The organism is Hydrogenophaga pseudoflava (assembly GCF_004353865.1).
Lineage (GTDB): Bacteria > Pseudomonadota > Gammaproteobacteria > Burkholderiales > Burkholderiaceae_C > Hydrogenophaga > Hydrogenophaga pseudoflava.
On sequence record NZ_CP037867.1, the window covers coordinates 1221526 to 1442841 of the forward strand.

The following is a 221316-nucleotide window of genomic DNA, read 5'->3' on the forward strand; positions in this document are numbered from 1 at the left end:
ACCCGAGGCCTCGGCGTCTTCGACCATGGACAGGGCAATGCGGTCCTTGATCGAGCCGCCGGGGTTGCTGCGCTCGGACTTGATCCACACGCTCTGGCTGGCGCCGGCGAACAGGCGGTTGATGCGGATGTGTGGCGTGCCGCCGATGGTCTGGAGAATGTTCTGGGCTTTCATGTCGGGTCCTTGGGTTGCAGGTCGATGGAGGCGGAGTTCATGCAGTAACGCAGGCCGGTGGGTGCGGGGCCGTCCTCGAACACGTGACCGAGGTGGGCACCGCACTGGCTGCAGACGGTTTCGGTGCGCACCATGCCGTGGCTGCGGTCGGTGATCTCAGTGATGGCGCCGGGAATGGCCTTCCAGAAGCTGGGCCAGCCGCAGCCGGCGTCGAACTTAGTGCCCGAGTCGAACAGGTGGTTGCCGCAACAGATGCAGTGGTAGCTGCCGTCGGCCCAGACCTGCTCGTACTTGCCCGTGAACGGGCGCTCGGTGTAGGCGTGCCGCGTGACCTGGAAGGCCGCGGGTTCGGCGCCTTTCTCGGCGAGCAGCTCGCGCCACTCGGCCTCGGTTTTCTGGATCGGGAAGTTGCTCATGGCGGTGCTCCGGAACCCCTGGATGGGGTGGAGCGGGCATTGTGCCTGCAGGGCTGCGAGCGTGCAGGCTTCAGCCCTGATCCACCGTGGTTTCCATCAGGCTGCGGCGCACCAGCGGCGGCGCCTCGCCGATGTGGAAGGCCAGCTTGCGCAGCCGCAGCGCCTCGTCCGCGGCGGTGACGCGTTCGAAACGCCGCAGGTGGTCGGTCCAGGATTCGTCCACGATCATTTCGACAAAGCGCCCCGGGTCGTTGAGGTCGTGCAGCAGTTCCCAGGAGCGCGCGCCGTGGCGCAGCCGGCCGCTGCGGCCTTCGGTGAGCATGAGCTCCCGGAATTCGGCGATCCGGGCCGGATCGATCTGGTACTCGATGGTGATCAGCACCCGCCCGTCCGAGGGCGGCGCGTCGTTGGTCGGCAGCGAAAAAACCCTTCTGGGTGTGAGGTCCGCGGGCTGGCTGGTGTCCGGCCGGAAGCGGTTGACCCCCCACATGACCAGCAGGCCCGACACCGCGGCGATGGCCAGGCAGGTGCGCACGTCCGTGGCGGTGGCGATCTGGCCCCACAGCGCGGCGCCCGCGGCGCTGGCGCCCATGATGGCCATCTGGTAGATGGACATGCCCCGCGCGCGGACCCAGTCCGGCAGGTTCATCTGCATGGTCACGCTCAGGGTGTTGGCGGTGGTGATCCAGGCCGCGCCGCCCAGGAACATGGCCGGCACCGCGAGCCAGGGCGAGGTGACCACCGCCATCACCGCCATCGAGGCGGCCTGCAGCGCGGCGCCGCGGAAGACCAGGCCGTCGCGGCTGTAGCGCTTGCGCAGCCGCGGCAGAAACGCGGTGGAGGCGATGGCGCCGGCGCCCATGGAGGCCAGCAGCAGGGTGAACATGCCCGCGCCACCGCCGTCCATGCCCCTGGCCAGCAGGGGCAGAAGGGCCATCAGCGCGGTGGAATGGAAGAAGAAGATGGCGATGCGCAGCAGCGCGCCCTTGAGTGTTTCAGACTGCAGCACATGCTGCAGGCCCACCCGCATGGCGGACAGGAGGCGCTCGCGGCCAAGCGGGTTGGGCACATGCTCGCGCTGCCAGCGGCTGATGATCACCGCGGCCCCGAGGGACAGCACGGCGTTCAGCAGGAAAACCCAGGCGCTGCCGGCGCTGGCGATCAGGGCGCCGGCCAGCAGCGGTCCGAGGATGCGGGACGCGTTCATCGACACCCCGTTCAGGGCCAGGGCCGCCGGCAGCTGCTGGCGCGGTACAAGTTCGGGAACGATGGCGGCGAACACCGGCCAGCGCATGGCCAGGCCGACGCCGTTGGCGAAGGTCAGGGCCAGCAGCACCATGGGTGTGACCATGTCGAGGAACACGAGCACGCTCAGCACCGAAGCGACGGTCGCGACCCAGAGCTGTGTGACGAGGAAGTAGCGCTTGCGGTCCAGTCCGTCGGCCAGTGCACCGCTGGGCAGACCCAGCAGGAAGACCGGCAGGGTCGACGCGGTCTGGACCAGGGCCACCCAGATGGGCTTTTCGGTCAGTGACGTCATCATCCAGGCCGCCGCCACATCGTTCATCCACATGCAGACGTTGGCAAACAGCCAGGCGAACCACAGCATGCGGAAGTCCAGATGCTTCAGCGGGGCCACCGGCGAGGTGTCGGGAGGGGAGTCGGGCATGCGCAGGAGGAGAGAGTGGCAGCCTTCGACTCTGTCACAGGACGCGGCGCCAGGCCTACGTGGAAGTACGCAGAAGCGCCCTCGCGGAGTCCCGCGGAAGACGCACAGACCGCCCGTCCATGCTGGGAAGCCCGCCCGGTTTCGGGCATGATGTGGGGTTTCAAAACGAACGACCGTTCTTTTTTGGGCGGCACACACAGGAGATACCCCATGCTGGGCCAGATGCAAAGCCAACCGCTGCTGATTTCCAACCTCATCGTCCATGCGGACCGCCACCACCACAGCACCGAAATCGTCTCGCGGCGGGTCGAGGGCGACATCCACCGCACCACCTGGGGCCAGGTCGCTGCCCGTGCGCGCCGCGTGGCCAACGCGCTGGACAGCCTGCACCTGTCGTTCGGCGACCGCGTGGGTACCCTGGCCTGGAACGGCTACCGGCACCTGGAGCTGTATTTCGGTGTCAGCGGTTCGGGCCGCGTGCTGCACACGCTCAACCCGCGCCTGCACCCCGAGCAGCTGGTCTGGATCGTCAACCACGCCGACGACCGGGCCTTGTGCTTCGACATGAGCTTCCTGCCGCTGGTGCAGGCCGTGCACGCCAAGTGCCCAGGCGTCAAGCACTGGATCGCGCTGTGCGACGCCGACAAGCTGCCGGCCGACACCGGTATCCCCGGCCTGCTCAGCTACGAGGCCTGGATCGGCGGGGCAACCGACACCTACACCTGGCCCGAGTTCGACGAGAACTGCGCATCCAGCATGTGCTACACCAGCGGCACCACCGGCAACCCCAAGGGCGCCGTGTACTCGCACCGCTCCACGCTGCTGCACGCCTACGGCGCTGCGCTGCCCGATGCGCTGGGCTGCTCGGCGCGCGATGCCATCCTGCCCGTGGTGCCCATGTTCCACGTCAACGCCTGGGGCCTGCCGTATTCGGCCGCGGCCGTGGGCTGCAAGCTGGTCTTCCCCGGCCCCGCGCTGGACGGCAAGTCGGTCTACGAACTGATCGAAGGCGAGCAGGTCACCATGGCTGCGGGCGTGCCCACGGTGTGGCAGATGCTGCTGGGCCACATGCAGCAGAACGGCGTCAAGTTCAGCACGCTCAAGCGCACCGTCATCGGTGGATCGGCCTGCCCGCCGGCCATGATCGCGGCCTTCAACGACCAGTACGGTGTCGAGGTGCTGCACGCCTGGGGCATGACCGAGATGAGCCCGCTGGGCACGGTCTGCACGCTCAAGAACGCGCAGGTCGCGCTGCCGGCCGACGAGAAGATGAAGGTGCGCCTGAAGCAGGGCCGCAGCGTTTTCGGCGTGGACATGAAGATCGTCAACGAGCTGGGCGAAGAGCAGCCCTGGGACGGCAAGGCCTACGGCGACCTGCTGGTGCGCGGCCCCTGGATCATCGCCAGCTACTTCAAGGGCGAGGGCGGTGACCCGCTGCAGTACGACGCGGCCGGCCGGGGCTGGTTCCCCACCGGTGACGTGGCCACCATCGATGCCGACGGTTTCATGCAGATCACCGACCGCAGCAAGGACGTGATCAAGTCCGGCGGCGAGTGGATCAGCTCCATCGACGTCGAGAACATCGCCATGGCGCACCCCGCCGTGGCCATGGCCGCCTGCATCGGCATGAAGCACCCCAAGTGGGACGAGCGGCCCATCGTGGTGGTGGTGAAGAAGCCCGGCACCGAGGTCACGCGCGACGAGCTGCTGGCCTTCTACGAAGGCAAGATCGCCAAGTGGCAGGTGCCCGACGACGTGGTCTTTGTCGATGCGATCCCGCTGGGTGCGACCGGCAAGATGCAGAAGATGACGCTGCGCCAGCAGCTCGCCGGTTACAAGTTGCCGGGCCTCTGAAAACGTCGCGCAGGCGACCTGCTGCGCTACGGAAGTGCAAGCAGAGTCGCCTGTGCGATAGCGCATAGGGCATTCCCTGAGCGGCGTGCAGAGGTACGGCGCTACGCTGCGGTTTTCACCATCTCAAGGAGACCTCACGTGAAGTTCGCACAGCAGACCGTCGCCGCCGCCGTCCTCCTTCTGGCACTCGGAGCCGCCCACGCCCAGAAGGGCGAGACGGTCAAGATCGCGCTGATCGATCCTCAGACGGGCCTGATGGGCCCGCTGGGCCTGAACCAGATGCGCAGCTGGCAGTTCTTTGCCGAGAAGTTCAGCGCCAACAACCCGGCCGGCGTGAAGTACGAGATTGTGGCCTTTGACAACAAGCTCAGCCCGGCCGAGAGCCTGAACGCTCTCAAGGCCGCGCTGGACCAGGGCGTGCGCTACATCACCCAGGGCAACGGTTCCTCGGTGGCCGGCGCGCTGATCGATGCGATCAACAAGCACAACGAGCGCAACCCCGGCAAAGAGGTGATCCTCCTCAACTACGCCGCGGTCGATCCGGACTTCACCAACAGCAAGTGCAGCTACTGGCATTTCCGTTTCGACGCCGACACCTCCATGAAGATGGAGGCCATGACGACCTTCATGAAGGACCAGAAGGATGTCAAGAATGTCTACCTGCTCAACCAGAACTACTCGCACGGCCAGCAGGTCGCCAAGTTCGCCAAGGAAAACCTGGCACGCAAGCGCCCGGATGTGAAGGTCGTCGGCGAGGACCTTCACCCGCTGGCCCAGGTGCGCGATTTCGCGCCCTACATCGCCAAGATCAAGGCCTCGGGCGCGGACACGGTGATCACGGGCAACTGGGGTTCCGATCTCGCACTGCTGGTCAAGGCGGCCAACGAAGGCGGCTACACCGGCAAGTTCTACACCTACTACACCGGTGTGACCGGCACGCCCACGGCGCTCGGCCAGGGCGGCGAGGGCCGGGTGTTCCAGGTGGCCTACTCGCACTACAACATGGGCGGGCAGATGGGCCAGTGGATGGCCGACTTCAAGGCCAAGTACAACGACGACATGTTCACTGGCGCGATCCCGAGCGCGCTGAACGTGCTGAGTCAGGCGATCGCCAAGGCCAAGTCCACCGATCCGGTGAAGGTCGCGCCCGTGATGGAAGGCCTGAAGGTCGCCAACTACAACGGTGAAGTCGAGATGCGCAAGGTTGACCACCAGCTGCAGCAGCCGCTGTACCTGACGGTCTGGCAGAAAGCCGACAAAAAGTACCCCTACAGCCCGGAAAACACGGGCATGACGCTGGCCCCGGTCAAGGAGTTCCCGTCCTACGTGTCCAGCACGCCGACCAGCTGCCAGATGAAGCGGCCGGGTTGAGCTGACACCCCCGCGCCGCTTCGCGTCACCCCCTCCAGGGGGCAACGCGAGCGGCCCGGCGGAGCCGGTTCCGCCGCGTTCTGGAAGCAGGCACCTCGCTCCGCCGTCGAGTGTCGTGTGGACGGCGTGAAACCGGTGGCCTGAGCGGCCATACTCGGTCCGCTTCCGTTTCCCCTCTCCCAACCGCTTCGCCCTCGAAAGGCCTGTTTCATGGAGTTCTTCATCATCTCCATGCTCAACGGCGTGAGCTACGGCTTGCTGCTGTTCATGTTGAGCTCGGGGCTGACGCTCATCTTCAGCATGATGGGCGTGCTCAACTTTGCGCACGCCAGCTTCTACATGGTCGGCGCCTACATCGGCTACACGCTCTCGGGGCTGATCGGCTTCTGGCCGGCGCTGGTGGTCGCGCCGCTGGCCGTGGGCCTGCTGGGGGCGCTGTTCGAGCGCTTGTCGCTGCGCAAGGTGCACAAGTTCGGTCATGTGCCCGAACTGCTGGTCACCTTCGGCCTGTCCTACATCGTCCTGGAGCTGGTGCAGCTGGTCTGGGGCCGCACAGCGGTCGAGTTCGTGCCGCCCGATGTGCTGCGTGGGCCTGCGTTCACGCTGGTGCACCACGCCGATGACAGTCTGGGCATGATGCTCGGCGCCGCCGGTCAGGCGGTCTGCAGCGCCGAGGGCGTGATCTGCACGCCGTTCCCGGCCACACGGGCTCTCATGATGGGCATCGCGGTGCTGATGCTGGTGTCGCTGTGGCTGCTGCTCACGCGCACACGCATCGGCCTGGTGATCCAGGCGGCGCTGACGCACCCCGAAATGGTCGAATCCCTGGGCCACAACGTGCCGCGGGTGTTCATGCTGGTGTTCGGCGCCGGAACGGGGCTGGCCGGTCTTGCGGGCGTGATCGGTGGCAGCACCTTCGTGACCGAGCCGGCCATGGCCGCCTCGGTGGGCTCGGTGATCTTCGTGGTGGTGGTGGTGGGCGGCATGGGCTCGCTGTCGGGCGCGTTCCTGGCTTCGCTGCTGATCGGCGTCATCCAGACTTTCGCGGTGGGCATGGACCATTCCTTCGTGAGCGTGGCGCAGCAGCTGGGCATGCAGCTGTCCGACGCAGCGTTGAACAACGCGGTGCTCAAGCTCACGCTGTCGCAGGTGGCGCCGATCCTGCCCTACCTGTTCCTGGTGCTGATCCTGATCTTCCGGCCCAAGGGTCTTCTGGGCACCCGGGAGGGTTGAACGACCATGAGCAAGACGCACTACGAATTCAAACCCTGGAACGTCGGCCGCTGGATCGTCTGGTCGTTGTTCGCCATCGTGCTGGCCGTGGCACCGATGCTGTTCACCAGCAACCTGTCGGTCACCATGCTCACGCAGATGGGCATCGCCATCATCGCCTGCCTGTCCTACAACATCCTGCTCGGGCAGGGCGGCATGCTCAGCTTCGGCCATGCGGTCTACACCGGCCTGGGCAGCTATGTCGCGATCCATGCGCTCAACGTGGTGTCGGACGGGCAGTGGCCGATCCCGGTCAGCCTGATCCCGGTGGTGGGCGGTTTCGCCGGCCTGTTCTTTGCCGTCCTGTTCGGCTACGTGACGACCAAGAAGGCCGGCACGCCGTTCGCCATGATCACGCTGGGCATGGCCGAACTGGTGTTCGCGATGTCGCTGATGTTTTCCGACTTCTTCGGCGGCGAGGCCGGTGTCTCGGGAAACCGTGTGGTGGGTGAACCCTTCATGGGCATCACGTTCGGCCCGCCGGTGCAGGTGTACTACCTGATCGCGGTCTACACCTTCGTCTGTGTGGCGCTCATGTTCGCGTTCACGCGCACGCCGCTGGGCCGCATCCTGAACGCCGTGCGCGACAACCCGGAACGGGTCGAGTTCATCGGCTACAACACGCAGAAGGTGCGCTACCTGGCCTTCATGATCGCGGGCTTCTTCGCCGGCATCGCAGGCGGCCTGGGCGCCATCAACTTCGAGATCGTCACGGCCGAGGTGGTGGGCGCGGCGCGCTCCGGCGGCTACCTGCTGTTCACCTTCCTGGGCGGCGCCACCTTCTTCTTCGGCCCCATCATCGGAGGCGTGCTGATGGTGCTGGCCGCGGTGCTGCTGTCGGAGCTGACCAAGGCCTGGCTGCTCTACCTGGGCCTGATCTTCCTGTTCATGGTGATGTACGCGCCGGGCGGCATCGCCAGCCTGATCATGATGAACCTGCGCGTGGCGTCCTTTGGCCGGCTGCGTGAGATCTGGGTGTCCTATGTGGTGCTGGGCGTGGCAGCGGTGCTGGTGCTGCTGGGGGCCGGCTCGATGGTCGAGATGATCTACCACCTGCAGCTGAACGCGGCCCTGGGCGACACGGTGAAGTACCTTGGCGTGGAGCTGGACACGCGCGCCGGCACGACCTGGTTCGGCGCGGTGTTCGTCACGCTGACCTGCCTGGGCGTGTTCGAGATCGCCCGGCGCCAGTTTGCCGCCCAGTGGTCGGCCATCCAGACCGACATCGAAAAAGAGATCAAGCGCCGGGAGACGGAATGAGCACCGCGACCAACACCCCCGTGCGGCCGCACGAGCAGGCCATGAGCCATGTGCATTCGGGTGGCTATGCGCTGGAGCTGCGCGATCTGCGCAAGAGCTTCGGCAAGACCGAGATCATCCGCGGCGCCAACCTGGCCGTGCGCGCCGGCGAGCGCGTGGCCATCATCGGCCCCAACGGCGCGGGCAAGTCCACGCTGTTCAACCTGATCTCGGGCCGCTTCGCGCCCAGCAGCGGCGAGGTGGTCCTCAACGGCACCCGCATCGACGGCAAGAAGCCCTTTGAGATCAACCGCCTGGGCCTCTCGCGCAGCTTCCAGATCACCAACATCTTCCCCAAGCTCAGCGTGTTCGAGAACCTGCGCTGCAGCGTGCTCTGGAGCCTGGGCTACCGCTACACGCTGTTCCGCTTCCTGGCCGACCTGACCGACGCCAACGACCGGGCCGAGGAGCTGATGAAGATGATCCGGCTCGACCGGAAGCGCGACACGCTGGCGATGAACCTGACCTACGCCGAGCAGCGTGCGCTGGAAATCGGCATCACCATCGCCGGCGGCGCCAACGTGATCCTGCTGGACGAACCCACGGCCGGCATGAGCAAGAGCGAGACCAGCCGCTTCATCGAGCTGATCCGCGAGGTGACGGTGGGCAAGACCCTGCTGACGGTGGAGCACGACATGGGCGTGGTGTTCGGCCTGGCCGACAAGATCGCGGTGGTGGTCTATGGCGAGGTGATTGCCTTCGACACGCCCGAGGCGGTGCGCGCCAACCCCAAGGTGCAGGAGGCCTACCTGGGCTCGGTGCTGGCCGACGAGCAGGCCGCCTCGGCCGGTCACTGAAGGAGGGACGCCATGCTGAAGATCCAGAACCTCCACGCCTACTACGGCAAGAGCCATGTGCTGCACGGCGTGGGCTTTGAAGTGGGGCAGGGCGAGATCGTCGCGCTGCTGGGCCGCAACGGCTCGGGCCGTTCCACCACCGCCAAGGCCATCATGGGCCTGGTCGACTGCGAAGGCACGATCGACTGGAAAGGCCAGGCCATCCGCGGCCACAAGCCCTTCGAGATCGCGCACCGCGGCATCGGCTACGTGCCCGAGAATCGCGAGATCTTTCCCAAGCTCACGGTGCACCAGAACCTGCTGCTGGGCCAGAAGGGCAGCGGCAAGGGCTCGCGCTGGAGCTTCGACGACATGTACGCCATGTTCCCGCGCCTGAAGGAGCGGCAGCACACCGAGGCCGGCGTGCTCTCTGGCGGCGAGCAGCAGATGCTGACCCTGTGCCGCACGCTGATGGGCGACCCCGACCTGATCATCATCGACGAGCCCACCGAGGGCCTGGCGCCCAAGATCGTGGAACTGGTGGGCGAGTACCTGCAGAAGCTCAAGGCGCGCGGCATCTCGGTGCTGCTGATCGAACAGAAGCTGACCATCGCGATGGCGATCTCGGACCGGGCGCTGGTGATGGGCCACGGGAGCATCGTGTTCGAGGGCACGCCGGATTCGCTCCGTGCCGATCCCTACACCCGCAAGGAATGGCTTGAGGTCTGACCCGCAAGCGACAAGTGGCGCTTGTCGCGCTGCACAATTTTCCTAAAATCGCACGACCGTTCGTTTTTGAACTGTTTTCCCGTTTCACCCCAGAGGAGACCCCATGACCGCTGAGTACCAGGTCCACGGCGACGTCGCCGTCATCACGCTGAACAACCCGCCGGTCAACGGCCTGGGCCTGTCCACCCGCCAGGCCATCGTCGAAGGGCTGGAGAAGGCCGAGAACGACGCAGCGGTCAAGGCCATCGTGCTGACCGGCGCCGGCAAGGCCTTCTCGGGCGGTGCCGACATCCGCGAGTTCGGCTCGCCCAAGGCGATCCAGGAACCCAACCTGCTCTCCGTCATCCTGCGCGTGGAGAACACCACCAAGCCGGTGGTTGCGGCGGTGCACAGCGTGTGCATGGGCGGCGGCCTGGAACTCGCGCTCGGCGCGCACTACCGCATCGCCGCCCCCGGCTGCAACGTGGCCCTGCCCGAAGTGAAGCTGGGCCTGATCCCCGGCGCGGGTGGCACGCAGCGCCTGCCGCGCGTGCTGGGCGTGGAAGCCGCGCTGAACATGATCGTCAGCGGCGAGCCCGTCAAGAGCGAGATGCTGGCCCAGCTGCCCGGCCAGAAGCTGTTCGACAAGCTGGCCGCTTCGCCCGAGTCGCTGGCCGAAGAAGCGCTGGCTTTCGCCCGCGAAATGGCCGCCAAACACGCCGACGGCTCCGCCTTCCCGCTGGTGCGCAACCTGCCCTGCAAGCACAAGGACGGCGACGCCTACTTCCAGTTCGCGCGCAACATGGTCAAGGGCATGGCCAAGAACTTCCCCGCGCCTGCCAAGTGCGTGGACGCGGTGGAGGCCGCGACCAAGAAGAAGTTCAACGACGGCATGGTGTTCGAGCGCGAGATCTTCATCAACCTGATGTGGACGCCCGAGTGCAAGTCGCTGCGCCACCTGTTCACCGCCGAGCGCGCCGCCAGCAAGATCCCCGACGTGCCGGAAGACACGCCCAAGCGCGAGATCCAGTCGGTGGCCGTCATCGGCGCCGGCACCATGGGCGGCGGCATTTCCATGAACTTCCTCAACGCCGGCATCCCGGTGAAGATCCTGGAGATGAAGCAGGAAGCGCTGGACCGAGGCATCGCGACCATCCGCAAGAACTACGAAGCCCAGGTCAAGAAGGGCAAGCTCAAGCAGGACAAGTACGAGCAGCGCATGAGCCTGCTGAGCACCACGCTGAGCTACGACGAGATCGGTTCGGCCGACCTGGTGATCGAGGCCGTGTTCGAGGAGATCGGTGTCAAGGAAGCCGTGTTCAAGGAACTCGACCGTGTGATGAAGCCCGGTGCCATCCTGGCCTCCAACACCTCGACGCTGGACGTCAACAAGATCGCCAACTTCACCAAGCGCCCGCAGGACGTGGTGGGCATGCACTTCTTCAGCCCGGCCAACGTGATGAAGCTGCTGGAAGTGGTGCGCGGTGACGCGACCGCCAAGGACGTGCTGGCCACCGTGATGGCCATCTCCAAGAAGATCAAGAAGACCGCCGTGGTGTCCGGCGTCTGCGACGGCTTCATCGGCAACCGCATGATCGAGCAGTACGGGCGCCAGGGTGGCTTCCTGCTGGACGAAGGCTGCACCCCCGAGCAGGTGGACAAGGCGATCGAGAAGTTCGGCTTCGCCATGGGGCCGTTCCGCATGGGCGATCTGGCCGGCAACGACATCGGCTGGGCGATCCGCAAGCGCCGCTACCTGGAAAAGCCGGACATGAAGTACAGCAAGACCGCCGACCTGCTGTGCGAGAAAGGCCGCTTCGGCCAGAAGGTGGGCAAGGGCTGGTACGACTACGTCGAAGGCAAGCGCGACGCCATCCCGAACGCCGAGGTGGTGCAGATGATCGAGGAGCACCGCAAGGCACTGGGCATCACGCCGCGCAAGATCTCCGACGAAGAGATCGTGCAGCGCCTGGTGTTCTCGCTGGTCAACGAAGCCGCCCACATCCTGGAAGAGGGCATTGCCAACAAGGCCAGCGACATCGACGTGGTCTACATCTTCGGCTACGGCTTCCCGGTGCACCGCGGCGGCCCGCTGAACTACGCCAACGAGGTCGGCCTGTTCAACGTGGTGCAGGCCATGAAGCGCTTTGCGAAGAACCCGCTGGACGACGCGAAGTTCTGGACGCCCGCACCCCTGCTCGCCAAGCTGGCTGCAGAGGGCAAGACCTTCTGATGACCGCACAAATCAAGATTTGAGGAACCCATCATGACCAACGCCGTCATCGTTTCCACCGCCCGCACGCCCCTGACCAAGAGCTGGAAGGGCGCCTTCAACATGACCCACGGTGCCACGCTCGGTGGCCACGCGGTGCAACACGCCGTGCAGCGCGCCGGCATCGACGCCGCCGAAGTCGAAGACGTGATCATGGGCTGCGCCAACCCCGAAGGCGCGACCGGCGCCAACATCGCGCGCCAGATCGCGCTCAAGGCCGGCCTGCCCATCACCGTTTCGGGCATGACCGTCAACCGCTTCTGCTCTTCCGGCCTGCAGACCATTGCCCTGGCCGCCCAGCGCATCATCGCGGGCGAAGGCTCGGTGTATGTGGCTGGTGGCGTGGAAAGCATTTCCTGCGTGCAGCAGGAAATGAACCAGCACATGCTCAAGGACCTGGCGCTGGAGAAGCAGAAGCCCGAGATCTACTGGAACATGCTGCAGACCGCCGAACAGGTGGCCAAGCGCTACAACATCGGCCGCGACGCCATGGACGAGTACGGCGCCGCCAGCCAGCAGAAGGCCGCGGCTGCGCTGGAGGCTGGGTTGTTCAAGGCCGAGATCGCGCCCATCACCGTGACCGCCGGCGTGGCCGACAAGGTCATGGGCCTGATGACCAAGCAGGTCACGGTCGAGAACGACGAGGGCATCCGCCCCGGCACCACCTTCGACAGCATCCACGGCCTGCGCTCGGCGCTGCCGGGTGGCCTCGTGTCGGCGGGCAACGCCAGCCAGTTCAGCGACGGCGCGGGCGCCTGCGTGGTGATGGACGAAACCCTGGCCGAGAAGAAAGGCCTGAAGCCGCTGGGCCGTTTCCTGGGCTTCGCGGTGGCTGGTTGCGAGCCCGACGAAATGGGCATCGGCCCGGTGTTCGCCATCCCCAAGGTGCTTTCGCGCCTGGGCCTGAAGGTCAGCGACATCGACCTCTGGGAACTGAACGAGGCCTTCGCGGTGCAGGTGATTTACTGCCGCGACAAGCTGGGCATCCCGGCCGACCGCCTGAACGTCAACGGCGGCGCCATCGCCGTCGGCCACCCCTATGGTGTGTCGGGCCAGCGCCTGACGGGCCACGCCTTGATTGAAGGCAAGCGCCGCGGCGCCAAGCGCGTCTGCGTGACCATGTGCATCGGCGGCGGCATGGGCGCGGCCGGCATCTTCGAAGTCCTGTAAACCCGCGCCGCTCGGTCCGAGCAGGAGACTCAGCACATGGGGCCCTACCGGATCGGCGCAGGCGCAGGCTACGCCGGGGACCGCATCGACCCGGCTGTCGATCTGGCCCGGCGAGGGCAGCTGGACGCCCTGGTGTTCGAATGCCTGGCCGAGCGCACGATTGCGCTGGCGCAGCTGCGCCGCCGCGCCGACCCGGCGCAGGGCTTCGACCCGCTGCTGGCGGCGCGCCTGCGGGCGGTGCTGCCCGCCTGCCTGCAGCAGGGCACCACCATCATCACCAACATGGGCGCGGCGAACCCGCTGGCTGCGGGGCATGCTGCGCTGGCGGTGGCGCGCGAACTGCAGCTGCCGCGCCTGCGCGTGGCGGTGGTTCTGGGCGACGACGTGCTGGACTGGGTCCAGAAAAACGACGCGCCGCTGCTCGACAGCGCCGACACGGTGCGCTCGCTGGACGGACGGCTGATCTCGGCCAATGCCTACCTGGGCGCCGACGCGCTGCTGCCGGCGCTGGCAGCGAAGGCTGACTTGGTCGTCACCGGCCGTGTGGCCGACCCCTCGCTGTTTCTCGCGCCGCTGATGCAGCACTTCGGCTGGGCGGCCGACGACTGGCCGCTGCTCGGCAAAGGCCTGGCCGTTGGCCACCTGCTCGAATGCGCGGCCCAGGTCAGCGGCGGATACCTGGCCGACCCAGGCCGGGTCGATGTGCCCGAGCTGCACCGCGTGGGCTTTCCGCTCGCCGAGGTGGATGCCGACGGCGGTGTGGTCATCACCAAGCTGCCGGACACCGGTGGCCGGGTGGACCGGCTCAGCTGCACCGCCCAGCTGCTCTACGAAGTGGAAGACCCGGCGGCCTACCTGCAGGCCGATGTGACGGGCGACTTCTCGCAGGTGCGGTTGACCGACCTGGGCGGGGACCGCGTGCGGGTCGACGGCGCCAACGGTCGCGCGAGGCCCGACCAGCTGAAGGTCAGCCTGGGCTACAGCGACGGCTTCATCGGCGAAGGCCAGATCTCCTATGCCGGGCCGGGCGCCCGCGCGCGCGGCGAGCTGGCGCTGGACATCCTGCGCCACCGCCTGGCCGACACGGGGCTGCTGCCCTCGCTCGCCGGGTGCGAACACCGCGCCGAACTGATCGGCGTCAACGCCATGCACGGCGCTGCGCTGGGGGCCGACCGCGAGCCGTATGAAGTGCGGGTGCGGCTGGCGGTGCGCTGCGCCACGCGCGCCCAGGCCGAGCGCGTGGGCCAGGAGGTGGAGGCGCTCTACCTCAACGGGCCGGCGGCCGGTGGCGGTGTCACGCAGTCGGTGCGCGAGGTGGTGGCGGTGGCTTCCACGCTGATCCCGCGCGAGGCGGTGCAGACCCGGGTGGAGGTGCTGGAGTGGGCCGCATGAACAACGCACCTCGCCGCATCCTGAGGGACATCGCCCTGGCCCGCTCCGGCGACAAGGGCAACCGCGCCACGCTCAGCGTGATCGCGCTGGACCCGGCAGACTTTCCCCTGGTCGAGCGGCTGCTGACGGCCGATCGTGTGCAGGCGTTTTTCGCGGGCGTGGTGGGCGGCGAGGTGCAGCGCTTCGTGCTGCCACAGCTGCATGCCGTGCACTTCGTGATGCATGATGCCCTCGCCGGGGGCGTCACACGGTCGCTGGCGCTGGACGCCCACGGCAAGACCCTGAGCGCGGCGATCCTGGATCTGCCGCTGGACGACTGAGTTCCGATTCACACCACAAGGAGACAAGACGATGCGAACCCTGACCCGAGTCATCGCCGCCGCCGCGGCCACACTGGCCTGCACTGCCGCCCTCGCGCAGACCTACCCGGACAAACCCATCAAGGCCGTGGTGCCGTTTGCCGCCGGCAGCGCCACCGACCAGATCGGCCGCGCCTTCGCGCAGAAGATGCAGGAGGCCCTGGGCCAGCCCATCGTGATCGACAACAAGCCCGGCGTGAACGGCATGCTGGGCGCCGACGCGGTGGCCAAGGCCGCGCCGGATGGCTACACCCTGCTGATCGGCACCAACAGCACCAACGCGGCGCTCAAGAGCCTGATGAAGCAGCTGCCCTACGACCAGGACAAGGCCTTCGCGCCCGTGGCCTACATGGGCTCGGTGCCGCTGATCATCGCGGTGAACCCGGACGTGCCGGCGAAGACGCTCAAGGAACTGGTCGACCTGGCCAAGGCCAAGCCCAAGAGCATCAACTTCGCCAGCGCCAGCACCTCGCAACTGGTCTCCACCGAGATGCTCGCCGGCATGGCCGGCATCGAGCTGACCAACGTGCCCTACAAGAGCGGCCCCGCCGCGATGACCGACCTGATCGGCGGCGTGGTGCAGATGTTCAGCGCCGACTTCGCGGTGATGCTGCCGCAGGTCAAGGCCGGCAAGGTGCGTGGCCTGGCCGTCACCTCCACCAAGCGCTCGCCGGCCGTGCCCGAGCTGCCCACGGTCAACGAAGCCCTGGGCCTCAAGGACTACGAGCTGATCGCCTACTTCGCCATGTATGTGCCCGCCGGCACGCCGGCCGATGTGATCGCCAAGCTCAACAAGGCAGCGAACGCCGCGGCCAGCAGCAAGGAGGTGCAGGAGAAGTTCGCCGGCATCGGCTTTGCGGTCGAACCCGGCACGCCCGAGGACCTGGCCAAGCGCGGCGCGACCGAAACCGCCAAGTGGGCCAAGGCCATCAAGGACGCCAAGATCGAACCGCAATAAGCCGTCAACCCACCGTTCTCGCCGACCATGAGCCTGCGCCCCACCATCGACTTTCTGCTCAACGACTGGCTGTCGGTCGAGCGCCTGAACCAGCGCGAGCGGTTCAGCGACCACAGCCGCGAGACTTTCGACGCGGTGCTCGACACCTGCGAGCGCATTGCGCGCGAGAAGTACGCGCCCTTCAACCGGCTGGTGGACACGCAGGAGCCGCACTTCGACGGCGAGAAGGTGATCCTGCCGCAGGCCACGCACGATGCGCAGAAGGCCTACGCCGAGAGCGGCATGCTCAGCGCAGCGCAGGACTACGAGATCGGCGGCATGCAGCTGCCCTACACGGTGGAGGCCGCGGCCAACGCGTTTTTCGCGATGGCCTCGGTCTCCATCGGCAGCGGCCTGCTCACCGTGGGCAACGCCAACCTGCTGATGGCGCACGGCAGCGAGGCGCAGAAGCGGGTGTTTGCGCTCAACGAGTTCTCGGGCCGCTGGTCGGGCACCATGTGCCTCTCCGAGCCGCAGGCCGGTTCGTCGCTGAGCGACGTGGCGACGCGTGCGGTGCCCGATGGCACCGGCTTCGAGAGCGACCCGCTCGGTCCGCGCTACCGGCTCAAGGGCAACAAGATGTGGATCTCGGCCGGTGAACACGAGCTCACCGAGAACATCGTCCACCTGGTGCTGGCCAAGATCCCCGACGAACACGGCAAGCTGGTGCCGGGCGTCAAGGGCATTTCCCTCTTCATCGTGCCCAAGAAGCTGGTCGACACCGAGGGCCAGCTGACCGGTGAGCGCAACGACGTGGCGCTGGCCGGCCTGAACCACAAGTGCGGCTGGCGCGGCACCACCAACACACTGCTGAACTTTGGCGAAGGCAAGTACCCGGTGCGCGGTGATGCGGGAGCAATTGGTTATCTGGTCGGTCAACCCGGCAAGGGCCTGCAGTGCATGTTCCACATGATGAACGAGGCCCGCATCGGTGTGGGCATGGCGGCCACCATGCTGGGCATGGCGGGCTACCACGCGAGCCTGGACTACGCGAAGAACCGACCACAGGGACGGCCGGTGACATCGGGCGGAAAAGACGCCGCCGCCCCCCAGGTGCGCATCATCGAGCACGCCGATGTCAAGCGCATGCTGCTGGCGCAGAAGAGCTACGCCGAAGGCGCGCTCGCGCTGGAACTCTATTGCGCCCGTCTGGTGGACGAACAGCACACCGGCGCGCCCGAGGCGGCCGATGATGCGCGACTGCTGCTGGAGGTGCTGACGCCGATCGCCAAGAGCTGGCCCAGCGAGTGGTGCCTGGAGGCGAACTCGCTGGCAATCCAGGTGCACGGCGGCTACGGCTACACGCGCGACTTTCCGGTGGAACAGTACTGGCGCGACAACCGGCTGAACATGATCCACGAGGGCACGCACGGCATCCAGGGCATGGACCTGCTGGGCCGCAAGGTGCTGATGGAAAACGGCAAGGGCCTGGCGCTGCTGGCCGGCCGCGTCAACGCCACCATCGAACGCGCGATCCAGGTGCCCGAACTGGCCGCGCACGCCAACGCGCTGGGCCAGGCCTTGCAGGACGTGGGCGCCACCACCAAGGCCGCCTGGGCCACCGCCAACCCGACCGAGGCCCTGGCCAACGCCGTGCCCTACCTGCAGGCCTTCGGCCACACGGTGCTGGCCTGGATCTGGCTCGACGTCGCCCTGGCCGCGCACGCCGCCCCCGACAGCAGCGCCCGCACCGGCCGCCTGGCCGCGGTGCGCTTCTTCTTCCACTACGAACTGCCCAAGATCGGCGCCTGGCTGCAGGTGGTGCGCACGCGCGACCTGACCTGCGCCGATCTGGCCGAAGACGCTTTCTGAACCTTCCCATTCCAAGGAGACATTCATGACCCGCACCATCACCCAGCTGTTCGACCTCAAGGGCCAGACCGCGCTCATCACCGGCGGCTCGCGCGGCCTGGGCCTGCAGATGGCCCACGCCCTGGGCGAAGCCGGCGCGCGCGTGGTGATCAGCTCGCGCAAGGCGACCGATCTCGAAGAGGCCACGGCCGAACTGCAGGCCGCCGGCATCGACGCGCGCTGGATCGCCGCCGACTGCCAGCACGAGGAAGACATCCGCCGCCTCACCAGCGAAACCCTGCAGCGCGTGGGCGACGTGGACATCCTGGTGAACAACGCGGGCGCCGCCTGGGGCGCACCGGCCGAGGACCACCCGCTGGAAGCCTGGGACAAGGTGATGAACCTCAATGTGCGCAGCTACTTCCTGCTCAGCCAGCTCATCGCCAAGGGCAGCATGATCCCGCGCAAGAAGGGCAGCATCATCAACACCGCGTCCATCGCCGGCCTGGGCGGCAATCCGCGCGGCATGAACACCATCGCCTACAACACCTCCAAGGGCGCGGTCATCAACTTCACCCGCGCGCTGGCCGCCGAGTGGGGTCCGCACGGCATCCGCGTCAACGCCATCTGCCCGGGCTTCTTCCCCAGCAAGATGACCCAGGGCACGCTCAAGGCCATGGGCGAGGAGCAGTTGGCCGCGCACGCGCCGTTGGGCCGCCTGGGCGACGACGAAGACCTCAAGGGCCTGACCGTGCTCTACGCGTCGGACGCCGGCAAGCACATCACCGGCCAGTGGCTGGCGGTGGACGGCGGCGTGTCCGTGATCACCGGAGGCTGAGTGAAGTTCTCGGTCCACATCCCCTTCGTCGAGCTGCTCGGCTTCGAACTGCTGAAGTTCGAGGGCGGCGAGGCCACGATCCGCTTCGACCCCAGGCCCGAGCACCAGAACTCCTTCAACGTGGTGCACGGCGGTGCCAGCATGACGCTGCTGGACGTGGTGATGGCGCACGCGGCGCGGTCGGTCGAGCCGGCCATGGGCTGCGTGACGGTGGAGATGAAAACCAGCTTCATGCGGCCCGCCAAGGGCGCGCTGACGGCGCACGGCACCCTGCTGCACCGCACGCCCACCATGGCCTTCACGGAAGGCCGCATCGTGGACGCGGCGGGCAAGCTCTGCGCCCACGCCACCGGCACCTTCAAGTTCGTGCCGCGTCTGCCGGTGGGCAAATCCACCCACGAACTGAACCCCCTCAAGACCGACTGATGAGCAATTCCGCCACCCCCGTCGCCTTCGTCACCGGTGCCGCCCGCGGCATCGGCCTGGCCATCGCGCGCTGGTTCTTCCACCAGGGCTACCGCGTCGCGGTGATCGACAACGATGCGCCCACGCTGACCACTACCGAGGCCACGCTACGTGCCGAACTGGGCACACGTTCCAGCGACCTGCTGGTGATCCACGGCGACGTGTCCGACCCGCTGCAGGTCGCCAGTGCGGTGCAGCGCATCGAACAGGGCTTCGGCCGGCTCGACGCCCTGATCAACAACGCCGGCGTCGCCACCTTCAAGCCGATCGGCGAGACCAGCTTCGACGAATGGCGCTGGGTGATGGCGACCAACCTCGACGGCCCCTTCCTCTGTGTGCAGGCCTGCGCACCGCTGATGCTGCAAGGCGGTGGCGGCGCGGTGGTCAACATCGCCTCCATCTCCGGCCTGCGCGCCAGCACGCTGCGCGTGGCCTACGGCACCTCCAAGGCCGCGCTGATCCACCTCACGCGCCAGCAGGCGGTGGAGTACGGCAACGCCGGCATCCGCGTCAACGCCATCGCGCCCGGCCCGGTGGAAACCGAGATGGCGAAGAAGGTGCACACGCCCGCCATCCGCGCGGACTACCACGACACCATCCCCCTGGCCCGTTACGGCTCGCTCGAAGAGATCGCCAACGCGGTCGGCTTCCTGTGCAGCCCGCAGGCCAGCTACGTCAATGGCCAGGTGCTGGCGGTCGACGGCGGCTTCGACGCCGCCGGCGTCGGCCTGCCCACACTGCGCCGCCCCGCCCCCTGAACATTCCAAGGAGACTTCCCATGGCCACCAACCGACAGATCCTGCTGGACAACCGCCCCGAGGGCGAAGCCACCGTCAACAACTTCAAGCTGGTCACCACCGAAACCCCGCCGCTCAAGGACGGGCAGGTGCTGGTGCGCCACCATTTCCTGAGCCTGGACCCCTACATGCGCGGGCGCATGAACGACAGCAAGAGCTACGCTGCCTCGCAGCCTCTGGGCGAAGTGATGATCGGCGGCACGGTCGGCGAGGTGGTCGAGTCGCGCCATCCGAAGTTCCTCACCGGCGACCGCGTGGTCGGCATGGGCGGCTGGCAGGAGTACAGCGTGGTCGACGCGCTGCAGCCCGGCGCGCTGCGCAAGGTCGACACCACGCATGTGCCGCTGTCCTACTACCTCGGCGCGGTCGGCATGCCGGGCGTGACGGCCTGGTACGGCCTGGTGAAGATCATCAACCCCAAGGCCGGCGAGACCATGGTCATCAGCGCCGCCACCGGCGCGGTGGGCAGCGCCTTCGGTGCGCTGGCCAAGGCGCGCGGCTGCCGCGTGGTCGGCATCGCCGGCGGGCCGGAGAAGTGCGCCTACGCCGTGAACGAACTGGGCTTCGACGCCTGCATTGATTACAAGCTGCACAAGGACATGTACAGCCTGGCCAAGGCGCTCAAGCAGGAGTGCCCGAACGGCATCGACGGCTACTTCGAGAACGTCGGCGGCATGGTCCTCGACGCCGTGCTGCTGCGCATGAACGCCTTCGGCCGCATCGCCGTCTGCGGAATGATCGCCGGCTACGACGGCCAGCCGCTGCCCCTGGCCAACCCGGCGCTGATCCTGATCAACCGCCTGAAGGTCGAAGGCTTCATCGTCAGCGAGCACATGGAGGTCTGGCCCGAGGCGCTGACCGAACTGGGCACGCTGGTGGCGCAGGGCAAGCTGCGCCCGCGCGAGACGATCGCCCAAGGCCTGGAGAACGCGCCCGAGGCGTTCATGGGCCTGCTCAAGGGCAAGAACTTCGGCAAGCAACTCGTGAAACTTGTGTAACCCCCCGCGCCGCCTGCGGCGTCACCCCCCAGGGGGCGCCACTGGCGGCCCGGCAAAGCCGGTTCCGCGGTGGCCTCGACCGAAGTCATCGCTCTTGTTGGAGGTGTCTTCATGAACACGACCCACGAAGTCTTCAACCAGCCCGAGCCGCTGGTCGACGTCAACCTGTTCGACGGCAACCGGCCGATGCAGGACGCGCTGAAGTTCAACGCGCCGGCGCTGGTCACCACCCACCTGAGCGCCCTGGGCCAGCAGGTGGGCAGCGCCGAGATGCAGCAGCACGCGCGGCTGGCCAATGTGTTCACGCCGCAGCTCAAGAGCCACAGCCGCTTCGGCCACCGCATCGACCAGGTGGAGTTCCACCCGAGCTACCACGCGCTGATGACGGCGGCCACGGCCTCGGGCCTGCACGGCACACCGTTCTCCGACGCCGAGCAGGCCTCGGGCACCGCACACGTGAACCGGGCGGCAGCCTTCATGCTCTTCACCGAGCTGGAGCCGTCTATCCTCTGCCCGATCTCCATGACCTACGCGGTCACGCCCGCGCTCAAGGACAACCCCGCCATCTACGCCGACTGGGCGCCGCAGCTCACCAGCCGCGCCTACGACCCGGCGCTCAAGCTCTGGAAGGACAAGCCCGGCGTGACCATGGGCATGGGCATGACCGAGAAGCAGGGCGGCTCGGACGTGCGCGCCAACACCACGCAGGCCGTGCCCGACGGGTCGGATGCCTGGGGCTCTCGCTTCAAGGTGACGGGCCACAAGTGGTTCTTCTCGGCGCCCATGTGCGACGCCTTTCTGATCCTGGCGCAGACGCCCAGCGGCCTCTCTTGCCTGTTCCTGCCGCGCGTGCTGCCGGACGGAACGCTGAACCAGCTGTTCATCCAGCGCCTGAAGGACAAGCTGGGCAACAAGGCCAACGCGAGTTCCGAGGTGGAGTTCGTGGGCGCCACCGCCTGGCTGGTGGGTGAGGAGGGCAGGGGCGTGCCGCAGATCCTGGCCATGGGCACCATGACGCGGCTGGACTGCGCCCTGGGCACCAGCGCGCTCATGCGCCACGCGCTGTCGCTCGCACTCAACCACACCACGCAGCGCAAGGCCTTCGGCAAGGCGCTGATCGAGCAGCCGCTGATGCAGAACGTGCTGGCCGACCTGGCGCTCGAATCCGAGGCTGCGACCGCGCTGGCCCTGCGCCTGGCGCGCAGCTTCGACCGCGCTGCCGTTGACGAACACGAGCGCGTGATGCAGCGCCTGCTCACGCCCGTGGCGAAGTTCTGGATCTGCAAGCGCGGGAGTTATTTCGCGCAGGAAGCCATGGAATGCCTGGGTGGCAACGGCTATGTGGAAGAGGGCGGCGAGGGCGTCATGGCCCGCATCTACCGAGAGATGCCGGTGAACTCGATCTGGGAAGGCGCCGGCAACATCATGGCGCTGGATCTGCTGCGCGCCCTGCGCAAGGCCGACGCGGCTGCCGCACTGGCGCACGAACTCGCCCCTGCCAAAGGCATGCACCCCGCACTCGACCAGCTGGCCGCCAGCCTGCCCACGCGCGTGGAGCTGATGGCCACCGAGATCGAGGCCCGCCGGCTCGCGCAGGACGTGGCCCTGGCCGTGCAGGCCGCGCTGCTGGCGCAGACCGCACCGCCCGCCGTGTTCGCCGCCTTCTGCGACTCGCGCCTGGACCGGCACTGGGGCCACAGCTTCGGCTCGCTGGGCGCCGGCACGGACTTCGCCGCCATCATCGCCCGCGCGCAGCCGCGCTGAAACCCCATCACCGACGGAGCCCCGCATGACCACGCCCATCCTCCACCACTACCCCATGTCGCCGTTTGCCGAGAAGGCGCGGCTCATGCTCGGCTTCAAGGGCCTGGCCTGGCAGAGCGTGTACATCCCCAGCGTCATGCCCAAGCCCGACGTGGTCGCGCTGACCGGCGGCTACCGCCGCACGCCGCTGCTGCAGATCGGCGCCGACATCTGGTGCGACACGTCGTTGATCGCCACGGTGCTCGAACATCTGCAACCCGGGCCTTCTCTGTTCCCCGAGCACCTCAAGGGTCTGGCGCGCATCGTCGCGCAGTGGGCCGACACGGACCTGTTCTGGCCAGCCATGGGCTACACGCTCAGCCCCAAGGGCGCGGCCGCGATGTTCGCCAACCAGCCGCCCGAAGCCGCACAGGCCTTTGCGGCCGACCGCGGTGCGATGAGCGCGGGCATGACCCGCCTGCGCCCCGGCGACGCCACCAGCGCCTACCGCAGCCACCTGCGGCGCCTGGCGAACATGCTGCACGAGCAACCCTTCCTGCTGGGCGAGGCGCCCTGCATCGCCGATTTCGCGGCCTACCACCCACTGTGGTTCACACGCGTCATCAACCCCGCCATGGCCGGCATCCTGGACGCCACGCCCGGCGTGCTGGCCTGGATGGACCGCATGGCCGCCATCGGGCACGGCAAGCCGTCCAAACTCACCTCCACCGAGGCCATTGCCATCGCCGCCGCTGCCGAGCCGGCGCCGCTGCCCCAGGAGGCCTTCCAGGACGACCACGGCATCGCCCTGGGCAGCCGCGTCACCGTGGCGGCGCAGAGCTTCGGCACCGAGACCACCGAGGGCACGCTGGTGGCCGCCACCCGCACCCACTACACGCTGGCCCGCACCGACGACCGCGCCGGCCGCCTGCACGTACATTTCCCCCGCATCGGGTATGTACTGAAGGAAGTGAAAGCTTGACCGGAACCACCGTTTTCCACCATGGCGCCGCTCTGCAGTGGCGCTGCCTGCCGTTCCACGCGCTGAGCGCCGAGACCCTCTACCGCCTGCTGCGCCTGCGCAGCGAGGTGTTTGTGGTGGAACAGGCCTGCGTGTTCCTGGACATGGACGGGCTGGACGCGCAGTGCCTGCACGTATTGGGCGAGGTCGTGGATCAGGACGGCACTCCGCACCTGCACGCCAGCACCCGCCTGGTCCCCCCAGGCGTGGCCTTTGCCGAGGCCAGCATCGGCCGCGTGGTCACTGCGCCGGCCGCGCGCGGCGGCGGCATCGGCCACGCGCTGATGGCCGAGTCGGTGCGCCTGCTGGAACAGCTCTGGGGCCCGCAGCCCATCCGCATCGGCGCGCAGGCGCACCTGGAGCGTTTCTACAACCGCCACGGCTTCGTCTCGGACGACAAGCCCTACATCGAGGACGGCATTCCGCACCTGGAAATGATCCGTCGCTGAACAACACCACAGAAGGAGACAAACACGTGATTTCAGACTTCCAAGGCAAGACCGCCGTGCTCACTGGCGCCGGCTCCGGCTTCGGCCTCGAATGCGCGCGCATCGGCGCAAAACTGGGCATGAACCTCGTGCTGGTCGACGTGCAGCAGGATGCGCTGGACAAGGCCCAGGCCGAGCTCGAAGCGGCCGGCGCCCCCGTGCTGGCCCGCCAGGTCGACGTGTCCAGCGCCGATCAGATGGAGGCCCTGGCCCAGGCCGTGCAGCAGCGCTTTGGCGCGCCGCACTTCGTCTTCAACAACGCGGGCGTGGGCTCGGGCGGCCTGGTGTGGGAGAACTCCGTCAAGGACTGGGAGTGGGTGCTGGGCGTCAACGTATGGGGTGTGATCCACGGCGTGCGCCTGTTCACGCCCATGATGCTGGCCGCCGCCAAAGCCGACCCGGCCTACCGCGGCCACATCGTCAACACCGCCAGCATGGCCGGCCTGCTGACGCCGCCCAACATGGGCATCTACAACGTCAGCAAACACGCCGTCGTCAGCCTGAGCGAAACGCTCTATCAGGACTTGAAGCTCGTGACCGACCAGGTCGGCGCCAGCGTGCTCTGCCCGTACTTCGTGCCCACCGGCATCAGCCAGAGCCACCGCAACAAGCCCGCCGGGCTGGCCGACGAGAAGCCCACGCAAAGCCAGCTGATCGGCCAGGCCATGAGCGACAAGGCCGTCAGTTCGGGCAAGGTCACCGCCGCGCAGGTGGCCGAGATGGTGTTCCACGCCATGCGGCACGACCAGTTCTACATCTACAGCCACCCCAAGGCGCTGGGCAACGCGCAGAGCCGCTTCGATGCCATCGTCGCCGGCACCAACCCGCCCGACCCGTTTGCGGAGCGGCCCGAGATCGGGGAAGGCTTGCGGCAGGCACTGCGGGCGGGCTGACACACCACCCGAACCACCATGGACAGCGCACACGGCCACACGCTGTTCGACACCGCCATCGGCACCTGCGGCATGGCCTGGGGGCCGGCGGGCATCACCGCGGTGCAGCTGCCCGAGCCCACGCCCGAAGGCACGCGCCAGCGCCTGCTGCGCAGCCTGCCGCAGGCGGTGCCCGAGGCCGAGCCGCCGCCTGAAATCCAGTCGGCCATCACCGAACTCAAGGCGGCCCTGCGCGGTGAACGCCCGGCCGACCTGCGCCACCTGCCGCTGGACATGTCGCGCCTCACGCCCTTTCTGCAGCGGGTCTATGAGCGCGCCCGCGCCATTCCGCCCGGCCAGGTGCTGACCTACGGCGAATTCGCTGCCGAGATGGGCGACAAGCACCTCGCCCGCGCCATCGGTCAGGCCATGGGGGCCAACCCCTTCGCGCCGGTCGTGCCCTGCCACCGCGTGCTGGCGGCGGGCGGCCAGCCCGGGGGCTTCTCGGCCAGCGGTGGCGCCATCACCAAATGGCGCCTGCTGGAGATCGAGGGCTACCGGCCCGGCGGTCAGTCCTCGCTGTTCGACTGACGCCCGGCGGCCGAGGCACAAGGTTGTTCGGGTGGTGCCAGGCGGCATTTTTGCTGCACTGCGACAATTCACCGATGCTTTCGCGTTATCTCAAGATGGCCCTGGTGCTGGGCCTGCTCTCTGCCATCGGCCCCTTCGCCATCGACATGTACCTGCCCGCGCTGCCCGACATCGGGCGCAGCCTGGGCGCCGAGGTGGGGGCGGTGCAGCTCACCCTCACTGCGTTCTTCCTCTCCATCGGCCTGGGGCAGCTGCTCTACGGCCCGGTGTCCGACATGGTGGGCCGCAAGCCGCCGCTCTACGCCGGCCTGGCCCTGTTCACGCTGGCCAGCATCGGTTGCGCGCTGGCCACCGATATCCACACCCTGGTGGCGCTGCGCTTCCTGCAGGGCCTGGGTGCGGCGGCCGGCATGGCCATTCCGCGCGCCGTCGTGCGCGACCTGCACACCGGCGCCGAGGCCGCGCGCCTGATGTCGCTGCTCATGCTGGTGTTCAGCGTCTCACCCATCCTCGCCCCGCTGGCGGGCAGTGGCGTGATCGCGCTGACCGGCTGGCGCGGCGTGTTCTGGGTGGTGGCGCTGGCCGCGGTGGCCGGCATGCTGCTGGTGCGTGGCGCGCTGGCGGAAACGCGCAGCGATGCAGAGCGCGTGGACAGCAGCCTGGGCAGCGCGCTGCGCGGCTACGGCGTGCTGCTGCGCGACCGGCACTTCCTGGGCCTGGTGTTCATCGGCGCCTTCGCCATGGCGGGCTTCTTCGTCTACCTGGCCGGCTCGCCCTTTGTGCTCATCAACCACTACGGCCTGAGCCCCACGCAGTACAGCCTGGCGTTCGGCCTCAACGCCGCGGCCTTCATCGGCTCCGCGCAATTCACCGGCCCCCTGGGGCGGCGCTTCGGGCTGGTGCCGCTGGCCAAGTGGGCCGTCACCGCCTGCGGGCTGGTGATGGCGTCGCTGCTGGCGTACTACCTCGTCGGCGGCGACCAGCTGCTGGTGCTGGTGTCGCTCTACTTCGTGGCCAGCGCCTTCATGGGCATGGTGATTCCCACGGTGTCGGTGCTGGCGCTGGACGCGCACGGCGCGATCGCGGGCACCGCGTCCGCTCTCATGGGCACGCTGCAGATGCTCTGTGGCGCGGCGGCCATGGGCATCGTGGGCCTGTTCGCCAACGGCCGGCCGCTGCCCATGGTGGCGGGCATGGCCTGCGGCGCGCTGACCGCGCTGGCGCTGACCTGGATCACCCTGCGCCACCGCCCACACGCCACCCCCGTGCAGCGCGTGAGGGGTTGATCCTCCTCAGCCGCCGGCGGGCGGGGTGGCCGCCAAGCCCTCCGCCAGCGCCCGCGCCGACAGCGGCGCGCAGCCCTCGGCCTTGTTGCTGATCGTCACGTAGGCGTTCTGCCCCGCACCGGTCACGCCGCGCACCGTGCGCACGATCAGCGCGCGCGTTTCGGCGTCCACGTCGTGGATGCGGTCGTAGGGTTCGTAGGAGCGCTGCGCGTCTTCGTAGCCGTAGGCGCCGTGCAGCGGGTTCAGGTTCCAGCGGCAGACCATCGGCCCGGGCCAGAGCGCTCGCAGCAGGGGCAACTGCTCGGCCAGACGCGGCATCTTCGCGTGCAGGCCCAGGCAGTAGGTGGCGCCGGTCTCCTTGAGCACGGCCGCCAGCTGCGGCGCGATGGCGGGCGAGAGCCACTCCGGGTCGCGCACCTCCACCGCCACCACGCCGTCGGGCGTGGCGCCGCGCACATCGGGCAGCGCCCGCAGCAGGGCGCGCAGCCGCTCCAGCAACAGCGGCAGGCGCTGCAACTGCGAAAACGGCAGCGGGCTGAGCTGGAACACCAGCGCGCCCACCTTGTCGCCCAGCCCCGCCAGCGCGGGGGTGATGAACTCCTGCGTCGCCAGCACCGGGTCCAGAAACGCCGTGTTGGGCTGGCGGCCCTGGCCCTGTTCGCCGCGCACCAGCGCATCCGTCACCAGCGCCGGCGCCTTCACCACGAAGCGGAAGTCGTCGGGCACCTGGCCCGCGTAGCGCGCGTACTGCCCCTCGGTCAGCGGGCGGTAGAACGACCGGTCGATGCCCACGCAGCGCAGCAGCGGGTGCTGCGCGTAGGCGGTCAGGCCGTTCTTGGCCAGCACCGCCTCGTTGTAAGGCCCTTCGTCCCAGACGATGCCGGCCCAGCCCGGGTAGCTCCAGGTCGAGGCGCCCAGGCGGATGCGCGGGTTCAGGCGGGCGGCGAGGGCGCGGGTGGCGTCGTCGGGGGGCAGGGGGAGGACTTCGGTGGAGCGGCGGCGGGGTGGGGCGGGCGTGGTTTCGTAGTGTTGCGCTGGATCAGGTGCTGCGAATGGCGGGTTGGCGCGGGTGGATCGCGGAGCGGGCGGGGCACCGAATAGGTCGTCCTGCATGGGAGTTGAAGTGTCACCGAGTAGGTCGGCAGTTGCGTGAGTAGACAGGGATAACTTGCGGATTTGTGACAAGACATTGCAGAATGCCTTTTAAATGAGAAAACGAAAAATGGCAGTTCAAGGGAGGATCAGTGAAGCAAGGTGCTCCAACGCTCTGGTCGACTACTACCCATATAGAGGGCCGCGCCATCTCACCTTCTCGTGTAACCAAGAAGCCCCCATCAGGGGGGCCTGGAGCACATAAGTCACTTCAGCACTTTGGCCGCACTCTGGTTTGCGTCCTTCTACGCATGATGCCCTGCGGTGGGATCAGGTACGTAGGTGTCGAGCTGGTGTTGGAGCGAGTGCTTATCCACCAGTTAGTGAGGGCTCTAGTGGGCTACGGCGAAATAGGCACTTCAATCCAAGGTCAAGGCAGCAGGCGGCGTTTGCGCCCCAGGGGTCTGCCTGCGGATGTCGTCGCAGTGCGTGGCTCAAAAGCTGGCCTTTCGGAACTTGTCTGTATTACGTGAATTGTGCATAGTTGCTGCGTCAACTACACTCCACAATTGTCGCATCTATCTTAAAGTAAATTTGTCATATTCGAATCTGGCTGAATAAATCAAAATTAGGTATCTCAGACAACCATTAGGAGAAGTCTTGGCGACAAATATGCAACGTTACTTTGGCTTTCGAGTTAAGGTGTCTGACTACTTAGAGCCAACCGACTATCGACTACTAAGAAATCGCGTTGTGCAACTCCTTGAGTCACGAAATCTTGATTTAACGAAGTATCGAATATACCTTCATCAACTAGTTCTGTCGGCAGAATCGACTCACTTTGGTGTTGGCGGCGGACTTGCAGGACGCGTGGAGAAGATATATCTGCAATTCTCCATAAATCAAAAACAAAGACGGTTTGGTGATATGCAGTTTATTAACCACCTCTTTGAACAAGAATTGGCCGAGGATGTTAATCACTATTACACATCTGATGAAATTGGCTACACTATACCGGTTGATTTCTTTTCGAATCGCGCATGGTTTCAGAACATTCTTGTCACTATCGTTCGATCCGAAACACGGGAATCTCACAAGAAGATTAAGGTGCGAGTTATGGTGCGACCGACGCCTCAGTTTCTTGAGCAGCTTCGTCGTCAAATCTACGCGCATTCGGCAACTGTGCTGGATATTGACTTCAACAAAGTTACTGAGTTTAACAAGCAAACCATGCTCTTCATGTATGACCAAACTACACAGGAGGAACCGATCATGGGTGACAAGAACGACGCACCACGCACCGTCATTAACGTAAATGCTCCCGGAAACACCGTAATCAACGATGCACCCAAAGCGGCTTTTCAAGGGCCTATTACGGTCTTTAACAATCCAGCCCTTCTTGAGCATTTGGTACAAGAGCTATCAACGCTCGTGGCATTTGCCAAGGATAAGCCACAACCAGACACTCCACGTAAGGAGCTGGCAATAATTGAAGGAGTTGTGGCAGAGGCACCCAACAACCCAGATGCCTTGGGCCGAGTCAAAGAGCTTGGGAAATGGGTATATAGTCGTGCAGAGACCGTTGGCCTTGGATTGGTTATCGAATTGCTTAAAGGTAAGCTCGGAATCTGAGAATGGGTGCCTTGCCTCCGCGGTCAGCGCACCTATGCGATAAGAGGTTCACAAGCCTGTTTAGCATCTACAAAATCGTATTGCTTAGCGTGGCGATGGGTTACGGAATGAGTCGTTTAATTAGACAAATTTTCGCGTTCAGCGCACGACCGGTTCTCTCAACCCACAGGGAATGTGTGCATTGAAAATACAATTATTTGTCGATGCCATGTTGGTGGCAATGGATCTTGATTAATGCCCTATGTGGGTGCCCCATTTGTTAGCCGAGAATGACAGGACTCGCCTACCGGCACTGAAGTTCTTGAGCTACATAGCCATGCCCCTCGCAGATCCATCCATCACTCATCAACGCTGGTGGTATGCCGTGGTGTCAATCAAATTTCGGACAACGGGGTCGACGCACGCCTACATATAGGAGACCTCAAAACGACCTCTAGGATCATGGCCTAAATAAATTAAGGAGTGCAAATGATAGCAATTGGTATGGGCGAGCGAGCAAAAACCGCAATCGAGCTGGGAGAAAGCCATTTTCGCGAGTTCAAAAGCGCGCTTGAAGGGCCTCCAACGGAGAAAAAACCTCGCCCCCCTAAGGACATCGCCACGAACATTGCTCAGACTCTTGTGGCGTTTGCCAATGCAGACGGCGGTGAGCTCCTTGTGGGAGTAGAAGATAATGGTTCAGTTACGGGTTTGAACGAATTCTCAGAGAGAGATCTCCAGCATCTAGAAGATGCGCCGATAGCTCGAGTGCATGCTGATACTCCTCTGCCCTCAGTCAAGAAGGCGCGAATATCCGTTGATGGGAAGACGATTCTTTATTTTGCTGTTCCTAAAAGTGTGGACTATGTCCACGTTACGTCTGATGGACGGTGTTTGCAAAGACGTGATCTTGAATCGGCCCCAGTAGCAACAGAAGCAATTCAACTCGATCGCAGAGAAAAGCGTTCGCGTGAATATGACCGCCAATTCGTTGATGGGGTTTCAGCTGATGATCTTGATCTTGATCTTGTTCGAATTGTCGCTGATCAAGTGCTCAAAGGAATGAGCCCGGAAAAGTGTCTGCAGTATTTGGATCTTGCAGAATATGGGCTCGCTCAACTACGCCTGCGTCGAGCTGCACTGCTTTTGTTTGCAAAGCAACCGGCTAAGTGGCACCCAAGGCTTCAGGTTCGCGTACTTCGCGTTGATGGTGAAAGGGTGTTGACTGGAGAAGATTACAATGTCGTGGCCGACCAAACAATTGATGGAAACATCTTGACGCTGGTAGATAGTGCTTGGGAAGCGCTGCGCCCTCATCTAGTGCAAACAAAATTTGACAAGGCCGGCAGATTTGAACAGCGCTCAATATACCCGGAACTTGCCTGTCGCGAGGCTTTATTAAACTCGATTGCCCACAGAGATTATTCGGATGAAGGGCGCGCTACCGAAGTTTTCGTTTTCTCGGATCACCTTGAAATTCGCAATCCTGGTCCACTCCTTTCTTCCATCCGAATTGAGGATTTAATCGGTCAAAAGGGGGTGCATCAGTCGAGAAATACGCATGTTGCAAGAGTTCTTAGAGAACTGGGCTACATGAGAGAACTTGGTGAGGGTATGCGGCGAATTTACGACCTAATGCACAAGAACGAGCTTGCCCCACCCCAGATTGATAGCAGGTTTGAAGGGTTTAGCATCACGCTTACTCATCGCGCGATGTACTCGCCTAAGGATATGCTCTGGCTCAGTCAATTCGAAGATCTTGCCTTAGATCGCGAGCAAAAATCTGTTGTTCTTCTTGGACAAGATCAGAGGGTATTCTCGGCGCAAGACGTTTGGGATGCGGTCGGTATCGTAGACACGGAACACTACCGAAAGCTGGTTGACGGACTAATGCGCCTTGGGATTTTGGCAAACAAGGTTGAGAGGGATCTTGCTAAGCGTTTGGCTGGCAAACGCAAGATGCCGTTTCGGGAGTTCCCGCGATACGGGATTGATCTTCCAGGTGCACAAAGGCCGGTGCCCTCGTTCGAAAAAAAATAGCAGTTGAATCAAAGAGTGCTGGGCTTTTTGAGGATGTCCCGACTTCAGACGGGTGTAGGCTATTCATTGGGAACCTGCCGTTTTATCTTGAGCGTGAAGCCCTTATGGATACGCTAGGTGCCTTCGGAGACATCCTTGAACTAACACTTCCAAGACGAGGTGAAAAGTACAAAGGATTTGGTTTCGTGGAGTTCTCGTCTCAGGAGGCGGCAACGGCCATTCTCAATGCACCCGATGGGGTAAGCTTTGAGGATCGCAAGTTGGTTATTAGGCTAGCAGTGGGTCCAAAACCGCACGCGACCCTGAACAGAGAAACCGCATCTCGTGGTGCGGCTTAGCTGCGTCGAGCGGGCACCAACAAGGTTTTCATGGCTTAGCCATTTTCTTGAGCCTTGTTGGGTGCCTTCGAATTCGAAAACGGCCAGGCTTGGAAGTGATCCGAATTCGACCCAATGGTGTCCCTGTTCGAACAGGGTCTGAATTCGGAGCCCAAAGTCCGTACTGAGTTGACCTGTTCAATGCCTGAGAGGATGGTCCGCACCAAGGGCTTGGCCGACCGGATCTTCGACGCCTGTCCGCCTCGCCGGCATCCCCGGGCTGCCTCCCACCCCTGTGGCAAACTCGCCCGCTTCGTTGGAAACCGGGCCGCTGGCGCCCCTTGGGACATGCAGAAAATCATCGCGCAGATCGCGCAGGAGATCCGGGTTGAACAGCGGCAGGTGCTGGCCGCGGTGGAGTTGCTGGACGGGGGGGCGACGGTGCCCTTCATCGCCCGCTACCGCAAGGAAGTCACAGGCGGGCTGGACGACACCCAGCTGCGCGAGCTGGAGTACCGCCTGGGTTACCTGCGCGAGCTGGAAGACCGCCGCGCGACCGTGCTGAAGGCGATTGACGAGCAGGGCAAGCTAACCGACGCGCTGCGCGTGGCGATTGCCAACGCGCCGACCAAGCAGGAGCTGGAAGATATCTACCTGCCGTTCAAGCTCAAGCGCCGCACCAAGGGGCAGATCGCCCGCGAATTCGGCATCGAGCCGCTGGCCGACAAGCTGTTTGCCGACCCGACGCTGGACCCGCTGGCCGAGGCAGCCGCCTTCACCAAGCCCCCCGAGGTGCTGGACGACGGCAAGCCGGGCGCGGACTTCTCGACGCCGCAGGCGGTGCTGGACGGGGTGCGCGACATCCTCTCCGAGCGCTGGGCCGAAGACCCGGCGCTGGTGCAAAGCCTGCGAGAATGGCTGTGGACCGAAGGCCTGCTCAAGAGCACGCGAGTGGCGACCAAGGACGAGAACAACCCGGACGTCGCCAAGTTCCGCGACTATTTTGAATACGACGAGCCGATCGGTCGGGTGCCTTCGCACCGTGCGCTGGCGGTGTTCCGCGGCCGGGCGCTGGAAATCCTGGACGTGAAGCTGGTGCAGCCGGTGGAGCCGGAGCCGGGCAAACCGTCGCTGGCCGAAGGCAAGATTGCGCTGCACCTGGGCTGGAGCCACCAGGCGCGCAAGGCGGACGACCTGATCCGCAAGTGCGTGGCCTGGACCTGGCGCGTGAAGCTGAGCCTGAGCACCGAGCGCGACCTGTTCACCCGCCTGCGCGAGAGCGCCGAGGCGGTGGCGATCAAGGTGTTTGCCGACAACCTGCGCGACCTGCTGCTGGCCGCGCCCGCCGGCCAGAAGGCCGTGATGGGCCTGGACCCGGGCATCCGCACCGGGGTGAAGGTGGCGGTGGTGGATGCCACCGGCAAGCTGGTGGCCACCAACACGGTGTACCCCCACGAGCCGCGCCGCGACTGGGACGGCGCGCTGCACACGCTGGCGCTGCTGTGCCGCCAGCACGGCGTGCAGCTGATCGCCATTGGCAACGGCACCGCCAGCCGCGAGACCGACAAGCTGGCCGGCGACCTGATCAAGATGCTGGCCAAGGCGGGCATTGAGGGCGTGCAGAAGGTGGTGGTGAGCGAGGCCGGCGCCTCGGTCTATTCCGCCAGCGAGTTCGCGGCGCTGGAGATGCCGGACGTGGACGTGAGCCTGCGCGGCGCGGCCTCGATTGCCCGCCGCCTGCAGGACCCGCTGGCCGAGCTGGTGAAGATCGACCCCAAGAGCATTGGCGTGGGCCAGTACCAGCACGACGTGAACCAGAGCGAGCTGGCGCGCACGCTGGACGCGGTGGTGGAAGACTGCGTGAACGGCGTGGGCGTGGACCTGAACACGGCCAGCGTGCCGCTGCTGACCCGCGTGTCGGGCCTGTCGGGCTCGGTGGCCAAGGCGGTGGTGCGCTGGCGCGAGTCGCACGGCGCGTTCAAGAACCGCCAGCAGTTGCTGGAAGTCAGCGGCCTGGGCGCCAAGACCTTTGAGCTGGCGGCGGGCTTCCTGCGCATCCGCGACGGCGACAACCCGCTGGACATGACCGGCGTGCACCCGGAAACCTACCCGGTGGTCGAGCAGATCATCGAAAAGACCGGCCAGCCGGTGGCCAACCTGATGGGCCGGGCCGACATGCTCAAGACCCTGCGGCCCGAGCTGTTCGCCAACGAGAAGTTCGGCGTCATCACGGTCAAGGACATCCTGGGCGAGCTGGAGAAGCCCGGCCGCGACCCGCGCCCGGACTTCCAGGTGGCGCGCTTCAATGAGGGCGTCGACGACATCGCCGACCTCAAGGAGGGCATGATCCTGGAGGGAACGGTGTCCAACGTCGCCCAATTTGGCGCCTTCGTCGATCTGGGCGTGCACCAGGACGGGCTGATCCACGTCAGCCAGCTGAGCCACAAGTTCGTCAACGACGCGCGCGAGGTGGTCAAGACCGGCGACATCGTCAAGGTCAAGGTGCTGGAAGTGGACGTGCCGCGCAAGCGCATCAGCCTGACCATGAAGCTGGACGCCGCGCCGGCCCGCAAGGACGGTCCGCGCGACAACCGCTACGAGCCGGCGCGCGGCGGCCCGCGGGGCGGTTATTCGGGCGGGCAGGGCGGTGGCCAGCGCCAGCCCGAGGCGGCCGGCGCCATGGCCTCGGCCTTTGCCAAGCTGCAGGGTCTGAACAAGCGCTGATGCACCGCTGAAACCAGGCGCCGGGGAGGGCGCGCGGGCCTCAAGTCGGGGGCGGGTTGGTCGATAAGGACATCAGATCGATCCACAACACCTTGGACTTCAGACCATGGAACTCGAAGCCCTGCTCAATTACCCCCGCGCACTGCCGGCGATGCCGCGTGCCGTCTCGGACCTGCTGGCCGAGATGAACAAGGACGACCCGAGTCCCAAGCGGGTGGGGGAACTGATCGGGCGCGATCCGGCGCTCACCACCCGCGTGCTGCGCCTGTCCAACTCGGCGTTTTTCCGGGTCAGCCGCAAGATCGGCAGCGCCGACGAGGCGGTGGCCCTGCTGGGCATGACCCATGTGCGCTCGCTGGTCATGGCCGCGGCGCTGGGCGGCAGCTTCAAGAGCGTGCCCGGCATCGACCTCAAGCAGTTCTGGCGCTACAGCCTGCAGGCGGCGGACATCGCCAAGTCGCTGGCCGGCCTGCTGCACCAGAACCAGGGCAACGCCTTCACGGCGGGCCTGATCCACGCCATCGGCATCCTGGTGATGCACATCGCCATGCCCGACCGCATGGAACCGCTGGACTTCAGCACCCCGCCGCTGGACCTCAACCGCGCCGCCGCCGAACGCGCGATGCTGGGCTACACCTACGCCGAAGTGGGCGCCGGCATGGCCGAGAAGTGGCAATTCCCGGAAGAAATGGTGTCCGCCCTGTCCAACCAGTTCAGCCCGTTCGAAGGCGACGCCTACGACCCGCTGGCCGGCCTGCTGCACCTGGCGTCCTGGCGCGCGCGCGCCCAGGAGCTGCAGCTGGACGACAACGGCCTGGCCGCCACCTTCCCCGACATGGTCGGCCTGACCCTGGGCCTGGACCTGGACAGCGTGCTGGGCAAGGACCCGTCCGAGTGGTCTTTCTCACAAGCGCTGGGCGCGTTCATGGATTGATCACTCAGTCCTCAAGTCCTCTCGGGAGCCGTCGAAAGCACTGAAAACCAACGGCGGTTTTTTTACATAAGGATGTCTGCCATGCAGCTCGAAAAACTCCTCAAGCAGCCCAGTGCCCTCCCTTCCGCTCCCAAGGTGGTCCGAAAGCTGATGGAAACTTTCGAGCAGGACGACGTGGACCTGCTCAGGGTCGCTGCCCTGATCGAGGACGACCCGGTCCTCACCGCCAAGCTGCTGAAGATGGCCAACTCCGCCTTTTTCGGGCTGCACCGCGCGGTGACCACGGCGCGCGATGCGATCAACGTGATGGGGCTGATCAAGGTGCGCGCGCTGGTGATCGGCGCCGCCCTGGGCGACGGCTTCCACGCTGTCGGCGGCATGAACCTCAACCAGTTCTGGCGCTACAGCCTCAACAGCGCCAACCTCTCGCGCTACATCGCACTGCCGCTGCGCATGGACGAGAGCACGGCGTTCACCGCGGGCCTGATCCACTGCATCGGCGAGCTGGTGATGCACGCCGGCATGCCCGAGGCCATGATTGACCTGGACCGCAGCATTCCCATGCTCGACCTCAAGCGGGCGCGCGCCGAACGCGGCCTGTTCGGCTACAGCTACGCCGAGGTGGGTGCGGCGCTGGCGCGTGAGTGGAAATTTCCCAAGAAGATGATCGATTCGATCGAGCACCAGGTGGCGCCGTTCGACAACGACGTCTACGAGCCCATCGCGGGTGTGATCCACATCGCGTCCTGGCGCGCGCGCGCGCAGGAGCTGTCGCTGGGCAGCGAGGCGCTGATCAACACCTACCCCGACCCGGTGGGGCTGGTGCTGGGCATCGACCCGGACATCGTGATCGGTGAAGAAATCCCCTCGCTGACGCGCGAGGAAGCCGTCGCGCACGAAGACTGAGACCGCGGCGGCGGGGCCTCAGCTCTTGAGGCGCAGCATCATGGTCACCGCGCTGGCGATGGCCTGCTCGATGGTGAGCTGCTCGGCAAAGTCCTTGCCGTGCTGCAGCGCACCGAGCCATTTCCTTTCCTGAAGCGACTGGATCCACGACGGGTGCTGCGTGGCGGTGACCACGATGCGCCGCAGGTTCTCGCGGTCTGCCTCGGGCACCTGGCCCGGGCCGAACACCGCGCGCCAGTTGCCCAGCTCGGTGTTGACGCCCTGCTCGGTGAGCGAGGGCACGCCGTAGAGCGTCTTGCGCGAGGAGATCGCCAGCGGCGTGAGCGCCTTCTTCTCGATGTCGGCCTGGAACTCGCTGTAGCTGGAGATCGCCACCTGGGCTTCGCCCTTGTCCAGCAGGGCCGTCGCTTCGCGGCCGCTGGCGGTGGGCAGGTACTTCAGCTTGGTCACGTCCAGCCGCAGCTGGCGGGCGATCATGCCTGCGAGCATGTGGTCGACACCACCGGCCGAACCGCCGGTGAAGGCGACCTTGCCCAGGTCCTTGCGCATGGCTTCCACCAGCGCGGCCATGGTGGCCGGCTGTGAGCCGGTCTTGGCCACCAGCACCATGTAGTCGTTGGTGAGCCGGGCCACCGGGCTGACCTGGGCCAGCGTCACCTCGGGTCGGCCGACCGCGATCGCACCCAGCATCACCATGCCGCCGACCAGCAGGGCGCCGGGGTCGCTGTTGTAGCGGGCCACGAAGTCGGCCAGGCCGATGGTGCCGCCCTTGCCGCCCTTGTTCTCGTAGCTGATCTTGCCGGCCAGGCCGGCGGCCTGGAGGGATGCGCCCAGGGCGCGGCCGGTCTGGTCCCAGCCGCCGCCCTCACCACCGGGGATGTAGATGCGCATGGACGCCAGCGGCTTCGGGGCCACGCCCGCAGGGGCCTGCGCGCGCAGCACCGGGTGGAAAGCGGCGGCGCTGGCCGCGCCGGCGAGCAGGAGCTGTCGTCGGTGCATTCGTGTGTCTCCTCGGGTTTCGGTTCCAATCGGCATTTCAGTTCCCTCGTCTGTCACTCTGCTGTCAACGGCGTCCGGGTTAACCCGGTGCCGCCCGAATCTGTGTCCACACCCTCATTGCGCTTCTACGCCGGGCCTGCGGCATTGCGCCACCTGCGCGAGCAGGGCCTGCGCCCGCAGGACGTCGGCGCCATTCCCGCCGCGGCGGGCGGCCCCAAGGGCCTGATCCTCGGTCCGCTGGACCGCTTCATCTTTGGCCAGTGGCTGCCGCGCAGCGCCCAGCCGGTCGACCTGGTGGGCGCGTCCATCGGCGCCTGGCGCATGGCCACCGCCTGCCTGGACGACCCCGCGGCGGCGCTGATGCACCTGCAGCGCGAATACATCGCCCAGCACTTCGAGCTGCCGCCCGGAAAGAAGCGCGCCACGCCCGAGCAGATCAGCGGGCAGTTCGCGAGCAACTTACAGCGCTTCTATGGCGGCCGTGTGAACGAGGTGCTGGCGCACCCGCGCTACCGCCTGCACATCGTGGCCTCGCGCGGGCGCCATGTGCTGGCGCGCGACGGCGCCCTGCGCACGCCGCTGGGCTATCTGGGCGCCTTCGTCAGCAACGCGGTGGGCCGCAAGGCGCTGGGCGCCTGGCTGGAGCGGGTGGTGTTCTCCTCGGCGGCCTCGGGCCACGCGGCGCCCCTGCCGTTCGCCACCCACGACTTCCGCACGCGCCAGATTCCGCTCAGCGCCGAGAACTTCATGCCGGCGCTGCAGGCCAGCTGTTCCATTCCCTTCGTGCTGCGGCCGGTGCAGCACATCCCGGGCGCGCCGGCCGGCGCCTACTGGGACGGCGGCATCACCGACTACCACCTGCACCTGCACTACCGCACGCCCGAGGCGTCGCCCATCGTGCTCTACCCGCACTTCCAGCAGGCCGTGGTGCCGGGCTGGCTGGACAAGGCCTGGAAGCGGCGGCATGTGGCCAGCCACGCGCTGGACCGCATGCTGGTGATCGCGCCCGACCCCGGCTGGGTGCGCACCCTGCCAGAGGGCAAGCTGCCCGACCGCAACGACTTCACCCGCTACGGCCAGGACCTGGCGGGCCGCATGAAGGTGTGGAACGGCGCGACCGCGGCGGCCGAACAACTGGCCGACGAGTTCGCCCAGTGGCTGGAGCGGCCCGACCTCTCGCGCGTCGAGCCGCTCTGAAGCGGCTCGCTCAGCCGGCCGGCTGCAGCCGCAGGTGGCGGCCGTACTTGTCGGCCAGGTAGCGCTCGGCGTGTTCGAGCATGAAGTAGCGGAAGGCCTCGGCCGAGGGTGAGAGCAGCTTGGACAGCGTGTGCACCACGTTCCAGGCGCGCACGATGGGCGTGCCCTCCACGTCGAGGATGGCGATCAGGCCGTGTTCGAGTTCGAGTCCGATGGTGTGCAGCGAGAGGAAGCTGATGCCCATGCCGGCCATCACCGCCTGCTTGATGGTCTCGTTGCTGCCCATCTCCATCACCACGCGCGGCTCCATGCGCGACTTCTCCAGGAACTTCTCCATCGCCGCCCGCGTGCCCGAACCCGGTTCGCGCAGGATGAAGCCGTAGGGCCGCAGGCTCTCCACCGTGGGGTGGCCGATGCGCATCAGCGGGTGGTCCACCGGCGCCACGAACACATGCGGGTGGGCCGCGAAGGGCTCGACGCGCGTGGCCAGTTCGCGGGGCGGGCGGCCCATGATGGCGATGTCCACCTCGTTGCCCTGCAGCATCTTCACCAACTGCTCGCGGTTGCCCACCTCCAGCCGGATTTCCACCCCCTGGTGTTCGTGCTGGAACTGCGCCAGCAGCGGCGGCAGGAAGTACTTGGCGGTGCTCACCATGCCGATGGTCAGCTGCCCGGCCTCGACCTGCTTGAGGCGCGCAGCGGTGTCCTCGGCGTCCTTGAGCGTGGCCAGCACCTTGCGTGCGTAGACCAGCATGTACTCGCCGGCCGTGGTCAGCGCCACCTGGCGGCCTGAGCGCTCGAACAGCGGCAGCCCGACGTGGCCTTCCAGCTCCTTGATCTGCATCGTGACCGCGGGCGGCGTGAGGTGCAGGGCCTCGGCCGCGCGCGCGAAGCTGAGGTGGCGGGCGACCTCGTTGAACACCCGCAACTGGCGGAAGGTGGCGTTCTTCATTAAGTAATTGCTTAAGTCAAAGTCAACGATATGTGAATTTACCTTATTTAAAGTGCGCCATACAGTCCCTTCACCCCCTCGAATCCCATTGCATGAAAAAGGTGAACGGACATGCTCAAGGCCCTGATCTTCGACGTTGACGGCACGCTGGCCGACACCGAAGGCCTGCACCTGGAGGCTTTCAACCACGCCTTCCGCCAGGAAGGGCTGGACTGGCGCTGGGGGGTGGACGAGTACATCCGCCTGCTGGACATTTCCGGCGGGCGTGAGCGGCTGATGCACTACTGGCACAGCGTGAACCCCGACCACAAGGAGGTCGACGCGGGCGCGGTGAAGGATCTGGTGACCCGGCTGCACGAAACCAAGACCGCGTACTACGAGAACGCGGTGCTCCAGGGCGCCGTGACCCTGCGGCCCGGCGTGCTGGCGCTGATGAGCGAGGCCCGCGCCCAGGGCCTGCAGCTGGCCATTGCCACCACCACCTCGCCGGTGAACATCGCGGCCCTGCTGCGCACCGCCATCGGCCCCGACTGGCGCGGGCACTTCCTGGCCGTGGGCGACGCCAGCAACGCGCCCATCAAGAAGCCGCACCCGCAGGTCTATATGAAGGTGCTGGCCGACCTGGGCTTCCGCGCCGCCGACTGCGTGGCCTTCGAGGACTCGTCCAACGGCCTGCGCGCCGCCACCGCCGCCGGCCTGAAGACGGTGATCACGCCCAACCGCTTCACCGCCCACCACGACTTCAAGGGTGCGCTGCGCACCGTGACCGACCTGACGCAGGTCAGCGTGCCGCGGCTGCGCGAATGGCACGCCCAGTGATGTCCCGTCCAGCCATCGACCTGCCCGCCATGTCCGCCATCCGCATCGCCCCCTCCATCCTCTCCGCCGACTTCGCCCGCCTGGGCGAGGAGGTGCGCGCCATCGAAGCCGCCGGTGCCGACCTGGTGCACTTCGACGTGATGGACAACCACTACGTGCCCAACCTCACCATCGGGCCGCTGGTGTGCGAGGCGATCCGCCCGCACGTGAGGATCGGCATCGACGTGCACCTGATGGTCGAGCCGGTGGACGCGCTGATCCCGCTGTTCGCCAAGGCCGGCGCCAACCTCATCAGCTTCCACCCCGAGGCCAGCCGCCATGTGGACCGCACGCTGCAGCTGATCCGCGACCACGGCTGCAAGGCCGGCCTGGTGTTCAACCCGGCCACGCCGCTTGCGCTGATGGACCACGTCATGGACAAGCTGGACCTGGTGCTTCTGATGAGCGTGAACCCGGGCTTCGGCGGCCAGAAGTTCATTCCGTCCACGCTGGGCAAGCTGCGCGACGCGCGCCGCCGCATCGATGCGGTAAAGGTCGAGACCGGCCGCGAGATCTGGCTGGAAGTGGACGGCGGCGTGAAGGTCGACAACATCGCCGAGATCGTCGCCGCCGGGGCCGACACCCTGGTCGCCGGCAGCGCCGTGTTCGGCGCGCCCGACAACGACGGCGGGTATCGCAACGTGATGCGCCAGCTTCGCCAGAACGCAAGCCCCCACGCTCCGTCGCTTCGCGAGTCGCTGCCCCCCGAGGGGGCGCGTTCTCAGCTTGGGGCGGCCCGGCGCTGAGAACCCCTGCCCAAGCCTCGAATTCCTGAAACCTCCGAAAGCCCTGCCATGACCACGCGCCGCCGCTTCACGCTCACGCAATACCTGATCGAACAACGCCGCCGCTACCCCGGTGCCAGCGGCGACTTCAACGCCCTGCTGCTGGACGTGGCCCTGGCTTGCAAGGCCATCGCGCGCTCGGTCGCCTTCGGTGAACTCGGCGGCGTGCTGGGCAACCCGGGTGCCGAGCCCGAGGTGAGCACCAGCGTCAACGTGCAGGGCGAGGTGCAGAAGAAGCTGGACGTGATCAGCAACGAGTACTTCACCCAGATGACCGAGTGGGGCGGCCACCTGGCGGGCATGGCGTCCGAAGAGATGGACCACCCGTACCAGATTCCCGAGACGCAGCAGCGCGGCAAGTACCTGCTGGTGTTCGACCCGCTTGATGGTTCGAGCAACATCGACGTGAACGTGACCGTGGGTTCGATCTTCTCCATCCTGCGCGCGCCGCAGGACGTGATCGACTCCGGCCGCGACGTGGTGGAGGCCGACTTCCTGCAGCCCGGCACGCAGCAGATGGCCGCGGGCTACGCGCTCTACGGCCCCACCACCATGCTGGTGCTGACCGTGGGCAACGGTGTGGCCGGCTTCACGCTGGACCCGAACCTGGGCCAGTTCATGCTGACCCACCCCAACCTGAAGGTGCCCGAGGACACGCAGGAGTTCGCCATCAACGCGTCGAACGCGCGCTTCTGGGAAGCGCCGGTGAAGCGCTACGTGGACGAGTGCCTGGCCGGCAAGACCGGACCGCGCGGCAAGGACTTCAACATGCGCTGGATCGCGTCCATGGTGGCCGAGGCGCACCGCATCCTGATGCGCGGCGGCGTCTTCATGTACCCGCGCGACACCAAGGACACCAGCAAGCCGGGCCGCCTGCGCCTGCTGTACGAGGCCAACCCCATCGCCATGATCATGGAGCAGGCCGGCGGCCGTGCCAGCACCGGCCGCGAACCCATGCTCACCGTCCAGCCCACGGCGCTGCACCAGCGCATCGGCCTGGTCTTCGGCAGCAAACACGAGGTCGAGCGCATCGAGCGCTACCACCGAGAACCGGTGGCCTACAAGGACGACAACCCGCTGTTCGCAGAGCGCTCGCTGTTCCTTGCCTGAGCCTCGCACCGCATTTTTCATCTCCGGAGACAAGCCATGTCAGAACGACATCCCATCATCGCCATCACGGGTTCCAGCGGCGCAGGCACCTCCACGGTGACGCGCACCTTCCAGAACATCTTCCGCCGCGAAGAGCTGACGGCCGCCGTCATCGAAGGCGACAGCTTCCACCGCTACGACCGCAAGGCCATGAAGGTGCGCATGGCCGAGGAGGAGGCCAAGGGCAACCAGCACTTCAGCCACTTCGGCGCCGAGGGCAACCTGTTCGAGGAGATCGAAGGCCTGTTCCGCCAGTACGCCACCGACGGCAGCGGCAAATGCCGCAAGTACCTGCACAACGCCGAAGAAGCGGCGCCCTACCAGCAGGAACCGGGCACCTTCACGCCCTGGGAAGAGATCCCGGCCGACACCGACCTGCTGTTCTACGAAGGCCTGCACGGCGCGGTGAAGACCGACACCGTGGACATTGCGCGCTACCCCGACCTGCTGATCGGCGTGGTGCCCTCGATCAACCTGGAATGGACGCAGAAGCTGATCCGCGACAAGACCCAGCGCGGCTACAGCCAGGAGGCGGTGGTCGACACCATCCTGCGCCGCATGCCCGACTACGTGAACTACATCGTCCCGCAGTTCGGCCTGACGCACGTGAACTTCCAGCGCGTGCCAGTGGTGGACACCTCCAACCCCTTCATCGCGCGCGACATCCCGAGTGCCGACGAGAGCATGGTGGTGATCCGCTTCGCCAAGCCCAAAGGCATCGACTTCCAGTACCTGCTGTCCATGATCAACGGCTCGTGGATGAGCCGCGCCAACACCATCGTGGTGCCCGGCGGCAAGATGGAACTGGCGATGCAGCTCATCTTCACGCCCTTCATCTGGCGGATGATGGAACGCAAGAAGCGCGCGCTGGGGCAGGGTTGATCGGGACGAGGAGACAGACATGAAAAACCCGACCCCCGAACTCGCCCGCCAGATGGCCAACGCCATCCGCATGCTCGCCGTCGACGCGGTCGAGAAAGCCAGGAGCGGCCACCCCGGCGCACCCATGGGCATGGCCGACATCGCCGAGGTGCTGTGGAACCGGCACCTGCGCCACAACCCGGCCAACCCGCACTGGCCCGACCGCGACCGCTTCGTGCTGTCCAACGGCCACGGCTCGATGCTGATCTACGCGCTGCTGCACCTCACGGGCTACGACCTGCCGATGGAGGAACTGAAGAAGTTTCGCCAGCTGCACAGCAAGACCGCGGGCCACCCCGAGGTCGGCATCACTCCCGGCGTGGAAACCACCACCGGCCCGCTGGGCCAGGGCATCAGCAACGGCGTCGGCATGGCGCTGGCCGAGAAGCTGCTGGCGCAGGAGTTCAACCGGCCGGACCACACCATCGTCGACCACTTCACCTACGTCTTCCTGGGCGACGGCTGCATGATGGAAGGCATCAGCCACGAGGCCTGCGCGCTCGCCGGCACGCTGCGCCTCTCGAAGCTGGTGGCCTTCTACGACGACAACGGCATCTCCATCGACGGCCACGTCGAAGGCTGGTTCACCGACGACACGCCCAAGCGCTTCGAGGCCTATGGCTGGCACGTGATTCCGGACGTGGACGGCCACGACCCGGCGGCCATCGAGGCTGCGCTGGTCGCCGCGAAGAAGCAGGGCGTGCGCGCCGACGGCAAGCCCACCCTGATCTGCTGCAAGACCGTGATCGGCATGGGCTCGCCCAACAAGGCCGGCACGCACGACGTGCACGGTGCGGCCCTGGGCGCGGCCGAGGTGCAGGCCACACGCGAGGCGCTGGGCTGGACGGCGGCGCCGTTCGAGATCCCGGCCGACGTCGGCGCCGCGTGGAACGCCCGCGAGCGCGGTGCCGCGGCCGAGCGCGTTTGGCGCCAGCGCTTCGAGGCTTACCGCACCGAGTTCCCCGCCGAGGCGGCCGAGTTCGAGCGCCGCGTGGCGGGCGATCTGCCGGCCGATTTCGAGGCCCGCCTGCCCGCGTTGTTCGAGAGCATTGCGGCCAAGACCGACCCGGTGGCCACCCGCAAGGCCAGCCAGAACGCACTCGATGCCTTCAGTGCTCTGGTGCCCGAGTTCTTCGGCGGCAGCGCCGACCTCACGGGCTCCAACCTCACCAACTTCAAGGGCTGCGTGAAGGCTGGCCGCGACACCTGGGGCAACCACCTGAGCTACGGCGTGCGCGAGTTCGGCATGGCGGCCATCATGAACGGCATTGCGCTGCACGGGGGCTACATCCCCTACGGCGGCACCTTCCTCACGTTCTCCGACTACAGCCGCAACGCCATCCGCATGGCCGCGCTGATGAAGCAGCGCGTCATCCACGTGTTCACGCACGACTCCATCGGCCTGGGCGAAGACGGGCCGACGCACCAGAGCGTCGAGCATGTGCCCAGCCTGCGCCTCATCCCGGGGCTGGACGTGTGGCGCCCCGCCGACGGGCTGGAGACCGCGGTCGCCTGGGCCTGCGCCATCGAACGCCGCGACGGCCCGAGCGCGCTGTGTCTCTCGCGCCAGAACCTGCCGTGTGTGACCGGTCAGGTCACCGCAGGGCAGATCCGCCGGGGTGGCTACGTCCTGTCCGACATGGAGAGCCCACAGGCGGTGATCGTGGCCACGGGGTCGGAGATCGAGATCGCGCTGGCGGCCCAGAAGGCGCTGGCCGCCGACGGCGTGCGCACGCGCGTGGTCTCCATGCCCAGCACCAATGTGTTCGACCGCCAGAGCGAGGCCTACCAGGACAAGGTGCTGCCGCTCTCGCTGCCCACGGTGGCGGTGGAGGCCGCGCACCCCGATTTCTGGCGCAAGTACGTGGGCCGCACCGGCGTGGTGGTGGGCATCGCCACGTTCGGCGAGTCGGCGCCGGCCAAAGAGCTGTACCAGCACTTCGGCATCACGGCCGGGCGCGTGGCCGATGCCGTGCGCACCCTGGTGCACCGCGCTTCGCACCGCCGCGAGGAGCCGCTGCCCGAGCACATCGTCGTGGGAACCCACTGATGGACGCCCGCCTTTTTGACATGGTGCTGTTCGATCTCGACGGCACCCTGGTGGAGACTGCGCCCGAGATCGCCGATGCGGTCAACGACACGCTCACCGGTCTGGGCCATGCGCCCGTGGCGCAGCAGCAGGTGGACGACTGGATCGGACACGGCACGCGCGAGCTGTTGATCAAGGCCCTGGCCCAGGCCGTGGGCATCGCACCGGCCGAGGTGCGCGCGTCCGACGCGTTCGGCCCCATCGAGGCCGAGTTCGGCCGGCACTACCAGGCGCGCTGCGGCACGCGCAGCCACCTCTATCCGAAGGTGCGCGAGAGCCTGGAGGCGCTGCGTGCGGCAGGCGTGAAGCTGGCCGTGGTGACGAACAAGGAAGGGCGCTACACGCAGACCGTGCTCGACGTGCACGGCCTCACGCCGCTGTTTCACCGCGTCATCAGCGGCGACACGCTGCCGGTGAAGAAGCCCAACCCGGCCGCCGTCGACGACTGCCTGTTGCGCTTCGGCGTGGCGCGGGAGCGGGCCGTGTTCGTGGGCGACTCGTCCATCGACGTGGCCACCGCGCGCAACGCCGGCATCGCCGTCTGGGCGCTGCCCTATGGCTACAACATGGGCGAACCCATCGAGGCCTGCGGGCCCGACCGCGTGATCCCCGACCTTTCGGCGTTGACCACCTCGCTGAGCCTGCGTGCCAACGCCGCTTCGGCCTGAACGCCTCTTTTATTTATTTCATCCGGAGACAGAAGACATGAGCCTCAAGATCGGCATCAACGGCTTCGGCCGCATCGGCCGCATGGTGTTCCGCGCGGTGGCGCAGGAAGCGGAGTTCAAGGACATCGAGGTCGTGGCCATCAACGACCTGCTGGAGCCCGACTACCTGGCCTACATGCTGCAATACGACTCGGTGCACGGCCGCTTCAAGGGCACGGTGGCCGTGGACGGGAATCACCTGGTGGTCAACGGCCGCAAGATCCGCCTGACGGCCGAGAAGGACCCGGCGAACCTGAAGTGGAACGAGGTGGGCGCCGACGTGGTGATCGAATCCACCGGCTTCTTCCTGACCAAGGACAGCTGCCAGAAGCACATCGATGCCGGCGCCAAGAAGGTCGTGCAGTCGGCCCCGTCCAAGGACGACACGCCCATGTTCGTGTTCGGCGTGAACCACGCGACCTACGCGGGCGAAGCCATCGTCTCGGCCGCGTCCTGCACCACCAACTGCCTGGCCCCGGTGGCCAAGGTGCTCAATGACCGCTTCGGCATCAAGCGCGGCCTGATGACCACGGTGCACGCGGCGACCGCCACGCAGAAGACGGTGGACGGCCCGTCGAGCAAGGACTGGCGCGGTGGCCGCGGCATTCTGGAAAACATCATTCCGTCGTCCACCGGTGCCGCCAAGGCCGTGGGCGTGGTGCTGCCCGCGCTGAACAGGAAGCTCACCGGCATGGCCTTCCGCGTGCCGACCTCCGACGTGTCGGTGGTGGACCTGACGGTGGAGCTGAACGCCGAGGCCAGCTACGACGACATCTGTGCTGCGATGAAGACCGCCAGCGAAGGGCCGCTCAAGGGCGTGCTGGGCTACACCGGCGACAAGGTGGTCTCCACCGACTTCCGCGGCTGTTCCATGCCCTCGATCTTCGACGCCGACGCCGGCATCGCGCTGGACAAGAGCTTCGTGAAGGTGGTGAGCTGGTACGACAACGAGTACGGCTACACCTGCAACATGATGCGCTTCGTGCAGCACGTGGGCGCGAACTGAGCCCGGAGGCTGCGATGAAATTCCTCCGATTCAGCGACGTGTGCCGCAGCGGCTTTGCCCGCGGCAAGCGCGTCTTCATCCGGGCCGATCTCAATGTGCCCATGGACGATGACGGCAACATCACCGAGGACACGCGCGTGCGCGCCTCGATTCCAGCGATCCGGATGGCGCTGGACGCCGGCGCGGCCGTGATGGTCACCTCCCACCTGGGCCGCCCCACCGAAGGTGAGTTCAAGCCGGAGGACTCGCTCTCTCCCGTGGCTCGGCGGCTGTCCGACCTGCTCGGCATCGAGGTGCGGCTGGTGTCCGGCTGGGTGGACGGCGGCTTTGCCGTCGGCCCCGGCGAGGTGGTGCTGCTGGAGAACTGCCGCCTGAACGTGGGTGAGAAGAAGAACAAGCCCGAGCTGGCCGCCAAGCTGGGCAAGCTCTGCGACATCTTCGTGCACGACGCCTTCGGCACCGCGCACCGTGCCGAGGGCACGACCTACGGCATCGCCGAGACGGCACCCATCGCCTGCGCCGGCCCGCTGCTGGCGGCCGAGATGGACGCCATCGGCAAGGCACTGGCCGCGCCCAAGCGCCCGCTGGTCGCCATCGTCGCCGGCAGCAAGGTCAGCACCAAGCTGACCATCCTGCAGAGCCTGGCCAGGAACGTGGACGGCCTGATCGTCGGCGGTGGCATCGCCAACACCTTCATGCTCGCCGCCGGCCTGAAGATCGGCAAGAGCCTGGCCGAGCCCGACCTGCTGGGCGAGGCCACGGCGGTGATCGCCGCCATGAAGGCGCGCGGCGCCGAGGTGCCGATCCCCGAGGACGTGGTCTGCGCCAAGGCTTTCGCGGCCGACGCCGAAGCGACGGTGAAAGCCGCCACCGAGGTGGCCGACGACGACCTGATCCTGGACATCGGCCCCAAGACCGCGGCCAGGCTGGCACAGAAGCTCAAGCAGGCCGGCACCATCGTCTGGAACGGCCCGGTGGGCGTGTTCGAGTTCGCGGCCTTCGAGAACGGCACCAGGGTGATCGCCCAGGCGATTGCCGAGTCCAGCGCCTTCAGCATCGCCGGTGGTGGCGACACGCTGGCCGCGATTGCCAAGTACGGCATCGAGAAGGATGTGGGCTACATCTCCACCGGCGGCGGCGCCTTCCTGGAAGTGCTGGAAGGCAAGACGCTGCCGGCGTTTGAAGTGCTTGCCCGCCGCGCCGAGCCCTGACCCGATTTTTCAATCCCACGGAGACAACCTCATGGCCCTGATTTCCCTTCGCCAACTGCTCGACCACGCGGCCGACAACAGCTACGGCCTGCCGGCCTTCAACGTCAACAACATGGAGCAGGTGCAGGCCATCATGCAGGCGGCCGACCAGGTGGACAGCCCGGTCATCCTGCAGGGTTCGGCCGGCGCGCGGTCCTACGCGGGCGAGCCCTTCCTGCGCCACCTGATCGCCGCCGCGATCGAGATGTACCCGCACATCCCCGTCTGCATGCACCAGGACCACGGCGCCACGCCCGGCGTGTGCTTCCGCTCGATCCAGTCGGGCTTTTCTTCGGTGATGATGGACGGCAGCCTGCTGGCCGACGGCAAGACGCCCGCGAGCTACGAATACAACGTCAACACCACCAAACAGGTGGTGGACCTCGCCCACGCCTGCGGCGTGTCGGTGGAAGGCGAGCTGGGTTGCCTGGGCTCGCTGGAAACCGGCAAGGCCGGCGAGGAAGACGGCCATGGCGCCGAAGGCGAGCTGGACCATTCCATGCTGCTGACCGACCCGGACGAGGCCGCCGACTTCGTGACCAAGACCCAGGTGGACGCGCTGGCCATCGCCATCGGCACCAGCCACGGCGCCTACAAGTTCACCAGCAAGCCCAGCGGCAAGGTGCTGCGCATCGACCGCGTGAAGGAAATCCACCAGCGCATTCCCAACGTGCACCTGGTGATGCACGGCTCGTCCAGCGTGCCCGAGGACTGGCTGGCCATCATCAACCAGTACGGCGGCGACATGGGCCAGACCTATGGCGTGCCGGTGGACGAGATCGTCGAAGGCATCCGCAATGGCGTGCGCAAGGTGAACATCGACACCGACCTGCGCATGGCCAGCACCGGTGCCATCCGCAAGCACCTGGCCGAAGACCGCAAGAACTTCGACCCGCGCAAGTTCTACAAGGAAGCGACCAAGGCCATGCAGGCGATCTGCGCGGCGCGCTACGAAGCCTTCGGTGCCGCCGGCATGGCCAGCAAGATCACGAAGGTGCACAGCCTGGAGGCCATGCAGAAGCGCTACGACAAGGGCGAGCTGGCTGCGCAGGTGGCCTGAACAGCCCGGGCGGTGCAAGCTGCCCCCGAGACACGAGACGGCGCAGCCCTTGCGTTAGATTGCGGGGATGAACCGACCCCTGCACGCCGACCCGTCCGTCATCGATTCGCGCCAGGCCGCCTGGCGGCTGCTGGTGGCCCTGGGCCTGGTGGTGCTGGGCAACAGCAGCATGTATGTGGTGTCGGTGGTGCTGCCCACGGTGCAGACCGAGTTCGGCATCGACCGCGCCAGCGCATCGCTGCCCTACACCTTCATGATGGTGTGTCTGGGCATCGGCGGCATCTGGACCGGCCGCATGGCCGACCGGCACGGCCTGATGAAGGTGCTCTGGGTGGGCGCGCTGGCGGTGGCGGGCGGCTTTCTCTGGGCTGCGCAGTCCGGCAGCATCTGGACCTTCGGTCTCGCGCACGGCCTGCTCGGCCTGCTGGGCGGTGCCTCCACCTTCGCGCCGCTGCTGGCCGACACCTCGCAGTGGTGGAACCGGCGCCGCGGCATCGCGGTGGCGATCTGCGCCAGCGGCAACTACATCGCCGGCGCGCTCTGGCCGCCGCTGGTGCAGCACGGCATCGAGACCATCGGCTGGCGACCCACGTACACGATCATGGGTCTGGTCTGCGGCCTGGGCATGCTCGCGCTCTCGGGCCTGATGCGGCAGCGGCCACCGCTGGCGCCGCCGCAGACCGTGGCGGCTGCGGGCGCCGCGCCAGCCGCCGACCGCAGCCGCCCCTTCGGCCTCAGCCCGTCCAGCGCCCAGTGGCTGCTGTGCGTGGCGGGCGTGGGCTGCTGCGTGGCGATGTCGATGCCGCAGGTGCACATCGTGGCGTATTGCACCGACCTCGGTTACGGCGCCGCGCGCGGCGCCGAGATGCTCTCGCTGATGCTGGCCAGCGGCATCGTCAGCCGCCTCGTCTCGGGCTTCATCTGCGACCGCATCGGCGGCATCCGCACCCTGCTGCTGGGCTCGGCGCTGCAGGGCGTGGCGCTGCTGCTGTTCCTGCCCTTCGACGGCATGGTGCCGCTGTACGTGGTGTCGGCCCTGTTCGGCCTGTTCCAGGGCGGCATCGTGCCGTCCTACGCCATCATCATCCGCGAGCACTTCGCGCTGCAGGAGGTGGGCGCGCGGGTTGGCGCGGTGATCATGGCCACCCTGATCGGCATGGCGCTGGGCGGCTGGCTTTCGGGCTGGATCTTCGACATGACCGGCAGCTACGACGCCGCCTTCATCAACGGCATCGCCTGGAACCTGCTGAACCTGGCCATCGCCGGCTGGCTGTACCGGCGCATGCGTGCCGGCGCCGCTCAGCGGACCCAGGCCGGGAAGTAGCCCAGGGCGTCCTGCACGGCGCTGTCGTGGGCCGGCACCACGACCAGATCCGGGTCGGCCTGCATCAGCGCACGCACCTGTTCCAGGCTGGTTTGCGTCCGCGGGGCGTCCCCGTCGACCAGCTTTCCCGCCACCCGGAACTTGGGTGCGCCCTGCCGCAAGGCCGCCAGGGTCCAGGCCGCATCCCCGATGAAGAAATACCGCCGGCCGGAGTCGGTGGTGACGAAGAGGCCCAGCGAGCCCGGGGTGTGGCCGGGCATCGGGACCAGCACCACGGTGCCGTCCTGGTAGAGGTCGAGGCTTTCGGGATAGCCCATGAACGGCACGGGCTGGAACGCCAGATCCTCCCACCGGATGGTGTCCGCATCGACCTGTGAGGCCCAGGTGCCTCCGGGGCCGGTGCTCGGAGCGCGCAACCGGGGTCGCTCTGCCGCGGCAATGCCGATCCGCGCTTCCGGGAAGTCCTGCACGCCGCCGGCGTGGTCCCAGTGGCTGTGGCTCAGGATCACGCGCTGCAGCGGCGGCATGCCGGCCCTGTCCAGCTGCGTGTGCGCGCTCACCACCGGCTTGTCGTAGGTGAAGAAGGGCCGCCACCACAGCGGCATGCCCTGCTGGTACTGGGCATCGATCTGCTCGCCCAGGCCGGTGTCGAACAGCAGGTAGTCGCCGTGGTGCTTGATCAGGAACGCCGAGAAGTTGGAGTTCACCTGCCGGGTGATGTCGCCGCCGGGCACCAGCAGGGCCTGCGGCACGGCCACCTGCGAGGTTTTGATGATGGCAAAGCCGACCTTCGGCGGGGAGCCGGGCGGCGGGGAAACGGTCTGGGCCTGCAGCGTGGCCGACATGACGACCGGCAGGAGGAGCGAGCACAAGTGCAGAAAGGATCGGAGCATTTTTTGTGGCCTGATGGATGGATCGGCTGAGCGTAAAGTCTGGTCCATGCTCCAATGTCAAGCACCCATTCAGACGGCTCCCACGCCCGCGCCACCATGAACATCAGCCAGTTCGCCCAGGCGGCCGGGGTGTCCACCGACACCGTCCGCTACTACGAGAAACAAGGCCTCATCGGCGCGCCACGGCGTCAGGCCAACCGCTACCGGAGCTACACCGACGCCGATGTCGCCGCCGTGCGGTTCGTGCGGGGCGCACAGGCGCTGGGGTTCTCGCTGTCAGAGATCCGGGCCATCCTGCCCCAGGTGGCGAAGGGTTCCTTCGGCCGCGCCGAGATCGAGCAGCAGCTGCAGGCCAAGATGGCGCAGATCGACGCGCACATGGCGCAGCTCAGGACCCTGAAGAAGGAGCTGAAAGCCACCTTCGACGCGCTGCGGTGCGCGCCCACGCAGCCGGTGTCGACCGCGCAGGCCACCGCGCCCGACAGCGGCAGCGGTGCAGGCGCGGCGGTGGTGCGGCGCGCGTTTTCCAGGCGCGCCACGCAGGGTTGAATCCAGCGCCGGGCCGCCCCAAGCTGAATTCGCGCCCCCTCAGGGGGCAGCGACCCGCGCAGCGGCGGAGCGTGGGGGCTCGGAATCCAGCGCCGGGCCGCCCCAAGCTGAATTCGCGCCCCCTCGGGGGGCAGCGACCCGCGCAGCGGCGGAGCGTGGGGGTTCGTTTTATTTGCTGCTGACGTATTCCGCCACGGCCGCCATCTCCAGCTCCGTCATCTTCTCCACCACCGCGTGCATCACCGCGTTGTCGTTGGTGCGCTCGCGCTTGTTGAAGGACTTGAGCTGTGTGTGGATGTAGCCCGGGATCTGGCCCGCCAGGCGGGGCAGGTTGGCGGCGCCCTCGGCGTTGGTGCCGTGGCAGCTCACGCAGGCCGGCACGCCGCTGAACTTGTTGCCGTTGTGGAAGATGTAGCGGCCCATGGCGGCGAGCTGCGGGTCTTTGGCTTCTTCGCGCGGGAGCACGAACTTCTCGTAGTACTTGCCCAACGCCACCATCTCGTCCGGTGTGAGCTTGCTGACCATCTCCACCATGGCCGTGCTCTTGCGCGCGCCGCTCTTGAAAGCGGTGAGCTGCTTGGTGATGTATTCGGCGTGCTGCCCGGCCAGGCGCGGAAACACCTCGCTGGTCGACTCGCCCTGCGCGCCATGGCACAGGAAGCAGGAGCCGCCCGCGATCTTCTTGGCCCGCGCCTCGTCGGCCTGGGCCCAGGCGGTGGTGCCGGCCAGCGCCAAGAGAGCGAGCAGGGTGAGTCGGTGGGCCTTCATTGCATAACCTCTGACTGATATTTGTTTGCGAAAAAAAGCGCCCCGATGAGACACCGGGGCGCTGCGGGAGTCCGTCAGGCCAGGGTGTCGGCCCAGATGTTGCGCGCCCACGCGTGCGCGTAGCGGCCTTCGAGTTCGCTCGCGGCGGACGACACGCCGCCCGAGCCCGGCACGGCCAGCATGGTCTTCTTCTCGGCGTCGTAGCGGTGCACGCTGGCCACGTGCACCACGTCCTCGTCGGTCACGAAGCTGTAGCAGGTGTTGGCGTAGATCGGCAGCTGCGGCGGCTCCTTGCCCTGCAGCAGCGAGACCACGGCCGCGGCGCAGGTCTTGCCATGCTGGTTGGCCATATGGCCCGACTTGGGCATGCCCGGGGCGATCTGGATCGCGTCGCCCAGCACATGGATGTTCTTCTTCGCCTTCGACTCGAAGGTCAGGAAGTCCACCTCGCACCAGCGGTTGTTGGCGGTGGCCAGACCGGTGCGCACGGCGATGTCACCGGCGCGCATGTTGGGCACCACGTTGGCCACCGCGGCCTTGAAGTCGTCGTTGAACTCAAACTTCAGGGTGTTGGTGGAGGCGTCGACCTCGACCACCTTGTGCTTGGGGCGGTACTCGATGATGCCCTTGTAGTGCTCGTCCCAGGCCTTCATGAACAGGCCCTTCTTGGACTGGATGTCGTCGTTGGCGTCGAAGATCACGACCTTGCTCTTGGGCTTGGCCTTCTTGAAGTAGTTGGCCACCATGCAGGCGCGCTCGTAGGGGCCGGGCGGGCAGCGGTACGGGGCGAGCGGGATCGACAGCGCGTACACGCCGCCGTCGGGCATGGCCTCGAGCTGCTTGCGCAGCGCCACCGTCTGCGGGCCGGCCTTCCAGGCGTGCAGCACCTTGTCCTGCGCGCCGGGCTTGGTCATGCCGGCCACCGTGTCCCACATGAAGTCGATGCCGGGCGAGAGGATCAGGCGGTCGTAGGGCAGCTCGCCACCGGCGGCCAGCTTCACCACGCGCTTCTCGGCGTCGATGCTGGTGACCATGTCGCGCACGATCTTCACACCGTGGCGCTTTTCCAGGTTGTCGTAGGGCGTGGTGATGTCGGCGATGGTCTTGCTGCCCTGGAGCACCAGGTTGGAGATGGGGCAGGAGACGAAGGCCGCGTTGGGCTCGACCAGGGTCACCTGGATGCCGTAGTCCGAGAACATGCGCACGTACTTGGCGGCGGTGGCACCGCCGTAGCCGCCACCGACCACCACCACCTTGGGGCCGTAGCCGCCACCCGTGGCGCAGCCTGCAAGACCACCAATGCCCGCGAGGACCGAACCGGCGCCCAGGGTCTGAACAAATTGACGACGTTGCATGGTGGGCTCCTTATTTCTTCTGGGCGGCAAAGTAGGCGGCGATGTCCTTGAGCTGCTCGTCGGAGTAGCCCTTGGACAGCTGGTGCATGATGGTCGCGGGCTTGCGGCCGCTCTTGAAGTCCATCAGCTTCTGGTACAGCTCGTCCTTGTCCTTGCCCGCCAACGGCTCGTTGCCCTGCAGGGCACGGCCCTCGGTGCCATGGCAGTTGGCGCAGGCGGCTGCCCACACGCGCACCTGGTTCACCTGGGCCTGCGCTCCCACGGCGGCGGCACACAGGGCGCCCGCCGTCAGCCATTTCATTGTCTTGACCATCGTTGTCTCCACTGGGGTTGGGGAAGGGATCAAAAACTGTAGCAGAGCCCCTCGGCTGGCAGGCAAAGCATCAGTGATTTCGCATATTTAGATGCTTGATGCTAGCACCGGGAAAAACCCTGCCTGAACGGTAAAAACCCTAGAGAAATCAAAGCGAATTTGCGGGGTTTTGTCAGCGCGTCGTCAGTGCGTTGGCCTTTGGCCGGGACATCGGAGGTCCCGTCTGTCAGCGATCCGAAGGAATCCGGGTTTACACTAATCTGTATATAGGCAATCAATCATATAGTTGATTGATTGAAATCAAATTCTTCCGGAGACAGACCAGGTGGACAGCATGCAGTCGGTGTTCGAGTCGGTGGCGCGCTACTTCAGCGTGCTCGGCGAGCCCACGCGCCTGCGCATCCTCCATGCCCTGTGCCAGGAAGAGAAGTGCGTCAACGGATTGATCCGCGAAACCGGGCTGGCCCAGGCCAACGCCTCGCGCCACCTGGGCCTGATGTACCAGGCCGGCCTGCTGTCGCGCCGCCGCGAGGGCACGCAGGTGTTCTACCGCGTGGCCGACCCGCTCTACATCGAACTCTGCCGCACGGTCTCGACGCAGATGCTGGCCCGCGCCGACGCCGAGTTGTCCCCACCCGGACAGGGCGTCGTTGCGGCGCCCCGTCCATTCCCCGCCAACGAGAAGGAACCCACCAGTGTCTAAAGACCTGAACGACGTGATCGGACGCGTGCTGCCCGCGCCCGAGAATTTCCTGAGTGCCGAGAAGCTGGAACAGGCGCGCAAGGCCCGCCGCCGCTTCATGGGCAATGCCCTGGCCATGGGCGCCGGCGTCGCAGCCTCGGTTGGTGCGGCCAGCCGCGCGATGGCGGCCGGTGCGGAGGGCGAGGACGCCATCCTCAAGCTGCCCGAGCACAGCACGGGCCTGGGCCAGCCGGTGGCCATGGACCCGGGCTACGGCCAGCCCAGCAAGTGGGAAACCAACCTGCGCCGCCGCCAGAGCCCGGGCCTGACCCGCGTCGACCAGGCCTCGGTGAGCTTCACGCCGCTGCAGGGCCTGTTCGGCATCATCACGCCCAGCGGCCTGCACTTCGAGCGCCACCACCAGGGCTGGTGGGACATCGACCCGTCCAAGCACCGCCTGATGGTCAACGGTCTGGTCAAGCGTCAGCGCGTGTTCACCATGGACGACCTGATGCGCCTGCCCAGCGTCTCGCGCATCCACTTCATCGAATGTGGCGCCAACACGGCGACCGAATGGGGCAACGTGGCGGTGCCCACCGTGCAGTACACGCACGGCATGGTCAGCTGCTCGGAGTTCACCGGCGTGCTGCTGTCGACACTGCTGGAGATGTGCGGCATCGACAAGAAGAAGGCGAAATACGTGCTGGCCGAAGGCGCCGACGGTTCGTCCATGACGCGCACCATCGACATCGAGCGCGCCATGGACGACTGCATCGTGGCCTGGGGCATGAACGGCGAGATGCTGCGGCCCGAGAACGGCTACCCGCTGCGCCTGGTGGTGCCGGGCATCCAGGGCGTGAGCTGGGTGAAGTATCTGCGCCGCATCGAGGTGGGCGACCAGAAGTGGGCGACCAAGGACGAGGCGGTGCACTACATCGACCACATGCCCGACGGCACGCACCGCCAGTACACCGGCATCCAGGAGTGCAAGTCGGTCATCACCACGCCCTCGGCCGGCCAGACGCTGCTGGACAAGGGCTACTACAACGTCACCGGCCTGGCCTGGTCGGGCCGCGGAACGATCAAGCGCGTGGATGTGAGCGTGGACGGCGGCCGCAACTGGCGCACCGCGCGCATCGAAGGCCCGGTGCTGCCCAAGGCGCTGACGCGTTTCAACATCGACTGGGTGTGGGATGGCAAGCCCGCCATCCTGCAGGCCCGCGCCATCGACAGCACGGGCTATGTGCAGCCCAAGATCAACCAGCTGCGCGCGGTGCGCGGCACACGGTCGGTCTACCACCAGAACGCGATCCAGAGCTGGCTGGTCGGTGAAAACGGCGAAGTCTCCAACGTGCAGGTGTACTAAATGAAACCCACCCCCGTCGCTTATTCACTTCGTGTAAACGCATCCCCCCTCAAGGGGGCAAAGCCTGTCGCCCGGCCAAGCCGGTTCGACGGCTTTCTTGGCCTGTCTCGCGGCGTCGCTGCGCTCGCCTTGGGTCTGGCTTCGGCTTCGGCGTTTGCACAGGACAAACCCTGGGCGAACATGGGCCGTGACGCCACGCCGGCCGAGGTCAAGGCCTGGGACATCGACGTGCGCCCCGACTTCAAGGGCCTGCCGGCCGGTGCGGGCAGCGTCTCGCTGGGTGAGACGGTGTGGGAGTCGCGCTGCGCCTCCTGCCATGGTTCCTTCGGCGAATCCAACGAGGTGTTCACGCCCATCATCGGCGGTACCACGAAGAAAGACATCGAGACCGGGCGCGTGGCCGCGCTGGTGGAGGGTGCCAAGAGCACCGCACCGCAGAAGACCACCATGATGAAGGTGGCCACGCTCTCCACGCTGTGGGACTACATCAACCGGGCGATGCCCTGGAACAACCCCAAGACGCTCAAGCCCGACGAGGTCTACGGCGTCACGGCCTACCTGCTGAGCCTGGCCGAAGTGGTGCCGCCCGACTTCACACTGAGCGACAAGAACATCGCCGAGGTGCAGCAGCGCATGCCCAACCGCAACGGCATGGTGTTCCACGAGCCACTGTGGAAGGTCAATGGCAAGGGCGACGTGAAGAACGTGGCCTGCATGAAGGACTGCGCGGTGGACCCCAAGGTGCATTCCTTCCTGCCCGACTTCGCGCGCGACGCGCACGGCAACATCCAGCAGCAGAACCGCGTGATCGGTCCGGTGCGTGGCGCCGACACCACCCAGCCCGCGCCCAAGGGGCTGATCGGTGCTGCCGCGGCCGCCACCGTGGCACCCGCCGCGCCGGCGGCCGGCAAGGGCACGAACGTCAGCAGCCTGCTGGCGGCCAACGCCTGCACCGCCTGCCACGGCGTGAAGAACAAGATCGTCGGCCCCGGCTTCAACGAGATCGCCGCCAAGCACAAGGGCCGGGCCGATGCCGAGGCCTACCTGGTGGGCAAGATCAAGTCCGGTGGTTCGGGGGTGTGGGGCGCGGTGCCCATGCCGCCCCAGCCCCAGATCAAGGACGACGACGCCAAGGCCATCGCGCAGTGGATCGCCGCCGGTGCGAAGTGAGTCAATGACAAGCCAGATTGAATATTCGGATTTACTCGTAAACCCCATTCTTCCCATCACAAGGAGCCACTACCCTATGACCATGCACCTTTCCCGAATCGTCGTGTCGGCGGCCGCGCTGCTGTCGTGTGCCGGCGCCTTTGCGGTCGACGCCGCCGCCGCCAAGGCCCTGGCCACCAAGAGCGCCTGCCTGGCCTGCCACGCGGTCGACAAGAAGCTGGTGGGCCCTGCCTACAAGGAAGTGGCCGCCAAGCACAAGGGCCAGGCCGACGCCGTGGCCGTGGTGGCCGCGCGCATCAAGTCCGGCGGTTCGGGTCTGTACGGCGCGGTGCCCATGCCGCCCCAGCCCGCCCTGAAGGACGACGAGCTGAAACTGCTTGCCGAGTGGGTGCTGGCCGGCGCTCCCGACAAATAATCTCCCATCCCTCTTTTCACCAGGAGTTCAAGATGAACCAATCCCGTCGCACCGCCCTCAAGTCCACCGGCGCGTTCGCCACGCTGGTCTCGCTGGGCATCGTCACCCAGAGCCAGGCCCAGGCCGCCGTCGACCAGGCCAGCTTCCAGGTCAAGACGCTGGAAGACGCACTCAAGGCCATCGGTGGCACGCCCGCCACCAGCGACCAGGTGTCGGTGGTGTCGCCCGACATCGCCGAGAACGGCGCCGTGGTGCCCGTGGGCGCCACCAGCAAGCTGCCCAACACCACCGAGATGTACCTGATCGTCGAGAAGAACCCGACCCCGCTGTCGTGCGGCTTCATGATCCCGGCCGGCACCGCCGCCGACGTGCAGACCCGCCTGAAGATGGGCCAGAGCACCAACGTGATCGCCGTGGTCAAGGCCGACGGCAAGCTCTTCTCGGCCACCAAGGAAACCAAGGTGACCCTGGGTGGCTGCGGCGGCTGACCCGCCCCGAACCTCCCGAACCTTCCCCCATTTCATTGAATTGACAGGAGTCCATCATGGCTGATCCGATGCGCATCCGTGCCGCCCTCGCCGGCGACGAAACCACCGTTCGCGTGCTGATGTCCCACCCCATGGAACCCGGTACCCGCAAAGACGCGGCCGGCGCCCTCATTCCCGCCCACTTCATCAAGGACCTGGAAGCCACCCACAACGGCAAGACCGTGCTCAAGGCCATGTTCAGCGGCTCGGTGTCGCAGAACCCCTTCCTGTCCTTCAAGTTCAAGGGCGCGGCCAAGGGCGACAAGGTCGTGGTGAAGTGGGTCGACAACAAGGGCGATTCGCGCACCGACGAAGCGGCGATCGCCTGACACCCCGCCGCGCTTCGCGCGACCCCCTCCAGGGGGCGTCACCTGCGGCCCGGCGGAGCCGGTTCCGCGGTGACCGCTGGCAGCACGCCGCTGCCACTGCCTTCCACAACAACAGGAGATGACCCATGAAATTCGACGCTCGCCACGCTGCCCTTCTGATGGGTGGCGTTTTCGCGCTGGGTGCGGTGCATGCCCAGGGCAACGCCGCGCTGGACGGCATCAACAAATACCGCGAGATGCTGCAGGACGGCAACCCGGCCGAACTTTTCGAGATGAAGGGTGAGGAACTGTGGAAGCAGAAGCGCGGGCCGAAGAACGCCTCGCTGGAGCAGTGCGACCTGGGCAAGGGCCCCGGTGTGCTCAAGGGCGCCTTCACCGAGCTGCCGCGCTACTTCAAGGACACCGGCAAGGTCATGGACCTGGAGACGCGTCTGATCCACTGCATGGTCACGCTGCAGGGCCTCAACGAGGCCGAGCTGTACAAGGCCGCGCCTTCGATCGGAAAAGGCGAGGGCGCCAACCTGGTGGCCATCACCACCTATGTGGCGACCCAGTCCAAAGGTGAGCGGTTCAACCTGTCGCAAACGCATGCCCAGGAAAAGACCATGTACGAGGTGGGCAAGCGCCTGTTCTTCCAGCGCGGCGGCCCGCACGACTTTGCCTGCTCGTCCTGCCACGGCGTCGACGGTGGCCGCATCCGCCTGCAGGAGCTGCCCAACCTGACCAAGAACCCGGGCGACGGTGTGGGGGTGGCCGCCTGGCCGGCCTACCGCGTGTCGAACTCGCAGATGTGGACCATGCAGAAGCGCCTGAACGACTGCTACCGCCAGCAGCGCTTCCCCGAGCCCAAGTTCGGCAGCGACGCCACCATCGCGCTGCAGGTGTACATGGGTGTGAACGCCAAGGGCGCCGAGTCCATCGTGCCGGCCATCAAGCGCTGATCCGCAGGAGACGACCCATGAAAAAGACCTTTGCCATCGCCCTGTTCCCCCTGACCGTCCTGGCGCTGGGCGCCTGTTCCACCGGCGGTGCCGGTGCCGACTACGACCAGGTGCACGCCAGTGTCGTGAAAGCCTCGTTCCAGCCCAACGGCATCGCCACGCTGGACTACCTCAAGCAGGACGAAGCCAACCGCCTGTGCAGCGCCGCCGACGTGGCTGGCAAGCCGCTGGACGAGAAGACCGCCAAGGCCATCGAGGCCGACGCGCTCAAGACCATCAAGATGCCCAGCGACGGCAAGTTCATCGGTGACTGGAAGGAGGGCGAGAAGATCGCCCAGAGCGGCCGCGGCCTGACCTGGACCGACAAGGCCACCGACGTCAACGGCGGCAACTGCTACAACTGCCACCAGATGGACAAGAAGGAAATCTCCTTCGGCAACCTCGGCCCCAGCCTCTACAACTACGGCAAGCTGCGGGGCGTGAGCGATCCGGATGCGCCGGCCTCCAAGGCCATCGTGGAATACACCTGGGGCAAGCTGTGGAACTCGCGCGCCTACAACGCGTGTTCGCAGATGCCGCGCGCCGGCCACAAGGGCATCCTGAGCGAGAAGAACCTCAAGGACGTGATGGCCCTGCTGCTGGACCCCAAGTCGCCGGTCAACCAGTGACCGGCCGGGCCCGCGCCGGTGCAAGCCGGCGCGGGCCCTCCGGCCAAAAAAATTTGACTCAAATATCAGTGTGCAATTGAGAAGGAATGTTTATGAGCTTCAGCCGTCGTGAATTCATGCAGGTGCTGGCCGTCGCCAGTGCGGGCGGCATGGCCCTGAACCACAAGGACGTGCTGGCCGCCAAGCCTGGCGCGGGACAGGCGCTGTACGACCTGCCGAAGTTCGGCAACGTCAGCTTCCTGCACTTCACCGACTGCCATGCGCAGCTCACGCCCATCCACTTCCGCGAGCCCAACGTGAACCTGGGCGTGGCCGACGCCGTGGGCCGGCCGCCGCACATCGTGGGCGAGGCGCTGCTCAAGCACTTCAAGATCCGCCCCGGCACCGCCGAGGCGCACGCCTTCACCTACCTCAACTTCGAGAAGGCCGCGAAGACCTACGGCAAGGTCGGCGGTTTCGCGCACCTGGCCACCCTGGTCAAGATGCTCAAGGCCAGCCGCCCGCATGCCATGCTGCTCGATGGCGGCGACACCTGGCAGGGCAGTGCCACCGCGCTGTGGACCAACGGCCAGGACATGGTCGACGCCTGCAAGCTGCTGGGCGTGAACGCCATGTGCCCGCACTGGGAGTTCACCCTGGGCGAGCAGCGCGTCAAGGAGATCATCGAGAAGGACTTCGCCGGCCAGCTGGACTTCCTGGCGCAGAACGTCAAGACCAACGACTTCGGCGACCCGGTGTTCAAGCCCTACGTCATCAAGGAAATGAACGGCGTGCCCGTCGCCGTGATCGGCCAGGCCTTCCCCTACACCCCGATCGCCAACCCGCGCTACATGGTGCCCAACTGGGAGTTCGGCATCCAGGACGAGAACATGCAGAAGATGGTCGACGAGGTGCGCGCCAAGGGGGCGCAGGCCGTGGTCGTCATCTCGCACAACGGCATGGACGTGGACATCAAGATGGCCTCGCGCGTGACCGGCATCGACGCCATCCTGGGCGGCCACACGCACGACGGCATGCCCGCGCCGCTGGTGGTCAAGAACGCCAAGGGCCAGACCCTGGTGACCAACGCCGGCTCCAACAGCAAGTTCCTGGGCGTGCTGGACTTCGATGTGCGCGGTGGCAAGGTGCAGGACTTCCGCTACAAGCTGCTGCCCGTGTTCGCCAACCTGCTGCCGGCCGACAAGGAGATGCAGGCCTACATCGACAAGGTGCGCGCGCCCTACAAGGCCAAACTCGACGAGACGCTGGCCGTGTCCGAAGGCCTGCTGTACCGCCGTGGCAACTTCAACGGTTCGTGGGACCAGCTCATCGTGGACGCGCTGATGGAAGTCAAGGGCGCCGACATGGCGTTTTCGCCGGGCTTCCGCTGGGGCACGACCATCCTGCCGGGGCAGGCCATCACGCGCGAACTGATGATGGACCAGGTGGCCATCACCTACCCGACCAGCACGCTGACCGAAATGAGCGGCGAGACCATCAAGACCGTGCTGGAAGACGTCTGCGACAACCTGTTCAACCCCGACCCCTACTACCAGCAGGGTGGTGACATGGTGCGCGTGGGCGGGCTGGCCTACACCTGCGACCCGAATGCGGGTTCGGGCAAACGCATCAGCAACATGATGCTCAATGGCAAGGCGATCGAAGCCAGCAAGACCTACAAGGTGGCGGGCTGGGCGCCGGTGGCCGAAGGCGCCAAGGGCGAGCCGATCTGGGATGTAATGGAGGCCTACTTCAAAAACCACAAGACCATCGCGCCGCGCAAGATCAACACGCCCAAGCTGGTGGGCATGCAGGGCAACCCCGGCATGGTGGTCTGAGGTTCAGTCGCGCGATTCCAGCGCGCGGTTCAGGCGCAGCGCGCCAAGCGTGCAGGCTGCGCCCGAGAGCAGGTACAGGCTGACGAAGGCGAGTCCGAAGTGGGCCGACAGGCCCAGCGCCACCAGCGGTGCGAAGGCGGCGCCGAACAGCCAGGCCAGGTCGGACGTGAGCGCCGCACCGGTGTAGCGGAAGCGCGGCGCGAAGTTGGCCGTGACCGTGCCCGAGGCCTGGCCGTAGGACAGGCCCAGCAGGACGAAGCCGATCAGGATGAACAGGTCCTGGCCCACTTCGCCCCCGTTGAGCAACATGGGCGCGAAGCCGCTGAACACGCCGATCAGCACGGCCAGGCTGCCCAGGGTCGTGCGGCGGCCGTAGCGGTCGGCCAGCCAGCCCGAGGCGACGATGGCCCCGGCGCACAGGAAGGCGCCCGCGATCTGCACCACCAGGAAGCCGGTCACCGGCTGCTGGGCGTAGATGTGGATCCACGACAGCGGGAACACCGTGACGATGTGGAACAGCGCGTAGCTGGCCAGCGCGGCAAACGCGCCGATGAACACGTTGTGACCCTGCGAGCCCAGCAGTTCACGGGTGGACACGGGTTCGAACTCCTGCCGGTCCAGCAGGCCTTCTTCCTCGTGGGCGCTCACCAGCTGCAGGCGGGCGAACAGCGCCACCACGTTGATGGCGAAGGCCACAAAGAAGGGGTAGCGCCAGCCCCAGCTGAGGAAGTCCTCCTGCGACAGGCTGCTGGTCAGGTAGGCGAACAGGCCGGCGGCCAGCACGAAGCCCAGCGGCGCACCGAGCTGGCCGAGCATGGCGTACCAGCCGCGCCGGCCAGCGGGTGCGTTCAGCGCCAGCAGCGAGGGCAGGCCGTCCCATGAGCCGCCCAGCGCCAGGCCCTGGCCCAGACGCAGCACGGTCAGCAGCACGATGGCGGCGGCGCCCAGGCTGGCGTGGCCCGGCAGGAAGGCCATGCCGGCGGTGCAGGTGCCCAGCACGAAGAGGGCGAGGGTGAGCTTGGTGGCGCGGCCCCAGCGGCGCTGCACCGCCATCGACAGCACCGTGCCGATGGGGCGGGTGACGAAGGCCAGCGCGAAGATGCCGAAGGCGAACAGGGTGCCGTCCAGCCGGCTCAGGTGCGGGAAGAACACCGCCGGGAACACCAGCACCGAGGCGATGCCGAAGACGAAAAAGTCGAAGTATTCCGAGGTCCGTCCGATCACCACGCCGACGGCGATGTCGCCCGGGCTGGTGTGTTCGTGGGTCGGGGCGGCGGCGGGCTGGCGGGGCGCGGCGCCGGGCTTTTCAAGGGTGTGGCTGGGCATGTGGGGATTCCGGAGAGCCGATTTTGTGCGACCCCTATATCGTGACTCGAAGTCCGGCGCATTGACATAGGACAAAACGTCCAATCGAAAACGCTGCGGAAAGCCGATACATTCCCGCCGATTCCGCAACTGGGGTTTTCCCGGTTCGGCTTGTCGAGAAACCCTCCTGCTCCGCATGCGCCCCACCACACCCCTCCGTCTCGCCGCCTTACCCCTGCTCGCCAGCCTGCTGACGGGCTGCAGCAAGCTGGTCGTGCTCAACCCCGCCGGCGACGTGGCCGCCCAGCAGGGCGACCTGGTCGTGATCGCCACCGTGCTGATGCTGCTGATCATCGTGCCGGTGATCGCGCTGACCCTGTGGTTCGCCTGGCGCTACCGCCAGGGCAGCCGGCACGCCGAGACCGACTACGCGCCCGACTGGCACCACTCGACCAAGCTGGAACTGGTGATCTGGGCCGCGCCGCTGGTGATCATCATCGCGCTGGGGGCCATCACCTGGATCACCACCCACAAGCTCGACCCCTACCGCCCGCTCGACCGCATCTCCGAGCAGAAGGCCCTGCCCGAGAACGTGAAGCCGCTGGAGGTGCAGGTGGTGTCGCTGGACTGGAAGTGGCTGTTCGTTCTGCCCGAGCAGGGCATCGCCACCGTCAACGAGCTGGCCGCGCCGGTGGACCGCCCGATCCGCTTCACGCTGACCTCCAGCACCACCATGAACGCGTTCTACGTGCCCGACCTGGCCGGCATGATCTACACCATGCCCGGCATGCAGACCGAGCTGAACGCGGTGATCAACCAGCCCGGCGTGTTCCGCGGCATGTCTTCGCACTACAGCGGCGCCGGCTTCTCGGGCATGAACTTCCGCTTCCACGGCCTGAGCGAACAGGACTTCGAGCAGTGGGTGGCCAGGGCCAAGGCCGAGGGCCAGCCGCTGACCCGCCAGGCCTACCTGGCGCTCGCCAAGCCCAGCGAGCGCCACCCGGTGGAGCGCTTCTCGTCGGTCGAAGCCGGCCTGTTCGACCGCGTGGTGGGCCTCTGCGTGGAAGAGGGCAAGACCTGCATGCACCAGGTGATGGCGCTCGACGCCTCGCGCAACCGCGCCCACCGCAGCGCCCGCGCCCTCGAAGCCGCCGCCGCGCAGGAGATCTGCTCTGCCGACGACACGCTGCCCACGTTCACCGCCCGCCCCTGAGCACCCACCGAACCGTTCACCCAAGACACCGCCATGTCCGCTGATCCTTCTTCCGTTACCAACCACTGGCTGCTGGGGCGCCTGACCTGGGACTCGATCCCGATGACGCACGAGCCCATCCTGCTGTGGACCTTCGTGGCCGTGGTGCTGGGTGGCCTGGGCGTGCTCGCCCTGCTGACGAAATTCCGCCTGTGGGGCCCGCTGTGGCGCGACTGGTTCTGCAGCATCGACCACAAGAAGATCGGCATCATGTACATGATCCTGGGCCTGGTGATGCTGCTGCGCGGCTTCGCCGACGCGATCATGATGCGCCTGCACCAGGCCATGGCCTTTGGCGACAACCTGGGCTACCTGCCTCCGCACCACTACGACCAGATCTTCACCGCCCACGGCGTGATCATGATCTTCTTCGTGGCCATGCCCCTGGTCACCGGGCTGATGAACTACCTGGTGCCGCTGCAGATCGGCGCGCGCGACGTCGCGTTCCCGTTCCTCAACAACTTCAGCTTCTGGATGACCACCGCCGGCGCGGTGCTGGTGATGGTCTCGCTGTTCCTGGGCGAGTTCTCCACCTCGGGCTGGCTGGCGCTGTCCAACCTCGGCGCGCAGAACCCCGGCGTGGGGCTGGACTACTACATCTGGTCGCTGCAGATCGCCGGGGTGGGCACCACGCTCTCGGGCATCAACCTGCTGGTGACCATCGTGAAGATGCGCGCACCGGGCATGGGCCTGATGCGCATGCCGGTCTTCACCTGGACCGCGCTGTGCACCAACGCGCTGATCGTCGCGTCCTTCCCCATCCTCACCGCCGCGCTGGTGCTGATGAGCCTGGACCGCTACGTCGGCACCAACTTCTTCACCAACGAGCTGGGTGGCAACCCCATGCTCTACGTGAACCTGATCTGGATCTGGGGCCACCCCGAGGTCTACATCCTGATCCTGCCGGTGTTCGGCGTCTTCTCCGAGGTGGTCGCCACCTTCAGCGGCAAGCGCCTGTTCGGCTACACGTCGATGGTCTACGCCACGGTCTGCATCACCATCCTGTCCTACCTGGTGTGGCTGCACCACTTCTTCACCATGGGCTCGGGCGCCAGCGTGAACTCGTTCTTCGGGATCACCACCATGATCATCTCGATCCCCACGGGCGCGAAGATCTTCAACTGGCTGTTCACCATGTACCGCGGCCGCATCCGCTTCGAGGTGCCGATGCTGTGGACCGTGGGCTTCATGGTGACCTTCGTCGTCGGCGGCATGACCGGCGTGCTGCTGGCCGTGCCCTCGGCCGACTTCGTGCTGCACAACTCGCTGTTCCTGATCGCGCACTTCCACAACGTGATCATCGGCGGCGTGGTGTTCGGCCTGTTCGCCGGCATGGTGTACTGGTTCCCCAAGGCCTTCGGCTTCCGGCTCGACGACTTCTGGGGCCGCGTGTCCTTCTGGTTCTGGCTGGCCGGCTACTGGTTCGCCTTCACGCCGCTGTACGTGCTGGGCCTGATGGGCGTGACGCGCCGCGTCAGCCACTTCGAGGACCCGTCGCTGCAGATCTGGTTCCAGATCGCCCTGTTCGGCGCCGTGCTGGTGGCCATCGGCATCGCCAGCTTCCTGGTCTGCATCGCCGTCAGCTTCTTCCGGCGCGAGCAGCTGCGCGACCACACCGGCGACCCGTGGAATGGCCGCACGCTGGAGTGGGCCACCTCGTCGCCCCCGCCCCAGTACAACTTCGCCTTTACCCCGGTGGTGCACGACATCGACGCCTGGGCCGACATGAAGAAGCACGGCTACCAGCGCCCGCTGTCCGGCTTCAAGGCCATCCACATGCCGCTGAACACCGGTGCCGGTGTGGTGCTGTCGGCGCTCTCGCTGGTCTGGGGTTTCTCGCTGATCTGGCACATGTGGCCGCTGGCCATCGCCTCGTTCGCGGCCATCGTGCTCGCGGCCATCGTGCACACCTTCAACTACCAGCGCGACTACCACATCCCCGCGTCCGAAGTGACCGCCACCGAACACGCACGCACCCAACTGCTGGCCCGCCATGTCTGACATCGCCCTCACCCCCGGCGCCACGCGCGCCTACCACCTCGACCGCGAGCCGCACCCCGAGAACGGCACCGCGCTGGGCTTCTGGCTCTACCTGATGAGCGACTGCCTCATCTTCGCGGCGCTGTTCGCGACCTACGGCGTGCTCGGCCGCAGCTATGCGGGCGGCCCCGGTGGCGCCGAGCTGTTCGACCTCAAGCTGGTGGCCATCAACACCGCCTTCCTGCTGCTCTCGTCCATCACCTTCGGCTTCGCCATGCTGCAAAAGCAGCAGGGCAAGGTCGGCGGCACGCTGGGCTGGCTGGCTGTCACCGGCGTGTTCGGCCTGTGCTTCCTGGGCGTGGAGCTGTACGAGTTCGCGCACCTGATCCACGAAGGCGCCACGCCGCAGAGCAGCGCCGCCATGTCGGCCTTCTTCACCCTGGTCGGTACCCACGGCCTGCACGTCACCTTCGGCTCGATCTGGCTGGTGGTGCTGATGATCCAGATTGCCCAGCGCGGCCTGACGCGCGAGAACAAGCGCCGCCTGATGTGCCTCTCGATGTTCTGGCACTTTCTGGACGTGGTCTGGATCGGCGTCTTCACCTTTGTCTACCTGATGGGAGTGCTGTGATGAGCGCGCACGACACTGCAATCCACCACGGCGGTCATCACGGCGATCACGGTGACGGCCACCACGACGACGGCCCGCACAGCAGCTTCTCCGGCTACATGGTCGGTTTCGTGCTGTCGATCGTCCTCACCGCCATTCCGTTCTGGCTGGTCATGGCCGGCGTCATCACCCACCGGCCCACGGCTGTGCTGGTGCTCGGCGCCTTCGCCGTGGCCCAGATCCTGGTGCACATGGTGTGTTTCCTGCACATGAACGGCAAGGTCGAAGGCGGCTGGACCCTGCTGTCCACCATCTTCACCGTGGTCTTCGTGGCCATCGCCATCGCCGGCACGCTCTGGGTCATGTTCCACATGAACGAGAACATGATGCCGGCGCACGGCGGCCACGCCGCCCACCCGCCCGCCGCGGCGCCGCACGGCACCCCATGACACCGCGACGCGCCCTGCTGGCCGGAGCGGGCGCGCTGCTGTGCGGGCTGTTCCTGGCGCTGGGCGCCTGGCAGGTCCAGCGCCTGGCCTGGAAGAACGATCTCGTGGCCCGCGTGGCCGCTCGCGCACACGCCGAGCCGGCGGCCGCACCCGGCGCCGACACCTGGCCGGCGCTGCAGGCCGACCCTACCGCCGAGGAGTACCGGCGCGTGCGCCTCAGCGGCGAGTTCCTGCATGACGCCGAACAGCTGGTGCAGGCCGTCACCGAGCGCGGCGCAGGCTTCTGGGTGATGGCGCCGCTGCGCACGGCCGACGGCTCCCTGGTCTGGGTCAACCGCGGCTTCGTGCCCTCGGCTTCCCGGTGGCAGGCCACGTGCGAGGCCGCCCGCTGCACCGGCCCGGCGACCGTCACCGGCCTGCTCCGGCGCTCCGAACCCGGTGGCGGCTTCCTGCGCCGCAACGACCCCGCCGCTGGGCGCTGGTTCTCGCGCGACGTGCCAGCGCTGTCGGCGGCCGCGGGGTTGCCGCCCGCCGCGGTGGCGCCGTTCTTTGTCGACGCCGGTGCCGACACGCCCTGCGCCACGCCCGACGGGCCCGTGGGTGGGCTCACCGTGCTGCGCTTCTCCAACAACCACCTCGTCTACGCGCTGACCTGGTTCGCACTGGCCGCGATGACCGTGGCCGCCACGGTCTTTGTGCTGCGGGACGGTGCGCGGCGGCGGCTTCCCGGACAATCCGGAGCCTCCTCCTGATGTGTCTGGTCGGCACCGCAAGCCCCATGGTGAATGTCGCTTCCCCGTCGCACGCCGCCGTCGGTCCGGACCAGGCGGCGGGCCTGAAGAACCTGCAGCAGCTGATCCAGCTGCGCTGGATGGCGCTGTTCGGCCAGATCGCGACGGTGGCGGTGGTGGCCCACGGCATGGACATCCCGATCCCCGAGCACATCATGTACGCGGTGCTGGCGGGTCTCGGTGCGTTCAACCTGCTCTCGCTGCTGCGCTGCCGCACCCCGCTGCCCGTGACCGCCACCGAGCTGCTGCTCACCCTGCTGGTGGATGTGGGGGCGCTCACCGCCTTGCTCTACCTCAGCGGCGGCACCACCAATCCCTTCGTGTTCCTGTTCCTGCTGCAGGTCATCCTGGGCGCGGTGCTGCTGCCGGTCTGGGCCACCTGGGTCATGGTGGCCGTGACCACGCTGTGCTTCGCGGGGCTGGCCCTGTGGGCGCGGCCGTTGCCCCTGCCACTGGACCACGACCAGGGTCTGGCCAGTCCCTACACCCAGGGCATGCTGATCTGCTTCGTGCTCAACGCCGTGCTGCTGGTGGTCTTCATCTCGCGCATCGTGGGCAACCTGCGCGAGCGCGACACCCGCCTGGCCCTGCTGCGCCAGCGCGCGGCCGAGGAGGAGCACGTGGTGCGCATGGGCCTGCTGGCCTCGGGCGCGGCGCACGAGCTGGGCACGCCGCTGTCCACCCTGGCGGTGATCCTGGGCGACTGGCAGCACCTGCCGCACTTCAGCTCCGAGCCCGAGCTGGCGGACGACGTGGCGGAGATGCAGGCCCAGGTGGCGCGCTGCAAGGCCATCGTCAGCGGCATCCTGCTCTCGGCCGGCGAGGCGCGCGGCGAATCCTCCAGCGAGACCACGGTCTGCGCCTTCCTCGACAGCGTGGTCCAGGCCTGGTGCGAGCGGCGCAACTGCAGCGGCTTCCACTACCACAACGCCTTCGGCGACGACCTGCCCATGGTGGCCGACTCGGCCATCCAGCAGATGATCGGCAACGTGCTGGACAACGCGGCCGATGCCTCGCCCCAGGCGGTGTGGTTCGAGGCCCGCCGCGAGGACGACGCGCTGGTGCTCACCGTCTGGGACCAGGGCCCGGGCTTTGCGCCCCAGCTGCTGCCGCAGATCGGCAAGCCGTACCAGAGCACCAAAGGCCATCCCGGCGGTGGGCTGGGCCTGTTTCTGGTATTCAACGTGGCACGCACGCTGGGCGGCAACGTGGTGGTGGGCAACCTGCCCGAGGGCGGGGCGCAGGTCCGCATCACGCTGCCGCTGGCCGCCATCACCCTGGCCGAGGACGCGCCCCATGGCATCTGACGACACCGCTTCTGCACAACGCCTGCTCATCGTCGAGGACGACGCGGCCTTCGCGCGCACCCTCGCGCGCTCCTTCGAGCGCCGCGGCTACGAGGTGCGCGTGGCCGCCAGCCTCGACCAGCTCAGCACGGTGCTGGCCGGCGGCTACGCGCCGACGCGTGCGGTGGTGGATCTCAAGCTCCAGGGCGAGGCCTCGGGCCTGGCCTGCGTGCGCGCGCTGGTGGCGCACGACGCGGGCATGCTCATCGTGGTGCTGACCGGCTTCGCCAGCATCGCCACCGCGGTGGAGGCCATCAAGCTCGGCGCCTGCCACTACCTGGCCAAGCCTTCCAACACCGACGACATCGAGGCCGCGTTCGGCCGCTCCGAAGGCACGACCGAGGTCGCTCTGACCAGCCGGCCCAGCTCGATCAAGACCCTGGAATGGGAGCGCATCCACCAGGTGCTGGCCGAAACCGGATTCAACATTTCCGAGACTGCCCGCCGCCTGGGCATGCACCGCCGCACGCTGGCGCGCAAGCTCGACAAGCAGCAGGTGAAGTGAGGGGCGGGTGCCGCCTCTCGGCACCGGGTTCTTCAGCGCTTCGCCTCGGCCAGCTTCCGGATCTCTTCGGGGGTGCCGTTCCAGACCTCGAAGAAGCCCTCGCTCTGCTTCACCTGCATCCAGGTCGACCACTTGGTGCGCGCCAGCGCCGGGTCGGTGACGGCCAGGTCCTTCTGCTCCACGCCCAGGGCCAGCGTGCCGCCGCGCTGGTAGCCCGGCTGCGCCTGGGCCTGCTTCACCGTCGCCTGCACCTTCTTCAGTTCGGCCTGCGTGGCCGGCGGCAGGCTGTAGACCAGCCAGCGGCGGCCCGGGCCGGGCGCGTCCAGGCCCAGCGTGGCGCTGGTGGCGGTGGTGAGGGCCAGGGGCAGTTTCCTGTCCACCGGTGCAAACGCCCCTTCGACCTTGGGCTTGAGTTGGATGTGCAGCAGCGGCACCGCACCGGGCGGCGGCACCACGCGCGCGTCCACCTGCAGCGCCACCATGAACTGCGCCGGGTCGGCCTCCAGCAGCTGCCCGGACAGCTGGGCCAGCCGGGGCAGGGAGGTGAGCGGAATGCCGCCGCAGGCCGCCAGCGCGGCGGCGGAGGCGAGCAGCAGGCTGCGGCGCAGCAGAAGGGGAGCAGGGTGTGACATGGGCTTGACTTTCATTGTCGATCAGTAAAAAATTATCATAAAACAAAAAAATAAGGTCAAATCCTTCCGAACGAAAGTGACCCATGAACACGGCTGAATCCCATCCCGTTCCCACGTCCTCGCAGCGCGTGCGCCGCATCAGCCGCTGGATGGTGGCCGCCTGCTGGGCGCTGCTGGTCACCCTGCCGCTGGCCCTGGTGGTCTACTGGGCCACCGCCAGCGAGGCCATGCTGGCCGGCCACGCCAACCTGCCTGCGCAGGCCATTGCCGCGCCGCTGGCGCTGTGGCAGCGCATCGCGGGGGCCGCGGTCATGGCGCTGCCGCTGGGCCTGCTGCTGGCGGGGGTGTGGCAGGCGCGGCGCTGCTTCGGCATGTTTGCGCAGGGCCAGGTGTTCACGCTGCAGGCCACCGCGCTGCTCGGCCGCTTTGCGGGCTGGGTGGCCTGGGCGGCGCTGGCGTCCATGCTGGCGGGCAGCGCCACCTCGGTGCTGCTGACCCTGAACAACCCGCCCGGCCAGCGCCACCTCTCGGTGGGCATCGGCTCGGACCTGGTGTTCACGCTGTTCTTCGCCGGCCTGGTGTGGCTGATGGCCGCGGTGATCGCCCAAGGGCAGACGCTGGCCGAAGAGAACGAGGGTTTCGTCTGATGCCCATCACCGTGCAGTTGGACGTGATGCTGGCGCGGCGCAAGGTCAAGTCGCGCGACCTGGCCGAATTCGTCGGCATCACCGAGGCCAACATGTCCCTGCTCAAGCAGGGCAAGGTCAAGGGCGTGCGCTTCGAGACGCTGGAGAAGATCTGCGAATACCTGCAGTGCCAGCCGGGCGATCTGCTGGTGTACGCACCCGACGGCGAGACGCCGCCGGGCTGAGGGCCGTCAGAAGCGCAGGCCCAGGCTCAGCGAGTAGCCGTTGACGCTGGCGCCGCCGCTGTCGAGGTAGTTCATGTAGTCCACGCTCAGAGACAGGTTGCTGGTGGGCATCAGGCGCAGGCCGCCGCCGTAGGACAGCTTCTTGTCTTCGCCCGAACCCAGGCCCTGGAAGCTGAGCTTGGTGCGCGCCATGCCGACGCGGCCGAACAGCTCCACCGGGCCGAGGCCGATCTTGGGCGCCACGTACAGGCCGTAGAGCTGGTCGATCTTGCCGCTGTAGCGGGTGCCGGTGTTGCTGTTGGTGTAGGCGCTGCTGCCCGAATTGACGGCGCCGATGGCTTCGAGCGCCAGGCCGTCGGTGAGCTGCAGGCCCACCAGGCCCCGGATCATGGCCGGGTTGGAACTGGCGCGCAGGCCGATGACCGGCACCGACAGCTTCATGGACAGGGCGGAATAGCCCAGCTCGCCGTACACGCTCTGGGCCATGGCCGCAGGGGTGGTGGATGCCGCCAGCAGGGCAACCAGTGCCAAAGGTTTGAGTGTCATGTCCGCTCCGCTGATGAATGAATGGTTGTGAATTTCATTCTAGGAGCTTGGTTCCGTTTGTCGAGGGTGCGGATTCCATAATCCGTGCCTAATGCACACCCTCGAACAACTGCGGCGCGGCGACCTGGCCGGCGCACCCCGCCTCGACCTCTCCTGCGGCCTGACCGAACTGCCCGCCGAGGTGCTCGGCCTGGCCGATTCGCTGGAGGTGCTCAACCTCAGCGGCAACCGCCTGACCACACTGCCCACGTGGTTGCCGCGGCTGCAGCGGCTCAAGGTGATCTTCGCGTCGGACAACCCCTTCACCACGCTGCCCGAGGTGCTGGGCGACTGCCCGGCGCTGGAGATGGTGGGCTTCAAGGCCTGCCGCATCAACCGGGTGCCCGCCGCCGCGCTGCCGCGGGCCTTGCGCTGGCTGATCCTCACCGACAACGCCATCGAGAGCCTGCCCGATGCGGTGGGCGAGCGGTCGCGCCTGCAGAAGCTCATGCTCGCCGGCAACCGGCTGCAGGCTCTGCCAGAGGGGCTGGCCGGGGCGCAGCGGCTGGAGCTGCTGCGGATCTCGGCCAACCGTTTTGAACGCCTGCCCGACTGGCTGCTGCGCCTGCCGCGCCTGTCGTGGCTGGCGCTGGCCGGCAACCCGCTGGGCTGGGCGGTGCCGCCGCTGGAGCTTCCGGTGGTGGACTGGGGCGACATCCGGCCGGGCGAGGCCCTGGGCGAAGGCGCCTCGGGCCGGGCCCTGCGCGCCAGGGTGGCCGGGCGGCCTGACGAACTGGCCCTCAAGCTGTTCAAGGGCGCCGTCACCAGCGACGGCCTGCCCGAGCACGAAATGGCCGCCGGTGGTGCCGCGGGCGCGCACCCCGCGCTGTGCACCCCGGTGGCCCGGCTGCAGGGCCACCCCGACGGCGCGCAGGGCATGCTGCTGCCGCTGATCCCGCCCGGGCACGTGCTGCTGGCGGGCCCGCCCAGCCTGGCCAGCTGCACGCGCGACGTCTACCCCGACGGCTGGCGCCTGGCCGCCGGGCCGGCGCTGCGCCTGCTGCGCGGCATGGCCGACGCGGTGGCCCACCTGCACGGACACGGCGTGGTGCACGGCGACCTCTATGCCCACAACATCCTGTGGAACCCGGCCACCGGCGACGCCCTGCTCAGCGACTTCGGCGCCGCCGCCCTGCTGCCGGCTGACCAGCCGGCGCTGGCCCGCGCGCTGCAGGCGCTGGAGGTGCGGGCCTTCGGTTGCCTGCTGGAGGAACTGGGAGATCGTCTCGATGTCCTACCCGGAGACGGGCTGCGTGCCATGATGGCCGGCCTGGCCGCGTCCTGCCTGGACACCGACCCCGGCGCCCGACCCTCGATGGCCGAGGTGTCCCGCCAACTCTTCAAGGAGGTTTCATGCTCGTGCTGATCCTGGGTTTGCTGCTGTTTCTCGGCGTGCATTCGGTGGCCATCATGGCGCCCGCCGGGCGCGACCGGCTGGTGGCGCAGATGGGCGAGGGCGCCTGGAAGGGCCTGTACTCGCTGGTCTCGGCCGTGGGGCTGGGGCTGATCGTCTGGGGCTACGGCCTGGCGCGCGAGAACCCGGTGCTGGTCTACAGCCTGCCGGGTGGCATGCGCCACCTGGCCGCGCTGGTGCTGCTGCCGGTGTTCGTGCTGCTGCTGGCGGCCTACCTGCCCGGGCGCATCCAGCGCGCCACCAAACACCCCATGCTGCTGGCCGTCAAGCTCTGGGCGCTGGGCCACCTGCTGGCGCAGTCGGTCACCGGCGGCAGCCTGGCAGACATCCTACTGTTCGGCGGCTTCCTGCTCTGGGCCGCGGCCGACCGCGTCTCGCTCAAGCGCCGCGCCCAGGCCGGCACCTTGCGGACGGTGCCGGTGCTGCCCGCCAGCGGTGCCAACGACCTGATCGCGGTGGTGGGCGGGCTGGCGCTTTATGGACTGACGGTGATGTGGGCGCACGCCGCCCTGTTTGGCGTTCGCCCCTTCGGAGGATGACGAGATGACCCCCCTGCGCCGCTTCGCGTCTTCCCCCCTGGAAGGGGGGACAGCACCTGTGGCCCGGCTGAGCCGGTTCCACGGTGCTTGCTGGATGGGAACCTTGCTGTTCGCTTCGGTTCCTGTGTTTGCCGCCTCGCCCTCGGTCGAGGTGGTGGCCAACGGCCTGCAGAACCCCTGGGGCCTGGCCTTCATCGGCGACGGCCGCATGCTGGTCACCGAGCGCCCGGGCCGCATGCGCATCGTCGAGCCCGACGGCCACATCGGAGCGCCGCTGGCCGGTGTGCCCAAGGTCGACGCGGGCGGCCAGGGCGGCCTGCTGGACGTGGTCACCGACAGCCAGTTCGAGCGCAACCGCACGGTCTACTTCTGCTTCTCCGAACCCGGTGCCGGTGGCAACTCCACCGCGCTGGCCTCGGCCCGGCTGTCGGACGACGCCACGAAGCTGGAGGACGTGAAGGTGGTCTTCAGCCAGAAGCCGAAGTTCGCCGCCCGGGTGCATTTCGGCTGCCGCATCGCCGAGGCCAAAGACCACACCCTGTTCCTCACGCTGGGCGACCGCTTCCAGCGCATGGACGACGCGCAGACCCTGGACAACCACCACGGCAAGGTGGTGCGCCTGCGCAAGGACGGCAGCGCGCCGCCCGACAACCCGTTCACCACCAAACCCGGCGCGCTGCCCGAGATCTGGAGCTACGGCCACCGCAACCTGCAGGGCGCGGCCATCGGGCCGGACGGCCGGCTGTGGACCAGCGAACACGGCCCGCAGGGCGGCGACGAGATCAACCGCCCCGAGGCCGGCAAGAACTATGGCTGGCCCGTCATCACCTACGGCGAAAACTACGGCGGCGGCGCCATCGGCGATGGCCTCAGCAGCAAGGACGGCATGGAACAGCCGCTGCACTACTGGGTGCCCTCGATCGCGCCGTCCGGCATGGCCTGGGTCACCAGCGAGCGCTACGGCAAGGACTGGAAAGGCAGCATGCTGGTGGGTTCGCTCAAGTTCCGCTATCTGGTGCGGCTGAAGTTCAACGGCACCAAGCTGGTGAAGGAAGAGAAGCTGCTGCCCGACCTCAACCAGCGGGTGCGCGACGTGCGCCAGGGGCCGGACGGCCTCGTCTACCTGCTCACCGACCACGTCCGGGGCCAGCTGCTGCGCCTGCAGCCGCAGTGAGGGCGCTCGACGGGGCGCGCCACCGGTGCCGGTGCTCAGCGCCCTACGCGTACCCCACCCAGCCCCGGAAGCTCAGCCCCGCATAGAACAGCGCGACCCGCTGGAACCCGGCCTCCTGAAGGAGCGCCTCGTCCTCTTCCGGCGAGAGGATCGCCAGTTGCGATTGCATTGCCTGCAGGGAGGTCTCTGCGCTGGCGGCCGGCGTTCCGGCGAAGGCCAGGTGCCGCGACAGCCAGAGGGAGCGCTCGGGCTCGGCGGACGGGATGCTGATGTGCACCACGACGAAGGGGGCTCCGGCCTTGAGGCGCTGGCGGACCGCGCGCAGCGTCGCCAGCTTCTGCGCATGCGGAATGAAGTGGAAGACGAGCAGCGATGTCGCGCCGTCGAACGGCCCGGGCGGGGCCGCATTGATGCGGCCCTCGTGGAGTACTACCCGTCCCTGGTGCGGTCGAAGGGTCTGCTCGGCGAGCGCCAGCATGTCCCTCGATGGGTCCACGCCGTCGAAGCGCCAGGCGGGCTGTTCGCGGGCGAGTGCGCCGATTTCCATGCCACCGCCGGCTCCGAGCACGAGGATGCGTGCGTCCGGGGGCGCCTGCTCGGCGAGCAACAGCCCCACCATGCGGTGCAGGCTGGCAAAGCCCGGCACCTGCTTGGGTGGCCCGTCCAGGTAAGGGTGGCTTGCGGTTGATGTTGCGGTGGTGGTCATGCGGTGCTGACTTTCTTCATGAATCATCAAAAGACACTTGATCGTACATGATCAAATATCAGTTGATGTTTCATGATGGGAAGAACGGATGAACAAGGACACACGCCTCTCCGACGTGCTGCATGTGCTGCTGCACCTGGGGCACGCGAAGGAGCCCATCACCTCCGAGGTGCTGGCCAAGAGCATGGGGACCAACCCCGCCGTGTTCCGGCGGACCATGGCGGGTCTGCGGGCGGCGGGCCATGTCAGCGCCGAGAAGGGCCACGGCGGGGGGTGGCTGCTGGCCAGACCCCTGAACGAGATCTCCCTGCTCGACGTCTACGTCGCCCTGGGCCGGCCCACTCTGTTTGCCTTCGGCAACCGGGAGCGCGACCCGGCCTGCCAGGTGCAGGCGCGCGTCAACGCGGTGCTGGCGGACAGCATGGCGCAGGCCGAAGCGCTGTTTGTTCAGCGCTTTGCGGAGGTCTCTCTGGCCGAGCTCGCACCGAAGGCACTGTCGAAGGCCGCCAAGCCCTGCTGACCGGCGGGTGGCCTCATGCGGAGGGTCGCGCCACGCTCTCCAGATAGGCGCGACACATCACCACCAGCTGGCGGCGCAGCTTGCGCGCCTCGGTGGGCCGCAGGTGGCGCTCGAAGGCGTTTCGCACCGCGCCGAACACGACGGTGACCAGCGTCAGGTTCACGTTCCTGAGGTCGGTGAATGTTGCATCGCTCGCGCTGGCGAGCATCGCCGAGGTGGCCGCGTTCGCCCGGCTGGCGAAGGCATCGATCATCGCCTGGTTGTCCAGCTCGGCGACGGAGCGGTAGAGCGCCCGGGTCACGTCCGCGCGCTCCATCTTCGCGCGCCAGTAAGTGTCGATCAGCGCCTCCACCATCTCGCCGATGGGACGGCCCCGACAGGCCTGACAAGTGGCCTCGATCCTCGCGGCCAGGGCTTCCAGATAGCGCTCGTTGAGCGCATAGACCAGCGCCTCCTTGTGCGGGAAGTACTGGTACATCGTGCCGACAGACACACCCGCCCGCTCGGCCACCTTGGTGGTGGTCAGGCGGTGCATGCCGTCCGCCACCAAAAGCTGAATGGTGGCCTCAAAAATCGCTTCCAGCGTGAACGCCGACCGGGCCTGGCGCGGCGTCCTTCTTGGGTTCAGTGAGCGTGAAGCGGTGGAGGCCAAAAGCGAATCCTCAAACTGAATGATTGTTCATATAGTGCCGGCGTTGCATTTTCTCTGAAAGGACTTTCTGCATGACCACCCAACGCATCGCACTCGTCACCGGCGCGAACAAGGGCATCGGATTTGAAATCGCCCGGCAACTGGCTCAGGCCGGCGTCCACGTCCTCATCGGCGCCAGGGACGACGACCGCGGTCGCGCAGCCGTCGCAGATCTGGCCCGTCAGGGACTGGCCGCCCAGGCCCTGAGGCTGGATGTCACCGACGGAGCGAGCATCGGCGCCGCCGCGTTGCAGATCCGGCATGAGCACGGCAGGCTGGACATCCTGGTCAACAACGCCGGCATCTTCGACCCGACCGATGGCCCGCCCGGCAAGGCCTCGATGGACGCCGTGCGCCGGGTGTTCGATACCAACTTCTTCGGTGCCCTGGCGGTGACTCAGGCGATGCTGCCGCTGCTGCGGGACGCCCCGGCGGCGCGTGTTGTGAACCTGTCGAGTTCGCTCGGCTCGCTCACGCTCAACGGCGACCCGTCGTCGACCTACTACGCGGCGCAATACATCGGCTACAACGCCTCCAAGGCGGCGCTGAACATGCTGACCGTGCAGCTCCGGGAGGCGTTGCGCAGCACGCCCATCGTCGTCAACTCGGTCAGCCCGGGTTTCGTCAAGACCGATCTGACCGGCTACGGCACCATGACCCCGGCCGAAGGCGCGAGGCTGCCGGTGCAGTACGCCCTGGCGGGTGAAGAGAACGGGGTGTTCGTCGAGCCGGGGGGTACCACGCCTTGGTAAGGCCCGACCAGGTCCGCCCGCAGCCCCGTGCTGCGCGCGGCACCGGCTCCGGTGCGGTGGCTCAGAGGTCCTGCGCCAGGCGCAGGCCGCTGAACTGCCAGCGCGCCTCGGTCGGGAAGAAGTTGCGGTAGCTGGCGCGGATGTGGTCGCGCGGTGTGGCGCACGACCCGCCGCGCAGCACCATCTGGTTGACCATGAACTTGCCGTTGTATTCGCCCACCGCGCCGGCCCAGGGCCGGTAGCCGGGGTAGGGCAGGTAGGCGCTGGCGGTCCATTCCCACACGTCGCCGCCCATCTGCTGCAGACCCGGTTCGTTGTCCGCGCCGTGCGCGAGCGGCATGGGGTGCAGGGCACCGCTGTCCTGGAAGTTGCCACCGTCGGCCCAGTGCCCACCCAGGCTGCAGGCCGCGTGTTCCCACTCGGCCTCGGTGGGCAGCCGGACCGGTGCGCCCTGCTGCGCGGCACACCAGCGCGCGTAGGCGTCGGCCTCGAACCAGCTGATGTGGACCACGGGCGCGTGCGGGTCGATGGGCACGCGGCCGTGCAGGGTGAAGGCGGTCCAGCCGTCTTGTGGCGCGGGATCGCTGCCCGCTTCCTCGTTCTTGTGCCAGTACAGCGGCGCCGCGATGCGCTGGGCGCGCAGCCAGTCCCAGCCGGCGGCCATCCACCAGCGCGGGTCGCTGTAGCCGCCGTCGTCCATGAAGGCCCGCCACTCGCCCTGCGTCACCAGCCGGTCCGCCAGTGCAAACGGGCGCAGCAGCACGGCGTGGCGCGGGCTTTCGTTGTCGAAGGCGAAGCCCTCGCCACCGTGACCGATCTCGCCGACGCCGCCCTCGAACGCGCACCAGCGCAGGGGCTGCGGCACCGCCGGGGCCGGCAACCGAGGCGGGTGGTAGACCGGGTCGGTCGGGTTGCACGAGAGCAGGTGCTTGATATCGGTGAGCAGCAGCTCCTGGTGCTGCTGCTCGTGCTGCAGGCCCAGCTCGACCAGCGTGACCATCTCGGGCGCCAGGCCCTGCGCGAACAGCCGGGCGATGCGAGCGTCGACCTGTGCGCGGTAGGCACGCACCTCGGCCATGCCCGGCCGCGTGATGAGGCCACGCTGGGGCCGCGGGTGCTGGTCGCCCACGCCCTGGTAGTAGCTGTTGAACAGCACGCGGTAGGCCGGGTCGAAGGGCTGGAAGCCGGGCTCGGCGCGTTCGAGGATGAAGGTCTCGAAGAACCAGGTGGTGTGCGCCAGATGCCACTTGGTGGGGCTGGCGTCGGGCATGGACTGCACCTGGCAGTCGGCCTCGGACAGTGGCGCGGCCAGCGCCAGGGACTGGTCGCGCACGGCGTGGAAGCGGCGCTGCAGCGCCGACAGCGGGGTGGGGGCCGACGGTGCGTGTGCGCTCATGGGTTCACCGCGTCATCCAGCGCCGCGCGCCCAGGCTGGCGGCGTCGACGATGGCCACCAGCAGCAGCATCGCGCCCAGCACGGTGGCGGTCTTGGGCATGTGGAACAGTCCCATGTGGAAGGCCAGCAGCTGGCCCAGGCCGCCCGCGCCGACCACGCCCAGCACGGCCGCGGCGCGGATGTTGTTCTCCCAGCGGTAGAGCGTGTAGCTCATCAGCTGCGGCAGCACCTGCGGCAGCGTGGCGTAGAGGAACACGCGGCCGTGGCCCACGCCCTGCGCGCGCAGCGCCTCGGCCGGGCCGGGCGGCGCGTTCTCCACCGCCTCGGCGAACAGGCGGCCGAGCACACCGGAAGTGTGCAGCGCCAGCGCCAGCGTGCCGGCCAGCGGGCCGAGGCCGGCCGAGATCAGCAGCAGCGCGGCCCAGACCAGCTCGGGCACGCTGCGCAGCGCGTTGAGCAGCAGGCGTGTGGGGGCGCGGGTCCGCGCCGCGTCGCCCGCGTGCAGCCGCGCGGCCGGCAGGGCCAGCGCGAGCCCGGCGATGGCGGCCAGCAGCGTGCCCACGGCCGACATGGCCAGCGTTTCCCAGGCAGCCACGGCGACCTTGTGCAGGAAGGCCGGCGAGGTGTCGGGCGGAAAGAACTCGCCCACGAAGCGGCCCATGCTGGCCGCCGCCTCGGCCGAGAAAAACTGCGCCCACTGCAGGTCCAGCGACCAGAAGCTGGCGACCACCAGCATCAGCAGGCCGACAGTGAACCAGCAGGCCTTGCAGCGCGCGTCGAAGATCGGCGGCGGCAGCCGGTAGACCTCGTTGGCGGCGCGGGGCTGCTTCATCCGAGCACCTTTCTGAGCCACGCACTGACCCGGTCGGCGAGCGCGACCAGGGCCATGAACACCAGCAGCATGGTCGCGACCTCGCCGCCGTTGAACATCTTCATCGAGTTGTCCATCTGCTGGCCCAGGCCACCCGCACCGACGAAGCCCAGGATGACCGAGGAACGGATGGCGCACTCCCAGCGGTAGACGGTGTAGCTGGTGAGTTCGGCCGCGCTGGCGGGCAGCAGTCCGTAGAAGAAGGCCTGCAGGCGGCCCGCGCCGTTGCGCAGCAGGGCCTCGGTGGCGTGGGTCTCGCCGCTTTCCAGGATTTCGCCGTAGACCTTGCCCAGCATGCCGCCGTAGGTGAGCGCAATCGCCAGCACGCCGGCCGTGGGGCCCAGGCCGACGACGCGCACGAACACCAGCGCCCAGACCAGTTCCGGGATGCTGCGCAGCACGATCAGCAGCCAGCGCGCGAGCTGGCGCAGCCAGAACGGCCCGCGCGCCATGCGGCCCGACAGCGCCGAGACCGACAGCACCCGTGTCGACAGCAGCGCCAGCGGCACCGCGATCAGCAGCGCCAGGGCCACGCCCGCGGTGGCCATGGCCACGGTGCGCCAGGTCTCCTTCAGCACCATGGTGAGGAACTCGGCCGAGTGCGCGGGCGGGAAGAAGCTGGCGATGAACTGTCCGCTGACCTTGAGGCTCTGTTTCTCGAACATCACCCAGGGCCGGAACTCGGTGGCGACCAGCAGCGGCCAGAGGAGCACGAGGCAGGCGCCGGCCCAGAACAGGCGCGGCAGCCAGGCCGGGTCGCGCGTGGGCGCGGTGTGCGCGGGCAGGGCGGCGGTGGTCATGGTGTCAGCGGCAGTGCATCACCACGGGTTGCGGCGCCACAGACGCCACGTCTTCCAGCGAAGGCGCCGGGCCGGTCAGCTCGTGCTCGTGCTGCGCGTACAGCGCGGCCAGGCGCTCGCGGCCCACCTGCGCGGCCGGCAGGTCGAAGGCGATGGCGCCGTCGCGCAGGCCGACGATGCGCGGGAAATGCGCCAGCGCGACGTCCACCTGGTGCAGCGTGGCGACCAGGGTCGCGCCGCGCTCGCGCGCGGCCGTCAGCAGCGTGTCGATGGCCTGGCTGGCGCGGGTCGGGTCCAGGGCGGACAGCGGCTCGTCGATCAGCCAGAGCGAAGCGGGCGAGAGCAGCGCACGCGCCAGGCCCACGCGCTGGCGCTCGCCGCCCGAGAGTCGGTCGACGCGCTCGAACAGCTTGTCCGCCAGGTCGAAGCGGTCCAGTGCCTCGAACGCGGCGGGAATGTCCGCCGGGTAGAACAGCGAACGCAGGCTCTGCCAGGTGCCCATGGCTGGCAGGCGGCCGGCCAGCACGGCGGTGACCACGCGCTGGCGCGGCGGCAGCGGTGGCACCTGCGGCGCCAGGAACAGGCGCCCGCGCAGGCGCTGCAGCTCGGCGCGCGGCAGCTGCCAGGGCGACTGGCCGTCCAGCTGCAGCCCGCCGGCGCCGGGCGGCAGCGCGCAGGCCAGCAGCTGCAGCAGCGTGGTCTTGCCAGCGCCGCTGGGTCCGATCACCGCCACGTGCTCGCCGGCCGCCACCTGCAGTTCCAGCCCGCGGATGGCCGGGGCCGCACCGGGCCGCGCCGCCGGGTGGCGGGCGCTGGCCGCGTTGAGTTCGATCTTCACGCGATCAGGTGTTGATCAGCCGGTCAGAGCAGCTCGGCGCTGCGCGCGGCGGCTTCGATGCCTTTGTAGTTCTCGGCCTTGGTCGGCACGAACTTGGTGGCGCGCTGCAGTTCCAGAATCTCTTTGCCCTCGGGCGTGGCCTTGCTCAGCGACAGGAAGGCGTCGGCCAGCTTCTGGCGCGTGGCGGCGGGCATGTCGGCGTGCACCGTCCAGTTGTAGTCGTAGTAGGGCGGGGTGGTGTAGAAGACCTTGACCTTCTCGGTGTCGACCTTCTTGTCGGCCACGAACTTGTCCCACACCGAGATGTTCAGCGCACCGGCCTGCACCTTGCCCGAGGCCACGGCGGCAATCGTCGCGTCGTGCGCGCCGCTGAAGGCCACGCGCCTGAAATCCTTCTCGGGGTTCAGTCCGGCCTGCAGCAGGAAGCTGCGCGGCATCAGGTGGCCGCTGGTGGAGCTTTGCGAACCGAAGGACACGTCCTTGCCCTTGAGGTCGGCCAGGGCCTTGATGGCGGGGTCGCTGGTGATGAAGACCGACTTGAACTTCTCGTCTTCCTCGCGCTGCACCAGCGGGATCACCTTGCCGCCGGAGCGCACGCTGGCCTGCACGAAGGTGAAGCCGCCGAACCAGGCCAGGTCGACCTTCTTGTTCACCAGCGCCTCCACGGAGGCGGCGTAGTCGGTCACGGGCGTGAACTCGACCTTCATGCCGAGCTTGGCTTCGAGGTACTTCATCAGCGGCGCGGCCTTGCGCGCCAGCTCGGTGGGCGACTCGTCGGGGATCGCGGTGACGCGGAACACGGTCTGCTGCGCGTGGGCCAGCGGGGCGAGGGCGGTGGTGGCGAGCACAGCGCAGGTCAAGAGTGCGCGGCGGGTGCGGGAGATGTTGCGGTTCATGGGGTATCCGGTGAAGGGGGATAGGGGGAGGTATTAGAACCCGGCGCCAGAGGGTTTGCACCGCTGCGGGGGCGGTTTATAAAGCGGGCCATGCCCGAGTTCGTGCAGATCCACAAGAACAACGACGCGGCCCTGCGCGCCGAGCTGGCCGCGGGCCTGCTGGCCGAGCCGCCGCGCGCGGCACCCAAGTTCTTCTACGACGCGCTGGGCTCGCGCCTGTTCGACGCCATCACCGAGCTGGCCGAGTACTACCCCACCCGCACCGAGGCGGCGATTTTCGCGGCCCACGGCGCCGCCATGGCGCAGCGGGTGCCCCCGCACGCGGTGCTGGTCGACCTGGGCGCGGGCAACTGCGCCAAGGCCGCGCGCCTGTTTCCGGTGCTTCGGCCGGGGGCCTATGTGGCGGTGGACATTTCGGTGGACTACCTGCAGGACGCTGTTGGCGAACTGCAGCAGCGGCATCGTCATGTGCCCATGCTGGGCCTGGGCATGGATTTCTCGGCGCGCCTGGCGCTGCCGCCGGCCGCGGCCGACTGGCTGGAGCGGCACGACCTGGCGGCGGCGCCGCGCTGCGTGTTCTACCCCGGCTCCAGCATCGGCAACTTCAATCCCGGCGAATCGCTGGCCCTGCTGCGCCAGGCGCATGCGCTGTGCGCGGCCGGCGGGCCGGGCGGCGGCATTCTCATCGGCGTGGACCGGGTGAAGGACAAGGCGGTGCTGGAACCCGCCTACGACGATGCGCTGGGCGTCACGGCGGCGTTCAACCGCAACCTGCTGCTGAACGTCAACACCCTGCTGGGCAGCGACTTTGCGCCCGCGCGCTGGCGCCACGTGGCCTTCTACGACGAGGCCGCCTCGCGCATCGAGATGCACCTGGCCTCGGACGGCGCACAGACCGTGCGCTGGCCCAGCGGCGAGCGCCGCTTTGCCGATGGCGAGCGCCTGCACACCGAGAACTCCTACAAATGGACGCCCGGGGCCTTCGAGGCCCTGCTGCGCGAGGCCGGCTTCGGCCCCGCCACGCACTGGACTGACGAGCGCGGCTGGTTCAGCGTGTTCTGGGCGCCTGCGGCATGAGCGTCGCGGCGCTCACGCCATGGCGACCGAGCGGAACCCGGCCACGATGTCGTTGCGTTCGGGCGTGAAGTAGTTGCGGTACTGGGGGTGGCGCATGCGCGGCACGGTGAAGGCACTGGCGCCTTTGAGCACCGGCCGGCCGTCGAACCAGGGCTGCGAGTAGTCCACGTAGGGGTGGGGCGTGAAACCGGGGAAAGGCGCGAAAGGGCTGGCGGTCCATTCCCAGACCTCGCCCCATCGGAAGCCGGGCTGCTGCGACGCCAGCTCCCACTCGGCCTCGGTCGGCAGCCGCCGCCCCGCCCAGGCACACCAGGCCTGCGCTTCGAAGGCGCTGAGATGGCGGGCCGGTGCGGACAGGTCCAGCGCCTCCCATTGGCCAAAGCGCTGCTGTTCCCAGCCCTGGGGTGTCTGGCGCAGGTGGCGCGGTGCCTGCCGTTCGCCCGAGAGGCGCCAGATCCAGCCCGGCGCGCTCCAGAAGCGGCGCTGCGCATACGAACCGTTTTCGACAAAGGGCAGGAACTGCGCCCAGCTCACCGGCTGCGCGTCGATTTCGAAAGCGCCGACGGGCACCGGGTGTGCGCCGAGCTCGTTGTCGAAGGTGAAGCCCGGGCCGCTGCGGCCCTGCGTCCAGGTGGTGGCATCGACGCCCAGCGAACGGGTGCGGTGCGCAGCGCGACCGACCTGCGGCAGCCGGACCCCGGGATCGAAGCCCAGCGTCTGCGCCATGTGCATCGCGGCCTCGGCGTGCATGTCTTCGTGGAACAGCGCGAGCCGGAAGAAGTACAGGCCGTCGTCGTTCTCGGGCGCCTCGTCCAGCAGTGCCAGCGCGTCGGCCAGGCTGGCTGCGAGGTCGGCGCGCACCGCGTCGGCATCGGGCAGCGGCAGTTGCCAGCGGCGGTCGTGCGGCACCTCGCTGGAGTGGTAGAGCGCGTCCGCATCGACGCCCCGGGCGGCCTGGCGTGCGGGTGCGCGTGGCGCCTTCGGATCGGCCGCCACGCCGCGGTCGCGCTGCGGGTTCCGCGCCAGCCACCAGTCGGCGAACCAGCCGATGTGGCCCAGCTCCCAGAGCGGCGGGTTGAGCTCGGGCGTGCAGGGCACGCGCAGCCCGGGGCCGAGCGCAGCGAGGTAGGCGTCGAACAGCGCCAGGCTGCGTTTGCGCGCGTCCTGCAGTGCCTGCGCCAGCACGGCCTTGTCGCCGCAGCGCAGGGCTTCTGCTTCGGACACAATCGCTGAGCTCTGTGGTTCCGCCATGAAAAAACCCTCCCTGTGTCTCGTGACGCCTGCGCTGGCCGATGCCAACAACGGCAACTGGCAGACCGCGCACCGCTGGGCGCGTTTGCTTGCGGGCCATTATGAGGTTCGCGTGGTGAAAGCGTGGCCCGATGACCGCATGGCCGACAACGGTACCGACCTGCTGCTGGCGCTGCACGCGCGGCGCTCGGCCGACAGCGTGGCCGCCTGGGCCCAGGCCCATCCCGACCGGCCGCTGGTGCTCGCGCTCACCGGCACCGACCTCTACCGCGACATCCGGACCGACGCCAGCGCGCAGCGCTCGCTGGTGCTGGCGCACCGCCTCATCGTGTTGCAGGAGCGGGCACCGCTGGCCCTGCCCGAGGCCCACCGCGGCAAGTGCCATGTGGTGTTCCAGTCGAGCACGCGCCGCCAGACCCTGGTCAAGACGCGCCGGCATCTGCGGGTGGTGGTGGTGGGACACCTGCGCGAGGAAAAATCGCCGCAGACCGTGTTCGAGGCCGCGCGGCTGCTGGCGCCCGACGAAGGCATCCTGATCGACCACATCGGCGACGCACTCGACCCTGCACTGGGTGATCTGGCGCGCGCCACGGCCACGGCTTGCCCGCACTACCGCTGGCTCGGCGGCCTGCCGCACGAGGCCGTGCGCCGCCGCATCCAGCGCGCCCACCTGCTGGTGCACCCCAGCCGCATGGAAGGCGGCGCCCACGTGATCATGGAAGCCGCGCTCAGCGGCACGCCGGTGCTGGCCTCGCAGATGGATGGCAACCTGGGCATGCTGGGGCCGGACTACGGCGGGTACTTTCCGGTGGGCGATGCGGCGGCCTTGGTGGCGCGGCTGCGCGAATGCCGCAAGGACATCGCTGGGACCGGCGGTGCCCTGGCCGCCCTGCACGCACAATGTTCGGCCAGAGCGCCGCTGTTCGAGCCGGCCGCCGAACGGGCCGCCCTGTTGCAGGCACTGGCCGGGCCGCGCTGAGTCCGGCCGGCCTGGCCCGCTGGATCGATTTGTCCCAACCCACGGAGACCCCGAATGAACGCCCCGTCCACGCCCGCCCACACCCAGCCCCGCCTGACCAGCCTCTCGCACGGTGGCGGCTGCGGCTGCAAGATCGCGCCCGGTGTGCTCAGCGAAATCCTCAAGGGCACCAGCGCCATGCCCATTCCGAAAGAGTTGCTGGTGGGCATCGAGACCGCAGACGACGCTGCCGTCTACCAGCTCAACGACGAGCAGGCGCTGATCGCCACCACCGATTTCTTCATGCCCATCGTCGACGACCCGTTCGACTTCGGCCGCATCGCCGCCACCAACGCCATCAGCGACGTCTACGCCATGGGCGGCACGCCCATCATGGCGCTGGCCCTGGTGGGCATGCCGATCAGCGTGTTGTCCACCGACACCATCGGCAAGATCCTGGAAGGCGGGCGCGCGGTCTGCACCGCGGCGGGCATCCCCATCGCCGGCGGCCACACCATCGACTCGGTCGAACCGATCTACGGCCTGGTCGCACTCGGCCTCGTGCACCCCAAGCGCGTCAAGCGCAACGCCGACGCGAAAGTGGGTGACCACCTGGTGCTGGGCAAGCCGCTGGGCGTGGGCGTGCTTTCGGCCGCGCTGAAGAAAGACGCGCTCAGCGCCGACGGCTATGCGCAGATGATCGCCAACACCACCAAGCTCAACACCCCCGGCCCGGATCTCGCCGCCATCTCCGGCGTGCACGCGCTGACCGACGTGACCGGCTTCGGCCTGGCCGGCCACGCGCTGGAAATGGCGCGCGGCTCGGACACCACGGTGACGCTCGACATGGCCCGCGTGCCCCTGATCGGCGGCGTGCGCGACCTGGCCGCGCAGGGCATGGTGACCGGTGCCAGCGACCGCAACTGGGCGGCCTACGGCCGCGAGGTGCGGCTGGCCGCCGACCTGCAGCCGGTGGACCAGGCCCTGCTGACCGACCCGCAGACCAGCGGCGGCCTGCTGGTGGCCTGCTCGGCCGACGCCGTCGACGAGGTGCTGGCCGTGTTCCGCCGGCACGGCTTCGACGCTGCGGCCGAGGTCGGCGAGATCGTGGCCGCGCAGGCCGACGGCGTGCGCCTGCGGGTGCGCTGACCCGCCCGGCGAGCATCCCAACCCGGCGGTGTACCTGATGAAACCACCACGCATTCTCGTTTTCGACATCTTCGGCACCGTCGTCGACTGGCACGGTTCCATCGTGCGCGAGCTGGGCCAGCGTTTTCCGCAGGTCGACGCCGACGCCTTCGCGCTCGCCTGGCGCGCGGGCTACCAGCCGGCGATGGAGGCGGTGCGCTCGGGCGGGCGTGGCTTCGTCAAGCTTGATGTGCTGCACCGCGAAATCCTCGACGGCCTGCTGCCGCGCTTCGGTCTGGCGCACCTGGGCGAGGCCGAACGCGCCGACCTCAACCGCGTCTGGCACCGGCTCGCCGCCTGGCCCGACAGCGTGGCCGGGCTCACGCGCCTGAAGTCGCGCTTCACCATCTGCAGCCTGTCCAACGGCAACCTGGGCCTGCTCACCGACATGGCCAAGGCGGCCGGCCTGCCCTGGGACTGCGTGCTCAGCGCCGAGGTGTTCCGCGCCTACAAGCCCGACCCGCGCGTCTACCTCGGCGCGGCCGACGTGTTCGAGGCCGCACCCGGCGAGGTGATGATGGTCGCTGCCCACCACGAGGACCTGGCCGCGGCGCGCAACTGCGGCCTGATGACCGCCTACATCGAGCGCCCGCTGGAGTTCGGCGCGGCGCACATCAAGGACGTGTCACCGGTCGCGGCCAACACCCTGCACGCGAGAGACCTGCTGCACCTGGCCGACCAGATGGGTTGCTGACCGGCGCCGGGTCCGTTCAGGACGGCGACACGGACGCCTTGATCTGCCGGATGGTTGACACGTCGCCCAGGAACACCTGGAGCACGTCCTTCTCTTCGGGCGTCAGGTCCTTGCTCTCCAGCAGCTTCAAGCGCCGGACGACCAGCTCCAGCGCCTCGGCCAGGTGACCGATCTGGCGGCCGTAGCTGCCCACTCGGGCCAGCGCCGCCTGCTCGACCGCCGGGTTGGACGAGGCGCCGAGGTTCACGTTGAACAGGTGGAACTGCCAGTTGGGCAGGATGGGCTGGGTCAGGCTGGTCGGTGCCAGCTGCCAGGTGAGGGGCACGGTGACTTGCTGCGGCATGGTGGGCTCCCGGTGTGGGCCGCCGGACGGCGGTGCAGGGACCATACAAGAGCCGTGCCAGTGCGCGTGTGACGCATCCTCTTGACGGGGGTCAAAGCGGACGCTGGGCAGGCGCCTAGAGTGGAAATTCCCACCCCACCGGAGACATCTCCATGAACCACCCGCACACCACCTTCAAAACCTTGGTCGCACTGCTCCTGCTGGCCTGTGCCAGCGTCGCCGCCGCCCAGCCCAAGACAACCAACGGCATCCTCACGGACGAAAAAGGCATGAGCCTCTACGTCTGGGACAACGAACTGACCGCACCGGGAAAGATCCTGTGCACCGGGCCCTGCACCATCACCTGGCCACCGATGCTCGCCAAGGACGGCGCCAAGGCCTTCGACGACTTCACCCTGATGACCCGCGACGACGGCACCCTGCAGTGGGCCTACAAGGGCCGGCCGCTGTACCACTCGGCCAACGACAAGCAGCCGGGCGACCACAGGGGCGACGGCTTCCGCGGCATCTGGCACCTGGTCAAGCCCTGAGGCCGGTCACCCGCCGACCGGCGTGCACAACTCCACCAGAATGCCGTCCGGGCAGCGCACATAGGACACCACCTGCCCCCAGGGCTTCTGCGACGGCGGCGCCATCTCGCGCGCGCCGGCCGCCACGGCCCGGGCGTGCGCGGCCGGCACATCGTCCGTGACCAGCGCGATCTCGAAGCCCAGCGGCTGGGCCGAAGTGTCGGCGTGCACGTGGCCACCGGCGAAGTTCATGTCGCCCAGCTCGTGCGCGGCGAAGGCCAGCGTGGTCTCGCCGGTGTCCAGTTCGCCATAGGTGCCGCTCTCGTGCAGGAAGCGGCGCTTCAGTCCGAAGGCCTGCTCGAAGAACGCCAGCGAGGCCGCGACGTCGGGGACGTAGGTGATGGTGTAGCCGAGTTTCATCTCATGTCCTTCGCGTGATCAGGCCGCCATGGCCCACCCGATGGTGGCACACCCCGCCACCACCGCCCACGGCGGCCATTTCCATTTCATCAACGCCAGCAGCGCCACTGCCGCCAGCAGCGCGTCGCCCATCCCGCGGATGCCGCTGGTGATGACCGGGTTCCACAGCGCGGCCAGCAGCAGGCCGACCACGGCGGCGTTGATGCCCATGAGCGCGGCGCGCACGCGGGGCTGGGCGCGCAGGCGTTCCCAGAATGGCAGCGCACCCACCACCAGCAGGAAGGCCGGCGCGAAGATGGCCGCCAGCGCCAGCAGTCCGCCGGCCCAGCCGGAGGGGTCGCTCTGCATGCTGGCACCCAGGAAGGCCGCGAAGGTGAACAGCGGGCCTGGCACGGCCTGCGCCGCGCCGTAACCGGCCAGGAAGGCGTCGTTGCCGACCCAGCCGCTGGGCACCACACTGGCCTGCAGCAGCGGCAGCACCACATGGCCGCCGCCGAACACCAGCGCACCCGCGCGGTAAAAGGCGTCGACCACGGCCAGGGCCTGCGAGGGCAGGGCTGCGGTCAGCAGCGGCAGGCCCACCAGCAGCGCGGCGAACAGCAGCAGCCACAGCGCGCCCGCCCGCCGGCCGACGGGCACATGCAAGGGCTCGTGGGCGGTGTCGGATGGCGGACGCATCGCGGCCAGGCCGATGACGGCGGCGACGCCGATGACCAGCAGCTGCAAGGCCGTGCCGGGCCAGGCGATGAGGACCGCGGCGGCACCCAGCATGAGCGCGCGGCGCGGTGTGTCCGGGCAGAGGCTGCGCGCCATGCCCCAGACGGCCTGCGCCACCACGGCGACCGCCACCACCTTCAGGCCGTGCAGCAGGCCCGCGCCCGCGCCGCTGCCCAGCGCGTCGCCGGCCTGCGCCACGCCCAGCGCCAGCGCGATCAGGGCCAGGGCCGAGGGCAGGGTGAAGCCGGCCCAGGCGGCGAAGGCGCCTGCGTAGCCGGCGCGCGAGAGGCCCAGCGCCAGGCCCACCTGGCTGCTGGCCGGGCCGGGCAGGAACTGGCAGAGCGCGACCAGGTCGGCGTAGGCGGCCTCGCTGAGCCAGCGGCGGCGTTCGACGAACTCGTGGCGGAAGTAGCCCAGGTGCGCCACCGGGCCGCCGAAGCTGGTGAGCCCGAGGCGCAGAAAGATCAGGAAGACCTGCCAGGCACTGCGGTCGGGTGTGGTGTTCATGCCGTGGGCAGGGTGTATCGGGCCATGAAGGCGCGGTCGATGTGGTCTTTCCAGCGCCACACCCAGCCGCCCTCGGCGTGCAGCGGCCCCCAGCTGGCGATGGCGTGGCCGGCGCCGCATGAGATCAGGTTCAGCGTGTTCGCGGGCGGGTGGTGGGGCTTGAGTGGCTGGCCTTCGTGGGCCGCGAGCAGGTTGTCCGCCAGCGGCGGGCCCGCGCGCACCGCGTAGACACCGTTCCTGGGGTGCGGTCGGTCGGTGCGGGCGCACACGTCGCCCGCGGCGAACACCTCGGGGTGGCTGGTGCTCTGCTGGAACTCATTGACCAGCACATGCCCCGATTCGCTGAGCGCCAGGCCGCTGCCCTGCAGCCAGGCCGGTGCGTGGGCGCCGATGGCAAGCAGCGGCACGTCGCAGGCCAGCTCGGAGCCGCTGCCCAGCTTCACCACGCCCGGCGCCAGGCCGACACAGGTGTCGCGCAGCACGGTGATGTTCAGCCGCTTGAGCCGGCGCAGCACGCGCGCCTGCAGGCCTGCGGGGTAGCTGGCCGCGGGTTCCACGCCGCCGGTGATGAGGGTGAAGCGGGCGCCGGCCGCCCCGCGGGTGCGCAGGCACTGCTCGGCTGCAAACAGCAGCTCCAGCCCGGCCGCGCCCGCGCCGATCACCGCGACCGACAGCGCGCGCTCCTGCGCCTGTTCCACCACCTGGGGCCAGAGCGTGGCGAAGACCTCGATCGGTCGCACGATCAGCGCGTTGTCCGCCGCGCCGGGGATCTGTTCTTCGAGCCGCTGGCGGTCGATCACCGGGCCGGTGTCGATGGACAGCAGGTGGTAGGGCAGGTCGGGCGGCAGGATATCGTCCTGCGAGCGGCTCTTGCCGGCCGGGCTCAGGCGCGCCCGTCGGCCGGCCGCGTCGATGCCGCTGCAGCGCGCACGCACCCACTTGGCCCCCGCGGCGCGGATCAGCGGCTCCAGCGGAATCTGGCAGTCGGTCTCGCTGTAGTGGCCCGCCACCAGGCCCGGCACCATGCCGCTGTAGGTCTGGTACGGGTAGGGCGTGACGACCGTGATGTCCAGATCGGCCGGCCGCTGCTGCGCCAGGCGCGACAGGACATGGACATGGGCGTGTCCGCCGCCGAGCAGCAGCAGCTTCTTGATTCCGTGGTGCATGGGCCCCGATGTTACGGGGTGTGACATCAGGGCCCGGCGGCGCCCCAGCGCAGGTCGGTTACCCAGCCGCTGCTGCGGCTGGCGGTGTTGTCGCTGTCGGCGCCGATCAGTACGGTGGCGACCCTGGGCAGCTCGCCGCGCGGCGTCTGCGCGCCCTGTGGCAGTTCGTCGCCGAACAGGGTGACGAAGTCCTGCGCGAGATCGCGGTTCTCCGCGACCCACTGGCCCACCGCGGTCTCGCTGCCGCGCAGGCTGATGTAGCGCACGCGCCGTGAATAGGGGTTGGCGCCCTGCAGGCCGGCGGCGCGACCGCTGTCCCACACGTAGCAGACCGTGGCGGCGGGCAGGGCCTCGCCGCTGACGCTGCGCGCGATGCGCAGTACGGTGCGTTCGACGAAGGGCACGCGCTCCAGCGGGTGATCGAACATGGCGCAGACCTTGAGCGCCGCGTCGTCGCCGGCCTTGGTGGTCAGGTCGGGCGAGGCCTTGCCGCCCGAGAGCGGCTGGTCCAGCCGCCAGCGCCACTGCAAGCGCGCGGGCGGCGCGTCCTTCAGGTCGTGCACCAGGCTGCCGTAGGACGACACGGTGACCACTTTCACCGCAGGCTGGCCGTCGACCTGGCCGGCCTCGATGAGCGTGGGCGGGATCGGGGCCTTCTGCTGGGGAAAGCCCACGTAGCGCCAGCCGGGGTGGAGGGCGCCGTCGGGCTGGGTCAGCGGCGGCAGCGTCTGCGCCTGCGCACCCGCCAGCGTGAAGGCCAGTGCCGCGATGAGGGTGGCGGTGGTCCGGGTGCTCATGTCCGCTTCCAGTCGTGGTAGCGCTTCACCCAGGCCAGCAGCGCGTACGGCTGGTGGGCGCGCTTCCATTCGCCCGCCGCGTACTTGTTGGCCTCGGCCAGCGTGGGGTAGGTGTGGATGGTCCCCAGGATCTTGTTCAGGCCCAGGCCGTGCTTCATGGCCAGCACGTACTCGGCCAGCAGGTCACCCGCGTGTGTGCCGACGATGGTCACACCCAGGATCTGGTCCTTGCCCGGCACGGTCAGCACCTTGACGAAGCCGTGGGCCTCGCTGTCGGCAATGGCGCGGTCCAGGTCGTCGATGCCGTACTTCGTGACCTCGTAGGGAATTTTCCTTTCCTTCGCTTCCTGCTCGTTCAGGCCCACGCGCGCCACCTCGGGGTCGATGAAGGTGGCCCAGGGGATGACCGAGTAGTCGGCCTTGAACTTCTTGAAGTCGCCGAACAGCGCGTTCACCGCCGCGTACCAGGCCTGGTGTGCGGCCACGTGGGTGAACTGGAACGGCCCGGCCACGTCGCCGGCGGCGTAGATGTTGGGGTAGATGGTCTGCAGGTACTCGTTGGTCTCGACCGTGCGATTGGTCGGGATACCCAGCTCTTCCAGGCCGTAGCCGGTGAGCCGCGCCACGCGGCCGACGGCGCAGAGCAGCTGGTCGAAGGCGATGCGTTTCTCAGCGCCGCCGTGTTCCACCACCAGCGTCTTCTCGCCGTCCACCACCTCGCAGCGCAGCGCCTGGTGGCCGGTGAGCACGGCCACGCCGTCGGCTTCGAGCGAGGCCTTGGCGAGCGCCGACACCTCTTCGTCTTCGCGGATCATGACGCGCGGCGCCATCTCCACCTGCGTCACCTGCGAACCCAGGCGCGCGAAGCTCTGCGCCAGTTCGCAGCCGATGGGACCGCCGCCCAGCACCACCAGTCGCCTGGGCATCTCGTCGAGCTTCGCGAATTGATCCCACAGCGTGTCGCTGGTGACATAACCGACCTCGTCCAGCCCCGGCAGCGGCGGCACGAAGGGCCGCGCGCCGGCCGCGATGACGATGCTGCGCGCGGTGAGCCGCTGTGTGCCGCCGCTGTTGAGCGCGATCTCCACCGTCCACGGGTTCACCAGCTTCGCGTAGCCCTGCAGCACCTCCACGCCCAGGCCGGTGTAGCGCTCCACGCTGTCGTGCGGCTCGATGGCGGCGATCACGTCGTGGATGCGCTGCATCACGGCCTTGAAGCTGAACGTGGGTGCTGCGTCGCTCAGGCCGTAGTTCGAGGCGTGGCGCATCTGGTGCGCCAGCTTGGCACTCCTGATCAGCGCCTTGCTCGGCACGCAGCCGTAGTTCAGGCAGTCGCCGCCCATCTTGTGCGCCTCGACCAGCGTCACCTTGGCCTTGACCGCGGCGGCGATGTAGGCCGAGACCAGACCACCCGCGCCCGCGCCGATCACGATCAGGTTGCGGTCGAAGGTCTTCGGCCGCACGCCGGCCCACTTCGCGTAGACCTTGCGCTTCTGCACCGCCTCGACGATCTTGCGCGCGATCAGCGGGAACAGGCCCAGCAGCACGAAGCTGCCCAGCAGGCCAGGACTCACGATGCCCTGCAGCGATGTGAGCTGTCCCAGCTGCGTGCCCGCGTTCACATAAACGGCAGTGCCGGCCAGCATGCCGATCTGGCTGACCCAGTAGAAGGTCCAGGCCTTCATCTTGGTCAGACCCATCAGCAGGTTGATGACGAAGAAGGGCACGACCGGGATCAGCCGCAGGGTGAACAGGTAGAAGGCGCCGTCCTTCTGTATGCCCTTGTCCACCTCGGCCAGACGCTGGCCGAAGCGGCCCTGCACGCTGTCGCGCAGCAGGAAGCGCGCGGTCAGGAAGGCCAGCGTGGCGCCGATGCTGGAGGCGAACGACACCAGCAGAAGACCCCAGCCCAGACCGAAGATGGCGCCGCCCGCCAGCGTGACGATGGTGGCGCCGGGCAGCGAGAGCGCGGTGACGGCCACATAGAGCAGGAAGTAGCCCGCAGCCAGCGCCAGCGGCTGCTGCGCACGCAGTTCGGCGAAACGCGCCTGGCTCTGCTGGAGAAAGTCGAGGCTGAAGAAGCGGCCGAGGTCGAACACGAAAAAGGCCGAGATGCCGACCAGCACGGCCACCAGGAGAGCGAGTTTGCGCAGGTTCATGGGGTCTTCTCCTCAGGCGCCATCGCGCAGCCGCTGCCAGCCCCAGCCGATGCGCAGCGCGGTGGTGATGGCGCACAGCGCGGCGAAACCGTAGGCGATGGGGCCGAACCACTGCGGCCACAGGCACATGGCGGCGAAGGCGGCGATGGTCTCGGTGGCTTCGGTCAGACCGCCGAGAAAGTAGAAGCTCTTGCCCGGCAGGGCGGTGTCGGTGAGGCCGCGCTTCTCCGCGAGTGCGGCGAAGGCCAGGAAGCTGCTGCCGGTGCCGATGAAGCTGGCCAGCAGCACGGCGGCGGGCAGGGCGTTGGCCGCGGGGTCGGCGAACGCGAAGCCCAGCGGGATCGCGGCGTAGAACAGGAAGTCCAGCGTGATGTCCAGAAAGCCGCCGCGGTCGGTGGGGACCGAGGCGCGCGCCACCGCACCGTCCAGACCGTCGAGCAGGCGCGAGAGCAGCAGCAGCACCAGGCCGGCCACGAACTGCCGCCCACCGACGGCCAGCGCGGCCGCCATACCAGTGACGAAACCGGTCAGCGTGACCGCGTCGGCCCCCACACCCAGCCGAACCAGGGCGGCGCCGGCACGGCCGAAGGCCGGGCGCAGGGCCTGCTGGACAGCCTTATCCAGCATGGTGACGGCGCAGGGGGTGGGCAGGAGGGGTGGACAGTGTCGACAAGCAGGGTCTCCGGGGCGGCGGGGTTGCGCGGCATGCACCGCTGCGTGAGCTTACCTGCTGGCCTGCGGTGTCAGCCAGCCGTTCACCCGGGGCTTGAGCCAGGCGCAGTCCACCGACCAGTGGCCCACGCCATACAACGCGAGCGCGGCCAGCAGCACGCCCCAGGTGATGTGCTGCTGCAGCGCAGCCGGCGCGATCTCGCTGAGGCTGAGCACCGCCACCACGTTGACCACGCTCAGGCCCAGCGCGGCAAAGCGCCCGGCCAGCCCGAGCAGCAGCATCGCTGGCAGCACCAGTTCACCCGCGGTGCCCATGACCGCCGCGACACCGGGCGAGAGCAGCGGCACGCGGTATTCCTCGGTGAACAGCAGCAGGGTGGTGTCCCAGTCGCGTAGCTTGGTCAGGCCGGACAGGAAAAACACCTGGGCGAGGTAGGCCCGTGCCGCCAGCGCGGCCAGCGGCTGGGCGCCGTCGAGAGCGGTGGTCAACGCGTTCCAGAGGCTCAGGCCGCGCTGCAGCAGGCTCGTGTTCATGGGGTCATCTCCAGGTGAGGGGCGGGGTCGGTCAGGCGCTGCACGCCGATGACCAGCCCGTCGGTGACAGTGGCGGTGAGCCAGGCCGAAAAGTCGAAGGCCGGCGGTTCGGTGTCGGCGGCGCAGGCCGCATCCAGCGCGCCGGCCAGGTCGGCGCCGGCCTGCAGCGCCTGCACCAGCGCGGCCGCCGAAGGATCGATGGCGGCGATGCGCGGGCGCAGGCCCTGGCGCCACACCAGGGCGGGTTCGCCAATCCCGTCGCGCAGCCGCTGCGCCGCCTCGGCCAGGCTGGGGTCGCCAAACAGGTGCGCGGTGACCAGGCTGGCGACCGGAAAGCGGCTGCCGATCACCGTGGTGCCGGGGCTGAGACTGAGCGTGAGGCCGTGTGGGTCTTCGCTGGCCAGCCGCGCGAAGCTGGGCAGATCGGGCTCGGCGTCGGCGGCGCTGCCGGCGCGGTGCAGTGCCCACTCGGCGCGCGCCACTTCGCCCAGGTAGGGCACGTCGGACAGCTGGTCGTTCGCCTGCAGGAAGCCAGGCAGCGCGTCGCCCCACTGCGCGAGGTCGCCCCCGCGGGGCGGGTGCGTGTGCCAGAGGTCTCGCGCGAGCAGCTCGAAGCTGGGGTTGCCGAGCATGGCGGCGATCACCGGGTAGGCGGCGCGCAGCGCGCGTTCGGCCATCGCATGGCCGTTGCTGCGGTAGGCCACGAGCCCCCGTGCGGACTGGGCGTGCCGCGTGTCGAGCAGGGCGGTCAGGCGCGCGTCGGCGGCGAGCCGGCCATCGCCCGGCCGCGCGAACAGGGCGTCCAGCAGAAGCTGCTGTTGCTGCGCCAGCGTGGCGGTGTCTCGGGCGTTCATGCGGCGACCGCCTGTGTGTCGGTGGCCGGGGCCAGCACCTGCGCCGCGGCTTCGCGGGCGCGGTCGGCTTCGTCCAGCAGCACGGACAGGTCCGGGATGTCCGTGTCCCACTCGATCAGCGTCGGCACGGCGCCGAAGCGGCCGACGGCGTGGCGGTACAGCGCCCAGACCCGCTCGCCGACGCGGCTGCCGTGGTCGTCGATCACGATGTCGCCGCAGTGCCGGTGGCCGGCAAGGTGGATCTCCGCCACGTGGTCCGGCGCGATGGCGTCCAGCCAGCGCCGGCACGCGCCCAGCGGGTCGCCGTGTTCGCCACGCAACTGGCCATTGAGGGCGTTGACAAAAATGTTGTTCACGTCGACCAGCAGGCCGCAGCCGCTGCGCCGCGCGAGCGCGTTGAGGAATTCGGGTTCGTCCATATCGGCCTCGCGCCACTGCACATAGGCCGAGAGGTTTTCCACCGCGATGGGGCGGTGCAGGCGGTCCTGCACGCGCTGGACGTTGGCGCACATGGCGTCCAGCGCCGCGCGGCTCATCGGCACGGGCAGCAGGTCGGCCGCGTGCACCACCGCACCGCGCGCGAAGCTGGCGTGGTCGCTGACCCGCACCGGGTCGATGGCCTGCACGAGCCGCGCCAACTGGTCCAGGTGCGCGGTGTCGATGCCCTGCGCCGACCCGAGCGACAGGCCGACGCCGTGCAGGCTCACCGGGCAGTGCGCGCGCCCTTCGCGCAGCACGGCCAGGGCCGCGCCGCCGGGGGCGAAGAAGTTCTCCGAATGGACTTCGATGAAGCCGAGGGCAGGCCGCTGTTCCAGCAGCGCTGCGTAATGGGGGTGCCGCCAACCGATGCCGACCTCGGGCGCTGCGGCATGAGGCCGATGAGCGTGTGCGGTCATGGTGGCGGGCTTTCTTGTGCGAGGGTTGGCCGCGGATCAGGACTTCTTCATGCCCATCTTGGCGTCGTCCATCGACATGCCGCCCATGGTCTTGCAGGTGCCCGCAGCGACGTACTTCCATTCGCCCTTGTCGTTGTCGACCTTGGACTGGCCTGCGCAGGAGTGCGAGCCGGAGAGGTTGGCGCAGTCGTTCTGCCCGGCCTTGGCGATGCCGAAGCATTTTTCCTTGGCGGCGTCCTGGGCCATGGCGGGGCTGGTGAGCATGGCAAGGCTCATCAGCGAAGCGGCGGCGGTGGTGATCATCTGGCGCTGGTTCATCGGTTTTCTCCTGAATGAGGTGGGGGTTGAGAGTCAACCGGTGCGCGTCGCGGGGCGATGTTCACCGGTTGAGCGTCAGTCAGCCAATGGGGAGGGTTCTTACACGCCGCACAAAAAAAATCCTCGGTCCTCCGTTGGCCGGGTCTTTACACTCGCAGCGAATCGCCGAATGCCCATGACCCAGAACCCGCCCGATTTCACGACCCAGGTGGCCGAGTGCCGGGCCTACCTGCTGCGCTTCGCGCGCCTGCAGCTGCGCAACGACGCCTGGGCCGAAGACGCCGTCTCCGAGACCGTGCTGGCCGCGCTGGCCCGGCCGCAGTCCTTCGAGGGCCGTTCCCAGATGCGCACCTGGCTGGTCGGCATCCTCAAGCACAAGATCATCGACATCCTGCGCCAGCGTCAGCGCGAGGTGACGCTGGACAGCGGCTCTGACGACGACAGCACCGATCCGCTGGAGCTCATGGCCTTCAAGGCCGATGGCCATCACGCCCAGATGCCCGCCGACTGGGGCGATCCCGAGCAGTCGCTGGGCAGCCGCCAGTTCATGGCCGTGCTCAACGCCTGCACCGAAAAACTGCCGCCGGTGCAGGGGCGTCTGTTCCTGATGCGCGAATGGCTGGAGCTCTCCAGCGACGAGATCTGTAAGGAACTGGGGCTGACGCCGACCAATCTCTATGTCCAGCTCCACCGGGCCCGCCTGCGCTTGCGGGAGTGCCTGGAACTGAACTGGTTTGGACGAGCACACACGACATGAAGGCCGCTTACCCGTTTCGCCGCACCTGCAAGGAAGCCACCGCACTGATGGTGGCCCGTGAAGACCGCCAGCTGCCGTGGGCAGACCGCGTCGGGCTGCGCCTGCATCTGATGGTGTGCAAGGCCTGCCCCACGTTCGAACGCCAGATGCTGACGATGCGCCACGCGATGAAGCAGTGGCGCGGCTACACAGAAGAAGAGTAGCGACCTGCGCAGCGGCGGAGCGCGGGAGTCACATCCCTCAGTTCAACAGCGCCTGCGCAAACTCGCGTGCGTTGAAGGTTTCCAGGTCTTCGAGCTTTTCACCGACGCCGATGAAGTAGATCGGCACCGGCCGCTCGCGCGCGATGGCGCAGACCACGCCGCCCTTGGCCGTGCCGTCGAGTTTGGTGATGACCAGGCCGGTGAGTTGCAGCGCCTCGTCGAAGGCCTTGACCTGCGTCAGCGCGTTCTGGCCGGTGTTGCCGTCGATGACGAGCAGCACCTCGTGCGGCGCCGTGCCGTCGGCCTTCTGCACCACGCGCTTGATCTTCCGGAGCTCTTCCATCAGGTGCAGCTGCGTCGGCAGGCGGCCGGCCGTGTCCACCAGCACCACGTCGCGGCCGCGCGCCTTGCCGGCGCTCACGGCGTCGAAGCTCACGGCGGCCGGGTCGCCGCCTTCCTGCGTCACGATCTCCACCGTGTTGCGGTCGGCCCAGACGGCCAGCTGCTCGCGGGCCGCGGCGCGGAAGGTGTCGGCAGCGGCCAGCAGCACGCTGGCGCCTTCGTTCGCCAGATGGCGCGTGAGCTTGCCGATGGAGGTGGTCTTGCCGGCGCCGTTGACGCCCGCGACCATGATCACAGTCGGCTTGTGCTCGCCGATCACCAGCGGCTTCTGCAGCGGCGCCAGCAGGTCGGCGATGGCGTCGGCCAGCAGGCCCTTGACGGCCGCCGGATCGGTGGTCTTGCTCTCCTTGACGCGCTTCTTCAGGTCGGCCAGCAGGTGCTCGGTGGCCTTGACGCCGGTGTCGGCCATCAGCAGCGCCGCCTCCAGCTCTTCATAGAGCGCGTCGTCGATCTGCGTGCCGGTGAAGACGGTGGCGATGCTGGAGCCGGTCTTGCGCAGGCCGGCCTTGAGCTTGTCGAGCCAGCCCTTGCGCTCGGGCGGCGCTGCGGGAGCAGCCGGCGGGCTGACGACGGCCGGCAGCGTGGCCGGCGCAGCGACCGGTGCCGACGGGGCGGGCGCGGCGGCGGGGACCGGTTCAGGGACCGGTGGGGGCGCAGGCGGTTTTTTTCTGAAGAACGAGAACATGTTTCAATCTTTGGAATCCACAGGATTCTATGAAACGAGCTTTCTCCTCCCTGATGCGGGGGCTGGTGGTGCTGGCCATGCTCTGGTCCGCAGCCGCGTCCGCCACCGAAACCGCCCGGACCTACACCCTTTCCAACGGCATGACCTTGCTCGTGCAGCCCGACCGGCGCGCGCCCACCGTGGTGCACATGCTCTGGGTGCGCGTGGGGTCGATGGACGAGGTCGACGGCACCTCGGGCGTGGCCCATGTGCTGGAGCACATGATGTTCAAGGGCACGCCCAGCCTGGCGCCGGGCGAGTTCTCCCGCCGAGTGGCGGCGCTGGGTGGGCGCGAGAATGCCTTCACCAGCCGCGACGCCACCGCCTACCACCAGCAGGTGCCGGCGCGGCACCTGGAAGCGGTGATGAGGCTGGAAGCCGACCGCTTCGAGAACAACCGCTGGAGCGACGACGAGTTCCGGCGCGAGATCGAGGTGGTCAAGGAGGAGCGGCGCCAGCGCACCGAGGAATCGCCGCGCGCCCGCATGTTCGAAGCCTTCGGCGCGATGGCGCTGCAGGCGCACCCCTACCGCCGGCCGGTGGTGGGCTGGATGAGCGATCTGGTCGCGATGACACCGCAGGACGTACGGGACTTCCACCGCCGGTGGTATGTGCCGGGCAACGCGGCGGTGGTGGTGGCGGGCGATGTGGAGCCTGACGCGGTGCATGCGCTGGCGGAGTCCATCTACGGCCGCATTCCGGCCCGTGCGCTGCCCGAACGCAAGCCGCGCGAGGAACCGCCGCAGAGCGGTCAACGGCGCATGGAATACCGCGCCGCGACCGAGCAGGCGATGCTGGCCATGGCCTGGCCCATGCCGCGCCTGAAAGACCCCGGCGCCCGCGATGACGAGTCTCGGGATGCGCTGGCGCTGATCGTGCTGTCCGCGCTGCTCGACGGTTACAGCGGCGCCCGGCTCGACCGCGCGCTGGTGCAGGGCGCCGCGGGCACCCGGCTTGCCGACAGCGCCGGGGCCGGCTACGGTGCGCTGGGGCGCGGGCCCGCGCAGTTCACACTGACCGCGGTGCCAGCGGCCGGTGTGGCCGTGGCCGAGGTCGAGAAGGCGCTGCGCGCCGAGCTGGGCCGGATCGCCCGGGACGGCGTGAGCGAAGCCGAACTGCAGCGGGTCAAGACCCAGTGGTCGGCGGGCGAGATCTACAAGCTCGACTCGGTCTACAACCAGGCGCAGGAGCTGGGCACCTGGTGGGTCCACGGGCTCGGCCCCGGCAGCGCGGCGCGCCTGATGGAGGCCCTGCGCGGCGTCACGGCCGAGCAGGTCCGGTCGGTGGCGCAGCGCCTGTTTCCCGACGAGCGTCTGAGCGTGGCGGTGCTGGTGCCCGACCCCTCGCAGCGCAGCACCCCCGCCAGGACCGGCCCCCGGCCCGCCCTGGGCCGCCACTGAGACCTGGGTGATGCACCGATGACACCGATGACAAACCTCTTCCACCTTGTCCTGCTGTGCCTGCTCTGCGCACCCGCCTGGGCCGCGATCCCGATCCAGCACTGGACCCACGCCAGCGGCGCCCGGGTCTATCTGGTGGCCAGCCCGTCGATCCCGATGCTGGACGTGCAGATCGACTTCGACGGCGGTTCGCGCCGCGATCCCGCCGACCGCGCCGGTCTGGCCACCGCCACCGCCTCAATGGTGTCGGCCGGCGTGGTCGCGCAGGGTGCGCAGCCGGCGCTGGATGAAAACGCGCTCAGCGAGGCCTGGGTCGACCTGGGCGCCCAGCTGGGTGTGAGCGCCGGGCTGGAGCGCTTCAGCGTGTCCCTGCGCACCCTCACCGAACCCGAACTGCTGGAACGCGCCCTGGCGCTTGCGGCCCGCCAGCTGGCCGCACCCGCGTGGCCGGAGGCCGTCTGGCAGCGCGACCGCCAGCGTTGGCTGGGCGCCCTCAAGGAGGCCGAGACGCGCCCGGGCACCCACGCCGCACGTGCGTTTGCCCAGGCGGTGTACGGCGACCACCCTTACGGCCGCGAGGCCACCGCGACCACGCTGGACGCGATCACCGTGGACGACATGCGCCGCTTCTACCGCCGCCACGCGGCGGCCTGCCGGGCGCAGATCGTGATGGTGGGGGCCATTGATCGCGCCATGGCCGGGCACATTGCCGACCGGCTCGTGGCGGCCCTGTCTCCGAACGGTTGCGAGCCCCTGCCCGCGGTGGCCGAGGTCGCGCCCCTGGCGAACGCCGTCGAGCGGCGCATTCCCTTCGACGCCGCGCAGGCCCAGATCCTGATCGGCCAGCCGGGCCACCGGCGCAACGACCCCGACTTCTTCCCGCTGTTCATCGGCAACTACATCCTGGGCGGTGGCGGCTTCGTCTCGCGCCTGACCACGGAAGTGCGCGAAAAGCGGGGGCTGAGCTACAGCGCCTACAGCTACTTTGCTCCGGGCCTGCACGCGGGGGCCTTCCAGCTCGGCCTGAGCACGCGACCGGACCAGGCGGACCAAGCGGTCCAGGTGGCGCGCGAGGTCGTGCGCCGCTTCGTCGCCGACGGCCCCACCGAGGCGGAACTGCAGGCTGCCAAGGACTACCTGGTCAACGGCTTCGCCCTGCGTTTCGACAGCAACCGCAAGCTGCTGGACAACGTGGCCAACATCGCCTGGAACGGCCTGCCGCTGGACTACCTGGAGAGCTGGACCCGCCGTGTCGAAACGGTGACGACGGCCGACATCCGGCGGGCGTTTGCGCTCGTGCTGCAGCCTGAGCGCATGGTGACGGTGGTCGTCGGCGCCAAGCCCTGACTGGTTAAGCTCGGCGCATGAACAAAGCACCGCCACGTCCCGCCGCCCAGGCCGCGCACGAGGTCCGCATCATTGGCGGCCTGTGGAAACGAAGCAAGCTGCCGGTGGCCGACCGGCCCGGCCTGCGGCCAACACCCTCGCGCGTGCGCGAGACGCTCTTCAACTGGCTGGGCCAGGACCTGAGCGGATGGCGCTGTCTGGATGCGTTCGCTGGCACGGGTGCACTCGGGCTGGAGGCCGGTTCGCGCGGCGCAGCCGAGGTGACGCTGGTGGAGCAGGACCCGGCGCTGTGCAAGTCCCTGCAGGCTACCGTGCAGCGGCTCAAGGCCGGGTCGGTGCGCGTGGAGCGTGGCGATGGCGTGGCCGCGCTGCGCCAGCGGGCCGGGCAGGGGCTGGACCTGGTGTTCCTCGACCCACCGTTCGGCGATGGCGGCAACGAGACCCTGTTCGGCACGGCGTTGCGCCTGGCCCGCCTGGTGGTGGCCGACAGCGGCCTGATCTACCTCGAGGCGCCGCGCACCTGGGGCGATGACGAGCTGGCGCAGATCGGCCTGCAGACGCACCGCCACGGCCGGGCCGGGCAGGTGCATTTCCACCTCCTGCGCCCCTTGCCGCCGCAGTGACAAGCGGTGGGGACAGGGACCGCAGGTGACCCTTGGCCGATAATCCCGCCATGTCCGATTCCGCCTCTCCCTCTCGCCGCATCGCGGTCTACAGCGGCACCTTCGACCCGCTCACGCTCGGTCATGAGGACGTGGTGCGCCGCGCTGCCGGCCTGTTCGACGAACTGATCCTGGCCGTGGCCATCGCTCACCACAAGAAAACGCGCTTCTCGCTGCACGAGCGCATGGAGATGGCGGCGGAGGCAATGGCCGGCCTGCCGGTGCGAGTGCTGCCGTTCGACGGGCTCATCATGGACTTCTGTCGGGAGCAGGGCGCCTGCGCCGTGGTGCGCGGAATCCGCAACATGACCGACTTTGACTACGAAGCCCAGATGGCGGCCATGAACCGCAAGCTGCTGCCCACCGTGGAAACCGTGTTCCTGTTGCCGCAGGCCGAACTGCAGTGCATCTCCAGCACCCTGGTGCGCGAAATATCGACGCTGGGGGGCGATGTGTCGCAGATGGTCAGTCCGGGTGTGGCTGCCCGCCTCAGACCGCAACCCCTTCAGGCGTGAGGACAGCATCATGGCCCTGATGATCACCGCCGAGTGCATCAACTGCGACGTCTGCGAGCCCGAATGCCCCAACCAGGCGATCTCGATGGGCGAGGACTTCTACCAGATCGACCCCAACCGCTGCACCGAATGCGTGGGGCATTTCGACGAGCCGCAGTGCGTGCAGGTGTGCCCGGTCGAGTGCATCCCGGTCGACCCCGCTCACACCGAGAACCACGAGACGCTGTGGCAGAAGTACCAGCGCCTGCAGGCGGCCGGTCAGTCGCTGGCGTCGCCCGGCCCGGCGGTGTTGCCGCCTTCCGCTGGCTGAGCCGGGGTTGCCGCCGGCACCGGCTTCGGTGGTTTGGGGCGCGGTGGCTTGCTGGTGTGGATCAGGGCCGTGGCCTTGTCCATATTCCCCGCGATCAGCTGCGGCAGTGCCTTGAGTGAACGGTCCAGCGCCTGCACGATGGCGATGCGGTCGTCCAGCGATGGCTTCTTGAGTACCCAGTTCGCGACCTCGTTCCGGTTGCCCGGATGGCCGATGCCGATGCGCAGCCGCCAGTAGTCGGCACTGCCCAGCTGGGCGTGGATGTCGCGCAGGCCGTTGTGGCCGGCGTGGCCACCGCCCTTTTTGAGCTTGGCCTCGCCCGGCGGCAGGTCCAGTTCGTCGTGCACCACCAGCACCTCTTCAGGCGCGATCTTGAAGAAGCGCGCGAGCGAAGCCACCGACTTGCCCGACAGGTTCATGTAGGTCTGCGGCTCCACCAGCCAGACGCTCTGGCCGGCCACGTTGGCCCGAGCCACGAGTCCGAAATGGCCGCGCTCCATCTGCAGCGACGTCTTGAGCAGGCGCGCCGCCTCGTCCACGAACCAGAAGCCTGCGTTGTGGCGGGTGTCGGCGTATTCGGGGCCTGGATTGCCCAGGCCGGCGATGAGTCGGATCATGGCGTTGGATTATCAGGGGCACCAAAGACAAAGGCCCGCATGGAGCGGGCCTTTGAGAGGGGGACCAAGAATTACTTCTTGCCCTTGCCCTTCTTCTTGTCGTCGGCGGCAGCGACCACGGGAGCGGCCACCACTTCTTCCACCGGCTCAACGACTGTGGCGATGGTGATGTCCTTGCGGCCGTGGGTCACGATCTTCACGCCAGCGGGCAACTTCAGGTCGCCAGTGTGGATGGTGGCACCCTTTTCGGCGGAGCTGAGGTCGACCTCGATGAATTCCGGCAGTTGCATGGCCAGGCATTCGATCTCGATCTCGGTCACGATGTGGTTGACCAGGCACTTGTCGGTCTTGACAGCCGGCGAGTTCTCTTCGCCCACGAAGTGGATCGGCACCTTCTTGTGCAGGCGGGTCTTTTCGTCCACGCGCTGGAAGTCCACGTGCAGGACTTGCGGCTTGTAGGGGTGGTACTGCACATCGCGCAGCAGAACCTTCTGGACCTTGCCGGCCAGCTCCATGTCCAGGATGGAGGCGTGGAAGGCTTCCTTCTTCAGGGCGTGCCACAGCGCGTTGTGATCGACTTCGATCGTCACGGGCGCGGTGTCACCACCGAAAACGATACCGGGCGCGCGACCGGTGATGCGCAGACGGCGGCTCGCACCCGTACCCTGCTTGGCGCGCTCAAAAGCGACGAATTGCATGACTGACTCCAGTGGAGGGGTTCCGCGACCAGAACGCCTCAGGTTGAAAAAGGCCGCACCACATGGCACGACCTGGCTTTTGTTGCCTCAGAACAGGTTGTCCTGATCGGCGAACAAACTCATGACCGACTCGCCCGAGGCAATGCGCGCGATGGTCTCGGCCATCAGAGGCGCCACGGAGAGCTGGCGGATCTTGGCGCAGGCCTGGGCGGCCTGCGACAGGGGGATGGTGTTGGTCACGACGACCTCGTCCAGGGCCGAGCCCTTGGCGATGCGGTCGATGGCCGGTCCCGAGAAGATGGCGTGCGTGCAGTAGGCGTAGACGTGCTTGGCGCCCCGCTCCTTGAGCACTTCGGCGGCTTTGACCAGCGTGCCGGCGGTGTCGATCATGTCGTCCATGATCACGCAGTTGCGGCCTTCGATGTCGCCGATCACATGCATCACTTCCGACACATTGGCCTTGGGGCGGCGCTTGTCGATGATGGCCATGTCGCAGCCCAGCTGCTTGGCCAGCGCACGGGCACGCACCACGCCACCGACGTCGGGCGAAACCACCAGCAGGTCTTCGTAGTTCTTCTGGCGCAGGTCGCCCAGCAGAACCGGGGAGGCATAGATGTTGTCGACCGGAATGTCGAAGAAGCCCTGGATCTGGTCGGCGTGCAGGTCCATGGTCAGAACCCGGTTCACACCGACGGTCTGCAGCATATTGGCCACGACCTTGGCCGAGATCGGCACACGGCTGGAGCGCGGGCGGCGGTCCTGGCGGGCATACCCGAAGTAGGGGATCACGGCCGAGATGCGTGCGGCGGAGGCTCGTTTGAGCGCGTCGACCATGATGATGAGTTCCATCAGGTTCTCATTCGTCGGCGCGCAGGTCGACTGGATCACGAACACGTCGCGAGCCCGCACGTTCTGGGTGATCTCGACCGTGACCTCTCCGTCCGAGAAGCGACCTACATTGGCCGCACCCAGTTGGGTGTTGAGGTGCTGGGCAATCTCGGCCGCGAGGACCGGGTTGGCATTGCCGGTGAAGATCATGAAATCAGGGGGCTGAACTTGCATGGTGTTCCCGGCTGTTTCAACGACCAGTGCGCTGGCCGACAGCGGCGCAGCCGCTGGGTGTGTGGTTCAAAAAAAATGGGTGGCAGGGGAGGAAGGACTCGAACCCTCGCATGCCGGAATCAAAATCCGGTGCCTTTACCAACTTGGCGACTCCCCTACTCAGGACATTCATGAGGCTTGCGCTTCACGAACACCCGAAAAATGTCGCTGGTCACACATCCGTTGACCGGGCTGACCGACCCGATTTTACTCGGGACACCAGTCCAGCAATGGATGTGCATCCATGTTGCTGCATTCACGGACCGTCCAGTCGGCTGGAGCGCCAGAAAGGTCCGTTGCCTGCGGCAGTTGCGCAAACACCGCGGTACCAGAACCGGTCATCCGTCCGTGGAGACCACGGGCCGACAGCCATTCCAGGCATCGCACCACGTCGGGACACAGTGTCTGTGCCACCGGCTGCAGGTCGTTGTGTCCGAAATCCAGAATTTTCTGAAGATCGCAGGCGATGCGGGCATCGCTATTCAACCGTTCTGCATTGGTGTTTGCAGCAAAGCCTTGGAGTATAGCAGTTTTTGTGTCGCGTTGAAGTTCTGGCGAACTGAAAATTGCGGGCGTCGACGCGCCGGTGGGTGGCTTGACCACCACGAAGCGGGCGGACGGCAGCGACACCGGGGTGAGTTGTTCACCCACGCCCTCGACCCAGGCGTTGTGGCCGCCGAGGAAGAACGGAACGTCGGCGCCCAGCTTCAGGCCGATTCTGGAGAGTTCCCTCCGTGTCAGTCCGAGCCCCCAGAGCCTGTTGAGCGCGAGCAGGCAGGTCGCTGCATCCGAGGAGCCGCCTCCCATACCCGCTTCGGCAGGAATGCGCTTGTCCAGACGGATGTGGACGCCCAAAGTACACCCCGTCGCTTCTTGGAGCGCCCGGGCAGCACGGACGCACAGGTCCTCAGGCGGCAGGCCGGGGAGGGTGTCTTCCCTGCTGATCCGGCCGTCCGGGCGCAGCTCAAAGTCCAGAAGGTCCACCCAGTCGATCAGCATGAACACCGACTGAAGGAGGTGATAACCATCGGTGCGGCGGCCCGTGACGTGCAGGAACAGGTTCAGCTTGGCCGGGGCGGGCACACCCTCCAGGCGTTGAAGCGGTTCGGTTTTTGGGGTCATGGCTGGAAAACCAGGCGCAGTTCGGCCGTGGGCAGCGGCTGAAGACGGCGCGCAACCACACGTCCCTCGCTGTGGCGGCTGAGGTCGGCATTCCAGCCACTGGCATCGGCGGTCTGACCTTGCAGCCAGCCGAAGAGCGCGGCCACGGGCAAGGGGGTGCCTCCGAGGTCCGCCGTAAGTTCGTCCAGAGAGGGGCGGCGGGTGAGTTGTACGCCCTGTCGCAGCTCGGCGCCCTGCGGCGACCAGTGCACCGATGCCAGCACCGTTCCCAGCGGAGAGGTCAGCTGCAGTTCGCCCGCAGCAGGGGCTCCACGAAGTTCGAATCCGGCGGAATACGACTGCGGCGGCTCGCTGTGAACAGTCAACGCCAGGCGACCGCTCCAGAACGAGGTGTCCTTCGACGCTTTCGGTCGGGAGGTTGCACAACCCGCAAGCGTCATCGCCACCACACCCAGAAGGGCGAGGCGTCCACGATCCGCCCTGGTCATGGCTTGACGCGCAGACGCTGAAGGGTGTTTTGCAGCGTCTCGTTGTCGCTGGCCAGTAGCAGCCCCTCGCGCCAGATCTTCATGGCCTTGTCCCTATCGCCGCTGACCCACAGCACCTCGCCCAGGTGGGCAGCGATTTCCGCATCGGGGCGTTTGTCAAAGGCGGCCTGCAGGATCTGCAGGGCTCGGGCAATGTTGCCGTCGCGGAACTCCACCCAGCCCAGGCTGTCCTGGATGTAGGCGTCGTCGGGCGCCATGGACACGGCTTTTTCGATCAGCTGCCTTGCTTCGGTCAGGCGAAGGCCACGATCGGCCAAAGAGTAGCCCAGTGCGTTGTAGGCATGGTGGTGGTCAGGCTTGAGTTCGATCACCTGGCGGAACAGGCGCTCCATGTCGTCGATGCGGTTGAGCTTCTCCGCCATCATGGCCTGGTCGTAGATCAGGTCGCTGTCCTTCGGAAACCGGATGACCGCCTCGCCGTAGAGCTCGTAGGCCTGCTCCCATTGCTTGAAATCCCGCAACAGCTGCGCCTCGGCCACGAATTTCAGACGCGCATCCTCGGGGCGCCGCTCGGGGTGGTTGCGCAACAGTGTCCGGGCACGGTCCATCTGCCCCTGGTGGGCCAGCAGCGAGGCGCGGCGCATCTGTGCCGCCATGATGTCGTCGGCGTTCTCGATCCGGTCCAGCCAGGCGTTTGCCGCCTGAAAGTCTTTCTGCTGTTCGGCGATCTGGGCCATCAGCAGATAGGCCTGCGTCAGGCCGCGCGCGGCCCGCTCGTCACCAGACTGGCGTGCCAGGCCCATGTAGGTCTGCAGGGACTGCGTGGCGGCGGGCAGGCGTTTGTCTTGCACCTGCAGCGCAGCCAGCAGCAGCCAGGGTTCCATGGTCTCAGGCTGGATGCGGGTCAGGTTTTCCAGCAGGTTGCGCGCTTCTGCGTGGCGCTGAAGATCGAACAGGATTCGGGCATAGCCAAGTGCCACGGGGGCTGGACTGCCCGCCACCGGTGGGCTGGCTTTCAGCTGGCCACGAACCACGGCTTCCGCTGCGGTCTGCCCGCGTTCCATGAGGTCCAGGGCGAGCAGGGCGGGAAATGGCGAGGACTGGTCGGCGGCGTGCCCGTTCCGGGCGGATGTAAGCGCCTGGGTGGGCTGGTTGTTGCCCAGCTCCATGGCGCCGATCGTGGTCCATGCCGCTGCGGCATGCGGTCCCTGTTTGATCACTGGAGCGAGGGCTTCGCGCACCACCTGAAGGGCGGCAGCCTTGTCCGCCACCCGTCCGTAGATGCGGGGGATTCCGTTGATGGCGTCGTTGCGGGATGCGGCAGGGGCCTGGTCGAGCAGGCGGCGCAGAACCGGACCGGTTTCGCCCACGCGGTTGAGCGCCAGCAGAATCTCGAGTTCGAAGCGGTCGGCCTCGGGTGAAACCGGGATGGCCTGCGACCATGCGCGCGCTGCTGCCAGCGCCGCGTCGCCCGAACGGGCCTGCAGGGCAATTTCCACGGCTCGGCGGAACAGGTCGGGGTCGTTCTGCTTGCGGGCAGCGTCCAGGATCAGCGAGTAACCGGTGCCGGGCTCACCGGAGGACACATTGAGCTCTCCGAGCAGCAGCTGATAGAACAAAGGAGCAGAAAGCGCGGAGTTGGCCGCCGGAGGCTCTGCAGGTGGACTGTCCTGGGCCAGCGCCAAGGTCGGCAGACCCGCCAGGAGGCCGAGACACAGCACTGCTTGTTGTACTGTCCGGATGCTCCGACGTTGCGGGCTGTGGTGGCTGCGGTCGGGCGGAGTATTCATCAAGCTCATGATAATGGAAGGGTCCAGGTCGGCAGGTCTGGGATTCCGGTGCCCGGTCGGGCGTTCCCTTCACCGTCAGAAATCACCAAGCCATGCCTGAACTGCCCGAAGTCGAGGTCACCCGCCGCAGCTTTGCTGACCGCATCGCTGGCGCGGAGATCCGGGCTGCGCTGATGGGCAAACCCCTGCGTTGGCCTTTGGGGGTCGATCCCACGATGCTGACCGGCCGCCATGTCCTGGCGGTCGGGCGTCGCGGGAAGTACCTGCTGATTCACCTGGATCAGGGGGTGCTGCTCGTTCATCTGGGCATGTCCGGTAGCCTTCAGTTCGCCAGCGAGCTGCCCGAGCGGGGTGTTCACGATCATTTCGAGCTTCACACCTCCCGGGGCGTGCTGCGTCTGCACGATCCCCGGCGGTTTGGTGCCGTGGTGCTGGTCGACTCGATGGAGGATCCGCGGGCCCGCAAGCTGCTGGACGGGCTGGGGGTCGAGCCTCTGGAGCCCGGGTTCGAGCCGGTCGGGTTTCACATGGCCTTGCAACAGCGGCGTGCCAGTATCAAGCAGGTGCTGCTGGCCGGTGATGTGGTGGTCGGCGTGGGCAACATCTACGCTTCCGAGGCCTTGTTCATGGCCGGCATTCGTCCGACGGTCCGCGCCGACCGCCTGAGCCGCCCGCGCGCGACCCGCCTGCATGGGGCGATCGTCCATGTGCTCCAGCGCGCGCTGGCGCTGGGGGGCAGCACGCTGCGCGATTTTTCCAGCGCAGATGGCCAGAGCGGCTACTTTCAGATGGACGCCATGGTCTACGGTCGGGAGGGGCAGCCCTGCAGGGCGTGTGGCACCCCGATACGGCAGCTGCGCCAGGGACAACGCTCGACCTATTTCTGTCCCCGTTGCCAGAAGCCGTGAGCGAGACGGGCGCGATGCTATATTGAATGGATTCACTCCCCCACCGGCCCATGAGCTTCAACCAGGAATTCGACGACCACGGCGTCTGGCGCAGGCAGTTTGCGTTGCGCCTCAAGCTCATGTCCGAATGGCTGCAGGACCACGAGTTGCTGGAGGCAGGGGTTCGCGAGCGGTTGGACCAGCTGCACGCGCAGGTCCGCAACGACAAGATCATGGTTGCGTTCGTGGCCGAGTTCTCGCGGGGCAAGTCCGAACTGATCAACGCGGTGTTTTTCGCGGGCTACGGACGCCGGATCATGCCGGCCAGTGCGGGCCGCACCACCATGTGCCCCACCGAGCTGGGCTACGACTCGGAAGTCCCGCCCTGCCTGCGCCTGTTGCCCATCGAGACCCGTTTGCAGTCCAAATCACTGCTGGAATGGCGCAACGCGCCGGACAAGTGGGAGCGGGTTGATCTGGACGTCAACGATCCCCAGCAGCTGGCCCGCGCCATCCAGAAGGTGGCCGAGGTGCGCCGGGTGACCCGTTCGGAAGCGACCGCGCTGGGTTTCTGGAACGATGAGTTGCCGGACGATAACCCTGTGATGGGCTCCGACGGGATGATCGAGGTGCCCAAGTGGCGGCATGCGCTGATCAACATGGCCCACCCGCTGCTCAAGCAGGGGCTGGTGATTCTGGACACACCGGGGCTGAACGCGATCGGAGCCGAGCCGGAGTTGACGGTGAGCCTGCTGCCCCAGGCGCACGCCGTGGTGTTCATCCTAGGGGCGGACACTGGCGTGACCAAATCGGACCTCGCCATCTGGCGCCAGCACATCGCCGGGCTCCCCGAAGGCCAGGCCAGCCGGCTGGTGGTGCTCAACAAGATCGACACGATGTGGGACGCGCTGAGCACCCCCGAGCAGGTGCAGCTGCAGATCGCCGCACAGCGCACCGAATCGGCCGATGTGCTGGGTCTGTCGCCGCTGCAGGTGATCGCGGTGTCCGCACAGAAGGGGTTGCTGGCCAAGGTCAGCCGGGACGAACGCCTTCTGCAGGCGAGCAACCTGATGGAACTGGAAACCGCGCTGGGCGTCGACCTGCTGGGCCAGCGCCGCCGGATTCTGGGCGCGGCGGTGGCCAGCGCGATGCAGGCTCTGCGCCAGGAGACCGGGCGTCTGGTGCACACCCGTGCCCGTGACCTGGTCGAGCAGGTACAGGAGCTCGAAGGCTTGCGTGGCAAGAACGCCGGGGTGATCAAGCAGATGCGGCTGCGCATCGAACAGGAGCAGGCCGAGTTCGATGCCAGTGGGGCCAAGATCCAGGCCGTGCGCTCGGTGCATCTGCGGCTGCTCAAGCACCTGTTCTCGCTGCTCGGGCACTCCCATCTCAAGTCGCGGGTGACGGAACTGGCGCGGGCGCTGAAGCAGCCCGGCATCAAGCTGGGCGTGCGCCGCGCCTACGGGCACACCTTCGAACTCCTGAGGGCCGACCTTCTGAAGGCAGATCAGCTTGCGTCTGAAATCCAGTCGATGCTCGAAGGCAGTTTCAAGGGGCTCAACGCCGAGTACGGCTTCTCCCTGCAGCCGCCCACGCCGCCGCAGCTTCAGCAGTACCTGAAAGACCTGGAGCTCATTGAAAAGAGCCACCTGCAGTACCTCAGTCTGGGCAACGCCCTGCGGCTCGCCCAGCCCGAGTTCGGCGAGCGCCTGGCGCGGGCGCTGATGAGCCGGTTGCGGGTGGTCTACGACACGGCTGTCAACGCCGTGGAACTGTGGAACAAGTCGGCCGCGGCCCAGCTGGATGCCCAACTGCGCGAGCGCCGCCGCAACTTCAGTCGACGCATTGAGGCGGTGTCGCGCATCCAGCAGGCCGCCAGCGGGCTGGACGAGCGGATTCGCGAGTTGCAGTCCCAGCAGGCCGATCTCAACCTGGTCGACGCCAAGCTGGTGGAGCTGACAGGCCAGTTGCTGGAATCTCCCGAGGCAGCCCAGGCCGAAGTCGTCGAGGCATGAAGGTTTCAGGCCCGGTGAGCGCCGGTTTTGCACCGGCCCTGGTGCAATGGCAGCGACGCGACGGGCGGCATGGCCTGCCCTGGCAGGGCACCCGTGATCCCTACCGCGTGTGGTTGTCCGAAATCATGCTGCAGCAGACCCAGGTGAGCACCGTCCTGGGCTACTACCCGCGCTTCCTCGACCGGTTTCCCGATGTGCATGCCCTTGCCGCGGCATCCGAGGACGAGGTGATGTCCATGTGGAGCGGGCTGGGGTACTACAGTCGCGCCCGCAACCTGCACCGCTGCGCCCGCACCGTGGTGTCCGAGCACGGAGGGAGCTTCCCTGCCACGTCGTCGGTGCTGGCCACCCTGCCTGGCATCGGGGATTCCACCGCCGCGGCGATTGCGGCTTTCTGTCACGGTGAACGGGTGTCCATCGCCGATGGCAACGTGCGTCGGGTGCTCAGCCGTCTGTTGGCCTTCGAGGGGGATCTCTCCCAGGCCCGTGCTCAGCGGGAACTGTGGCAACTGGCCCAGTCGCTGCTGCCCGAGCATCCTTCGGCGGACGACATGGTGGCCTATACCCAAGGCCTCATGGACCTGGGGGCGGGTGTGTGCACGCTCCGGCAGCCCGCCTGCGAAAGGTGTCCTGTGGCCGGGCTCTGCGAGGCGCGCCGATCCAATACCACCGACCGGTTCCCGGTGAAGACGAAGCGGGTCGCACGTCGACACGAGAGCTGGTGGCTGCTGGTATTGCGCAAGACCGAGGCGGGGCAGTTGTCCATCTGGCTGGAGCGGCGGCCGCCGCGCGGCATCTGGGCAGGCCTGCACTGTGTGCCGGTGGCTGGAGACGACGCCCAGGCGCTGGTGGTGGCGGGTGACCACGCGGGAGCGGCCCGGCACCTGCCTGCGCTGGCCCATGCGCTCACCCACCGCGAGCTGCGGCTGCATCCGGTGCTGGTCGATCTTGTGCCGGGCGCGGCGGAGCCGGCGACAACGAATGGTCGCTGGGTGCCGATGGAGCAACTGAGCGACGTCGGCCTGCCCGCGCCCGTGCGAAGCCTGCTGCAGCAGCTGCCCGGCTGACGCTCGGTCAGGGCCCGGCGGAGGCCGACCGGGCCGGAGGCGTTGGCCAGCCATCGATCTCGCGGTGGCGCAACCGCGTGGACCAGGCGCTGGAAAACGCCTTGGCCAGGCGTTCCACGAGGTAGACCGACCGGTGCTGTCCACCCGTGCACCCGATGGCCACGGTGACGTAGCTGCGGTGGTCGTCGAGCATGTGCGGCAGCCAGTGGCGCAGGAAGGTGTCGATCTGCTCCTGCATCACCGCGACCTCGGCATGACGTGCCAGGAATGTGGCCACCGGCCCGTCCCGCCCGGTGAGCGGGCGCAGGTCCGGTTCGTAGTGCGGGTTGGGCAGCATGCGGACGTCGAACACGAAGTCGGCGTCCATCGGAATGCCGCGCTTGAAGGCAAACGACTCGAACACCAGGGTGAGCGGGGCCTGCTGGGCGCCGATCAGCTCCTTGATGTGGCTGCGCAGTTGTGCCGGCCGGATCAGGCTGGTGTCGAGCACCTGGGCACGGTCGCGCAGCTCCGACAGCAGCTCGCGCTCGTATTCGATGGCGTCCGTGAGTGCCCGGTGCTCGTCGTTCGACGGTTTGAGCGACAGCGGGTGGCGGCGGCGCGTTTCGGAGAAGCGCCGCACCAGCGTGTCGGTGGTCGCGTCCAGGAAGACCGTGGTGAGGTGAACGTCCTGCCCGGGCTGGTGCCGGATCTCGGCTAGGCGCGCGGGCAGCCCGGGCAGCGAGGCCGCGCTGCGCACGTCCATCGCAATGGCCACCTTGCTGGCACGGTGGCTCTGCTCCAGTGCGATGAACGATGCCAGCAGCTCGGGCGGCAGGTTGTCGACGCAGTAGTAGCCGAGGTCTTCCAGCGCGGTCAGGGCGATCGATTTGCCAGAGCCGGACATGCCGGTGATCAGCACCAGCTCAATCGGCTTGAGGGGTTGGGCGGGGTCCGGCGTGTTCATGCGGTCAGCAGTTCTCGGGCGTGTGCCAGCGACACTTCCGAGCGGTCGTTGCCTCCGAGCATGCGCGCCAGTTCGCTCACACGTTGTTCGTGCGTGATCGGGGTGACGGTGCTGTGCGTGACCGAACCGCTCTGGCGCTTGCTCACCAGCAGGTGGTGGTCCCCGCAGGCAGCGACCTGGGGCAGGTGGGTGACGGCCAGCACCTGGCGGTCGCGGCCCAGCTGGCGCAGCAGTTGCCCCACGGTGTGCGCCACGGCACCACCGATGCCCGAGTCGACCTCGTCGAAGATCAGGGTCGGTGCCTGCCCCAGCCGGCTGGTGACCACCGAAATCGCCAGGGCAATGCGCGAGAGCTCACCGCCCGAGGCCACCTTGCCGACCGGGCGCGGGCTCACGCCGGCATGACCCGCCACCTGGAATTCGACCTGTTCCCAGCCGTGCGCCTGCGGTTCGTCGAGCTTCTGCAGGCCCACCTCGAACCGGCCTCCCTGCATGCCCAGGGTCTGCATGGCCTCGGTGACCGCCCGGGACAGCTTGGGCGCCGCCTGCTGGCGCAGCTTGCCCAGACGCTTGATTTCAACCTCGAAAGTGCCCCAGGCCTTGCGCTCCGCCGCGCGCAGGGCGTCCAGGTCCATGGCCTGGTCGACGCTTGCGAGCTCCTTTTTCCAGCCCGCGAGCAGATCGGCGAGTTCTTCGGGTGGTCTGCGGTAGCGGCGGGCCAGCGACATCCATTGCGACAGGCGCTGGTCCAGCGCCTCCAGCCCGGAGGGGTCCAACTCGGTGTGACGCGTGTAGTGGTGCAGGCTGTGCACCGTGTCCTGCACCTGGGCCAGGGCCGCCTGCAGCGCCTCGATGGCGTCGTTGAAGGCCGGTTCCAGGTGGGCCTGCGCCTGCAGCGCGGACAGCGCCCGGTGGATCAGCGACGCTGCGCTGCTGTCCTCATCGTCCAGCACCGCAGCGGCCTCGCGTGCAGCGTCCATCAGACCCTGTGCATTCGCCAGGCGGCCGTGTTGCGCGTTGATGTCTTCCCACTCGCCAGGTTGTGGCTGCAGCTTGTCGAGCTCACCGATCTGCCAGGCGAGGCGCTCGCTTTCCTGCTGCAGTGTGTTCTGGCGCTCGGCTGCACTCTCCAGCGCCTTGCGGGCTTGGCGCCAGTCGGACCATAGCGACGCCGCCGCCGTAGCGTCGACGCCGGCGTAAGCGTCCAGCAGGCCGCGCACGGCTTCTGCGCGCGTCAGGCTCTGCCAGGCGTGCTGACCGTGGATGTCGACCAGATGATCGGCCAGGGCCTTGAGCTGGGCCATCGTGGCCGCGCTGCCGTTGATCCAGCCGCGGCTGCGCCCTTCGGTGTCGACGGTGCGGCGCAGCAGCAGGCTGTCGTCGGCAGCGGCAAAGCCCTGCTCATCCAGCCAGGGCCGCAGAGAAGCAGGCAGGTCGAATTCGGCGGCGATCTCGCAGCGCGTGGCGCCTTCGCGCACCACGCCGCTGTCGGCGCGCGCACCGAGTGCCAGCTGCAAAGCGTCGATGAGGATCGACTTGCCGGCACCGGTTTCGCCGGTGAGCACGTTGAAGCCCTGGTCCAGATCGAGGTCCAGCGAGGGCACGATGACGAAGTCACGCAAGACGATGCGTCGGAGGCTCATGGCTTCGGAACAAACGAAAGGAAGGCGGCTATTTTGACCGCTCTCAGGCGCCCTCGTTCCAGTGCAGCTTCTTGCGCAGGGTGTCGAAGTAGCTCCAGCCCAACGGATGCAGCAGCCGCAGCGTGTGTTCCGAGCGGCGCACGACGATGCGGTCACCGTGGAGCAGGCTGGTGAGTGACTGCATGTCGAAGTTGGCGCTGGCGTCCTTGCCCGAGACGATCTCGACCGCCACTTCGCAGTGCGAGGGCAGCACGATGGGCCGGTTGGACAGCGTGTGCGGTGCAATCGGCACCATGATCCAGCCGCCCACAGACGGGTGCAGCAGCGGGCCACCGGCCGACAGCGCGTAAGCGGTGGATCCGGTGGAGGTGGCGATGATCAGACCGTCGGCGCGCTGGTTGGCCACGAAATGACCGTCCACCTCCACCCGCAGTTCGATCATGCTGGCCACGCCGGCCCGGTTGACGACCACATCGTTCAGTGCCGTCGCCTCGAACACGCAGCGGCCGTCGCGCCAGACGCTGGCCGCCAGCAGCGACCTGGGGTCTTCCTCGAACTCGCCGCGCAGGATGGCCCGCAGGTTGTCCTGGTAGGCGCCCAGTGGAATGTCTGTGATGAAACCCAGGCGCCCCTGGTTGATGCCCACCAGGGGCACGCCATAGCGGGCCAGTTGCCGACCAATGCCCAGCATGGTGCCGTCGCCGCCGAGCACCAGCGCCAGGTCGATGGACCGGCCCATGGCAGGGACGTCCAGCGCCGGGTATTGCAGCAGGCCGGTGTTGAGCGCGGTGTCCCGCTCCAGCGAGACGTCGCATCCTTCGTCATGCAGGAACTCGGCCAGTGTCTCGACCACCTTGCCAGAGCCGGGTGCCTGGTACTTGCCGACGATGGCCACATGGGCGAATCGCAGGTGGCGCTTCGGCGCAGAGGCCTCGTGGCGGCGGGTGTCTGGCTGGGTCATGTGCAAATTACAACATAGGGGGAAAGGGCAGTCGGCCCCCCGGAAACCCTTGTCCTCATTCCCTGTTTTCGGGTGGCACCGTCCGTAAAATGGGGCCATGCTGGACGACCGATCCAAACTTCTGCTCAAGACCTTGGTCGAGCGCTACATCGCCGACGGCCAACCCGTCGGTTCCCGCACGCTGGCCAAGGCGGCCGGCATGGAGCTCTCACCGGCGACCATCCGCAACGTGATGAGCGACCTGGAGGAACTGGGGCTCATCGCCAGCCCCCACACCTCGGCCGGGCGCATCCCCACCGCCAGAGGCTACCGGCTGTTCGTGGACACCATGCTCACCGTGCGGCGCGAGGACATTTCGGGTGCAGAGAACATCGGCGCCACCGGCATCGAGGCGGGCGCTCAGCCGCAGCGCGTCATCAGCCACGCCGCCCAGATGCTTTCCAGCCTGTCGCAGTACGTGGGTGTGGTGATGGCGCCGCGGCGCGCCTCGGTGTTCCGGCACATCGAATTCCTGAGCCTGTCGGAGCGCCGCGTGCTGGTGATCCTTGTGTCGCCAGACGGGGATGTGCAGAACCGCATCATCCACACACAGGCGAACTTCACCCAGTCGCAGTTGCTGGAGGCGGCCAACTTCCTCAATGCCCACTACGCCGGCCTGACGATGGAAGAAGTGCGGGCGCGGCTGCGCAACGAGGTCGAGGCCTTGCGGGGGGAGATCGCGGCGCTGATGCAGGCCGCTGTGGACATCGGGGCCGACGCAAGCGCCGAGCGTGAGGAGGTGGTGGTCTCGGGCGAGCGCAACCTGCTGTCGGTGAGCGAGTTTTCCAGCGATATGGGGCATCTTCGCCAGCTGTTCGATCTGTTCGAACAGAAGACCCAGCTGATCCGCCTGCTCGACGTGTCTTCACAGGCCGATGGTGTGCGCATCTACATCGGTGGCGAAAGCCATGTCGTGCCCTTTGAGGACCTGTCGGTGGTCACGGCACCCTACGAGGTGGACGGTCAGGTGGTGGGCACGCTGGGTGTTATCGGTCCGCAGCGCATGCCGTACGACCGCATGATCCAGATCGTCGACGTGACCGCCAAGCTGGTGAGCAACGCCCTGAGCCACAAATGAGCAGGGCGTTACTGCGCCCTACAATGCGGGCCTCGTCGGGCCGTTAGCTCAGTTGGTCAGAGCAGAGGACTCATAATCCTTTGGTCGTTGGTTCAAGCCCAACACGGCCTACCAAAAAACCGTGCTACAATGCATGTCTTCGCGGCTGTAGCTCAGCTGGATAGAGTACTTGGCTACGAACCAAGGGGTCGTGGGTTCGATTCCTGCCAGCCGCACCAAATGAAAAGCCCGCAGCCACAAGCTGCGGGCTTTTTTCTTTTTCGCTCCGAAGCGTTCTCCCCGGGCCGTTTCTTCATGAGCAAAGCATTCACCCGCGAAACCGACTCCGACGCAGACGACGACCTGCCCGAACCGGCGGTGCTGCCGACCGGGGTGAACTACATCACCCGAGCGGGTTACGACCGGCTGCGGACCGAGTTGATGGCGCTGATCGACGACGAGCGGCCCCGCATCGTCGAGATCGTTCACTGGGCCGCCAGCAACGGAGACCGGTCCGAGAACGGCGACTATCTGTATGGCAAGAAGCGCCTGCGCGAAATCGACCGGCGCATCCGCTTTCTCACGCGCCGGCTTGAAGTCGCCGAGGTGGTGGACTGCTCGCAGCACCATGGCGGCGACCAGGTGTTTTTCGGTGCCACCGTGACCTATGCGGACGATGAGGGCAGGGAGACCACGGTGACCATTCTCGGCGTGGACGAGGCAGACAGCTCCCGCGGCGAGATCAGCTGGGTGTCTCCCGTGGCCCGCGCTCTGCTGAAGGCGCGAGTGGGTGATCTGGTTCGGCTGGTGGTGCCCGGAGGAAGCCAGGAGCTGGAAATCCTTTCGGTCAGCTATCCCGCGCCCGGGGGCTGATGCGGCCGTTCAATTGGCGCGGAGTCGCTGCGCCTTGATCACCGAGGTGGTCCGCTTGAGGCTGCGCAGCACTTCGGCAAGGTGCACCCGGTCGCGCACGGCCACGGAGAAGCGGATGTCGGTGGCCGTCTGTGCGGGCTCGTCGCCCATGTCCACGTGGGTGATGTCCGCCTCGGCCGAGGCGATGGCGGAGGCCACGCGAGCCAGAACCCCCTTGCCGTTGGTCACGGTGACCACCACGGTGGTATCGAACGGGCGCGTGGGCTCATCGGCCCATTCGACCTGGAGGAACCGCTCACCGTCTCGCGCCAGCAGGCGCTTGCCGGTGGGACAGTCTTCGGTGTGCACCGTCAGTCCCTCGCCGCGGCCAAGATAGCCCACGATGCGGTCGCCCGGGATCGGCTGGCAGCAGCGCGCGAACTGGACCGACAGGCCTTCGCTGCCATCCAGACTGACGACCCCCTGGGAAACCGAGCCGTCCTCACCGGCGGCGTAGCGCTCGGTGCTGATGAGCACCGCGTCGGGTTTGAGCCCGGTTTCGGCCAGCAGCACGGCGAGCTTCTTGCCCACCATGCTGGCGATGCGCTTGCCCATGCCGATGTCCGACAGCAGTTCCTCGCGCGACTTGGTGCCGGTGAAACGCAGCAGCTTGTCCCAGGTGGCCTTGTGCTCGCCACTGGCATCGGGGAGTTGGGCGATGCCTTCGGAGCGCAGTGCCTGCGCCAGCATGCGCTCACCAAGCAGATGTGTCTTTTCCTGTGCGAGCGTCTTGAGGTGGTGCCGGATCTTGGAGCGCGCGCGACCGGTCTTGACGAAGGACAGCCAGGCCGGGTTGGGTTCGGCGGACTCGCTGGTGAGAATCTCCACCACATCGCCGTTGGCGAGTTCTGTGCGCAGAGGTCGCTGTTCGCCGTTGATGCGGGCACCCACTGCGCGGTTGCCCACGCCGCTGTGGATGGCGTAGGCGAAGTCCATCACCGTGGCACCCCGCGGCAGCGCGAGGATCTTGCTCTGGGGCGTGAACACATAGACCGCGTCGGGGAACAGGTCGATCTTGATGTGGTCCCAGAACTCGCTGGCATCGTGCGTTTCCTGCTGGATGTCCAGCAGGGACTGCAGCCACTGTGTGCCCAGGCGCTGGGTGGTGTCGCTGTTGGGCTCGTTGGCCTTGTAGAGCCAGTGGGCTGCGACGCCGGACTCGGCCACCACGTCCATCGCGTGGGTGCGCAGCTGGAACTCGATGTTGGTGCCGAAGGGGCCGATCAGGGTGGTGTGCAGCGACTGGTAGCCGTTGACCTTGGGAATGGCCACGTAGTCGCGGAACTTGCCGGGCACCGGTTTGTAGAGCTGGTGCAGCAGACCCATGCCGGTGTAGCAGTCGGTCAGCTCGGGCACCACGATGCGAAAGCCGTAGATGTCGGTCACCTGCGAGAACGACAGGTGCTTGCTGTCCATCTTGCGGTAGACGGAATAAAGCGTCTTTTCCCGACCGACGATGCGCACCTGCATGCCGTGGCGGGCAAACGCGCCCTCCACCTCTTTCTGCACGCGGGCGATGAGGTCCTTGCGGCGGGTGCGGGATTTGTTCAGCGCTTTGGACAGCACCTCGTAGCGCCAGGGGTGCAGGAAGCGGAACGAGAGGTCCTGCAGCTCGCGGTAGGTGAAATTCAGACCGAGGCGGTGCGCGATCGGGGCGTAGATCTCCAGTGTCTCGCTGCTGATGCGCTGCCACTTGTTGCGCGGCATGTCGCCCATGGTGCGCATGTTGTGGGTGCGGTCGGCCAGCTTGATCAGGATGACCCGAACGTCCTTGGCCATCGCCAGCAGCATCTTGCGGAAGGACTCTGCCTGGTTCTGTTCGCGGGTGTCGAAGGCCAGCTTCTCCAGCTTGGTCAGGCCATCGACCAGGTCCGCGACCGGCGCGCCGAAGCGCTCAACGAGTTCGACCTTGCTCACACCGCAGTCTTCCATCGCGTCGTGCATCAGGGCCGCCATCAGCGCCTGGGCGTCCAGTTTCCATTCGGCGCACTGGGCCGCCACCGCAATCGGGTGGGTGATGTAGGGATCGCCGTTCTTGCGCAGCTGACCCAGGTGGGCCTCGTCGGCGAATCGGTAGGCGCGCCGGATCGCTTCGATGTCGGCCGCACCCAGGTAGTCCAGCCGACCCAGCAGCGCGGCAAAGCTCGCCGCCGCCGCGCTGGCGGCGGGATGGGCCTGTGGTGCAGGCGGGGCGAGGCTGCCGGGGTCGGTGATCATCCCCTTACTGTAGCGCGAGACGTTCACCACCACTGCTGGTGCGGAAGATCAGCGCGCGGGAGGAACGAGGATGGTCGGGCGGGCTTCCGGGAGCTTGTCCGGGTAGTCGCGGCTGTAGTGCAGACCGCGGCTTTCCCGGCGCAGCATGGCCGACATGACGATCAGATCGGCCACCTGGACCAGGTTGCGCAGTTCCAGCAGGTCGCGCGTGACGTGGAACTGGGCGTAGAACTCCTGGATTTCGCCCTGCAGCAGGGCAATCCGGTGGGCCGCGCGCTCCAGCCGCTTGTTGGTGCGCACGATGCCCACATAGTCCCACATGAAGCGGCGCAGCTCGTCCCAGTTGTGCGAGATCACCACCTGTTCGTCGGCGTCCGTGACGCGGCTGGCGTCCCACAGGGGAATCTCGGGCCGGGACGTTGTGGTGGCGGTGTGGATGGCCTTGACCGCGGCCTGGGCGAACACCATGCACTCGACCAGCGAGTTGCTGGCCAGGCGGTTGGCGCCGTGCAGGCCGGTGCAGGTGGTCTCGCCCACCGCGTACAGGCCTTCGATGTCGGTGCGGCCGGCCAGATCGGTCACCACGCCGCCGCAGGTGTAGTGCGCGGCTGGAACGACCGGGATCGGCTCCTTCGTGATGTCGATGCCCAGCTCGGCGCAGCGCGCCAGGATGTTGGGGAAATGCTCCTTCAGGAACTCCGGGCTCTTGTGCGAGATGTCCAGGTGCACGCAGTCCAGGCCGTGCTTCTTCATCTCGTAGTCGATGGCTCGGGCCACGATGTCGCGCGGCGCCAGTTCAGCGCGCGGGTCGTGGTCGGGCATGAAGCGGTGGCCGCCCAGGTGGGGCGGCAGCTTGAGCTGGCCGCCCTCGCCGCGCACGGCCTCGGTGATGAGGAAGTTCTTGACGTGCGGGTGGTACAGGCAGGTCGGGTGGAACTGGATGAACTCCATGTTGCCGACCCGGCAGCCCGCGCGCCAGCCGGCTGCGATGCCGTCGCCGGTCGCGGTGTCCGGGTTGGTGGTGTAGAGGTAGACCTTGCCCGCGCCACCGGTGGCCAGGATGGTGTGTGGCGCACTGAAGGTCTCGACCTCGTCGCGGTCCACGTCCAGCACATAGGCGCCGTGGCAGCGCTGGGTGGCGGTGCCGTGCTGCTGTCCGGGCAGCTTGGCATCGGTGATCAGGTCCACCAGCATGTGGTTCTCGAAGAACGTGATGCCGGGGGTCTTGCGCGCCAGGCTGCTCAATGTGGCCTGCACGGCGGCGCCGGTGGCGTCGGTGGCGTGCACGATGCGGCGGTGGGTGTGGCCGCCCTCGCGGGTCAGGTGCAGTTCGCCGTTTTCGGTGGAGAAGGGCACGCCCAGTTCCTGCAACCAGGCGATGGCCGCCGGAGCGTTCTCCACCGTGAACTGGGTGGCTTCCAGGTCGCACAGGCCGGCGCCGGCCACCAGGGTGTCGTCGACATGCGAGGCGTAGCTGTCGCCTTCGGCCAGCACGGCGGCGATGCCGCCCTGGGCCCAGTTGCTGGAACCGTCCGAGATGCCGCGTTTGGTCACGACCGCCACGCGGTGGGTGGGGGCCAGCTTGAGGGCGGCGGTCAGGCCGGCCAGTCCGCTGCCGATGATGAGGACGTCGAAATGGTGGGTGGTCATGATGCAGGGGTGTACGCCAGACGGACGTAGATCGGCGCGAAGGCCTCGGCCTGGGTCAGCTCGATCAGGGTTTCCTTGGCCAGTTCGAGCATGGCGATGAAGGTGACGACCATGACCTGCGGGCCGCGGGTGGTGTCGAACAGCTCGCCGAACTCGACGAACTTGCGGCCCTGCAGGTGGCGCAGCACGATACTCATGTGCTCGCGCACCGACAGTTCCTCGCGGCTGATCTTGTGGTGCTGGACCAGTTTGGCGCGTTTCATGATGTCGCGCCAGGCCGACTGCAGATCCAGGGCACTGACATCGGGGAAGCGGGGTTGCAGCGCCTGCTCGACGTAGACCTGGGCGCGCAGGAAATCGCGGCCGTACTGCGGTACTTCGGCCAGGCGCTGGGCGGCCAGCTTCATCTGTTCGTATTCGAGCAGCCGGCGCACCAGCTCGGCGCGCGGGTCTTCGGCCTCTTCGCCCTCGGCCGTCTTCTTGGGCGGCAGCAGCATGCGCGACTTGATCTCGATCAGCATGGCCGCCATCAGCAGGTACTCGGCCGCCAGTTCGAGGTTGCTGGCGCGGATCTCGTCGACGTAGCTCAGGTACTGGCGGGTCACCGCCGCCATCGGGATGTCGAGGATGTTGAAGTTCTGCTTGCGGATCAGGTAGAGCAGCAGGTCCAGCGGGCCCTCGAAGGCCTCTAGGAAGACCTGCAACGCGTCTGGTGGGATGTACAGGTCGCGCGGCAGGTCGAACAGCGGCTCACCGTACAGGCGCGCCAGCGCCACCTGGTCGACCACGTCGGGCAGCACGGCATCCAGGCCCTCCGGGGGCGCATCGAGTGCGCCGGCCTCGTTGCTCATCGCAGTCTCGGGACGGCAGGGCTCAGTGCGGGTCGGGCTGGGTCTGGTAGACGTAGGGCTGCTGCGGCACGCGCGCGGCCTGCGCCTGGGCCAGCAGGTCGCGGTCGACCTGTTTGTCCCACAGGAGCGAACGCCCTTCGAGCTGCCCCTGCTCGATCTCGGGCCGGCTGGACTTGAGCTGGTCGATGAACTGGGTGGTGTCGGAGGTGTAGTGGGGGCGGCCGAAAATGCTCATGGCAAGAAGGCGCAGGGCGCCGGTCAGCGGAAAACCTGCCATTTTACTGGTCGGCCCGGCTCATCCGGCGTGCCGGTCGGCCGCCTCGCCGCGCAGCCGGGCGCCGAAGCCGGAGCGTTCGATCAGCGACTGCGGCTGCGGGTTCAGTTCGGTCAGCGCCAGGGTGCCCCCGCGTTTCAGGATGGCCTTGTGCAGCTGTTCCAGCGCGTCCAGCCCGGTGGTGTCCAGCGAGATCAGCCGGCTGGCATCCAGCGTCACCGCCAGGCCCGCCGGCGCCCGCTCGACCGCCGCCACGATGGGGTCGATCTTGGCGACGGCGCCGAAGAACAGCGAGCCGTAGAGCCTGAAGTGGAGCTGCCCGGGATGCTGCTGGGGCACCGGGTCGGCGCGGAAGATGTCGCTCTGGCGCCGCACGAACAGCAGGCAGGCCAGCACCAGGCCCAGTTCCACCGCCACGGTGAGGTCGAACACGATGGTCACCAGGAAGGTGGAGACCATCATGAGGCGGTAGTGGTTGGTGAACTGCTTGAGGCGACCGAACTCGCGCCACTCGCCCATGTTCCAGGCCACGAACAGCAGCACGCCGGCCAGCACCGCCAGCGGGATGTGCTGCGCCAGCGGCGCGGCAATCAAGACCACGGCGGCCAGCGTGCCGGCGTGCACCATGCCCGCGACCGGGGACACCGCCCCTGCGCGGATGTTCGTCACCGTGCGCGCGATGGTGCCGGTGGCCGGCATGCCGCCGAAGAACGGGACGGCGAAGTTCGCCACCCCTTGTGCCATGAGTTCCTGGTTCGGGTCGTGCTTGGGGGTGTCGCTGAGCTGGTCGGCCACACGCGCGCAGAGCAGCGACTCGATCGCGCCCAGCAGCGCGATGGTGAGCGTGGGCGTCACCAAGAGCTTCACGGTCTGCCAGCTGAAGTCGGGCAGTTCGAACGCGGGCACGCCCTGCGGGATGCCGCCGAAGCGGGAGCCGATGGTCTCGACCGGCATCTGCAGCAGCCAGGCCAGCAGCGTCAGCGTCACCAGCGCCACCACCGGTGCCGGCAGCCGCGATGTGGCCTTGAGTGCGCTGATGGTGTCGACCTGTTCCAGCTGACGTCTGAACTGCGAGTCCACCGCCCACAGTCGCGGCCAGATGAACAGGCCCACCACGCACAGCGCACCCAGCAGGCAGGCGTAGGGGTTGAAGCTGCCCAGGTGCTGGGCGATGGTGGCGATCTGGCTGAAGAAGTCGCCCGGCATCTTGGCGATGTCCAGCCCGAGCCAGTCGCGCACCTGCGACAGCGCGATCAGCACCGCGATGCCGTTGGTGAAGCCGATCACCACGCTGACCGGCACGTAACGCACCAGGGTGCCCAGGCGGAAGAGGCCCAGCAGGAACAGCAGCACGCCGGCGCTGGCGGTGGCGATCAGCAGGTTGGCCACGCCGTAGCGCTCGACGATGCCGTAGACGATGACGATGAAGGCGCCGGCCGGGCCGCCGATCTGCACCGAGGTGCCGCCCAGGGCGGAAATGAGGAAGCCGGCGACGATGGCCGTCCACAGTCCCGCCTCCGGCTTGAGTCCGCTGGCGATGGCAAAAGCCATGGCCAGTGGCAGCGCCACGATGCCCACCGTGGCGCCAGCTCCCATGTCGCGCACCAGCTTCTCGCTGTTGTAGCCACGGATGTCCTGGAACAGGCGGGGCCGGAACGGCGCCAGCGGGGGCAGGTTGTTCAGCATCGCCAGATGTTACCGTTTGCACACCCCCGTGCCGTGGCGCGGGGGTCGATGATCTCGGGGTTTACACTGAGTCTTTGCCTTCCCGGTGCGACCCATGACTTCACAGATGTTCAACCGCTTGGGATGCCTCCTGCTGGGGGCTGTGTTGCTGACAGCCTGCGACCAGCGCGCCATCAGCGAACTCGAAGAGGGTGTCTCGACCGAGGCCGATGTGCGCGAGAAATTCGGGGCACCCGAGGCGATGTGGGACGGGCCGGACGGCGCCCAGATCTACGAATACAACCGCCAGCCCGAGGGCTACCAGAACTACCAGATCACCATCGGCCCGGACGGCAAGATGGCCGCCCTGCGGCAGGTGCTCAACCCGAGGACCTTCGCCGAGATCAAGCCCGGCATGGCCATGGAGGATGTGCGCAAGTTGCTGGGCAAACCGATGAAGGTGACCGAGTACGCCCTCAAGAAGGAGGTCCACTACGACTGGCGGTGGCGCGATGGCCCGAATGAAAGCGACAGCCAGGTGTTCACGGTCATCTTCAGCCCGGACCTGCGGGTGATCTCGACCGGGTCGGTGCGCGACCCGGCGCTGGACCGGGCCCGCTGAGGCGGTCCCGGCGGTTCAGCTGGCGCGCAGGCGCTGCCAGTCGTCCAGCAAGGGGCGCAGCACCAGCAGCAGCAGCGCGAGGGCCAGCGGCAGGGTGCTCACATAGCCCAGGTGCTTGAAGCCCAGGGCGCCGGCGATGCCGCCGACCAGGAAGCTGAGGACCAGCTGGGCGTGCACCCGCAGGCGCTCGCGGTCGGCACGCACCGGTTGCACGTCCGGGTGCCGGTTCACGTAGAGCAGCTTGCCCAGTTCGATGCCCAGGTCGGTGACGAGGCCGGTCACGTGCGTGGTGCGGATGCGGGCCTGCGAGATCTTGGTGATGACCGCGTTCTGCAGGCCCATGATGTAGCAGAGCAGCACCACCGTGACCGGCAGGAACACGGTGTGCCACAGGCTCATGACGGCGCCAAAGAGGCCAAAGACCAGCAACAGCACGGCCTCCAGCAGCAGCGGCAGGCCGTAGGCGCTGCGCAGCTGCCGGCGCATGCCCCAGTTGACGATCCAGGCGGTGCTCATGGCGCCCAGCACGAAGGCGAGCACCGAGACGAGTCCGGCGCCCACCAGCACGAACTGGCCGAGCACCAGGTTGTCGGCCAGCGCGGAGAGCATGCCCGTCATGTGCGAGGTGTACTGGCCCACGGCCAGGAAGCCGCCCGCGTTGGCGGCGCCGGCCACGAAGGCCAGCACCGTGCCCAGCTTCAGGTCCGCCTGCGGCGTGCGCTGCAGGGCGGTGAAGCCGCGGATGGGGGCGAACACGGGCGGTGGCCGTTCAGTGGATGCGCATGCCCGGCTGGGCGCCTGGCCAGGGCTGCAGCACGTGGATGCCGGGCTGTGCTTTCTCGTCGGCGTGGCTGGCGGCCAACACCATGCCCTCGCTGACACCGAACTTCATCTTGCGCGGCGCCAGGTTGGCCACCATCACCGTCAGCTTGCCTTCGAGGTCTTCGGGCTTGTACATGCTGGCGATGCCGCTGAAGACGTTGCGCGTCCGGCCTTCACCCACGTCCAGCGTCAGGCGCAGCAGCTTGGTCGAGCCTTCCACCGCCTCGCACTTGACGATCTGCGCGATGCGCAGGTCGACCTTGGCGAAGTCGTCGATGGAGATGGTGGGCGCGATCTCCTCACCGCCCGGCACGATCTTGGGTTCTTCGGGCGCCGGCGGCGGCTCGAACAGGGCGTCGAGCTGCTTGACGTCCACGCGCTGCATGAGGTGCTGATAGGGCTGGATGGCCGCGACATTCGCAGCGTTGCGCCAGTCCTTCAGGTCGGCACCGGTGAGCGCCTGCACCTTGCCGGCGAGTTCGGGCAGCACGGGCGCGAGGTAGCGGGCCAGGGCGGTGAAGGCATTGACCAGCACCGAGCAGACCTGCTGCAGGCGCGCGTCGTTGGCGGCGTCCTTGGCCAGGTCCCAAGGCTTGTGCTGGTCCACGTAGGCGTTGACGCGGTCGGCCAGCGCCATGATCTCGCGCATGGCCTTGCCGTACTCGCGTTCGTTGTAGTGCGTGGCGATGCCGCCCGCCGCGGCCCGGATGTCGGCCAGCAGGGCTGTGCCCTGTTCGTCGAAGCTCTGTGTCAGCTGGCCACCGAAGCGCTTGGTGATGAAGCCGGCCGAGCGCGAGACGATGTTGACGAACTTGCCCACCAGGTCGCTGTTGACGCGCAGCATGAAGTCTTCGGCGTTGAAGTCCACGTCCTCGTTCTTGCCCGACAGCTTGGCCGCCAGGTAGTAGCGCAGCCACTCGGGGTTCATGCCCAGTTCCAGGTACTTCAGCGGCGACAGGCCGGTGCCCCGGCTCTTGCTCATCTTCTCGCCGTTGTTGATGGTCAGGAAGCCGTGCACGAAGACCGCGTTGGGCACTTTGCGGCCGCTGAACTTGAGCATCGCGGGCCAGAACAGGGTGTGGAAGGTGATGATGTCCTTGCCGATGAAGTGGTACTGCTCGGTGGACGGGTCGGCCATGAAGGCCTCGTAGTCGCGTCCCGTCTTGCCGAAGTAGTTCTTGAGCGAGGCCAGGTAGCCGATCGGCGCGTCGAGCCAGACATAGAAATACTTGCCCGGCGCATCGGGGATCTCGATGCCGAAGTAGGGCGCGTCGCGGCTGATGTCCCAGTCGCCCATCTTGGGCTTGCCGTCCTCGCCGGGCGCGATCCACTCGGTGATCTTGTTGAGCACCTCGGGCTGCACGGCGCCGCTGGTGGTCCAGCCCTTGAGGAAGTCCAGGCAGCGCGGGTCGGACAGCCTGAAGAAGAAGTGGTCCGAGTGCTTGAGCACCGGCGTCGCGCCCGACAGGGCGGAGTAGGGGTTCTTCAGTTCGGTGGGGGCGTAGACCGCACCGCAGACCTCGCAGTTGTCGCCGTACTGGTCTTTCGCACCGCACTTGGGACATTCGCCCTTGATGAAGCGGTCGGGCAGGAACATGTTCTTCTCGGGGTCGAAGAACTGCTCGATGGTGCGGGTCTCGATCAGGTCGTTGGCCTTGAGGGCGCGGTACACGTCCTGCGCCAGTTCGTGGTTCTCAGGGCCATCGGTGCTGTGCCAGTTGTCGAAACCGATATGGAAGCCGTTGAGGTACTGCGGCCGTCCGGCGGCGATGTCGGCCACGAACTGCTGCGGCGTCTTGCCGGCCTTCTCGGCCGCGATCATGATCGGCGCGCCGTGCGCGTCGTCGGCGCAGACGAAGTGCACCTCGTGGCCCTGCATGCGCTGGAACCGCACCCAGATGTCGGCCTGGATGTATTCCATGATGTGGCCGATGTGGAAGTGGCCGTTGGCGTAGGGCAGGGCGGTGGTGACGAACAGGCGGCGCTGGCTCATGTCGGAAGGCTTTCATTCGGGGGAACCCGCAATTTTAGGCGGGGCATGCCGGGGCCGTTAGACTTCGGTGCGATTCTTCATAACCTCACCCCAGTACCCGGAGAGCCCGTTTCATGGCCGTCGACACCCAAGCGCTCCTTGCCGCCCTGCAGGCGGTGACCGATCCCAACACCGGCAAGGACTTCGTGTCCACCAAGGCCCTGAAGAACCTGCAGGCCGACGCCGGCGATGTGTCCTTCGACGTGGAGCTCGGTTACCCGGCCAAGAGCCAGATTCCGGCGCTGCGCCGCGGGCTGATCGAGGCCGCCAAGAGCGTGCCGGGCGTGGAAAACGTGTCGGTGAACCTCACAGTCAAGATCATCCCGCACGCGGTGCAGCGCGGCGTGCAGCTGCTGCCCAACGTGAAGAACATCATCGCCGTGGCCTCGGGCAAAGGTGGTGTGGGCAAGAGCACAACCACCGTCAACCTGGCGCTGGCGCTGGCCGCCGAGGGCGCCAAGGTCGGCATCCTGGACGCCGACATCTACGGTCCCAGCCAGCCCATGATGATGGGCATCGAAGGCCGTCCCGAGAGCACCGACGGCCAGACTATGGAGCCGCTGGAGAACTACGGCGTGCAGGTCATCTCCATCGGGTTCCTGGTGGACAAGGACGAGGCCATGATCTGGCGCGGCCCCATGGCCACGCAGGCGCTGGAGCAGCTGCTGCGCCAGACCAACTGGAAAGACCTGGACTACCTGATCGTCGACATGCCGCCGGGCACCGGCGACATCCAGCTCACGCTGTCGCAGCGCGTGCCGATGACCGGCGCGGTGATCGTGACCACGCCGCAGGACATTGCCCTGCTGGACGCGCGCAAGGGCATCAAGATGTTCGAGAAGGTGGGCGTGCCCATCCTGGGCATCGTCGAGAACATGGCGGTCTACTGCTGCCCCAACTGCGGCCACACCGAACACATCTTCGGCGCCGAAGGCGGCAAGAAGATGGCGGCCGAATACGGCATGGACTTCCTGGGCGAGCTGCCGCTGAACATGAGCATCCGCGTGCAGGCCGACAGCGGCCGGCCCACGGTGGTGGCCGATCCCGAGGGCGAGATCGCCGGCATCTACAAGACGGTGGCGCGCCAGGTGGCGATCAAGATTGCGGCCAAGGCCAAGGACTTCTCCAGCAAGTTCCCGACCATCAAGATCTCCAAGGACACCTGAGTCCGACGGGCGCCGGGCTCAGTACCGCAGCTGCCCCTGGCCATCGATGATGGCCAGCTCCACATAGTCCGAACCGTTGTGGGACTTGGGCGAGTACTTGGCGGTGAAGCGCCCGAAGGCGATCTCGCCGGCGCTTTCCAGGGTGCGTGTGAACGATGCGGTGCTCAGGTCCCGGCCGGTGCGCCGCAGGCCTTCCACCAGCAGCCGCGCGTGCACGAAGCCTTCGAACTGCGACGCCGATGGCGCGGCATCGGGGCTCTTGTCCTTGAGCAGCTTCAGGTACTCCGCCACCACCGGAATGGTGGCGTTGCGCAGCGACGGCATGATCTGCGCCAGGATGATGCCGCGGGCCTTGTCCTTGAGCTCCCGGTTGATCACGTCCAGGCTGGCGACCGAATAGCCATAGAAGGTGGGGCGCGCCGCCGTGGTGCCGACCGCCTTGACGTACTGGGGGAAGGTCAGGCCGGCGGTACCCACGATCACCGCCTGCGGGTTGACCTGCGCGGTGGCGGCGGCAGCGGCGGCAAAGTCCGGTGCGGCCGGGTCGACCTTGATCTCGGCTGCCAGCGGCAGGTTCAGTGCAGCGGACGCCTTCTTGACCTCGCCCAGCAGCGTCTTGCCCAGGCCGTCGTCCTGGTAGAAGAAGGCCACGCGGGTCACGCCGATCTGCTTGAGCTGGGAAAAGATGCGCTCGGTTTCGTTGGCGTAGCTCGCGCGCACATGGAACAGGTGGGGGTTGACGCCCTCGCGCATCGACGACGCACCGGTCACCGGCCCGAACAGGATGGTGCCAGACTCCTTGAGCAGGGGCAGCACGGCGGCGGTCTGCGCGGTGCCGGAGCTGTTGAACAGCATGAACACCTTCTGTTCCCCGATCAGCTTGCGTGTGTTCTCCACCGCCCGCTTTGGATCGAAACCGTCGTCCAGGGTGGTGAAGCTGATCTTGCGGCCGTGCACGCCGCCCGCGGCATTGACCGCGTCGAACATCAGGCGGGCGCCCTCGCCGTATTGCAGGGTCTGCGGCCCCAGCGGGCCGGAGAGCACCTGCGAGGCGCCCAGCCGTATTTCGGTCGGTGTGACACCCTCGTCTCCTGCGTGCGCCGCAACCGCCGCCATCATCCACGCACACATCCCCAGCCATTTTCGAACCATCTCGACCCCTGTGTCTGTCTCCGGAAACGAACGAGTTTCGTTATGAATTGAAACCAGATCAAGCGCGTGGCGCCCGGGTTTACCCGGGGCAGGTGTCTCTGGCCGGATGGGCGGTGTCTGTCAGCGAATCAGCGGTGAACAAACAGGCGCTGGTTCTCCAGTTCGCGCAGCTTGAAGCGCTGGATCTTGCCGGTGGCGGTCTTGGGCAGCTCGCTCACGAACTCGATGAAACGCGGGTACTTGTAGGGCGCGAGCTTCTCCTTCACGAAGGCCTGCAGTTCGGCCTCGGTGGCGTGGTGGCCGGGCTTGAGCACCACGAAAGCCTTGGTCTTGGTCAGGCCCTCGTCGTCGTTCTTGCCGATCACGGCGGCTTCCAGCACAGCGTTGTGCTGCACCAGCGTGGCCTCGACCTCAAACGGGCTGACGTAGATGCCGCTGACCTTGAGCATGTCGTCGTTGCGGCCGGCGTAGGTGTAGTAGCCGTCCGGATCGCGCACGTACTTGTCGCCGCTCTTGGTCCAGGGGCCCTGGAAGGTGTCGCGCGATTTGGCGCGGTTGTTCCAGTACATCAGCGCGGCGCTGGGCCCCTGTATATAGAGGTCGCCGATCTGGTTGTGGCTGGTGATGACGCTGCCGTCTTCGTCGCGCAGCTGCACCTCGTAGCCGGGCACGGCCTTGCCGGTGGTGCCGTAGCGCACGTCGCCAGGGCGGTTGGAGAGGAAGATGTGCAGCATCTCGGTGCTGCCGATGCCGTCGATGATTTCGCAGCCGAAATGGGCGGTCCAGCGCTCGCCGATGTCGCGCGGCAGGGCCTCGCCGGCTGAAGAGCACAGGCGCAGCGACACCGCGCTTCTGGGCGGCAGGTCGGGCGCGGCCAGCATGCCGCCGTAGCCGGTGGGGGCGCCGCAGAACACCGTGGGCCGGTGCTCGGTCATGCGCTTGAAGCAGGCCTGCGGCGTCGGACGCTCGGCCATCAGCACCACGCTGGCGCCGACCGACAGCGGGAACGACAGCGCGTTGCCCAGTCCGTAGGCGAAGAACAGCTTGGCGGCCGAGAACACCACATCGCTGTCTTGCAGGCGCAGCACGCCCTTGCCGTAGAGCTCGGCGGTCCAGTAGAGGTTGACCTGGGTGTGCACCGTGCCCTTGGGCGCGCCGGTGGAGCCGCTGGAGTAGAGCCAGAACGCGGGCTCGTCGCCGTGGGTGTCGGCGCCGGTGCCAGGTGTGGCAGCCGAGACCAGTGCTGCCCAGTCGTGCGCACCTTCGGGCAGCGGGGCCTGGCTGCGCGAGACGATCAGCTGTTTCAGCTCGTGTTTGCCGTCGGACATCGCGGTCTGCAGTGTGGGCAGCAGGGCAGTGGACACCAGGGCCGCCTGGGCGCGGCTGTCGGCCAGCATGTAGGCGTAGTCCTTGGCGGTGAGCAGGGTGTTCACGCAGACCGGCACCACGCCCGCGTGCAGCGCACCCAGAAAGCTCACCACCCAGTCGCTGCAGTCGTGCATCAGCAGCAGCACGCGGTCTTCGCGCAGCAGACCCAGGGCGGTCAGCGCGGCCGAACAGCGCCGCACCTGGTCGGCCAGCTGGCCGTAGCTCAGCTGGCCGGCGTCGTCGATCAGCGCGGTCTTGGCCGCGCGGCCGGCGTTGACCTCGATCAGGTGACGCGCGAAGTTGAAACGGTCCGGTGGCGGTGCGGTGTCTTTCTGGCTCATGGCTTGTCTCCTGTCGTGGGGTCTCTGGCGGACCTCAGGGTTTGAACGGTGCGGCCGTCGCGGCCAGCGCGTCCAGCGCAGCGCTGCTGGCCTGCACGGCCGTGCGGCGGTGGTAGAAGCCCAGCGCGCGCAGGCCGCCAAGTTCTTCACCGCCACCTGCGCGGCCCGGGCCACCGTGCAGGCTCATGGGCATCACGTTGCCGTGGCCGGTCTGGCTGGCGGCCACGTCGGGGCTGATGGCGTGCACGCGGCCGTGGCTGTCGGCCAGTTCGGCGGCGGCGCGGGCGATGAAGGCCGGGTCCTCGCTGTAGACGGAGGCGACCAGCGAGCCCTCGCCGCGGCGCACCAGATCCCAGGCCTCGTCTTCGTCCTCGTAGGCCATCAGGGTGGCGACCGGGCCGAACACCTCGATCTCGTGCAGCACCTTGGCCTGGCCCGGGTCGCGGTGGCCCAGCAGGGTGGGCGCGACGCAGGCCGAGGCCTCGGGGTCGGCATCGACCAGGGGCACTTCGCTGCCATCGAACAGCACCAGGGCCTCGTGGCAGAGCGCCTCGATGCCGTGCAGCACGCTGCGCTTCTGTTCCTGGCTCACCAGCGCGCCCATGCGCACCGTCTCGTTGCGCGGGTTGCCGACGGTGACCTTGGCCAGCTTGGCGGAAATGGCTTCGGCCGCGTCGTCGAAGAGTTCAAGCGGCACGAAGATGCGGCGGATCGCGGTGCACTTCTGGCCGCTCTTGACCGTCATCTCGCGCACCACCTCGCTCACCATCAGCTTGAAGGCCTCGCTGTCCACCGTCGCCGACGGGTCGAGCAGGGCGCTGTTGAGGCTGTCGGCCTCGATGTTGCAGCGCACCGAGCGCTGGGCCACCGCCGGGTGGCTGCGGATGATGCGCGCCGTCTCGGCCGAGCCGGTGAAGCTGACCACGTCGAAGGGCTGGAGCTGGTCCATCAGGTGGGCCGACGAGCCACAGATCACCGACAGCGCGCCTTCGGGCAGCACACCGGCCTTGACCACGTCTTCCACCATGCGCTGGGTCAGCCAGGCGGTGGCGGTGGCGGGCTTGACGATCACCGGCACGCCCGAGAGCAGGGCGGGCGCGGCCTTTTCCCACAGGCCCCAGCTCGGGAAGTTGAAGGCGTTGATGAACAGCGCCACGCCGCGCGTGGGGTTGAGCACGTGCTGGGTCTGGAACACCGGGTCCTTGCCCATGCGGATGCGCTCGCCGTCGAGCAGGCACTTGGCGTCGCCCAGGGCCTCTCCCTGCTTGGCGTAGTAGCCCAGGGTGAAGATGCCGCCGTCGATGTCGACCGCCGAGTCCTTGGTGGTGGTGCCAGAGTTGCGGGTGGCGATGTCGTAGTAGGCGTCGCGGTTGGTCTGCAGCACCTTGACCACCTCGCCCAGCATCGCGGCGCGCTGGCCGTAGCTCATGGCGCGCAGCGCGGCGCCGCCGTGCTCGCGGGCGAAGACAAAACCTTCGTGCAGGTTCAGGCCGGTGTTGTCGACGCGCACCAGGGACTCGCCGGTCACCGCGTCCCGCAGGGTGGTGCCGTGGCCGTGGCCGGTCTGCCAGCGGCCGGCAATGTAGTTCGGAAGCAGGGGGGTGTCGGGTGTGGTCATGGTCGGAAGCTGCAGCGCTTTGCGTTTTTGCCGTGGTCGTGGCGGGGGTTTGACGGTATAACTGCACTATCTTGCGTCCGGTGCAGTATGCAGTAAAGTGCATGTTTGTGGGGGCGCCGCTGGCTGGGGTTTACCCGCAGCCGCCCCCGCCAACAGACGAAAGGCGCCCGCGCCATGACCAGCACCGAGACCCTTGCCCCACCCGCCGCCGCGCCCTCCGACGAGGAAGAGCGCCATCCCTTTCTGGTGGCGCTGGGCGAGCGGGTGCGCAACCTGCGCTCGCGCAAGGGCATGACGCGCAAGGCGGTGGCGATTGCGGCCGATGTGTCCGAGCGGCACCTGGCCAACCTGGAATACGGCACGGGCAACGCCTCCATCCTGGTGCTGCTGCAGGTGGCGCAGGCGCTGCACTGCTCGCTGGCCGAGCTGATCGGTGATGTGAGCACCTCCTCACCGGAATGGCTGCTGATCCGCGAGCTGCTGCAGGGCCGCAACGAGGCCGACCTGCGCCGCGCGCGGCTGCAGCTGGTGGAACTGCTGGGCGCCAGCGGCGGGGTCGACACGCAGGGGCGGCTGGCGCGCGTGGCGCTGATCGGCCTGCGCGGCGCCGGCAAGTCCACGCTGGGCCAGCGCCTGGCCGACGACCTGGGTTTCCCGTTCATCGAACTGAGCCGCGAGATCGAGCAGTTCGCCGGCTGCAGCATCAGCGAGATCCACAACCTCTACGGCGCCAACGCCTACCGCCGCTACGAGCGCCGCGCGCTCGAAGAAGCGATCCAGATCTACCCCGAGGTGGTGATCGCCACGCCCGGTGGCCTGGTGGCCGACTCGGCCAACTTCAACCTGCTGCTGCAGCACTGCACCACGGTCTGGCTGCAGGCGGACCCGTCCGACCACATGGGCCGGGTGGCGGCGCAGGGCGACATGCGGCCCATGGCCGCCAGCCGCGAGGCCATGGAAGACCTCAAGCGCATCCTGGAAGGGCGCGCCGCGTTCTATTCCAAGGCCGACCTGGCCTTCAACACCAGCGCCCAGCCGCTGGAAGAAAGCTTTGCGAAGCTGCGGCGCGAGGTGCGCCAGCTGCTCAAGCTGCCAGCCTGACCCGGGCATTCGGGTAAATACGGGGTCACATGCATTAAATTGCATTTGACTGCGCCAAGGCACATGCATTATTATTCACATCCATCGGATTTCCAGTGCACCCCGACCGGCCACCGCCCAGAACCCAGGAGACCACCATGACCGCCACCGCCAGCGCCCCCCGCGTCGACTACCAGACCGACCCGTCCCGTTACCAGCACATCCGCCTGTCGTTCGACGGCGCCATCGCCACGCTGTCGCTGGCCATCAACGAAGACGCCGGTCTGCGCCCCGGCTACAAGCTCAAGCTCAACAGCTACGACCTGGGCGTGGATATCGAGCTGCACGACGCGCTGCAGCGCATCCGCTTCGAGCACCCTGAAGTGAAGTCGGTGGTGGTCACCAGCCTGAAGGACCGCGTGTTCTGCTCCGGCGCCAACATCTTCATGCTCGGCCTCTCCAGCCACGGCTGGAAGGTCAACTTCTGCAAGTTCACCAACGAAACCCGCAACGGCATCGAAGACAGCAGCCAGCACAGCGGGCTGAAGTTCGTCGCCGCGCTCAACGGCGCCTGCGCCGGCGGCGGCTACGAGCTGGCCCTGGCCTGCGACGAGATCGTGCTGGTGGACGACCGCAGCAGCTCGGTCAGCCTGCCCGAGGTGCCGCTGCTGGGCGTGCTGCCCGGCACCGGCGGCCTGACCCGCGTGACCGACAAGCGCCATGTGCGCCACGACCTCGCCGACATCTTCTGCACCAGCGTCGAAGGTGTGCGCGGCCAGAAGGCGGTGGACTGGCGCCTGGTCGACGCCATCGCCAAGCCCGCCGTGTTCCAGCAGGCCGTGCGCGAGCGCGCCGAAAAACTGGCCGCCAGCAGCCACCGCGGTGCGGCCGGCGCCAAGCCCGTCGCGCTGACCCCGCTGAACCGGACCATCGACGCCGACCGCCTGGCCTACACGAACGTGACGGTCGAGATCGACCGCAGCAAGCGCACCGCCACCTTCACCGTCAAGGCACCGCAGGGCGCCCAGCCGACCGACATCGCCGGCATCGAAGCCCTGGGCGCCAACTGGTACGCCTTGCAGATGGTGCGCGAGCTGGACGACGCCATCCTGCACATGCGCACCAACGAGCTGGACATCGGCACCTGGCTGCTCAAGACAGAAGGCGACAGCGCCGCGGTGCTGGCCAACGACGCGCTGATGCTGGCGAACAAGGACCACTGGTTCGTCAACGAAACCATCGGTCACCTGCGCCGGACCTTCGCCCGCCTGGACGTGTCCTCGCGCAGCCTGTTCGCCCTGCTGGAGCCGGGCTCGTGCTTCGCCGGCACGCTGGCCGAGCTGGCCTTCTGCGCCGACCGCGCCTACATGCTGGTGCTGCCCGACGAGCCGCAGCGGCAGCCGGTGCTGACCTTGGGCGAAATGAACTTCGGCTACCTGCCGATGGTCAACGACCAGAGCCGACTGCAGCGCCGCTTCTATGAAGAGGCCGGCCCGATGGAAGCCGCGCGCGGCGCCATCGGCCAGGCACTCGACGGCGACGCCGCCTTGAAGCTGGGCCTGGTGACCGCCGCGCCCGACGACATCGACTGGGCCGACGAGATCCGCCTCGCGCTGGAAGAGCGCGCCGCCATGTCGCCCGACGCACTGACCGGCCTGGAAGCCAACCTGCGTTTCGCCCAGAAGGAAAACATGGCCACCCGCATCTTCGGCCGCCTCACCGCCTGGCAGAACTGGATCTTCCAGCGCCCCAACGCCGTCGGCGAAAAGGGTGCGCTCAAGGTCTACGGCAAGGGCGACAAGGCCCAGTTCGATTTCAACAGAGTTTGACGCCCCCCGCGCCGCGCTGCGTGCGTCACCCCCCAGGGGGCGGCGCGAGTGGCCCGGCAAAGCCGGTACCACCGCACCCCTCGATTTGAAGCATCTTCACTCCACCACCACTTCAGGAGACCAGCATGTCCGGTATCAACTACAGCGAGAAGATTCCCAACAACGTCAACCTCAGCGAAGACCGCACGCTGCAGCGCGCGCTGGAGCACTGGCAGCCCAACTACCTGCAGTGGTGGCAGGACATGGGTCCGGAAGGCTCGCAGAACTTCGACGTCTACCTGCGCACGGCCGTGAGCGTGGACCCGCAGGGCTGGGCCCAGTTCGGCCACGTCAAGATGCCCGACTACCGCTGGGGCATCTTCCTGAACCCCGCCGAGCAGGACCGCAAGATCCACTTTGGTGACCACATGGGCGAAGCCGCCTGGCAAGACGTGCCCGGCGAACACCGCGCCAACCTGCGCCGCATCATCGTCACGCAAGGCGACACCGAACCGGCCTCGGTCGAGCAGCAGCGCCACCTGGGCCTGACCGCGCCCAGCCAGTACGACCTGCGCAACCTGTTCCAGGTGAACGTGGAAGAAGGCCGCCACCTCTGGGCCATGGTCTACCTGCTGCACAAGTACTTCGGCAAGGACGGGCGCGAAGAGGCCGAAGCCCTGCTGGAGCGCAACAGCGGCAACGCCGACAACCCGCGCATCCTGCAGGCCTTCAACGAGAAGACGCCCGACTGGCTGAGCTTCTTCATGTTCACCTACTTCACCGACCGCGACGGCAAGTTCCAGCTCTGTGCCCTGGCCGAGAGCAGCTTCGACCCGCTGGCCCGCACCACCAAGTTCATGCTGACCGAAGAGGCCCACCACATGTTCGTGGGCGAGTCGGGCGTGGGCCGCGTGATCCAGCGCACCGCCAACGCGATGAACGAGCTCAAGACCGACGACGTGGGCAAGCTGCGTGCGGCCGGCGTGATCGACCTGCCGACCATCCAGCGCTACATCAACTTCCACTTCTCGGTGACCATCGACCTGTTCGGCGCCGACCAGTCGTCCAACGCCGCCACCTTCTACAGCTCCGGCCTCAAGGGCCGCTACGAAGAAGGCAAGCGCACCGACGACCACGTGCTCAAGGGCAACACCTACAAGATCCTGGCGGTGGAAGACGGCAAGCTGCTGGAGAAGGAAGTGCCGATGCTCAACGCGCTCAACGAGGTGCTGCGCGACGACTACATCAAGGACAGCGTCGGCGGCGTCGAGCGCTGGAACCGCATCATCGAAAAAGCCGGCATCGACTTCCGTCTGAAGGTGCCGCACAAGGCCTTCCACCGCAACATCGGCAGCCTGGCCGGCGTCAAGGTCAGCCCGGACGGCCGTGTGGTGACCGACCACGAGTGGAACCAGCGCGTGGAAGAGTGGCTGCCCTCGGACACCGACCGCGCCTACGTGGGTTCGCTGATGGGCCGCGTGGTCGAGCCGGGCAAGTTCGCCAACTGGATCGCGCCGCCGGTGATGGGCATCAACCGCCAGCCGGTGGACTTCGAATACGTCCGCTTCAACTGAACCGCCAGGCATCTGCCCGGGCTTTCACGCACGCGAGCGTGAGCCCGGGTGGCTGGCGCAGTGAGGTAAGAGGAGGAGCCGGCCGCAGGCCGGCGGGGGACACGAACGGAGTCAGCCACCCGGGTTCACGCGGTGCCACCACGAAGTCAACACCAGCAACACAATAGAGCACCACAAGAGCACAGCAACGGAGACCCAAGATGAACGCCCCCCTGGAAGCCGCCGTCATCAAGCAGCACCTGATCGACCCCGAGATCTGCATCCGCTGCAACACCTGCGAATCGATCTGCCCGGTCGGTGCCATCACCCACGACTCGCGCAACTACGTCGTCGACGTCAGCAAGTGCAACTGGTGCAACGACTGCATCTCGCCGTGCCCCACCGGCTCCATCGACAACTACCGCCGCGTGGTGCGCGCCAGGGCCTACTCCATCGAGGAACAGCTCGGCTGGGACGTGCTGCCCGCCGAGATCCCGGCCGCGGACCTCGCCGCCGCGGCGGCCGATGCCGGTGAAACTGCGCCCGCCGCGGTGGCCGAACCCGAGCCGGCCCCCGCGGCCGACCCGAGCGGCCAGACCGCCTTCAACTCCGCCCAGTACGGCGCCACCATCCCGCCCTGGAGCGCGGCCCACGCCTACACCAACCTCTACGGCCCCAAGGCCGCGCAGAAGACCGTCACCGCCACGGTGACAGGCAACCTGCGCGTGACCGCCGTCGGCAAGGACTACGACACCCACCACATCGTGCTGGACTTCGGCGCCATGCCCTTCCCGGTGCTCGAAGGCCAGAGCATCGGCATCGTGCCGCCCGGGGTGGACGCCAGCGGCAAGCCGCACCACGCGCGCCAGTACAGCATCGCCAGCCCTCGCAACGGCGAGCGGCCCGGCCACAACAACCTGTCGCTGACCATCAAGCGCGTGCTGGAAGACCACTCGGGCCAGCCGGTGCGCGGCGTCGCCAGCAACTACATGTGCGACCTCCAGGTGGGCGACCAGGTGCAGGTGATCGGGCCGTTCGGCACCAGCTTCCTGATGCCCAACCACCCGAAGTCCAGCATCGTCATGATCTGCACCGGTACCGGCTCCGCCCCCATGCGCGCCATGACGGAATGGCGCCGCCGGCTGCGCGCCAGCGGCAAGTTCGAGGGCGGCAAGCTGATGCTGTTCTTCGGTGCCCGCACGCAGGAAGAGCTGCCGTACTTCGGGCCGCTGCAGAGCCTGCCCAAGGACTTCATCGACAGCAACTTCGCGTTCAGCCGCACGCCGGGCCAGCCCAAGCGCTATGTGCAGGACGCGATGCGCGAGCGCGCCGCCGACCTGGCGCAGCTGCTGCAGGACCCGAACGCCTGCTTCTACGTGTGCGGCCTCAAGGCCATGGAGGAGGGCGTGGTGCTGGCGCTGCGCGACATCGCCACCGGCGCTGGCCTGAACTGGGACGAGGTCGGCGCCGCGCTCAAGCGCGAAGGCCGCCTGCACCTGGAAACCTACTGAGCCTCGGTGGCCGCCTCGGCGGTCACGACCTGGTTCAGCGCCCGCGCCATCACCGGGCGGGTTTCGACCAGGCGCAGCCAGCGCTTGGCCATCAGCTTCTCGCAGCTGCGGCGCGTCATGGTGTGGGTGCGACCGCCCAGGCTGTTGAACATGAACAGGCTGGCCTTCTGGCTGCTCCAGACCAGCTGCGCCCGCAGCCACTCGCCGCCGGAGTACAGGTCCACCCAGGTGCCGGTCGTCATGCGCGCGAGCAGCATCGCCGGTTCGACCGCGTCCGTGTTCACATCCGCATCGGTTGTGACTGCGATCTCCGCGAACGCCTCCACCACCTCCGCCGCTTCCGAGGCCTCGCTGCTGGTGAGCGGCATGGTTTCACTGAACCCGGCGCTGGCGAGTTCGCGCGCGCCGATCCAGGGCTGTTCGCGCGGGGTGGGTTTCTGCTGCTCGGGCGAGGCGGGTGCCAGCAGGGTGGCCAGCGCCTGCTGCTCCGACTCGCTGACCTCGGGTGTGAGCGCCGTGGCATGGCCGTCCACCCGGGCGCGGGCACGCCGCAGCCGCAGCACGGGTTCGTGCAGCTTGAGCAGGGCGTCGAAAAAGGTCCGGGTTTCGTCGGGTGACTGGCCCAGGCTCTCCAGCCCCTGGCGCAGGGTCATCAGCATGCCGGGCACGATCTGGAACAGCTGGCTGGGCTGGCGCAGGGTCACCTGGCTGCGTGTGCTCCACAGCAGGTGGCCGATGACCTTGCGGTAGCCAAACGGGTCCGGCCCCTTGCCGGGGTGCTGCAGCTCTGCCGAGGCGATCACCAGCGACCACGAGCCGTACAGGAAGTCGAGCACGATGGCGGGTGCGTCGTAGAGATCCGGCCGGTGGCTGATTTCCCAGGCGATCTGGTCCGCCAGCTCCTGGCGCCGCTCGGCGAAGTTCAGTGCCTGCAGCTGCCGCTGGCGGCGCTGCTCCTGCGCCTCGTCGTCGCTCGCCCACTGCGCCTTGAGCTCGTCCAGGGCGGAGGCGAAAGGGCCGGCCTCCACCGACCCGCTGTCGTTGAGCGAACGGACCTGGGCGCGCACCGGTTCGAAAAAGGCTTCGAAGCCGGGAGAGAACTCGTCGTTGTAGCGGAAGCTGCGCTGGGCCACCGCCTCGATCCACAGGCGCGCGGGGTGGTCGCCGCGGCTGAAGTAGCGCGGCTCGGCCATGGCCAGACGCAGCAGCGCCGGCTCCAGCGCCACCACCGCCTCGCGCACCGGTGCCAGCAGCAGCGGATCGCCCGAGACCTGGTTGACCAGCTTGCGCACCACGTCCAGACCGACCGCCTGCGACACCTTGTCGGCCTGGTGCTTGAGCTCCAGCAGGACGCGGGTGCGTTCGTGCGGCGCGGCGTAGTCGCCCCACTGGTCCGCATCCAGCGGTGAGGCCACGTCGACCGGTCGCGCCGGGCGTTCCACCGCGGGCAGGTCGCGGTAGCGTGTGCGTTCCTGCTCCAGTTCTTCGGGTGCGGGCTGGGGCAGCCGGGCCAGCAGGTCGACGTGGTGCAGTTCCTGGCGCACCTGCTCGAAATACGCGTTGTCCAGCGGGTGGTCGAACACCGCCTGCTCGCCGGCCATGAAGGCCTGCAGCACCTCGTGCTGCAGCGGCGTCTGGGTGCGCGCCAGGTCCTTCATGCGCAGCGACATCGGCGGTGCGGGGGTGTCCAGTCCCTCCCGGGAAGGGGTCAGCCCGGCCCGCTCGGAGGGCGAGCCTTCCTCCAGCCAGCCCCGCGTGGACAGGTGCGTCGCGCTCTGGGGCGAACCGTCGGCCACCAGGCGGATGCGGTAACCCGCCTCCTGCACCCGCGCCTGCTGCAGCATCAGGGCCACCTGTCCGTAGAGCTGGCTCAACTCCTTCGCCAGCGGGGCGACGATCTTCTGCATCCACAGGCTGCGCAACTGCGGGTCGGACTCGCGCTCGGCCATCAGGTCGCGCAGTGTGCGCACGAACACCGAGGGCCGCAGCGGGTTTTTCTCGGCGTGCACGGTGTCCAGGCCGATGAGCGAGCTCATGCGGGCGTCCACCATCGACAGCGACTGTTCGACCACCGGCAGCAGCGCCTGCAGCATGCGGGCCGCCTCCAGCGACTCGTTGACCGAGTCGTCGTCCACCAGCGCCAGCAGGGACGAGTCGGACATGCGCCCCATCGACGAGGTGGGCCCGTCGTGGTCACCACGCTGGAAGGCCTGCTGCAGGCGCAGCGGGAACTGGGCGGTCAATGGGTTGCGCTGGCGTTCCAGGCTGAACCAGGCGCGGGCCAGCAGGGACCGCTGCGCCACCTCGCGGCTCTGGTTTTCCGCGTCCTGAAGCGCCGCCACCGTCGCGTTCAGGCTGCGGCCCAGCAAGGCTGGGGCTTCCCTGAGCACCCGGTCAAAGCATTGATCGAGCAACGACGGGGCTGAAGACATGGCAAGGCGGGGGAATGTGGGGTGTTGTTGTGCGAAAACTCACGCAGATTACACCGAGGCACGCCCTCCGTACAGGACGAACTGGTCATTCACCCCGCAGATACAGCCGTCCATCGCCTTGGCGTACAGTCCGTTGTCCTATGAATGCCGATGCACAAGTTTCTCCGACGCCATCCGGTCGTCCCTCTCTGCCGGTCGATGTGGTGATGCGGCGCGAGCCCGTCACGGGGCCGATGGCTCGGTGGCAGCGCTGGCGCTGGGTGCTGGCCGACGTGATGGCGGCCGGGGCCCCTGGCGAGGTGCCCGTGGGCGCCCCCGAGGCTGTGGCCGGCGCACCGCGCGAGGTCCAGCCGCTGCCGGGTGCGGTGGTGGTGGAGGGCGCACGGTACTGGCTGTTCAACGGCCTGCGCGCCACGCTGTACCGGGACGACGCAGAAGGCTATTTTCTGAACCTCAACAGCCCGTCGCCGTGCTTCTGGGTGTTCTGGCGCACCGACGATGCGCAGCTGATCGATGGCGAGCCCATGGCCGTGCCGCAGATCGCCACGCTCAGCTACCACGACGCTGGTCGCTGGCTTGATGCCCAGGAAAAGGTGGACCAGGTGCCCGCCTCGCCCGAGGTGGTCGAATGGCTGCAGGCCTTTGTGGCCGAGCACCACCATATCGAACCCAAGCGCCGCAAGCGGCCCGACAGCTTCAAACCACTGACCGACCGGTTCGGCCAGCCGGCCCGCGTGAGCACCGGCAAGGTGGGCCCGCGCCACAGCGGAGGAGAATCCAGATGATGCTTCGCATCGGCATCAGTGCACGCTTGCTGCACGAGCCCCCGCCAGGGCTGGGTCTGCCGCAGAAACGCCTGCAGTTCCTTGAAAGCTCCATGGCGCACTGGGTGATGGCCCATGGCGCGATCGCGCTCATGGTGCCATTCGTCGACGAAAACAGCCCCCACCTGGTCAACCGCGTGCCCGCGAGCGAGGTGGTGGACCTGCTCGACGGCCTGGTGCTGCAGGGCGGCATTGATGTCTGCCCCGAAACCTATGGTGGCACGCTGCTGCGGCCCGAATGGGCGGGCGATCCGGTGCGCGACCGCTACGAACTGGCCCTGCTGCGCGGCTTCATCGAGGCGCGCAAGCCGGTGCTCGGCATCTGCCGCGGAGCCCAGCTGATCAACGTGTACTACGGTGGCACGCTGCTGCAGGACATCCCTTCGCAGCGCCGCAGCCCGGTGCTGCACCAGGACCTGGCCCACTACGACCGGCTGCATCACGAGGTCCGTTTTGAACCGGGCCTGCTGCTCGACCGGCTGTACGGCTCCTCGGTGCACAGCGTCACCAGCATCCACCATCAGTGCGTGGACCGTCTGGGCGAAGGGCTGATCGTCGAGGCCCGTTGCCCGCAGGACGATGTGATCGAGGCCATCCGCGCCACCGGGCCGGGCTTCGTGCTCGGCCTGCAATGGCACCCCGAGTTCCACCTGCTGCCCGCCGAGGCCCGCCAGGGCCTGATCGACAGCGGTCCGCTGATGGAAGCCTTTCTGCAGGCCACACGCGAACGGGCGGACCGCCACCGCAAACCCGCATGAGTGCCGCTGGCGACGACGGATTCTTCTCGCGCTGGTCGCGCCGCAAGGCGCAGGCCCGCGCGGGCGAGCCACTGCCAGAAGCGGCCGCGCCCGTGGCTCTTCCCGCGCAGTCCGCTGCTGCGGCCCCCGCAGCAGCGTCTCCTGTGCCTCCCGAAAATGTGGCCGCTGCGCCCGCGCCAGAGGCCGCGGAAACCCCACCGCCGCCCACGCTGGAAGACACGCGCCACCTCACGCCGGCCTCCGATTTCCGCCGCTTTGTGGCCAGGGACGTACCGCCCGAAGTGCGCAATGCCGCCGTCAAGAAGCTGTTCGCCGACCCGCACTTCAACGTGATGGACGGTCTGGACATCTACATCGACGACTACTCCAAACCCAGTCCGCTGTTGGCCGCCGACATGGCCCGGATGGTCAGCGCCCAGTTTTTGAAACTGGTGGACGACCCCGAAGACAACGACACAAAGAAGCCCGTGAACTTGGCCTCCGAAGCCATTGCCACGGACGCCAGAGCAGAGCCTCCACCGGCCACAGAAGACACCCGCGCACCAGACGCGGCCGCACCCGAAGAGACCCCCCACGATGACCACGCTGATCTGCAACTGCAACCAGACCATGCCCCTGGACCCCAAGGCCCTGGGCCGGGCGCTGGATGAAGACCTGAGCCTGCACACCACGCTGTGCCGGCGCGACGCCCCCGCCTTCCAGAAGGCCTGCCGCAGCCGCGACGACCTGGTGGTGGCCTGCACGCAGGAAAGCCGGCTGTTCGGTGAACTGTCGGCCCAGACCGAAGGCGCGGTGGACCTGGACGTGCGGCCGATCCGCTTCGTCAACATCCGCGAAACCGGCGGCTGGGGCCGCGAGGCCCAGCATGCCACGCCCAAGATGGCGGCCCTGCTGGCGGCGGCCCGTCTGCCCGAGCCTGAACCGGTGCCCACCGTCACCTACAACAGCGAAGGCCGCCTGCTGATCATCGGCCCGCTGGAGCGCGCCGAAGCCCTGGCTGCGCTGGTCAGCGACGCGCTGGACGTGACCCTGCTGCCCACGGGCGGCAGCGGCCAGCAGACGCGCCTGTACCCGGTGCTCCCCGGCCAGCTGCACCGCCTGCAGGGCTGGCTTGGTGCTTTCGCCGTGACGGTGAGCGCCAGCAACCCGATCGACCTGGACCTCTGCACCCGCTGCAACGCCTGCGTGGCCGCCTGCCCGGAAGGCGCCATCGGGCTCGACTACCAGGTGGACCTGTCGCGCTGCCAGTCGCACCGCGCCTGCGTCAAGGCCTGTGAAGCCGTGGGCGCCATCAACTTCCAGCGCGATGCCCAGGAGCGTGAAGAGACCTTCGACCTGGTGCTCGACCTGCGCGCCGTGCCCGGCTTCACCCAGCACGCGCTGCCGCAGGGCTATGTGCACCTGCCCGCATCGGCCGATGCGATGGCCCAGGTGCGCGCCGTCACCCAGCTGCGCGACCTGGTGGGCGAGTTCGAGAAGCCCCGGTTCTTCACCTACAAGCAGAAGCTCTGCGCCCACGGCCGCAACCAGAGCATGGGCTGCAACGCCTGTGTGGACGTGTGCTCGGCCTCGGCCATCAGCAGCGACCTCAAGCGCAACCAGATCGTCGTCAACCCCCACCTCTGTGTCGGCTGCGGTACCTGCACCACCGTCTGCCCCACCGGTGCGATCAGCTACGCCTACCCGCGCGCCAGCGAGCAGGGCGTGAAGCTGCGCACCCTGCTGGCCACCTACGCCAAGGCCGGCGGCCAAGACGCGGCCCTGCTGCTGCACAGCCAGGAAGCCGGTTCGGCGCTGGTCAACGACCTGGGCCGTCTGGCGCAGCTCGACAAGACGGTGCGCGGCGTGCCCGCCCGCGTGATCCCGCTGCCGCTGTGGCACACGTCCTCCACCGGCATCGACCTCTGGCTCACGGCCTTCGCCTACGGCGCGCGCCAGGTCTGGGTGCTGATGACCGGCGAAGAAGCACCGCAGTACCACGAGGCCCTGCGCGAACAGATGGCCGTGGCCGAATCCATCGTGCAGGCCCTGGGCTACAGCGGCCGCCACTTCAAGCTGATCGAAGTGCGCGACGCGCGCGACCTGCCGCTGCTCGACACCGAGCTCGGCGAAGCGCCCGCGCAAGGCGTCACCAAGGCGGCCAGCTTCGCGGCGCAGCCCGAAAAGCGCGCCACGCTCGACCTCGCACTCGACCACCTGCTGCAGGACAGCGCCGGCCGCGCCTCCCGCACGAAAGACGCCGCCATCGCGCTGCCCGCCGCTTCGCCCTTCGGCAGCCTCGCCATCAACCGCGACGCCTGCACCCTGTGCCTGAGCTGCGTCAGCGCCTGCCCGGCCAGTGCACTGCAGGACAACGCCGAACGCCCGCAGCTGCGCTTCATCGAGAAGAACTGCGTGCAGTGCGGCCTGTGCGCCACCACCTGTCCCGAAAACGCCATCACCCTGCAGCCGCGCCTGCTGCTCTCCGATGAACGCCGTCAGCCGCGCGTGCTGAATGAAGCACAGCCTTACCAGTGCGTGCGCTGCGGCAAGCCCTTCGGCACGCTCAAGGGCATCGAGGTCATGCTGGCCAAACTCAGCGGCCACGCCATGTTCCAGGGCGAGGCGCTGGAGCGGCTGAAAATGTGCGGCGACTGCCGTGTGGTGGACATCTACTCCAACCCGGGCGAGACCCGCATCTCCGATCTGTGAACGATATGAACGAACCGATCCCCGTGTCCTCCGCCCTCGACGAAGAAACCGCCCGCGCCGAGGTCTATGGCCTGCTGGCCGCGCTCTACTACGCACCGCCCGGCCCCGATCTGCTGGCCCAGCTGCGCGTGGCCGTGACCGAAGCGCCCGCAGCCGGCGGCTTCCTCGAAGAACCGTGGCGCCAGTTCGTCGGCACCGTGCGCGACCTCAGCGACGAACAGGTGGCGAACGAGTACGACGCCCTGTTCGGCGGCGTCGGCAAGCCCGAGGTCTACCTGTTCGGCTCGTTCTACCTCAGCGGCTTCCTGAACGAAAAGCCGCTCGCCGCGCTGCGCAGCGACCTGGCCGCCCTGGGTCTGGCGCGCGACGAGGCCATGCCCGAAACCGAAGACCACTTCGCCTGTGTCTGCGAAGTCATGCGCTACCTCATCGCCGGTGACGACGTGGAAGTGGCCAACCTCACCCAGCAGCAGAAGTTCTTCAGCGCCCACGTGCAGCCCTGGGTGCCCGCCATGTGCGAGGCCATCAGCGCCCACCCCAAGGCCCGGTTCTACGCCGCGCTGGCCGGTTTCACGGCGGCCTTTGTCAGCGTGGAGTCGCAGGGTTTTGATCTGATGGTGTGAGCGTGACCACCCACTGAAAGCCCGCCTTGGAAGTCACCCTGCTCTGGATTCTGTGTGCCGCCCTGATCGTGGCGGGCCTCGCCGGCACCGTGCTGCCGGTGTTGCCGGGCACGGTGCTGGTGTGGGCGGGCATCGTGCTGGGCGCCTGGATCGACGACTTCCAGCGCGTCGGCACGACCACCCTGGTGGTGGTGACGGTGTTGGCCGCGCTGGCCTGGGTGCTGGACTACGTGGCCGGGCTGCTCGGCGCCCGCAGGGCCGGCGCCAGCCGGCAGGCGCTGGTGGGTGCGGCTATCGGCACCGTGGCGGGCCTGTTCATGGGCGTGGTGGGTGTGCTGTTCATGCCCCTGGTAGGCGCCGCGCTGGGCGAGTACCTGGCGCAGAAAGATCAGCACCGCGCCGTCCGCGTGGGTGTGGCCACCTGGCTGGGCATCATGCTCGGCCTGCTGGCCAAGGTTGTGCTGGCTTTCATCATGGTGGGGCTGTTTGTCGCGGCGCTGCTGATCTGAGGCGCGCCGCCGGCGCATAGCCGGTGCTCAGGCGCCGACGGGTTCGCGGTCGGGCTGCAAGGTGGTGGCGAGCGTGCGCGCAAAGGTTTGCTCGCGAACCAGGAAGTCCCAGCGTTCGACGCGGCAGCGCTCCTGGGCCGGCGCCCAGCGCACGATGTTCACCGAGTTGGGCACCCCGGGCCGCAGGCGCGAGGACACGGCGGTGCCCGCCTGCACCACCCACAGCCGGCGCGCCTGCCCGTGCAGCGCCAGTGTGTAGGGCAGGTGGATGTGACCTCCCAGCAGCAGATCGGCCCCGGCCTCGGCCCAGACCCGCAGGGCCTCGTCGTGGCCGCGCAGCAGGTGGTGGCGGTCGCGCGGCTCGGTCACGGCCAGCGGCTGGTGCACCACCACCACGCGCAACTGGCCGGGGTCTGCAGAGCCCAGCAGTCTGGCCACGCGGTCGATCTGCGCAATGGACAGGTCGCCGTTGCGGTGACGCCAGGACCGGGTGGTGTTCGCGCCGATGACCAGCCATTCGGGGGCTGCGATCACCGGTTCGAGGTCGGTGCCGAAGGCCGCGGCATAGCGCGCGTAGGGCCGGGCCAGGCGCTCCCGCAGGTCCAGCAGCGGAATGTCGTGGTTGCCGGGGATGGCCAGCACCGGCGCGCCCAGCCGGTCGACGAAGGCCCTGGCCGCCTGGAATTGGGCCGGCCGGGCGCGCTGGGTGATGTCACCCGAGAGCACCACCAGGTCTGGTTGCTGCTGCGCGGCCAGGTCCAGCAGCGCGGCCATCACGGGCGCCTGCTCGGTGCCGAAGTGGGTGTCTGAAATGTGCAGCAGCACGCTCATGAATCGGCCTGCAGCAGGTAGAGCGGCTGTTCGAGCACGCGGAAGTCGATCGGTGCGCGCATGCGCGTCACCTCACCGTCGAAGGCCACCATCACCTCCCGGCGGCCCGGCAGCAGCCGCGGCCGGGCCACCAGGTGGTGGAACTCGAAGCTCTCGACACCAGCGGCTTCGCCCAGGCGGCCCATGGCGCCGTGCAGCAGCAGCCCGAGCATGGACAGGGTGCCGATGGGGCGCAGCATCAGCGCGGCCATGCTGCCGTGTCCGGGCGTGCCGGCAATGGTGTCCTCGGGGTGGGCGCCGAACTGCTCCAGCTGCAGCCGGTTGTTGCCCACGAAGAGCGTCAGCGTGTTCACATCGCGCACCTGATCGCCCAGCTCGATGTGCAGGCGCAGCCGGCGCTGCGCACGCAGCAGGGTGGCGCAGGCCGCCATCAAGGCCACCCAGCGGCTGCGGCCGAAACGCGCCTTGAAGGCCTCGCGGTCCTGCAGCAGCTCGGGGTAGATGCCCAGGCTGGCATTGACCAGGAACACCCGGTCGTTGATCCCACCCACCTGCACCGGCTGCGGTCGCGCATCCATCAGCAGCTGTGCCGCTGCGGCCGGGTCGGTGGGAATGCCGTGGGTCCGGGCGAAGTAGTTGAAGGTGCCATAGGGCATCACCCCCATGGCGCAGCCGGCCGCGTGCGCCGCCTGGGCCACCGCATTGAGGCTGCCGTCGCCGCCGACGGCGACCACCGCCGAACGCCGCTGCATCGCCTCCGCCGCGGCCCGGGCCGCCACGCGCGGCAGTTCGGCCGGCTCGCAGACCCGCAGCTCGCCCCGGCGACCGCGCGCCGCCAGGGCCGACTCGATCACGCTCCGTTTGGCGTCGACGTCCTGGGCGCCGGCCCCGGCATTGATGACGAACAGCAGCGGTGAATCGGGGGCGAAGGGGGGTGCCGGCATGGTTGCAAGAGGGCAAATGCACAGAGTGTGAGTCGGCACCGCTGCGCGGCGTTCAGTTTTTTTCGATCCTCGCGTTCGGCTCAGGCTCCTTGCAAGCTGCGCGGTCAGGAGGCACAGTGCGGTGGTCTTTTTTCTGAGAGACCATGCGTCTCCTGGAACCCGCATGCCAGGCCAGCCATCCCCACCCCCGACACCCTCCGAGCTCCGCAAGGAGCGGCGCCGTGCCACCGTGGCGCGGATTGCGGACGCCCATTTGTCCGCCATGGGCGGCACCCTGGCCGACACCATCGGTCACGACAGCCGGCAGCGGCTGGTCTGGCTGGCGCTGCTGGCCATGCCCCTGCTGTTCCCGGTGGCGCTGCCGGGCATGGGCTCGGCCGTCGGGGTGTTCTGTCTCGTGATCGCCTTCGGGCTCTGTGCCGGACGGTCGGTGCCCCTGCCGGCCTGGCTCGGTGAGCGCACGCTGAGCGACCGCGTCCGGGGTCTGCTCACCCGCATGCTGGCCCGCGTCATCCATCTCATTGCGCGTCTGGGGCGGCCCCGGCTGCTGGGCCTGAGCCACCACTCCGCGCGCTGGGCCAACGGCCTGATGCTGTCGGTGGCGGGCGTGTCCATGGTGGTGCCGGTGCCCGTCATCAGCTTTGACAACGTGCTGCCCGCCCTGGCCATGGTGCTGACGGCCTGGGGCCTGCGCCTGCGCGATGGCCTGATGCTGCTGGCCGGGCACGTGGCGACGCTGGTGGCCGCCACGTCGGTGGTGCTGCTGTGGTGGGGGGGCTCGCAACTGGTGGTCGACCTGCTCACGAGGCTTGGCGTTTCCGCCCTGCAGTGACCGCAAGCGGCACACGCCACCGGTTCATCCGCCGGGCCGTCCGTCCCGTGTGTTCACCGCCGCCGGCGCCTGCGGCTCGGTCAGCAGCCGCACGCTGAACACGGCACCGCTGTGGCCATCCTCCCGGTTCCCCGCGCCGATGCCGCCGCCATAGCGCTCCACCAGCCCCAGGCTGATCCACAGGCCCAGACCGTTGCCGTCGTTCTTGGTGGTGAAGAAGGGCCGGAACAGGCGCTCGGCCACGCCCTGTGCCAGCCCCGGCCCCGAGTCCTGCACTTGCAGCAGTGCGCCACACGCACCGTGCTCGTCGGCCCAGTCCCGTGTGAGCAGTCGCAGCGTGCCGCCCTGCGGCATGGCCTGGATGGCGTTGATGAGCAGGTTGATGATGACCTGCTGCAGTTCCTGCCGGTTCAGGCCCACGCGCTGCGTGGCCTGCAGGTCGCGCACCACCTCGATGCGGGTCTGCGCCAGCAGGTGCGCCACCAGCACCAGGCAGTCGTGCACCGTGCGGTTGAGGTCCAGTGTCTCCACATAGCCCGCGTACTCGGTGGGCCGCGCGTACTGCAGCAGCTGGGTGACGATCAGGCGCATGCGCTCGACCTGTTCGTCCAGCAGCTTGAACTCTGCTGTCACCGGCCGGGCCTGCGGGCCCAGGGTGTCGCGGATCAGGTCGAGGTTGCCCTGCATCACCGCAATGGGGTTGTTGATCTCGTGCGCGATGCTGGCCGTGAGCTGGCCGATGGCGGCGAGCTTTTCGCTCTTGACCAGCTGCTGCTGCGCCAGCCGCAGCGAGGCGTTGCTCTCCTCCAGCTCGCGCGTGCGCTCGGCCACCTTCTGGTCCAGCTCTTCGCCCCAGCGGCGCAGCGCGGTGGTGTTCTCGTCGATCACGTCCAGCAACTGGTCCAGGTGGCTGGCCAGGGCGCCGAGTTCGTCGCGCGCCGGCAGCGCACCCACGCGTGCGGCGCTCTCGCCATCCTCCACGCGCTGCATGGTGCGGTTCATCTGCTCCACCGGTTTGAAGATGCTGCGCGCCCAGCGCACCGAGAACCAGGCCGACACCGCCATCACCGCCAGGAAGATCAGGCCCATGACGGCCAGCATGGCGTGGCGCACCCAGCGGAAGGGCGACTCCAGGAAACCCACGTAGAGCATGCCCACACGCTGTCCCGCGGCGTCCAGCAGCGGTTCGTAGGCCGAGACGTACCAGTCGTTGACAACAAAGGCGCGGTCCAGCCAGGTCTCGCCCTGGCCGAGCACCCGGTCGCGCACGGTCTGCGACACGCGGGTGCCGATGGCGCGCTGGTCCTGGAACAGGCGCACGTTGGTGGTGATGCGCACGTCGTCGAGGAACAGGGTGGCGGTGCCCTCGCTGCCGAAGGGCAGGGCGCCTTCGGGATAGACGATGCGGTTGATGTGGTCGATGAAGTCCAGGTTCTGGTTGAGCAGCAGACCGCCCACCAGCAGAGCCTGGGGCTGACCGGCTTCATCACGCACCGGCTGCAGTGCCAGCAGCACCAGGGCGCGGTCTTCCGTGGCGCGGGCATCGGGCGCGGCGTTGCGCGTGCTCACCAGCGGGATGTGCAGGCGAGGAAGCAACCGCGGGGCGAGGGCCGCGAGTTCGTCGCGCGAGAGGCGCACGATCTGCGCGGACCTTGCGGGCGTCGTCGCGGCCGTTTGCAGCAGCGACGCCACACCGGCGGGCAGGGTGGCGCTCGGGTCGTCCTGGCGCATGAGCAGCAGGAAGTCCAGCCCCAGCTCCAGCCGGTCGGCCGCCAGGCGTGCGGCCAGGTCGCCACCGGCCATGGCCTGCAGCAGGCGCTGCGAACGCGCCACGCCGCGCGTGCCGCTGCCCACCTCGGCCAGGGTCTGGTCGAAGTAGCCGCGCGCCACGGCCAGATCGCTGCGCACCTTGGTGATCAGCAGACGGTCGTAGGTGACGCTGCTCCACACCGCGATGGCCAGCACCAGGAGGGGGAACACCACCAGCAGCGGCAGCAGCGCCATGGCCAGCAGCTTGTTGCGCACCGAGGTGGCGAGCCAGCGCGGTGTGGGCAGCTTCATCAGCGGCCGAACGCCTGTGAGCCATGACCCCACTCGGCCACGCGCCGCTCCAGCGTGCGGCGCGACACGCCCAGCAGTTCGGCCGCGCGGGTCTTGTCGCCCTGCACCGAGTCGAGCACGCTGAGGATGTGCTGCTTCTCGAGCGTCGCCAGATCCATGGGGGCCCCTGCCTCGGTGCCGGCGCTGCGCACAGGGTCCCCGGGGTAGAGGGCCGAGATGTTGAGCGAACCGAGGATGAGCGAGCGCTCGATCAGGTTGCGCAGCTCGCGCACATTGCCCGGCCAGTCGTACTGCGCGAGGTAGTCGAGCTCCTGCGCACTGATCGCCAGCGGCGCCACGCCGAGCGCGGGCGCGAGCTGCTCCATGAAGTGCTGCACCAGGGCCGGGATGTCGGCCTTGTGCTCGCGCAGTGGTGGCAGGCTCAGCTCCACCACCTGCAGCCGGAAATACAGGTCCTTGCGGAAGCGGCCCGCGGCCACCTCGTCCGCCAGGCGGCGGTTGCTCGCGGCCATGATGCGCAGGTTCAGCGGCACCAGCTGTTCGCTGCCCACCGGGCGGATCTTCAGGTCTTCGATGGCCCGCAGCAGCGTGGCCTGGATCGGCAGGGGCAGTTCGGCCACTTCGTCGAGGAACAGCGTGCCCCCCTGTGCGTAGTGGAACAGGCCCTCGCGCGCCCGCGCAGCGCCGGTGAACGCGCCGCGGGCGTGGCCGAAGAGTTCGCTCTCCATCAGCTCGGGCGAGACGGCGGCGCAGTTGAGCGGCACGAAGGGGCCGTTGGCCCGCGGGCCGTTGGCGTGCAGGGTGCGGGCCACCAGCTCCTTGCCGGTGCCGGACTCGCCCTGCAGCAGCACGGTGCTGTCCACCGGTGCCACGCGAGCCACCGAGGCGCGCAGCCGCTGCATCGCTTCGGACGCGCCCACCAGCGCCTGGTTGCGGCCGTTGGAGCTGGCCACCGCGCGGCGCAGCACGAAGTTCTCGCGCCGCAGCCGCGAGCGCTCGAAGCAGTGCTTCACGGCGTTGAGGATCTGGGGTACGCGGAAGGGCTTGAGGATGAAGTCCGACGCACCGGCGCGCAGCGCCTCGATGGCGGTGTCCAGGTCGGCAAAGGCCGTGATCAGGATGACCTCGCCGCTGAAGCCCTGCTCGCGCAACTCCTTGAGCCAGGTCACACCGCTCTTGCCGGGCAGCGAGATGTCGAGGATGACCAGGTCGGCGTGGTGGCCGTGCAGCCAGTCGGCGCCTTCCTCGGCGCTGGTGGCGCTCATCACAAAGTGGCAGCGTGGCGCCAGCGTCTTGACGAGGAAATTGAGCATGCCCTGCTCGTCGTCCACGACCAGGATGGACCAGTCGGGCCAGCCTTCAAGGCCTTTGTCGGGGGAGGAGATAGGCGCAGGTGAGGTGTCCACCCGGCGGCATTCTACGGAGGAGGTGGAGCAATTCACTCGGATATTGGCGCCGATCCGACAACGTGGCCCGCCGGAGCAGCGGTGATGGTGGGATGTGGGTCGCGACAAATTGTCGCGACTGGCCTCGACAGCTTGTCGGCGTGATGGGCGACTGCGGTGCCTGAGGTGCGGGTATTCCCTTGAATTCGGATGTTTCAAGGGCGATCAAGCGCCCCGGATACCGTCACAGGTGCTGGTGTCGGGTTGGCATGGTTCTCGCTGGGTTGTCGTCGCTTTCATGCCGGCGCAAATGGGGCGCGTCGGCCGGGCTGTCAACCCGCTCCGGCGCTGAGGGTCGGCACATGGCGTCGGCTTGCGCCGGCACTGGGCCTTGGTTAGATTCCACATATGCAAAAAGTCCACATGATGTGCCGTGCACGCCAGCCGGACGTCGTTCCACAGGAGACACGCATGAGCAAGCCCCAACCCGAATCCCGCGGCCGCCTGAGCCGCCGCACGCTGTTTGCGGGCGCTGGCACCGTCGGTGCGCTGGCCGCTGCGACCAGCCTGTTGCCCTCAGTGCAGGGCACGCCCGAACCCGAGGCTGCCGCCCGCCCGGCTCCCGAGCGGGGCGGTGGCTACAGCCTGACCGATCACGTCAAGCAGTACTACAAGACCACCCGGATCTGAACCCGAGGAGCCCCACGATGTTGCTCACCAAAAAAACCGCGGGCGCGGCCGCCACTGGCCGCAGCCACGCCTTTGTTCACAGCCTGCAGCGCGGCCTGGCGTCGGCGCTGCCCACCATGGACCGCCGGTCCTTCCTGCGCCGCTCGGGTCTGGGTGTCGGCGTCGGCATCGCCGCCTCGCAGCTGACCCTGGTCAAGAAGGCCAAGGCCGCTGCGGGTGGCTCGATCGACGGCACGGGAAAAATCGAGGTCCGCCGCACCGTCTGCACCCACTGCTCGGTGGGCTGTGCGACCGACGCCATCGTGGAGAACGGCGTCTGGGTGCGCCAGGAGCCGGTGTTCGACTCGCCGATCAACCTGGGATCGCACTGCGCCAAGGGCGCGGCCCTGCGCGAGCACGGCCACGGTGAATACCGCCTGCGCTATCCGATGAAACTGGTCGACGGCAAGTACCAGAAGATCAGCTGGGACCAGGCGCTGGACGAAATCACCGCCAAGATGAAGGCGCTGAAGGAAGCCAGTGGCCCGGATTCGGTCTACTTCATCGGCTCGTCCAAGCACAACAACGAACAGGCCTACCTGCTGCGCAAGTTCGTGAGCTTCTGGGGCAGCAACAACTGCGACCACCAGGCGCGCATCTGTCATTCCACCACGGTGGCCGGCGTCGCGAACACCTGGGGTTACGGCGCGATGACCAACTCGTACAACGACATGCAGAACAGCAAGTGCGCGTTGTACATCGGCTCCAATGCGGCCGAGGCGCACCCGGTGTCCATGCTGCACATGCTGCATGCCAAGGAGAACGGCTGCAAGATGATCGTGGTGGACCCGCGTTTCACCCGCACAGCCGCCAAGGCCGACGAATACGTGCGCATCCGCTCAGGCACCGACATTCCCTTCCTGTTCGGGCTGCTGCACCACATCTTCAAGAACGGCTGGGAAGACAAGCAGTACATCAACGACCGCGTCTATGGCATGGACAAGGTGCGTGAAGAGGTGCTGGCCAAGTGGACGCCGGCGGCCGTCGAAGAGGCCTGCGGTGTCAAGGAAGAGCAGATGGCCAAGGTGGCCAAGATGATGGCCGAAGCCAAGCCCGCCACCATCGTCTGGTGCATGGGCCAGACCCAGCACTCGATCGGCAACGCCATGGTGCGTGCATCCTGCATCCTGCAGCTGGCGCTGGGCAACGTGGGCAAGAGTGGTGGCGGCACCAACATCTTCCGCGGCCACGACAACGTGCAGGGCGCCACCGACGTCGGCCCCAACCCCGATTCGCTGCCGGGTTACTACGGCCTGGCCGCCGGCTCCTGGAAGCACTTCGCGGCCGCCTGGGGTGTGGAGTACGACTGGATCAAGGCCCAGTACGCCGAGGGCATGATGGAAAAACCCGGCATCACCGTCTCGCGCTGGATCGACGGTGTGCTGGAGAAGAACGAGCTGATCGACCAGGAGCACAACCTGCGCGGCGTGTTCTTCTGGGGCCACGCGCCCAACTCGCAGACCCGCGGTCTGGAGATGAAGCGCGCGATGGACAAGCTGGACCTGCTGGTCGTGGTCGATCCCTACCCCTCGGCCACCGCGGCGATGGCCGCCATGCCCGGCAAGCCTGAAGACCTGAACCCCGACCGCGCGGTCTACCTGCTGCCGGCGGCCACGCAGTTCGAGACCAGCGGTTCCTGCACCGCATCCAACCGCTCCCTCCAGTGGCGCGAGAAGGTGATCGACCCGCTGTGGGAGAGCCGCAGCGACCACATGATCATGTACCAGTTCGCGCAGAAGCTGGGCTTCGACAAGGAGCTGTGCAAGAACTACAAGATGCAGCAGGTCAAGGGTCTGGACGAGCCCGTGCCCGAGGACATCCTGCGCGAGATCAACCGCAGCGTCTGGACCATTGGCTACACCGGCCAGAGCCCCGAGCGCCTGAAGGCCCACATGCGCAACATGGGCGCCTTCGACATCAAGACGCTCAAGTGCAAGGGCAAGGTGGTGGACAAGGAAACCGGCTACGACATGTCCGGCGACTACTTCGGCCTGCCCTGGCCCTGCTACGGCACGCCCGAGATCAAGCACCCGGGCTCGGCCAACCTGTACGACACCTCCAGGCACGTGATGGACGGTGGCGGCAACTTCCGCGCCAACTTCGGCGTCGAGCGTGAAGGCGTGAGCCTGCTGGCCGAGGACGGCTCGCATTCGCTGGGTGCCGAGATCACCACCGGCTATCCCGAGTTCGACCACCTGCTGCTCAAGAAGCTGGGCTGGTGGGACGACCTGAGCGATGCCGAGAAGGCCAAGGCCGAAGGCAAGAACTGGAAGACCGACCCGACGGGCGCCATCATCCGCGTGGCCATGGCCCACGGCTGCCACCCGTTCGGCAACGCCAAGGCGCGCGCGATTGTCTGGAACTTCCCCGACGGCATCCCTCAGCACCGCGAGCCGATCTACGGCATCCGTCCCGACCTGGTGGCCAAGTACCCGAGCCACGACGACCAGAAGAACCGCTGGCGCCTGCCCATCCTCTACAAGTCGCTGCAGCAGAAAAACGTCGAGGACAAGGTCCACGAGAAATTCCCGTTCATCATGACCTCGGGCCGGCTGGTCGAGTACGAAGGTGGCGGTGAAGAGACGCGTTCCAATCCCTGGCTGGCCGAGCTTCAGCAGGAGATGTTCATCGAGCTCAACCCGGCCGCCGCGGCGGCGCGCGGCATCCGCAACGGCGAGCGCGTCTGGGTCAGCACCCCCACCGGTGCGCGCCTGAACGTGCAGGCCCTGGTGACCGAGCGGGTGGACGAGCACACGGTGTTCATGCCCTTCCACTTCTCCGGCCGCTGGCAGGGTGAGGACATGAAGGCTTACTACCCGGCCGGCGCCATGCCGGTGGTGCGCGGCGAGGCCATCAACACCGCCACGACCTACGGTTACGACATCGTGACCATGATGCAAGAAACCAAGACGACGGTCTGCAACGTCGAAAAAGCATAAGGAGACGCGCGATGGCACGAATGAAATTCATCTGTGACGCCGAGCGCTGCATCGAGTGCAACGGCTGCGTCACCGCCTGCAAGAACGAGCACGAGGTGCCCTGGGGCGTGAACCGCCGCCGCGTGGTCACGCTCAACGACGGCGTGCCGGGCGAGAAGTCGATCTCGGTGGCCTGCATGCACTGCAGCGACGCGCCCTGCATGGCGGTCTGCCCGGTCAACTGCTTCTACCGCACCGACGAAGGTGTGGTGCTGCACGACAAGGACGTCTGCATAGGCTGCGGCTACTGCAGCTACGCCTGCCCCTTCGGCGCCCCCCAGTTCCCCAGCCAGGGCACCTTCGGTGTGCGCGGCAAGATGGACAAGTGCACCTTCTGCGCCGGTGGCCCGGAGGAGCACGGCAGCGAAGCCGAGTTCGAGAAGTACGGTCGCAACCGCCTGGCCGAGGGCAAGCTGCCCGCCTGCGCCGAGCAGTGCTCGACCAAGGCCCTGCTCGCCGGTGACGGCGACGTGGTTGCCGACATCTTCCGCAGCCGCGTGCTGCGCCGTGGCAAGGGCGCCGAAGTCTGGGGCTGGGGCACGGCCTACGGCACCGCCCAGGGAGGGACCAAGTCGTGATGCGCAAGACCCTGACGATCCTCGGACTGCTGGCGTCCGCCACGGTCCTCTCCGCCTGTGGCGAGAAGCCCCAGGAAACCACCGGTGTGCGCCAGGACACCGCGCCTTATGCCGGCGTCGGCAAGAGCCAGTACCAGCAGCCGGGATGGACGGTCGGCGACAAGGCCAGCTGGGAGCAGCAGCTCAAGGCGCGGGCCCAGTACGGCATGAACGACTACACCCGCGTCAGCTCTCAGTGAGGAACCGCGCATGAGCCAACCTACCTTTGCCCGACTGCGCGGCTGGGGCGTGGCGCTGTCGCTGGCCGGGACGCTGGGCCTGGTCCACGCACAGGCCGCCAGCACCCCGCCCGACGATCCCGCACCGCCCGCCACCCAGCAGGCGGCCCCGGCCGTGGGCGGCGTCAAGAGCGCGAACATCTTCGAGATCGCGCCCGACGCCAGCTCCGACCCGAACTACGCCAGCCAGACCAATGCCCAGCGCAAGCTGGTGCAGCCCGGCAACAACGCGCCCATGTGGCGCGATGTGGGCAAGGGCGTGACCGGCTACAGCAGCCTGCCGGTGACGCAGGCGCCCGAGGCCGGCAACCTGATCCAGCCCTTCGTGCAGTACCCGGGTTCGCGTCTGACGACCGCGGGCGAGGCCTGGCGCCAAGTGCGCAACGACTGGCTGATCCCCTACGGCGGTGCGCTGCTCTTCATCGTGCTGCTGACGCTGGCGATCTTCTACAAGACCAAGGGCCCGCTGGGCGGCCACCTGCCCGACACGGGCCGCAAGATCGAGCGCTTCACCCCGTTCGAGCGCGCCGCCCACTGGTCCAACGCCGGCGCCTTCATCGCGCTGGCGGTTTCGGGCATCGTCATGGCCTTCGGCAAGTTCTTCCTGCTGCCGGTGATCGGCAGCACGCTGTTTGGCTGGCTGACCTTCGCGCTGAAGAATGTCCACAACTTCGTGGGCCCGCTGTTCGCGGTGTCGCTGCTGATCATCGTGATCACCTTCATCAAGGACAACATCGCCAACGCCGCCGACTTCGTCTGGCTCAGCAAAGCCGGCGGCATGCTGAGTGACAAGGAAGTGCCTTCTCACCGCTTCAACGCCGGTGAGAAGGGGCTGTTCTGGTGGGGCGTGACCATTCCCGGCATCGTGGTGGTGGGTTCGGGCTTGTTCCTGGACAAGCTGCTGCCGGGCATGCTGTACCTGCGTGGCGACATGCAGATCGCCCACATGCTGCATCTGGTGTGCGCGCTGGTGATGATGACGCTCATCATGGGTCACATCTACATGGGCACAGTCGGCGTCAAGGGCGCCTATGGCGCCATGAAGACGGGCTATGTGGACGAGGCCTGGGCCAAGGAACACCACGAGCTGTGGTACGACGACGTCAAGGCCGGCAAGATCCCCGCCCAGCGCAGCAAGTCCGGTCCGGCCGCACCGCTGCAGGCGCCCGCCAAGGCCTGACCCTGAGGACGACATGATGAAGAAGACATTCCTGCTGATGGCGCTGGCCGCCGTGTCCACGGCCACGCTGGCCAAGTTGCCCGCCCCCGTGCTGGACGACGCCGCCAAGGCCAAGGCCGAGGAGGCCAAGGCCAAGACCGCACACGCCGGCAAGGTGGACGCCTACAAGCTCTGCCTGTCGATGGACAAGGCGGCGGCCAACCACCAGAAGAACCTGGCCGCCGCGGGCAAGGCGGCCAAGCCGGCCACGGCCACGCCGCCCTGCGCCGATCCGGGCCCCTTTGTCTGGCCGGCGCCGGCTTCGGCGGCGGCTCCTGCCGCCCCGGCGGCGCCCGCACCTGCCGCGGCAGCCCCCGCCAAGAAGTCCTGACGGCTGTCGCCGTCCGCGCGGCGGCGTATCCTTGACCGCATGAACTTGGCCGATCTGCCCCACGCCGTTGCCCCCGACCAAGCTGCTGCGCTGCGGCCGCGCCTGACGCAGGTCCATGCCGACCTCACCCGCGAGGTGACGGTGGTGGACGAGTCCGGCCAGCCGCGCGCCATCCGAATCCCGGCCGAGCGCGACCTCACGGTCTACGTGGACAAGCGCGAGCTGGTCACCCTCATGACCCTGGGGGCCCACCCCGAATGGCTGGTGCTGGGTTACCTGCTCAACCAGCGGCTGGTGGGTGGCGTGCACGACATCGAGTCCATCACCGTCGACTGGGACGTGGGCGCCGCCGCCGTGGTGACGCGCGCGGGCATCGACCGCATCGAGGAGCGCACCGCACGCCGCGTGGTCACCACCGGCTGTGGCCAGGGCAGTGTGTTCGGTGGCCTGATGGACGATGTGGACCGCATCGTGCTGCCGCCGCAAGCCACGCTGCGTCAGTCGCAGCTGTACGGCATCGTCAACACCATCCGCCTGCACGACAGCACCTACAAGACCGCCGGCTCGGTGCACGCCTGTGCGCTGTTCGTCAACGAAGACCTGCAGCTGTTCGTGGAAGACGTGGGCCGCCACAACGCGGTCGACACCATCGCGGGCTGGATGGCCCTGCAGCAGCCGCTGCCCGCAGGCGAAAAGGTGTTCTACACCACCGGCCGCCTGACCAGCGAGATGGTCATCAAGTCGGCCCAGATGGGGGTGCCGGTGGTGGTTTCGCGCAGCGGCATCACCGAAATGGGACTGCACGTGGCCCAGCGCGTGGGCCTGTGCGCCGTCGGCCGGGCCACGCACAGGCGCTTCCTGTGCTTCTCGCACCCCCAGCGCATCGTCTTCGACGACATGCCGCCCCCCGCGGCATAAACTTGCGGCAGCGCCAGCCCAGGGTGGCTGGCCATTCATTTTTTCGAGTCCCCGTTCATGAGCCGCGACGTCCACATCATCGATCACCCCCTGGTCCAGCACAAACTCACGCTGATGCGCAAGAAGGACACCAGCACCAAGAGCTTCCGCGAGCTGGTGCACGAGCTGTCGGCGCTGCTGGCCTACGAGCTCACGCGCGACATGCCGATGCAGTTGATCGAGATCGAAACGCCGCTGGAGAAGATGATGTCGCCGGTGATCGATGGCAAGAAGATCGTGCTGGCCTCCATCCTGCGCGCCGGCAATGGCTTTCTGGACGGCATGCTGCAGGTGCTGCCCGGCGCGCGCGTGGGCCACATCGGCCTGTACCGCGACCCGGCCACGCTCAAGGCGGTGGAGTACTACTTCAAGATGCCCAGCGGCATGGAGGAGCGCGACGTGATCGTGCTCGACCCCATGCTGGCCACCGGCAACTCGGCTGTTGCCGCGGTGGACCGGCTCAAGGCCACGAACCCGCGCTCGATCCGTTTCGTGTGCCTGGTCACCTGCCCCCAGGGCATCAAGACCTTCCACGACGCGCACCCCGACGTGCCGATCTACACCCCGGCGGTGGACCGTGAGCTCAACGAGCATGGTTACATCGTGCCGGGTCTGGGCGACGCGGGCGACCGGATCTTCGGCACGAAATAAGGTCCACCCCCATCGCCGGCTCACTGCGTGTAGCCGGCTCCGCCCCTCAAGGGGCAATGCCTGCGGGCCGGCGGAGCCGGACCCACGGCATTCTCGACGGGAATGTGCGCCCCGGCTGCGTTTCATGCTTATCCATACGGTCGCGCGCGGTTGATGCGCTTGCGGTAAGGTCGCCGGATGGCTGCTGCTTCTGATTCCCTTCCGGTGTCGTTCTGGTCCCTGGGCTGGCGTTCACTCTGGCGCGACTGGCGCGCGGGCGAGTTGCGGCTGTTGCTGCTGGCGGTGACGCTGGCGGTGGCGGCGCTGACGGCGGTGGCTTTTTTTGCCGACCGGCTGCAGGGTGGCCTGCAGCGCGACGCGCGGGCGCTGATCGGTGGCGACGCGGTGATCCAGAGCGACCAGCCGGCGCCCCCGGCGTTTGCCGCCAAGGCCGCCGAGCTGGGCTTGCAGACGGTGCAGACCCTGAGTTTCCCGACCATGGGCAGGGCGCGGGACGAAGAGGGCGGCGCGGCGCGCCTCGTGGCGCTCAAGGTGGTGGCACCCGGGTATCCGCTGCGCGGCAGCCTGCGCGTGGCCGACGGCCCCGAGGCGGCCGACGCGCCCACCCGCGACATTCCCGCCCCCGGCACGGCCTGGGTCGACGCAGCCCTGTTGTCGGCGCTGCAGCTCCAGATCGGCCAGCCGCTGCTGCTGGGCGACGCGAGCCTCACGCTGGCCAAGGTGATCGTGGTCGAGACCGACCGCGGCGCCGGCTTCATGAGCTTCGCGCCGCGCGTCATGATCAATGCCGCCGACCTGCCCGCTTCCGGCCTGGTGCAGCCGGCCAGCCGCGTCGGCTACCGGCTGGCAGTGGCGGGCGCCGACCCCGCAGTGAAGCAGTACGTGGCCTGGGCAGAGGCCGAACTGAAGAAACCGGAGATTCGCGGGTTGCGGCTGGAGTCGCTCGAAGGCGGCCGGCCCGAGATGCAGCAGACGCTGGAACGCGCCGAAAAATTCCTCAACCTGGTCGCGCTGCTGGCGGCCCTGCTGTCGGCGGTGGCGGTGGCCATTGCGGCGCGCGGCTTTGCCCAGCGCCACCTGGACGACTGCGCCATGATGCGCGTGCTCGGCCTGTCGCAAGGCGCCATGGCGCGCGCCTACGCCTTCGAATTCACCGTGGTCGGCCTGGTGGCCAGCGGCCTGGGGGTGCTGGCGGGCTTCGGGTTGCACTACGTGTTCGTACTGCTGCTCTCCGGGCTGGTCGAGTCGGCGCTGCCGGCCGCGACGTTCTGGCCAGTGCTGCTGGGCCTGGGCATGGGGCTGACGCTGATGATGGCCTTCGGCCTGCCGCCGGTGCTGCAACTGGCACAGGTGCCGCCGCTGCGCGTGATCCGGCGCGATGTCGGGCAGCTCAAGCCCGCCACGCTGGCGGTGCTGGGCCTGGGCGTGGCCGGCTTTGCGGTGCTGCTGCTGGCCGCCAGCCGCGACCTCAAGCTGGGCGGCATCGCGGTCGGTGGTTTTGCCGCCGCGGTGGCGGTGTTTGCGCTGGTGAGCTGGGCGGCGGTCTGGCTGCTGCGCCGGAGCGTCAACGAGAGCACCGCGCCGCGCGCGCTGGTGCTGGCCACGCGCCAGCTCTCCGCCCGGCCGGCCTACGCCGTGGTGCAGATCAGCGCGCTCGCGGTGGGGCTGCTGGCCCTGGTGCTGCTGGTGCTGCTGCGCACCGACCTGATCGCCAGCTGGCGCAACGCCACGCCGCCCGATGCACCCAACCGTTTCGTCATCAACATCCAGCCCGAGCAGGCCGATCCGTTCCGGCAGGCACTGACCGACGGCGGTATCGGCCAGTACGACTGGTACCCGATGATCCGCGGCCGCCTGGTGAGCGTGAACGGCGCTGCGGTGCAGCCGGAACACTTCGAGACCGACCGCGCCCAGCGCCTGGTCGAGCGCGAGTTCAACCTCTCGCACAGCGCCCAGCCGCCGGTCCACAACGACATCGTCGCCGGCCGCTGGACGCCCGAGGAACAGGACGGGCTCAGCGTGGAAGAAGGGCTGGCCAAAGAACTGGGCCTCAAGCTCGGCGACCGGCTCGGCTTCGAGATGGCGGGCATCCCGGTCGAGGGCCGCATCACCAGCCTGCGCAAGGTCGACTGGGGTTCGATGCGGGTGAACTTCTTCGTGCTGTTCCCGGTGTCGCAGCTGCCCGATCTGCCCACCACCTACATCAGCGCCTACCGCGTGCCCGATGCCAACAAAACCTTTGACAACGCGCTGGTGCGCCAGTTTCCGAACATCACCAACGTCGACATGAGCCAGACCATTGCGCAGGTGCAGCGCGTGCTGGGTCAGGTGATCAGCGCGGTGGAGTTCCTGTTCGGATTTGCGCTGGCGGCTGGTCTGGTGGTGCTGCTGGCCACGATCACGGCCACACGCGGCGAGCGCGAGCGCGAGTTCGCGGTGCTGCGCGCGGTGGGCGCGGGTTCGAAGCTGCTGCGCGACGTGCAGCGGGTCGAGCTGCTCGGCGTGGGCCTGCTGGCGGGCGTGCTCGCGTCGGTGGTGGCCATCGCCGTCGGCTGGGCGCTGGCGAAATACGCCTTCGAGTTCAGCTGGCAGCCGTCCCCCTGGGTGCCGCTGGCCGGCGGCCTGGCGGGCGGCGTGCTGGCGCTGGCGGCGGGCTGGTGGGGCCTGCGCAGCGTGTTGCGCACGCCGGTGGTCGAAACGCTGCGTCGAGCTGCAGTCTGAACTTCAAACAACATGAACGAACAAGAAACGTCCGTCCCCGTATCCCCCGCCACACCGTTCGAGTGGATCGGCGGCGAAGCCCGTGTGCGCGCCCTGGTCGACCGCTTCTACGACCTGATGGACATCGAACCGGGTTACCACGAGCTGCGGGTGGCGCACGGCAGCACGCTGGACGATGCGCGCCAGAAGCTGTTCTGGTTTCTCTGCGGCTGGCTCGGCGGCCCCTCGCACTACGAAGACCGCTTCGGCCACCCGCGCCTGCGCATGCGGCACATGCCCTTCAAGATCGGCATCGTCGAGCGCGACCAGTGGCTGGCCTGCATGGACCAGGCGATGGGCGAGACCGGGGTGCCTGAGGACCTTCGGGTGCGGTTGCGCGAGAGCTTCTTCAAGACCGCCGACTGGATGCGGAACACGCCGCAGTGAGTCGGCGGGGCTCAGCGCCCCACCGGCTTGAGCAGCACCACCAGCGCCCCGGCGCCACCCTCGGCCGGCCGCGCCTGCACGAAGGCCAGCACTTCCTTCTTCTGCACCAGCCAGCGCTGCACCCGGCCCTTGAGCACCGGCGTGCGGCCCGGCGAGCCCAGCCCCTTGCCGTGCACCACGCGCACGCAGCGCAGTCCCAGCTGGTGGGCCTCGCGGACGAAGCGGCCCAGCGCCTCGCGCGCCTCGTCGGTGCGCAGGCCGTGCAGGTCGATGTGCTTCTGGATGCTCCAGTGACCCTCGCGCAGCTTGCGCGTCACATCCGGACCCAGGCCCGGTCGGCGGAAGCTCAGCGCCTCGTCGGTGTGCAGCAGGGTCTCGACGTCAAACTCGTCCGACAGCGCCTCGCGCATCACCGCGTGCTCGTCGAGCTGCCGCTGCCGCGGCTCGGTGGAGACCGGCGCGGGTGGATGGATCACGCGCCGGTGATGGGGCAGGGGCCGCACCGGGCCGACCGCCAGTTCAAACAGGCGCTTTTCGCGGTCCATGCGCAGCGCGTGCAGGCGCTCGGCCTCGCGCGCCGCGGCTTCGGCCGCCGCCCGCTGGGCGATCACCTTCTGCAGCGTCTTGAGGTCGGCGAGGGCGCGCACTTTCATGGTGGCGCAATTCTCGCCCAGGGGGCATGGCCTGTCAGACCAGGCCCATTTCGGCCATCGAGGCGGCCTGGTCGCGGGTGACGATGAAGTGGTCCAGCACCCGCACGTCCACCAGCGCCAGCGAGGCCTTGAGCGACTGCGTCAGCGATTCGTCGGCGCGCGACGGGCGGGCTTCGCCACTCGGGTGGTTGTGGGCCAGTACCACGGCGGCTGCATGGTGGTGCAGGGCGCGCAGCACCACTTCGCGCGGATAGACCGAGGTCTGCGACAGGGTGCCGCGGAACAGCTCCTCCAGCGCCAGCAGCCGGTTCTGGCTGTCGAGGAACAGCACGCAGAACACCTCGTGCGCGCGGGCGCCCAACTGCAGTTGCAGGTACTCGCGCACTGCTTTCGGGCTGTCGAACAGCGGGCGCTGCTGCAGCTCCTGCGCCAGCGCCCGGCGGGCCAGTTCCAGCACCGCCACCACCTCGGCCCGTTTCGCCGGCCCCAGACCCTTGACGGTTTTGAGTGCCTCCGCGCTGGTGTGCAGCAGCCCGCCGACACCGCCGAAGCGGTCGAGCAGTTCCTGTGCGAGCTGGATCACGTGTTTGCCGCTGATGCCGGTGCGCAGCAGCAGCGCCAGCAGCTCGGCGTCGCCCAGTGCGCCGGGGCCCCGGCTGAGCAGTTTTTCGCGCGGGCGCGCGTCGGCGGGCAGGCTCTTGAGCCCGGTGGCGGCCAAACCATTCATCTGTGTGTACTCCCTGTTGCCGCCGGGGCGGTCGCCGGTTTTTACAATAGAGGCCCTCGCCCGGCGCCGTCGTCCGGGCCGTCCTGTGCGCGCTGCGTCCGCCGCACCCCCTGTTTCATCCCCCATTTGTCCATGACACACGTCCAAGAAGGCTCCTTTCTCACCCTGCACTACCGCCTGTCCGGCCCCCAGGGCAAGGTGGTGATCGACACCTTCGAGCAGGGCCAGCCCGCCACCCTGAGCCTGGGCGCCGGCGAGCTCTCGCCCGCCATCGAGCAGCGCCTGATCGGCCTGGAAGAGGGCACGACCACGGTGATCGACCTGGCCGCTGGCGAGGCCTTCGGCGAACGGCAGCCCGAGATGGTCCAGTGGGTCGCGCGCAAGCTGCTCAACGAACTGGGCGACCCGCACGAGAAGTACACCGCGGGCGACGTGGTGCAGTTCCCCACACCCGACGGTCTGGGCCAGTACGCCGGTTCCGTGGTCGAGGTGCGCGAGGACGGTGCGGTGCTGTTCGACTTCAACCACCCGCTGGCGGGTCAGCCGGTGAAATTTGAAGTCCAGCTGATCGGGGTGCTCTGATGAGCGAAAAATCGAGCGCTGCGCCGGGCCGCCCCAAGCAAGCGAGGGCCCCCTCGGGGGGCAGCGAACCACACGAAGTGGGGAGCGTGGGGGCTGAGATCCTTCTGGCGGAGCCGCGCGGGTTCTGTGCCGGTGTGGACCGCGCGATCGAGATCGTCGAGCGCGCGCTGGCCAAGTTCGGCCGGCCCATCTACGTGCGCCACGAGATCGTGCACAACACCTACGTGGTCAATGACCTGAAGGAAAAAGGCGCGATCTTCATCGAGGAGCTGGACGAGGTGCCGCCCGGTGCCACGCTGGTGTTCTCGGCCCACGGCGTGAGCCAGGCCGTGCAGAAGGAGGCCGAGCGGCGGGGCTTCCGCATCTTCGACGCCACCTGCCCGCTGGTGACCAAGGTGCACGTCGAGGTCGCCAAGCTGTTCAAGGAGGGCTACGAGTTCCTGATGATCGGCCACAAGGGCCACCCCGAGGTGGAGGGCACCATGGGCCAGCTCAGCGAAGGCATCCACCTGGTCGAAGACATCGACGACGTGGCCAAGGTGCAGCCGAAGCAGACCGAGCTGCTTGCGGTGGTGACGCAGACCACGCTGAGCGTGGACGACACGGCGGGCATCCTGGCCGCGGTGAAGGCGCGGTTCCCGAAGGTGCGCGAGCCCAAGCAGCAGGACATCTGCTACGCCACGCAGAACCGGCAGGACGCCGTCAAGCTGCTGAGCCCGCAGGTGGACATCGTGATCGTGGTCGGCAGCCCGACCAGCAGCAACAGCAACCGCCTGCGCGAAGTGGCCCACCGCCTGGGCACCGAGGCCTACATGGTCGACAACGCCAGCGAGCTGAAGGCCGAGTGGTTCGACGGCAAGCAGCGCGTGGGCCTGACGGCTGGCGCCTCGGCGCCCGACATCCTGGTGCAGCAGGTGATCGACCGCCTGCGCGAACTCGGCGCGATTTCGGTGCGCAAGCTCGACGGCATCACCGAGACCATCAAGTTCCCGCTGCCCAAGGGGCTGAAGATCGACGGCGACGGCCCGCTGGAACACATTCATTGACCCCCCCCGCGCCGCCTGCGGCGTCACCCCCCAGGGGGCGCCAGCAGCGGCCCGGCAGAGCCGGTTCCGCGCTGGCCCCGAACGAGCGGCGCCTGCTGACCACCTGTTTGGCGCAAACCTACAATCCTTTCCATGCTTGACATTCTTCTTCTCCGCAAAGACTTGGACGCCGTCGTCGCGCGCCTGGAAACCCGCAAGAACCCCCAGCCCTACCTCGACGTGTCCGCCTACCAGGCGCTGGAGCACGAGCGCAAGGCGCTGCAGACCCGCACCGAGGCCTTGCAGGCCCAGCGCAACAGCCTGTCCAAGCAGATCGGCATGCTCAAGGGCAAGGGGCAACACGCCGAGGCCGACGCGGTGATGGCCCAGGTGGGCGAGATGAAGGCCGAGCTGGAAGCCTCGGCTGCGCGTCTGGACGTGATCCAGGGCGAGCTGCAGACCCTGCTGCTGGCCGTGCCCAATCTGCCGCACGAGAGCGTGCCGGTGGGCGCGGGCGAAGAGGGCAACGTGGTGGTGCGCCAGTGGGGCACACCGAAGACCTTCGACTTCCCGGTCCGCGACCACGTGGACATCGGCGAGAAGCTCGGCCTGGACTTCGACACCGGCACCAAGCTGGCCGGCTCGCGCTTCACCTTCATGCGCGGCCCCATTGCCCGCCTGCACCGCGCGCTCGCCCAGTTCATGCTGGACACGCAGACCCAGCAGCACGGCTACACCGAGTGCTACACGCCCTACATCGTCAACGCCGACACCCTGCGTGGCACCGGCCAGCTGCCCAAGTTCGAGGCCGACCTGTTCGCGGCGAACAAGGGCGGGCAGGAGGGCGCTGAGGAGAACCAGGCGCTGTACCTGATTCCGACCAGCGAAGTGACGCTGACCAACGTGGTGCGCGACACCGTGCTGGCCGAAGCCGACCTGCCGATCAAGATGACGGCGCACACCCCGTGCTTCCGTTCCGAAGCCGGCAGTGCCGGGCGCGACACACGCGGCATGATCCGCCAGCACCAGTTCGACAAGGTGGAAATGGTGCAGATCGTGCACCCCGAGAAGAGCTACGAGGCGCTGGAAGAGATGACCGGCCACGCCGAGGCCATCCTGCAGGCGCTGGGCCTGCCTTACCGGGTGATGAGCCTGTGCACGGGTGACATGGGCTTTGGCGCCAGCAAGACCTACGACCTGGAGGTCTGGGTGCCGGCGCAGGGCACCTACCGCGAGATCAGCTCGGTGTCCAACTGCGAGGCCTTCCAGGCGCGTCGCCTGCAGGCGCGCTTCAAGAACGCCCAGGGCAAGAACGAGCTGGTGCACACCCTCAACGGCTCCGGCCTCGCCGTGGGGCGTGCGCTGGTGGCGGTGCTGGAAAACTTCCAGAACGCCGACGGCAGCGTGACCGTGCCCGTGGTGCTGCGGCCCTACATGGGTGGCCTGGAGCGCATCGGCGGCGCTGGCTGATTCGCGGATGCCGCGGAACCGGCTTTGCCGGGCCGCAGGCATCGCCCCCTCGAGGGGGTAACGCCGAAGGCGGCGTGGGGGTGGGCTAGTTCAGCCGGAACCCCTTCGCCTGCATGCAGTGGCGAACCAGTTCTTCGGCCTGGTCGCCCTTGATCTTGGCAAGTCCGGTCTGGAACTTGCACTCCGACTCCACGTTGGCGGTGTCGAAGGCGCTCACGCCTTCCTTCTGCCATTGCCGCTTGGTCGATGAGCACGCCGCCAGGGCGATGAGGACGGCGATGGCGAGCGGCAAACGGTACACGGGGCCTCCGGGGCGGACATTCGGGCAACAAGGGGAGCGCGCATTGTGCCCGCGGCGCTCCGGCCGGCCGCCATTCCCCGCCCCAAAAAACGGGATCAAGCGTGAATAAACAACGCCGGGTCCACTGAGGTCCGGTTGAGCAGCACACTCCAGTGCAGGTGCGGGCCGGTGACGCGGCCGGTGGCGCCCACCGCGCCCAGCGGCTGGCCGGCCGCCAGCGAATCGCCCGCCCGCACATCGGTGCGGCTGAGGTGGCACAGCATGGACAGCAGGCCACCGCCATGGTCCAGCCAGACGGTCTGGCCGTTGAAGAAGTAGTCGCCCGTGTCGGCCACCCGGGCCGCCAGCGGGGCCACCACCGGCGTGCCGGTCGCGGCCGCGATGTCCATGCCGCTGTGGGGCTGGCGCGCCTGCCCGTTGAACACGCGCCGCAGCCCGAAGGAGCTGGAGCGGCGCCCGTCCACCGGCGCCTGCATGCGCAGGTCGCGCGGCACCGGTTCGGTGAAGCGGGCGATGACGGCCTGCTGGTGGAGCCGTTCGCGCTCGTGCCGCGCCAGGTCCTTGGACGAGAGTTCGACCGTGCGTGGGGCCACCGTCAGGCGCTGCTCGGCGTAGGCCTTGGGGCCGATCCGGTAGGGCAGGGCGCGCCGACCCCCACCGGTCTCAACCTCGATCTGTGCGTCCCCGGGGGTGGCCGACAGCGGTATGCCGACCAGCGCGGTCCAGCCCGCCGGATCGCCCACCACCAGCAGGGGCGCCTCGCCGGCCCAGGCCCTGGGCCGGTCCGCGGCTGGGCCGAGGGCCAGCCGGGCCACGCCGCCGGGCACGGCCGATGCCTGAGGCCAGTCGGTGGTCGGCAGACCTGTGGTGTCGGCCCGGGCCGCGGTGAGCGCACCCAGACCCATGGCGGCCAGGGTGCCGAGCACCTGGCGGCGGGAGCGCGTGGGCCGCGTCATGCGGCCGTCCAGGCGCCACCGGCTTGTGCCGAGCGGATCACCGCGTCGACGAAGCGCATGCCCATCCAGCCGTCGTGCGCGTTGGGGAAGTGCAGGGCCAAGGGGTCGGGGCGCTGACCGGCGCGCCGCGCCGCGATGGCCTCGGCCGCGTCCGAATAGAGGTTGGCGAAGGCCTCGGGGAAGCCCTCGGGGTGGCCGGCGGCCACGCGGGTGCCGCGCAGCGCCAGCGGCAGGGCGCCCGGGCCGCGCGGCGTCAGGCGCTGGGCGGGGGCGTCCAGCGGCTTGAAGTCCAGCACCTGCGGATGTTCCTGCTGCCATTCGAGCGAGCCGCGCGAGCCGCTGACGCGGATGCGCAGGCCGTTCTCCACCCCTGCGGCGGCCTGGGTGACCCAGAAGCTGCCGCGCGCACCGCCCGCCATGCGCAGCAGCACGCCTGCGAAGTCGTGCGCGCTGCGCTCGGGCACCACGCAGCCGAGCTCGGCCGCGACCTCCCCGACCTCCAGCCCGCTGATGAAGCGCAGCAGCTGGTGGGCGTGGGTGCCGATGTCGCCCATCACCAGCGAAGGGCCGCCGCGCGCCGGGTCGGCCTTCCAGGCCACGCGGCCGGGGCCGGGCTTGGCACGCCCGCCCTGCACGTACTCCACCTGCACCAGGCGGATCTCGCCGAGCTGGCCGTCGGCCACCATGGTGCGGGCCTGGCGCACCATGGGGTAACCGCTGTAGTTGTGGGTCAGGCAGAACACCCGGCCGCTGGCCTGGACCTTCTCGAGCAGCGTCTGCGCCTCCGCCAGGGTGTTGGTCATGGGCTTGTCGCAGATGACGTCGAAGCCGTGCTCCAGCGCCGCCATCGCAGCGGGAAAGTGGCCGTCGTTGGGCGTCATGATCGCGACCGCGTCGATGCCGTCGGGGCGCTGCGTTTCGGCCGCCAGCAGGGTGGCCAGATCGGGGTGGCAGCGGTCCGGGGCCAGGCCCATCGCCAGCCCGGCGGCCACCGAGCGCTGCGGGTCGGAAGAGAGCACGCCGGCCACGATGTCGTAGCGGTCGTCCAGGCGGGCCGCCATGCGGTGGATGGGGCCGATGAAGGAGCCCGGACCGCCGCCGATAACAGCGAGGCGAATGCGGCGCCCGAGCAGGGCGATGACGGGGTTGCGGTCGTTCACGGCAGGGTCCTGAGAGGAAGCGAGAAGAAAAGGCCTCCAGCATAAGCAACCGAGGTGACAGCGGGCAGGCCTGCCACCGGTGATCCCCTCTGGTCGCACGAAGTCTTTCGGCGTACAAGCGGGGTCCATTCCAACACAGAGGAGTCCTGCCATGGCCGTTGCTTCCCGTCGCCTGCTGCTGTCGCTGTCCCTGGTGCTGCCCCTGGTGTCGTTGCCCGCCGCCGCGTTCGCGCAGAACGTGTCGGTGCGCGACGACGACACGGCCGGTCCGTTCCCGAGCAACCGCCACACGGTGGTCGACTTCGGCAACGCGACCTTCCGCCGCGTCAACCTGCCCCGTCCGGACTGCGCGGTGCGGATGAGCGACTGCCAGGACATCGACGTGATCAACACGCTCGACGGCTTCTCGACCCAGCCGCGCATCACGGTGCCGTTCACCGGCGACATCGACGTGGGATCGGTCAGCAGCGAGACGGTCTTCCTCTACAACCTGGGCGACACGCAGACCCTGCGCGGTTTCGGCCAGAAGGTGGGCATCAACCAGGTGCTGTGGGACCCGGCCACGCGCACGCTGGTGTTCGAGCCCGACGAGCTGCTGGCCGAGCGCTCGCGCTATGTGCTGGTGGTGACCAATGGCGTGCGCGACGTCAGGGGCCGGCGCATCGTGCCCGGCGCGGCGCTGGGCGGCGGGCGCCACCGCGCCGAGCACCACCGCGAGATGCACGAAGGGGCGTCGGCGGTGCGCCTGGGGCGCGGGCTGGCGGTGGCGGCGGCCTCGGTGTTCACCACGCAGAGCGCCACCGGGGACCTGGTGAAGGTGATGCGCCGCATCAAGGCAACGAACCCGGCGCCGGTGGACTTCATGATCGGCAGCGCGGCCGGCGCACCGGTGCGCGCGGTGTTTCCGCTGAACGGTGTGGCGGCGGTCGACCTGCAGCGCCAGGTCGGGGCCGCCCCGGGCGCGCTGGCGCCGCAGGCCGTGCCGCTGGGTGCGCTCTATGTGGTGCCCGGCGCCGTCGGCCTGATCGCCTACGGCCGCTACCAGTCGCCCAACTACCTCGCCGCCGGCCAGTACATCCCCGCGACCCCGACGCTGGTGGGCCGGCCGCAACCGCAGGGCACGAACGAGCTGGTGTTCCAGCTCTTCCTGCCGGCCGGCGCCAAACCCGCGGCGGGCTGGCCGGTGGCCATCTTCGGCCACGGTTTCACCGACAGCATGTTCGGCGCGCCGTGGACGGTGGCCTCCGTGCTGGCCTCGCGCGGCATTGCGACGCTGTCGATCAACGTGGTGGGCCACGGCGGCGGCGCGGCCGGCGTGCTCAACCTGACCACCGCCGGCGGTGTGGTGTCGGTGCCTTCCGGCGGCCGCGGCTTCGACCAGGACGGCAACGGCGCCATCGACAGCACCGAGGGATCGAGCGCCGCGCCGCCGCGCACCGCGGTCTCCAGCCGCGACGGCTTGCGCCAGACCGCCATCGACCTGATGCAGCTGGTGCGCCAGGTGGAGGCGGGCATCGATGTCGAAGGCGATGGCAGCGCCGACCTGGACGCCCAGCGCATCTACTACGCCGGCCAGTCCTTTGGCGGCATCTACGGCACCATCCTGCTGGGCGTCGAGCCGTCCATCCAGGCGGGTGTGCCCAATGTGCCGGGCGGTTCGATCACCGAGGTGGCGCGGCTGGGCGCGTTCCGCGGCCTGACCGGCTTTGCGCTGGCCACCCGGGTGCCGCAGCTGCTGAACCTGCCGCCGTCGGCCAGCCTGCCGGTGCCGTTCAACTTCTTCGAGAACATGCCGCTGCGCGACCTGCCGCCGGTGGTCAACAACGTGCCGGGCGCAATGGAGATCGCGCAGGTGATCGACCGCTGGGAGTGGGTGCAGCAGGCGGGCAACCCGGTGTCCTACGCCCACCTGATCCGCCAGCAGCCGCTGCCGGGCAGCGCGGCCAAGCCGGTGATCCTGCAGATGGCCAAGGGCGACCAGACGGTGCCCAACCCGACCACCACCGCCATCGTGCGCGCCGGTGGCCTGCAGGCGCAGACCACCTACTTCCGCAACGACCTGGCCTTCGCCGCGAACCCGGCGGTGCCGAAGAACCCGCACACCTTCCTGACCGGGCTGGCGAGTCCGGCGGGACCGACGATCGCGGTGCTGGCGCAGACGCAGATCGCGGAGTTCTTCCGCAGTGGCGGCAGCCTCGTGATCGACCCCGACGGCCCCGGGCCGCTGTTCGAGGTGCCGCTGGTGCCGCCGCTGCCCGAGGGGCTGAACTTCCTGCCCTGAGGCTGGGCTGGAGCGCCGTCAGAGCGTCTGGCGGTAGCGCTCAAGCATCTGCTCCTGCGTTTCCGCGGCGACCTCCTCGCCGCGGAATTCGCGAATCTGGTCGCGCATCATCTCGGTCATGCTGGGCAGCGCTGAACGCTCGACCTGGTGTTGTGCGTCCCAGAGGTGCGAGCGCATCAGCGCCTTGGCGCAGTGCAGGTAGCAGGCTTGCACGGTGACCCGGATCGCGAGCTTGGGCAGGCGGTGCGGTTCGGCGCAGCGCTGCAGATCGTCCGGGTCGGTGCTGAGCAGGGCGCGGCCGTTCACGCGCAGGGTTTCGTCCACGCCCGGGATCAGGAACAGCAGCCCGACCGGCGCGCCTTCTTCGCCGCCGCGCACGATGTTCTCCAGCGTGTCCAGCCGGTTGTTGCCCGGCGCGTCGGGGATCAGCAGGGTGTGGACGTCCGGCGCGTGCACGAAGCCGGGCGCACCACCGCGCGGTGAGGTGTCCATGCCGTGCGCGGCATCGCCGCTGCCGATCACCACGAAGGGCGAAAGCCCGATGAAGCGGCGCGCGTGAGCGTCGAGCTGCGGAATCTCTTTCTTGGACGAGCGCTCGCGCACCGGGTCGTAGAGCGCGCGCAGGGCGTCGAGGGAGGTCAGGATGTTCATCGCGGGGAGCATACATTTGACGGATGTCTCCTGCCACCCCGGAAGCCGTCGCTCCCTCCTTTCCCCACGCGGTCGCGCGCCAGCGCACGCTGCGCCTGGCGGCGTCCAGCAAGCCCTATGTCGCCCGCGGCGCCGGCCTGGTGCGCTGCAGCGGCTGCCGCCTGCCCGCCACCCATTGCATCTGCGCGCTGCGGCCGGTGGTGCCGTCGAACGCGGGCTTCTGCCTGCTGCTGGGTGACATCGAGGCCCTCAAGCCCACCAACACCGGCTGGCTGATCGCCGACGTGGTGCCCGACACCTGGGCCTTCGGCTGGTCGCGCACCGAGGTCGACCCCGCCCTGCTGGCGCTGCTGGCCGATCCGCAATGGCGACCCCATGTGGTGTTCCCGACCGAGTACGCCGCACCGTCGCGCGCCGTGACGGCGCCGGTGGTGGACGACGGGCGCCGGCCGCTGTTCGTGCTGCTGGACGGCACCTGGTCCGAGGCGCGCAAGATGTTCCGCAAGAGCCCCTGGCTGGACAGCGCGCCGGTGCTGGGGCTGCAACCGGCGCACGCCTCGCGCTACAAGCTGCGACGCTCGGCGCAGGACCACCACTTCTGCACCGCCGAGGTCGCGGCGATGTGCCTGGACCTGGCCGGTGACGCCGCCGCCGCCGACGCGCTGGACGCCTGGTTCGGCCTGTTCAGCGAGCGCTACCTGAGCGCGCGGGGCCACCAGCCGCTGTCGGTGGACAGCGAGGCGACGCAGCGAGTGCGCGCGCTGCCCACGAAGTGAGTTTCGGCGCCGGGCCGCCCCAAGCCGAAACAGCCCCCTCGGGGGGCAGCGACCCGCGCAGCGGCGGAGCGTGGGGGCCTGTTCAACCCGGGATTTCGGGTTCGACCAGCTGGGCCAGCAGCGCCAGCGTCTCCTGCCAGCCGAGGTAACACATCTCGACCGGAATGGCCTCGGGGATGCCTTCCTGCACGGCCGTCAGCTCGGTGCCGCAGGAGACGGCCTTGAGGCTGATGGTGGTGATCATCTGGCCGGGCAGGTTGGGGTCGTCGAAGAGGTCGGTGTTGACGATCTTCTCGTTCGGCACCAGTTCCAGGTACTTGCCGCCAAAGGCGTGCGTGTGGCCGCTGGAGAAGTTGGTGAACTGCATGCGGTAGACGCCGCCGACGCGCGCGTCCATCTCCAGCACGCGGCCGGTGAAGCCGTGCGGCGGCAGGAACTTGGCCATCGCGTCGGGGTCGAGGAAAGCGCGGTAGACGCGCTCGGGCGGCGCCTTGAGGATGCGGTGGAAGCGGACGGTGCCGGTGCTCATTGGTGTGCTCCTTGGTCGGGGTGTCGGTGAACGGCAAGGCCCAGGGCCTTGAAACGACGACGAAACAGGGCCGCCGTTTTCGACATCCGCGGCCTCAGGTGCCGCAGAAGGTGCGGTAGCCCTGGGTCTGTTCGGGCGTGCCGGGCAGGGCGGCCGGGGCGTGTTCGCTGCGTTCGGTGAACGGGTCGGTCACGATGGCCAGCAGACGCTCGAAAGGCCGCAGGTCGCCGGACTCGCTGGCGGCGTCCAGTGCGTTCTCGACCAGGTGGTTGCGCGGGATGAACAGCGGGTTGGTGGCGTCCATGCGGGCGGCCACTTCGTGCGCCGGCTCGCCTTGCGCGGTCAGGCGCTGCTGCCAGCGCGCCAGCCAATCGCCGGCGACGGCGGGCTGATCGCCCCAGAGCACGAGCCAGTCCCGCGGCGCCTCGCGCAGCACGGCCGAGAGGCGACGGAAGCCCAGCGTGAAGTCGACATGGTGTTCGTGCATGCGCTGCAGCAACTCGTTGACCAGGGCGCGGTCGGCCTCGTCGTCGGCGCTGTCGCTGCGCAGGCCCAGCTTGAGGCGGTGCAGGTTCAGCCAGTGCCGGTCGAAATGCCCGCCGAAGCCGTCCAGCACCCGGGTGGCGGCGGCCACGGCCTGCTCGTCGTTGGTGTGGAACAGTGGCAGCAGGGTTTCGGCCAGCCGCGCGAGGTTCCACTGCGCGATGCCCGGCTGGTTGCCGAAGGCGTAACGGCCGTGGGTGTCGATGGAGCTGAAGACCGTCTGCGGGTCGTAGGCCTCCAGGAACGCACAGGGGCCGTAGTCGATGGTTTCGCCCGAGACCGTCATGTTGTCGGTGTTCATCACGCCGTGGATGAAGCCGACCGACATCCACAACGCGACCAGTTTCGCCTGGCGCTGCACCACGGCCTCGTAGAAAGCGAGGAGCCGGTCCTCGCGGCCGACCAGCGCCGGGTCGTGGCGGGCGATGGCGTGTTCGGCGAGCTGCTGGACGCGTTCGGTGTCGTTGCGCGCGGCGAAGAACTGGAAGCTGCCGACGCGGATGTGGCTGGCCGCCACGCGCGTGAGGATGGCACCGGGCAGCGGGCGCTCGCGGCGGATGGTTTCACCGGTGGCCACGGCCGCCAGTGCGCGCGTGGTGGGGATGCCCAGCGCGTGCATGGCCTCGCTGATCAGCACCTCGCGCAGCACCGGCCCGACGGCCGCCTTGCCGTCGCCGCCGCGCGAGAACGGTGTGCGCCCCGAGCCCTTGAACGCGATGTCGCGGCGCTGTCCTCGCGCGTCCAGCACCTCACCCAGCAGCAGCGCGCGACCGTCACCCAGCTGTGGCGAGAAGCCGCCGAACTGGTGGCCGGCGTAGGCCTGCGCAATTGGCGTGGCACCCTCGGGCACGCGGTTGCCCGCGAACACCGCCAGGCCCTCGTCGGACGCCAGGGCATCGGCATCGAGCCCGAGCTCGTCGGCCAGCGTCCGGTTCAGATGCAACCAGCGCGGCGCCGGCACCGCCGCCGGCTGCCAGGGCACGGACATGCCCTCCATCAGCGCGTAAGAGTTGTCGAAGGAGAAGAGGGGGGAGGACACGGGCAGGCCAAGAGCAGGAAAGCACTCATTGTGACCAGACCCCAAAAACCTTGAGGAACGCGTGTCTGCCTCCAGGGCACCCGTGGAACCGGCTCCGCCGGGCCACAGGGTGCGTCCCCCCTCCCAGCGCCGCAAGCGCGCCAGAGAGGGGGGAAGCCGCGCAGCGGCGCAGGGGGGCGTTACAGAGCCTTTACCACCGCGTCGCCCATCTCCACGGTTCCGACCTTGGTCGTGCCCTCGCTCCAGATGTCGCCGGTGCGCAGGCCCTGGGCCAGCACCTTCTGCACCGCGGCTTCGATGCGCTGGGCGGCTTCTTCCTGATTGAGCGAGAAGCGCAGCATCATGGCAGCCGACAGGATGGTCGCCAGCGGGTTGGCGATGCCCTTGCCGGCGATGTCGGGCGCGCTGCCGTGGCTGGGCTCGTACAGGCCCTGGTTCCTGCTGTTGAGCGAGGCCGAGGGCAGCATGCCGATGGAGCCGGTCAGCATCGAGGCCTCATCGGACAGGATGTCGCCGAACATGTTGCCGGTGACGACCACGTCGAAGGCCTTGGGGGCCTTGACCAGCTGCATCGCCGCGTTGTCGACGTACATGTGCTGCAGCTCGACGTCGGGGTACTGGGCATGCACCTCGATCATGGTGTCCTTCCAGAACTGGAAGGTCTCCAGCACGTTGGCCTTGTCGACCGAGGTCACCTTCTTGTTGCGCTTGCGCGCGGCCTGGAAGGCGACGTGGGCGATGCGCTCGATCTCGGGCTTGGAATAGCGCATGGTGTCGAAGGCTTCGGGTGCGCCCTTGAACTCGCCGTCAGGGGCCTCGCGGCGGCCGCGCGGCTGGCCGAAGTAGATGTCGCCGGTCAGCTCGCGGATGATCAGGATGTCCAGGCCGGCGATCAGCTCGGGCTTGAGGCTGGAGGCGCCGACCAGCTGCTCGTAGCAGATGGCGGGGCGGAAGTTGGCGAAAAGGCCCAGGTTCTTGCGCAGGCCCAGGATGGCCTGCTCGGGGCGCAGCGGGCGGTCCAGCTTGTCGTACTTCCAGTCGCCGACGGCGCCGAACAGGATGGCGTCCGCCTCCTTGGCCAGCTTGAGCGTGGACTCGGGCAGCGGGTGGCCGTGCGCGTCGTAGGCGGCACCACCGACCAGGGCCGATTCCATTTCGAACTTCAGGTCGAGTGCGTCGAGGACCTTGACCGCTTCGGCGACGATTTCGGTGCCGATGCCATCACCGGGGAGAACTGCGATTTTCATTGGGTGGGTTTGAAGTTGGGGTGAATCACATGGTGTGGGCGAGCCAGGGCTTGGTCGCCAGGCGCTCTTTCTCGAACGCCTCGATCTTGTCCTTGTGGCGCAGCGTCAGGCCGATGTCGTCCAGTCCGTTGATCAGGCAGTACTTGCGGAAGGCGTTGACCTCGAAGGGGATCTCCTCGCCCTGCGGCTTGACGATGACCTGGCGCTCCAGGTCGATGGTCAGCTGGTAGCCCGGGAAGGCGTACACGTCGTTGAACAGCTGGTCCACCTGTGGCTCGCTCAGCACGATGGGCAGCAGGCCGTTCTTGAAGCAGTTGTTGAAGAAGATGTCGGCGTAGCTGGGCGCGATGATGGCGCGGAAGCCGTACTGGTCGATGGCCCAGGGCGCGTGTTCGCGGCTGGAGCCGCAGCCGAAGTTGCGGCGCGTGAGCAGCACCGAGGCGCCACGATAGCGCGGCTGGTTCAGCACGAAGTCCGGGTTGGGCTTGCGTGCGCTTTCGGGCACGCCGGGTTCGCCCGGCTGGTCCAGGTAGCGCCACTCGTCGAACAGGTTGGGGCCGAAGCCGGTCTTGCGGATCGACTTGAGGAACTGCTTGGGGATGATCGCGTCGGTGTCGACGTTCTCGCGGTCCATGGGGGCCACGAGGCCCTGGTGAATGGTGAATGTCTGCATGGTGTGGATGTTCAGTTGGTCGCGCCCTTGACGGCTTCGCCGGCTTTCTCCAGCCCGGAGCCGACCGCCTGGCCGGCGGACTTGCCGCCCTCGACGGCCTTGTCCTTGATCTCGATGGCCTTGTCGACCACCACGTCCTTGACCTCGATGGCTTTGTCCTTGACGACGTGGGCGTCCTGCTTGACGCCTTGCACGGTGTTGGTGTTGCAGGCGGCCAGGGACATCAGGGTGGCGGTGGCGAGCAGGGTCTTGAACGAGGACATGGTGGGCTCCTTGGGAAAGTGCTCGGGAAAGACGTTCAGGCGATGGTGCGGATGTCGACGAAATGACCGTGGATCGCGGCGGCGGCGGCCATCGCAGGCGAGACCAGGTGGGTGCGGCCACCAGCGCCCTGGCGGCCTTCGAAGTTGCGGTTGCTGGTGCTGGCGCAGCGCTCTCCCGGCTCCAGCCGGTCGGCGTTCATGGCCAGGCACATCGAGCAGCCGGGCTCGCGCCATTCAAAGCCGGCGGCCTTGAAGATCTCGTGCAGGCCTTCGCGCTCGGCCTGTTCCTTCACCAGACCGGAGCCCGGCACGACCATGGCCAGCTTGATGTTCTTCGCGACCTTCTGGCCCAGCTTCTTGACGACCGCGGCGGCTTCGCGCATGTCTTCGATGCGGCTGTTGGTGCAGGAACCGATGAAGACCTTGTCGACGAAGATGTCGGCCAGCGGCTTGCCCGGTTCGAGCGCCATGTAGGTCAGCGCCCGCTCCATGGCGCCGCGCTTGCTGGCGTCCTTCTCCTTCTCGGGATCGGGCACGCGGGCGTCCACGCCCAGCACCATCTCGGGCGAGGTGCCCCAGGTGACCTGCGGCAGGATCTGCGTCGCATCGAGCTCGACCACGGCGTCAAACACCGCGTCGGCGTCCGAGTGCAGCGACTTCCAGTAGGCGACCGCCTGGTCCCACTCCACGCCGGTCGGGGCCAGCGGGCGACCCTTGACGTATTCGATGGTCTTCTCGTCCACGGCCACCAGACCGGCGCGCGCACCGCCTTCGATGGCCATGTTGCAGACCGTCATGCGGCCTTCCATGGACAGCGAGCGGATCGCGCTGCCGGCGAACTCGATGGTGTAGCCCGTGCCGCCGGCGGTGCCGATCTTGCCGATGATGGCCAGCACGATGTCCTTGGCGGTCACGCCCTTGGCGAGCTGGCCCTCGACCTTGACCAGCATGTTCTTGGCCTTCTTGGCCAGCAGGGTCTGCGTGGCCATCACGTGCTCGACCTCGCTGGTGCCGATGCCGTGCGCCAGCGCGCCGAAGGCGCCATGGGTGGAGGTGTGCGAGTCGCCGCAGACCACGGTCATGCCGGGCAGCGTGGCACCGTTCTCGGGGCCGATCACATGCACGATGCCCTGGCGCTTGGACATGAAGGGGAAGAAGGCGGCGGCGCCGAACTCCTTGATGTTGCTGTCCAGCGTGGTGATCTGCTCCTTGCTGATCGGGTCGGTGATGCCGTCGTAGCCCAGTTCCCATCCGGTGGTGGGCGTGTTGTGGTCGGCGGTGGCGACCACCGAGCTCACGCGCCAGACCTTGCGGCCGGCCTGGCGCAGACCTTCGAAGGCCTGCGGGCTGGTGACTTCGTGTACCAGGTGGCGGTCGATGTAGAGGACGGACGTGCCGTCTTCCTCGGTGTGGACGACGTGTTCGTCCCAGATCTTGTCGTAGAGCGTGCGGGCCATGGGGTGGGGTTCTCCTGTGGGGCTTGAAATTCTAGGTCGGGGAGGCGGACCTGGCGGCCTGTGTGGACAGGTGGTCCACCAGCAGCCGGGCGCTGACGGGCAGGCTGGAAAAGTCGCGCGCGACCAGGTCGATGTGGCGCGTGGCCCAGTCGTCGGTGAGTTCGACCGCCTGCAGGTTGCCGGCGCCCTGCATCAGATCGAAGGCGCGGCGCGGCATCAGGCCGACGCCCAGTCCGTTGTGGATCATGCGGCACATGGCGTCCAGGCCCGAGACGCGAATGCGCAGCCGGATGTTGCGGCCGCTGGCGGTGGCGGCGGCGTGCATGGCACGGTAGATGGAGCTGTTGGCGTGCAGGCCGACGTGGTCCCATTCGAGGCTGTCGGCGAAGGCCATGGCCGTGTGTCCGGCCAACGGATGGCGGGCCGGCACGATCAGCACCAGCCGGTCCTGCCGGTAGGGCAGGGTCTGCAGGCCCTGGATCGGGTCGTCGCCGCCGACGTGGCAGATGCCCAGGTCGGCCGCGCCTTCCTGCACCGCCCGCAGCACCTCGGTGGACAGGTGTTCTTCCAGGTCGATCTTGATCGCGTCGTGTGCGCGGATGAAACCGCCCAGGTCTTCGGGCAGGAACTGCACCGTGGCCGAGATGTTGGCGTGCACCCGCACATGGCCGCGCACGCCGTCGGCGTACTCCGAGAGCTCGCCCTGCATCTTGTCGAGGCTGAACAGCACCGAGCGGGCGTGGTGCAGCAGGCTCTGGCCAGCCGGGGTGGGCGTGACGCCGCGTGCGTGGCGCATGAGCAGCGGCGTGCCGACCGTGGTCTCCAGATCCGACAGCCGCTTGCTGACCGCCGACGGCGCCATGAACTCGGTCTCGGCCGCCTTGCCGATGCTGCCGCGCTCGCACACCGCCACGAACAGCTGCAGCGTGGTCAGGTCAAGTCGGCGGGTGAAGGCGCGGTCGGGGGCGTTCATGAGAAAGTCATCGTGATTCAAGATGACTTTCTGGATTTTCCGTCTTTTATATGGGTATTGACATCGTTATTGGCGATGTCAGACACCGCAAAAAACAAAACCCGCCAGAGGCGGGTTTTGTGGGGCAAGGCGGGATCAGCGCTTGAAACTGGCGGGGACGTCGCGGCGAGCGGCGCCCGTGAACAACTGGCGCGGGCGGCCGATCTTGTACTCGGGGTCGGCCAGCATTTCGTTGAGCTGGGCGATCCAGCCGACGGTGCGGGCCAGCGCGAAGATGCCGGTGAACAGGCTGACCGGAATGCCGATGGCGCGCTGCACGATGCCGGAGTAGAAGTCGACGTTCGGGTAGAGCTTGCGCTGCACGAAGTAGTCGTCTTCCAGGGCGATCTTTTCCAGTTCCTTGGCCAGCTTGAACAGCGGGTCGTTTTCCAGACCCAGCTCGGCCAGCACCTCGTTGCAGGTTTCCTGCATCAGCTTGGCGCGCGGGTCGTAGTTCTTGTACACGCGGTGACCGAAGCCCATCAGCTTGACGCCGCTGTTCTTGTCCTTCACCTGGTTCATGAACTCGCCGACCTTGGCCACGCCGCCGTTGCGCTGGATGTCTTCCAGCATGTTCAGGCAGGCTTCGTTGGCGCCACCGTGGGCGGGGCCCCAGAGGCAGGCCACACCGGCTGCGATGGCGGCGAACGGATTGGTGCCCGACGAGCCGCACAGGCGCACGGTGGAGGTGGAGGCGTTCTGCTCGTGGTCGGCGTGCAGGATGAAGATGCGGTCCAGCGCTTTTTCCAGCACCGGGTTGACCTTGTAGTCCTCGCAGGGCGTGCCGAACATCATGCGCAGGAAGTTGCCCGAGTAGCTCAGGTCGTTGCGCGGGTACATGTAGGGCTGGCCCACACCGTATTTGTAGGACATGGCCACCAGCGTGGGCATCTTGGCGATCAGGCGGATCGCGGCGATGCGGCGGTGCTCGGGGTTGTTGATGTCGGTGCTGTCGTGATAGAAGGCCGACAGGGCGCCTACCAGACCGGTCAGCACGGCCATGGGGTGGGCGTCGCGCCGGAAGCCACGCAGGAAGAACTGCATCTGCTCGTTGACCATCGTGTGGTTGGTCACGAGCTTGTGGAAGTCGCCTCGCTCCGTCTCATTGGGTAGTTCGCCATTGAGCAGCAGGAAGCAGGTGTCGAGGTAGTCGGCCTGGGTGGCCAGCTGCTCGATCGGGTAGCCGCGGTACAGCAGTTCGCCCTTGTCGCCGTCGATGTAGGTGATGGCCGACTGGCAGGACGCCGTGGACAGGAAGCCGGGGTCGTAGGTGAACATGCCGGTCTGTGCATACAGCTTGCGGATGTCGATCACGTCCGGACCGATGCTGCCGCCGTACACCGGCATCTCGACGCTGGGGCTGCCGTTGGAGAACGACAGGGTGGCTTTGTTGTCTACGAGTTTCATGCGGTTTCCTGGTAGAGGTTAATCGGGTCGTCGGGCAGCGCGCAGCATGCCCAGCACCTGAGTGACGTCGTCACTGGCCTGTAGGCCCTCGGGCTTCTTGCGGCCGAGCAACAGATCAAGCAGATCGTTGTCGGAAAGGTCCATTAGAACCCCCAGAGCTTCGGCCTGCCTGACAGTCAAGCCAGACTCATGTCTGGCAAAGAACTGCTCGATGAACAGGTCGTTCTCGAGCAGCCCACGGCGGCAGCGCCAGCGCAGCTTGCTCAATGCCGGGGCATCGAGCACGGCGTCACCGGGGCTGGCATTCATGGTCATAAAACGCGGGATCAGACGGCGCGGCGCACCATCAGTTCCTTGATCTTGCCAATGGCCTTGGTGGGGTTCAGGCTCTTGGGGCAGACGTCCACACAGTTCATGATGGTGTGGCAGCGGAACAGACGGTACGGGTCTTCAAGGTTGTCCAGACGCTCGGCGGTGGCCTGGTCGCGGCTGTCGGCGATGAAGCGATACGCCTGCAGCAGACCGGCGGGGCCGACGAACTTGTCGGGGTTCCACCAGAAGCTGGGGCAGCTCGTGGAGCAGCTGGCGCACAGGATGCACTCGTACAGGCCGTTGAGCTCTTCGCGCTCTTCGGGGCTCTGCAGGCGCTCGCGCTCGGGGGCGGGGGTCTCGTTGATCAGGTAGGGCTTGATGCTGTGGTACTGCTTGAAGAACAGCGTCATGTCCACGATCAGGTCGCGAACGACCGGCAGGCCGGGCAGCGGCTTGAGCACGATGTCGCCCTTGAGCGTGTTCAGGTTGGTCAGGCAGGCCAGGCCGTTCTTGCCGTTGATGTTCATGGCGTCCGAACCGCACACGCCTTCGCGGCAGGAGCGGCGGAACGACAGCGTGGGGTCCACGGCCTTGAGCTTGATCAGGGCGTCCAGCAGCATGCGCTCGGTGCCGTCCAGTTCGACCTGGATGGTCTGCATGTACGGCTTGGCGTCCTTGTCCGGGTCGTAGCGGTAGATCTTGAAAGTGCGTTGTGCCATTTTTCAGTGTCCTTGTGTTCGCTGATTCCGGTCAGAAGGTGCGGGGCTTCGGGGGCACCGTTTCGGCGGTCAGGGGCTTCATGCGCACCGGCTTGTAGTCCAGCTTGTTGCCGTCCTGGTACCAGAGGGTGTGCTTCATCCACTCGGCGTCGTTGCGGCCCAGCGGGCAGGTCGGGTGGTTGACGTCGTGTTCGTAGTCGCGCACCAGGTGGGCGCCGCGGCATTCCTTGCGAGCGGCCGCGCTGGTCATGGTGGCCTGGGCGGCCTCCATCAGGTTCTCGACTTCCAGCGCTTCGATGCGCGCGGTGTTGAACACCTTGGAGTTGTCCTTCAGGCCGATGGCGCCCACGCGCTCGCGCAGGGCGTTGATCTTCTGCACACCGGCGTCCATGGACTCCTGGCTGCGGAACACGCCCGCGTGCGTCTGCATGATGGCGCGCATGTCGTTGGCAACGTCCTGGGCGTACTCGCCGTTCTTGGCGCTGTCCAGGCGGGCCAGGCGGGCCAGGGTCTTGTCGGCGGCGTCCTTGGGCAGGTCCTTGTGCTCCTGCTTGGGGTTGACGTTGGCGATGATGTGGTTGCCGGCGGCCTTGCCGAAGACGAGCAGGTCCAGCAGCGAGTTGGTGCCCAGGCGGTTGGCGCCGTGCACCGACACGCAGGAGCATTCGCCCACCGCGTAGAGGCCGTTGACCGGACGGTCTTCACCGTTGAAGCGCTCGACCACCTGGCCGTGGATGTTGGTCGGGATGCCACCCATCTGGTAGTGGATGGTGGGCACGACCGGGATCGGCTCGCGCGTCACGTCGACGTTGGCGAAGTTCACGCCGATCTCATACACCGAGGGCAGGCGCTTGTGGATGGTGTCGGCACCCAGGTGGTCCAGCTTCATGTGGATGTAGTCCTTGTTGGGACCACAGCCACGGCCTTCCAGGATTTCCTGACCCATGCAGCGGGACACGAAGTCGCGCGGTGCCAGGTCCTTCAGCGTGGGCGCATAGCGCTCCATGAAACGCTCGCCATTGCTGTTGAGCAGGATGGCGCCTTCGCCGCGGCAGCCTTCGGTCAGCAGCACGCCCGCGCCGGCCACGCCGGTGGGGTGGAACTGCCAGAACTCCATGTCCTGCAGTGCGATGCCGGCACGGGCGGCCATGCCCAGGCCGTCACCGGTGTTGATGAAGGCGTTGGTCGAGGACTGGAAGATGCGGCCGGCACCACCGGTGGCCAGCAGCACGGTCTTGGCTTCGAGCACGTAGGTGTCGCCGGTTTCCATTTCGAGGGCGGTCACGCCCACCACGTCGCCGCTGGCGTCGCGGATCAGGTCCAGCGCCATCCACTCCACGAAGAAGGTGGTCTTGGCCGACACGTTGGCCTGGTACAGCGTGTGCAGCATGGCGTGGCCGGTGCGGTCGGCCGCGGCGCAGGCGCGCTGCACTGGCTTTTCGCCGTAGTTGGCGGTGTGGCCGCCGAACGGACGCTGGTAGATCGTGCCGTCGGGGTTGCGGTCGAACGGCATGCCGAAGTGTTCGAGCTCATACACGACCTTGGGCGCTTCGCGGCACATGAACTCGATGGCGTCCTGGTCACCGAGCCAGTCGGAACCCTTGACGGTGTCGTAGAAGTGGTATTCCCAGCTGTCTTCGCTCATGTTGCCCAGCGAGGCGGACACGCCACCCTGCGCTGCAACGGTGTGCGAGCGGGTCGGGAAGACCTTCGAGAGCACGGCCACCTTGAGGCCGGCGCGGGCCAGTTGCAGCGAGGCACGCATGCCGGAGCCGCCGGCTCCGACGATGACCACGTCGAACTTGCGCTTGGAAAGGGATGCGGTGGTGGTCATGGATCAGAGTCTCCAGAGAACTTGAACAGCCCAGCCCAGGCAGGCCACGAGCCAGACGATGGTGAAGATGTGCAGGGCCAGGCGGATGCCGGTGGGCTTGACGTAGTCCATCCAGATGTCGCGCATGCCGATCCAGATGTGATAGGCGATGGCGATGAAGGCCGCGAAGGTCAGTGCCTTCATCCACTGGGGGGCGAAGATGCCGGCCCAGCCCTCGTAGCCCAGAGGGCCGCTGGTGAGCAGCACCTTGGCCAGCACGATGAGGGTCAGCAGGGCGAAGAGCGCGCCGGTGATGCGTTGGGCGAGCCAGTCGCGCAGCCCGTAGTGGGCGCCGGTGACGACGCGTTTGGAACCGTAATTGACGGACATGTTGGTCTCCTTCTTTCGCGGGATCAGTACAGGCCGAACAGCTTGGCGCCGAGGATCAGCGTCAGTCCGATGGACAGGGCCAGCGTCACGATGGCGGAGGACTTGCCGAACTCCTTGGTCACCGAGTGCGTCATGTCCATGTACAGGTGGCGCAGGCCGGCAATCAGGTGGTGCAGGTAGGCCCAGATGATGGCCAGCACCACCAGCTTGAACAGCCAGCCGGGAACCAGTCCGATGCCGCCCGAGAAGGCTGCGCTGAAACGTTCGTAAGAGATCTCGGACGACACCGAGGTGTCGAACAGCCAGACGATCAGGGGCAGCAGGATGAACATCAGGCCACCGCTGGCGCGGTGCAGGATCGACACCCAGCCGGCCAGAGGCAGGCGGTAGGTGGTCAGATCCTTGAAGGCGTTGATGTTGCGGAACTCAGGCCGCTTCTTGGTCAACTCGGTCATGGTGGGGCTTTCTTCCGTGGGGTTCGGGGTTGGAAGGGAGCTTGTAACTCGGTGGTAACCCGAATTACAAACCTTGAAATTCTATTGCAACGCAGCATACCCAGGCCTGACATCTGGCCTTGACGTGTCGGGCTCCGGCGCGTTGGCGACTCAGTTCAGTTCGTTGTGATAGTGCCGGGTTTCCGTGCGGTAGAGGCCGCGCCGCAGTTCCATCGGCACGTCGTTGTAGGTGTAGGCCAGACGTTCCACGCTCAGCAGCGGGTGGCCCACTTCGACCCCCAGCAGTGCTGCGGCATCGGCATCGGCGGCCACGGCCTTGATCTTCTCGGTCGCGCGCACCATGCGCACGCCGAACTGTGCTTCGAACAGGGCGTACATGGGACCCTTGTCGCTGGACAGGGTTTCGATGCTCAGGCCCTTGAATGGCGCGCCGGGCAGCCAGATGTCTTCCAGGATGGCAGGCGTGCCGGAGAACGAGAGCACGCGCCGGACCTGCACCAGCGAGTCGCCGCCCTTGAGGTCGAGTTGCCGGGCCACCTCGGCCGGCCCACGCAGGCGGCGGCATTCGATGATGCGCCGCTCGGCCGGGCCCTGGGCTTCCGGCGCGCTCGCGTCGGGCAGCACACGCAGGAAGCGGTACTGGATGTGCTGTTCGGCGTGGGTGGCCACGAAGGTGCCCTTGCCCTGGCGGCGCACCAGCAGGTTGTCGGTGGCCAGTTCGTCGATCGCCTTGCGCACCGTGCCCTGGCTCACGCGGAAGCGGGCGGCCAGGTCGAACTCGCTGGGGATCATGTCGCCCGGTTTCCATTCGCCTGCCTGCAGGCTGCGCAGGATCAGCGACTTGATCTGCTGGTACAGGGGGCTGAAAGCCGGTGTTGGCGGAAGAGGCGCGGCCGGTCCGGTGCCCGCCGAGTCGGCGGGTGCGCGCGATTCCTCCTGGGACAGGTCGGGCTGCGAAGGATGTGCGGAGGCCATGTTGTCGGTGGGTGAGCGGGCAAATGACCCAACGCCGTGGCCCGCTATTTTTGATGTGCAATCATATCTTATATAAGACATAAGACAAATTGACGCCTACGGGTTTACGCGGGTACACTCGCGGGCTGTCCAAGGGGTCAAGCCCCATCGATATTTCAATTTCCCAACGTCCCTTCTGGAGTTTTCACCATGAGCAAGAAGCCCGTCCGTGTTGCCGTCACTGGCGCCGCAGGTCAGATCGGTTACGCCCTGCTGTTCCGTATCGCCTCCGGCGAAATGCTGGGCAAGGACCAGCCCGTGATCCTGCAGCTGCTGGAAATCCCGGACGAGAAGGCCCAGAACGCGCTCAAGGGCGTGATCATGGAACTGGAAGACTGCGCCTTCCCGCTGCTGGCCGGCATCGAAGCTCACAGCGACCCGATGACCGCCTTCAAGGACACCGACTACGCCCTGCTGGTTGGCGCCCGTCCCCGTGGTCCCGGCATGGAGCGCGCCGACCTGCTGGCCGCCAACGCCCAGATCTTCACCGCCCAGGGCAAGGCCCTGAACGCCGTGGCCTCGCGCAATGTGCGCGTGCTGGTGGTCGGCAACCCCGCCAACACCAACGCCTACATCGCCATGAAGTCGGCCCCCGACCTTCCGGCCAAGAACTTCACCGCCATGCTGCGCCTGGACCACAACCGTGCCGCCAGCCAGATCGCCGCCAAGATCGGCTGCGCCGTGGGCGACATCGAGAAGCTGGCCGTGTGGGGCAACCACTCGCCCACCATGTACGCCGACTACCGCTTCGCCACGGTGAACGGCAAGTCTGTCAAGGACACCATCAATGACCACGACTGGAACGCCAACGTGTTCCTGCCCACCGTGGGCAAGCGCGGCGCCGCCATCATCGCCGCCCGTGGCCTGTCGTCGGCTGCTTCCGCCGCCAACGCCGCCATCGACCACATGCGCGACTGGGCCCTGGGCACCAACGGCAAATGGGTCACCATGGGCATCCCGTCCAATGGCGAATACGGCATCCCCAAGGAAGTCATGTTCGGCTACCCCGTCACCTGCGAAGGTGGCGAGTACAAGATCGTCGAAGGCCTGCCCATCGACGCCTTCTCGCAAGAGTGCATCAACAAGACCCTGGCCGAGCTCGAAGGCGAGAAGGACGGCGTCAAGCACCTGCTCTGAGCTGGTAACCGCTTGGTAACTCCGTGAAACCTCACCCGCGCGACATCCTTGTTGGAGCCCAGGCCGGTGCATTTGCATTGCCGGTCTGCGATCACTACAGCGGTGTCGAAGCGCGGATGAGGAAGAGCCTGCAGCTGCAGGCCGAACTGAGTGCCGAGTTCGGCGCCTGCGTCTTCGATGTCACGCTCGACTGCGAAGACGGGGCGCCCGTCGGTGGTGAGGCCGAGCACGCGGCCCTGGTCACGGAACTGGCGTTGGGCGCCCCAGCAGCCGCCCGCGTCGCCGCCCGGGTCCACCCGGTGAACCATCCCCACTTCGAGGCCGATGTGGCCACGATTGCCGGTCAGGCCGGCGCGCGGCTGTGCCACCTCATGGTGCCCAAGGTGGAGTCGGTGGCCGACGTCGAACGCGCCGTGGCGGCCATGGACGCCGCTGGCGCCGCCGCCTTGCCGCTGCATGTGCTGATCGAGTCGCCGGCCGCGGTGCACCGCGCCTTCGACATCGCGGCCCACCCGCGCGTCGCATCCCTGAGCTTCGGTCTGATGGACTTCGTCTCGGCCCACGGCGGGGCGATTCCCGCCTCGGCGATGACGCTGGCGGGGCAGTTCAGCCACCCGCACGTGCTGCGGGCCAAGATCGAGATGGCGGCGGCATGCCACGCGCACGGCAAGGTGCCTTCACACAACGTGGTGACCGAGTTCAAGGACCTGCCCGCGCTGCAGAACGCCGTGCGCAAGGCGGCCACCGAACTCGGCTACACCCGCATGTGGAGCATCCACCCGGACCAGATCCGCGCCATCGTCGCCGCGTTTTCACCCGCCGAGGCAGAAATCGAGACCGCGCTGGCCATCGTCGAACGCGCCGCGGCCGCTGATTGGGCGCCGGTGCAGTACGAAGGCCGGCTGCACGACCGCGCCAGCTACCGCTATTACTGGCAAGTGATCGAGCGCGCGCACCAGACCGGGCATGCCCTGCCCGAGACCGTGCGCGGCTGGTTTCTTGCATGACTTTCGAACACCAACCATCACCCACCCCACCGGAGAACGCCATGTCGACCTTCCTGACCGACTACCGCGCCCACGTCGCTGAACGCGCCGCCCTGGGCATTCCCCCGCTGCCGCTCGACGCCAAGCAGGTCGCCGCCCTGATCGAACTGATCAAGAACCCGCCCGCCGGTGAAGACGCCTTCCTGCTGGACCTGCTGACGCACCGCGTGCCGCCGGGCGTGGACGACGCCGCCAAGGTCAAGGCCTCGTTCCTGGCCGCCGTGGCCCATGGTGACGAAAAGGTCGCCCTGATCTCCAAGGCCAAGGCCACCGAGCTGCTGGGCACCATGGTGGGTGGCTACAACGTGCACCCGCTGATCGAGCTGCTGGACGACGCCGAAGTGGCAGGCGTCGCCGCCGAAGGTCTGAAGAAGACCCTGCTGATGTTCGACTTCTTCAACGACGTCGCAGAGAAGGCCAAGGCCGGCAACGCCAAGGCCAAGGAAGTTATGCAGTCGTGGGCCGACGCCGAGTGGTTCACCACCCGCCCCGAAGTGCCCAAGAGCATCACCGTCACCGTGTTCAAGGTGCCCGGCGAGACCAACACCGACGACCTGTCGCCCGCCCCGGACGCCTGGAGCCGCCCGGACATCCCGATGCACTACCTGGCGATGCTGAAGAACACGCGCCCCGACGCGGCCTTCAAGCCCGAAGAAGACGGCAAGCGTGGCCCGATGCAGTTCATCGAGGATCTGAAGAAGAAGGGCAACCTCGTGGCCTACGTGGGCGACGTGGTCGGTACCGGTTCTTCGCGCAAGTCGGCCACCAACAGCGTGATCTGGGCCACGGGCCAGGACATCCCCTTCGTGCCGAACAAGCGCTTCGGCGGCGTCACGCTGGGAGGCAAGATCGCCCCGATCTTCTTCAACACGCAGGAAGACTCCGGCGCGCTGCCGATCGAAGTGGACGTGAGCAAGCTGGAGATGGGCGACGTCATTGAAGTCATGCCCTACGACGGCAAGATCGTCAAGAACGGCGAGACCGTCACCGAGTTCAAGCTGCGCAGCGACGTGCTGTTCGACGAAGTGCGCGCCGGCGGCCGCATCAACCTGATCATCGGACGCTCGCTGACCGCCAAGGCGCGCGAGTTCCTGGGCCTGCCCGCCTCGACCCAGTTCCGCCTGCCGCAGGCGCCCGCCGAGAGCAAGGCCGGCTTCACCCTGGCACAGAAGATGGTCGGTCGCGCCGTCGGCCTGCCGGAAGGCCAGGGCGTGCGCCCCGGCACCTACTGCGAGCCCAAGATGACGACCGTCGGTTCGCAGGACACCACTGGCCCGATGACCCGCGACGAGCTGAAGGACCTGGCCTGCCTGGGCTTCTCGGCCGACCTCGTGATGCAGTCCTTCTGCCACACGGCGGCCTACCCGAAGCCGGTGGACGTGAAGACCCACCGCGAACTGCCGGCCTTCATCAGCAGCCGCGGCGGCGTGTCCCTGCGCCCGGGCGACGGCGTGATCCACAGCTGGCTCAACCGCCTGCTGCTGCCCGACACCGTGGGCACCGGCGGTGACTCGCACACCCGCTTCCCGATCGGCATTTCCTTCCCGGCCGGTTCCGGTCTGGTGGCCTTCGGCGCCGCCACCGGCGTGATGCCGCTGGACATGCCCGAGTCGGTGCTGGTCCGCTTCAAGGGCCAGATGCAGCCCGGCGTCACCCTGCGCGACCTGGTGCACGCGATCCCGCTGTACGCCATCAAGGCCGGTCTGCTGACCGTGGCCAAGGCCGGCAAGAAGAACATCTTCTCGGGCCGCATCCTGGAAATCGAAGGTCTGCCCGACCTGAAGGTGGAACAGGCCTTCGAGCTCTCCGACGCCTCCGCCGAACGCTCGGCCGCCGGCTGCACCATCAAGCTCAACAAGGAGCCGGTGCAGGAGTACCTGAAGTCGAACATCGTTCTGATGAAGAACATGATCGCCGACGGCTACCAGGACGCGAAGACCCTGGCGCGCCGCATCGAGAAGGTCGAGGCCTGGCTGGCCAAGCCCGAGCTGCTCGAAGCCGACAAGGACGCCGAATACGCCGCCGTGATCGAGATCGACCTGGCCGATATCACCGAGCCGATCGTCTGCTGCCCGAACGATCCGGACGACGCCAAGTTCCTGTCCGAAGTCGCCGGCACCAAGATCGACGAGGCCTTCATCGGTTCGTGCATGACCAACATCGGCCACTTCCGCGCGGCCGCCACCGTGCTGGGCGGCGCGCGCGACATCCCGGTCAAGCTGTGGGTGGCACCGCCGACCAAGATGGATGCGGCCGAACTGACCAAGGAAGGCCACTACGCCAACTTCGGCGCCGCCGGTGCCCGCACCGAAATGCCCGGCTGCTCGCTGTGCATGGGCAACCAGGCCCAGGTGCGCGAAGGCGCGACGGTGATCTCCACCTCCACCCGCAACTTCCCGAACCGCCTGGGCAAGAACACCAACGTGTTCCTGGGCTCGGCCGAGCTGGCCGCCGTGGCGTCCAAGCTGGGCAAGTTGCCGACCAAGGAAGAGTACCTGGCCGCCACCGGCGTGATCACCGCCAAGGCCGACCAGATCTACAAGTACATGAACTTCGACCAGATCGAGGAGTACGTGGAGACCGCGAAGACGGTGGCCTGATCGGCATCCCTTCGATGAATGAAAAACGGCCCTTCGGGGCCGTTTTTCATGGCTGGTGACGGTTTGGCACAGGGTGGCCGCCGCTAACATCCGGCCCGGACGTGGCGGGACGTCCTGCCACGCCTTTCAATACATCAGGAGGAACTCACAATGAACAAGCCATTCCGCTATCCAGCGCTGAGCCGTCGCCAGCTGGGTCTGGGTCTTCTGTCCGGCCTCGGGCTGGCGCTGGCCGGTTGTGGTGGTGGCGATGACGGCGACGACCAGCCGCTCTACGCCGCCTTCAACGACCTGCGCGCCGGCATGACCCGGGACGATGTGCAGCGCCTGGTCAACCGGGCGCCGGTGTCCGGTACCTCGGCCTCGGTGCTGCGCTGGGAGACCGATACAGAAATCCTGGAGGTGACTTTCTCCGGCGACCGGATCGCGACGGCCCGCTGGACCGACCGCACCACCGGGCGCTCCTATCTGCGCACCTTCCGCTTTGCGGGCAATGGCGGTGGCGGCACCGGCACCCTCTACCAGGCCTTCCTGGCCTTGCGCCCTGGCATGACCCGGGGGGAAGTGATCCAGCGGGTGCCCGTGGCCGTGTCGCAGGGGGCCACCACCAGCCAGGTGCTCTGGATCGATGGGGAGGAGGCGCTGGGCGTGCGCTTCAACGGCTCCTCCGACGGTTCCACCATCACCTTTGCGCAATGGGGACTGTCCATCGCGGCGGGCAGCCGCAACGAAACGCGCACCTTCTGATCGGGTGTCCGTTTCAGGCCGGGCCGCCCGTGAGGGCCGCCCAGCCCGGCCAGCCGTCGCGCGCAATCGCAAACTTGCGACTGGCAGAACTCCACGACGCACCGGTGGCCATGGCCTCGGCGAAGGCGGCGCCATCGACCACCTGCGTGCCGCCCAACAGCGTCACGCCACGATCAAACAGCGCGTCGGGCCAGAGCCCGGCCGAGGGGCCGATGACGGCAAAGCGTGTGGCGTTCGGTGCCGCCGCCAGCATCTCGTCCAGAGAATCGTTGAGCAGCATGGTCGAGGTGCCGACCACGGTGTTGCAGGCGGCCAGCGCCGAGCGGTCCAGCGTGATGTGGACCTTCGGAAAACGCTCCCGCTGCCGCGCCACCATCTCCGCGTTCATCTCCACCACGGTGAGGCGTCCGCCGGCTTCGTCGACACGCCGCACCAGCGGCGGGAAGAAACCGATCATGCCCAGGTGGTCCTGCGGACCGAGCACCACATCGCCCAGCGAGTTGCCGGCCGGCGGTGGCGTGTAGCCGATGCGTCGCCAGACCGAGTCGGTCAGCGCGTTGACCGCGGCCAGCGCGACCGCGCGCTCCACCTCGTCGCCACCGGTCAGCCGCTGCGCCAGTGCCATCGGGTCGGCGCCCGCCAGCGCGTCGTGTCGGTCGCTGCCGTGCCGGGCGAGCAGGTGGTCGAGCGTGCCCCCGAGCAGGATGTAGGACAGGCCGAAGGCGCCGTCTTCCAGCTCGATGGCGCAGAACTCGGCGTCGTGTTCGCCCGGTTCGCCGGGACGCTGCGGGATGTGCAGGCGCCGGACCTTCGGACTCGGCCATCGGGTGGCGATGGCGGCGAGCTGCTGGAGCAGGGCGGTGGAGATCGGAGTCCGGTTCTGGCGCAGGTTCATGCGGCCATGGTAGCGGCGAGCGCGCGCAGCGCCTGTGCCGTGGCCTCGTCGCCGGGAAAGAAGGTCTCCAGCGCCAGTTCCTGCAAGGTGATGTCGGCGGGCGAGCCGAACACGGTGGTGGTGCTGATCAGGTGCAGCACGCCGGCCGGGGTATGGACCAGGAAGGGCATCAGCACCCCCGGGTGCTCGCCGGCCAGGCGCGCCGCCGACCCGGGCGCCTGCCCCGGGTAGGCGCGCAGCTCGGCGAGCAGGTCCGCCAGGGCCTCGTCGCCGGTGGCGCGGATCTGCTGCTGCAGCCGCGCGAACAGGTGCTCGCGCCACTGGTCGAGGTTGGCAATGCGCGGCGCCAGGCCGCCCGGGTGCAGGCTCACGCGCAGCAGGCTCACCGGCGGCTGCAGCAGGGCCGGGTCGACGCCGGTCAGCAGCGGCGCGACCATGCGGTTGGACAGCACCATGTGCCAGTGGCGGTCGAAGGCCACGGCGGGCCAGGGTTCGTGGCTGTCGAGGATGTGCTGCACCGCGCGCCGCGCCGCGTCCATCGCCGGCTCGTCCAGCCGCTGTTCGCGGTACATGGGCGCGTAGCCGGCCGCCACCAGCCACGTATTGCGCTCGCGCAGCGGCACCGCCAGCCGTTCGCACAGGCGCAGCACCAGCTCGCGGCTGGGGCTGGCTTTGCCGGTCTCCACGCAACTGAGGTGGCGGGTCGAGAGCTCGGCGTCGAGGGCGAGGTCCTGCTGGCTGAGGTGGCGCAGCTGACGCCAGTGGCGCAGGTGGTCGCCGACCGAGAGGCGGCGGCTGGCGTGGGGAAAGGCGGCGTTCGACATGGGCACATGGTAGGCCCGGACGCCGCGCGAACCATGACCCGCGAGGTCATGGACGCCATGCCCTGGCGCCGCGAGCATCGGGCTCCCATCGTTTCACTTCAAGGAGTCCACCATGTTCACTGTCTCTGCTTCCACCCTGCGCCGCGTGCTCTGGCTCGATGCCGCCAGTTGCCTGGGCATGGGCCTGTCCCATCTGGCGCTGTCGGAACCGCTGTCCGGCTGGACCGGCATTCCGGCCACCTGGCTGCAGGTGGCGGCGCTGGTCGTGTTCGGCGCGGCCTCACTGGCCGCCTGGCTCGCGAGCCGGGCCGAACCCCCGGCGGGCGGCGTCAAGCTGCTGGCGGTGGGCAACTTCGCCTGGGTCGCGGCGAGCCTCTGGCTGGCCTTCGGTGCCGGCCTGTCGCTGACCGCGCTGGGCCTGGGCTGGGTGCTGGCGCAGGCGCTGATGGTGCTGGTCCTGGCCGAGCTGGAGTGGGCCGGCGCACGACGGGCGCAGGGCCTGGCAATGGCCTGAGCCTTCGGTCCGCCGGGCGGGTTCCGGGAGGCGACAGCCGCGGCGGGACGCCGGTGGCAGGGAGGCACAATGCCGCGTCTGTCACCACTGTCCCGCTGTCACATGCCTTTCAACGACAACCACATCGAGCCTTCCTCCGTCGCCACCGTCCGCCGCCTGCCCATCGAATTCACCGGCTCCGGCAGCGAGTACTTCCGCATCTGGATCGTCAACCTGCTCCTCCTCCTGGTCACGCTGGGCCTGTACTGGCCCTGGGCCAAGGTGCGGCGCCAGCGCTACTTCTGGGGCAACACCCTGGTGGACGGCGATCCGCTGGGTTTTCACGGCGACCCCAAACAGATGTTCAAGGGCTGGGTGCTGGTCGGGGTGCTGTTCGTGCTCTACAACTGGGCCAGCAGCTTCTCCGCCGTGGCGAGCCTGGTGGCCTTCGTGGCGCTGGCCGCGCTGTGGCCGGCCCTGTGGCGTTCGTCCATGGCCTTCCGCATGGGCAACACCAGCTGGCGGGGCCTGCGGTTCCGCTTCGTGGGCTCGCTGCGCGACGCCTACCTCGCGCACCTGCCGCCGTTTCTGGTGGTGCTGCCGATGGTGCTGCTGACCTTTGCCATCCCCGAAGACCCGGAGCAGGCCCCGCCCGAATGGGTGATGGCGTCCTTCGGTGGGGCGTTTGTGCTGCTGGTGCTGACGCTGCCGTGGCTGCTGTGGCGCATGAAGGCCTACCAGCACCGGCACTACGCGCTCGGCCCCTTGCAGACCGATTTCCGCGCCAGCGTGGGTTCGTTCTACCTGCTGGCGATCAAGCCCTTCCTGCTGTTCGCCGGGGTGATGGGGCTGATCGCGCTGTACGTCGTCACCAGCTTCGGCAGCGCCGACGCGCTGGGCGGCTTGCTGGGCGAGATGATGTGGGTGCTGCCTGTCCTGGTGGTCGGCTTCTGGGTGCTCATGTTCCTGGGCATCGGTCCCTGGATCACCACCCGCCTGCAGAACCTGGTCTGGACCAAGACCGGCAATGGCCAGATGCGCTTCATCAGCCAGCTGCGTTTTCGCGACATGCTCTGGATGAGCATAAAGAACGGGCTGCTGATCGGCATCACCCTGGGGCTGTACTGGCCCTTCGCCAAGGTGGCCATGGCGCGCCTGCGGCTGGAGGCGGTGCACGTGCGCACCGTCACCGACATGCAGGCCCTGCTGGCGGCGGAACACGATCGGCCCGCCGAGGCGGCGGGCGACGCGGCCGGCGATTTCTTCGGTCTGGACGTGGGCCTCTGAGCACGGCACGCATGGACACCTCGGCCCCGTCCGCGAGCCAGGGCCTCGCGGTCCGCTATTTCGACGGCCGCAGCAGCCGCCCGCGCGAGGTGCTGGCCTCGATCGAAGGTGGGCGGCTGCATCTGAAAGGGCCGGACGTGGACCGCGTGATCGAGGCCCGGCGGGTGCAATGGCCCGAGCGCACGCGGCGCGGGCCGCGCATCGCCCAGCTGCCCGACGGCGGCAGCATCCAGTCCGACGACGCGGCGGCCTGGGACGCCTGGGTCCGCGATGCGGGTCACGTGGAATCGGTGGTGGTGCGGCTGCAGCAGAGCTGGCGCGGCGTGCTGGCCAGCCTGCTTCTGCTGGTGGCAGTGAGCGTGGCTGGCTACGTTTGGGGCCTGCCCTGGGCGGCGCGTGCGGTGGCCGACCGCTTCCCGGACGGTGTCGAGCAGCAGATCGGCGAGACGGTGCTGGATCAGGTCGACGATTTCGTGAAGCCCAGCCAGCTGAGCGCCCAGGAGCAACAGGCCATCGAGCAGGCCTGGCAGCGGGTGCTGCGCGCGCACACGGCGGCCCAGGCGGCGCGCGGCGTGGCGGTGCGGCCCTCGCGTCTGCTGATCCGCGACAGCGAAGACATCGGTCCCAACGCGCTGGCACTGCCGGGCGGCACGATGTTGCTGACCGACGACATGGCGCGGCTGCTGCAGCACGACACCGAGGTGATCGCGGGCGTGCTGGCGCACGAACTGGGCCATGTGCAGCATCGGCATGGCGTGCGCATGCTGGTGCAGGTGGGCGTGCTGGGCTTCGTCACCTCGACGCTCTGGGGCGACTACAGCGGCGTGCTGGCCACGGTACCGCTCTGGCTGGGCCAGGCCCACTACTCGCGCGAGGCCGAGCGCGAGGCCGACGCCTACAGCGTGACCGTGCTGCGCGACGCGGGTCTGTCGCCAGCGGTGATGACCCGGCTGTTCGAGCGCTTTGCGCTGTTCAAGCGCTGCGGCGACGACATCCTCAAACCCGTGCCGGCGGGCAGCGCGCCGGTGTGCAAGGCCGAGCAGAAGACGGGCTTCGACGGCGATGAGGACATGGGCGGCTTCTGGGGCCTGGGCTTCGCCTCGCACCCGGCAGACGAGGACCGCACCGCCTTCTTCCGCGACGCGGCGCGCTGAAAGCCAATCAGGCGATCAACCGGGCGATCAGCGCGCCTTCGCTGGGCGCCGCCAGAGGCACCCAGACCTTGATGGGGCTGCCCTGGGCCACGTCGATGGCCTCGCCGTCCTGGTTGCGCATGGCGTCCAGCTGCACCACGCGGTTGCCGCTGGGGTGGATGACTTCCAGCCGGTCACCGACGGCGAAGCGGTTCTTGGTCTCGACCTGTGCCCAGCCGTCTTCGCGCACCTGCAGCACCTCGCCCACGAACTGGCTGCGGTGGCTTTCGCTGTGGCCGGTGATGTAGTTCTGGTAGTCCTGCGCCGGGCGGCGCTCCATCAGGCCGCCGGTGTAGCCGCGGTTGGACAGACCTTCGAGTTCGAGCAGCAGCTCGGGGTTGAACGGCTTGCCGGCCACGGCGTCGTCGATGGCGCGGCGGTAGACCTGCGCGGTGCGCGCCACGTAGTAGTGGCTCTTGGTGCGTCCCTCGATCTTGAGCGAGTCGATGCCCATGGCGGCCAGCTTGCCCACGTGCTCGACGGCGCGCAGGTCCTTGCTGTTCATGATGTAGGTGCCGTGCTCGTCTTCCATGATGGGCATCAGCTCGCCGGGGCGGCCGGCTTCCTCGATCAGCCAGACCTTGTTGGCCTCGGGGTGGCGCTGGCCTGAGCCCGTCGTCGAAAAGGCGCTGGCGGCTTCCTCGTCTTCCTGTGCGAAGTTGAAGCCGTCGAGTGTGGCCACCGGGGCGGCGTCGCCGGTGTCGGTGTCGGTGGTCGCGGCCTGGGTCTTGTATTCCCAGCGGCAGGCGTTGGTGCAGGTGCCCTGGTTGGGGTCGCGCCGGTTGAAGTAACCGCTGAGCAGGCAGCGGCCCGAATAGGCGATGCACAGCGCGCCGTGCACAAACACTTCCAGCTCGATGTCCGGGCAGTCGTTGCGGATCGCCTGCACCTCGTCCAGGCTCAGCTCGCGGCTGAGGATGATGCGGCTGACGCCCTGTTTCTGCCAGAACTTCACCGCCGCGCTGTTGGTGGTGTTGGCCTGCACCGAGAGGTGGATCGGCACCTCGGGCCAGAGGCCTTTTTCCATCTGCTCGCGCACCAGCATGATCAGGCCGGCGTCGGCCATGATCAGCGCGTCGGGCTTGAGTTCCACCACCGGCTGCAGGTCGCGCAGGTAGGTGCGCAGCTTGTCGTTGTGGGCGATCAGGTTGCTGGTGACGAAGAACTTCTTGCCGCGCTGGTGCGCCTCGGCGATGCCCTCCGCAATCTGTTCGAGGCGGAATTCGTTGTTGCGCGCGCGCAGGCTGTAGCGCGGCTGGCCGGCATAGACGGCGTCGGCGCCAAAGTTGTAGGCGGCGCGCATGCGGTGCAGCGAGCCGGCGGGCAGGAGCAGTTCGGGGGCTTTCATCAGGGGGTGGATTGTCCCGCATCGACCGGTTGTGTGCTTGCCGGATACCCGCGCGCCCCGCACAGGCATTCGCCCTGACCACAATGGGCCGCGTATTCCAAGGAGACGCCCCCGTGCCGAACACCCGCTTCCAGCATCCGTTTTCCAGCACTGTCAAAACCTTTCGAACTGCGTCCGGCAAGTCGGGGCGCTTCTATTCGCTGCCCGCCCTGGCGCAGCAGTTCCCCAATGTGAGCCGACTGCCGGTGTCGCTGCGCATCGTGCTGGAGAGCGTGCTGCGTCACTGCGACGGCGAGAAGGTGCTGCCCGAGCAGGTGGCGCAACTGGCCAACTGGCAGCCCGACGCACCCCGCACCGACGAGATCCCGTTCATGGTGGCGCGCGTGGTGCTGCAGGACTTCACCGGCGTGCCGCTGCTGGCCGACCTGGCCGCCATGCGCAGCACCGCGCAGCGCCTGGGCCACGATCCGAAGCGCATCGAACCCCTGGTGCCGGTGGACCTGGTGGTGGACCATTCGGTGATGGTGGACCACTACGGCACGAAGAACGCCCTGGACCTGAACATGAAGCTGGAATTCCAGCGCAACAAGGAGCGCTACCAGTTCCTCAAGTGGGGCATGCAGGCCTTCGAGACCTTCGGCGTGGTGCCGCCGGGCTTCGGCATCGTGCACCAGGTCAACCTGGAACACCTGGCGCGCGGCGTGCACCTCAAGGGCGGGCTCTACTACCCCGACACCCTGGTGGGCACCGACAGCCACACGACGATGATCAACGGCATCGGCGTGGTGGGCTGGGGCGTGGGCGGCATCGAGGCCGAGGCCGCCATGCTGGGGCAGCCAGTGGCCTTCCTCACGCCCGACGTGGTGGGCTTCGAGCTGACCGGTCGCCTGCGCGAGGGCTGCACCGCCACCGACCTCGTGCTCACCGTCACCGAGATCCTGCGCAAGCACAAGGTGGTGGGCAAGTTCGTCGAGTTTTTCGGTGAGGGCACGGCCTCGCTCTCGCTGCCCGACCGCGCGACCATCGCCAACATGGCGCCCGAGTACGGCGCGACCATGGGCTTTTTCCCGGTCGACGGCAAGACCATCGACTACTTTCGCGGCACCGGCCGCGGCAGCGTCGAGATCGAGGCCTTCGAGGCCTACTTCCGTGCCCAAGGCCTGTTCGGAGTACCGGGTGCCGCGGGGGCCTCGCAGGCGGCGGGCGACATCCACTACTCGCAGGTGGTCCGGCTGGACCTGGGGCAGGTGACGCCCAGCCTGGCCGGTCCCAAGCGCCCGCAGGACCGCATCGAACTCGGCCACGTGGCCCGGCAGTTCGCCGACCTGTTCAGCCGGCCCGCCGCCGAAAACGGCTTCAACCAGCCGGCGGCGCTGCTGCACACGCGGCACCAGCCCGATCCGGGTGAGCCGGCCGACACCCTGGCACCCGAGAAGGCCACGCCCACCCCGCCTGGCGCACCACGCTTCGTGGCCGAGATGGAGGCCAACAGACCCGCGCGCGCCACCGCCCACGCCCCGGCCGATCCGCCCCTGCCTGCGGCGCAGAAGAAGCTGACCATCGGCAATGGCGACGTGTTGATCGCCGCCATCACCAGCTGCACCAACACCAGCAACCCCAGCGTGATGCTGGCCGCCGGGCTGCTGGCGAAGAAGGCCGTCGAGGCCGGGCTGAAGGTGCAGCCGCACATCAAGACCTCGCTCGCGCCCGGTTCGCGGGTCGTCACCGAGTACCTGACCCGAACCGGCCTGTTGCCGTACCTGGAGAAACTGGGTTTCGCCCTGGCCGGCTATGGCTGCACCACCTGCATCGGCAATGCAGGGGACCTCCGGCCGGACATCGGCGAGGCCATCGCCCGGAACGACCTGGTCTGCGCGGCTGTGCTCTCGGGCAACCGCAATTTCGAGGCGCGCATCCATCCCCGGCTCAAGGCCAACTTCCTGGCCAGCCCGCCGCTGGTGGTGGCCTATGCCATCGCCGGAACCGTGCTGCGAGACCTGATGACCGAACCGGTCGGCTTCGGCACCCGGGGGCAGGCGGTGTACCTGGGCGACATCTGGCCCTCCAGCGACGAGGTGCATGCGCTGATGAAGGCCGCGATGCACGGCAAGGCCTACCGGGAGAACTACGAGCGCATTGCCACCGAGCCGGGCCCGCTGTGGGAGCGCATCCGTGGCGTGGACGGGCTGGCCTACACCTGGCCCCAGAGCACCTACATCGCCGAGCCGCCGTTCTTCGACGGCTTCGCGCTGCAGGCGCCGGAACAGACCGACCCCGGCGTGCGCGCGGCGCGCATCATGGCGCTGTTCGGCGACTCGATCACCACCGACCACATCTCGCCCGCGGGCTCGATTGCCGAAGCCTCGCCGGCCGGCCAGTGGCTGCTGGCCCACGGTGTGCAGAAGGCCGACTTCAACAGCTACGGCGCACGGCGCGGCCACCACGAGGTGATGATCCGCGGCACCTTTGCCAACGTGCGCATCAAGAACCTGATGCTGCCCGCTGGCCCCGACGGCTCGCGCGAGGAGGGCGGCTGGACGCTCTACCAGCACGAGGGCACGGGCCAGGGCCAGAAGATGAGCATCTACGACGCGGCCATGCGCTACCGCGCGGCCGGCGTGCCGACGGTGGTGTTCGCGGGCGAGGAGTACGGCACCGGGTCGAGCCGCGACTGGGCCGCCAAGGGCACGCAGCTGCTGGGCATCCGGGCGGTGGTGGCGCGCAGCTTCGAGCGCATCCACCGCAGCAACCTGGTGGGCATGGGCGTGCTGCCGCTGCAGTTTGCGCCGGGCGATTCCTGGGAGTCGCTGGGCCTGCGCGGTGACGAGCAGATCGACGTGCTGCCCCGGCCCGACCTGCGGCCGCTGAGCGAAGCCACCCTGGTGGTGACCCGCGCCGATGGCACGCGCCTGACCCGTCCGCTGGTGCTGCGCATCGACACGCCGGTGGAAGTGAACCAATTCCGGGCCGGCGGAATCCTCCCCTACGTGTTGAGGCAGTTGCTGGGCGCTTGAGCCCGGCGCCGCAAACCGGCATCATCCGTTCAACGCGCCCGCGCCGGGCGCATCAGGAGTCCGCCATGCGCCAGACCCCGCTCTACAGCCGATCGGCCCGCCCCGGCCCAGCGCCGGAGGCGGCGCGGGTGAAGAGCGATGTGGTCCAGGGCGAGGCGCCACCGGCACCGGCACCCGCAGCGCCCCGGCCGCACTGGCGCCAGCGGCTGGCCGGCGCCGGCCGGGACCACCGCGTGATCTGGAGTGCTTGGCTGCTGGTGCTGGCACTGCTGGGCGGTCTCTGGTGGCAGCAGTCCGCGAAGGCGCCCAGGGCCCTGACACAGAAGGACATCGACGCCGCCGTCCTGCGCACCCTCACCACCCAGAACCTGCCCTCGCGCGCCGCGCGCGCCGCCGAGAAGATCCGCCCCGCCGTGGTGCGTGTGGTGGCTTACGACAAGGACAAGAAGGGCGAGGAAGTGGAGCAGGGCGTGGGCACCGGGGTGGTGATCCAGGACGAGGGCATCATCCTGACCAATCTGCATGTGGTGCAGTCCGCCCAGGGCATCAAGCTGACCTTCGCCGACGGCAGCGAGTCCCGGGCCAGTGTGGCGGGCATTCAGGCCCAGCACGACCTGGCCGTGCTGCAGGCCCACACCATTCCCGACGACCTGCGCGCGGCCACGCTGCGCACCACCGCGGACCTGGTGCCCGGCGATGAGGTGGTGGCGGTGGGCTTCCCCTTCGGCATCGGCCCCTCGACCTCGGCCGGCGTGATCTCCGGCCTGGGCCGCTCCTTCAAGTCGCCCGAGGGCACGCAGGAGATTGACAACCTGATCCAGTTCGACGCCGCCGCCAACCCCGGCAACTCCGGCGGACCGCTGGTCACCATGGATGGCGAGGTGGTCGGTGTGGTCACCGGCATCCTCAACCCGACCCGCGCCCGGACCTTCCTGGGCATCGGTTTTGCTGTGCCCATCGAGAGCGCGGCCTCCGCCGCCGGACTTCCTCCCTTCTGACACCAAGGAGCGTTTCATGAGCGACCACACCAGCCCCGACACCGCCCAGCTCATGGAGCAGATCCTCTACGAGGTCAAGCGCGTGGTGGTCGGGCAGGACCGGTTCCTGGAGCGCGTCATGGTTGCGTTGCTGGCGCAGGGGCACCTGCTGGTCGAGGGCGTGCCCGGCCTGGCCAAGACACTGACGGTCAAGACCCTGGCGAACGTTGTGCAGGGCCGCTTCAAGCGCATCCAGTTCACGCCCGATCTGGTGCCCGCCGACCTGGTGGGCACGCGCATCTACAACCAGAAGACGGGCGACTTCTCCACCGCGCTCGGCCCGGTGTTCGCCAACCTGCTGCTGGCCGACGAGATCAACCGCGCGCCGGCCAAGGTGCAGAGCGCGCTGCTGGAGGTGATGCAGGAGCGGCAGGTGACCATCGCCGGCGAGACGCACCGTGTGCCCGAGCCTTTCCTGGTGATGGCGACGCAGAACCCGATCGAGACCGAAGGCACCTACCCGCTGCCCGAGGCGCAGGTGGACCGCTTCATGATGAAGGTGCTGGTGGACTACCCGACCGACGAGGAGGAATACGTCATCGTCGAGCGCGTCACCGGCCCGGCGGTGCAGGTCAACGCCGTGGCCACCACCGACCAGCTGGCGGCGCTGCAGGCCCAGTGCCGCGAGGTGTATGTCGATCCTTCACTGGTGCAGTACGCGGTGAAGCTGGTGTCGGCCACACGCACGCCCGAGAGGCACGGGCTCAAGGACGTGGGCCGACTGATCACCTACGGCGCCAGTCCGCGTGCCACCATCGGCCTGGTCGAGGGCGCGCGGGCGCTGGCCCTGCTGCGCGGCCGCAGCTACGCGCTGCCCGAGGACATGGTGGCCTTGGTGCCCGATGTGCTGCGCCACCGCGTGGTGCTGTCCTACGAAGGCCTGTCCGAAGGGCTGAGCAGCGACGCCCTGATCGAGCGCATCATGAAGGCGGTGCCGGCCCCGGCCAAGCCGCTGGAGTATGAGCGCAAGGTGGCCTGACCGGAGCACCGCCATGCTGCTGAGCCTGTTCAAGCGAAAGGCGCCACCGCCACCGGCCGATCTGCCGGTGGGCGACGGCGGGCGCACGGAGGCCTTGCTGCGGCGTCTGGAATGGACGGTCCTGAAACGGCTCGACGGCCTGCTGCAGGGCGACCACCGCACGCTGATGCGCGGCACCGGGCTGGACCTGGCGGACCTGCGCGAATACCAGCACCACGACGACGTGCGCCACATCGACTGGAACGTCACCGCGCGGCTGCAGACGCCGCACGTGCGCGTGTTCACCGAAGACCGCGAGATGGCGGCCTGGTTCCTGCTGGACCTCAGCCCCTCGGTCGATTTCGGCTCGGGCGAGCAGCGCAAGCGTGAGCTGCTGCAGGGCTTTGTCGGCGTGCTGGCGCGCCTGATCAGCCGCCACGGCAACCGCGTCGGCGCGATGCTCTATGGCGCGCGCGGTGGTGCCGCGGTCGACACCGTGCTGCCCGCGCGCGGCGGGCGCCTGCAGGTCTTGCGGCTCTTGCAGCTCATCGGCGCCGATGCCTCGGCGCCGTCCCCGCGTGGCACGAAGGAAGCGGGTGCCACCCGCCTGGCCGACCTGCTGCACGCCGCGACGCTCAGCGTGCGCCAGCGCTCCACGGTGTTCGTGGTGTCCGACTTCATCAGCGAGCCCGGCTGGGAGAAGCCGCTGGGTGAGCTGGCGCGGCGCCACGACGTGGTGGCGGTGCGCCTGCTGGACCCGCTGGAGCTGGAACTGCCCGACCTTGGCATGATCCCCATCCGCGACGCCGAAACCGGCGAGCAGCTGATGGTGGACACCGCCGACAAGGGCTTCCGCCAGCGCTTTGCCCGCCTGGCCGCGCAGCGCGAGGCCACGCTGCGCGAGAGCCTGGGCCGCGCTGGCGTGGACACGCTGGAGCTGTCCACCGGCGACGACCTGGCCGACGCCATCCTGCGTTTCGTGGACCTGCGCAAGCGCCGCAGCAGCCTGTGGCAGGGCCGGCCCGCCCACCTCGCGCCCACGCTTTCCGGAGCCGCCGCATGAAGGACCTGCCCGTCAACTTCCTCTGGCCGCAGTTCCTCTGGCTGCTGGCCGTGCTGCCCCTGCTGGTGCTGCTGTACTGGTGGATCCTGCGCCGCCGCAAGAAGGTGGCGCTGCGCTACGCCAGCCTGTCTATCGTGCGCGAAGCCATGGGCCGCACAACCGGATGGCGGCGCCACATCCCGCCCCTGCTGCTGCTGCTGGCGTTTGCCGCCATGCTGCTGGCCGCGGCGCGACCGGTGGCCACCGTCACGCTGCCCTCGACCCAGCAGACCATCATCCTGGCCATGGACGTCTCGGGCAGCATGCGCGCCACCGACGTGCAGCCCAACCGCCTGGTGGCCTCGCAGAACGCGGCCAAGGCCTTCCTCAAGGAGCTGCCGCGGCATGTGAAGGTGGGCATCGTGGCCTTTGCCGGCTCGGCCCAGGTGGTGCAGCCGGTCACGCTCAGCCGCGAAGACCTGAACGTCGCCATCGACAAGTTCCAGCTGCAGCGCGCCACGGCCATCGGCAGCGCCATCGTGGTCGCCCTCTCCGAGCTGTTTCCGGGCGAAGTCGATCTGGCCAGTGTGACCTACGGCCGTGCCAGCAACGACCCGTTCGCGCCGCAGGGCCGGGCCATCGACCAGCCGCAGACCGAGAAGAAGCCGTTCGAGCCAGTGCCGCCGGGCTCCTACGGTTCGGCCGCGATCATCCTGCTGACCGACGGCCAGCGCACCACCGGTGTCGACACGGACGAGGCGGCCAAGATGGCGGCCGACCGCGGCGTGCGCGTCTACACCGTGGGTGTGGGCACGGTGGACGGCGAGGTGATTGGTTTCGAGGGCTGGTCGATGCGGGTGCGGCTGGACGAGGACACGCTCAAGGCGGTGGCGCGCGACACCAAGGGCGAGTACTTCTACGCCGGCACGGCCGAGAACCTCCAGCAGGTGTACGAGTCGCTGAGCACGCGGCTGACGGTGGAGAAGAAGGAGACCGAGGTCTCGGGCCTGCTGGCGCTGGCGGCGGCGGTGCTGGTTCTGTTGTCTGCGGGCTTGTCGCTGTTCTGGTTCAACAGGGTGCTGTAGCCCCCACGATCCGTCGCTGCGCGGGTCGCTGCCCCAGGACCGGGGAGGGCCCCGGTCCTTGCCGGGTCCGGGGGCTGGTCCGGCTTGGGGCGGCCCGGCGCCGGACCGTCGCAAACAACCCTGACATTCGTCAACGCCGGCGGGTGGCGCACCGGCACAATCGCCGCCATGAATCAAAAGGTCGTCGTCGCCGGTGGCGGCATCGGTGGGCTGGCGTGTGCGCTGGCCCTGTCGCGCGCTGGCGTGGGGGTGGACCTGCTGGAGCAGGCCGCCGCGTTCGGTGAGGTGGGGGCCGGTCTGCAGCTTGGTCCCAACGCCGTCCGGGTGCTTGAGGCCTGGGGCCTGTCCGGTGCGCTGCGCGCCTGCGCAGCCTTCCCCGAGTCGCTGCAGGTGCGCGACGCGCACAACGCGGCCTCGCTGGGCATCCTCCGTCTGGGGGCCGTCAGCCGGGCGCGCTACGGCGCGTCCTACGCCACCGTCCACCGCGCCGACCTGCACGGCCTGCTGCTCGAAGCGGTGCAGCGCGAGCCCCGCATCCGGCTGCATCTGGACACCCGGCTGGCCGGGTACGAGGAGACGGCCGACGGCCTGCGCGTGACCTGCGAGAGCGACGCCGTCTACGAGGCCGATGCCCTGGTCGGGGCCGACGGGCTCTGGAGCCGGGTGCGCATCGGCCTGCTGGGCAACCGGCCGGCGCGGGTGAGCGGCCACCTGGCCTACCGCGGCATGGTGGCGGCCAACGAGTTGCCGGACGTGATGCGAGCACCGGTGGTCACCGCCTGGCTTGGGCCCCGCCTGCACGTGGTGCACTACCCGGTGCGGCGCGGTGAGTGGTTCAACGTGGTTGCGGTGGTGGAGGGACTGCTCGGTCGCGGCCACGGCGGCCCGCCCGGCAGCGACCCCCAGAGCTGGAGCCACCAGGCGCGGCAGGCCGACCTGTTGCGCGCGCTGGGGCCGGTCTGCCCGGACCTCAGGGCCATGCTCGACCGGGTGGGGGAGTGGAAGCTCTGGGCGCTGAACGACCGCTCGCCGGTGGCCGGACCCGGCGAACACGCTCGCGGCCGCGTGGCCCTGCTGGGCGATGCGGCCCACCCGCTGCGGCCCTACCTGGCGCAAGGAGCGGCCATGGCCATCGAAGACGCCTGGACGCTCGGTCGCCTGGCCGGCGCGGCCCAGGGCCCCATCGACTGGGCCACGCTGTTTGCGCGCTACGCGCAGACCCGCTGGCAGCGCAACGCGCGCGTGCAGGCCCGCTCGCAGCGCAACGGCACCATCTTCCACGCCAGCGGGGCCCTGCGCCTGGCGCGCAATGCGGCCATGGCGGTGCTGGGCGAATCGCTGATGGACAATCCCTGGCTGTACAGCGGGCCGCCCGATCCCCTCGCGGCCTGATCACTTTCCAAGGAGCCGACCCATGCCCAGCCAGCCACGCCGCCAAGCCATTGCCGCCACCATCGCCGCAGGGATGTTTTTTGCACTCGGTGCGTCGTCCACCTTCGCCCAGACCGCCTGGCCCAGCAAGCCGCTGAAGATGGTGGTCGGTTTCCCGGCCGGATCCTCGCCCGACCTGACCGCGCGCCTGCTGGCCGAGCCGCTGTCGCAGGCGCTGGGCCAGCCGGTGATCGTCGAGAACAAGGCCGGCGCGGGCGGCAACATCGGTGCCGACGCCGTGGCCCGCGCCACCGACGACCACACCATCGGGCTGATGATCAACGGCAACCTCACCATCGCCAAGATCCTCAACCCCGCCACCACCTACGACCCGCTCAAGGACCTGCAGCCGGTCTCGCTGATCGCGGTCTCGCCGCTGGTGCTGGCGGCGCCCGCAGGCGCACCGGTCGGCAAGGCCTTCTTCGACCAGGCCAAGGCGCAGGGCGACAAGCTCAACTACGGCACCCCCGGCGTGGGCACGGTGGCCCACCTGGGCATGGAACTGCTCAAGGCCAAGGCCGGCATTGCGCCGGTGCATGTGCCCTACCCGGGCAACCCGCAGGTGATCACCGGGCTGATCGGCGGCCAGGTCCAGATGGCCCTGCTGCCACCGGGACTGGCGATGGCCCAGGTCAAGGGCGGCAAGCTGCAGGCTGTCGGCGTCACATCCACGGGCCGCAGCAGCGTGGTGCCCGAGGTGGCGAGCCTTGCCGACGCGGGTGTGCAGGGTCTGCAGTTGGAGATCTGGAACGCGGTGGCCGCACCGGTGGGCATGCCCAAGACCCATGTGCAGAAGCTGGCCACGCTGCTGGCCGAGATCGTGCGCCGCCCCGAGATCCGCCAGAAAATCCTGAACCAGGGCTGGCAGGTGGCGGGCACGTCGCCGGAAGGTCTGGCCAAGCGCATCGCCGCCGACACCGCGGCCATGGCCGACGTGATTCAGAAGAACAACATCAAGGCGAATTGACGCCGAGACAGGCGGCCATGTCCGCCAGCTCGGCATCCAGCGCCTGCCGGAACTCCTGGTCTTTCGGCGCCTGTCCGTTGACATGGCCGATGTCGGGCTGCAGGCGCCCACCCACCACCGACAGGTTGCCCCAGCCGATCACTTCGTCGCGCCACAGCAGCGGCAGCGCGTAGTAGCCGCGCACGCGCTTCGCGGGCGGGGTGTAGGCCTCGAAGCGGTAGGCCCAGCCCCAGAGGCGCTCGAAGCGGCCGCGGTCCCAGACCACGGGGTCGAAGGGGGCGAGCAGGCGTACGCGCTCTTCCACTTTCCAGCGGCGCGCGGCCGGGTCTTCGCCCTCAGGCCAGAACCAGCGCACGCCGTCCAGCTCGGCGCTCGGCAGGCGCTGGGTGGCGCGTTGCAGCGCCGCGCGCAACAGGCCCTTCCACTGCGGCACGGCGTGCTGCAGCATGGCCACCAGCTGGCGCAGGCCGGGCTGGGGCAGGGGCGCGTACTTGTTCACCAGCACGTCTACCAGCCGGTCCAGCGTGGCCGGCACATTGTCGGGCGCGGTCTGCGGCTGGTGGGCGGCGTAGAGGCGGATGCCGTTGTCGCGCCGCGCCACGCGCAGCAGGCCGCGGTAATGCATCGCGTCCAGCAGCTGGGTGCTGGCCTTGGACCGACCACCGAAGCCGTTGGTGGTGTGGCCGTGGGCGAAGTGCTCGTCCACCTCGCGTGGGTGGGCCTCGCCGCGTGCGTGCACGAAGTGCCAGACCGCCTCGGCCTGCGCCCAGCGTTCGGCGGGCCATTCGCGCAGCGCGCTGCGCGGGTGCATGAGCGCGTGCAGCTCGGGTGTGACGAAGCCGTAGTTGACGAAGAAGTCCTCTTCGATCGCGAGCTTCGGGTAACGCCGTTCCAGGTCGCCCACCCGGTAGCCCTGGACGCGGTGGCGCAGCGTCAGGTCCTGTGCGCGGGCGGGCGAACGGATCGGGTCGGCCTGCACAAACCCCAGGCGCGCGATGGCCCGGGGCAGGGTGGTGGGTGTGAACAGGCTGCGCGCCACGGCGTGGCGGCGCAGGTGGGCAAGGGTGATGGCGGCCATGCGCCATCATGCCGGAGCGGGGGAGATCAGAGCGCGGTGCGCAGGGTCCAGATCTCGGGGAAAAGAACGACATCGAGCATCTTGCGCAGGTAGCTCACGCCGCCGGTGCCGCCGGTGCCGCGCTTGAAACCAATCACACGCTCGACCGTGGTGACGTGGCGGAAACGCCAGAGGCGGAAGGCGTCCTCCAGATCGGTGAGTTCTTCGCCCAGCTGGTAGAGGTCCCAGTGCTGCTTCGGGTTGCGGTAGACCTGCAGCCAGGCCTGCTCCACCGCCTCGCTGGCCTCGTAGGGCTGGGTCCAGTCGCGCTCCAGATGGCTGGCCGGCACGGCGATGCCGCGGCGCGCCATCAGGCGCAGACACTCGTCGTAGAGCGAAGGCGCTTCGTAGGCCGCCTGCACCATGGCCGCGCGCTCCGGGTGGTGCGCGTGCGGCTTGAGCATGGCCGCGTTCTTGTTGCCCATCGCGAACTCGATGCAGCGGTACTGGAAGCTCTGGAAGCCGCTGGAGTGGCCGAGGTAGGGGCGGATCGCGCTGTACTCGGGCGGCGTCATGGTGGCCAGCACGTCCCAGGCGTGCACCAGCTGTTCCATGATTTTCGAGACGCGTGCCATCTGCTTGAACGCCGGGTTCAGCTCGTCGGCCGCGATGTTGCGGATGGCCGCGGTCAGCTCGTGCAGCATGAGCTTCATCCAGAGCTCGCTGGTCTGGTGCTGCACGATGAACAGCATCTCGTCGTGGGCGGGCGAGAGCGGCTTCTGCGCTGTCAGGATGGCGTCGAGCTGCAGGTAGTCGCCGTAGCTCATGTCGTGGCTGAAATCCAGCTGCGCCTTCTCGTCGCGAACGATGGCTTCGGTGGCCGAGGCGGGCATGCTGTCGCCGGTGTCGTGGTAGGGGCAGGTCATGGCGTCTCCTCTCAGGTCACCGCATGTTTCTGGTTGAACTCGGGGCGCTTCCACTCGCCCGATTCGAGCACCTGCTTCAGGTGCTCGACCGCGTTCCACACGTCGACAAAGCCGATGTACAGCGGCGTGAAGCCGAATCGCAGGATGTCCTTGTGGCGCCCGCCGTCGCCGGCGCGGTAGTCGCCGATCACGCCGCGCGCGATCAGGGCCTGCACGATGGCGTACGCCCCTTCGTCTCGGGTCAGACAGACCTGGGAACCGCGCAGCGCGTGTTCCCGTGGCGTCGCCAGACCCAGGCCGTGGCCCGCGCAGCGCTCTTCCACCAGCTGGATGAAGAGGTCGGTCAGCGCCAGCGACTTGGCACGCAGCGCGGCCATGCCGCCAAAGGGCTCGGCGCCCAGCACGGTGTCCACACCGCACTCCAGCGCGGCCAGGCTGATCATGGGCTGCGTGCCGCACTGGTAGCGCGTGATGCCGGGTGCGGGCTGGTAGTCGGGTGTGAAGGCGAAGGGCGCGGCATGGCCCCACCAGCCGGCCAGCGGCTGCCAGAAGCGGTCGGCGTGCAGCGGGTTGACCCACACGAAGGCCGGCGCGCCGGGCCCGCCGTTGAGGTACTTGTAGCCGCAGCCGACCGAGAAGTCGGCCTTGGCTTTTTTCAGGTCCACCGGCACCGCGCCCGCGCTGTGCGCCAGGTCCCACACGGTCAGGATGCCTTCGGCGTGCGCGGCGGCCGTCACGGTCGCCATGTCGTGCATGGCGCCGGTGCGGTAGTTCACGTGCGTGAGCATGAGGATGGCGACCTCGGCGGTCAGCGAGGCGGCAATCTCCTCGGGCTCGACCAGCACCAGTTCCATGCCGTGCTGCTTGCACAGCGCCTCGGCGATGTAGAGGTCGGTCGGGAAGTTGCTGCGCTCGCTCACGATGCGCTTGCGCTGGGGTGCGTCGGCGGCGGCGATGTTCATGGCCGCGCTCAGCACCTTGAACAGGTTGACCGAGGTGCTGTCGGTGGCCACCACCTCGCCCGGGCCGGCGCCGATCAGTCGGGCAATCTTGTCGCCCACCTTGCCCGGCATCTGGAACCAACCGTGCTTGTTCCAGCTTTGAATCAGGTCGGTGCCCCATTCCTGCGTCACCACCTGGGCCACGCGGCCGGGGGCGGCCCGCGGCATCACGCCCAGCGAGTTGCCGTCGAGGTAAATGGTGTCGACGGGCAGGTTGAACTCGTCGCGCAGGTCGCGCAGCGGGTCCTGGATGTCCCTCTGCAGGCAGTCTTCTTTGGTGGTCATCGGTGGGTCTCCTTCGGGTTCACAGTTCACGCAACACCGCGCGCACCGGGCTGGCGTCGGCGGTGGTCAGCTTCAGGGGCAGGGCAATCAGCTCGTAGTCGCCCTCGGGCACGTCGTCCAGCAGCAGGTTCTCCAGCACGCGCAGGCCGCGCCGGCGGATGGTCTGGTGGCTGTCCAGGGTCTTGCTCTCGGCCGGGTCGATGCTGGCGCTGTCGATGCCGATCAGCACCACGCCGCGGTCGGCCAGCAGGGCCACGGTCTCGGGTGCGAAGGCGGGCAGGGCGGTATCGAAGCGGTCCTGCGGCATGCGCTCGTAGACCCTGACCAACACCCGTGGCGGGAGGCCGTCCATCGCGTGCGCGATGTGCTCCGGCCGCACCAGCGGCCCGCAGCCGATGGCGTGGACCACCCGGCACGGGCCGATGAAGGCCTGCAGGTCCACAGCGCCGATGGCCGCGCCCTCGGGGTCGTAGTGCAGCGGCGCGTCGGCGTGGGCGCCCACGTGCGGGCTCAGCGTGATGGCACTCACGTTGACCGGGCAGCCGGGGCCGATGCGGGCCACCCACTGTTGCGAATAGGCCGTGTCGCCCGGAAACACGGGCGATCCGGCATGCACAGGAGGGGAAATGTCCCAGAGCTTTTTCATGGTTAGCGGAAGGTAGCACCCACGAAAAAACCGTGGTGTCGGTTATTCCCAACGATCAGAAAATAATTTAAACCTAAAGCAAATTGGATGCAGGGCAAAGAAATCGGCCAGACTTTGATTAAAAGCAAATGAGAACCACTCTCGTTTGATTACATTGGAAACATCTCTTCTTCCAATGTCGGGTTTCACCATGTCCACTGCCCCGTCCCCTTCCTGCACCGGCGCCTGCCCGGACGCCCGCGACACCGCGCCGCGTACCCTCGACGCCTGGCCCCTGCGCACCCCGGCGCTGCTGCAGGGTTTTGCGACGGTGCACGACCCCGAGGTTCGCCGGACCCTGCACCGCCTGGCCGAGATCGGCTTCCTGCCCGGCGAGGTGGTCGAAATCGTGGCGCGCGCCGGCGGCCGTGGTGGGCCGATCGCCGTGCGCGTGGGTGGCTCGACCTTCGCGCTGCGGGCCCACGAGGCGGCGCTGCTGCGCGTGCGGGAGGCGGCATGAACGGCGCTGTGGCACTGCCCCGCCTGGCGCTGCTGGGCAACCCGAACTGCGGCAAGACCGCGCTGTTCAACCTGCTCACCGGTGCGCGCCAGAAGGTCGCCAACTACGCCGGCGTGACGGTCGAGCGCAAGCAGGGCTGGCTCGAAACCCCGCAGGGCCGGCGGGCCCAGGTGCTGGACCTGCCGGGCACCTACAGCCTGGAGCCGCTGAGCCAGGACGAGTCGGTCACGCGCGACGTGGTCACCGGCCGCCTGCCCGGCGAGGCGCGGCCCGACCTGCTGGTCTGCGTGGTCGACGCCACCCACCTGCGCCTGAACCTGCGCCTGGTGCTGGAAGCCCAGGCGCTGGGCCTGCCGATGGTGCTGGTGCTGAACATGGCCGATGTGGCGCAGGCGCGGGGGCTGCGCATCGACACCGCCCGCCTGGCCGAAGAACTGGGCCTGCCGGTGGTCACGGCCGTGGGCGTGCAGCGCGACGGTGCCCAGGCCCTGCTGCGCCAGCTCGACGAACTGATGGCGGCCGGTCTGCCGCCAGCGCAAGCACCCGGCGACCTGGGCGTGGCGACCGACCCCGGGCAGCTGAACCTGCGCGTGCGCAGCCTGCTGGCCGCGGTGCTGGACGAGCCGCCGCGCCGCTGGACCGCCGACGACCGCATCGACCGCTGGGCCCTGCACCCGGTCTGGGGCTACGTGCTGCTGGCGGGCCTGTTGCTGCTGATGTTCCAGGCGGTGTTCGCCTGGGCCGCCTGGCCCATGGACCTGATCGAAGCGGGCATGGGCTGGCTGGGCGAACAGGTGGCTGCGCACATGGCCGAAGGCCCGTTGCGCAGCCTGCTGGTGGACGGCGTGATCGCGGGCGTGGGTGGCGTGCTGGTGTTCCTGCCGCAGATCCTGGTGCTGTTCCTGTTCATCTTCCTGCTCGAAGACTCGGGCTACCTGCCGCGCGCGGCTTTCCTCATGGACCGGCTGATGGGCAGCGTGGGGCTCTCGGGCCGCTCGTTCATTCCGCTGCTGTCCAGCTTCGCCTGCGCGGTGCCCGGCATCATGGCCACGCGCACCATCAGCCACTGGCGCGACCGCTGGCTCACCATCCTGGTGGCGCCGCTGATGACCTGCTCGGCGCGGCTGCCGGTGTACGCGCTGCTGATCGGCGCCTTCGTGCCTCAGCGCAGCGTGGCCGGCCTGTTCAACCTGCAGGGTCTGGTGCTGTTCGGGCTGTACGCGCTGGGCATCGCCAGCGCGATGGCGGTGGCTTTCATCGTCTCGCGCCGCGGCGCCGGCCGCCGGTCGACGCCGCTGCTGATGGAGCTGCCGGCCTACCGCTGGCCCAGCGTGCGCAACATCGCGCGCGGCCTGTGGGAGCGCGCGCTGATCTTCATCCGGCGCGTGGGCGGGATCATCCTGGCGCTGATGGTGCTGCTGTGGTTCCTCTCCAGCTACCCGGCGCCGCCGGAGGGATTCACCGGCGCGCCGGTCGAAGCCAGCTTCGCCGGCCGCCTGGGCCTGTTGCTGGCGCCGCTGTTCGCGCCGCTGGGTTTCGACTGGCGCATCGTGGTGGCGCTGATCCCGGCCATGGCCGCGCGCGAGGTCGTGGTTGCGGCGCTGGGCACGGTGTACGCGCTGAGCGCCAGCGGCGACCAGGTGGCCGACGCACTCGGTGGCCTGATCGGCAGCCAGTGGTCACTGGCCACGGCGCTGTCGCTGCTGGTGTGGTTCGTCTACGCGCCGCAGTGCGTGGCCACGCTGGCGGCGATCCGGCGCGAGGCGGGGGGTTGGCGCCACGCGGCCATCGTCACGGTCTACCTGTTCGCCCTGGCCTGGGTGGCCTCGTGGTTCACCTACCGGCTGGTGCTGGCCTGGAGCGGTTCATGAACATCCAGTTTCTGATCGTGCTGCTGTGCGTGGGCGGCGCGCTGGTCTACCTGCTGCGGCCGTGGTGGCGCCGCGTGCGGTCCGGGTCGCCGCTGCGCAACCCGGCGGAGGCCGAGACCCCACCACCGTCGGCCTGCGGGGCCTGCAAGGGCTGCAGCGGCCGCTCGGGCGGCTGCCACTGAAGCCGGTCAGGCCAGCGCCGGCAGCCGCACCACCAGCACCTTCAGCGCGCGGTCGGGCGACACGTCGGCGAAGGCGGCGGGGTTGGGCAGGCGCTGCTCGATCACCAGTACCGGCGCTTCGGCGGCCAGCTGGTCGCGCAGGAACTGCTCGGGAATCTCCGGCGCGTTCAGGCAAAGCAGGGCGCGGCCGCCGGGCTTGAGCAGGTCGGGCAGGCGGCGCAGCAGGCGCGGCCAGTCCTTGGTCGCCACGAAGCTGCCCTTCTGATAGCTCGGTGGGTCGGCGACCACCAGGTCGTATGGCCCCATTCGCGTGACCTTGCCCCAGGAGCTGAACAGGTCGTGCGCCAGGAACTTCGCGCGGCCGTGCATGCCGTTGAGCTGGTGGTTCTGCTGGCCGGTGGTCAGCGCACCCTGCGCCATGTCGAGGTTGACCACTTCCTTCGCACCGCCCTGCAGTGCGGCCACCGAAAAGGCGCAGGTGTAGGCGAACAGGTTGAGCACCTTGGCGCCGTTCGCGTGGGCGCGCACCCAGCGCCGGCCTTCGGCCATGTCGAGGAACAGGCCGTGGTTCTGGCCGCGCTGAACCTGCACGCGGTAGCGCGCACCGTCTTCGGTCACCACATGCGGATCGGGCACGCCGCCGGCCATCACGTCGGTGACGGGGCGGCTGACCGGCCCATCGGGCTGGCGGCGCTGGAACACCCAGTTCAGCGGCTGGCCGGGCGCGATCTGCGCCTGCCGGGCCGCCAGGGCCTCACCCACGGCACGGGTCTCGTCGTCGGTGGCCTCGCCGAACTTGGTGAGCACCCACACGGGCGGGTACCAGTCCAGTGCCCAGTCTTCGCAGCCGGGGTGCAGGCCGCCGCGGCCATGGAACAGGCGTTGCGCGTCGGAGCCCGGTGTGGCGCGGGCGATGGCGTCGAGCAGGGCTTGCATTGGGGCGCGTGTTCAGAGAGACCGGCCATCGCCCAGGGCAGGCAGGCCGTGGCGGCGGCGCGCCGACGCACAGGCGTCGCTGCCTTCCTCGAACTCGCGGCAGGGGCTGGGTCGCCATTCGTAGATGCCGCAGGTCGCCTTCTGGCCCACGGGGCCGTACAGCGCCGCGCAGCGCGGGCGGCCGTGGTCGGTGCCGCGCATGCGGCTGATGCCGTCGGTCACCGGCACCCACAGGCCATCGGGCACGCTGCCGCCTTCGGATTGCGTCTCGAACACCGAGAAGTCCACGCGGAAGCTGGCGCAGCAGGCGCCGCAGGTCGTGCAGGCGCTCACGGGGCGGCTCAGGCCAGGTGGCCCAGCAGCAGGTATTCCATCAGCGCCTTCTGCACGTGCATGCGGTTCTCGGCCTCGTCCCAGACCACGCTCTGCGGGCCGTCGATGACCTCGGCGGTCACTTCCTCGCCGCGGTGGGCGGGCAGGCAGTGCATGAACAGCGCGTCGGGCTGGGCCACGGCCATCATGGCCTCGTCCACGCACCACTGCTTGAAGGCGGCACGGCGCACCTCGTTCTCGGCCTCGTAGCCCATGCTGGTCCACACGTCGGTGGTCACCAGGTCGGCGCCCTGGCAGGCTTCCTTCGGGTCCTTGAACACCTTGTAGCAGGCCGGGTTGCTGATGCCGGCCAGCTTCGCGTCCACCTCGTAGCCGCTGGGCGTGCTCACGTGCACCGTGAAGCCCAGCAGCTCGGCCGCCTGCAGCCAGGTGTTGGCCATGTTGTTGCCGTCGCCCACCCAGGCCACCACCTTGCCGCGGACGGCGTCCAGCGGGTCGCCGCTGGGGGCCGGGCGGTACTCGGTCAGCGTGAACAGGTCGGCCAGGATCTGGCAGGGATGGAACTCATTGGTCAGTCCGTTGATGACCGGCACGCGCGAGAACTGCGCGAACTTCTCCAGCTTGTCCTGGCCGAAGGTGCGGATCATCACGATGTCGACCATGCGGCTGATCACGCGCGCGCTGTCTTCAATCGGCTCGGCGCGGCCGAGCTGGCTGTCGCCGGTGGTCAGGTGCACCACCGAGCCGCCCATCTGGTACATGCCGGCCTCGAAGCTCACGCGGGTGCGCGTGCTGGCCTTCTCGAAGATCATGGCCAGGGTGCGGTCCGGGTCGGCGAAGGGCTGGTACTTCTCCACGGCCTTGAACTTGGCCTTGATGAAGGCGGCGCGGCGCAGCAGGTAGCCGTATTCGGCGGCGCTGAAGTCCTTGAACTGCAGGTAGTGGCGGATGCTCATGCGGTGCGCTCCGGGCGGTCAGCCCTGTTCTTTCAGGAAGGTCTCGATGATCGGCAGCAGGCGGGCGACAATTTCGTCGGCCTCGGCGCCGCTGATGATCAGCGGCGGCACCAGTCGGATCACGTTGTCGGCCGTGACCGACAGCAGCAGGCCGGCGTCGGCCGCGCGCTGCGTGATCACGCCGCAGGGCTGCTCCAGCTCGATGCCGATCATCAGGCCTTGGCCGCGCACCTCTTTCACGCCCTTCTTGCCCATCAGGGCGGTGACCAGTTTGGTCTGGATCAGCGTGCCCATCCTGGCGGCGTTCTGCAGCAGGCCGTCTTCTTCCATGATGCGGATGGTCTCGATGCCCGCGCGCATGGACAGCGGGTTGCCACCGAAGGTGGTGCCATGGTTGCCCGGACCGAAGATGTTCGCGGCCTTGGGGCCGGCGACGACGGCACCGATCGGCACGCCCGAGCCCAGGCCCTTGGCCAGGGGCATCACGTCGGGCTTGATGCCGGCCCACTGGTGGGCAAACCACTTGCCGGTGCGGCCCATGCCGCACTGCACCTCGTCGATCATCATCAGCCAGTCGTTGGCGTCGCACAGCGCGCGCACGCCCTGCAGGTACTCGGCGCGCATGGGGTTGATGCCGCCTTCGCCCTGGATGGTCTCGAAGAACACGGCGACCACGTTCGGGTTGCCCTGGGTCGCTTTCTTCAGCGCCTCCAGGTCGTTGGCCGGCACGCGGATGAAGCCTTCGACCAGCGGGCCGAAGCCGGCCTGCACCTTGGGGTTGCCCGTGGCCGACAGGGTGGCGATGGAGCGGCCGTGGAAGGCCTTCTCGTAGACCACGATCTGCGGTTTCTCGATGCCTTTGTCGTGGCCGAACTTGCGCGCCAGCTTGAGCGCAGCCTCGTTGGCCTCCAGCCCGGTGGAGCAGAAGAAGGCATTGGTCAGGCCCGAACGCTCCACCAGCAGCTTGGCCAGTTCTTCCTGGCCGGGCACGTGGTAGTAGTTGCAGCAGTGGATCATGTCCGCCACCTGCTGCTGCAGCGCTTTCACCAGTTTGGGGTGGCCATGCCCAAGGGTGTTCACCGCGATGCCGGCCAGTGCGTCCAGGTACTCCTTGCCGTTGACGTCCCAGACGCGGCATCCCTTGCCGTGCGTCAGCGCGATCGGCAGGCGGCCGTAGGTGTTCATCACATGGGGCGAAGACGGAACGATGGGGGCGGCTTTCATGAGGAAACTCCGGAAGCAGGGGCCAGAAAAAGAAGCGGCTCAACGCAGGTTGAGCCGTTGAAAGGCGATTTTAGGGGCAGGCACCGGCATCTTCTTTGCTTGTTCTGCATCACAGAGATGCGGCACAGTACCGTCAGCCGCCGTCGGCCGGGTTAACCCTGATCTCAAGTCTTATATAAGATAGAATACCGCCATCCGCAACGGCATTCCATTCCATGGCCGACCGCCCCACCACCAAACAAGTGTTCATCCAGGGAATCACCCGGGATGGGCGCACGTTTCGCCCCAGCGACTGGGCGGAGCGTCTGGCGGGCGTGATGAGCCCGTTCGGCCCGGGTGGTGCGTCCGGCCGCATCGGCAGCCACATCGCCTAC

General features: G+C 68.0%; 214 protein-coding genes and 3 tRNA genes (2 of these 217 cut by a window edge). 128 read left to right on the forward strand and 89 right to left on the reverse strand.

The window, feature by feature from the left end; genetic code table 11:
• From cysK to HPF_RS06005, 3 genes are all read right to left on the reverse strand, one after another.
• On the reverse strand, positions 1-174 hold the start of the coding sequence (cysK, locus tag HPF_RS05995) for a cysteine synthase A (protein WP_133156038.1). The gene continues 747 nt to the left of window position 1, outside the view; the window shows 174 of its 921 coding nt (coding positions 1-174); the start codon lies at positions 172-174; its stop codon lies beyond the left edge, outside the window.
• Positions 171-590: a peptide-methionine (R)-S-oxide reductase MsrB gene (gene msrB, locus HPF_RS06000; RefSeq protein WP_079364695.1), complete on the reverse strand. Its 420-nt coding sequence runs from the start codon at positions 588-590 to the stop codon at positions 171-173. The genes cysK and msrB overlap by 4 nt, the downstream gene beginning before the upstream one ends.
• Before the next feature lie 70 nt (positions 591-660).
• Positions 661-2259, reverse strand: a complete 1599-nt coding sequence (locus HPF_RS06005) for an MFS transporter (RefSeq protein WP_133156039.1) — start codon at positions 2257-2259, stop codon at positions 661-663.
• A 210-nt stretch (positions 2260-2469) separates the two neighbouring features.
• Here HPF_RS06005 and HPF_RS06010 point away from each other — a divergent pair, with 210 nt between their 5' ends.
• From HPF_RS06010 to HPF_RS06115, 22 genes are all read left to right on the forward strand, one after another.
• Positions 2470-4113, forward strand: a complete 1644-nt coding sequence (locus HPF_RS06010) for a 3-(methylthio)propionyl-CoA ligase (protein WP_127803126.1) — start codon at positions 2470-2472, stop codon at positions 4111-4113.
• A gap of 138 nt (positions 4114-4251) precedes the next feature.
• Positions 4252-5484, forward strand: a complete 1233-nt coding sequence (locus HPF_RS06015; RefSeq protein WP_066156464.1) for a branched-chain amino acid ABC transporter substrate-binding protein — start codon at positions 4252-4254, stop codon at positions 5482-5484.
• Positions 5485-5694: 210 nt separating this feature from the next.
• The gene (locus tag HPF_RS06020; protein ID WP_066156467.1) at positions 5695-6717 is read left to right on the forward strand and encodes a branched-chain amino acid ABC transporter permease; all 1023 of its coding nucleotides are present in this window, start codon (positions 5695-5697) and stop codon (positions 6715-6717) included.
• Between the two features lie 6 nt (positions 6718-6723).
• Positions 6724-8016, forward strand: coding sequence for a branched-chain amino acid ABC transporter permease (locus HPF_RS06025; RefSeq protein WP_133156040.1), 1293 nt, complete (start codon positions 6724-6726; stop codon positions 8014-8016).
• A 41-nt stretch (positions 8017-8057) separates the two neighbouring features.
• Positions 8058-8852: an ABC transporter ATP-binding protein gene (locus HPF_RS06030; RefSeq protein ID WP_133158037.1), complete on the forward strand. Its 795-nt coding sequence runs from the start codon at positions 8058-8060 to the stop codon at positions 8850-8852.
• 12 nt (positions 8853-8864) lie between these two features.
• Complete coding sequence (locus HPF_RS06035; RefSeq protein WP_133156041.1) at positions 8865-9560, forward strand: ABC transporter ATP-binding protein; 696 nt, start codon at positions 8865-8867, stop codon at positions 9558-9560.
• A 103-nt stretch (positions 9561-9663) separates the two neighbouring features.
• A complete protein-coding gene (locus tag HPF_RS06040) occupies positions 9664-11772 on the forward strand; it encodes a 3-hydroxyacyl-CoA dehydrogenase NAD-binding domain-containing protein (RefSeq protein ID WP_127803118.1) in 2109 nt (702 codons plus the stop codon).
• Positions 11773-11805: 33 nt separating this feature from the next.
• Positions 11806-12981, forward strand: a complete 1176-nt coding sequence (locus HPF_RS06045) for an acetyl-CoA C-acyltransferase (protein WP_133156042.1) — start codon at positions 11806-11808, stop codon at positions 12979-12981.
• Between the two features lie 36 nt (positions 12982-13017).
• Positions 13018-14373 carry an acyclic terpene utilization AtuA family protein gene (locus HPF_RS06050; protein ID WP_133156043.1) on the forward strand — a complete coding sequence of 452 codons (1356 nt, stop codon included), beginning with the start codon at positions 13018-13020 and terminating at the stop codon, positions 14371-14373.
• Positions 14370-14693, forward strand: coding sequence for an AtuA-related protein (locus HPF_RS06055; protein WP_133156044.1), 324 nt, complete (start codon positions 14370-14372; stop codon positions 14691-14693). The genes HPF_RS06050 and HPF_RS06055 overlap by 4 nt, the downstream gene beginning before the upstream one ends.
• 31 nt (positions 14694-14724) lie before the next feature.
• The gene (locus HPF_RS06060; protein WP_133156045.1) at positions 14725-15690 is read left to right on the forward strand and encodes a Bug family tripartite tricarboxylate transporter substrate binding protein; all 966 of its coding nucleotides are present in this window, start codon (positions 14725-14727) and stop codon (positions 15688-15690) included.
• A 27-nt stretch (positions 15691-15717) separates the two neighbouring features.
• Entirely contained in the window at positions 15718-17541 is a 1824-nt protein-coding gene (locus HPF_RS06065; RefSeq protein WP_133156046.1) for an acyl-CoA dehydrogenase, read from the forward strand.
• 25 nt (positions 17542-17566) lie between these two features.
• On the forward strand, positions 17567-18358 hold the full coding sequence (locus HPF_RS06070; RefSeq protein ID WP_133156047.1) for an SDR family oxidoreductase: 792 nt from the start codon (positions 17567-17569) through the stop codon (positions 18356-18358).
• Positions 18359-18784: a PaaI family thioesterase gene (locus HPF_RS06075; protein WP_133156048.1), complete on the forward strand. Its 426-nt coding sequence runs from the start codon at positions 18359-18361 to the stop codon at positions 18782-18784. It abuts the gene before it with no gap.
• Positions 18784-19581, forward strand: coding sequence for an SDR family NAD(P)-dependent oxidoreductase (locus HPF_RS06080; protein WP_133156049.1), 798 nt, complete (start codon positions 18784-18786; stop codon positions 19579-19581). Before HPF_RS06075 ends, HPF_RS06080 begins: the two co-directional genes overlap by 1 nt.
• 20 nt (positions 19582-19601) lie before the next feature.
• Positions 19602-20618, forward strand: a complete 1017-nt coding sequence (locus tag HPF_RS06085) for an NADP-dependent oxidoreductase (RefSeq protein ID WP_133156050.1) — start codon at positions 19602-19604, stop codon at positions 20616-20618.
• 111 nt (positions 20619-20729) lie between these two features.
• Positions 20730-22382 carry an isovaleryl-CoA dehydrogenase gene (locus tag HPF_RS06090; protein ID WP_133156051.1) on the forward strand — a complete coding sequence of 551 codons (1653 nt, stop codon included), beginning with the start codon at positions 20730-20732 and terminating at the stop codon, positions 22380-22382.
• Between the two features lie 25 nt (positions 22383-22407).
• Positions 22408-23343, forward strand: coding sequence for a glutathione S-transferase family protein (locus HPF_RS06095; protein ID WP_133156052.1), 936 nt, complete (start codon positions 22408-22410; stop codon positions 23341-23343).
• Complete coding sequence (locus tag HPF_RS06100) at positions 23340-23831, forward strand: GNAT family N-acetyltransferase (protein ID WP_133156053.1); 492 nt, start codon at positions 23340-23342, stop codon at positions 23829-23831. The genes HPF_RS06095 and HPF_RS06100 overlap by 4 nt, the downstream gene beginning before the upstream one ends.
• 26 nt (positions 23832-23857) lie before the next feature.
• Positions 23858-24763 (forward strand): SDR family oxidoreductase, encoded by a 906-nt coding sequence (locus HPF_RS06105; RefSeq protein ID WP_133156054.1) that lies wholly within the window; start codon positions 23858-23860, stop codon positions 24761-24763.
• Positions 24764-24781: 18 nt separating this feature from the next.
• A complete protein-coding gene (locus HPF_RS06110; RefSeq protein ID WP_133156055.1) occupies positions 24782-25333 on the forward strand; it encodes a methylated-DNA--[protein]-cysteine S-methyltransferase in 552 nt (183 codons plus the stop codon).
• A 74-nt stretch (positions 25334-25407) separates the two neighbouring features.
• Positions 25408-26619 (forward strand): multidrug effflux MFS transporter, encoded by a 1212-nt coding sequence (locus HPF_RS06115; RefSeq protein ID WP_133156056.1) that lies wholly within the window; start codon positions 25408-25410, stop codon positions 26617-26619.
• A gap of 6 nt (positions 26620-26625) precedes the next feature.
• On the opposite strand, the gene HPF_RS06120 is transcribed toward HPF_RS06115, so the two are convergent.
• Positions 26626-27732, reverse strand: coding sequence for a DUF72 domain-containing protein (locus tag HPF_RS06120; RefSeq protein WP_133156057.1), 1107 nt, complete (start codon positions 27730-27732; stop codon positions 26626-26628).
• A 651-nt stretch (positions 27733-28383) separates the two neighbouring features.
• Between HPF_RS06120 and HPF_RS06125 the strand changes: the two genes are divergently transcribed.
• The 6 genes from HPF_RS06125 (at position 28384) to HPF_RS06150 (ending at position 36243) form a co-directional block, all read left to right on the forward strand.
• Positions 28384-29343, forward strand: coding sequence for a hypothetical protein (locus HPF_RS06125; RefSeq protein WP_133156058.1), 960 nt, complete (start codon positions 28384-28386; stop codon positions 29341-29343).
• Positions 29344-29811: 468 nt separating this feature from the next.
• Entirely contained in the window at positions 29812-31362 is a 1551-nt protein-coding gene (locus tag HPF_RS06130; protein WP_133156059.1) for an ATP-binding protein, read from the forward strand.
• A 65-nt stretch (positions 31363-31427) separates the two neighbouring features.
• Positions 31428-31700, forward strand: coding sequence for an RNA recognition motif domain-containing protein (locus tag HPF_RS24190; protein WP_424955196.1), 273 nt, complete (start codon positions 31428-31430; stop codon positions 31698-31700).
• A 327-nt stretch (positions 31701-32027) separates the two neighbouring features.
• Positions 32028-34403: a Tex family protein gene (locus tag HPF_RS06140; RefSeq protein WP_133156061.1), complete on the forward strand. Its 2376-nt coding sequence runs from the start codon at positions 32028-32030 to the stop codon at positions 34401-34403.
• 106 nt (positions 34404-34509) lie between these two features.
• Positions 34510-35337, forward strand: coding sequence for an HDOD domain-containing protein (locus HPF_RS06145; RefSeq protein ID WP_079364716.1), 828 nt, complete (start codon positions 34510-34512; stop codon positions 35335-35337).
• A gap of 81 nt (positions 35338-35418) precedes the next feature.
• On the forward strand, positions 35419-36243 hold the full coding sequence (locus HPF_RS06150; RefSeq protein WP_079364774.1) for an HDOD domain-containing protein: 825 nt from the start codon (positions 35419-35421) through the stop codon (positions 36241-36243).
• Between the two features lie 18 nt (positions 36244-36261).
• Here HPF_RS06150 and HPF_RS06155 read toward each other — a convergent pair whose 3' ends face one another.
• A complete protein-coding gene (locus HPF_RS06155; RefSeq protein WP_079364717.1) occupies positions 36262-37242 on the reverse strand; it encodes a Bug family tripartite tricarboxylate transporter substrate binding protein in 981 nt (326 codons plus the stop codon).
• A 102-nt stretch (positions 37243-37344) separates the two neighbouring features.
• Between HPF_RS06155 and HPF_RS06160 the strand changes: the two genes are divergently transcribed.
• Positions 37345-38439: a patatin-like phospholipase family protein gene (locus HPF_RS06160; protein WP_133156063.1), complete on the forward strand. Its 1095-nt coding sequence runs from the start codon at positions 37345-37347 to the stop codon at positions 38437-38439.
• Between the two features lie 10 nt (positions 38440-38449).
• Here the strand turns inward: HPF_RS06160 and HPF_RS06165 are convergent, their stop codons facing one another.
• Positions 38450-39391, reverse strand: coding sequence for a LysR family transcriptional regulator (locus HPF_RS06165; RefSeq protein ID WP_066156594.1), 942 nt, complete (start codon positions 39389-39391; stop codon positions 38450-38452).
• Positions 39392-39502: 111 nt separating this feature from the next.
• Between HPF_RS06165 and HPF_RS06170 the strand changes: the two genes are divergently transcribed.
• The 10 genes from HPF_RS06170 to HPF_RS06215 all read left to right on the forward strand — a co-directional run bounded on the left by HPF_RS06170 (position 39503) and on the right by HPF_RS06215 (position 50540).
• Complete coding sequence (locus tag HPF_RS06170; protein ID WP_133156064.1) at positions 39503-40210, forward strand: HAD-IA family hydrolase; 708 nt, start codon at positions 39503-39505, stop codon at positions 40208-40210.
• A 29-nt stretch (positions 40211-40239) separates the two neighbouring features.
• On the forward strand, positions 40240-40995 hold the full coding sequence (rpe, locus tag HPF_RS06175) for a ribulose-phosphate 3-epimerase (protein WP_133158038.1): 756 nt from the start codon (positions 40240-40242) through the stop codon (positions 40993-40995).
• Positions 40996-41043: 48 nt separating this feature from the next.
• Complete coding sequence (locus HPF_RS06180) at positions 41044-42144, forward strand: class 1 fructose-bisphosphatase (RefSeq protein WP_127803074.1); 1101 nt, start codon at positions 41044-41046, stop codon at positions 42142-42144.
• Between the two features lie 36 nt (positions 42145-42180).
• Entirely contained in the window at positions 42181-43065 is an 885-nt protein-coding gene (locus tag HPF_RS06185) for a phosphoribulokinase (RefSeq protein WP_079364720.1), read from the forward strand.
• A 19-nt stretch (positions 43066-43084) separates the two neighbouring features.
• Entirely contained in the window at positions 43085-45154 is a 2070-nt protein-coding gene (gene tkt / locus HPF_RS06190; RefSeq protein ID WP_133156065.1) for a transketolase, read from the forward strand.
• Positions 45154-45861: an HAD family hydrolase gene (locus HPF_RS06195; protein WP_133156066.1), complete on the forward strand. Its 708-nt coding sequence runs from the start codon at positions 45154-45156 to the stop codon at positions 45859-45861. Before tkt ends, HPF_RS06195 begins: the two co-directional genes overlap by 1 nt.
• 37 nt (positions 45862-45898) lie before the next feature.
• A complete protein-coding gene (gene gap, locus HPF_RS06200; protein ID WP_133156067.1) occupies positions 45899-46906 on the forward strand; it encodes a type I glyceraldehyde-3-phosphate dehydrogenase in 1008 nt (335 codons plus the stop codon).
• 14 nt (positions 46907-46920) lie between these two features.
• Complete coding sequence (locus HPF_RS06205) at positions 46921-48117, forward strand: phosphoglycerate kinase (RefSeq protein ID WP_133156068.1); 1197 nt, start codon at positions 46921-46923, stop codon at positions 48115-48117.
• A gap of 31 nt (positions 48118-48148) precedes the next feature.
• Positions 48149-49216 carry a class II fructose-bisphosphate aldolase gene (fba, locus tag HPF_RS06210; RefSeq protein ID WP_133156069.1) on the forward strand — a complete coding sequence of 356 codons (1068 nt, stop codon included), beginning with the start codon at positions 48149-48151 and terminating at the stop codon, positions 49214-49216.
• Positions 49217-49283: 67 nt separating this feature from the next.
• Positions 49284-50540 (forward strand): MFS transporter, encoded by a 1257-nt coding sequence (locus HPF_RS06215; protein ID WP_133156070.1) that lies wholly within the window; start codon positions 49284-49286, stop codon positions 50538-50540.
• Here HPF_RS06215 and HPF_RS06220 read toward each other — a convergent pair.
• Entirely contained in the window at positions 50516-51412 is an 897-nt protein-coding gene (locus HPF_RS06220) for an MBL fold metallo-hydrolase (protein ID WP_165961658.1), read from the reverse strand. The genes HPF_RS06215 and HPF_RS06220 overlap by 25 nt on opposite strands.
• Before the next feature lie 75 nt (positions 51413-51487).
• On the opposite strand from HPF_RS06220, the gene HPF_RS06225 reads away from it, so the two are divergent.
• Complete coding sequence (locus HPF_RS06225; RefSeq protein ID WP_133156072.1) at positions 51488-51982, forward strand: MerR family transcriptional regulator; 495 nt, start codon at positions 51488-51490, stop codon at positions 51980-51982.
• Between the two features lie 168 nt (positions 51983-52150).
• Here the strand turns inward: HPF_RS06225 and HPF_RS06230 are convergent, their stop codons facing one another.
• The 3 genes from HPF_RS06230 to HPF_RS06240 form a co-directional block, all read right to left on the reverse strand.
• Positions 52151-52750 carry a c-type cytochrome gene (locus HPF_RS06230; RefSeq protein WP_079367102.1) on the reverse strand — a complete coding sequence of 200 codons (600 nt, stop codon included), beginning with the start codon at positions 52748-52750 and terminating at the stop codon, positions 52151-52153.
• 74 nt (positions 52751-52824) lie between these two features.
• Positions 52825-54105, reverse strand: coding sequence for an NAD(P)/FAD-dependent oxidoreductase (locus tag HPF_RS06235; protein ID WP_066149388.1), 1281 nt, complete (start codon positions 54103-54105; stop codon positions 52825-52827).
• A 10-nt stretch (positions 54106-54115) separates the two neighbouring features.
• The gene (locus HPF_RS06240) at positions 54116-54418 is read right to left on the reverse strand and encodes a c-type cytochrome (RefSeq protein ID WP_241559647.1); all 303 of its coding nucleotides are present in this window, start codon (positions 54416-54418) and stop codon (positions 54116-54118) included.
• 334 nt (positions 54419-54752) lie between these two features.
• Between HPF_RS06240 and HPF_RS06245 the strand changes: the two genes are divergently transcribed.
• From HPF_RS06245 to soxB, 9 genes are all read left to right on the forward strand, one after another.
• A complete protein-coding gene (locus HPF_RS06245) occupies positions 54753-55121 on the forward strand; it encodes an ArsR/SmtB family transcription factor (protein ID WP_243721754.1) in 369 nt (122 codons plus the stop codon).
• Positions 55114-56466 carry a sulfite dehydrogenase gene (gene soxC / locus HPF_RS06250; RefSeq protein WP_079367100.1) on the forward strand — a complete coding sequence of 451 codons (1353 nt, stop codon included), beginning with the start codon at positions 55114-55116 and terminating at the stop codon, positions 56464-56466. The genes HPF_RS06245 and soxC overlap by 8 nt, the downstream gene beginning before the upstream one ends.
• A 180-nt stretch (positions 56467-56646) precedes the next feature.
• Entirely contained in the window at positions 56647-57636 is a 990-nt protein-coding gene (locus HPF_RS06255) for a c-type cytochrome (protein WP_243721688.1), read from the forward strand.
• Between the two features lie 82 nt (positions 57637-57718).
• Positions 57719-58051, forward strand: a complete 333-nt coding sequence (locus HPF_RS06260; protein ID WP_066150846.1) for a c-type cytochrome — start codon at positions 57719-57721, stop codon at positions 58049-58051.
• A 32-nt stretch (positions 58052-58083) separates the two neighbouring features.
• The gene (gene soxY / locus HPF_RS06265) at positions 58084-58539 is read left to right on the forward strand and encodes a thiosulfate oxidation carrier protein SoxY (RefSeq protein WP_066149394.1); all 456 of its coding nucleotides are present in this window, start codon (positions 58084-58086) and stop codon (positions 58537-58539) included.
• Between the two features lie 56 nt (positions 58540-58595).
• Positions 58596-58907: a thiosulfate oxidation carrier complex protein SoxZ gene (gene soxZ / locus HPF_RS06270; RefSeq protein ID WP_079367098.1), complete on the forward strand. Its 312-nt coding sequence runs from the start codon at positions 58596-58598 to the stop codon at positions 58905-58907.
• Between the two features lie 125 nt (positions 58908-59032).
• Positions 59033-59848: a sulfur oxidation c-type cytochrome SoxA gene (soxA, locus tag HPF_RS06275; RefSeq protein WP_133156074.1), complete on the forward strand. Its 816-nt coding sequence runs from the start codon at positions 59033-59035 to the stop codon at positions 59846-59848.
• 17 nt (positions 59849-59865) lie between these two features.
• Positions 59866-60516 carry a sulfur oxidation c-type cytochrome SoxX gene (soxX, locus tag HPF_RS06280; protein ID WP_066149399.1) on the forward strand — a complete coding sequence of 217 codons (651 nt, stop codon included), beginning with the start codon at positions 59866-59868 and terminating at the stop codon, positions 60514-60516.
• A gap of 92 nt (positions 60517-60608) precedes the next feature.
• Positions 60609-62333: a thiosulfohydrolase SoxB gene (soxB, locus tag HPF_RS06285; RefSeq protein ID WP_133156075.1), complete on the forward strand. Its 1725-nt coding sequence runs from the start codon at positions 60609-60611 to the stop codon at positions 62331-62333.
• Positions 62334-62336: 3 nt separating this feature from the next.
• On the opposite strand, the gene HPF_RS06290 is transcribed toward soxB, so the two are convergent.
• On the reverse strand, positions 62337-63659 hold the full coding sequence (locus tag HPF_RS06290) for an MFS transporter (RefSeq protein WP_133156076.1): 1323 nt from the start codon (positions 63657-63659) through the stop codon (positions 62337-62339).
• A gap of 175 nt (positions 63660-63834) precedes the next feature.
• Between HPF_RS06290 and cyoA the strand changes: the two genes are divergently transcribed.
• Genes cyoA through HPF_RS06325 form a run of 7 tightly spaced genes read left to right on the forward strand, consistent with a single transcriptional unit; the run spans position 63835 to position 70571 of the window.
• A complete protein-coding gene (gene cyoA / locus HPF_RS06295) occupies positions 63835-64851 on the forward strand; it encodes a ubiquinol oxidase subunit II (protein WP_133156077.1) in 1017 nt (338 codons plus the stop codon).
• Positions 64852-64884: 33 nt separating this feature from the next.
• Positions 64885-66891 (forward strand): cytochrome o ubiquinol oxidase subunit I, encoded by a 2007-nt coding sequence (gene cyoB / locus HPF_RS06300; RefSeq protein ID WP_133156078.1) that lies wholly within the window; start codon positions 64885-64887, stop codon positions 66889-66891.
• Positions 66884-67501: a cytochrome o ubiquinol oxidase subunit III gene (gene cyoC / locus HPF_RS06305; RefSeq protein WP_133156079.1), complete on the forward strand. Its 618-nt coding sequence runs from the start codon at positions 66884-66886 to the stop codon at positions 67499-67501. Before cyoB ends, cyoC begins: the two co-directional genes overlap by 8 nt.
• Positions 67501-67929, forward strand: coding sequence for a cytochrome o ubiquinol oxidase subunit IV (gene cyoD / locus HPF_RS06310; RefSeq protein ID WP_133156080.1), 429 nt, complete (start codon positions 67501-67503; stop codon positions 67927-67929). Before cyoC ends, cyoD begins: the two co-directional genes overlap by 1 nt.
• A complete protein-coding gene (locus HPF_RS06315) occupies positions 67926-68681 on the forward strand; it encodes an SURF1 family protein (protein WP_133156081.1) in 756 nt (251 codons plus the stop codon). Before cyoD ends, HPF_RS06315 begins: the two co-directional genes overlap by 4 nt.
• 26 nt (positions 68682-68707) lie before the next feature.
• Positions 68708-70027: an ATP-binding protein gene (locus tag HPF_RS06320; RefSeq protein ID WP_243721689.1), complete on the forward strand. Its 1320-nt coding sequence runs from the start codon at positions 68708-68710 to the stop codon at positions 70025-70027.
• The gene (locus HPF_RS06325) at positions 70017-70571 is read left to right on the forward strand and encodes a response regulator transcription factor (RefSeq protein ID WP_133156083.1); all 555 of its coding nucleotides are present in this window, start codon (positions 70017-70019) and stop codon (positions 70569-70571) included. Before HPF_RS06320 ends, HPF_RS06325 begins: the two co-directional genes overlap by 11 nt.
• Positions 70572-70603: 32 nt before the next feature.
• Here the strand turns inward: HPF_RS06325 and HPF_RS06330 are convergent, their stop codons facing one another.
• A complete protein-coding gene (locus tag HPF_RS06330) occupies positions 70604-71203 on the reverse strand; it encodes a hypothetical protein (RefSeq protein ID WP_133156084.1) in 600 nt (199 codons plus the stop codon).
• 83 nt (positions 71204-71286) lie between these two features.
• Between HPF_RS06330 and HPF_RS06335 the strand changes: the two genes are divergently transcribed.
• Complete coding sequence (locus HPF_RS06335; protein ID WP_133156085.1) at positions 71287-71850, forward strand: DUF2975 domain-containing protein; 564 nt, start codon at positions 71287-71289, stop codon at positions 71848-71850.
• A complete protein-coding gene (locus HPF_RS06340; protein WP_133156086.1) occupies positions 71850-72074 on the forward strand; it encodes a helix-turn-helix domain-containing protein in 225 nt (74 codons plus the stop codon). Before HPF_RS06335 ends, HPF_RS06340 begins: the two co-directional genes overlap by 1 nt.
• 6 nt (positions 72075-72080) lie before the next feature.
• On the opposite strand, the gene HPF_RS06345 is transcribed toward HPF_RS06340, so the two are convergent.
• Positions 72081-72620 (reverse strand): outer membrane beta-barrel protein, encoded by a 540-nt coding sequence (locus tag HPF_RS06345; RefSeq protein ID WP_133156087.1) that lies wholly within the window; start codon positions 72618-72620, stop codon positions 72081-72083.
• Between the two features lie 91 nt (positions 72621-72711).
• Here HPF_RS06345 and HPF_RS06350 point away from each other — a divergent pair, with 91 nt between their 5' ends.
• From HPF_RS06350 to HPF_RS06360, 3 genes are all read left to right on the forward strand, one after another.
• Positions 72712-74025 carry a leucine-rich repeat-containing protein kinase family protein gene (locus HPF_RS06350; RefSeq protein WP_133156088.1) on the forward strand — a complete coding sequence of 438 codons (1314 nt, stop codon included), beginning with the start codon at positions 72712-72714 and terminating at the stop codon, positions 74023-74025.
• Positions 74013-74612 carry an NnrU family protein gene (locus HPF_RS06355; RefSeq protein ID WP_066149447.1) on the forward strand — a complete coding sequence of 200 codons (600 nt, stop codon included), beginning with the start codon at positions 74013-74015 and terminating at the stop codon, positions 74610-74612. Before HPF_RS06350 ends, HPF_RS06355 begins: the two co-directional genes overlap by 13 nt.
• 94 nt (positions 74613-74706) lie before the next feature.
• On the forward strand, positions 74707-75786 hold the full coding sequence (locus tag HPF_RS06360; RefSeq protein ID WP_133156089.1) for a PQQ-dependent sugar dehydrogenase: 1080 nt from the start codon (positions 74707-74709) through the stop codon (positions 75784-75786).
• Positions 75787-75829: 43 nt separating this feature from the next.
• Here the strand turns inward: HPF_RS06360 and HPF_RS06365 are convergent, their stop codons facing one another.
• Complete coding sequence (locus tag HPF_RS06365; RefSeq protein WP_133156090.1) at positions 75830-76492, reverse strand: class I SAM-dependent methyltransferase; 663 nt, start codon at positions 76490-76492, stop codon at positions 75830-75832.
• 88 nt (positions 76493-76580) lie between these two features.
• Between HPF_RS06365 and HPF_RS06370 the strand changes: the two genes are divergently transcribed.
• The gene (locus tag HPF_RS06370) at positions 76581-77012 is read left to right on the forward strand and encodes an Rrf2 family transcriptional regulator (RefSeq protein WP_133156091.1); all 432 of its coding nucleotides are present in this window, start codon (positions 76581-76583) and stop codon (positions 77010-77012) included.
• Positions 77013-77025: 13 nt separating this feature from the next.
• Here the strand turns inward: HPF_RS06370 and HPF_RS06375 are convergent, their stop codons facing one another.
• The gene (locus tag HPF_RS06375; protein ID WP_066149458.1) at positions 77026-77664 is read right to left on the reverse strand and encodes a TetR/AcrR family transcriptional regulator; all 639 of its coding nucleotides are present in this window, start codon (positions 77662-77664) and stop codon (positions 77026-77028) included.
• A 71-nt stretch (positions 77665-77735) separates the two neighbouring features.
• Here HPF_RS06375 and HPF_RS06380 point away from each other — a divergent pair, with 71 nt between their 5' ends.
• Positions 77736-78455, forward strand: a complete 720-nt coding sequence (locus HPF_RS06380; protein ID WP_133156092.1) for an SDR family oxidoreductase — start codon at positions 77736-77738, stop codon at positions 78453-78455.
• Between the two features lie 61 nt (positions 78456-78516).
• Here the strand turns inward: HPF_RS06380 and egtB are convergent, their stop codons facing one another.
• From egtB to HPF_RS06405, 5 genes are read right to left on the reverse strand one after another with little or no spacing between them, the layout of a single operon-like run.
• Positions 78517-79851: an ergothioneine biosynthesis protein EgtB gene (egtB, locus tag HPF_RS06385; protein ID WP_133156093.1), complete on the reverse strand. Its 1335-nt coding sequence runs from the start codon at positions 79849-79851 to the stop codon at positions 78517-78519.
• A gap of 4 nt (positions 79852-79855) precedes the next feature.
• Entirely contained in the window at positions 79856-80683 is an 828-nt protein-coding gene (phnE, locus tag HPF_RS06390) for a phosphonate ABC transporter, permease protein PhnE (RefSeq protein ID WP_133156094.1), read from the reverse strand.
• A complete protein-coding gene (locus HPF_RS06395) occupies positions 80680-81522 on the reverse strand; it encodes a PhnE/PtxC family ABC transporter permease (RefSeq protein WP_133156095.1) in 843 nt (280 codons plus the stop codon). Before HPF_RS06395 ends, phnE begins: the two co-directional genes overlap by 4 nt.
• 4 nt (positions 81523-81526) lie before the next feature.
• Positions 81527-82360, reverse strand: coding sequence for a phosphonate ABC transporter ATP-binding protein (locus HPF_RS06400; protein WP_133156096.1), 834 nt, complete (start codon positions 82358-82360; stop codon positions 81527-81529).
• Between the two features lie 23 nt (positions 82361-82383).
• The gene (locus HPF_RS06405; protein WP_133156097.1) at positions 82384-83256 is read right to left on the reverse strand and encodes a putative selenate ABC transporter substrate-binding protein; all 873 of its coding nucleotides are present in this window, start codon (positions 83254-83256) and stop codon (positions 82384-82386) included.
• A gap of 90 nt (positions 83257-83346) precedes the next feature.
• Between HPF_RS06405 and egtD the strand changes: the two genes are divergently transcribed.
• Positions 83347-84333 (forward strand): L-histidine N(alpha)-methyltransferase, encoded by a 987-nt coding sequence (gene egtD, locus HPF_RS06410; RefSeq protein ID WP_133156098.1) that lies wholly within the window; start codon positions 83347-83349, stop codon positions 84331-84333.
• A gap of 12 nt (positions 84334-84345) precedes the next feature.
• Here egtD and senA read toward each other — a convergent pair whose 3' ends face one another.
• On the reverse strand, positions 84346-85584 hold the full coding sequence (gene senA / locus HPF_RS06415; protein WP_133156099.1) for a selenoneine synthase SenA: 1239 nt from the start codon (positions 85582-85584) through the stop codon (positions 84346-84348).
• On the opposite strand from senA, the gene senB reads away from it, so the two are divergent.
• From senB to HPF_RS06430, 3 genes are read left to right on the forward strand one after another with little or no spacing between them, the layout of a single operon-like run.
• On the forward strand, positions 85583-86563 hold the full coding sequence (gene senB, locus HPF_RS06420; RefSeq protein ID WP_133156100.1) for a selenoneine biosynthesis selenosugar synthase SenB: 981 nt from the start codon (positions 85583-85585) through the stop codon (positions 86561-86563). The genes senA and senB overlap by 2 nt on opposite strands.
• A gap of 54 nt (positions 86564-86617) precedes the next feature.
• Positions 86618-87691: a selenide, water dikinase SelD gene (selD, locus tag HPF_RS06425; protein ID WP_133156101.1), complete on the forward strand. Its 1074-nt coding sequence runs from the start codon at positions 86618-86620 to the stop codon at positions 87689-87691.
• A 37-nt stretch (positions 87692-87728) separates the two neighbouring features.
• Positions 87729-88424, forward strand: coding sequence for a haloacid dehalogenase type II (locus tag HPF_RS06430; protein WP_133156102.1), 696 nt, complete (start codon positions 87729-87731; stop codon positions 88422-88424).
• 16 nt (positions 88425-88440) lie between these two features.
• Here the strand turns inward: HPF_RS06430 and HPF_RS06435 are convergent, their stop codons facing one another.
• A complete protein-coding gene (locus HPF_RS06435) occupies positions 88441-88767 on the reverse strand; it encodes a hypothetical protein (RefSeq protein WP_079367069.1) in 327 nt (108 codons plus the stop codon).
• Between the two features lie 152 nt (positions 88768-88919).
• Between HPF_RS06435 and HPF_RS06440 the strand changes: the two genes are divergently transcribed.
• Complete coding sequence (locus HPF_RS06440; protein WP_133156103.1) at positions 88920-89297, forward strand: COG4315 family predicted lipoprotein; 378 nt, start codon at positions 88920-88922, stop codon at positions 89295-89297.
• Between the two features lie 6 nt (positions 89298-89303).
• On the opposite strand, the gene HPF_RS06445 is transcribed toward HPF_RS06440, so the two are convergent.
• The 10 genes from HPF_RS06445 to HPF_RS06490 all read right to left on the reverse strand — a co-directional run bounded on the left by HPF_RS06445 (position 89304) and on the right by HPF_RS06490 (position 98316).
• On the reverse strand, positions 89304-89696 hold the full coding sequence (locus HPF_RS06445; RefSeq protein WP_066149496.1) for a VOC family protein: 393 nt from the start codon (positions 89694-89696) through the stop codon (positions 89304-89306).
• Between the two features lie 18 nt (positions 89697-89714).
• Positions 89715-90920 carry a chromate efflux transporter gene (gene chrA / locus HPF_RS06450; protein WP_133156104.1) on the reverse strand — a complete coding sequence of 402 codons (1206 nt, stop codon included), beginning with the start codon at positions 90918-90920 and terminating at the stop codon, positions 89715-89717.
• The gene (locus tag HPF_RS06455) at positions 90917-92086 is read right to left on the reverse strand and encodes an FAD-dependent oxidoreductase (RefSeq protein WP_243721690.1); all 1170 of its coding nucleotides are present in this window, start codon (positions 92084-92086) and stop codon (positions 90917-90919) included. The genes chrA and HPF_RS06455 overlap by 4 nt, the downstream gene beginning before the upstream one ends.
• Positions 92087-92112: 26 nt before the next feature.
• Positions 92113-92883 (reverse strand): DUF3047 domain-containing protein, encoded by a 771-nt coding sequence (locus HPF_RS06460; RefSeq protein WP_133156105.1) that lies wholly within the window; start codon positions 92881-92883, stop codon positions 92113-92115.
• On the reverse strand, positions 92880-95042 hold the full coding sequence (locus HPF_RS06465) for an FAD-dependent oxidoreductase (RefSeq protein ID WP_207959317.1): 2163 nt from the start codon (positions 95040-95042) through the stop codon (positions 92880-92882). Before HPF_RS06465 ends, HPF_RS06460 begins: the two co-directional genes overlap by 4 nt.
• A 12-nt stretch (positions 95043-95054) precedes the next feature.
• Entirely contained in the window at positions 95055-95669 is a 615-nt protein-coding gene (locus HPF_RS06470) for a CDP-alcohol phosphatidyltransferase family protein (protein ID WP_133156106.1), read from the reverse strand.
• 96 nt (positions 95670-95765) lie between these two features.
• Complete coding sequence (locus HPF_RS06475; protein ID WP_066149511.1) at positions 95766-96248, reverse strand: DoxX family protein; 483 nt, start codon at positions 96246-96248, stop codon at positions 95766-95768.
• On the reverse strand, positions 96245-97102 hold the full coding sequence (locus tag HPF_RS06480) for an HvfC/BufC family peptide modification chaperone (RefSeq protein WP_133156107.1): 858 nt from the start codon (positions 97100-97102) through the stop codon (positions 96245-96247). Before HPF_RS06480 ends, HPF_RS06475 begins: the two co-directional genes overlap by 4 nt.
• A complete protein-coding gene (gene bufB / locus HPF_RS06485; protein ID WP_133156108.1) occupies positions 97099-97998 on the reverse strand; it encodes an MNIO family bufferin maturase in 900 nt (299 codons plus the stop codon). The genes HPF_RS06480 and bufB overlap by 4 nt, the downstream gene beginning before the upstream one ends.
• Before the next feature lie 36 nt (positions 97999-98034).
• Entirely contained in the window at positions 98035-98316 is a 282-nt protein-coding gene (locus tag HPF_RS06490; protein WP_066149521.1) for a BufA1 family periplasmic bufferin-type metallophore, read from the reverse strand.
• 169 nt (positions 98317-98485) lie between these two features.
• On the opposite strand from HPF_RS06490, the gene HPF_RS06495 reads away from it, so the two are divergent.
• Both HPF_RS06495 and HPF_RS06500 read left to right on the forward strand, forming a co-directional pair.
• Positions 98486-99073 carry a sigma-70 family RNA polymerase sigma factor gene (locus HPF_RS06495; RefSeq protein ID WP_424955188.1) on the forward strand — a complete coding sequence of 196 codons (588 nt, stop codon included), beginning with the start codon at positions 98486-98488 and terminating at the stop codon, positions 99071-99073.
• Positions 99070-99276 (forward strand): zf-HC2 domain-containing protein, encoded by a 207-nt coding sequence (locus tag HPF_RS06500; RefSeq protein ID WP_066149526.1) that lies wholly within the window; start codon positions 99070-99072, stop codon positions 99274-99276. Before HPF_RS06495 ends, HPF_RS06500 begins: the two co-directional genes overlap by 4 nt.
• Positions 99277-99313: 37 nt before the next feature.
• Here HPF_RS06500 and ftsY read toward each other — a convergent pair whose 3' ends face one another.
• Positions 99314-100363 (reverse strand): signal recognition particle-docking protein FtsY, encoded by a 1050-nt coding sequence (gene ftsY, locus HPF_RS06505; RefSeq protein WP_066149528.1) that lies wholly within the window; start codon positions 100361-100363, stop codon positions 99314-99316.
• Positions 100364-100392: 29 nt separating this feature from the next.
• On the opposite strand from ftsY, the gene HPF_RS06510 reads away from it, so the two are divergent.
• From HPF_RS06510 to HPF_RS06530, 5 genes are read left to right on the forward strand one after another with little or no spacing between them, the layout of a single operon-like run.
• Complete coding sequence (locus HPF_RS06510; protein ID WP_133156109.1) at positions 100393-101802, forward strand: M16 family metallopeptidase; 1410 nt, start codon at positions 100393-100395, stop codon at positions 101800-101802.
• A gap of 18 nt (positions 101803-101820) precedes the next feature.
• Positions 101821-103149, forward strand: coding sequence for a M16 family metallopeptidase (locus HPF_RS06515; RefSeq protein WP_133156110.1), 1329 nt, complete (start codon positions 101821-101823; stop codon positions 103147-103149).
• A gap of 17 nt (positions 103150-103166) precedes the next feature.
• Positions 103167-103772 carry a 16S rRNA (guanine(966)-N(2))-methyltransferase RsmD gene (rsmD, locus tag HPF_RS06520; RefSeq protein WP_133156111.1) on the forward strand — a complete coding sequence of 202 codons (606 nt, stop codon included), beginning with the start codon at positions 103167-103169 and terminating at the stop codon, positions 103770-103772.
• Between the two features lie 50 nt (positions 103773-103822).
• Positions 103823-104326: a pantetheine-phosphate adenylyltransferase gene (gene coaD, locus HPF_RS06525; protein ID WP_127802968.1), complete on the forward strand. Its 504-nt coding sequence runs from the start codon at positions 103823-103825 to the stop codon at positions 104324-104326.
• A gap of 10 nt (positions 104327-104336) precedes the next feature.
• Entirely contained in the window at positions 104337-104636 is a 300-nt protein-coding gene (locus HPF_RS06530) for a YfhL family 4Fe-4S dicluster ferredoxin (RefSeq protein ID WP_066149543.1), read from the forward strand.
• Here the strand turns inward: HPF_RS06530 and pth are convergent.
• The 7 genes from pth to HPF_RS06565 all read right to left on the reverse strand — a co-directional run bounded on the left by pth (position 104585) and on the right by HPF_RS06565 (position 110248).
• Complete coding sequence (gene pth / locus HPF_RS06535; protein ID WP_066149546.1) at positions 104585-105253, reverse strand: aminoacyl-tRNA hydrolase; 669 nt, start codon at positions 105251-105253, stop codon at positions 104585-104587. The two genes, HPF_RS06530 and pth, sit on opposite strands and share 52 nt — an antisense overlap.
• Positions 105254-105324: 71 nt before the next feature.
• Complete coding sequence (locus HPF_RS06540) at positions 105325-105951, reverse strand: 50S ribosomal protein L25/general stress protein Ctc (protein WP_066149549.1); 627 nt, start codon at positions 105949-105951, stop codon at positions 105325-105327.
• An 87-nt stretch (positions 105952-106038) separates the two neighbouring features.
• Positions 106039-107013, reverse strand: coding sequence for a ribose-phosphate pyrophosphokinase (locus HPF_RS06545; RefSeq protein ID WP_066149552.1), 975 nt, complete (start codon positions 107011-107013; stop codon positions 106039-106041).
• An 80-nt stretch (positions 107014-107093) separates the two neighbouring features.
• Positions 107094-107170: transfer RNA gene (locus tag HPF_RS06550), tRNA-Gln, on the reverse strand.
• Between the two features lie 89 nt (positions 107171-107259).
• The gene (gene ispE / locus HPF_RS06555) at positions 107260-108174 is read right to left on the reverse strand and encodes a 4-(cytidine 5'-diphospho)-2-C-methyl-D-erythritol kinase (RefSeq protein WP_133156112.1); all 915 of its coding nucleotides are present in this window, start codon (positions 108172-108174) and stop codon (positions 107260-107262) included.
• Entirely contained in the window at positions 108171-108662 is a 492-nt protein-coding gene (locus tag HPF_RS06560; protein ID WP_079367053.1) for a lipoprotein insertase outer membrane protein LolB, read from the reverse strand. Before HPF_RS06560 ends, ispE begins: the two co-directional genes overlap by 4 nt.
• A complete protein-coding gene (locus HPF_RS06565; RefSeq protein ID WP_243721692.1) occupies positions 108659-110248 on the reverse strand; it encodes a tetratricopeptide repeat protein in 1590 nt (529 codons plus the stop codon). Before HPF_RS06565 ends, HPF_RS06560 begins: the two co-directional genes overlap by 4 nt.
• 296 nt (positions 110249-110544) lie before the next feature.
• Between HPF_RS06565 and mutM the strand changes: the two genes are divergently transcribed.
• The 3 genes from mutM to mutY are packed head-to-tail and all read left to right on the forward strand — an operon-like array spanning position 110545 to position 114421.
• Positions 110545-111360 carry a bifunctional DNA-formamidopyrimidine glycosylase/DNA-(apurinic or apyrimidinic site) lyase gene (gene mutM / locus HPF_RS06570; protein WP_079367051.1) on the forward strand — a complete coding sequence of 272 codons (816 nt, stop codon included), beginning with the start codon at positions 110545-110547 and terminating at the stop codon, positions 111358-111360.
• 50 nt (positions 111361-111410) lie between these two features.
• Positions 111411-113354 (forward strand): dynamin family protein, encoded by a 1944-nt coding sequence (locus tag HPF_RS06575; RefSeq protein WP_079367050.1) that lies wholly within the window; start codon positions 111411-111413, stop codon positions 113352-113354.
• Positions 113351-114421, forward strand: a complete 1071-nt coding sequence (gene mutY, locus HPF_RS06580; protein WP_133156114.1) for an A/G-specific adenine glycosylase — start codon at positions 113351-113353, stop codon at positions 114419-114421. Before HPF_RS06575 ends, mutY begins: the two co-directional genes overlap by 4 nt.
• 7 nt (positions 114422-114428) lie before the next feature.
• Here the strand turns inward: mutY and rapZ are convergent, their stop codons facing one another.
• From rapZ to HPF_RS06595, 3 genes are read right to left on the reverse strand one after another with little or no spacing between them, the layout of a single operon-like run.
• On the reverse strand, positions 114429-115367 hold the full coding sequence (gene rapZ, locus HPF_RS06585) for an RNase adapter RapZ (protein ID WP_133156115.1): 939 nt from the start codon (positions 115365-115367) through the stop codon (positions 114429-114431).
• Positions 115364-117010 (reverse strand): DNA repair protein RecN, encoded by a 1647-nt coding sequence (gene recN, locus HPF_RS06590; RefSeq protein WP_133156116.1) that lies wholly within the window; start codon positions 117008-117010, stop codon positions 115364-115366. The genes rapZ and recN overlap by 4 nt, the downstream gene beginning before the upstream one ends.
• A gap of 43 nt (positions 117011-117053) precedes the next feature.
• Positions 117054-117971 carry an NAD kinase gene (locus tag HPF_RS06595; protein ID WP_066149577.1) on the reverse strand — a complete coding sequence of 306 codons (918 nt, stop codon included), beginning with the start codon at positions 117969-117971 and terminating at the stop codon, positions 117054-117056.
• Between the two features lie 97 nt (positions 117972-118068).
• On the opposite strand from HPF_RS06595, the gene hrcA reads away from it, so the two are divergent.
• The 4 genes from hrcA (at position 118069) to greB (ending at position 119940) form a co-directional block, all read left to right on the forward strand.
• On the forward strand, positions 118069-119088 hold the full coding sequence (hrcA, locus tag HPF_RS06600; RefSeq protein ID WP_066149581.1) for a heat-inducible transcriptional repressor HrcA: 1020 nt from the start codon (positions 118069-118071) through the stop codon (positions 119086-119088).
• A gap of 37 nt (positions 119089-119125) precedes the next feature.
• Positions 119126-119202 (forward strand) — tRNA-Ile (locus HPF_RS06605).
• 27 nt (positions 119203-119229) lie between these two features.
• Positions 119230-119306 (forward strand) — tRNA-Arg (locus HPF_RS06610).
• A 1-nt stretch (position 119307) separates the two neighbouring features.
• Complete coding sequence (gene greB / locus HPF_RS06615; protein ID WP_133156117.1) at positions 119308-119940, forward strand: transcription elongation factor GreB; 633 nt, start codon at positions 119308-119310, stop codon at positions 119938-119940.
• 9 nt (positions 119941-119949) lie between these two features.
• Here greB and HPF_RS06620 read toward each other — a convergent pair whose 3' ends face one another.
• The 5 genes from HPF_RS06620 to HPF_RS06640 are packed head-to-tail and all read right to left on the reverse strand — an operon-like array spanning position 119950 to position 126657.
• A complete protein-coding gene (locus HPF_RS06620; RefSeq protein WP_127802958.1) occupies positions 119950-122196 on the reverse strand; it encodes a RelA/SpoT family protein in 2247 nt (748 codons plus the stop codon).
• A 48-nt stretch (positions 122197-122244) separates the two neighbouring features.
• Positions 122245-123846, reverse strand: coding sequence for an L-aspartate oxidase (gene nadB / locus HPF_RS06625; protein ID WP_079367044.1), 1602 nt, complete (start codon positions 123844-123846; stop codon positions 122245-122247).
• Positions 123843-124697, reverse strand: a complete 855-nt coding sequence (locus tag HPF_RS06630) for a segregation and condensation protein A (protein ID WP_066149593.1) — start codon at positions 124695-124697, stop codon at positions 123843-123845. The genes nadB and HPF_RS06630 overlap by 4 nt, the downstream gene beginning before the upstream one ends.
• Positions 124698-124719: 22 nt before the next feature.
• A complete protein-coding gene (locus HPF_RS06635; RefSeq protein WP_066150860.1) occupies positions 124720-124932 on the reverse strand; it encodes a DUF3460 family protein in 213 nt (70 codons plus the stop codon).
• 60 nt (positions 124933-124992) lie between these two features.
• On the reverse strand, positions 124993-126657 hold the full coding sequence (locus HPF_RS06640; RefSeq protein WP_066149596.1) for a SulP family inorganic anion transporter: 1665 nt from the start codon (positions 126655-126657) through the stop codon (positions 124993-124995).
• 94 nt (positions 126658-126751) lie between these two features.
• On the opposite strand from HPF_RS06640, the gene bamE reads away from it, so the two are divergent.
• Entirely contained in the window at positions 126752-127258 is a 507-nt protein-coding gene (gene bamE / locus HPF_RS06645) for an outer membrane protein assembly factor BamE domain-containing protein (RefSeq protein WP_243721693.1), read from the forward strand.
• A gap of 15 nt (positions 127259-127273) precedes the next feature.
• Here bamE and HPF_RS06650 read toward each other — a convergent pair whose 3' ends face one another.
• Together HPF_RS06650 and metG are read right to left on the reverse strand one after the other, a co-directional pair.
• Positions 127274-128014: a YoaK family protein gene (locus HPF_RS06650; RefSeq protein WP_133156118.1), complete on the reverse strand. Its 741-nt coding sequence runs from the start codon at positions 128012-128014 to the stop codon at positions 127274-127276.
• A 13-nt stretch (positions 128015-128027) separates the two neighbouring features.
• Positions 128028-130073 (reverse strand): methionine--tRNA ligase, encoded by a 2046-nt coding sequence (metG, locus tag HPF_RS06655; RefSeq protein WP_133156119.1) that lies wholly within the window; start codon positions 130071-130073, stop codon positions 128028-128030.
• A gap of 113 nt (positions 130074-130186) precedes the next feature.
• Between metG and apbC the strand changes: the two genes are divergently transcribed.
• Positions 130187-131278, forward strand: a complete 1092-nt coding sequence (gene apbC / locus HPF_RS06660; RefSeq protein WP_079367040.1) for an iron-sulfur cluster carrier protein ApbC — start codon at positions 130187-130189, stop codon at positions 131276-131278.
• Between the two features lie 18 nt (positions 131279-131296).
• Here the strand turns inward: apbC and HPF_RS06665 are convergent, their stop codons facing one another.
• The 3 genes from HPF_RS06665 to HPF_RS06675 all read right to left on the reverse strand — a co-directional run bounded on the left by HPF_RS06665 (position 131297) and on the right by HPF_RS06675 (position 135757).
• The gene (locus tag HPF_RS06665) at positions 131297-132409 is read right to left on the reverse strand and encodes an ABC transporter substrate-binding protein (RefSeq protein ID WP_243721694.1); all 1113 of its coding nucleotides are present in this window, start codon (positions 132407-132409) and stop codon (positions 131297-131299) included.
• Positions 132410-132558: 149 nt separating this feature from the next.
• Positions 132559-134139, reverse strand: coding sequence for a benzoate-CoA ligase family protein (locus HPF_RS06670; protein ID WP_133156120.1), 1581 nt, complete (start codon positions 134137-134139; stop codon positions 132559-132561).
• Between the two features lie 34 nt (positions 134140-134173).
• On the reverse strand, positions 134174-135757 hold the full coding sequence (locus HPF_RS06675; protein WP_133156121.1) for a 3,4-dehydroadipyl-CoA semialdehyde dehydrogenase: 1584 nt from the start codon (positions 135755-135757) through the stop codon (positions 134174-134176).
• A 174-nt stretch (positions 135758-135931) separates the two neighbouring features.
• Between HPF_RS06675 and HPF_RS06680 the strand changes: the two genes are divergently transcribed.
• The 4 genes from HPF_RS06680 to boxA all read left to right on the forward strand — a co-directional run bounded on the left by HPF_RS06680 (position 135932) and on the right by boxA (position 141709).
• Complete coding sequence (locus HPF_RS06680) at positions 135932-136858, forward strand: helix-turn-helix transcriptional regulator (RefSeq protein ID WP_066255215.1); 927 nt, start codon at positions 135932-135934, stop codon at positions 136856-136858.
• A 137-nt stretch (positions 136859-136995) separates the two neighbouring features.
• Positions 136996-138666, forward strand: a complete 1671-nt coding sequence (boxC, locus tag HPF_RS06685; RefSeq protein WP_079367037.1) for a 2,3-epoxybenzoyl-CoA dihydrolase — start codon at positions 136996-136998, stop codon at positions 138664-138666.
• Positions 138667-138791: 125 nt separating this feature from the next.
• The gene (boxB, locus tag HPF_RS06690; RefSeq protein WP_133156122.1) at positions 138792-140219 is read left to right on the forward strand and encodes a benzoyl-CoA 2,3-epoxidase subunit BoxB; all 1428 of its coding nucleotides are present in this window, start codon (positions 138792-138794) and stop codon (positions 140217-140219) included.
• A gap of 200 nt (positions 140220-140419) precedes the next feature.
• The gene (gene boxA, locus HPF_RS06695) at positions 140420-141709 is read left to right on the forward strand and encodes a benzoyl-CoA 2,3-epoxidase subunit BoxA (protein WP_133156123.1); all 1290 of its coding nucleotides are present in this window, start codon (positions 140420-140422) and stop codon (positions 141707-141709) included.
• Here the strand turns inward: boxA and HPF_RS06700 are convergent.
• Positions 141703-144141 carry a DUF1631 family protein gene (locus tag HPF_RS06700; protein WP_133156124.1) on the reverse strand — a complete coding sequence of 813 codons (2439 nt, stop codon included), beginning with the start codon at positions 144139-144141 and terminating at the stop codon, positions 141703-141705. The genes boxA and HPF_RS06700 overlap by 7 nt on opposite strands.
• Positions 144142-144281: 140 nt before the next feature.
• Between HPF_RS06700 and HPF_RS06705 the strand changes: the two genes are divergently transcribed.
• The 6 genes from HPF_RS06705 to HPF_RS06730 are packed head-to-tail and all read left to right on the forward strand — an operon-like array spanning position 144282 to position 149546.
• Complete coding sequence (locus HPF_RS06705; RefSeq protein ID WP_079367033.1) at positions 144282-144926, forward strand: DUF3305 domain-containing protein; 645 nt, start codon at positions 144282-144284, stop codon at positions 144924-144926.
• The gene (locus HPF_RS06710) at positions 144923-145723 is read left to right on the forward strand and encodes a gamma-glutamyl-gamma-aminobutyrate hydrolase family protein (protein ID WP_066149644.1); all 801 of its coding nucleotides are present in this window, start codon (positions 144923-144925) and stop codon (positions 145721-145723) included. The genes HPF_RS06705 and HPF_RS06710 overlap by 4 nt, the downstream gene beginning before the upstream one ends.
• Positions 145720-146373, forward strand: coding sequence for a DUF3306 domain-containing protein (locus HPF_RS06715; RefSeq protein ID WP_079367032.1), 654 nt, complete (start codon positions 145720-145722; stop codon positions 146371-146373). Before HPF_RS06710 ends, HPF_RS06715 begins: the two co-directional genes overlap by 4 nt.
• The gene (locus HPF_RS06720; protein WP_133158044.1) at positions 146333-148414 is read left to right on the forward strand and encodes a 4Fe-4S binding protein; all 2082 of its coding nucleotides are present in this window, start codon (positions 146333-146335) and stop codon (positions 148412-148414) included. The genes HPF_RS06715 and HPF_RS06720 overlap by 41 nt, the downstream gene beginning before the upstream one ends.
• A gap of 5 nt (positions 148415-148419) precedes the next feature.
• Positions 148420-149037, forward strand: a complete 618-nt coding sequence (locus HPF_RS06725) for a TorD/DmsD family molecular chaperone (protein ID WP_133156125.1) — start codon at positions 148420-148422, stop codon at positions 149035-149037.
• A 26-nt stretch (positions 149038-149063) separates the two neighbouring features.
• Positions 149064-149546: a DUF456 domain-containing protein gene (locus tag HPF_RS06730; RefSeq protein ID WP_133156126.1), complete on the forward strand. Its 483-nt coding sequence runs from the start codon at positions 149064-149066 to the stop codon at positions 149544-149546.
• A 27-nt stretch (positions 149547-149573) separates the two neighbouring features.
• Here HPF_RS06730 and HPF_RS06735 read toward each other — a convergent pair whose 3' ends face one another.
• Positions 149574-150377 (reverse strand): metallophosphoesterase family protein, encoded by an 804-nt coding sequence (locus tag HPF_RS06735; RefSeq protein ID WP_133156127.1) that lies wholly within the window; start codon positions 150375-150377, stop codon positions 149574-149576.
• Complete coding sequence (locus HPF_RS06740; RefSeq protein ID WP_133156128.1) at positions 150374-151321, reverse strand: diacylglycerol/lipid kinase family protein; 948 nt, start codon at positions 151319-151321, stop codon at positions 150374-150376. Before HPF_RS06740 ends, HPF_RS06735 begins: the two co-directional genes overlap by 4 nt.
• A gap of 229 nt (positions 151322-151550) precedes the next feature.
• On the opposite strand from HPF_RS06740, the gene HPF_RS06745 reads away from it, so the two are divergent.
• Positions 151551-152153, forward strand: a complete 603-nt coding sequence (locus HPF_RS06745; protein WP_207959320.1) for an exopolysaccharide biosynthesis protein — start codon at positions 151551-151553, stop codon at positions 152151-152153.
• 24 nt (positions 152154-152177) lie between these two features.
• Here HPF_RS06745 and HPF_RS06750 read toward each other — a convergent pair whose 3' ends face one another.
• A complete protein-coding gene (locus tag HPF_RS06750; RefSeq protein WP_133156129.1) occupies positions 152178-154214 on the reverse strand; it encodes a sensor histidine kinase in 2037 nt (678 codons plus the stop codon).
• Positions 154214-155620 carry a sigma-54-dependent transcriptional regulator gene (locus tag HPF_RS06755; protein WP_243721695.1) on the reverse strand — a complete coding sequence of 469 codons (1407 nt, stop codon included), beginning with the start codon at positions 155618-155620 and terminating at the stop codon, positions 154214-154216. The genes HPF_RS06750 and HPF_RS06755 overlap by 1 nt, the downstream gene beginning before the upstream one ends.
• Positions 155621-156070: 450 nt before the next feature.
• On the opposite strand from HPF_RS06755, the gene HPF_RS06760 reads away from it, so the two are divergent.
• From HPF_RS06760 to HPF_RS06805, 10 genes are all read left to right on the forward strand, one after another.
• Complete coding sequence (locus HPF_RS06760; RefSeq protein ID WP_066149667.1) at positions 156071-156289, forward strand: formate dehydrogenase; 219 nt, start codon at positions 156071-156073, stop codon at positions 156287-156289.
• A 17-nt stretch (positions 156290-156306) separates the two neighbouring features.
• Positions 156307-159267 carry a formate dehydrogenase subunit alpha gene (locus tag HPF_RS06765; RefSeq protein ID WP_133156130.1) on the forward strand — a complete coding sequence of 987 codons (2961 nt, stop codon included), beginning with the start codon at positions 156307-156309 and terminating at the stop codon, positions 159265-159267.
• 11 nt (positions 159268-159278) lie between these two features.
• The gene (fdh3B, locus tag HPF_RS06770; protein WP_066149674.1) at positions 159279-159884 is read left to right on the forward strand and encodes a formate dehydrogenase FDH3 subunit beta; all 606 of its coding nucleotides are present in this window, start codon (positions 159279-159281) and stop codon (positions 159882-159884) included.
• Positions 159884-160123 (forward strand): hypothetical protein, encoded by a 240-nt coding sequence (locus HPF_RS06775; RefSeq protein WP_127802925.1) that lies wholly within the window; start codon positions 159884-159886, stop codon positions 160121-160123. Before fdh3B ends, HPF_RS06775 begins: the two co-directional genes overlap by 1 nt.
• Before the next feature lie 10 nt (positions 160124-160133).
• Positions 160134-161342 (forward strand): formate dehydrogenase subunit gamma, encoded by a 1209-nt coding sequence (locus tag HPF_RS06780; protein WP_079367024.1) that lies wholly within the window; start codon positions 160134-160136, stop codon positions 161340-161342.
• Positions 161343-161355: 13 nt separating this feature from the next.
• A complete protein-coding gene (locus HPF_RS06785; RefSeq protein WP_133156131.1) occupies positions 161356-161712 on the forward strand; it encodes a hypothetical protein in 357 nt (118 codons plus the stop codon).
• Positions 161713-161751: 39 nt separating this feature from the next.
• Positions 161752-162630, forward strand: a complete 879-nt coding sequence (locus tag HPF_RS06790; protein WP_133156132.1) for a formate dehydrogenase accessory sulfurtransferase FdhD — start codon at positions 161752-161754, stop codon at positions 162628-162630.
• Between the two features lie 57 nt (positions 162631-162687).
• Positions 162688-163320, forward strand: a complete 633-nt coding sequence (upp, locus tag HPF_RS06795) for a uracil phosphoribosyltransferase (protein WP_079367021.1) — start codon at positions 162688-162690, stop codon at positions 163318-163320.
• Between the two features lie 177 nt (positions 163321-163497).
• Entirely contained in the window at positions 163498-166041 is a 2544-nt protein-coding gene (locus tag HPF_RS06800) for an ABC transporter permease (RefSeq protein WP_133156133.1), read from the forward strand.
• Positions 166042-166053: 12 nt separating this feature from the next.
• The gene (locus tag HPF_RS06805) at positions 166054-166467 is read left to right on the forward strand and encodes a group II truncated hemoglobin (protein WP_127802913.1); all 414 of its coding nucleotides are present in this window, start codon (positions 166054-166056) and stop codon (positions 166465-166467) included.
• Between the two features lie 11 nt (positions 166468-166478).
• Here HPF_RS06805 and HPF_RS06810 read toward each other — a convergent pair whose 3' ends face one another.
• Together HPF_RS06810 and radC are read right to left on the reverse strand one after the other, a co-directional pair.
• Entirely contained in the window at positions 166479-167120 is a 642-nt protein-coding gene (locus HPF_RS06810) for a Smr/MutS family protein (protein ID WP_079367018.1), read from the reverse strand.
• A gap of 34 nt (positions 167121-167154) precedes the next feature.
• On the reverse strand, positions 167155-167847 hold the full coding sequence (radC, locus tag HPF_RS06815; protein ID WP_066149698.1) for a RadC family protein: 693 nt from the start codon (positions 167845-167847) through the stop codon (positions 167155-167157).
• A 132-nt stretch (positions 167848-167979) separates the two neighbouring features.
• Between radC and HPF_RS06820 the strand changes: the two genes are divergently transcribed.
• The 3 genes from HPF_RS06820 (at position 167980) to serS (ending at position 170924) form a co-directional block, all read left to right on the forward strand.
• Positions 167980-168429 (forward strand): FKBP-type peptidyl-prolyl cis-trans isomerase, encoded by a 450-nt coding sequence (locus tag HPF_RS06820; RefSeq protein WP_066149701.1) that lies wholly within the window; start codon positions 167980-167982, stop codon positions 168427-168429.
• Between the two features lie 86 nt (positions 168430-168515).
• Positions 168516-169475: a 4-hydroxy-3-methylbut-2-enyl diphosphate reductase gene (ispH, locus tag HPF_RS06825; protein WP_243721696.1), complete on the forward strand. Its 960-nt coding sequence runs from the start codon at positions 168516-168518 to the stop codon at positions 169473-169475.
• A 132-nt stretch (positions 169476-169607) separates the two neighbouring features.
• Complete coding sequence (gene serS / locus HPF_RS06830; protein WP_133156135.1) at positions 169608-170924, forward strand: serine--tRNA ligase; 1317 nt, start codon at positions 169608-169610, stop codon at positions 170922-170924.
• An 85-nt stretch (positions 170925-171009) separates the two neighbouring features.
• On the opposite strand, the gene HPF_RS06835 is transcribed toward serS, so the two are convergent.
• From HPF_RS06835 to HPF_RS06845, 3 genes are all read right to left on the reverse strand, one after another.
• Complete coding sequence (locus HPF_RS06835) at positions 171010-171225, reverse strand: hypothetical protein (RefSeq protein WP_066149709.1); 216 nt, start codon at positions 171223-171225, stop codon at positions 171010-171012.
• 95 nt (positions 171226-171320) lie between these two features.
• A complete protein-coding gene (locus HPF_RS06840) occupies positions 171321-172181 on the reverse strand; it encodes a peptidoglycan DD-metalloendopeptidase family protein (protein ID WP_207959323.1) in 861 nt (286 codons plus the stop codon).
• Positions 172178-173341 carry a Gfo/Idh/MocA family protein gene (locus HPF_RS06845; RefSeq protein ID WP_243721697.1) on the reverse strand — a complete coding sequence of 388 codons (1164 nt, stop codon included), beginning with the start codon at positions 173339-173341 and terminating at the stop codon, positions 172178-172180. Before HPF_RS06845 ends, HPF_RS06840 begins: the two co-directional genes overlap by 4 nt.
• Positions 173342-173492: 151 nt before the next feature.
• On the opposite strand from HPF_RS06845, the gene HPF_RS06850 reads away from it, so the two are divergent.
• Positions 173493-175622 carry an Ig-like domain-containing protein gene (locus HPF_RS06850; protein WP_133156136.1) on the forward strand — a complete coding sequence of 710 codons (2130 nt, stop codon included), beginning with the start codon at positions 173493-173495 and terminating at the stop codon, positions 175620-175622.
• An 18-nt stretch (positions 175623-175640) separates the two neighbouring features.
• Here HPF_RS06850 and HPF_RS06855 read toward each other — a convergent pair whose 3' ends face one another.
• The gene (locus HPF_RS06855) at positions 175641-176273 is read right to left on the reverse strand and encodes an MSMEG_1061 family FMN-dependent PPOX-type flavoprotein (protein ID WP_066149720.1); all 633 of its coding nucleotides are present in this window, start codon (positions 176271-176273) and stop codon (positions 175641-175643) included.
• A 23-nt stretch (positions 176274-176296) separates the two neighbouring features.
• On the opposite strand from HPF_RS06855, the gene HPF_RS06860 reads away from it, so the two are divergent.
• On the forward strand, positions 176297-177049 hold the full coding sequence (locus tag HPF_RS06860) for a tRNA-uridine aminocarboxypropyltransferase (RefSeq protein ID WP_066149723.1): 753 nt from the start codon (positions 176297-176299) through the stop codon (positions 177047-177049).
• An 82-nt stretch (positions 177050-177131) separates the two neighbouring features.
• Here the strand turns inward: HPF_RS06860 and HPF_RS06865 are convergent, their stop codons facing one another.
• The 14 genes from HPF_RS06865 to HPF_RS06930 form a co-directional block, all read right to left on the reverse strand.
• On the reverse strand, positions 177132-177578 hold the full coding sequence (locus tag HPF_RS06865; protein WP_079367013.1) for an SRPBCC family protein: 447 nt from the start codon (positions 177576-177578) through the stop codon (positions 177132-177134).
• A gap of 94 nt (positions 177579-177672) precedes the next feature.
• Positions 177673-179160, reverse strand: coding sequence for a protein adenylyltransferase SelO (locus HPF_RS06870; RefSeq protein WP_133156137.1), 1488 nt, complete (start codon positions 179158-179160; stop codon positions 177673-177675).
• A gap of 179 nt (positions 179161-179339) precedes the next feature.
• Positions 179340-180407: a 3-isopropylmalate dehydrogenase gene (gene leuB, locus HPF_RS06875; RefSeq protein ID WP_066149732.1), complete on the reverse strand. Its 1068-nt coding sequence runs from the start codon at positions 180405-180407 to the stop codon at positions 179340-179342.
• Positions 180408-180432: 25 nt separating this feature from the next.
• Positions 180433-181080 (reverse strand): 3-isopropylmalate dehydratase small subunit, encoded by a 648-nt coding sequence (leuD, locus tag HPF_RS06880; protein WP_079367011.1) that lies wholly within the window; start codon positions 181078-181080, stop codon positions 180433-180435.
• 11 nt (positions 181081-181091) lie between these two features.
• Positions 181092-181343, reverse strand: coding sequence for a hypothetical protein (locus HPF_RS06885; protein ID WP_133156138.1), 252 nt, complete (start codon positions 181341-181343; stop codon positions 181092-181094).
• 35 nt (positions 181344-181378) lie between these two features.
• On the reverse strand, positions 181379-182800 hold the full coding sequence (gene leuC / locus HPF_RS06890; protein ID WP_079367010.1) for a 3-isopropylmalate dehydratase large subunit: 1422 nt from the start codon (positions 182798-182800) through the stop codon (positions 181379-181381).
• Between the two features lie 31 nt (positions 182801-182831).
• Positions 182832-183773 carry a LysR family transcriptional regulator gene (locus HPF_RS06895; protein WP_133156139.1) on the reverse strand — a complete coding sequence of 314 codons (942 nt, stop codon included), beginning with the start codon at positions 183771-183773 and terminating at the stop codon, positions 182832-182834.
• Between the two features lie 135 nt (positions 183774-183908).
• Positions 183909-185219, reverse strand: coding sequence for a citrate synthase (locus HPF_RS06900; protein ID WP_066149747.1), 1311 nt, complete (start codon positions 185217-185219; stop codon positions 183909-183911).
• An 18-nt stretch (positions 185220-185237) separates the two neighbouring features.
• Complete coding sequence (locus tag HPF_RS06905; protein WP_066150869.1) at positions 185238-185528, reverse strand: FAD assembly factor SdhE; 291 nt, start codon at positions 185526-185528, stop codon at positions 185238-185240.
• A gap of 17 nt (positions 185529-185545) precedes the next feature.
• Positions 185546-186250 (reverse strand): succinate dehydrogenase iron-sulfur subunit, encoded by a 705-nt coding sequence (locus tag HPF_RS06910; protein WP_066149750.1) that lies wholly within the window; start codon positions 186248-186250, stop codon positions 185546-185548.
• Between the two features lie 31 nt (positions 186251-186281).
• Positions 186282-188084 carry a succinate dehydrogenase flavoprotein subunit gene (gene sdhA / locus HPF_RS06915; RefSeq protein ID WP_066149753.1) on the reverse strand — a complete coding sequence of 601 codons (1803 nt, stop codon included), beginning with the start codon at positions 188082-188084 and terminating at the stop codon, positions 186282-186284.
• Between the two features lie 3 nt (positions 188085-188087).
• Positions 188088-188453: a succinate dehydrogenase, hydrophobic membrane anchor protein gene (gene sdhD, locus HPF_RS06920; RefSeq protein WP_066149756.1), complete on the reverse strand. Its 366-nt coding sequence runs from the start codon at positions 188451-188453 to the stop codon at positions 188088-188090.
• A 23-nt stretch (positions 188454-188476) separates the two neighbouring features.
• Complete coding sequence (gene sdhC, locus HPF_RS06925; protein WP_066149759.1) at positions 188477-188908, reverse strand: succinate dehydrogenase, cytochrome b556 subunit; 432 nt, start codon at positions 188906-188908, stop codon at positions 188477-188479.
• A 150-nt stretch (positions 188909-189058) separates the two neighbouring features.
• Entirely contained in the window at positions 189059-189883 is an 825-nt protein-coding gene (locus HPF_RS06930; protein ID WP_066149762.1) for a GntR family transcriptional regulator, read from the reverse strand.
• Between the two features lie 189 nt (positions 189884-190072).
• On the opposite strand from HPF_RS06930, the gene HPF_RS06935 reads away from it, so the two are divergent.
• The 4 genes from HPF_RS06935 (at position 190073) to HPF_RS06950 (ending at position 195452) form a co-directional block, all read left to right on the forward strand.
• Positions 190073-191059: a malate dehydrogenase gene (locus HPF_RS06935; protein WP_066149765.1), complete on the forward strand. Its 987-nt coding sequence runs from the start codon at positions 190073-190075 to the stop codon at positions 191057-191059.
• Between the two features lie 23 nt (positions 191060-191082).
• Entirely contained in the window at positions 191083-192066 is a 984-nt protein-coding gene (locus tag HPF_RS06940; RefSeq protein WP_243721698.1) for an HpcH/HpaI aldolase/citrate lyase family protein, read from the forward strand.
• Between the two features lie 41 nt (positions 192067-192107).
• Positions 192108-194705: a bifunctional aconitate hydratase 2/2-methylisocitrate dehydratase gene (acnB, locus tag HPF_RS06945; RefSeq protein WP_066149770.1), complete on the forward strand. Its 2598-nt coding sequence runs from the start codon at positions 192108-192110 to the stop codon at positions 194703-194705.
• A 150-nt stretch (positions 194706-194855) separates the two neighbouring features.
• Positions 194856-195452 carry a hypothetical protein gene (locus HPF_RS06950; RefSeq protein WP_066149772.1) on the forward strand — a complete coding sequence of 199 codons (597 nt, stop codon included), beginning with the start codon at positions 194856-194858 and terminating at the stop codon, positions 195450-195452.
• Between the two features lie 13 nt (positions 195453-195465).
• On the opposite strand, the gene HPF_RS06955 is transcribed toward HPF_RS06950, so the two are convergent.
• Both HPF_RS06955 and HPF_RS06960 read right to left on the reverse strand, forming a co-directional pair.
• Entirely contained in the window at positions 195466-196347 is an 882-nt protein-coding gene (locus tag HPF_RS06955; protein WP_133156141.1) for a Rossmann-like domain-containing protein, read from the reverse strand.
• Entirely contained in the window at positions 196344-197171 is an 828-nt protein-coding gene (locus tag HPF_RS06960; RefSeq protein WP_133156142.1) for a helix-turn-helix domain-containing protein, read from the reverse strand. The genes HPF_RS06955 and HPF_RS06960 overlap by 4 nt, the downstream gene beginning before the upstream one ends.
• A 112-nt stretch (positions 197172-197283) precedes the next feature.
• Here HPF_RS06960 and HPF_RS06965 point away from each other — a divergent pair, with 112 nt between their 5' ends.
• The 3 genes from HPF_RS06965 (at position 197284) to HPF_RS06975 (ending at position 200105) form a co-directional block, all read left to right on the forward strand.
• Entirely contained in the window at positions 197284-197685 is a 402-nt protein-coding gene (locus HPF_RS06965) for a hypothetical protein (protein WP_133156143.1), read from the forward strand.
• A 102-nt stretch (positions 197686-197787) separates the two neighbouring features.
• Positions 197788-198951, forward strand: coding sequence for a YjgN family protein (locus HPF_RS06970; protein WP_165961660.1), 1164 nt, complete (start codon positions 197788-197790; stop codon positions 198949-198951).
• Positions 198952-198962: 11 nt separating this feature from the next.
• Complete coding sequence (locus HPF_RS06975; protein WP_133156145.1) at positions 198963-200105, forward strand: M48 family metallopeptidase; 1143 nt, start codon at positions 198963-198965, stop codon at positions 200103-200105.
• A 7-nt stretch (positions 200106-200112) separates the two neighbouring features.
• On the opposite strand, the gene trhP is transcribed toward HPF_RS06975, so the two are convergent.
• Entirely contained in the window at positions 200113-201492 is a 1380-nt protein-coding gene (gene trhP / locus HPF_RS06980) for a prephenate-dependent tRNA uridine(34) hydroxylase TrhP (protein ID WP_133156146.1), read from the reverse strand.
• 113 nt (positions 201493-201605) lie between these two features.
• Here trhP and HPF_RS06985 point away from each other — a divergent pair, with 113 nt between their 5' ends.
• From HPF_RS06985 to HPF_RS07015, 7 genes are all read left to right on the forward strand, one after another.
• A complete protein-coding gene (locus tag HPF_RS06985; protein WP_243721699.1) occupies positions 201606-204506 on the forward strand; it encodes an aconitate hydratase in 2901 nt (966 codons plus the stop codon).
• A gap of 65 nt (positions 204507-204571) precedes the next feature.
• Entirely contained in the window at positions 204572-205504 is a 933-nt protein-coding gene (locus tag HPF_RS06990; RefSeq protein WP_133156148.1) for a S1C family serine protease, read from the forward strand.
• A 16-nt stretch (positions 205505-205520) separates the two neighbouring features.
• Complete coding sequence (locus HPF_RS06995) at positions 205521-206522, forward strand: AAA family ATPase (RefSeq protein WP_133156149.1); 1002 nt, start codon at positions 205521-205523, stop codon at positions 206520-206522.
• Positions 206523-206535: 13 nt separating this feature from the next.
• Positions 206536-207564 (forward strand): DUF58 domain-containing protein, encoded by a 1029-nt coding sequence (locus HPF_RS07000; protein WP_133156150.1) that lies wholly within the window; start codon positions 206536-206538, stop codon positions 207562-207564.
• Positions 207561-208628, forward strand: a complete 1068-nt coding sequence (locus HPF_RS07005) for a VWA domain-containing protein (RefSeq protein WP_066149801.1) — start codon at positions 207561-207563, stop codon at positions 208626-208628. Before HPF_RS07000 ends, HPF_RS07005 begins: the two co-directional genes overlap by 4 nt.
• Before the next feature lie 168 nt (positions 208629-208796).
• Entirely contained in the window at positions 208797-210020 is a 1224-nt protein-coding gene (locus HPF_RS07010) for an FAD-dependent monooxygenase (RefSeq protein ID WP_079366997.1), read from the forward strand.
• A gap of 22 nt (positions 210021-210042) precedes the next feature.
• Positions 210043-211026, forward strand: coding sequence for a Bug family tripartite tricarboxylate transporter substrate binding protein (locus HPF_RS07015; RefSeq protein WP_133156151.1), 984 nt, complete (start codon positions 210043-210045; stop codon positions 211024-211026).
• Here HPF_RS07015 and HPF_RS07020 read toward each other — a convergent pair.
• Genes HPF_RS07020 through kynB form a run of 4 tightly spaced genes read right to left on the reverse strand, consistent with a single transcriptional unit; the run spans position 211013 to position 214941 of the window.
• Positions 211013-212104 (reverse strand): DNA glycosylase AlkZ-like family protein, encoded by a 1092-nt coding sequence (locus HPF_RS07020; protein ID WP_133156152.1) that lies wholly within the window; start codon positions 212102-212104, stop codon positions 211013-211015. The two genes, HPF_RS07015 and HPF_RS07020, sit on opposite strands and share 14 nt — an antisense overlap.
• 26 nt (positions 212105-212130) lie before the next feature.
• Positions 212131-213009 carry a tryptophan 2,3-dioxygenase gene (gene kynA / locus HPF_RS07025; RefSeq protein ID WP_133156153.1) on the reverse strand — a complete coding sequence of 293 codons (879 nt, stop codon included), beginning with the start codon at positions 213007-213009 and terminating at the stop codon, positions 212131-212133.
• A gap of 11 nt (positions 213010-213020) precedes the next feature.
• Positions 213021-214295: a kynureninase gene (kynU, locus tag HPF_RS07030; RefSeq protein WP_133156154.1), complete on the reverse strand. Its 1275-nt coding sequence runs from the start codon at positions 214293-214295 to the stop codon at positions 213021-213023.
• A 19-nt stretch (positions 214296-214314) separates the two neighbouring features.
• Positions 214315-214941: an arylformamidase gene (gene kynB / locus HPF_RS07035; protein ID WP_079366993.1), complete on the reverse strand. Its 627-nt coding sequence runs from the start codon at positions 214939-214941 to the stop codon at positions 214315-214317.
• Between the two features lie 190 nt (positions 214942-215131).
• Between kynB and HPF_RS07040 the strand changes: the two genes are divergently transcribed.
• Genes HPF_RS07040 through HPF_RS07050 form a run of 3 tightly spaced genes read left to right on the forward strand, consistent with a single transcriptional unit; the run spans position 215132 to position 217493 of the window.
• Positions 215132-215440: a FeoA family protein gene (locus HPF_RS07040; RefSeq protein ID WP_079367123.1), complete on the forward strand. Its 309-nt coding sequence runs from the start codon at positions 215132-215134 to the stop codon at positions 215438-215440.
• On the forward strand, positions 215437-217311 hold the full coding sequence (gene feoB, locus HPF_RS07045; protein ID WP_066149819.1) for a ferrous iron transport protein B: 1875 nt from the start codon (positions 215437-215439) through the stop codon (positions 217309-217311). The genes HPF_RS07040 and feoB overlap by 4 nt, the downstream gene beginning before the upstream one ends.
• Positions 217308-217493 carry a hypothetical protein gene (locus tag HPF_RS07050; RefSeq protein WP_066149821.1) on the forward strand — a complete coding sequence of 62 codons (186 nt, stop codon included), beginning with the start codon at positions 217308-217310 and terminating at the stop codon, positions 217491-217493. Before feoB ends, HPF_RS07050 begins: the two co-directional genes overlap by 4 nt.
• Before the next feature lie 6 nt (positions 217494-217499).
• Here HPF_RS07050 and HPF_RS07055 read toward each other — a convergent pair whose 3' ends face one another.
• From HPF_RS07055 to HPF_RS07070, 4 genes are read right to left on the reverse strand one after another with little or no spacing between them, the layout of a single operon-like run.
• Positions 217500-218429: a class I SAM-dependent methyltransferase gene (locus HPF_RS07055; protein WP_133156156.1), complete on the reverse strand. Its 930-nt coding sequence runs from the start codon at positions 218427-218429 to the stop codon at positions 217500-217502.
• Between the two features lie 12 nt (positions 218430-218441).
• Entirely contained in the window at positions 218442-218762 is a 321-nt protein-coding gene (locus HPF_RS07060) for a YkgJ family cysteine cluster protein (RefSeq protein WP_079366989.1), read from the reverse strand.
• A gap of 8 nt (positions 218763-218770) precedes the next feature.
• On the reverse strand, positions 218771-219718 hold the full coding sequence (argF, locus tag HPF_RS07065) for an ornithine carbamoyltransferase (RefSeq protein ID WP_133156157.1): 948 nt from the start codon (positions 219716-219718) through the stop codon (positions 218771-218773).
• 18 nt (positions 219719-219736) lie between these two features.
• The gene (locus HPF_RS07070) at positions 219737-220942 is read right to left on the reverse strand and encodes an aspartate aminotransferase family protein (RefSeq protein ID WP_066149836.1); all 1206 of its coding nucleotides are present in this window, start codon (positions 220940-220942) and stop codon (positions 219737-219739) included.
• 215 nt (positions 220943-221157) lie between these two features.
• Between HPF_RS07070 and HPF_RS07075 the strand changes: the two genes are divergently transcribed.
• Positions 221158-221316, forward strand: partial view of a DUF3579 domain-containing protein gene (locus tag HPF_RS07075; RefSeq protein ID WP_079366988.1) — the 5' portion only. Its footprint extends 171 nt past the window's final position; only the first 159 of its 330 coding nucleotides appear in the window; the start codon lies at positions 221158-221160; the stop codon falls past the right edge of the window.

What these genes read in the sequence shown, in the direction of transcription:
- kynB (WP_079366993.1), bottom strand. Translation starts at nt 214,941, where the DNA reads ATGAAAAAGCTCTGGGACATTTCCCCTCCTGTGCATGCCGGATCGCCC.
- HPF_RS06635 (WP_066150860.1), bottom strand. Translation starts at nt 124,932, where the DNA reads ATGAGCATTTTCGGCCGCCCCCACTACACCTCCGACACCACCCAGTTC.
- radC (WP_066149698.1), bottom strand. Translation starts at nt 167,847, where the DNA reads ATGAATGGTTTGGCCGCCACCGGGCTCAAGAGCCTGCCCGCCGACGCG.
- HPF_RS06060 (WP_133156045.1), top strand. Translation starts at nt 14,725, where the DNA reads ATGCGAACCCTGACCCGAGTCATCGCCGCCGCCGCGGCCACACTGGCC.
- bufB (WP_133156108.1), bottom strand. Translation starts at nt 97,998, where the DNA reads ATGACCGCACACGCTCATCGGCCTCATGCCGCAGCGCCCGAGGTCGGC.
- ftsY (WP_066149528.1), bottom strand. Translation starts at nt 100,363, where the DNA reads ATGTTCTCGTTCTTCAGAAAAAAACCGCCTGCGCCCCCACCGGTCCCT.
- HPF_RS06315 (WP_133156081.1), top strand. Translation starts at nt 67,926, where the DNA reads ATGACACCGCGACGCGCCCTGCTGGCCGGAGCGGGCGCGCTGCTGTGC.
- HPF_RS06145 (WP_079364716.1), top strand. Translation starts at nt 34,510, where the DNA reads ATGGAACTCGAAGCCCTGCTCAATTACCCCCGCGCACTGCCGGCGATG.
- HPF_RS06095 (WP_133156052.1), top strand. Translation starts at nt 22,408, where the DNA reads ATGACCACGCCCATCCTCCACCACTACCCCATGTCGCCGTTTGCCGAG.
- HPF_RS06465 (WP_207959317.1), bottom strand. Translation starts at nt 95,042, where the DNA reads ATGAACCTGCGCAAACTCGCTCTCCTGGTGGCCGTGCTGGTCGGCATC.
- HPF_RS06235 (WP_066149388.1), bottom strand. Translation starts at nt 54,105, where the DNA reads ATGCAACGTCGTCAATTTGTTCAGACCCTGGGCGCCGGTTCGGTCCTC.
- HPF_RS07040 (WP_079367123.1), top strand. Translation starts at nt 215,132, where the DNA reads ATGTCCACTGCCCCGTCCCCTTCCTGCACCGGCGCCTGCCCGGACGCC.
- HPF_RS06680 (WP_066255215.1), top strand. Translation starts at nt 135,932, where the DNA reads ATGACCAGCACCGAGACCCTTGCCCCACCCGCCGCCGCGCCCTCCGAC.
- soxX (WP_066149399.1), top strand. Translation starts at nt 59,866, where the DNA reads ATGAAAAAGACCTTTGCCATCGCCCTGTTCCCCCTGACCGTCCTGGCG.
- HPF_RS06005 (WP_133156039.1), bottom strand. Translation starts at nt 2,259, where the DNA reads ATGCCCGACTCCCCTCCCGACACCTCGCCGGTGGCCCCGCTGAAGCAT.
- HPF_RS06790 (WP_133156132.1), top strand. Translation starts at nt 161,752, where the DNA reads ATGAACTTGGCCGATCTGCCCCACGCCGTTGCCCCCGACCAAGCTGCT.
- HPF_RS06700 (WP_133156124.1), bottom strand. Translation starts at nt 144,141, where the DNA reads ATGTCTTCAGCCCCGTCGTTGCTCGATCAATGCTTTGACCGGGTGCTC.
- HPF_RS06935 (WP_066149765.1), top strand. Translation starts at nt 190,073, where the DNA reads ATGAGCAAGAAGCCCGTCCGTGTTGCCGTCACTGGCGCCGCAGGTCAG.
- HPF_RS07050 (WP_066149821.1), top strand. Translation starts at nt 217,308, where the DNA reads ATGAACATCCAGTTTCTGATCGTGCTGCTGTGCGTGGGCGGCGCGCTG.
- HPF_RS06785 (WP_133156131.1), top strand. Translation starts at nt 161,356, where the DNA reads ATGATGAAGAAGACATTCCTGCTGATGGCGCTGGCCGCCGTGTCCACG.
- HPF_RS06800 (WP_133156133.1), top strand. Translation starts at nt 163,498, where the DNA reads ATGGCTGCTGCTTCTGATTCCCTTCCGGTGTCGTTCTGGTCCCTGGGC.
- senA (WP_133156099.1), bottom strand. Translation starts at nt 85,584, where the DNA reads ATGGCGGAACCACAGAGCTCAGCGATTGTGTCCGAAGCAGAAGCCCTG.
- fba (WP_133156069.1), top strand. Translation starts at nt 48,149, where the DNA reads ATGGCCCTGATTTCCCTTCGCCAACTGCTCGACCACGCGGCCGACAAC.
- HPF_RS06885 (WP_133156138.1), bottom strand. Translation starts at nt 181,343, where the DNA reads ATGTCCTCGTTCAAGACCCTGCTCGCCACCGCCACCCTGATGTCCCTG.
- HPF_RS06345 (WP_133156087.1), bottom strand. Translation starts at nt 72,620, where the DNA reads ATGACACTCAAACCTTTGGCACTGGTTGCCCTGCTGGCGGCATCCACC.
- HPF_RS06855 (WP_066149720.1), bottom strand. Translation starts at nt 176,273, where the DNA reads ATGAACATCCTGACCTCCCTCGACGCCCTGCGCGCGCTCTACGACCCG.
- HPF_RS06720 (WP_133158044.1), top strand. Translation starts at nt 146,333, where the DNA reads ATGCCCCTGGACCCCAAGGCCCTGGGCCGGGCGCTGGATGAAGACCTG.
- HPF_RS06840 (WP_207959323.1), bottom strand. Translation starts at nt 172,181, where the DNA reads ATGACGCGGCCCACGCGCTCCCGCCGCCAGGTGCTCGGCACCCTGGCC.
- HPF_RS06810 (WP_079367018.1), bottom strand. Translation starts at nt 167,120, where the DNA reads ATGAAAGTGCGCGCCCTCGCCGACCTCAAGACGCTGCAGAAGGTGATC.
- HPF_RS06515 (WP_133156110.1), top strand. Translation starts at nt 101,821, where the DNA reads ATGACACCGATGACAAACCTCTTCCACCTTGTCCTGCTGTGCCTGCTC.
- leuC (WP_079367010.1), bottom strand. Translation starts at nt 182,800, where the DNA reads ATGGCCCGCACGCTCTACGACAAGATCTGGGACGAACACGTCGTCCAC.
- HPF_RS06750 (WP_133156129.1), bottom strand. Translation starts at nt 154,214, where the DNA reads ATGAAGCTGCCCACACCGCGCTGGCTCGCCACCTCGGTGCGCAACAAG.
- HPF_RS07005 (WP_066149801.1), top strand. Translation starts at nt 207,561, where the DNA reads ATGAAGGACCTGCCCGTCAACTTCCTCTGGCCGCAGTTCCTCTGGCTG.
- HPF_RS06725 (WP_133156125.1), top strand. Translation starts at nt 148,420, where the DNA reads ATGAACGAACCGATCCCCGTGTCCTCCGCCCTCGACGAAGAAACCGCC.
- HPF_RS06860 (WP_066149723.1), top strand. Translation starts at nt 176,297, where the DNA reads ATGTCTCCTGCCACCCCGGAAGCCGTCGCTCCCTCCTTTCCCCACGCG.
- HPF_RS06335 (WP_133156085.1), top strand. Translation starts at nt 71,287, where the DNA reads ATGAACACGGCTGAATCCCATCCCGTTCCCACGTCCTCGCAGCGCGTG.
- HPF_RS06490 (WP_066149521.1), bottom strand. Translation starts at nt 98,316, where the DNA reads ATGAACCAGCGCCAGATGATCACCACCGCCGCCGCTTCGCTGATGAGC.
- HPF_RS06970 (WP_165961660.1), top strand. Translation starts at nt 197,788, where the DNA reads ATGCCTTTCAACGACAACCACATCGAGCCTTCCTCCGTCGCCACCGTC.
- HPF_RS06910 (WP_066149750.1), bottom strand. Translation starts at nt 186,250, where the DNA reads ATGGCACAACGCACTTTCAAGATCTACCGCTACGACCCGGACAAGGAC.
- cyoA (WP_133156077.1), top strand. Translation starts at nt 63,835, where the DNA reads ATGCGCCCCACCACACCCCTCCGTCTCGCCGCCTTACCCCTGCTCGCC.
- boxC (WP_079367037.1), top strand. Translation starts at nt 136,996, where the DNA reads ATGACCGCCACCGCCAGCGCCCCCCGCGTCGACTACCAGACCGACCCG.
- HPF_RS06480 (WP_133156107.1), bottom strand. Translation starts at nt 97,102, where the DNA reads ATGAACGCCCGAGACACCGCCACGCTGGCGCAGCAACAGCAGCTTCTG.
- HPF_RS06445 (WP_066149496.1), bottom strand. Translation starts at nt 89,696, where the DNA reads ATGAAACTCGGCTACACCATCACCTACGTCCCCGACGTCGCGGCCTCG.
- egtD (WP_133156098.1), top strand. Translation starts at nt 83,347, where the DNA reads ATGCCCGAGTTCGTGCAGATCCACAAGAACAACGACGCGGCCCTGCGC.
- trhP (WP_133156146.1), bottom strand. Translation starts at nt 201,492, where the DNA reads ATGAAAGCCCCCGAACTGCTCCTGCCCGCCGGCTCGCTGCACCGCATG.
- HPF_RS07010 (WP_079366997.1), top strand. Translation starts at nt 208,797, where the DNA reads ATGAATCAAAAGGTCGTCGTCGCCGGTGGCGGCATCGGTGGGCTGGCG.
- HPF_RS06330 (WP_133156084.1), bottom strand. Translation starts at nt 71,203, where the DNA reads ATGTCACACCCTGCTCCCCTTCTGCTGCGCCGCAGCCTGCTGCTCGCC.
- HPF_RS06430 (WP_133156102.1), top strand. Translation starts at nt 87,729, where the DNA reads ATGAAACCACCACGCATTCTCGTTTTCGACATCTTCGGCACCGTCGTC.
- HPF_RS06955 (WP_133156141.1), bottom strand. Translation starts at nt 196,347, where the DNA reads ATGAACCTGCGCCAGAACCGGACTCCGATCTCCACCGCCCTGCTCCAG.
- HPF_RS06090 (WP_133156051.1), top strand. Translation starts at nt 20,730, where the DNA reads ATGAACACGACCCACGAAGTCTTCAACCAGCCCGAGCCGCTGGTCGAC.
- HPF_RS06185 (WP_079364720.1), top strand. Translation starts at nt 42,181, where the DNA reads ATGTCAGAACGACATCCCATCATCGCCATCACGGGTTCCAGCGGCGCA.
- HPF_RS06545 (WP_066149552.1), bottom strand. Translation starts at nt 107,013, where the DNA reads ATGCAAGTTCAGCCCCCTGATTTCATGATCTTCACCGGCAATGCCAAC.
- HPF_RS06055 (WP_133156044.1), top strand. Translation starts at nt 14,370, where the DNA reads ATGAACAACGCACCTCGCCGCATCCTGAGGGACATCGCCCTGGCCCGC.
- greB (WP_133156117.1), top strand. Translation starts at nt 119,308, where the DNA reads ATGAAAAGCCCGCAGCCACAAGCTGCGGGCTTTTTTCTTTTTCGCTCC.
- HPF_RS06290 (WP_133156076.1), bottom strand. Translation starts at nt 63,659, where the DNA reads ATGCCCAGCCACACCCTTGAAAAGCCCGGCGCCGCGCCCCGCCAGCCC.
- HPF_RS06115 (WP_133156056.1), top strand. Translation starts at nt 25,408, where the DNA reads ATGCTTTCGCGTTATCTCAAGATGGCCCTGGTGCTGGGCCTGCTCTCT.
- HPF_RS06715 (WP_079367032.1), top strand. Translation starts at nt 145,720, where the DNA reads ATGAGTGCCGCTGGCGACGACGGATTCTTCTCGCGCTGGTCGCGCCGC.
- mutM (WP_079367051.1), top strand. Translation starts at nt 110,545, where the DNA reads ATGCCTGAACTGCCCGAAGTCGAGGTCACCCGCCGCAGCTTTGCTGAC.
- HPF_RS06340 (WP_133156086.1), top strand. Translation starts at nt 71,850, where the DNA reads ATGCCCATCACCGTGCAGTTGGACGTGATGCTGGCGCGGCGCAAGGTC.
- HPF_RS07070 (WP_066149836.1), bottom strand. Translation starts at nt 220,942, where the DNA reads ATGAAAGCCGCCCCCATCGTTCCGTCTTCGCCCCATGTGATGAACACC.
- soxB (WP_133156075.1), top strand. Translation starts at nt 60,609, where the DNA reads ATGAGCTTCAGCCGTCGTGAATTCATGCAGGTGCTGGCCGTCGCCAGT.
- HPF_RS07020 (WP_133156152.1), bottom strand. Translation starts at nt 212,104, where the DNA reads ATGGCCGCCATCACCCTTGCCCACCTGCGCCGCCACGCCGTGGCGCGC.
- HPF_RS06350 (WP_133156088.1), top strand. Translation starts at nt 72,712, where the DNA reads ATGCACACCCTCGAACAACTGCGGCGCGGCGACCTGGCCGGCGCACCC.
- HPF_RS06540 (WP_066149549.1), bottom strand. Translation starts at nt 105,951, where the DNA reads ATGCAATTCGTCGCTTTTGAGCGCGCCAAGCAGGGTACGGGTGCGAGC.
- HPF_RS06575 (WP_079367050.1), top strand. Translation starts at nt 111,411, where the DNA reads ATGAGCTTCAACCAGGAATTCGACGACCACGGCGTCTGGCGCAGGCAG.
- fdh3B (WP_066149674.1), top strand. Translation starts at nt 159,279, where the DNA reads ATGGCACGAATGAAATTCATCTGTGACGCCGAGCGCTGCATCGAGTGC.
- HPF_RS06640 (WP_066149596.1), bottom strand. Translation starts at nt 126,657, where the DNA reads ATGCTGAACAACCTGCCCCCGCTGGCGCCGTTCCGGCCCCGCCTGTTC.
- HPF_RS06045 (WP_133156042.1), top strand. Translation starts at nt 11,806, where the DNA reads ATGACCAACGCCGTCATCGTTTCCACCGCCCGCACGCCCCTGACCAAG.
- HPF_RS06230 (WP_079367102.1), bottom strand. Translation starts at nt 52,750, where the DNA reads ATGAAGGCCCACCGACTCACCCTGCTCGCTCTCTTGGCGCTGGCCGGC.
- HPF_RS06470 (WP_133156106.1), bottom strand. Translation starts at nt 95,669, where the DNA reads ATGCTGGATAAGGCTGTCCAGCAGGCCCTGCGCCCGGCCTTCGGCCGT.
- senB (WP_133156100.1), top strand. Translation starts at nt 85,583, where the DNA reads ATGAAAAAACCCTCCCTGTGTCTCGTGACGCCTGCGCTGGCCGATGCC.
- HPF_RS06365 (WP_133156090.1), bottom strand. Translation starts at nt 76,492, where the DNA reads ATGACCACCACCGCAACATCAACCGCAAGCCACCCTTACCTGGACGGG.
- HPF_RS06195 (WP_133156066.1), top strand. Translation starts at nt 45,154, where the DNA reads ATGGACGCCCGCCTTTTTGACATGGTGCTGTTCGATCTCGACGGCACC.
- cyoC (WP_133156079.1), top strand. Translation starts at nt 66,884, where the DNA reads ATGTCTGACATCGCCCTCACCCCCGGCGCCACGCGCGCCTACCACCTC.
- HPF_RS06440 (WP_133156103.1), top strand. Translation starts at nt 88,920, where the DNA reads ATGAACCACCCGCACACCACCTTCAAAACCTTGGTCGCACTGCTCCTG.
- sdhD (WP_066149756.1), bottom strand. Translation starts at nt 188,453, where the DNA reads ATGTCCGTCAATTACGGTTCCAAACGCGTCGTCACCGGCGCCCACTAC.
- HPF_RS06965 (WP_133156143.1), top strand. Translation starts at nt 197,284, where the DNA reads ATGTTCACTGTCTCTGCTTCCACCCTGCGCCGCGTGCTCTGGCTCGAT.
- HPF_RS06205 (WP_133156068.1), top strand. Translation starts at nt 46,921, where the DNA reads ATGAAATTCCTCCGATTCAGCGACGTGTGCCGCAGCGGCTTTGCCCGC.
- HPF_RS06165 (WP_066156594.1), bottom strand. Translation starts at nt 39,391, where the DNA reads ATGAAGAACGCCACCTTCCGCCAGTTGCGGGTGTTCAACGAGGTCGCC.
- cyoB (WP_133156078.1), top strand. Translation starts at nt 64,885, where the DNA reads ATGTCCGCTGATCCTTCTTCCGTTACCAACCACTGGCTGCTGGGGCGC.
- HPF_RS06395 (WP_133156095.1), bottom strand. Translation starts at nt 81,522, where the DNA reads ATGACCACCGCCGCCCTGCCCGCGCACACCGCGCCCACGCGCGACCCG.
- HPF_RS06930 (WP_066149762.1), bottom strand. Translation starts at nt 189,883, where the DNA reads ATGGCCTCCGCACATCCTTCGCAGCCCGACCTGTCCCAGGAGGAATCG.
- HPF_RS06760 (WP_066149667.1), top strand. Translation starts at nt 156,071, where the DNA reads ATGAGCAAGCCCCAACCCGAATCCCGCGGCCGCCTGAGCCGCCGCACG.
- HPF_RS06070 (WP_133156047.1), top strand. Translation starts at nt 17,567, where the DNA reads ATGACCCGCACCATCACCCAGCTGTTCGACCTCAAGGGCCAGACCGCG.
- HPF_RS06180 (WP_127803074.1), top strand. Translation starts at nt 41,044, where the DNA reads ATGACCACGCGCCGCCGCTTCACGCTCACGCAATACCTGATCGAACAA.
- HPF_RS06475 (WP_066149511.1), bottom strand. Translation starts at nt 96,248, where the DNA reads ATGAACACGAGCCTGCTGCAGCGCGGCCTGAGCCTCTGGAACGCGTTG.
- HPF_RS06455 (WP_243721690.1), bottom strand. Translation starts at nt 92,086, where the DNA reads ATGCACCACGGAATCAAGAAGCTGCTGCTGCTCGGCGGCGGACACGCC.
- tkt (WP_133156065.1), top strand. Translation starts at nt 43,085, where the DNA reads ATGAAAAACCCGACCCCCGAACTCGCCCGCCAGATGGCCAACGCCATC.
- HPF_RS06665 (WP_243721694.1), bottom strand. Translation starts at nt 132,409, where the DNA reads ATGTGTGCGTGGATGATGGCGGCGGTTGCGGCGCACGCAGGAGACGAG.
- HPF_RS06080 (WP_133156049.1), top strand. Translation starts at nt 18,784, where the DNA reads ATGAGCAATTCCGCCACCCCCGTCGCCTTCGTCACCGGTGCCGCCCGC.
- HPF_RS06670 (WP_133156120.1), bottom strand. Translation starts at nt 134,139, where the DNA reads ATGAGCCAGAAAGACACCGCACCGCCACCGGACCGTTTCAACTTCGCG.
- bamE (WP_243721693.1), top strand. Translation starts at nt 126,752, where the DNA reads ATGACTTCACAGATGTTCAACCGCTTGGGATGCCTCCTGCTGGGGGCT.
- HPF_RS06775 (WP_127802925.1), top strand. Translation starts at nt 159,884, where the DNA reads ATGCGCAAGACCCTGACGATCCTCGGACTGCTGGCGTCCGCCACGGTC.
- kynU (WP_133156154.1), bottom strand. Translation starts at nt 214,295, where the DNA reads ATGACCACCAAAGAAGACTGCCTGCAGAGGGACATCCAGGACCCGCTG.
- hrcA (WP_066149581.1), top strand. Translation starts at nt 118,069, where the DNA reads ATGCTGGACGACCGATCCAAACTTCTGCTCAAGACCTTGGTCGAGCGC.
- nadB (WP_079367044.1), bottom strand. Translation starts at nt 123,846, where the DNA reads ATGACCACCCACCATTTCGACGTCCTCATCATCGGCAGCGGACTGGCC.
- HPF_RS06025 (WP_133156040.1), top strand. Translation starts at nt 6,724, where the DNA reads ATGAGCAAGACGCACTACGAATTCAAACCCTGGAACGTCGGCCGCTGG.
- argF (WP_133156157.1), bottom strand. Translation starts at nt 219,718, where the DNA reads ATGAGCATCCGCCACTACCTGCAGTTCAAGGACTTCAGCGCCGCCGAA.
- HPF_RS07055 (WP_133156156.1), bottom strand. Translation starts at nt 218,429, where the DNA reads ATGCAAGCCCTGCTCGACGCCATCGCCCGCGCCACACCGGGCTCCGAC.
- HPF_RS06620 (WP_127802958.1), bottom strand. Translation starts at nt 122,196, where the DNA reads ATGATCACCGACCCCGGCAGCCTCGCCCCGCCTGCACCACAGGCCCAT.
- HPF_RS06780 (WP_079367024.1), top strand. Translation starts at nt 160,134, where the DNA reads ATGAGCCAACCTACCTTTGCCCGACTGCGCGGCTGGGGCGTGGCGCTG.
- HPF_RS06675 (WP_133156121.1), bottom strand. Translation starts at nt 135,757, where the DNA reads ATGACCACACCCGACACCCCCCTGCTTCCGAACTACATTGCCGGCCGC.
- HPF_RS06630 (WP_066149593.1), bottom strand. Translation starts at nt 124,697, where the DNA reads ATGAGCAACGAGGCCGGCGCACTCGATGCGCCCCCGGAGGGCCTGGAT.
- HPF_RS06050 (WP_133156043.1), top strand. Translation starts at nt 13,018, where the DNA reads ATGGGGCCCTACCGGATCGGCGCAGGCGCAGGCTACGCCGGGGACCGC.
- HPF_RS06225 (WP_133156072.1), top strand. Translation starts at nt 51,488, where the DNA reads ATGTCAAGCACCCATTCAGACGGCTCCCACGCCCGCGCCACCATGAAC.
- apbC (WP_079367040.1), top strand. Translation starts at nt 130,187, where the DNA reads ATGGCCGTCGACACCCAAGCGCTCCTTGCCGCCCTGCAGGCGGTGACC.
- selD (WP_133156101.1), top strand. Translation starts at nt 86,618, where the DNA reads ATGAACGCCCCGTCCACGCCCGCCCACACCCAGCCCCGCCTGACCAGC.
- ispE (WP_133156112.1), bottom strand. Translation starts at nt 108,174, where the DNA reads ATGACCCCAAAAACCGAACCGCTTCAACGCCTGGAGGGTGTGCCCGCC.
- msrB (WP_079364695.1), bottom strand. Translation starts at nt 590, where the DNA reads ATGAGCAACTTCCCGATCCAGAAAACCGAGGCCGAGTGGCGCGAGCTG.
- serS (WP_133156135.1), top strand. Translation starts at nt 169,608, where the DNA reads ATGCTTGACATTCTTCTTCTCCGCAAAGACTTGGACGCCGTCGTCGCG.
- HPF_RS06435 (WP_079367069.1), bottom strand. Translation starts at nt 88,767, where the DNA reads ATGCCGCAGCAAGTCACCGTGCCCCTCACCTGGCAGCTGGCACCGACC.
- HPF_RS06850 (WP_133156136.1), top strand. Translation starts at nt 173,493, where the DNA reads ATGGCCGTTGCTTCCCGTCGCCTGCTGCTGTCGCTGTCCCTGGTGCTG.
- feoB (WP_066149819.1), top strand. Translation starts at nt 215,437, where the DNA reads ATGAACGGCGCTGTGGCACTGCCCCGCCTGGCGCTGCTGGGCAACCCG.
- HPF_RS06460 (WP_133156105.1), bottom strand. Translation starts at nt 92,883, where the DNA reads ATGAGCACCCGGACCACCGCCACCCTCATCGCGGCACTGGCCTTCACG.
- coaD (WP_127802968.1), top strand. Translation starts at nt 103,823, where the DNA reads ATGTCCGATTCCGCCTCTCCCTCTCGCCGCATCGCGGTCTACAGCGGC.
- HPF_RS06140 (WP_133156061.1), top strand. Translation starts at nt 32,028, where the DNA reads ATGCAGAAAATCATCGCGCAGATCGCGCAGGAGATCCGGGTTGAACAG.
- recN (WP_133156116.1), bottom strand. Translation starts at nt 117,010, where the DNA reads ATGAGCCTCCGACGCATCGTCTTGCGTGACTTCGTCATCGTGCCCTCG.
- HPF_RS06085 (WP_133156050.1), top strand. Translation starts at nt 19,602, where the DNA reads ATGGCCACCAACCGACAGATCCTGCTGGACAACCGCCCCGAGGGCGAA.
- HPF_RS06030 (WP_133158037.1), top strand. Translation starts at nt 8,058, where the DNA reads ATGAGCCATGTGCATTCGGGTGGCTATGCGCTGGAGCTGCGCGATCTG.
- HPF_RS06370 (WP_133156091.1), top strand. Translation starts at nt 76,581, where the DNA reads ATGAACAAGGACACACGCCTCTCCGACGTGCTGCATGTGCTGCTGCAC.
- soxA (WP_133156074.1), top strand. Translation starts at nt 59,033, where the DNA reads ATGAAATTCGACGCTCGCCACGCTGCCCTTCTGATGGGTGGCGTTTTC.
- HPF_RS06950 (WP_066149772.1), top strand. Translation starts at nt 194,856, where the DNA reads ATGAACAAGCCATTCCGCTATCCAGCGCTGAGCCGTCGCCAGCTGGGT.
- HPF_RS06740 (WP_133156128.1), bottom strand. Translation starts at nt 151,321, where the DNA reads ATGCCGGCACCCCCCTTCGCCCCCGATTCACCGCTGCTGTTCGTCATC.
- HPF_RS06500 (WP_066149526.1), top strand. Translation starts at nt 99,070, where the DNA reads ATGAAGGCCGCTTACCCGTTTCGCCGCACCTGCAAGGAAGCCACCGCA.
- rpe (WP_133158038.1), top strand. Translation starts at nt 40,240, where the DNA reads ATGTCCGCCATCCGCATCGCCCCCTCCATCCTCTCCGCCGACTTCGCC.
- HPF_RS06765 (WP_133156130.1), top strand. Translation starts at nt 156,307, where the DNA reads ATGTTGCTCACCAAAAAAACCGCGGGCGCGGCCGCCACTGGCCGCAGC.
- HPF_RS06245 (WP_243721754.1), top strand. Translation starts at nt 54,753, where the DNA reads ATGCAGTCGGTGTTCGAGTCGGTGGCGCGCTACTTCAGCGTGCTCGGC.
- HPF_RS06895 (WP_133156139.1), bottom strand. Translation starts at nt 183,773, where the DNA reads ATGAACGCCCCCGACCGCGCCTTCACCCGCCGACTTGACCTGACCACG.
- HPF_RS06125 (WP_133156058.1), top strand. Translation starts at nt 28,384, where the DNA reads ATGCAACGTTACTTTGGCTTTCGAGTTAAGGTGTCTGACTACTTAGAG.
- HPF_RS06905 (WP_066150869.1), bottom strand. Translation starts at nt 185,528, where the DNA reads ATGAATGCCAGCCCCGGTGACGCCGTGCTCGATGCCCCGGCATTGAGC.
- acnB (WP_066149770.1), top strand. Translation starts at nt 192,108, where the DNA reads ATGTCGACCTTCCTGACCGACTACCGCGCCCACGTCGCTGAACGCGCC.
- cyoD (WP_133156080.1), top strand. Translation starts at nt 67,501, where the DNA reads ATGAGCGCGCACGACACTGCAATCCACCACGGCGGTCATCACGGCGAT.
- sdhC (WP_066149759.1), bottom strand. Translation starts at nt 188,908, where the DNA reads ATGACCGAGTTGACCAAGAAGCGGCCTGAGTTCCGCAACATCAACGCC.
- egtB (WP_133156093.1), bottom strand. Translation starts at nt 79,851, where the DNA reads ATGAGCGCACACGCACCGTCGGCCCCCACCCCGCTGTCGGCGCTGCAG.
- HPF_RS06735 (WP_133156127.1), bottom strand. Translation starts at nt 150,377, where the DNA reads ATGAGCGTGCTGCTGCACATTTCAGACACCCACTTCGGCACCGAGCAG.
- leuB (WP_066149732.1), bottom strand. Translation starts at nt 180,407, where the DNA reads ATGAAAATCGCAGTTCTCCCCGGTGATGGCATCGGCACCGAAATCGTC.
- chrA (WP_133156104.1), bottom strand. Translation starts at nt 90,920, where the DNA reads ATGAACACCACACCCGACCGCAGTGCCTGGCAGGTCTTCCTGATCTTT.
- kynA (WP_133156153.1), bottom strand. Translation starts at nt 213,009, where the DNA reads ATGACCTGCCCCTACCACGACACCGGCGACAGCATGCCCGCCTCGGCC.
- rapZ (WP_133156115.1), bottom strand. Translation starts at nt 115,367, where the DNA reads ATGAACACGCCGGACCCCGCCCAACCCCTCAAGCCGATTGAGCTGGTG.
- HPF_RS06405 (WP_133156097.1), bottom strand. Translation starts at nt 83,256, where the DNA reads ATGAACCGCAACATCTCCCGCACCCGCCGCGCACTCTTGACCTGCGCT.
- HPF_RS06065 (WP_133156046.1), top strand. Translation starts at nt 15,718, where the DNA reads ATGAGCCTGCGCCCCACCATCGACTTTCTGCTCAACGACTGGCTGTCG.
- HPF_RS06510 (WP_133156109.1), top strand. Translation starts at nt 100,393, where the DNA reads ATGAAACGAGCTTTCTCCTCCCTGATGCGGGGGCTGGTGGTGCTGGCC.
- HPF_RS06240 (WP_241559647.1), bottom strand. Translation starts at nt 54,418, where the DNA reads ATGGTCAAGACAATGAAATGGCTGACGGCGGGCGCCCTGTGTGCCGCC.
- HPF_RS06900 (WP_066149747.1), bottom strand. Translation starts at nt 185,219, where the DNA reads ATGAAACTCGTAGACAACAAAGCCACCCTGTCGTTCTCCAACGGCAGC.
- mutY (WP_133156114.1), top strand. Translation starts at nt 113,351, where the DNA reads ATGAAGGTTTCAGGCCCGGTGAGCGCCGGTTTTGCACCGGCCCTGGTG.
- HPF_RS06170 (WP_133156064.1), top strand. Translation starts at nt 39,503, where the DNA reads ATGCTCAAGGCCCTGATCTTCGACGTTGACGGCACGCTGGCCGACACC.
- HPF_RS07015 (WP_133156151.1), top strand. Translation starts at nt 210,043, where the DNA reads ATGCCCAGCCAGCCACGCCGCCAAGCCATTGCCGCCACCATCGCCGCA.
- HPF_RS06995 (WP_133156149.1), top strand. Translation starts at nt 205,521, where the DNA reads ATGAGCGACCACACCAGCCCCGACACCGCCCAGCTCATGGAGCAGATC.
- metG (WP_133156119.1), bottom strand. Translation starts at nt 130,073, where the DNA reads ATGAGCCAGCGCCGCCTGTTCGTCACCACCGCCCTGCCCTACGCCAAC.
- HPF_RS06130 (WP_133156059.1), top strand. Translation starts at nt 29,812, where the DNA reads ATGATAGCAATTGGTATGGGCGAGCGAGCAAAAACCGCAATCGAGCTG.
- HPF_RS06960 (WP_133156142.1), bottom strand. Translation starts at nt 197,171, where the DNA reads ATGTCGAACGCCGCCTTTCCCCACGCCAGCCGCCGCCTCTCGGTCGGC.
- HPF_RS06530 (WP_066149543.1), top strand. Translation starts at nt 104,337, where the DNA reads ATGGCCCTGATGATCACCGCCGAGTGCATCAACTGCGACGTCTGCGAG.
- HPF_RS06215 (WP_133156070.1), top strand. Translation starts at nt 49,284, where the DNA reads ATGAACCGACCCCTGCACGCCGACCCGTCCGTCATCGATTCGCGCCAG.
- HPF_RS06150 (WP_079364774.1), top strand. Translation starts at nt 35,419, where the DNA reads ATGCAGCTCGAAAAACTCCTCAAGCAGCCCAGTGCCCTCCCTTCCGCT.
- HPF_RS06805 (WP_127802913.1), top strand. Translation starts at nt 166,054, where the DNA reads ATGAACGAACAAGAAACGTCCGTCCCCGTATCCCCCGCCACACCGTTC.
- HPF_RS07000 (WP_133156150.1), top strand. Translation starts at nt 206,536, where the DNA reads ATGCTGCTGAGCCTGTTCAAGCGAAAGGCGCCACCGCCACCGGCCGAT.
- HPF_RS06040 (WP_127803118.1), top strand. Translation starts at nt 9,664, where the DNA reads ATGACCGCTGAGTACCAGGTCCACGGCGACGTCGCCGTCATCACGCTG.
- gap (WP_133156067.1), top strand. Translation starts at nt 45,899, where the DNA reads ATGAGCCTCAAGATCGGCATCAACGGCTTCGGCCGCATCGGCCGCATG.
- rsmD (WP_133156111.1), top strand. Translation starts at nt 103,167, where the DNA reads ATGAACAAAGCACCGCCACGTCCCGCCGCCCAGGCCGCGCACGAGGTC.
- HPF_RS06495 (WP_424955188.1), top strand. Translation starts at nt 98,486, where the DNA reads ATGCCCATGACCCAGAACCCGCCCGATTTCACGACCCAGGTGGCCGAG.
- upp (WP_079367021.1), top strand. Translation starts at nt 162,688, where the DNA reads ATGAGCCGCGACGTCCACATCATCGATCACCCCCTGGTCCAGCACAAA.
- HPF_RS06325 (WP_133156083.1), top strand. Translation starts at nt 70,017, where the DNA reads ATGGCATCTGACGACACCGCTTCTGCACAACGCCTGCTCATCGTCGAG.
- HPF_RS06120 (WP_133156057.1), bottom strand. Translation starts at nt 27,732, where the DNA reads ATGCAGGACGACCTATTCGGTGCCCCGCCCGCTCCGCGATCCACCCGC.
- leuD (WP_079367011.1), bottom strand. Translation starts at nt 181,080, where the DNA reads ATGCAGACATTCACCATTCACCAGGGCCTCGTGGCCCCCATGGACCGC.
- HPF_RS06035 (WP_133156041.1), top strand. Translation starts at nt 8,865, where the DNA reads ATGCTGAAGATCCAGAACCTCCACGCCTACTACGGCAAGAGCCATGTG.
- boxB (WP_133156122.1), top strand. Translation starts at nt 138,792, where the DNA reads ATGTCCGGTATCAACTACAGCGAGAAGATTCCCAACAACGTCAACCTC.
- HPF_RS06260 (WP_066150846.1), top strand. Translation starts at nt 57,719, where the DNA reads ATGCACCTTTCCCGAATCGTCGTGTCGGCGGCCGCGCTGCTGTCGTGT.
- HPF_RS06380 (WP_133156092.1), top strand. Translation starts at nt 77,736, where the DNA reads ATGACCACCCAACGCATCGCACTCGTCACCGGCGCGAACAAGGGCATC.
- soxY (WP_066149394.1), top strand. Translation starts at nt 58,084, where the DNA reads ATGAACCAATCCCGTCGCACCGCCCTCAAGTCCACCGGCGCGTTCGCC.
- pth (WP_066149546.1), bottom strand. Translation starts at nt 105,253, where the DNA reads ATGATCCGACTCATCGCCGGCCTGGGCAATCCAGGCCCCGAATACGCC.
- boxA (WP_133156123.1), top strand. Translation starts at nt 140,420, where the DNA reads ATGAACGCCCCCCTGGAAGCCGCCGTCATCAAGCAGCACCTGATCGAC.
- HPF_RS06255 (WP_243721688.1), top strand. Translation starts at nt 56,647, where the DNA reads ATGGGCCGTGACGCCACGCCGGCCGAGGTCAAGGCCTGGGACATCGAC.
- HPF_RS06320 (WP_243721689.1), top strand. Translation starts at nt 68,708, where the DNA reads ATGGTGAATGTCGCTTCCCCGTCGCACGCCGCCGTCGGTCCGGACCAG.
- HPF_RS06990 (WP_133156148.1), top strand. Translation starts at nt 204,572, where the DNA reads ATGCGCCAGACCCCGCTCTACAGCCGATCGGCCCGCCCCGGCCCAGCG.
- HPF_RS06975 (WP_133156145.1), top strand. Translation starts at nt 198,963, where the DNA reads ATGGACACCTCGGCCCCGTCCGCGAGCCAGGGCCTCGCGGTCCGCTAT.
- phnE (WP_133156094.1), bottom strand. Translation starts at nt 80,683, where the DNA reads ATGAAGCAGCCCCGCGCCGCCAACGAGGTCTACCGGCTGCCGCCGCCG.
- HPF_RS06355 (WP_066149447.1), top strand. Translation starts at nt 74,013, where the DNA reads ATGCTCGTGCTGATCCTGGGTTTGCTGCTGTTTCTCGGCGTGCATTCG.
- HPF_RS06360 (WP_133156089.1), top strand. Translation starts at nt 74,707, where the DNA reads ATGGGAACCTTGCTGTTCGCTTCGGTTCCTGTGTTTGCCGCCTCGCCC.
- HPF_RS06010 (WP_127803126.1), top strand. Translation starts at nt 2,470, where the DNA reads ATGCTGGGCCAGATGCAAAGCCAACCGCTGCTGATTTCCAACCTCATC.
- HPF_RS06710 (WP_066149644.1), top strand. Translation starts at nt 144,923, where the DNA reads ATGATGCTTCGCATCGGCATCAGTGCACGCTTGCTGCACGAGCCCCCG.
- HPF_RS06820 (WP_066149701.1), top strand. Translation starts at nt 167,980, where the DNA reads ATGACACACGTCCAAGAAGGCTCCTTTCTCACCCTGCACTACCGCCTG.
- HPF_RS06595 (WP_066149577.1), bottom strand. Translation starts at nt 117,971, where the DNA reads ATGACCCAGCCAGACACCCGCCGCCACGAGGCCTCTGCGCCGAAGCGC.
- HPF_RS06155 (WP_079364717.1), bottom strand. Translation starts at nt 37,242, where the DNA reads ATGCACCGACGACAGCTCCTGCTCGCCGGCGCGGCCAGCGCCGCCGCT.
- HPF_RS06110 (WP_133156055.1), top strand. Translation starts at nt 24,782, where the DNA reads ATGGACAGCGCACACGGCCACACGCTGTTCGACACCGCCATCGGCACC.
- HPF_RS06020 (WP_066156467.1), top strand. Translation starts at nt 5,695, where the DNA reads ATGGAGTTCTTCATCATCTCCATGCTCAACGGCGTGAGCTACGGCTTG.
- HPF_RS06865 (WP_079367013.1), bottom strand. Translation starts at nt 177,578, where the DNA reads ATGAGCACCGGCACCGTCCGCTTCCACCGCATCCTCAAGGCGCCGCCC.
- HPF_RS06560 (WP_079367053.1), bottom strand. Translation starts at nt 108,662, where the DNA reads ATGACCAGGGCGGATCGTGGACGCCTCGCCCTTCTGGGTGTGGTGGCG.
- HPF_RS06705 (WP_079367033.1), top strand. Translation starts at nt 144,282, where the DNA reads ATGAATGCCGATGCACAAGTTTCTCCGACGCCATCCGGTCGTCCCTCT.
- soxZ (WP_079367098.1), top strand. Translation starts at nt 58,596, where the DNA reads ATGGCTGATCCGATGCGCATCCGTGCCGCCCTCGCCGGCGACGAAACC.
- sdhA (WP_066149753.1), bottom strand. Translation starts at nt 188,084, where the DNA reads ATGACCACCACCGCATCCCTTTCCAAGCGCAAGTTCGACGTGGTCATC.